The organism is Nonomuraea marmarensis (assembly GCF_043197025.1).
Lineage (GTDB): Bacteria > Actinomycetota > Actinomycetes > Streptosporangiales > Streptosporangiaceae > Nonomuraea > Nonomuraea marmarensis.
Genome location: NZ_JBICRM010000007.1, coordinates 165,752 through 375,482, shown reverse-complemented (window position 1 = coordinate 375,482; position 209,731 = coordinate 165,752). Strand labels below are relative to the sequence as shown.

Genomic DNA, 209,731 nt, shown 5'->3' with positions numbered 1-209,731 from the left:
CTCCAGATGAGGAACACCTGCCGCTGACTTCAACCGGCTGACAACCACCCGGGACTGATCCAACGGCGCCCCACCCGCGCCGCCGGATACTGCCGCCTGCCCAGCTGAGGTCCTGTTTTCGGACTAGGGAAATCAGGGATCAGCCCGTGGGGAAGACTGCCGCTGGACCGCGGCATGGCGGTCCTGGCCGAGCGCCGCCCAGGGGGCCGGGCTTGACAGGGGCGCGGGGCCGGTCTTCTCTCAACCCATCGGGGTCGGAAGGGAAGCCTGGTATGCCTGCGATTCAACGGTCCATCCTTGCCCTGATCGTCTCCGCCGCCCTGGTCGCCGTACCCATCGATCCGGTGCTGGCCGGGACCCCAGCGCCGGGCGCGCCCGGCGCGGCGTCGCACTTCGGGCTTGCGCGCAAGGACTGCGTGGGCACGGCGGCAGGGCGGGCGTCCAAGGTCTGGTACACCGTGGCGGGCGGTGTCCTGTCCGACGTGTACGAGCCCACGATCGACAACACGAACGTCGAGACGATGCAGTTCGTCGTGACCGACGGGAAGACGTTCACCGAACTGCAGGCCCGCGACACCACGTACCAGGTGAGCACCGACCGCTCCGGCCTGACCTGCACGATCACCTCTACCAGCAAGGGCGGCCGCTACCGGCTGACCACCACCTACGTCACCGACCCGGACAGGGACGCCGTGGTGGTGCGTACCCGGCTCCAGCCCGCCGGGCTGCGGCTGTACGTGCGGCTGGACGCGAGCGTGAACGGCAACGGCGGAGGCGGCCAGGCCAACGGCGGGCCCGACAGCGGCGTGGTCGACGGGTCCACCGGCGCCCCCGTGATCTCCGACGAGAACACCGAGACCTCCGCCCCCGCCCGCGACTACGCAGTGCCCACCCACCTGGCGCTGCGGGCCGAGCGGCGGCTGCCGCAGGCGAGCGTCGGGTACGCGGGCACGCCCAGTGACGGCGCCGCCCAGCTCGACGCGGACCGCGTGCTCACCCCCTACACCGAGGCCCCGGCGGGCAACGTGGTCGCCACCGCCCTGCTGCCGACCGATGGGAAGGGCGAGGTGACGTTCGCGCTCGGGTTCGGGCGGTCCCGGGCCGCCGCGCTGCGGACCGCGGGGGAGGCCGCCGGACGGTCGTTCGAGGGCACCCGCGCCAGGTACGAGTCCGGCTGGGCCGCCTACGACGCCGGACTGCGCAGGCCACCGAACGCGCTGGGCGACCTCTACCGGTTGTCCGCCAATGTGCTGAAGGCCAGCGAGGACAAGACGTTCCCCGGGGCGGTCGTGGCGTCGCTGGCCAGCCCGTGGGGGCAGGCGGTCGGCGCGGGCGACCTGGTCGGTGGCAAGGCGGTCTACTTCGGCTCCTATCGCGAGGTGTTCGCCCGCGACCTGTACGAGGCGTTCACCGGGTTCCTCACCGCTGGGGACGTGGCGACGGCCCGGGCCACGGCCCGCTTCCTGCTGGAACGCCAGCAACTGCCCGATGGGCGGCTGCCGCGCAACTCCCTGCTGAACGGCAAGCTGGCGCCCGACTCGGGCGGGGACCAGCTCGACGAGACCGCGTATCCGATCCTGATGGCGTACCAGTCGGGCCTCACCGGCGTGTGGGAGCAGGTGCGGGCGGCGGCCGACTTCCTGGTCGCGCACGGGCCCGCGTTCGGGGTGGAGCGGTGGGAGGAGCAGTCGGGCTACTCGCCGTCCACGATCGCGGCCGAGATCGCCGGGCTCGTCGCCGCCGGTGAGATCGCCTCAAAGCAGGGCGACCAGGGCCGGGACAGGCTGTATCGGGCCACGGCCGACCACTTCGCGCGTTCGATCAAGGGGTGGACGGTCACGACCACGGGACCGTACGCGTCCCGCTACTTCCTGCGCCTGTCGCGGACCGGCGACCCGGACGCGGCCGTGTCGTACAACCTGGGCAACGGCGGACCCACCGAGGACCAGCGGCGGGTGGTGGACGCGGGGTTCCTGGAGCTGACCCGGCTGGGCATCCTGCCCGCGAACGACCCTGACATCCTGGCCAGCCTGCCGGTCGTGGACCGCGTGCTCAGGCGCACGACGGCGAGCGGTCCCGGCTGGTACCGGTACGGCTCCGACATGGCGGGCACTGAGGACGGCTACGGCGACTGCTACGAGCCCGACCCCACCTCGTGCGCGCCGTCGGGCAAGCCCTGGCCGACCGGCAACGCGGGCTCAGGGCACATCTGGCCCGTCCTCGCGGGCGAGCGGGCCGAGCAGGCGTTGCAGACCCACGATCCGGCGACGGCGGCCGCGCTGCTGGCGGCCATGCGCGATATGTCGTCGGGCACCGGCCTGATCCCGGAGCAGGCGTGGGAGAACCCGGACCTGGCCGCGTCGCCGTACGGGACCGACCCCGCCACCGCCTCGATCGGCCTGCGCGACGGCGGCCCCGCGGGCTCGGCGTCCCCGCTGACCTGGGCCCAGGCCCAGGTCGTGCGGCTCGTCCTCTCGCTCGGCTCCACCCGTCCCGCCGAGCAGCCCGACATCGTACGCCAGCGCTACGCCGCCCGGGGCCTGCCCCAGGCCGCGCCGCTCACGGTCACCGCCCCGGCGGACGGCATCCAGGTCACCGGCACCTCGGTCGCCGTCGAGGGCACCACGGCGCCGGGCGCTCGCGTGGACATCTCGGCCACGCCCATCGACACCGGCGCCCCGACCCAGGTCGTCTCGGTGCGGGCCGGTTCCGGCGGCGGGTTCACGGCCCAGGCGCCGGTCGCGTTCGGGGAGGTCGTGCTCACCGTGACGGCCACCGCCCCCGACGGCCCGAGCTCCGGCACCGCGTACGCCCGGCGCACGGTCGTCGGCGACATCGTCGGGGCCACGACCGTGCTCGACGTCGCCGACCCGGAAGGCGACGACAACGGGCCGGGCAGCTACGCCTACCCGACGTCCGCCGACTTCCACGCCGGGGCGTTCGATCTGCGCAGGTTCCAGGTGATCACGGACGCGAGCACCGTCTACCTGCGGGCCGAGCTCCGCGACCTCACCCCCACGTTCGGCAACCAGATCGGCGCCCAACTGCTCGACGTCTACGTGCAGGACCCGGCCGTGGCCACGCGTTCGACGGAGGCGGCGTTCCCGCAGCGGAACTACCTGGTGGGGGACGCCTGGTCGCAGCGGGTGGAGGTGCAGGGGTTCGCGGCCCCGGTCTGGGTCACCGCCGCGGGCGCGGCGCAGGCGGGCGCCGCGGTGCGCTCGTCGGGCACCACCCGTACGATCACGATCGCCCTGCCCAAGGCCGCCTTCGGGACGCCGGGGCCGGGGTGGCGGTTCGCCGTCGTGCTCACCGGGCAGGACGGCTTCAGCTCTGACCAGGCCAGGGGCTTCACCGCCACGCCGCAGCCGTTCCAGTTCGGCGTCTGCGCCGCCGGCGGCACGGATCCGCTGTGCTCGGTGGATCCGGGCACCGTGCCCAAGGCGCTCGACGTGCTCGTCCCGGCCGGGCAGTCCCAGGCGAACGTGCTCAACCCCCTCCTGGGCCCGGTCACCGTGCCCGCGGTGCCGGTGCCTTGATCACCGGCTCCAGGAGCGTTGCAGGGCGTCGCGGACCCGGCGCCCGGTCGGGGGCGGCACGTCGCCGTTGCCCGCCGCAGGCGGGAGGGCGGGCGGTGCGGGCGGCACCAGCACGGCGATCTCCTCCTCGGTCGCCGGCCGCTCGACCTCGGTGAAGGCGCCGTCCGGGCTGCGCCGGACGACGCCGGTCTCCACCCCGTGGGCGACCGTACGCCGGTCGAGCGCCTGCAGCCCCAGGGCGATCCGCTGGGCGACCACGTAGGCCAGCACCGGCCCGGCGACGATCGCGACCCGGAAGATCCAGGTCGTCGCGTTCAGCGAGATGTGGAACGTCGAGGCGATCAGGTCGTTGCCGCCGGCCAGCCAGAGCACGCCGTAGTACACGATCCCGGCGAACCCGATCCCGACGCGCTTGGGCACGTCGCGCGGCCGGTCCAGGAGATGGTGCACGGCATGGTCGCGGGTGATCCAGCGCTCCAGGAACGGGTACAGGGCCAGCCCGGTGAACAGCAGCCTCAGCGCCCCCAGCGCGGGGATCAGCACGCTCATGCTCACCGTGAAGCCGAACACGGTGAACTCCCACGGCGGCATGATCCGCAATGCCCCTTCGAGGAAGCCCATGTACCAGTCGGGTTGCGAGCCGGCGCTGACCGTGCTGGGCAGGTACGGGCCGTACAACCAGATCGGGTTGATCTGGAACACCGTGGCCAGCAGCGTGACCACGGCGAGCACCCACAGGAAGAACACCGTCGTCTTGGCCAGGAACGAGGGGAAGAACGGCGCGCCGCGCACCACCCGGTCGTTCAGCCCCTTGGCCCTGAACTGGGTGTGGGTCTGCCGCCAGGTCAGCACCACCGCGTGCAGCGGGATGAGCACGAGCAGCAGGCCGGGGATCAGCAACACGTGCAGGCTGTACAGGCGGGAGATGATGTCCTCGCCGGGGAACTCGCCGCCGAACAGGAACGCCGCCACGTACGTGCCCACCAGCGGCACCGACACCGTGACCCCGTGCAGGATGCGCAACCCGGCGCCCGACAGCAGGTCGTCGGGGAGCGAGTAGCCGAACAACCCGTTGAGCATCACCAGCCCGAACAGGGCCACGCCGATCAGCCAGTTCAGGTCGCGCGGCTTGCGGAAGGCGCCGGTGAAGAAGTTACGCAGCAGGTGGGCGACGATGGCGGCGAGGAAGACGAGCGTCGCCCAGTGGTGCATCTGCCGCATCAGCAGGCCGCCGCGCACCTCGAAGCTGATGTCCAGCGTGGAGGCGTACGCCTGGCTCATCTCGACCCCGCGCAGCGGAACGTAGGCGCCGTCGTAGAGCACCTCCTTCATGCTCTGCTTGAAGAAGAACGTCAGGAAGACGCCCGTGAGCAGGACCACCACGAACGCGTAGAGAGCGATCTCCCCCAGCAGGAAGGTCCAGTGATCGGGGAAGACCTTCCGCATCGCCTTTTTCAGGAAACCGGCCCCGCCGATCCGATCGTCGAGCGCCTTGGCCAGTGAGCTCCCCTTCATCGTCACCCCACCTATGACTTGTCTGATTTGTCACCAAACAAGACGCGATAGGGCAGGAGAATGTGACACTTGCCAGGTAATCGGGCTGTGGGCTTCAGGCTTCAGGCGAAACGTTCGATCGTGACGGGGATCAGGCCCTGGTCGCGGATCGCCTGCCGGTGGTGGTGCAGCAGCGCACCGAGCGCGGTGGCCGGGCCCGCGCCCAGCCGTACGGTCACGTCCACGCACCACGCGATGCCCGCGCCGATCCTGCGCAACTCCCAGGTGAAGCCGTTGGCCTCGGCCGTACCGGCGACTCTCGGGTCGGCGGCCGGCTCCAGCCGCAGGGCCGTACGGGCGTTGGCCAGGCCGCGCTCGCCGAACTCCCCCGCGAACAGGATGCGGTAGCGGCGGGCCTCGGGTGAGGTGCCCAGGTCGAGCGGTGTGTCGGCAGGCAGGGGCTGGTGCTGGAAGAGGGTGCGGAGCTCGGCCTCCTCCGGCAGGTCACCGCCGCCGAGCAGCACGAGCGCCTCCGCCGCGTCGTGCCTGCTCACTGCCGTCACCCGGGCACGGAACCCCGCATCGGCCCGCAGCTCACGGCTCAGGCCCGGCGAGCCGGACCAGCCCCGTGGGGTCCACGCCGCGCTGTCGATGCCCGCGGCGGTGTAGTCGTCGTTGAGCACGAACTCCTCCACCAGGATCCCCGCCGGAGCGGAGATCAGGTAATAGTCCATCCGCCCATGATCCTCGGCGGCGGACGGGCCGTGCAAGCTCACCCACCGGCGCGGCGGCTCTCCGGCGGGCCGAGGTAGCTGGGGAGCAGGCCCCCGGTGTCCACCACGATCCGCTGGAGCACCACGGTCGGGTCGACCATCCAGAACTTCAGCGTGTGCACGCCGGGCGTCGCGATCGGGTGGGTGGTCGTGGTGACGTTGACGTTCTCGGAGGTGTTGCGCTCCCACTGGCGGTTCATCGTGGTGTCGTTCGCGCCGGTGACGGCCGTGACGTCAACCCTCTGGGGTGGCTGGTCGTCGACCGAGACGGCGTAGGTGAGGCCGTCCGCCGGCAACACGTTGTTCCTGGGGGAGAGCAGCACCGATACCTTCACCTGGCCGGTCGTGTAGAGGGTCGTGGTGTATTCGAGGCGCGGGCTGCCGCCGCCGGGCGTCTGGCGGGCGGCCGTCACCGGGAGCGGGGTCACGCCGTCCGATGTCCTGCCGAGGTCGGGGATCACCTTCCAGGAGCCGACGGCCCTGCTGTAGTGGCCGGCCTCGATGGCGACCTGCCCGCCCGCCTCGACGAACCCCTTGGGCCGCCCCGCCGGGTTGTCGACCACGGCCTTGACGGTCACCTGCCCGCCCCCGGGTCCGGTGACGGTGATGGGCACCTCGGTCCTGCCTTTGGGGGCACGCGAATAGTCCACCTTCACGGCCACGCGCACCTGGTCGGTCACCTTTCCGGACTTCGGCGTGACGGTGAGCCAGGGCTGGGCGGTCGCGATGGTGTAGTCGAACGGGGTGGCGCCGCGGTTGAACACCTCGACGTACTGCTGCGGGTATGCCTGATACGGGCTGAACACCGGCAACACGGCATCGCCCGCCGCGTTCGGCCACCACTGGGCGGACCCGTCGATCGCCACGCCCATGTCGGCCCCGGACGGGACCTCGGTGCGTACGAGATGGGGGTAGAAGGCGTCGGGCAGGGCCACGTTGTCCTTCTCCGGCTGCTGCCATGGGGCGTTGGGGCCGTAGCGTTCGACGTCGCCGTACCCGATCTTGGGTTGCAGCTGGAAGTCCCGCCACTTGCCGCCGGCCAGCTCGCCGTAGTGGGCGTTCAGCGCCTGGTCCTCCTCGAACCTGGCCTGGGCGAGGTCCGCCTGGGCGTTCGCGGCGGCCCGGCCCTGCCTGGCGTAGAGGATGTTGGTGAACTGGGCCCGGCGCAGCGCGTAGAGGTTGGCGGTGGCCTGCACCTGGTAGTCGACGAGCTGGTAGTACGCGTCGTCGTAGCGGGCATTCAGGGCATTCAGGGCTTTCCGGATTTTTCCGGCTTTGTCGGCTAGCTGTTGCCACTCCGCGACGGCCCTGTCCATCTCGCGGTAGCTGGTCAGGCTGAACGGGGTGTCCTTGTCGTCATAGGTCACGTTCTGGGGATTGGCGGGGTCGGTGGTGATGCGGCGGTTCAGCAGCTCGGGCTTGCGGCGGGCCTGGAGCCGGCCGTACTCGTGCAGGACCTCGGCGATCTCACCGGCCCGCTCGGGCCCGAAGTTCTGCGCCGCGTACGCGCGCTCCCAGTCGTCCAGCTTCTCGATCGGCAGCCGGTCGGGGTCCCAGGCGTAGTCCAGGAAGAACTGCAGCGGCAGCTCCTCGTTCTTCATGTCGCCCACGTTGACGACCCAGAGCCGGTCCACGCCGTACCGGTAGGTGAGGTTGAGCTGCTCCCACGTGCTCGCCAGGTTGATCGTGTCGGCCCACTTGTAGTTGCGGCCGCCGCCGACGTAGTCGAAGTGGTAGTACATGCCGTACCCGCCGGCCCGCTTCGGGAGCGACTGGTCGGGCAGCTTGCGCATGTTGCCCCAGTTGTCGTCGCAGAAGACCACGGTCACGTCGTCGGGCGGGCGCAGGCCCTGGTCCCAGTAGCGCTGCACCTCCTTGTAGAGAGTCTGCACCTGCGGGATGCTCTCCAGGTTCTCGCCGCTCTCGCGGGCCAGGATCTCGCGCTGGCTGGCCAGGATGGTCTGCATCAGCTCGATGCCGTCGCCGTCGGGCAGGCTCACGTCGCCGTTGCCGCGCATGCCGAGCGTGACGACGCCCTCGAAGTCCTGCTCCTTCATCCTGCGGATGCCGTCCGCCCAGTACCGCTTGATGGCCTCGCCGTTGCGGCGGAAGCTCCACTCGCCGGTCCCGCCGTAGGGATCGTGGCCGGGGGTGACGATGTTGCCCTGGGCATCGCGTACGGCGGCCACGGCGTGCCGGTTCCACTCCTCGATGCCGCGCATCATGGGGGCCTCGCGGGAGGTGCCCATGACGACGCCGTACTGGGTGGCGATCTTGTGGTTGTCCGGGTCGTCCTCGGCGAAGGCCCGGCCCCAGACCGCGGGCCACAGGTAGTTGGCCTTGAGCCGGAGCATGACCTCGAAGACCCTGGCGTACATCTTGCCGTTGAAGCCGCCCGGATACCCCTCGGCCAGTCCGGGGCCGAAGTACTTGGGCGCCCAGGTGCCGAGGTTGGGGTTCTCGTCGTTGATGAAGAAGCCCCGGTACTTCACCTTCGGCGTGCCCTGGGTGTGCCGGCCGGGGAGCACGTAGAGAGCGTCCTGGTGGCGGGACGGCACGTCGTCCCACCAGTACCAGGGGGAGACGCCGATCTCCTTGGAGACGTCGTACGCGCCGAAGATCGTGCCCCGCTGGTCGCTGCCCGCGATCACGAACGCGCGCCGCACGCCGGGCATCGGGTTCTGTACGACCTGCTCCAGCGAGGTCTCCCACTTGCCCGCGATGCCCGAGACGTCGAGCTTGCCGGCGCTGACCAGGCCGTCGATGAGCGGGCTGCGGCCGATGGTGCCGACGATCACCACGTCGTCGCGGCGCGGGACCTGGTCCTTCGCCACGGCGGGCCGTACGCCGGTGACCCGCTCGATGTCGGCCTGGAGATCGCCGGCCACGCGGACGACGCCGGCGTGGTCGCTCGCGCTGACCACGATCGGCGCCGCCCGGCCGGCGGCCACCAGGGGGAACCGCCCGGAGCCGCCGGAGCTCGAGATGTACGTGCCGGGCCCGGCCTCCTTCCCTGCTTCGGCGGGTACGGCGACGGCGGTCATGCCGGCCACCATCGCAGCGGACATCAGGAGCCTGGCGAGCGTCGACATGTCACGATCTCCGTCAAGGGTGAGGGGCGGGGTATCCCGAAACTTTCGGAGATGATGGGAAAGTTTCTAGCTCAGGTAAAGCGGATGTTAAACCGCCCTAACGGTGCGGTCAATCCATCGACGGAACAGGCGCATGCGCCCCCCCGTTCTGGGCAGAAGGGCTCGGGATCTACGGCGCGCGGTCTAGTGTGAAATTTACTGATTTGTCAGGCTTGGAGGCATCGGCGATGCGGAACGGCCAGACCATATTCGTCACCACCTTGATCGCGGCGCTCCTGCTCACCGGATGCACCTCCGGCGGCGGCACCGGCGCGCCGGCGAAGCCGCAGGAGCAGGGCCCGGTGGCCAAGCTGTCGATCACGCCTGCCAACGGCACGAAGAAGGTCGCACCCGACACCGGGATCAGCGTCAAGGTCACCGACGGCAAGGTCACCAAGCTGGCCGTCGCCGACGCCAAGGGCCGCGAGGTGGCGGGCGCCGTGGGCGCCGACGGCCTGTGGCGTCCCCGGTGGCCGTTGCGGCCCTCGACCGCGTACACCGTCAGCGCGCAGGCCACGGGCACGGACGGAAAGCCGGTCACGGGCCAGTCCGCGTTCACCACTCTCAAGCCGAAGCGCGTGCTGGAGAGTGGCATGTCGCCCCTGGACGGCGAGAAGGTGGGCGTCGGCATGCCCGTCCAGCTCCTGCTGTCCCAGTCGGTGACCGCCAAGAAGGACCGGGCCGCGATCGAGCGGTCGCTGGTGGTGCGCATGTCCAAGCCGGTCGAGGGCGCCTGGAGCTGGGTGAGCGACCGGGAGGTGCAGTTCAGGCCGCGCGAGTACTGGCCGGTCGGGGAGAAGGTCACGGTCGTCGCGCACCTGGCGGGCCTGCGGGCCGGGCAGAGCCTGTGGGGCACCAAGGACCGCAGCCTGGCCTTCACCGTCGGCCCCGAGCACATCACCAAGGTCAGCGCCCAGGACCACCGGGCGGTCGTGCGGAAGGACGGCGAGGTCGTCAGGACCATCCCGGTCAGCCTGGGCAAGCCGGGCGACGACAGCTACTCCGGCGTCATGATCGCCCAGGAGAAGTCCGCGGAGACCATCATGGACTCGGCCACGATCGGCAAGCCGGGCGAATACCGCATCCGTACCAAGTGGAACGTCCGGATGACCTACAGCGGCACGTTCTTCCACGCCGCCCCCTGGTCGACCGGCGCGCAGGGCAACTCGAACGTCAGCCACGGCTGCGTGAACGCCAGCCCGGCCAACGCCCGCTGGTTCTACGAGTTCACCCAGCGGGGCGACATCATCGAGGTCGCCGGCACGTCCAGGAAGCTGCGGTTCGGCAACGGGCCGACACCGTGGGCCAAGTCGTGGCAGTCGTGGCTGGCGGGCAGCGCCCTCGGCAAGCCCATCAACGGGTAGCCCGGGGGCCGCGCGCGGCCGGAGCCGGCGACGCAGACTGGGAGCATGACACCGCCGTCGAAGGAAGGTGTTGTGGTACCGCGTGCCTGCTGACGGATCGGGACGGGGGCTCGTCCGGCTGCCCGCCGTCCTGTTGTGGCTGCTGGTCTGGCTGCTGAACGTCTACGAGTTCATGGTGGCCTTCTGACTGGTCACCACCGTCGATCGGGACGAGCTGCCGTCGCGCAGCGTACTCGCTCGGCTACTGGATGGCATGGCTTTTCGCCCATCACCCCCGGCAAACTCCTCACCTGACCGGATAGGGGAGACTCGCACCAGACTCGTCTGATGAGAGTGAGGAGCAGGCATGCACATCGTACGGTTCGTCAGCCCCCTGACCGGTGCCGCCGCGGTCGGCGTCGACGACGGCGAGCAGGTGGTGGAGCTGTCCGGGGTCACCACCGTGGGCGAGCTGCTGCGGCTGCCGTCCGGGGAGCTCCGGGAGCGGTGCTCGGCGGCGGACGGGGCCCGGCACCCGTCCACGGCGGTGCGCAGGCTGGCGCCGGTCGACGGGCTGATGGAGGTGTGGGCGGCGGGCGTGACCTACCGCCGCTCGCGCGAGGCGCGGGTGATCGAGAGCGAACGGTCCGCCGACGTGTACGAGCTGGTCTACGACGCCGAACGGCCCGAGCTGTTCTTCAAGTCGGTGGCGTGGAAGGTCTCCGGGGACGGCGGGCGCATCGCCGTACGCGCGGACTCGGAGATCGACGTGCCGGAGCCGGAGCTCGGGCTGGTGCTGAACGCGTCCGGGGAGATCGTCGGGTACACGGTGGTCGACGACGTGAGCTCGCGCACCATCGAGGGCGTCAACCCGCTGTACCTGCCGCAGGCCAAGATCTACCTGGGCGCGTGCGCCGTCGGCCCGGCGATCAGGCCCGCGTGGGAGGTGGCCGACCCCTACGCCCTGGACATCACGCTGACCATCGGCCGGGCCGGGGAGACGGTGTGGGACGGGAAGGCGTCCACGTCGGGGCTGCACCGGCGGCTGGACGACCTGGCGGGTTACCTCTTCCGCGCCGACACCTTCCCGGAGGGCGCCGTGCTGGCCACCGGCACCAGCCTGGTCCCCGACCTGCCGTTCACGCTGGGGGACGGGGACACGGTGAGCATCGGCATCGCCGAGATCGGCACGCTGACGACCACCGTGGTCAGGGGCCTGGAGGCGATGCGCTGACCCCGGCTCAGCCGAGGAGGGGCCGGTGGGCCGCCCGGACCCTGGGGCAGCCCACCGGCACGCGGGTGTCACCAGGGGGACGGGGCCGGGGGCGCGACGACCGGCGGGCGGTCGTCGCAGGTGATGGTGTTCGGCAGCTCCCACGGCGCGAGCCACGGCCCGGTCGTGCCGCCCCCGTCGTTGCCGCCGAGGTCGGTCAGCGAGAACTCTGAGCCCGTGGCCGGGAAGCCGAACGACCCGCAGTTGTTCACGCCGACCGCGCCGACGTTACGCGCGTCCACGTTCTCGAACGTGGCCGAGCCCTTCACCCGGGCGCTGACCACCGAGGTGCCGGTGCCGTCGACCCTGACGTCCTTGAAGTGCACGTTCGTGATCGAGTACAGGTCCTTCACCGACCACTCGCTCACCAGCATGATCGCGTTGTAGGTGTTGTCGAGGAAGTGGTTGCCGACCACCTGGATGTCGGCGTCGATGCTCTTCTCCAGCGCGTAGAACCAGATGGCGCCCAGGCCGATGTTCCAGTTCAGCTCGTACGTGCCCGACCTGACCGTGGTGTTGTCCGTGATGTGCAGCCCCCCGGTGAACGGCTCGGCGCCGAAGCGGGAGCCGACCTGGATGGCGCTGCCCTCCCTGATGGGGTCGGCGACGAGGTTGTTCGAGATCGTGTTGTCCCGGCCGCCGTAGACGGCGATGCCGTTGGCCAGCACGGGCGTCTGAACGGTGTTGTGGTCGAACGTGTTGCCGGTGTTCGCCGTCTTCTCCGACCACATGGCCAGCGCGTCGTCACCCGAGTTGCGCAGGAAGTTGTTCGACACGACCGAGTCGGTGACGCCGGTGTGGAAGTTGATGGCGTCGGCGATCTGGTCGACGATGACGTTGTTCGTGATCCGCAGGTTCGTCATCGGGCCGTCGAACCACATGCCCACCTTGGTGTGCCGGAGGTGCAGGCCGTCGATGGTGGAGTCGCTCAGCGCGCCGCCGACGCCGTTCACCTGGTCGGTGTCGATGCGCTCCCGTACGTCGCCCTCGATCGCGAACCCCGACAGGTGCACGTTCCTGCTGCCCCCGGCCGCCGCGTCCTTGCCGTAGAAGCCGACGCCCGTGTGCACCGACCCGTCGGGGGCCGGGGTGCCGAGCGCGACCTCGCGGCCCTTGATGATCGTGTACCAGCTCCCCGCCCCGGCGATCGTCACGTCGTCCACGATGATGTGCCGGTTCACCTGGTACGTCCCCGGCGGCACGTACACCTTGAGCCGCTTCTTCCTGGCGAAGGCGATCGCCTTGTCGAACGCCCCGGCCGAGTCGTGCCGCCCGGACGGGTCCGCTCCGAACGCCAGCACGTTGGCGGCCACGATCTCGACCCGCGGTGGGCCGACGAGCTGGGAGTCGAGCAGGTCGATGACCGTCCAGGCGGCGTTGCTCTTCGCGGGGACCGTCAGCCGTACCCGGTCGCCGGCCCGATACTTCTTGCCGAGCAGCAGGCGTTGCTCGTCGTAGAAGTGGTTCGGGCGGAACGGCTTCGCGATCGACGGCGGCGGCGTCGTGGCGCCGGGCACGCACGAGCACTCGGTGATCCACCAGTCGGGGTGCAGCAGGCCGGCGGCCGGGTCGTTGGAGAACGGATACTGGTTGTACAACCACGCGTACTGCGACGTGAGCGTCATCGTCGTGCGGCCCTTGCCGTTGACCGTGACGTCGAGTGGCGCGGTGATGCCGCCCCCGCCCGGCGCGTCCGGGATGCTGTAGCGCACGGTGATCGCGTTGGCCGCGCTCGGCAGCGTGAACTCGACGTGCTGCCCCGGCGCCAGCCTGACCGCCTTGCGCCCCGACGCCTCCGCGGGCAGCGTGTACGCGGTGCGATCGGGGCCGATGACCGTGCCGTCCGTGACGGCGTTCTCCGCCTCCTGCTCGGCGAAGTCCACGGCGGCGCCCCGGCCCGCGACGAGCGCCGGGTCCAGCGCCGCCCGCGTCACGACGGGAGCCCTGGCGGCTGAGCTGGCGGCGAAGGCGGGGTCGATGCCGATGCTGAGGGCCAGTGCGGTGGCGGTTAACGCCGCGATCGTTCGCATCCCGGTGCTCGATTCTCTCGGGGGGTGAGGTGACAGTAGGTCCCCCGCACACCGTTCCACAAGGTCCTGTGAAGGACTTTCGGCTTCTTGCGAGCAAGCTGCGAAGTTCACTCAAATTCTTGCGCTAGCAGCGCAACCCGCTTACGGCGCTTGCGCCGCGACCAACGCCCGGCTCGGCCCCACCGGGCAGCCGATCCCCGTTGTCGAGAAGCATTTGAGATCATATGTTTTCGGTTATGCAAGACAGCAAGACGGCCGTCGGCTTACGCGGGCTGCGTAAGGAGTTCGGGCCGGTCACCGCCGTTGACGGCATCCAGCTCGACGTGCGCGACGGCGAGTTCTTCGCCATGCTGGGCCCGTCGGGCTCGGGCAAGACCACGGTGCTGCGCCTGATCGCCGGGTTCGAGACCCCCACGGCGGGGCGCGTCGAGCTGGGCGGCAGGGACGTGACCCGGCTGGCCCCCTTCGAGCGGGACGTCAACACCGTCTTCCAGGACTACGCGTTGTTCCCGCACATGAACGTGCTCGCCAACGTGGAATACGGCCTGCGGGTCAAGAGGGTCGCCAGGGCCGAGCGGCGGGAGCGGGCACTGGCCGCGCTGCGCTCGGTGCGGCTGGAGGGCTTCGAGGCGCGGCGGCCCGGCCAGCTCTCCGGCGGCCAGCGGCAGCGGGTCGCGCTCGCCAGGGCGCTGGTCAACCGGCCGCGCGTGTTGCTGCTCGACGAGCCGCTCGGCGCGCTCGACCTCAAGTTGCGCGAGGAGATGCAGGTCGAGCTGAAGGAGTTGCAGCGCGAGGTCGGCATCACGTTCCTGTTCGTCACGCACGACCAGGAGGAGGCGCTGACGATGAGCGACCGGGTGGCGGTGTTCGACCGGGGCCGGATCGAGCAGGTCGGCACGCCCGCCGAGGTCTACGAGCGGCCCGCGACCGAGTTCGTGGCCGGGTTCGTCGGCACCTCGAACCTCATCACGGGAGCCGCCGCCGAGAAGGTGGTCGGCCGGGCGGGCACGTACAGCATCCGGCCCGAGAAGCTGCGCGTCGTGCTGGACGACGCGCAGGACGCCGGGCCGGGCGAGCATTTCGCCGCCGGGACGGTCGCGGAGGTCGTGTACGCGGGCGCGGCCACCAGGTTCGTCGTCGATCTCGACGCGGGCGGCCGGTTGATCGCGCTCCAGCAGAACCTCCAGGTCTCGTCCATGGACGTGATGGGCCTGAGAGGCGCCCGGGTCCGGCTCGTGTGGCAACGGCGGCACGAGTTCGAGATCTCCTAGCAGGGATCTTTTAGGAGGACATATGCGACCCACCGGATCAGCGATTGCGGCGGCCGCCCTCGTGCTCGCCACCGCGTGTGGCGGCGGCGGTGGCACCACCACCGGAAGCGCCGCGCCCGGCCAGAGCGGCTTCGCCCCGCCCAAGATCGGCGCACTGCAGAGCGTCGGCACGGGCGAGGGCCAGGTCAACCTCGTAGCCTGGGCCGGATACGTCGAGGACGGCAGCAACGACCCCAAGGTCGACTGGGTCACCCCGTTCGAGCAGGCCACCGGCTGCCAGGTGAACACCAAGGTGGCGGGCACCTCGGACGAGATGGTCAACCTGATGAAGACCGGCGAGTACGACGCGGTCTCGGCCTCCGGCGACGCCTCCCTGCGCCTGATCGCGGGTGGCACGGTCGCGCCGGTCAACACCAGCCTGATCCCCAACTACACCGACGTGTTCGACGGCCTCAAGAGCAAGCCATGGAACTCCGTGAACGGCGTCGCGTACGGCGTCCCGCACGGCCGCGGCGCCAACCTGCTGATGTGGCGCACCGACACCGTCAAGCCCGCCCCCGACTCGTGGAGCGTGGTGTTCGACCCGGCCTCGCCGTACAAGGGCAAGGTGACGGCCTACGACTCGCCCATCTACATCGCCGACGCCGCCGTCTACCTGATGGCGACCAAGCCGGACCTCGGCATCAAGAACCCGTACGCGCTGGACGACAAGCAGTTCCAGGCCGCCGTGGACCTGCTGAAGCAGCAGCGGCAGCTCGTCGGAGAGTACTGGTCGGACTACACCAAGGAGATCCAGGCGTTCAAGAGCGGCGACTCGGTGGTCGGCACCACCTGGCAGGTGATCGTCAACGTGGCCCAGGGCGAGAAGGCGCCGGTGCAGGCCACGCTGCCGAAGGAGGGCGCGACCGGCTGGTCGGACACCTGGATGGTGGCGGCCAAGGCACCGCACCCGAACTGCGCGTACAAGTGGCTCGACCACATCATCTCGCCGAAGGCGAACGCCCAGGTCGCGGAGTATTTCGGCGAGGCCCCGTCGAACGCCAAGGCGTGCCAGGAGACCGCCGACGCCAAGCACTGCGAGACCTTCCACGCCACTGACGAGACGTACTTCTCCAAGGTCTACTACTGGACCACCCCGATCCCCCAGTGCCTCGACGGCCGTACCGACGTGAAGTGCAAGGACTACGCCGAGTGGACGCGGGCCTGGACGGAGATCAAGGGTTGACGATGCTCCGGCGCTCGGCCGCCGCCCTCCTGCACCGCAGGCCGGGGATACGGCTGTCGCTGCTGCTGTCGGCGCCGCTGGCGTGGCTCGGGCTGGCCTACCTGGGGGCGCTGGCGGCGCTGTTCGTCACCGCGTTCTACACCACCGACACCTTCACCGGGGAGCTGGTCAGGACATTCACCTGGGCCAACTTCCAGGATCTGGTCACGGCGGAGGTCTACCGGACGGTGACGCTGCGCTCGATCGGGGTGGCACTCGCGGTGACGGCGATCGACCTGGTGGTGGCGTTCCCGATGGCGTTCGCGATGGCCAAGCTGTCCTCGCCGCGGGCCCGGCCCTGGCTGATGATCGCCGTGCTGACGCCGCTGTGGGCCTCCTACCTGGTCAAGGCGTACGCGTGGCGGGTGATGTTGTCGTCGGGCGGGCTGCTGGGGTGGGGGTTCGGGGTGACGGCGACCGTGCTGACGCTGGCGTACCTGTGGTTGCCGTACATGATCCTGCCGATCTACGCCGGGCTCGAGCGGCTGCCCGACTCCCTGCTGGAGGCGGCGGGGGATCTGGGGGCGCGGGCCTGGCAGGTGTTCCGGACGGTGGTGTGGCCGCTGGCGTTCCCGGCCGTGGTCGCGGGGTCGATCTTCACGTTCTCGTTGTCGCTGGGCGACTACATCGCCGTCAAGATCGTCGGGGGGCGGAGCCAGCTCATCGGGAACGTCGTCTACGACAACATCGGGGCCGCCAACAACCTGCCGTTCGCCGCCGCCGTGGCGACCGTGCCCGTCGTGGTCATGCTGGCGTATCTGGCGGCGGTGCGCCGTACCGGGGCATTGGAGAACCTGTGAACCTGTCGCGTAACGCCCGGTTCGTGTTCCGGCTCGCGCTCGCCGCGGGGCTGGGCGTGATCTACGTGCCGCTGGTGGTCGTGCTGCTCAACTCGTTCAACGCCGACCGCACGTTCGGCTGGCCGCCGCCGGGGCTGACCACCAGGTGGTGGGGCGCGGCGTGGAGCTCGTCGGGGGTGCGGGCGGCCTTGTGGACGTCCGTGCAGGCCGGGCTGGGGGCCACGGCGATCGCGCTGGTGCTGGGGACGATGGCGGCCTTCGCCGTGCAGCGGTACCGGTTCTTCGGGCGCGACACGGTGTCGTTGCTGATCATCCTGCCGATAGCGCTGCCCGGCATCGTGACCGGGATCGCGCTGAACAACGCCTTCCGCGCCGTGCTGGAGCCGTTCGGGGTGGGGCTCGGGTTGTTCACGGTGGTGGTCGGGCATGCCACGTTCTGCGTGGTGACGGTCTACAACAACGTGCTGGCCCGGCTGCGGCGGATGGGGAGTTCGCTGGAGGAGGCGTCGGCGGATCTCGGGGCGGACCCGTTCACCACGTTCCGGCTGGTGACGTTCCCGATGATGCGCTCGGCGCTGCTGGCGGGCGGGCTGCTGGCGTTCGCGCTGTCCTTCGACGAGATCATCGTGACGACCTTCACGGCAGGGGCCGGGGTGCGGACCCTGCCGATCTGGATCTTCGAGAACCTCTTCAGGCCCAACCAGGCGCCGGTGGTGAACGTGGTCGCCGCCGCCCTGATCGTGGCCTCGGTAGTGCCGATCTACCTCGCCCAGCGCCTGTCCTCCGACGCGGGTCAGTTGCGATAAGTCAGTCGCGGTCGGGCACGGCCATCTCGCCGAGCAGGGACCAGTCGTCGTGCGGCACGGTCGTGTTCACGATGCGCGGCGTCTGCGCGAGGTAGGGCGGCAGCGTCTGCTGGGCCTGCTTGAAGTGGGCCGACTGCACGTGCGCCGCCCCGGCCGCGTCGTCGCGGAACGCCTCCACCAGGACGTATTCGGCCGGGTCCGCCAGGCTGCGCGACCAGTCGAACCACAGGCAGCCGGGCTCGGCCCGGGTGGCCTCGGTGAACTCACGGGCGATCTCCGGCCAGCGGTCGGCGTGCTCTGGCAGAATACGGAACTTGGCGGTGATGAAGATCATCGAGCTGACTCCATGGATCGGCTGCGCTACGGCACGAGACTAGCGGCCCCCAGGTCATCTTCGAGTTATCCCGAATTACCTACCAAAAGTATGGGATAATGCTGGTGTGAGTCTGGACAGGATCCGCGCGTCGAGCGCCCGGGCCGATTCTCCGCTGACCGCCGCCATCCTGGCGGGGCGCTGGATCAGATCCGCCGCGGCCGACGACGAGCATGGCAGGCGCTGGGTGGCCAACCCCGATCCACGCGGTGGTTCCGCGGTCACCTCTGAGCCCTGGTCTCTGTATTCGGGGGCGGCGGGCATCGTGCTGTTCTTCCTCGAGTTGGCCGCCGCGACCGGCCATGAGGCGTACCTGGAGGACGCGCGGGCCGGGGCTGGCAGGCTCGCCGCCACCTGGCGTGAGCAGGACGACCTCTCGCTCTACCACGGGCTGACCGGCACGATGGTGGCGCTCATGGAGGCGGGCTGGGTGCTCGGCGACGGCCGTTTCGAGACCGAGGCCGCGGCCATCGCCGACGAGATCGTCCGCAGGGGCCGGGTTCCCGGTGATCCCGCGGGGCGCGCCCAGGGCTGGCCGCGCGATCCGGCGCAGCGCGGCGAGGGCGGCATCGTCCTGGGCCTGCTGCGCGCCGCCGCGCACCTCGGCGTGCCCGCCTACGAGGAGGCGGCGGTCGAGGCGGGCCTGCGCATCGCCCGGCTGCCCGTCCCCGGGCACCGCTTCGGCGACTGCGCCGACCTTCCGGTCGACGCCGTCACGCCGGGCTTCCTCGCCGGTACGGCGGGCACGGCGTTCCTCCTGGCCCGCCTGTACGGCGTGACGGGCGACGAACGTTTCCTGTTCGCCGCTCGCAGCGGCGCCGCCTTCGTCCGCGAGGTCAGCGTCGTGAGCGAGGGCTGCGCGGTCGTCCCGCACCACGTGCCGCACGCCCGGGGGCTGCACTACCTGGGGTTCTGCTCCGGCTCCGCGGGCGTGGCCAGGATGTTCTACGAGCTCTACCGGGTCACCGGCGACCCCGGCGACCTGGACTGGGTGGAGCGGCTGGCCCGCGGCATCGTCCAGAGCGGCGTGCCGCGGCGGCGTACCGAGGGTTACTGGAACGTGGCCTGCCAGTGTTGCGGCACGGCCGGCCTGATCGAGCTCTTCGTCGGCCTGTGGGCGGCGACCGGGCAGGAGTCGCACCTGGAGTACGCCCGCAAGCTCGCCACCGACCTGATCGGCCGGGCCACCGACCACGACGGGCGGGGCTACCGCTGGTACCAGGCGTACCGGCGGTTGCGGCCCGGAGAGGTGACGGCCGACACTGGCTACATGGTGGGCACGGCCGGCATCGGCGCCGCGCTGCTCCACCTGGACGCCGCGGGGCAGGCGGACCGGGCGCGCCGGGTGATCCTGCTGCCCGACAACCCGTTCCCCGCCATCCCCGTGCCCACCTCGGCGCTGCGCCTCGATTCGGGAGAAGCCTCATGACCACCTTCGCCTCCCCGGTGGACCTCGGCACGTTCGGCCCGTACGGACCCGGGCGCCTGCACACCTCCGCCGGCTGGAACCGTCCGGTCTACCCCTTCCAGGGCCGCGTCACCGCCGACGGGTCCAGCGGGTTCCGTGCCGAGCCCGGCCGCTACCACCTCTACATCGCCTGGGTCTGCCCGTGGGCCCAGCGCACGGCGATCGTCAGGAAGCTCAAGGGGCTGGAGGAGGTGGTGTCGCTGTCGTACGTGGACGACGAGCGCGACAGCCGCGGCTGGGCCTTCCGCGAGCGCCGCGGACCCGACCCGGTCAACGGCTTCACCTTCCTGGAGCAGGCGTACGACGCCACCGAGCCCGGGTATCCCGGCCACATCTCCGTGCCCGTGTTGTGGGACCGGGAGACCGGCGGGATCGTCAGCAACAACTTCCCCGACATCACCATCGACCTGGGCACCGCGTTCGAGAAGTGGGCGGACACCTCGGTCGACCTCTACCCGGAGGACCTGCGGGGCCGGATCGACGAGCTGAACGAGGAGATCTACCACGACGTCAACAACGCCCCCTACAAGGTCGCCGGGGCCACGAACCAGGACGACTACGAGGAGCACCGCCACCGCGTCATCACCGCGCTCGAACGGCTGGAGGAGCGGCTGGGGGAGAGCAGGTACCTGTTCGGGGACCGGATCACCGAGTCGGACGTGCGGTTGTGGGTCACGCTGGTCAGGTTCGACCTGGGCTACAACCCGCTGGCGAAGATCAGCGAGCGGGCGCTGACGGACTTCCCCAACCTGTGGGCGTACGCTCGCGACCTCTACCAGCGGCCCGCCTTCCGTGACACGACGGAGTTCGCCGCGCTGCGCTTCTCCGAGGGGCCCGCGCCGTCCTTCCTCAACGGCGGCCCGAAGCGGATCACGGTCGAGCCCGCCCTGGCCGACTGGGACGCTCGTTAGACCCGGTCCACAGCGGGTGGGGGCGGTCTCGCGGAGAGATTCTATGTATATCCAGTAGGAAATGTTGACTTTACTGATCTGGGCTCGTAGGTTCGTAAGCATGAGCCAGGGCCTTTACCTGACCCGGCGCCCGCACGTGGACTTCGGCCACGTCGCCAGCGCGCAGTGTCGCTGATCACGTACCGGAAATCAGACCTCTCCCCCCTTCCAGAGGATCCCATCGTGATCAAGATCAGACATGCCCTCCTCGCTGCGCTGCTGCCGGCCCTGCTGGCCGGCTGCGGCTCCGCCGAGGGATCGGCGAGACCCGGAGAGACGGAGGTGAAGGTGCTGCGCTACCAGGGCAGCGTCGGCGCCGTCACCTTCCCCGAGCTGGCCGAGGAGCTCGGCTACCTCGGCGACATCAAGCTGAAGTGGGTGGGCAACACCACCTCGGGCCCGCAGGACATCCAGTCTGCGGCGACCGGCCAGACGGACTTCGGCGGCGCCTTCGACGGCGCGATCGTCAAGCTCAAGGCGGCCAAGGCCCCGATCAAGGCGGTGATCGGCTACTACGGCTCCGACAAGGACACCTTCAGCGGCTACTACGTGGCCGAGAACAGCCCGATCAGGACCGCCCGCGACCTCATCGGCAAGAAGATCGGCGTCAACACCCTCGGCGCCCACCACGAGGCCGTCATCAAGGAATACCTCAAGCGCGAGGGGCTGACGCCGGAGGAGATCAAGCAGGTCCAGCTCGTGGTGATCCCACCGGTCAACACCGAGCAGGCGGTACGCCAGGGGCAGCTCGACGTGGGCACCCTCGGCGGCGTGCTCAAGGACAAGGCCCTCGAACGCGGCGGGCTGCGGCCGCTGTTCACCGACGTCGGGCTGCTCGGCCCGTTCACCGCCGGAGCCGTCGTCCTGCGCGAGGACTTCATCGCCGAGAACCCCACCACCACCAAGACCTTCGTGGCCGCCTTCGCCAAGGCCATCGAGTGGGCGCAGACCCACTCGCGCGAGGAGGTCGTCGCCAAGTTCGAGCAGATCATCGCCAAGCGCGGGCGCAACGAGAGCAGTGACACCGTGCGGTTCTGGAAGAGCACCGGCATCGCAGGCAAGGGAGGCGTCATCGCCGCCCAGGAGTTCAAGACGTGGATCGACTGGCTGGAACGCGAGGGTGAGATCAAGCCCGGCCAGGTCAAGGTCGCCGACCTCTACACCAACACGTTCAACCCCTACGCCGGCGGGAGCACCTCATGACCAAGATCAGCATCCGGCACGCGACCAAGACGTTCCAGGTCAGAGACGAGCCTTTCACCGCGCTCGCGGGCATCGACCTGGACGTGCGCGAGGGCGAGTTCCTCACTCTCGTCGGCCCCAGCGGCTGCGGCAAGTCCACCCTCCTCGACCTGATCGCCGGGCTGACCGGGCTGACGGGCGGCCAGATCCTCATCGACGGCGCCCCCGTCACCGGCCCCGGGCTCGACCGCGGCATCGTCTTCCAGCAGTACGCCCTGTTCCCCTGGCGCACCGCCCAGGCCAACGTCGAGTTCGGCCTGGAGGCGAAGGCGGTGCCGAAGAAGGAGCGGGCGCGGCGGGCCCGCGAGCATCTCGCGCTGGTGGGCCTGGCCGGGTTCGAGGAACGTTACCCGCACGAGCTGTCCGGCGGCATGCGGCAGCGGGTGGCGATCGCCCGCAGCCTGGCGTTCGACCCGGACGTGCTGCTGATGGACGAGCCGTTCGCCGCCCTGGACGCGCAGACCCGCGAGTCCCTGCAGGAGGAGTTGGTGCACGTCTGGGAGCGGACCGGCAAGACCGTCATCTTCATCACGCACGGCATCGACGAGGCCGTCTACCTGGGGCAGCGGGTCGCGGTGATGACCTCCAGGCCGGGCCGGATCAAGGAGATCGTCGAGGTGCGCTTCGACTCCCGCGAGGGGGACCTGCGGGCGGACCCGGCGTTCGGCGAGTACCGGCACCACGTGTGGACGCTGCTGCGCGACGAGGTGGCGGCGGCGCAGGTGCAGGAGCGGAAGGTGGCGACCTCCCATGGCTGACCCCGTCGTGAGCGAACGGCTCCCCGGCGACGTCCACTGGTACGACCTGCCGGACGACGAGGCCGAACCCGACGAGACTCCGGAAGCCCCTCCCCGAGCGCGTCGCTGGACCATCGGCGGCAAGGTCCGGCGGGCGGTCAGGAACTCCGCGGCCATCCTGCTCCTCCTGGCCCTCTGGGAGGCGCTGCCCCGGCTGGGCGTCGTGGACCGGGTCTTCGTGCCCCCGCTCTCCGAGAACCTCGTCGCCTGGTCGGACCTGCTGGTCAGCGGCCGGCTCCCGGAGCACCTGGAGGCGTCGCTGGTCCGCTCGCTGGCCGGCTTCGGCCTGGCGATCGTGCTGGCCATCCCGCTCGGCCTGCTGATCGGCTGGTACAAACCGGTCGCCGACTTCCTCACCCCGTTGCTGGAATTGTTCCGCAACACCTCGGCGGTGGCGCTGCTGCCCGTGTTCACGCTGATCCTGGGCATCGGGGAGACCACGAAGATCACGTTCGTCCTGTACGCGTGCTCCTGGCCGATCCTGCTCAACACCATCAGCGGCGTGAAGACCGTCGAACCGCTGCTCATCAAGTCGGCCAGGTCGATGGGCCTCGGTCCGGTGCGCCTGTTCCAGAAGGTGATCCTGCCCGCCGCCGTGCCCACCATCTTCACCGGGGTACGGCTGGCGGGGGCGTACTCGATCCTGGTCCTGCTGTTCGCCGAGATGGTCGGCGCCAAGGCCGGGCTCGGCTACCTCATCCTCGAAACCCAGTCGAGCTTCCGCATCCCCGACATGTACGCCGGGATCATCACCATCTCCGTGCTCGGCCTGCTGTTCAACCTGCTCCTGGTCGGCGTCGAGCGCCGCTTCTCCACTTGGAGGACCTCGTGACGAGAAAGCTCCACCTGAACGCCTTCCTCATGGGCGTCGGCCACCACGAGGCGGCCTGGCGACACCCCCGCACCGAGCCCGCCCGCCTCACGGTCAGGCAACTCCTCGGCCGCCTCGCGGGCGGGCGCGGTCACCGCGTCGTCGCCGGCACGCCCGAGCAGATCGCCGACCAGCTCCAGGAGTGGTTCTTCGCCGGGGCGGCCGACGGGTTCAACATCATGCCGCCGATCCTGCACGCCGGCCTGGCCGACTTCGTCGACTACGTGGTGCCGGAGCTGCAGATCAGGGGTCTGTTCCGGTACGAGTACGAAGGCCGTACCCTCCGCGACAACTACGGCCTGCCCAGACCCTCGTCCCGGTACGCCGCGCGGCGCGAAGTGGCGGTGGCCCGATGAGCATCCTGACGCTGGTAGGCAACCCCAGGCCGGGCTCCCGCACGCTTGCCGTGGCGGGCGCGGCAGCCCAGGCGGTCGGGGGGCGGCTCGGGGCCGCCGAGGGCTCGTACGAGACCGTGGACCTGTCCGAGCTCGGCCCCCACCTGCTGTCGCCCGGCAAGTCGCCCGGGGTGGAGGCGGCGCTGGAGCTGGTACGGGAGGCGAGTGTGCTGGTGGTGGCGAGCCCGACGTACAAGGGCACGTACACCGGGTTGCTCAAGTCCTTCATCGACCGGTTCCCGCCCGACGCGCTGGCCGGCAAGGTGGCGCTGCCGCTGCTGGTCATGGGGGACGCGAAGCATTCGCTGGCGGTGGAGGTGCACCTGCGTCCGCTGCTGGTGGAGGTGGGCGCCACCGTGCCCACGCCCGGTCTGGTGGTGCTGGAATCCCAGCTCTCTGGGCTGGAGGAGGTGCTGGCGGCCTGGGCCGACCGGGTCGCGCCGCAGGTGGCCGCAGTGCTCAAGGAAGGGGTGCTCGGATGACCTTGCCGTTGAGACGGACGCGCCCGGTGGCGAAGAGGAGGCGAGGGCGCGCGGTGGACGAGTTCCGGCGGGCGCCTGCGGCGGATGCCGAGGGGGCCTGGCGAGCTGACGGTTTCCAGGGTGAATCCGCCGTGGATGCCGACGGGTTCCGGCAGGCGCTCGCGGTGCACGCGGCCGGCGTCGTCATCATCACCGCGCAGACGGACGGCATCCCCGTGGGCCTCACCGCCACGTCGTTCTCCTCCGTCAGCCTGGACCCGCCGCTGGTGTCCTTCTACGTCGACCGATCCTCCACCACCTGGCCGCTGCTGGGTTCGGCGGACCACTTCGCCGTCAACGTGCTGGCCAGCGACCAGGCGGAGCTCGCGGCCAGGTTCGCCCGCAAGAACGTGGACCGTTTCGCCGAGCCCACCCGCTGGCGCGCCGGTCCGCTCGGGGCGCCCCTGTTGCGGGACGTCTCGGCCCACCTGATCTGCCTCCCGCAGGAGACGGTGGACGTGGGCGACCACATCCTGGTGGTGGGCCTGGTCGCCGAGGCCATGGTGCACGGGGCCGGCCGTCCCCTCCTGTACCACCAGGGCCGCTTCGGCCGCTTCCTCGCCCATCCCTGAGCAACACCTGCGGCCGCCCGGTGCTTTGCCGGGCGGCCGCCGCATGCATTCCGGGGATCGTTCCACGATGTTCCAGCCGGGACACCTTCGGCGGCCGGGCCTCGCGCAAGCGGGCGACGCCGGCCCAGTTCCGGAGCCGGTTGGAGCTGATGCCGGGGCAACTCGGCGCGCTGGTCTTCGTGCGCGACAGGTTCGCCGGGTCCGCCGAGGCGCTGGCCACCTGTCCCGCACTTTCACCGCTTATACGCCGAAATGTCGGCCTTTACAAGATCTTGTCACGACAGTGAAGTGGTGTTACCTCTTGCGAAGATGCGCACAACCTGCGCATCACTGGCACGCAGGAGGGAATCGTGTCGACCAAGTCCTGGTTACGCATCACTCTCATCGCCGCCGCGCTCAGCGCGTCGGCTCTTCCCCTCACAGGGACCGCCCAAGGCGAACCCGGCGGGCAGGCCCAGCAGATCCACGACTTCCAAGCGGAGAACCACGGCAAACCCGATCTGGACAACCGCCAGGGCCGGGTGCCGCCGCCCGCCGGAGCCAACGCGCGCAGCGCGGCCTCCGGGGCGGAGATCCGCTGGAACGCCCTCGGCACCCCGGCCGCCGTCACCAGCGCGGAACCGCTGGCCGACGGCCTGAGCTCCGATCCGGAACAGGCCGCCCGCGCCTACCTCAAGAGCAACGAAGGCATCTTCGGCCTGCCGCCCGAGGCGGTCGACGCGCTGGAGAAGGTCGCGGTCAACCCCATCGGCGCGGGTCACGCCGTGCTGCTGCGCCAGCGCTTCGGCGACCTGCCGGCCGGCGTGGACGGCCTTGTCGCGATCGGCGTCGCGAACGGCCAGGTCAGGTACGTCACGTCCTCGTTGTCCCGTGAGACCGAGGCGCCCCCGGCCGCGGCGATCACCGCGCAGCAGGCCCTCGACATCGCCGCCAGGGACGGCGGCATCGACCTGGCCACGGCGGTCACCAAGCAGGCCACGCCGGTGGCGGTGCCCGCGCCCGACGGGGTGCACAGCGCGTACGAGGTGGTGCTGATCGGCGGTGGGCAGGGGGAGGCGGCGGCGTACACGACGAACGTGGACGCGGTCAGCGGCGCCATCCTCACGCGGGAGAACCTCGTCGACCACTTCGACCCGGACAATCCGCGCTGGGAGGCGTTCCCGTCGAACCCACGGGACGACTACTCCTCCAGGGACACCCGTCAGACGTGGTGCTTCACCAAGGCCCCCGGTTGCGACTACGTGAGCGGCGGCGACCCGGGGACGGGCAAGGCGTGGGACGTGAACCACGCCACGAACGCGCCGAGCAACTCCAGCCTCGGCAACGCGACGAGGACCGCCGAGAACCGGGCGAGCGGTGACTCGTTCACCGTCGGCACCCGCTCCAACGTGCTCACACCGAGCCGGAACTACATATACCCGTGGCGCAACACCTGGCACGAGGCCAAGTGTGACCCCGCCACGTTCGACCAGAGCGGGGAGGCGGACCTCGAGGCCGCCATCGCCAACCTGAACGCCATGCACAACCGCATCCACGACTGGTCCTACCGGCTCGGCTTCACCGAGACCGCCTGGAACATGCAGGTCGACAACGGCGAGCGCGGCGGGCTCGGCAACGACCCCGAGCAGGGCAACGCCCAGGCCGGCGCCCGCGTCCTGTCGGTGCGCGACAACGCCAACCAGATCACCGGCCCCGACGGGGTCGCGCCGATCACGAACATGTACCTGTGGCAGCCGATCGCCGGCTCGTTCTACTCGCCGTGCGTGGACGGCGACTACGACATGTCGGTCATCGGCCACGAATACACCCACGCCATCTCCGGCCGCATGATCGGCGGACCGAACGCCGGCTGGAGCGGCGCCCAGGCCGGCGCCATGAACGAGAGCACCTCCGACCTGGTGGCGATGGAGTACCTGTACGAGTACGGCTTCCGCCCCTCCGGCCTGACCCCGTACGTCACCGGCGGCTACGTGACCGGGGACAAGGAACGCGGTATCAGGAACTACGACATGTCGAAGTCCCCGCTCAACTACAGCGACATCGCCTACGACATCGTCGGCCAGCAGGTGCACGCCGACGGCGAGATCTGGTCGGCCACGCAGTTCGACGTGCGCGCGGCCTTCGTCAAGCGGTACGGCGACGGCACGGCCAACCAGCAGAAGTCCTGCGCGGACGGCCAGACCCCGGTCGAGCGTTGCCCGGGCAACCGGCGCTGGGCGCAACTCTCGTTCGACGCCCTGCTGCTGATGGCCTCGGGCGCGGTCAGCTACGTCGATCACCGCGACGCGCTGCTGGCGGCCGACGCGATCCGCTTCGGCGGCAAGAACCAGGACATCATGTGGCGCGCGTTCGCCGAGCACGGCCTGGGCGAGGGCGCGGCGAGCAACGGCCAGAACGACGCCGATCCGACGCCGAGTTTCGTCAACCCGGCGGGCAAGAACGGCTCGCTGCAGCTCAAGCCCCTGGGCGAGGCGAAGGGCGCGGCGCTGCGGCTGTACGTGGGCGACTACGAGGGACGCGTGGTCCCAGTCGCCGACACCGACCCGGCGACGCCGCTCGGCGACACCGTGGAGATGACGCCGGGCGTGTACGACTTCGTGGCGGCGGGCAACGGGTTCGGGCACGCAAGGCTGAAGTTCGTGGTGGTGCCGGGCGTGACGCTGCCGCTCCCGCTGGCGCTGACCCGCAACCTCGCCTCGGCGGCGGGCGGCGCGACGGCCACGGGCGACGGCGTCAACCAGGCCAAGCTGATCGACGAGACCGAGGCCACGAACTGGGCCTCGCTCACCGGTGCGCCGGCCGGCAAGTCCGTCGTCGTGGACCTGGCGGGCGACAGCCCGGTCAAGATCCGCAGGGTGCAGGTGAGCGCGATGCTCAGGCCCAGCGTCGGCGACCCGGCCGACCCTGGGGCGCAGAACCGCTTCTCCAGCCTGCGTGCCTTCGAGGTGCTGGCCTGCAGCAAGGACTGCGCCTCGCCGGCGAACTTCACGAAGATCTACACCAGCCCGGCGAACGCGTTCGACTCCGGGCTGCCGCGTCCCCGTGGCGCGGACCTGGTCTTCAAGTCGTTCGGCGTGCAGGCCACGAGTGCCACGCACCTGATGTTCCGGGTGCTGACCACGCAGTGCACCGGCAACCCGCGCTACGCCGGTGAGCAGGACAACGATCCGAACTCCGCGACGGACTGCGCCGCGGCCAGCCCGCAGCGGGACCAGGTCAGGGCGGCCGAGTTCCAGGCGTACTCGCACTGATCTTTTCGGTACGGCCCGCGCCCTCGTGGCGCGGGCCGCTTGGCTCCTAATAGTTAGATGCCGTACTATCTCACGAAGAATCATCCTTTCCTAGGAAGGGGTGTATTCGGCCTCGAAGTAGTTCGATGCCTAACTAGATTGGAGAGACATGCGTACCTTGATCCGCAATGTTCGCGTCTTCGACGGCGAGCGGACCGTGCCCGGCGCCGACGTACTGATCGACGGGGACCGCATCGGCGAGCCGGACGGGAGCGCGGACGCCGAGGTGGACGGCACGGGGAAGACGCTGCTGCCGGGCCTGATCGACGCGCACGCGCACGCCTTCGACGGCGACCTGGAGGAGGCGCTGAAGTTCGGCGTCACGACCGAGCTCGACATGAACAACCTGCCGCCCATCCTGGCCGCGCAGCGCCGGCAGGCCGCCGAGCGCGACGACGTGGCGGACCTCCGCAGCTCCAGCATGATCGCCACCGCACCCCACGGGCATCCGACCCAGATCATGACCGCCGACGTGCTGAGAGCCCTCGGTACGGATCGCCCGCTCGACACGGTCGCGGACACCGGCGAGGCCAAGGCGTTCGTCGAGGCGCGGCTGGCGGAGGGCGTCGACTACCTGAAGATCGCGATCGACGACGGCGGCGCGTCCGGGATGCAGCTGCCCGCGCTCAGCCCCGAGCTCGCCGCCGTCCTGGTCGAGGCCGGGCACGCCGCCGGGCTGAAGGTCATCGCGCACACGGTCACCGCCAGGGAGGCGCTCATCGCGCTCGACGCCGGGGTGGACGGGCTGGCACACCTCTATTCCGACGTGGACCAGGAGCGGGGCGGGGAGCTGGCCGCGCGGGTCGCCTCGTACGACGCGTTCGTGGTCAGCACGATCACGTACATCGAGGCCGTCACCGGGGATCTTGGCGGGGCGGAGCTGCTGCGGGACGCGCGGGTCGCGGGGCGGATGTCCGAACGGTCGAAGGCCACGTTCAGCCGGGAGTTCTCCGGCATCCCCATGCATTCCGAAGGGGTGGCCAACGCCTCGCACGCCGCCCTGGCGCTGCTGCGGGCCGGGGTGCCGGTGCTGGCGGGCACCGACTCGACGCCGTTCGGGCCCGTGCACGGGGCCGGGTTGCACCACGAGCTGCTGCTGCTGACCGAGGCGGGGCTGACGGGGGAGGAGGCGCTCGCGGCGGCCACCAGCGTGCCGGCCCGTTCGTTCGGGCTCGCCGACCGGGGCAGGATCGCGCCGGGACTCCGCGCCGACCTGCTGCTCGTGGACGGCGACCCGACCACGGACATCACCGCCACCAGGGCCATCGCCGAGGTGTGGCGGGGCGGGGTACGCCAGGGGCAGTCGTGAGCGAGTCCGTCGCGGCGGGCCGGTTCTTTCCGGTCCTGCGGGTCGCGGTCGCGGCGCAGGCGGTGGCCATCATGGCACAGGCGGTCACCGCCGGGCTGCTGCTGTCCACGTCCGGTGGCCGGAGCGCGCACGCCCTCACCGCCGTGATCGTCACCGTCACGGCGCTGGGGCAGCTCATGGCCGCGATCCTGGTGTGGCGGCCGGGCGGGGGACCGGGGCGGTTCTTTGTCGGCACCCGCCGCTCGATCATGCTCGCCTGGTGGTGAGATGGGCCCCTCGGGATCGGGCAGAGGACTATCGCGGCCCGAGCCCTGTCTTTCCATCGAGCAGCTCGCGTACCACGTCGAGGTGGCCCGCATGGCGTGCGGTCTCCTCGATCATGTGCAGGACGATCCCGCGCAGGTCGTTGATCTCGTCTCCGAGCGGACCTGGGTGACGTTCACGCGGAGGCGTCGACAGGGGCAAAGAGGCAAGGACGGCGTTGGATCGTTCGCACTGGGCGCGATAGAACGCGAACACCACAGCTGGAGGTCGCGGGGTGAGCAGCGGCGTGTGGTCGTCGGGCCAGGGCAGCGGCTCTGCGGCGCCGGTGGCGATTTCCTGGAACCAGTGCCGCTCGGCGTGGCCGAGGTGTTCCACAAGACCCAGCGGTGTCCATCCCGAGGGCAGGACCGCGGTGGTCAGCGCTTCGACGTCGAGGCCGTCAATGATCGCCAGAACGCTGGCGCGTTGCGCCTCCAGGAACGTCAGCAGTGCGTCCTTCTCATCGTCGTCCACCCGGTCCACGCCCTTCCTGATCAGATGACGCAGTGTTCGCCGGGAACCTCGCGCAGGATCGCCAACGGAGAGCCGCACATTAGCAAACGGGACCGACATCCTTCGGGCACCGGCGCGGGTGAGTCGGCAGGCCCTCAGTTCCGCACCAGCGTGCTGCTCGTCGGCCAGGTCTGGCGCCGACCGGCGTGCCGGATCGCCGGGTGCGGTGGCCATGGCGCATCAGGGCGCCGGGCCCAGTGATCATGTTCCGGTCAGCGTAGTGGGAGTCGCTTGGATTGAGTGATCCCGGACGAAGGACACGTTGCGGGCGTACCTGTGGAACCCCATTGCCTGATAGGTCGCCCGGGCGGCGGGATAGTCGTCGTCACCACGAGCGCAGACTCGCGCGGATGCGGCGCCCAGCCGCCGCGCGGCGTGCAGGGCGGCGAGCGTCGCGGCGGTGGCCAGGCCGAGACGGCGATGTCCTGGATCTGTGCCGACAGGCTCGAGAGCGGCGACCCGGTTGTGCTCGTCCAGCCAGGCCAGGCAGAACGCCACAGGTGTGCCATCCGGGGCCTCGACCAGCCAGTCCAACTCCAAGCGGTAGGGCTGGGCGCGCATGACCTGGAGGTAGCTGTCGGGGGTGACCTTGGAGGGCGGCAGGTTCGGCAACGAGAACGCGGCCCGGTGAACTCTCGCCCGGGCCGCAGCGTCGCTCTCGCCGCGCAGGTGGCGCAGGGTGTAGCCGTCCGGGACCCCCGGTTGCGGCAGATCGTCGAGACCACGCCGGAGGTGGATGAAGAACGGTCCTGAGGTCTGTTCGCGGTATCCATGGCCGCGCAGGATCTTCGCGAGATCCGCTTCGGCGTCCAGCAGGGTGATCAGGCGACGTTCGTGGGTCAGTAGATGCGGTGCTTGTGGCCGCAGTTGTCGAACTTGCCGGCCCAGCAGGTGAACGTGTACACGCGCTCGATCCCGCGCCCGCTCCAGCTGCCGACGACCCTGCCGTCCCACGACTTGTTGAACGTGTGCCGGCGGCCGTTCTGGTAGTACTCGAACCACACCCAGCCCTTCTTGCCGCCCCTGTTGTCCACGCCGTGCCACTTCGTGAAGACCTTGCCGCCGCTCTTCCACGTCTTGCCGAACGTGTACGCCTTGCGGTCGCTCGAGAAGTACTTGCCCCAGTTGCCGCCGGTGCTGGACTGGGAGGCCGTGGTCGTGTGCGTGGCCGCCTGGGCGGCCGGTGTGAGGGCGATTCCGGTGACGGCCATGGAACCGGCGAGAGTGGCGATCGCAAGAGCCTTACGCATTGGGTTTCTCCCCTGTCGGTGCGCCGGTTGGTCCGGCAGCAGGGACATTACGGAGGCCCGGCGCGATCATCTATGCAGAAATCCGCACACCAATGGTGATCAGGGACACACCCGTCAGTCAGGAGGTTGTGGCAGGCTGGCCGGCCAGCCTGTCCGCCTGGAACGGGACGAACGGCGGCTGCGACGTCGTGGCCTGGGCGGTGCCGGGGCCGTAGGGGAGGGCGCCCCCGCCCGCCAGTACCGGCACCGTCTTCTGCATCTCGGCGAGCTGCGCGTTCCCGATCAGCTGGCCGCGCAGCAGCACGGGTCGTGCCGGAGTCATGACATCGGCGCGGATCCTCACGGCCGTTGACTGCAGGGGCACCGCGAATGGGCAGTACTCTTCAAACCGGTCTGTCGCCCCGAACGAAAGGACACCGCGGATGCCCCATGCGGCGAGGCCCACGGTCACGCTGCACGACGTGGCCGCGGCGGCCGGAGTCTCGGTCTCCACCGCGTCCAGGGTCCTGGGCGGCAGCACCCGGAAGGTCGCGCCCGAATACGAGGCCCGCGTGCTGGCCGCGGCGACGGCCCTGCGGTACACGGTGGACGCCTCGGCCAGGGCGATGCGCCGGGCGAGCGACTCGGTCGCGCTCGTCGCCGACGACCTCACGACCCAGTCCATGGGCATGATGGTGGCCGCCATGGAGCGCGAAGCCCGTACGGCCGGAGCTTTCGTCACGGTCTCGTCCACCATGGGCGTGCCCGATCGGCAACTCGACACCGTCCGCCTGTTGCGCGCGTTGCGCCCGCGCGCGCTCGTGCTGACCTCGAGTCGTTTCATGGTGAACGCGCTCGAAGGGCGGTTGGGGAAAGAGCTGCTCTCGTACGAACGGGAGGGCGGGCGGGCCGTGATAGTCGGCGAGGCGGAGACGCCTTTCGATTCGATCGGCTTCGACAATTACGGCGCCGGGCGATTGGCCGGTGCCTTTGCCGCGGAAACCGGGTATCGGCGGGTGGCGATATTCGGTGGTGCCGGGGAGCTGCGCAACATGTCCGACCGCACGGCCGGTTTCGTCGACGGACTGCAGGCCGGAGGCGTTGACGGGCGGGATATCCGGACCGTTTACTGCGAGGTCAGCCGGGCGGGCGGATTCGAGGCGGCGCGGCGGCTGGCGGCTGAGGGAATGGACGGCCGGGAGGCGGTGCTCGCGGTCAATGACATCATCGCCATTGGCGCTCTGTCGGGATTTCGGGCCGCCGGCATAAGCGTTCCCGGGGATGTTTCCGTGACGGGAGTCGACGACATACCGCTGGCCGGTGATGTGACGCCGCGATTGACGACCGTGGCGCTCCCGCTGGCACACGCCGGAGCGGAGGCGATCCGCTTCGCGCTGGAGAAGGCGGGCACCGCCAGGTGGCTGTGCCTCGAAGGGCGCCTGATCGTCCGCGAAAGCACCCGCGCTCGCCGGTGACAGCGCTTGGCACTCATTCCATAGTTACGTTCCGTAATAGGCGTCCGTTGCGCTGACGTCCCGGGTGCAGGCACGGGCCCACTTCGGCCACCCCCAACGCGCGCGCGACCATGGGCCGGTCGGTTGCGGTGGCCCGCCGCACTGAGGGGCGCCGCAAGAGCTCGTTCGGGCTGGTCAACGCCGGTAACGGCGCGCGGGAAGCGGCCACCGGGCCCCCTAACTCCCCGTGACCGCCCGAGTGATCTCATCCGGTGTGGTTCTCCCGCAACACTCTTGACGCTCACGTAACAGCCGTGCAAACTGCGGAATACGTTTTCCCAAGGCGGCCAACCCCCGTCTCCCGGTGACAGGAGGTCACGATGATCGCGTCGAGGAGGCTCGCGTGAGTGCTCTCGGCGAGCTCCAGCGGCTGCGCAAGGGCAGCGGCGGAACCCTCGGCGGCAAGCGGGACAACAAGGCCGCCTTCGCGTTCCTCCTGCCCTGGTTCGCGGGACTGCTGCTCATCACGGCGGGCCCGATCGCGGCCTCCCTCGTGCTGGGCTTCACCGACTACAACCTGATCCAGCCGCCCACCTTCAACGGCCTGGACAACTTCACCCGCATGCTCGGTGACGCCCGCCTGCACAAGGCGCTCGGCGTGACGCTCGTCTACGTCGTCGTCTCGGTGCCGCTGCAGCTGGCCGCCGCCCTGGGCCTGGCGCTGCTGCTCGACCGGGGGATACGCGGCCTGGCGTTCTACCGCTCGGCGTTCTACCTGCCGTCGCTGCTCGGCTCAAGCGTCGCCATCGCGGTGTTGTGGCGGCAGATCTTCGGCGCCGGAGGCCTGTTCAACCAGCTCCTCGCCATGGTCGGCATCCAGGGGCCGAGCTGGATCTCCGATCCCGACACGGCGCTGTCGACGCTGATCGTCCTGAACGTGTGGACGTTCGGCGCCCCGATGGTGATCTTCCTGGCCGGGCTGCGGCAGATCCCCGCGATGTACTACGAGGCGGCGGCCACGGACGGAGCCGGGAAGTGGACCCAGTTCAGGAAGATCACGATCCCGATGTTGTCGCCGATCATGTTCTTCAATCTGGTTTTGCAGATCATCCACGCGTTCCAGTCGTTCACGCAGGCGTTCGTGGTATCGGGCGGCAGCGGCGGCCCGTCGGACTCCACTCTGTTCTACACGCTGTACCTGTACCAGCGCGGGTTCGGGAACTTCGACATGGGATACGCGTCCGCACTCGCCTGGCTGCTCCTAGTGATCATCGCCGGGTTCACCGCCGTCAACTTCTGGGCCGCCAAATTCTGGGTCGTCTACGATGACTAACCTTCGCAGAGCGTTCAAGCACGCCGGGCTCATCCTGCTGGCACTGGTCATGCTTTATCCGGTGTTGTGGATGGTGGTCAGCTCGCTGCGCCCCAACAACGAGATCTTCCGCCGCCCTGGCCTGATCCTCGACAGCCTGCAGACCCAGAACTACGGCGAAGGCTGGACCGCGCTGGCCTCCCCGTTCGGCCACTACCTGGCCAACTCGGCGATCCTCGTGCTGGCCTGCATCATCGGCAACCTCGTGTCGTGCTCGATGGCCGCGTACGCGTTCGCCAGGCTGGAGTTCACCGGCAAACGCCTGTGGTTCGCGATCATGCTGGGCACGATCATGTTGCCGATCCACGTGATCATCGTGCCGCAGTACATCATGTTCTCCCAGCTCGACTGGGTGAACACGTTCCTGCCCCTGGTGGTGCCGAAGTTCCTGGCCACGGACGCGTTCTTCGTCTTCCTGATGGTGCAGTTCATCCGCGGGCTGCCGCGCGAGCTGGACGAGGCGGCCAGGATCGACGGTTGCGGCCACCCGAGGATCTTCGTGCGGATCATCCTGCCCCTGATGCTCCCGGCCCTCGCCACCACGGTGATCTTCACCTTCATCTGGACCTGGAACGACTTCTTCAGCCAGCTCATCTATCTGACGGACCCGGAGATGTACACGGTGCCGGTGGCGCTGCGCTCGTTCGTCGACGCCACGGTGTCCACGTCCTGGGGATCCATGTTCGCCATGAGCGTGGTGTCCCTGGCCCCGGTCTTCCTCGCCTTCCTCGTCGGCCAGCGCTACCTCATCCGCGGTATCGCCACCACCGGCGGCAAATAACCCCCTGGGAACCATCATGATGCGAAAGATCGCCCTGGCCGCCGCGGCGGCACTCATGCTCAGCGCCTGCGGCTCCGGCGCCGGCAGCGCCAGTCAGGAGCTGTCGAAAGACCCGGTCACCCTCCGCTTCACCTGGTGGGGCGCGGACGAACGGCACCAGCGCACCCAGCAGGTCCTCGACCTCTTCCACAAGAAATATCCGAACATCACAGTCAAGGGCGAGTTCAAGGACTGGAACGGCTACTGGGAGAGCCTCGCGACCACCGTGGCCGCGAACGACGCGCCGGACATCATCCAGATGGACGAGCTCTACCTCTCCTCGTACGCCGAGCGCGGCGCCCTGCTCGACCTCGGCACCGCCACGAAGTACCTCAAGACCGCCGACTTCGACAAGTCCGCCCTGGACACGGGCGTGGTCAAGGGCAAGCAGTACGCGCTCCCCGTCGGCCTGTCCACGTACTCGATCGTCGCCAACACCGACCTCCTCGACCAGTTCAAGATCAAGCTCCCGGACGACAACACCTGGACGTGGGACGACTTCAAGAAGGTCGGCGACGAGGTGTCGAAGGCCGGCGGCGGCAAGGTCACCGGCGTGCAGTCGCTGGGCTTCGAGGCGGGCGGGCTCAACGTCTGGGCCCGGCAGGCGGGTGCGACCCTGTTCGACGAGCAGGGCAAGGTCGTCGTGCCGCCGGAGGTGCTGACCTCGTACTGGACCAATATTCGCGACCTGGCCAAGCAGGGCGTCACGCCCCCGCCGTCGGTCACCGTCGAGCGGGCGGGCGGCTCGCTGGACCAGTCGGGCACGGCCACCAACGCGTCGGTGTTCGCGACCTGGTGGAACACCCAGCTCAGCTCGCTGACCACGGCCAGCGGGGCCAAGCTGAAGCTGCTCAAGCTCCCGGGCGAGGCCCAGGCGAAGACGCCCGGCGCGTACTACAAGTCCTCGATGTACTGGTCGATCTCGTCGCGCAGCAAGCACCCGGCCGAGGCGGCGCTGTTCGTGGACTTCCTGGCCAACGACGCCGAGGCGGCGAACATCCTGCTGGCCGACCGGGGTGTCCCGGCGAACAACAAGATCCGCGCGGCCATCACCCCCAAGCTCCCCGAGACGGACAAGGCGGCGGTGGAGTACCTCGACACCGTCAAGGTCGGCACGGCCCCCAGGGTGACTCCGAACGGCGCCAGCAGCATCGAGTCGATCATCAAGCGGCACACCGAAGAGGTGCTGTTCGACCGGGAGACGCCCGAGCAGGCGGCCAAGTCGTTCATCAGCGAACTGCAGGCCGAGATCGACGGCGCCTGACCCGCCGACGACACTCAAAGACGGCGCCTGACCGGCCGACGACTCGAGACGGCGCCTGACCGGCCGTCGAGACCGCAGACGGCGGCCGACCCTCACACAGGAGAATCCAGATGTCCCAACGGAACTACCGGGCCGCGATCATCGGGACCGGTGGCATCGCCCACGCCCACGCGCAGGCCCTGCTCGGCTCCGGCCGGGCGAGCCTCGTGGCCGTGGCCGACGTGGACGCCGGCCGGGCGAGCGCGTTCGCCGCCAAGTACGGCGTGCCGCGCAGCCACGCCAGCGCGGAGGAGCTGCTGCGGGAGGAGGAGCCGGACTTCGTGCACCTGTGCACGCCACCCCAGCTGCACGCGCCGCTGGCCATCGCCTGCCTGGAGGCCGGGGTCACGGCGTTAGTGGAGAAGCCGCCCACGCTCTCGCTGGCCGAGTTCGACGCCCTGATCGAGGCCGAGCGCCGCTCGACGGCGCACGTCGCGACCGTCCTGCAGCACCGCTTCGGCGCCGGCGCCATACGCCTGCGCCGCCTGGCGGACGCCGGTGACCTGGGCCGCCCGCTGCTGGCGACCTGCGACACCCAGTGGTTCCGCGACGAGGACTACTACGCGGTGCCGTGGCGCGGCACCTGGGAGTCCGAGGGCGGCGGGCCGACGATGGGGCACGGCATTCACCAGTTCGACCTGCTGTTCTCGGTGCTCGGGCCGTGGCGCGAGGTCACCGCCGTGGCCGCCCGCCAGGCCCGCTCGGTGAACACCGAGGACGTGTCGATGGCGCTGGTCACGTTCGAGAACGGCGCGGTCGCCACGGTGGTGAACTCGGTCGTGTCCCCGAGGCAGACCTCCCAGCTCCGGTTCGACTACGAGCACGCCACGGTCGAGCTGGAGCACCTGTACGGCTACACCGACGACGACTGGACCGTGACCCCGGCGCCGGGGCACGAGGACGTGACCTCCCTGTGGGGGCAAGGCCACACCAGCGAGTCCAGCGGCCACCGCGGCTGGCTCGCCGCCGTGCTCGACGCGCTCGACCAGGGCCAGGCGCCTCCGGTGACCGTCGAGGACGCCCGGCGGACGATGGAGTTCATCGCCGCCCTGTACGCCTCCGCCTTCACCGGCGAGCGCGTACGAGCTGGACAGATCACAGCCGACAGCCCGTTCGCCCAGAGGATGGACGGCACGGGCACCCCATGGGAAAAGGTGAGGAACCCGTGACCCTGCAGGCCAACCACGCGCTCGGCCGGTCGGTCGCCGTCACGGCGGGCGACGTCGAGCTGTTCACCTACACCTACCGGCCCGACACGCCGGTGCTGGAGTCGCCGAAGCCGTACTTGCACCCGATCCGGACCCTCGGCGGCGCGCTGGTGTCGCTGTTCCGGCCGCACGACCACGTCTGGCACAAGGGCATCGCCTGGTCGCTGCCGCACGTAGGGGAGCACAACTTCTGGGGCGGGCCGACGTACGTACAGGGACAGTACGTGCAGCTCGACAACAACGGCAGCGCCACGCACCGTGAGATGACCACGCTGTCGGCGACCGCGGAGCGGGTCGAGGTCGGGCACACGCTCGACTGGACCGCGCAGTCCGGAGACCCCGTCATCGAGGAGCGGCGGTCGCTGACCGCGCAGATCGTGGACGGCGCGACCTGGGCGCTGCTGTTCGACACGGCCATGACGAACGTGTCGGGCGCCGCGCTCGCGTTCGGCTCCCCGACCACGAAGGGCCGCGAGAACGCCGGGTACGGCGGTCTCTTCTGGCGCGGTCCCAGGTCGTTCACCGGAGGGCTCATCCAATCGCCTGAAGGGGCGGGCGGCGGCGAGCTGCGCGGGCAGCGGGCGGAGTGGTTCGGCTTCCGCGGCAGGCACGACGAGACCGGCGAGCACTCGACGATCGTCATGGTGGACGACACGTCGAACCCGCAACACCCGCCGCAGTGGTTCGCGCGCACGGAGGAGTTCGCGTGCCTGTGCCCGGCGCCGTTCTTCAGCGAGGAGGTGGAGCTGCCGGACGGCGAGACGATGCGCTTCCGGTACGCGGTCGTGATCGCCGACGGCGACCGCGGCGAGGACGGCACGGCGCTGCTGGCCAAGCGGGGCCGGGACGTGCTCGCATGACGTTCCCAGGAGGAACCTCGGTCAGCCGGTTGTCGGTCTACCAGATCGGCACCTGTGCCGACGGCCTGGAGGGCGGCACGCCGCACCTGCACACGGCCTCCACCGAGGCGTACGTGGTCGTCGGCGGCCGCGGCGCACTGCAGACCCTCGACCTGAACGGCCTGCGCGAGACCGAGCTGAACGCCGGATCGACCGTGTGGTTCACGCCCGGCACCATCCACCGCGCGATCAACCGCGGCGGCCTGGAGGTGGTGGTCGTCATGTCGAACGCCGGGCTGCCCGAGGCGGGCGACGCGGTCATGACGTTCCCGCCCGAGATCGTGGGCGACGCGGCGAGTTACCGCGAGGCCGCCACGCTCCCGGTTGAGGAGGTCGAGGCGGCGGTCCGGCGGCGGCGGGAGCTGGCCGTCGAGGGCTTCCTGAGCCTCGCGAACAGCGCCGCGAAGGGCGATCTGGCCCCTCTCCAGCGCTTCTACGACAGCGCCGTCGCCCTGGTACGCCCCAAGGCGGCGGCCTGGCGCGAGATCTGGGAGGCCACGGTCGCCCGGGAGACCCGCCGTACCGCCGAGATCCTGGACGCCCTGGACCGCGGCGACGGAGCGCACCTCCGCCGATCCGCCCTGATGGAGAGCCCGCCGGAGGAGCGGTGGGGCATGTGCGGCCACCTGCGCGCGCACGACGTCGCCCACCCGATCGTGCACACCCCTGATCCGAGCTGATCACCCGCCGGGCGCGCCCGGCGCATATCAACCCCTTTGAGGAGCGCGGCGATGTCACGTGACGCTGCCCATTTCCGTCTGCTATTAGGTGCCGCCATGATCGCGGCACTAGCACTCCACGCCCAGCCCGCCGCAGCGGCGCCGCGGGGCACGACCTACTACGTCGACGCGACCCGCGGCGACGACTCGGCCTCCGGCCGCAACGATGAGCACCCCTGGAAGAGCCTGGGCAAGGTGAACGACACCACGTTCCGCCCGGGCGACCGCATCCTGCTGCGCGCGGGACAACGGTGGACCGGCCAGCTCTGGCCCAAGGGCTCGGGCAGCAGCGGCGCGCCCATCACCGTCGACACCTACGGCCGGGGCGGCAAGCCGCGCATCGACGGCGCGGGCCAGGTCGGCGACGTCGTCCGCCTGTTCAACCAGGAGTACTGGACCATCCGCAACCTGGAGGTGACGAACGAGGTCCCGGCGACCGGCACCCCCGGCGAGAACCTGCGTGACCTGCGCGGCATCCACGTCTCCGGCGACAACAGCCAGACGCTCGACGGCTTCGTCATCGACGGCGTGGCCGTGCACGACGTCACCGGCCAGGTCAACTGGATCGGCGGCGACATCTCGGGCAACGCGCCCGGCATCCGCTTCCAGACCGGCTGGGACGGCTCGAAGAAGACCGGCGGCATCGTGTTCGACACGACGGTGCCCGACATCAACGCGCCGCCCGCGAAGGCGACCGTGCTGAACGACGTGATGATCCAGAACTCCACGGTCGCCAACACGTCGTTCGCCGGCATCGTCTTCAAGCAGTACACCGGGGACGGCAAGAACGACGCCGGCGAGACGATCGCGACGGCCACAGGCTGGGGCACCCGGCAGAGCCCGACCGACCCCAAGTTCACCCCGCACACGAACATCGTCATCAGGAACAACCACGTCACCCAGGCCGGCACGGCCTACGGCTGCAACGCCATGTACCTCACCAACGTCCGCGGCGCCCTCGTCGAGCACAACGTCGTCTACCGCGCGGGCACCTCCGGCATCGAGTCGTACTTCTCGGACGACGTGACGTTCCAGTTCAACGAGGTGTACGAGACGCAGCAGAAGGCCGGAGGCGCCGACTCCAACGGGATCGACCCGGACAAGGGCACCACCCGGCACGTCGTCCAGTACAACTACATCCACGGCAACGGCGACGGTGTGCTGCTGTGCCAGTTCGCCTTCGGTGACGCCATCGTCAGGAACAACGTCATCGCGAGCAACAGCCGCTACCAGATCTACCTGCACTCCGACCGGGCAGCCACCGCGCAGATCTACAACAACACGATCTACAACGACAAATCCGCGTACCTCATCTATGGGTACGGCAGCTACCTCCAAGCACGCTACGACATCACCAACAACGTCCTGTACTCGACGCGGGCCGCGACGCTGACGACCAGCCCGACCATCGCCTACAGCCACAACCTCTACGGCGGCGCGGCGGTGCCGGCGGGCGATGAGGCCGCGGTGATCGCCGACCCGCAGTTCGCCGACGCCCCGCTCGACGGCCCCTACGGCACCCCGGAGACGGGACCCCAGCTGAAGACCGCGTACGGCCTGCGCGTCACCTCGGGCTCGCCCGCGATCGACACGGGCACGGAGATCGACGGGAACGGCGGCCGCGACTACGCGGGCAGGCCGCTCTACAACGGCGCCCCCGACCTCGGCGCCTTCGAGTACACCACCGCCAAGGGCGCGACGGCGGAGTCGATCATCGGCACCGTCCGCACCCCGTCGGGCGCCCCCCTCACGGGGGCGACCGTGACCGCGGCGGGCCAGAGCGCGACCACCGGGGCCGACGGCAGGTACACGATCAAGAACGTCCCCTTCGCCGACGACGTCAACGTGACGGCCACCAAGGACGGCTACGAAACGGCGACCCAGACCGTCGACGTCCGCTCCGGCAACGTCACCACGGTCAACCTGACCATGGCCCCGAACACCTCGGCCGGCTCGGTCACCGGCCACGTGCTCGACCAGGCGGCCCAGCCGCTGCCCGGCGCGACCGTCACCGTCGAGGACGGCGATCGGCCGCTCGGCACCGCCACCAGCGGCACTGACGGAGCCTTCACGGTGGCGAACGTGCCGATGGGGGAGGGGTACACGATCCGCGCCGAGGCCACCGGATACACGGCGGCGACCCGATCGGGGCTCACCGTGCAGCCCGCCACGGCGACCGACGCCGGGTCACTGCTCCTCGTCCGCCCGACCTCTACGCCGGTGGCCGCGCACGATTTCGATGACCTGCCGACCGGACCCCTGACCAGCGGCGACGGCCTCGTGGTGAGCGGCGCCGGCGGCGGCGTCGAGGTCGTCGAGACAACGGGCGGCAAGAGCGTCAAGCTCACGCGCACGGCGAACAGCGGCAGCACCAGCCTCTCCCAGACGTTCGCGCTGAAGGGCATCGTGACCGTCGAGGCGAACGTCATGAGCGAGCAGCCGTACACCTCGGGCAACCACTGGTGGTCCGTCCCCTACATCAGGGGCACGAACGGCCAGAACGCCGTCAGCGTCGCCTTCACCAAGAACACCATCGTCGCCTACGAGGGCACGACCACCAAGACGGTCGGCGCGTACGAGCCGGGCCGCTGGTACCGCGTCTCTACCGTGATCGACACCGTCAACCAGCGCTTCGACCTGTACATCGACGGCCACCCCGTCCTCGAAGGCGCCGCGTTCAGAACCGCTCTGGACAGCGTCGCGCAGGTCGACTACTACGCCAACAGCACCAACTACGGCAGCATCCACATCGACGACTTCCGCGTCTCCCAAGGGGTTGCGGTCGAGAAGGCCGCGAGCCGATGACCCCAGTGCCACAATGACCGGCATGGACGACGGGTCCCAGGTCCCTTCCTCCGCGCCGACCCTGCATGACGTCGCCCGGGAGGCGGGCGTCTCCATCGCCACGGCGTCGCGCGCGCTCAACGGCAGCGCGCGCAACGTCAGGTCGGAGAACGCCTCCCGGGTGCGGGCGGCGGCGGCCAAGCTCAACTACGAGCCGCACCTGTCGGCGCAGGCGATCGCGAAGGGCTCGACCAGGACCGTCGCGCTGGTGGTGCGCGACGTGGCCGACCCCTACTTCTCCTCCATCGCCGCCGGGGTCACCCAGGCGGCGCAGGCGGCCCGGCTCATCGTCACCATGGCGGTGGCCGACGCCTCGCCGGAGCGCGAGCTGGAGATCGTCAAAACCCTGCGCGGCCAGCGGCCCCGCGTCATCATCGTCGCGGGCAGCCGCGTGGACGGCACCGGCACCAGGGACGCGCTCATCGACGAACTGGAGGAATACCGTACGGCCGGCGGCCGGGTCGTCATGATCAGCCAGCGGGACCTGCCGTTCAGCACCGTCACCATCGACAACCACGGCGGCGCCGGGCGGCTGGCACGGGCGCTGCTCGACGCGGGTTACCGGCGCTTCGCGGTCTTCCACGCGCCCGAGGCGATCCGCACGTCCCGCGACCGGCACGACGGCTTCCGCGCGGGGCTGCTGGGGGTGCCCGAGCCACTCGCGATCGAGACCGGCTTCACCCGCGCGGGCGGGTACGAGGCCGCCCGGAGGCTGGTGGAGCGGGGGTTCGAGGACGTGGAGGCGGTGTTCGCGGTCAACGACGTGATGGCGATCGGCGCCATGACCGCCTTCCGCGACGCGGGGGTGATCCCGGGGGAGGACATCGGGGTGGCGGGGTTCGACGACATCGGCTCGGCGGTGGACGTCGTACCCGCACTCACCTCCGTGGCCGTCCCGCTACGGGAGGCCGGACTGAGCGCGATGCGGCTCGCGCTGTCAGACGTCGACGGACCGGCGGACGTGCGAATGCCCGCCGACGTCGTCCTACGGGAGAGCACCCCGCCACGCCCATCGGCATGACGGTAACCGCGCTGGGAAAGGAGCACGCGCCCGGCATGATCATGGCCATGGGCTACGACGAGCTGATCCGCGAGGCGCTGAGCACACCGTTCGAGGGCTGGGACTTCGCCGCATTCGGCCGCCGCATGACCACCGGCGGAGACCTGCCGTGGGACTAGGAGAAGCTGGTACGCGAGCGGCTCCCAGGCGTCGCCACCCTGCTCGACCTGGGCACGGGAGGCGGCGAGCTGCTGTCGTCCCTCGCCCCGCTGCCACCCCGCACCGCGGCCACGGAGGGCCACCCGCCGAACGTGCCGGTCGCCCGCGCCCGCCTTGAGCCGCTCGGCGTCGAGGTGGTCGAGGCCGACGGCGCGCTGCCGTTCCCCGACGGGTCGTTCGAGCTGATCGTCAACCGGCACGAGTCGTACGACCCGCACGAGATCCGCCGCGTCCTGGCCGGTGGCGGCACGTTCGTCACCCAGCAGGTCGCGGGCGACGACCTCGAAGAGATCAACGAGGCGCTGGGCAGCCCGCCCCACGAGGACCACGACTGGGACCTCACCACCGCGACCACCATGCTCACCGCCGCCGGACTCGGCGTCATCTGGAGCCAGGAGTCCGCCTTCACCACCACATTCCACGACATCGGCGCACTCGTGCTGTTCCTGCGCGTCGTCTCCTGGCAGGTGCCGGACTTCGACGTGGACAGGTACGGAGCCCGCCTGCGCGCCCTGCATGCGGGCATGGAGCGAGGCCGCCCGCTACGCGCAACCGCCCACCGCTTCGCCCTCCTGGCCCGCTGATCCCGCTCTCCGGCGTGTCTCGTCCTCGCCCGGGTGCTACGGACTTTGCTCTGCGGATCGCTCGGCCGCGTAGGCGATCAGATAATCTGATTGCATGAAGGTGATGACTGCCACTGAAGCCTCACGAAGCTTCGCAGCGGTTCTCGATGAGGCCGAGCGCGGCGAGACGATCATGGTCACTCGCGGCGGGAAGCGGATCGCGGTGATCGGCCCCGCGCCCACGGCACCCGGGCGTGTGGTCAAAGCGTTTCTCGCCAGAAGTGTGGGAGCGCTGGACGCCGATTTCGAGGCCGATATCGCGGCGGCTCGAGAGACGGTCGACGACGAGATGAGGAGCACGTGGCCCGACGCCTGATCCTGGACACCGGTGTGCTCATCGCTGCGGAGCGCGGCAAGGCGTCCGTGGACAGGGTGATTGGTGATGCTGACGATGTGGCCATCGCCGCGATCACTGTGGCGGAGCTGCTCGTCGGGGTGGAGCTGGCCGACGACGTACGCCGTCCCAACCGGCAGGCCTTCGTGGATGAGGTCCTGGCGTTGATCCCGGTTGAGGAGTACACCACGGACGTGGCCAGGGTGCATGCTCGGCTGATGGCGCATGTCCGGCGGGAGGGGAAGGCGAGGGGAGCGTATGACCTGCTGATCGCCGCCACGGCAGCGACCACGGCAAGAACCATCGTCACGATGGACTCGTCGGCCGCTTTTGATGATCTTCCCGGCGTGCGGGCTCAAGTCGTTCCCCGCTGAGTCCGCCACCGCGGTCTTACGCGAGGCATCTTGGCTGTTCAAGGCTGGTGGTCAGGGGCGGGGTCAGACAAGGTCGATGGCAGTGTCTGGTGCGCGACGCGTCTACCAGTGTTCGTCGATCATGAGCACCTCCTCTGTTGGGGAGGGTAGATCCAGCAACCGACAGAACGGGCGTACGAGCATTGACGTCAGGTGGTTCCCTCGGGCCCGCGACCCTCGGCTGTGGTCGAAGCTCGTCTGCGAGCTCGATAAGCCGCGGCCTTGACGCGGTTGCCGCACTCGTCCATCCCGCACCAGGTGCGCCGGGCGCCGCGCGAGCGGTCGAGATAGATGCGAGTGCAGCCTGTGCGACCGCACTCCTTGAGACATGCGTGGGGATCGGCGAGCACGGCGATACCGCTTCTGGCTATTTGAGAGAGCACTGCGAGGAGGTCTCCCGACATATGCAGCCCTGCGTCGCTGAGCTTGATCGTGGGCACTGGCCCGGCGGCCGTGTCGTTGACGATCTCGAGGCTGCCCGGATCGAAGGGCCGATCGAGCACGCGATCGAGAGCAAGTCGGTAGGTCGCTTCTCGCAGTGACAGCGCGGACTCGAAGGTTGCGAAGTCGGCGGTAACACGGTCGGGGAGCTCGTCACATTCGGCCACCCACCGCTCGAGGTCTGCGGGCGCGGCCAGGACGTCGATGGGCTCGTCTCGACGAGACACCACGGTGCCGGCCAGATCGAGGGCTGGGTTGCCGCTCACGAACGCAAAATCCACGTTACCATCTTGACCGGTGACGAGGCTGATGGCAAGATCATCACCTGCTGAGCTGGTGACACCAGCACGAACAGGAGAACGCATGGCCGAGATCTGCGACATCGAGGTCGTCGTCTTCGACGTCCTCGGAACACTGGTCGACGAACCCAGCGGGCTTCGAGCGGAAATTCGCGACGCGGTGCCCGCGTCCGACGATGCGTTTGTCGACGAGCTGCTCACCTCGTGGCAGCAGCATCTCGAGCTCGAGCAGCAACGCATCGGGCAAGGGCACCGCGCGTACGTCAACACCGAGATCATCGACGGAGAGGCTGCTCAACGGGTGGCCGACCATGCCGGACTCGCCGATCCGGCGACCATTGCCCGGCTGGCCACAGCGGGTCAGCGCTTGCCCCCCTGGGGCGACTCTGTCGCCGGTCTCGAGCGGCTCGCGCAGCAGTTCCCCGTGCTTGGGCTCTCCAACGCCAGCCGCACCGCTCTGCTGCGACTCAACGCACATGCCGGGCTGCGCTGGCACCAAGCCTTGTCCAGCGAAGCCGTCCTTGCCTACAAACCAGCGCCGGAGGTCTACCAGCTCGCCATCGACACCGCCGGGTGTCCACCAGAACGCGTGCTCATGGTGGCCGCCCACGCCTGGGACCTCCGCGGAGCTCAGGCGAGGGGCATGCGGACCGCCTACGTCCAGCGACCGGTCGGGGATCCGCCGACGAGCTCCGATGTCTTCGACTGGCGGTTCAACGGGCTAGACGAACTGGTCACCGCGCTGACGGAGAGGTAGCTAGGCCGATCCGCACTCCGCCGCGCCGGCCTGACGAGTCTCGGATCGAGCACGCCTCACGCCGACGGACGACAGCGGTCCCGGCGCCGCGCTGGGGTTTTCGGCACCGTCTCGTCGAACGGCGGGGTCCGACGTCACCCACTCCCGCCCCAGTGGTCCCGTCAGCCGTGGACGACACCTCCCCACCCCGTTCTCGACCAGCCGGGCTGTGATCCTTTTCACCGAGGGGAACAGATCGATGCCCGAGGGTTGGGGTTTTGTATCCGGCCTTACTCCGGAACCGGTGGCCGGTGCCCCCGTGGGATGGAAGGCTGCCCGCAACCGCCCCGGTCCTCCTGCGAACGGATGGCCGGGGCGGAACCTCCGCAGGGTGAACCGGAAGGAGTGCAGCAATGAAGCAAGACGCCAGCCGCGTCGCGGCGAAGCGGATCAACGACCACGTGGAGGTCATCCACGTGGACAACCCGGACTCGGTGCTGGAAGTACCTCGCCGCGACTGGGAAGGGTTCACCGCGGCCGTCAAGTCGGGCGCCTTCGACCTCGAGACGCTCAACCGGGAGGCCGAGGAGCACGTCGCCTGACGTCCTCCACAGCACATTCCGCAGCACCACGGCGCCCGCTCTCGCGCAGTAGAGCGGGCGCCCCGCTGTGCGGCCCGGCGACACGAATCCCGGGCGCGCCCGGCAGGACGGCGGTGAGCGGGTGCTCGGGCACGATGGGGGTCATGAACGTCGCGGAGTCCCGGCCGGAGCGCCCTGCCACCATCGCCGACGTGGCCAAGCTGGCGGGGGTCTCCACGGCCACGGTCTCGTACGTGCTCAACGGCCGCCACCTCGGCCGCATCCCCGATGAGACCAGAACGAAGGTTCGCTCGGCGGCCAGGAAACTCGGGTATGTCGCCCAGTCCAGCGCCAGGTCGTTGTCGCGCGGGCGTACCGACCTGGTTCTGGTCCATCTGGGCGACGGGGGCATGCTGCGCGACCGGCCGGTCGCGATCGAGCTGGCCAGGCTGGGCGCCGACCTGCGCCGGGCCGGTTACGGCTGCATGCTGGACGGTGACCCCTCGTTGCGGGGCGTGCCCGCGGCCAGGGCGTGGGCCGCGCTGCGGCCTGCGGCCGTCGTGGCGGACGCCGCCTGCTTCACCGGTGCGAGCGTCGAGCTACTGCACGGGTCGGGCGTCGTCGCGGTCGGCATGGGGCGTGCGGCGTCGCCGTTCGTGCCGACGGTGCTGCTGGACGACTCGTCCCTGGGCAGGGCCGCGGCCGAGCACCTCGTCGAGCGCGGCTGCGGCGATCTGGTGGCGCTGATGCCGCGGGTGCCGGGGCTGCGACCGCCGGCCGAGGCCCGCTTCCGCGGCGCTCAGGAGGTGGCGGCGGCGCGGGGGGCGCGGATCAGGCCGGTCACGATGGGCCTGTACCCGGCGGACGCGGCCGGGATCGCGCGGGCCTGGGCCGGGGGTGATGGCCGCCCTGACGGGGTGTTCGGATTCGACGACCGGCACGCGGGGATGTTGCTGGGCGCGCTGACGGACGCGGGGTTGCGGGTGCCCGGCGACCTGGCGCTGGTGGGGGCGGAGGACGAGCCTCTGTGCGAGTTGTTGCGGCCGCGCCTCACCTCGGTCGGCGTCGCCCGCCTGCCGGCCGGTATCGCCGGGCCGGTGCTCGCCGCCGTCGAACACCGCTGGGACCCGAACCACGCCACCCTGTCCTGGCCCGCCCACCTCCGCAGACGCGACACGTGACACTCGGACAGGCGGCCCGATAGTTACGAGGGCTTGCCTGAAACTTTCGGAGGCGGTGCGGTGCTGGCGCGCAGTACGAGGTCGGTGGCCAGCTCCAGGCGGTTGCGCGGCAGCGGCTCGCCCTGCGCCAGGGCGACGACCATGCCGGTCGCGGCGGCGGCCATCTCCGTGAGCGGCTGGCGGACCGTGGTGAGCGCCGGGGTGACCCACCGCGCCAGCGGGAGGTCGTCGAAGCCGATCACGCTCAGGTCGTCGGGAATGCGCCACCCCAGCTCGTTCGCCGCCTGGTACACACCCACGGCCTGCCAGTCGTTGGCGGCGAAGACCGCGGTCGGCGGGTGGGGCAGGCGGAGCAGCTCGCGGGCGTGCGCGAGCCCGGCCTCGACGTGGAAGTCGCCCTCGCGGACCAGCTCGGGGTCCACGGGCACGCCCGCCGTGTCCATGGCGGCGCGGTAGCCGTCGAGCCGCGCCCGGCCGGCCAGCGCGTGCGCGGGTCCGGTGATGACGGCGATGCGCCGGTGCCCCAGCTCGAGCAGGTGCCGGGTGGCCGACAGCCCGCCGCTCCAGTTGCCCGCCCCGACCGAGGGCACCTGGTGGCCGGGGTCGCCCGTGGGATCGACCAGCACGAGCGGGATGTCGCGGGTGTCGAGCTGGTCGCGCTGCTCGGCGGTGAGGCCGGAGAAGACCGCGATCACGCCGGCCGGGCGGCGTGCCAGCACGTCCTCGATCCAGCCCCTGCCGGGGGTGTGGCGGCCCTGCAGCTCGGACAGCACCACGGCCAGCCGGTGCTCGCGCGCCACCTGCTCGACCCCCTTGATGATCTCCATCTCGTACGCGCCCTCCAACTCGTCGAAGACCAGCTCCAGCAGGCCGGACGGGTTGGCGCGGCGCTTCTGCCGCCGGTAGCCGTGCTCCTGGATGAGGCGCTCGATGTGGGCGCGGGTCTCCGCCGCGACCTCCGAGCGGCCGTTGACCACCTTGGACACGGTCGCGACCGAGACCCCGGCCAGCTCGGCGAGCTGCGCGATGGTCGGCGGTGTGGCCCCGGACGGGGCGGGATCCCTGGTCACGGTCATGGTCGCAGTCTTGTTTCCGTCATCCATGGCTCCGAAACTTTCGGCGGTTCTTCGAAATATTCTTGACGAGGTTTGCGGCGGCACCCTAGAGTCCAAATCTAATGGTCGGGACGAACTCTCGAAAGTTTCAGCCATGACATCTGTGAACGCGCCGGGCCTCGCGCCCTGGCGGGACAACGCCCGCACGATCGACGAGCGCGTGGCGGCCCTGCTGGCCGAGCTGACCATCGAGGAGAAGGTCGCGCAGCTCGGATCCGTCTGGGTCCAGACGGACGAGCCGGGCAAGGTCGCACCGCTGCAGCACCTCTTCGTGGAGCCCGCGGGGCTGGAGGAGGGACTGGCTTACGGGCTCGGGCACCTCACCCGCGTCTTCGGCACCGCCCCGCTGAGCCCCGCCGAGGGGGCGGCCCGCCTGCGCTCCTTCCAGCAGCGGGTGATGGCCGCGAACCGCCTCGGTATCCCGGCCATCGCCCACGAGGAGTGCCTGACCGGGTTCGCGACGTACGGGGCGACCGCGTACCCGACGCCGCTGGCCTGGGCGGCGACGTTCGACCCCGGGCTGATCGAGCGCATGGCCGGGGCGATCGGCCGCGACCTGCGCTCCGTCGGCGTGCACCAGGGCCTGTCGCCGGTGCTCGACGTCGTACGCGACTACCGGTGGGGGCGGGTCGAGGAGTCGCTCGGTGAGGACCCGTACCTCGTCGGCCAGCTCGGCGCCGCCTACGTGCGCGGCCTGGAGGGCGCCGGGATCATCGCCACGCTCAAGCACTTCGCCGGGTACGCCGCCTCGCGCGCAGGGCGCAACCACGCGCCGGTCAGCATCGGGCCCAGGGAGCTGGCGGACGTGATCCTGCCGCCGTTCGAGACCGCGTTGCACGAGGGCGGCGCGCGGTCGGTGATGAACTCGTACACCGATCTCGACGGCGTGCCCGTCGGCGCCAGCGCGGACCTGCTGCGGCGGTTGTTACGCGAGGAGTGGGGGTTCGGCGGAACGGTCGTGTCCGACTACTGGGCCGTTCCGTTCCTGGCCTCCATGCACGGCGTGGCCGAGGACGACGCGGCGGCCGGGGCGGTCGCGCTGCTGGCGGGCATCGACGTGGAGCTGCCGGAGACCGTCGGTTACGGCGAGCACCTGGTCGAGCACGTCCGCGCGGGCCGGGTCGACGAGTCGGTGGTCGACGAGTCGGTACGCCGGGTGCTGCGGCAGAAGATCGAGCTCGGCCTGCTGGACGGCGGCCCGCTCGTCCCCGGCGAGGCGGACGGCGTGGACCTGGACGGCCCGCGCAACCGCGAGCTCGCCACCACGGTCGCGGAACGTTCCCTCGTGCTCCTGAGCAACCCCGCCGCCCTGCTGCCCCTCGATCCCGGCACGACCGCCCGGATCGCCGTCGTCGGGCCGTGCGCCGACGACCCCCGTACCCTGCTGGGCTGCTACGCCTTCCCCAACCACGTGCTCGACCGCTACCCGGGGCACGGCATGGGGTTGCCGATCGCGTCCATCAGAGAGCGCCTGACGGTGGAGTTCCCGCACGCCGGCATCCGCTACGCCCTCGGCGCCGACGTGTCGGGCGGCGACGCGTCGGGCATCGGCCCGGCCGCCGCGATCGCGGCCGAGGCCGACGTGGCGCTGGTGTTCGTGGGGGACCGGGCGGGGCTGTTCGGCGGGGGCACGTCGGGGGAGGGCTGCGACGCGGCCGACCTGCAGCTGCCCGGCCTCCAGCCGGACCTGGTCGAAGCGGTCCTGGCCACCGGCACGCCGACCGTGCTCGTCGTGGTGTCCGGGCGCCCGTACGCGCTGGGCGCGTACCAGGACCGGGTCGCCGCCGCGATCCAGGCGTTCTTCCCCGGCGTGGAGGGAGGGGCGGCGGTCGCCGGCGTGCTGAGCGGCCGGGTGAACCCGTCCGGACGCCTGCCGGTGCAGATCCCGGACTCGCCCTCCATCAACCCGTCCACCTACCTCCAGGCGCCCTTGGGCCGGCGGGCGGAGGGCATCACGGTGCTGGACCCGACGCCGGCGTTCGCGTTCGGGCACGGGTTGTCGTACTCGGCCGTCGAGTACGTGGCCCTCGCGACCGACCGCACCGAGGTCCCCACCGACGGCGCCGTCGAGGCCCGGGTGACGGTCCGCAACACCGGGGCCAGGACGGCCGAGGAGGTCGTGCAGCTCTACGCCTCCGACCCGGTCGCGCAGGTGGCCAGGCCCGCACTCCAGCTCGTCGGGTTCGCCAGGGTGTCGCTGGAGCCGGGGGAGACGCGGGTGGTGGCGTTCGAGGTGCCCGCGGACGCGTTCTCCTATACCGGGATCGATCTGCGGCGCATCGTCGAGCCGGGGACGATCACGCTCGCCGCCGGCCCCTCCGCGGCTGATCCGCCGCTGCGCGCCGTCATCCGGCTCGCCGGGGAGACCGTCGTGCTGGGGTCCGCGCGGCGGCTCACCACCAGGACGAGGGCGGTCTGACTAGGGGAGGCGGAGCTCGGCGAACACGCCGCGGTGGTCGGTCCTGGGCACGTCCACGATCTCGACCCGGCGCACGGCCACCCGCCGGTCGGCCAGGACGTGGTCGATGGAGATGATGGGCGGGATCGGCCGGAAGTTCGGCCAGGTCGGGATCAGGCTCTTGCCCACCTGGTCGGCCGCGTCCACGTAGCCGCGGCCCAGCAGGTCGCGCAGGGCGCGGTGGTCGAGGCTGGCGTTGAAGTCGCCGGCCAGCACCCGGACGGTCGAAGGCGAGGCCGAGGGCAGGGCGCGCAGGGCGGCGTTCCACTCGGCCTCCATCCGGCCGAGCGGCGGGTTGGGGTGCACGGCCACGAACTCGACCTTGCCGCCGCCGGGCAACGTCAGGGTGGCGGCGGGCATGTTGTGCCCGATCGGGGTGAACAGGCCGGTCAGCTCCGTCACCGGGTACTTGGCGAAGATGCCGCTGCCGGTGGCGCCGAAGTCCGCCTGCAGCACCCGGTACGGCAGGAGCTGCCTCAGCCCGGCCGCGTCCAGGCGTTCGACCTCGGCCGGAGTCAGCTCCAGGGCGCTGAACACCTCGACGTCGAGCCTGCGTACCAGATCGACCACGGTCGCGGCGTCGCCGCGGCCGAACAGGTTGATCGCCAGCACCCGCAGCGGCGCGCCGTTCGCCACCGGCTGCTCCGCGCCGAACGCCCGCGGCGCCAGGACCGAGACCATGACCGCGCAGACGAGCGCCGCGGCGAGCGCGGCCGGGCGGTTGCGCCTGAGCAGCGACAGGAGCGCGGTCAGCGCCGCCAGCCCCGCCCCGTAGGGGGTCACGGTCATCAGCTGGGTGAGGAACGAGCCCGTCTCCAGGCCGCCGATCCTGACGACGGCCCAGACGGCCAGCAGCGTGACGACCGTCCAGGACAACCACCGCCTGCGGCGTTTCCCCGGCGGCGAGGGATCCTCGGCCGCGGCCCGCCCGGTCTCGACCGTTGTGCTCACTCCGCCGTCCTGTCCCCCGAGCCGATTCATCAGCTTGAACCTTAAACCGCCTCGGAACGGGACGCGGCTCGCCCACAGCCGGCTCTCAGCGTACAGTGTGCGCAGGACCTAGGGCTTCTTGCCGACCCCGGCGTACATCCAGGTCGCGGCCTCCGTGAACAGCGGCTCATCGTGCCACTCTGAGACCGCCACGAGCCCGGGCTCGACCAGCTCGAACCCGTCGAAGTAGCGGGCGATCTGCTCCCCGGTCCTGGGTGTCCTGTGCATCGCCTGCTTGCTGGTGGCCGACAGGTAGTGGTCGGCGGTCTCCTTGTCCAGGAAGTCCAGCGTCAGGTGGCTCAGCACCAGGTGGCTGCCGCTGGGCAGGGCCTCGGCGAACTCCTTGACCAGCGCGGCCGGGTCGTCCTCGTCGGGGATGTGCATGAGGATCGCGATCATGATGAGCCCGATGGGCTGGGTGAAGTCGAGAGTGGACAGCACGTCGGGGTGGTCGAGGATGGTGCGCGGCTCGCGTACGTCGGCCTCGATGTAGGCCGTCTCCCCTTCGGGCGTGCTGGTCAGCAGGGCCCTGGCGTGCGTCATCACGATCGGGTCGTTGTCGACGTAGACCACGCGGGACTCCGGCGCCTCCGCCTGCGCGACCTCGTGCGTGTTGCCCTGGCTGGGGATGCCCGTGCCCAGGTCGAGGAACTGCCGGATGCCGAGCCGGGAGAGGCGGCGCACGGCCCGGCCGAGGAAGGCCCGGTTGTTCCTGGCGCTCTCGCGGATGCCCGGCACCGCCGCCATGGTCTGCTCGGCTACCCGGCGATCGGCTTCGAAGTTGTCCTTGCCGCCCAGCCAGTAGTCGTAGACCCGGGCGGAATGGGGGATGTTGGGGTTGATGCCGTGCGGAGCGCTCACGTGCCTGATCTTAGGCCATGGCGAATGCCGCTCCCAGGCGGCCCGTACCGGCCGCCTGGAAAGGGCGTCCCGTCAGGTTCCGGTGACGATGTCCAGCTTCCACGCGGCGAGCACCCCGGCGGTGGCGTGCGACGGGGCCAGGTCGCTGACCCGCAACGTCCATCCGCCGCCCGCGGGCTGCCCGACCAGCGGCGTTACCGCCGAGGGTGGCTCGGTCCCGTACTCCAGCAGCTTCGAGGTGTCCAGCTCCGCCCGGTGCGACAGGACGATACGGCGGCCCGTCGGCGAGTGCAGCACCAGCCGCAGGTCCTCCGGGTGGTTGTGGTCGAGGTCGATGAGGATCTTCAGTGTCCGCACGGTGCCCTCGGCCTCGATCGTGATGGTGTCGGCGACGCCGTGCGGATCGCTGTCGGGAATGCGCAGGGCCGGCCGCGACACCGAGATGAACGAGGCGCCGTTGACCCCCACGGCGCCCGCCCTGAACCGGATCGACGGACCCGGGTCGCTGATCGCCGAAAGCGTCAGGCCCGACTCCGCGCCGTTCCACAGCAGGCTGGCTGGCACCGTCGAGTGCGACAGAGCGGTGCCGTCCACCCGGCCGTACAGGTCGCGGCTGTCGCCCGCGTTGAGGTTGTTCTCCAGGTCGAGATGGCCGTCGGCCTGGAGCAGCCCCACCTGGAAGTGCCGCAGCGGCGTCCCGTCCTGCAGTTCGTTGGAGCCCCGGGTGTCGCAGTGGTAGACGGCCAGCCCGCCGGCGGGCAGGTGCAGGTCGAAGCCGAGCTTGGCGCGGTTCTCCACCAGGAAGTACTCCTCGGCCGACCCGGTCGAGTAGCGGAACACCCTGCGGTAGTCCCCGTGCCCGGCCTCGAACGTGCCGCCCGCGTTGAGGTCGACCTGGTCCGGGCACCAGCCGGCCAGGTCACGCAGGTAGGCGTGGACCGGCGCGGGAGTCTTGCCGCCGTTCAGGTGGTTGCCGGAGCTCATCAGGCAGTACAGGCCGAGGCCGGAGCTGGCGAAGTCGTCGCCGTCGCGGCGGCCGTAGTCGTACAGATCCGGGAAGCGGCAGAGCAAGTGGCCCGACTCGTGGCAGAACGTGCCGATCGAGAGCTGCTCCGGTCCCTCGCCCATGCTGGTCACCAGGTAGAAGTGGGTGCGGATGTCGCCGAACTCCAGCTCGATGACGCTGTTGTGCGGCCACAGGACGCTGTCCTGGATGTACTGGGTCTTGCCGGCGTACATGATGATCAGGGCGTCGACGACCCGCTGGCCGAGCGAGTCGTACCGGCTGAGGTCCACGCCGGAGTCGACGGCCGCCTGGAGCGCCTCGGGGACCAGCACGTCGTGGTTGTCCGGGTCGGCGTAGAAGGTGATGTCGTGGCTCATCCTGAACGGGCCCACGACGTCGTTCGTGAAGTGGAGCAGGCCGCCCGACACGATCTCGAAGTACTCGTTGACCGAGCACGCGTTGCCGTTCTCCCGGTAGCCGGGGGCGTTGAGCAGCGCGTCCACCTGGGCCTGGGTGACCGTGGTGGCCTGGTCGGGGAAGTCGACGAGGATCGTCAGCCCGCGCACCGTGCCGACGCTGAGCCTGCGGCCCTCCAGCAGCCCGCCCCGCGGCCCGAACGTCATCGCCGAGTCCGCCGCCGCCTCGGCCGAGAGCCCGTCCAGCCGGCGCCGCCGATGCGCGTCCGCCCTGAGGGAGCCGGACTCGCGCAGGTGGCGCGGCACGTCGCCGGGCGCGTCGTGGGAGTCGATCCTGACCCCCGTGGACTGGAAGCGGCCGTCCTTGAGGCCGGCGTAGCAGTAGGCGCCGGCCGAGCGGTCGTAGACGGCGGTGTAGCCGTCGAGGGTCTCGTAGCGGGCGTAGTGCTCGTCACCGAAGACGACGAGCCGCACCTCCTCGCCGTCCGCCTGGGTGAAGCTCAGGGTCTCTCCGAAGATGGCGCTCATCGAACCCTCCGGTTTCCTTGTGGGAGATTTCCCCGATCGTCGCGTCGGAGCGGGAATCCGGCCTGAGTACCCCCGTACTCATGCGGTGACGAAGTCGGCGATGATCACGGTGGCGTCGTCCTTCGGCTCCACGGCGGCCATCTCGTCGTACAGCCGGTCCAGGCAGGCGACCGGGGACACGCCGGCGGTGAGCAGCTCCTGCACGCGGGGGACGCCGAGGGCCCTGACCACGCCGTCCGAGACGATGACGATCCGGTCGCCCGGGCGCAGCGGCACGGTGCCGACCTCGGGGTTGAGCGCCGACGGCAGGCCGACCCCGCGCAGCAGCGGGCCGTCATCGAAGGAGTGCGACGTGGTCAGCGGCTGCGGTTCCTTGCCCTTCGCGCAGTGCCAGATCGCGCCGTTGCCGACGTGCGCGAAGCGCAGCCGCGGGCTCTCGCCCGCGTCCAGGACGACCAGATCCAGGGTGCTGACCAGGTCGGGCATCGCGGGGTTGCGCAGAGACGCGGTACGCACGGCGCGATGTGCGGCCTGGGCGCACTCGTCCAGGTCCGCCTCGCGGGTCCCGGTGTGCTGCGGCCTGCCGGCGACCACGGCGCCCAGGGCCAGGGCGGCGGCCGTGTGGGCCAGCTCCGTGCCGCCCGCCCCGTGGGCCGCCGCGATCAGCCGCTCCTGGATGACGTACGCGTCGGACGGCGGGCCGTACGAGCCCTCGTACGTACCGCCCACCGCCACCAGCCGCGCCCGCGTCACCGGCATGCCCGACGGCCAGTTCCCGCGCCGCCCCCGCACGGTCATCACCGACAGGCAGGAGATCAGAATCGTGATCGCCATGAATGTCATGGGGTCCCCTCTCGTCGCCTCATCGCGACCCTCGCCAAGTACACGCCTATGTGAGGAGACGCGTCTGACGGCTGATCGGCCGTCGTACGGGTGTGACGGCCGATCAGCCGTCATGCCGCCCGAGCTGCGACGGGCCAGGGTTCGATGAAGGCGGTGAATACCGCATGAGAGCCGGCACGAGGGAAAAAGCCATGCGACCCATGTCCCCACCCGCGGCCAGAAATTCCTGTTTCTTTTTACGCACCCTTCCCATCCATACCGGGTGCATTATTCTGAGACCCGTCTTGTGCTCCCATCGCGAGCGGGCGGCCCATGTCTCACGGCGGTTCAACGAGATACGACTCGGCGGCCAGGCAATTGCAGAAGACCGTCACGCGCGCCGGCGCGGGGGCCCGGGGCGTGGTGGGCCTGGTGGCGGTCGTCGCGGCGGTGCTCGCCGCCGTCCCGCCGGTCTCCGCCGTGTGGCTGGTGCCCGCGCTGGCGATCGACCTCGTGTGGACCCTGCTGTTCCTGCGCCTGGCGTGGCGCAGGCAGCCGTTGCCCGGCCGGCTGGTGGCCGGTGATGCGGCCATCACCGTCGGTTTGTGCCTGGCGCAGGGGCATCTCGTGGCGGGGGAGGCCCTCGAAGGGGGATCGAGCTGGATCGCGGGGCTGGTCACGATGACGATCGTCGTCGCCGGGATCACCTGGCGGCCCCGGGTGGCGGTGCCTGTCGGGCTGGTGGTGGCGGGGGCGTACCTGGTGGGGTTGCGGCTGGTGGCCCCGTACCAGGATGGGGCGGGGACGCTGGGGATCCACCTCGTGCAGATCCTCTCGATCGCGGTGCTGATGACGCTGCTGCGCCGCTCCGCCGCCTCGGCGGACGCGTTCCTGCGGGAGAGCGCGCGGGCCGAGATCGCGCTCATGGTCGAACGGCTGCGGCGCGAGGACGAGCTGAAGCAGGTCGGCAGCATCCACGAGACGTCATTGCACACGCTGACGATGGTCGGCCTCGGCACGTACGACCGGGCCTCGGCCACCCTGCGCGCCCAGGTGGCGACCGACCTGGCGGCGCTGGAGAAGCTGCGGGACACGCCGCCCGCCGAATCCGTGCCGATCGCCTTGGACGCCCTGCTGGACGAGGTGGCCGGGCGGGCGAAGGGGCTGGACGTGCGCAGGCGGCTGGCGCCGGAGACGGTGCCGGGAGACGTCGCGGAGCGGTTCGCCCGGGCCGTCACCGAGGCGCTGGCGAACATCGCGCTGCACGCCGGCGTACGCGCGGCCGAGCTGGTCTCCAGCAGCCGCGACGGCGAGATCCGGGTGGAGGTCGCCGACGAGGGCGGCGGGTTCGACCCGGCACGCGTGCCGTCCGACCGGTTCGGCGTGCGCGGCTCGATCCTCGACACCATGCGCTCCCTGCCGAACGCCGGCGCAGACATCTCCTCAGGAGACCGGGGCACCCGGGTCAGCCTGTGGTGGCGGCCATGACCGAGGACATCGAGCAGGTCGCGCAGCGCTACGCCCGCTACACCACGCTCGGCGCCATCGTGATCACCGTGGTCTGGCACATCGGCTACGACCTCACGGTCACGGTCACCGGCTGGAGCACCTTCCGCTGGCCGTCGCTGGCGGCGGCGTCCTGGATCGGCTACGCCGCGATCACCGCGTTCACCGCGGTGGTGCTGGTGCGCACGTTCAGCGGGCCCGCCAGAGTACGCGAGCTCGCCCTCGCCGTGCTGGCCGTGGACGTCGTGGTGATCGTGGCCTGCCGGCCGCAGGACCTGCTCGGCCCCAGCGACTGGGGGTGGGGCTCGGTCGGCTGGCTCGGCGTCATGCTGTTGTGGAACCGGCCACGCTGGCGGCGGGAGCTGACCGCGTTCCTCGCCGCGAACGCCGGCATCATGCTCGCCGCGATGGCCGTGACCGGGATGCTCGACCGCGTCTCCATCGCCAAATACCTGATGGTCATGGTCGGCAGCGTCACCCTCCAGATCGGGTACATGGCGGGCTGCCACACCCTGCGCGCCCGCGCCCACGACGCCGTGGTGCTGGCCCGCAGGCTCGCCGCCGACGACGCCTGGCGGGAGTCCGCGCGCAGCATCCACGCCGACCGCATCCGCAGGTACGCCGCCATCCGCGACGTGGCCGAGTCGCTGCTGGAACAGCTCGCCGACGGCGCCGACCCGGGCGATCCGCGCGTACGCGAGGACTGCACGGCCGGAGCCATGCGGCTGCGCCGGCTCATCACCGAACGCGAGGACGTGCCGGACGAGCTGGTGTCGGCGCTACGCGAGCGCATCGACGCGGCCGAACGGCGCCGGGTCCTCGTGACGGCGCCCCCGTTCGGCGCGAGCCTCCCCGAGCTGCCGGACGGCGTGCGGGAGGACCTGCTCAGAGCGCCGATCGAGGCGCTGGACGGGGCCAGGTCGCGGGCCCGGGTCACCGTGTCCGCGATGTCCACCATGGTGAGCGTGGCCGTCGTCGCCGACAACGACGACCTGCCCGTCATCACCACCCCGGTACACGAGCCCAGCGGGGTCGTCGTCACCTATCAACGGCAGGGAGGGGAGGTATGGGTCAACAGCATCTGGCAGGACGCGTGACGGTCGCGCTGGTGGAGGACCACCAGGTGGTGGTGGACGGCGTACGGTCGTGGTTCGGCCCGCCGGGCCCGGTGGAGCTGGTCGCCCAGGGGCCCACCATCGAGTCGGTCCGCGGCACCGCCGCCGACGTGCTGCTGCTCGACCTCAACCTCAACGGCACCATGGTCATCGACCGGGTCGCCGAGCTGTGCGGGGGCGGGCAGCGGGTGATCGTCTTCTCGGAGCACGAGGAGCCGGAGACGGTACGCGCCGCGCTCGACGCGGGCGCGTCGGCCTTCATCGGCAAGGGCCGGGCCACCCGGGAGTCCTGCCTGGAGACCATCCTGGAGGTGGCCGCCGACCGGCCCAGCGTCACGCCACCGATGGCCCAGGCCATCGCCACGGACGAGGGGCCGCACCGGCCACAGCTGTCTGACAAGGAACGGGCGGCGCTGCTGTACTGGTTCCAGTCGATGTCGAAGGCTTCGGTGGCGGCCCGGATGGGCATCAAGGAGCGGACCGTGCGCCAGTACATCGACCGGGCACGGGTGAAATACGCGGCAGCCGGCCGCCCGGCACCCACCAAGGAGAAGCTGCTCATCTGCGCCATCCAGGACGGCCTCCTCCAGCCGGACGAGGTAACGGTCTACACCTCTCGCGCCGCATCGCCCTAGCGTTCGTACGGTGGGAGGGTCGAAAGGCATGGTCCTCGGCATCAGGAGTCCGGCGTTAGTACGGTGCCCTCGCGTGGCAGGAGCGGGCCGAGGGGGCCGAGGTCCAGGTTGAGGTCGTTCGCCGTGATGCCGTAGCGGTGCTTGAGGTCGGTCATGCCCAGCGGAGGGCCTGGATGGTGAGCACTTCAATGCCGATCAGTGAAACCTGAACGAATGCGTCGATCACAAGCCCTTTGTCCAGAATGAGCTCGACGACGTCACCCAGGCCGCTGGAGCCGGAGCGCTCAACGACAGCCGGGGTTGACATGGTCTCTCCCTCCTTTTGACACCTCGATGGAAACCCCATCCTGTGTCGGTATGTCAGCGGCTTCCATGTCGTTTGACCTATTCGCCGCGACCAGCCGGATTGGATGACAAGCTCGGCGCGTGATCTGGTTTTCGGTCGCGAGGGTTGAAAGTTTCACCGGCTCGGCCCTGCTGCTAGGAAAACCCTTTCCGCTATTCAGCAGGGCCGCCAACCAGGGCAACACTGGACAATACGGTGCGTTGACAAAGGATCGTCATTTGTATGGATTTATTACGTCAGATACCGTCGCCGAGCGGAGCGCTCCCCATCAGCCGGACCCCTCGACCGGAACACGGAGACCGCTATGCCCCAAGTCGCACCAAACCGCTGGGCGCCACGTGCCCTGGCCCTGCTGCTGTCCATGGCGATGCTCTTCGCCGTCCCGCTGGCCGACACCGCCTCGGCGCACGGCTCGGTCGTCGACCCGGCCTCCCGCAACTACGGCTGCTGGCTGCGCTGGGGCAGCGACTTCCAGAACCCGGCCATGCAGCAGCAGGACCCCATGTGCTGGCAGGCCTGGCAGGACAACATCTGCAGTGACGTCAACTTCACCTGAGCTCTCGCTTCGCCTGCCGCCGGAGCCCGTCCGGCGGCAGGCGCTATGAGCCCCGAAGGGCAGGTTCGCGGGCCTGCTGCCCGGGGTAGTGCCTTCCGCATCCGACCTGATGGGCCGTTCATGACATTTCCCACTTTCATTTCCACACAGACCGAGCCGCGCGCCCGCGGCAAGGAGCTCGGCACGCACCGGCGCAAGGAGATCGCCGCCAATTTCGCCGGCTACACCGACCTGTTCGCGGTGGCCGGGGCCGCACCCGGGCAGGTCAGGGCGTGGGGTGAGCAGGCGCTCGACCGCGGCGCCGCCTGGGCACCTCACCTGGCGGACGAGATCGCGGGGATCGCGGCGGGCGCCGGGCTGGAGCCCTGGCAGGTGGCCGTGGTCAACGCCCGTACCGAGATCCTGGCGGCCATCGACGCGGTCGGCGAGGGGGAGTGCTCCACCTCCGTCGTGCTGCCCGGGGCCGGAGCGCCCCCGCGTACGGTGCAGACCTGGGACTGGCACGACCACCTGCGCGACGCGCCCATGTTGTGGGAGCTCGAACCCCGCCCGGGGCACGTGGTCCGCACGTTCACCGAGGCCGGGGCGCTGGCCAAGATCGGCATCAGCGGCGCGGGCCTCGGCGTGCACTTCAACATCCTGCGCCACGACTCCGACTCGGCCGATCCAGGGGTGCCCGTGCACCTGATCGCCCGCAGGATCCTGGACGAGGCGGCCACCGTCGAGGAGGCCGCGGACATCGCGCGCTCGGCCACGGTGTCGGCCTCCACCGTCATCACCGCCGTGACCGCCACGGAGGCGGCGTCCATCGAGATCTCCCCGGCCGGCGTCGCCGTCATACCGCCGGAGCCCGGCGGCGTCCTGCTGCACTGCAACCATTTCCTCGACCCCGCGCTGGCGGTGGGGGAGCGGCACGCCACCGAGCGGCCCGGCACATACGTCAGGTTCCAGCACCTGCGCGAGCACGTCGAGGGGCTCGCCGACGACGACCTCACCACGAGGGCGCACGCCATGCTCAGCCACGGCCCCGACCAGGCGCCCGTCTGCGCGCACCCCGATCCGCAGGAGCCGATCAACCAGCGGTGGGAGACGCTGGCCACGATCGGGCTGGACCTGCCCGCCGGGCGGCTGCGGGTGCACCAGGGCGGGCCGTGCCAGGTCACCGAGGCGACCTGGCAGACGTTCTGAGCGTCAGTGGAACGCGGCGATCCCGGTCAGGGCCTTGCCGAGCACCAGGGTGTGGATCTCCGACGTGCCCTCGTAGGTCAGCACCGACTCCAGGTTCACCGCATGCCTGATCACCGGGTATTCCAGGGTGACGCCGCTCGCGCCGAGCAGCGTGCGGCACTTCCTGGCGATCTCCAGGGCCTCGCGCACGTTGTTCAGCTTGCCCGCGCTCACCTGCTCGGGCGTGAGCGTGCCCGCCTCCTTCAACCGGCCCAGGTGCACCGCGAGCAGCAGGCCCTTGCCCAGCTCCAGCGCCATGTCGGCGAGCTTTTCCTGGGTGAGCTGGTAGGAGGCCAGCGGCCGGGCGAACACCTCGCGCTCGCCGGCGTACGCGATGGTGGTCTCCAGGCAGTCGAGCGCGGCCCCCATCGCCCCGAACACGATGCCGAACCTGGCCTCGTTCAGGCAGCTCAGCGGCCCGGACAGGCCCCTGGCGCCGGGCAACATCGCCTCCTGCGGCAGCCGCACGCCGTCGAGCACCAGCTCGCTCGTCACGCTCGCGCGCAGCGAGATCTTGTGCTTGACGTCGTTGACGGTGAACCCGGGGGTGCCCGCCGGGACCAGGAAGCCCCTGATCCCCTCGTCGGTACGCGCCCAGACCACCGCCACGTCCGCCACCGAGCCGTTGGTGATCCACATCTTGGTGCCGTCCAGCACCCAGTCGCCGCCCTCGCGCTTGGCCGTCGTACGCATGCCCGCCGGGTCGGAGCCGAAGTCCGGCTCGGTCAGGCCGAAGCAGCCGATGCGCTCGCCCTTGGCCATCGCGGGCAGCCACTCCTGCTTCTGCTCCTCGCTGCCGTACTTCCAGATCGCGTACATGGCCAGCGAACCCTGCACCGACACCAGGCTGCGCAGCCCCGAGTCGGCCGCCTCCAGCTCCAGGCACGCCAGCCCGTACGCGACCGCGCCCATGCCCGCGCAGCCGTAACCGTGCAGGTGCATGCCGAGCACGCCGACCTCGCCGAGTGTGCGGGCCAGGTCGCGCGCGGGCAGTTCCCCGGCCTCGAACCAGTCCGCGACGTGCGGTCGGATCTCGCGGTCGCACACACGCCTGACCGTGTTCCTGATCTCGCGTTCCTCCTCGGTCAGCAGCGTGTCCAGGGCGAACAGCGCGGTCGGTGCGATCATCTGGACCCCCCTCGTATGTGGATCCAATATTACCGGCGCCCCCCATCCAGCAGGCCGCGCCGGCCGAAGAGCCGCAGGTCAGCCGCCGCCCCCTGCGCGAGGGTCCACCGCATCCGCGAGCTGCTGGAGGCCCCACGCCGGGCCGTAGCCCGCCTCACCGACGCCGGCCTCGACCGGCAGATTGGCCCGGTGACTGCCGCAAACAGCCACCGATGAGGCGCTGTGGTAGCGGCTGCCGATGCGCTCTGCTCGCTCATGGCCGCGCTCTCCTCCCGCCTGGTCTCCATCTGGAACGTACTCGCGACCACCATGATCGTGAGAGCCTCGGGCAAGCGGCGGCGGTCGACTACCCACCTGGACCGGCTCCGCGCTCGCTAGCGCAGGCTGAGGGTGGAGATTCGCTCGCCCTTGTGGTCGAGCAGTTCGACGCTCGTCCCGTTGCGGTCCGGCCACCAGGCCAGCGCCTGTAGCCCGTGTTCAGGGACCCGGATCTCCGCTCCGTCCACCCGGACGGCGCCCACCTCCGCCGATAACCGCACCAGGCAGAACGCCAGCCACTTCGGCGGCCAGGGAATCCAGCGGCTGGAGCGGGTGTCGTACCGTGTGCTCTCGCCGGCTTGCGCGTGGCCGTCGAGCACGGCCGCCGCCGGGCGCGGCGCCAGCACGTCCTCGTCGCCCGGGTCGGCCGCGGTGGTGCTCCCGCTGCGGACGTGCCAGCGGCCGGCGCGCGCCTGCGAGAGCAGCCAGACGTCCAGGCGGAACGACCCCACGTCGTCGAGCCGGGCGAAGGCCGCGGCCGCGATCCGTTCGCCGACATGCAGGGAGAGTGGCGTGAACCGGTGCCGTCCACCGAGGGTTTCCGGCAGCGCTTCCGGCAGTCCGTTGGCTATCAGCCGCCTGCTCTCGGTGACGGGGGTGTACCCAAGATATTGAGTACGATCCACGCGCTCATCGTACTCGCGGACCTCACTTCGCGCAGGCGTCGCGGCAGCCGCCGAACCGGACTGCGTCAGACGGTACGAAAGCCGTCTCCGCGGTCTCCTTCAGGGCCGCCGTCATGGAGGTCTTCCAGATGGGGCCGGGGATCGACGTGCCGTGCACGTTCGCGTAGTGACGGCCTCCGATGGTGACGTCGGTCATCACGTTGCGCAGATCGGCGCCGAGGCTGACGGCGGAGGCCAGGTCTGGGGTGTAGCCGGCGTACCAGGCGGCGACGTAGTTGTCGGTCGTGCCGTCCATGCCCGCCGCGTCCCGGCCGAGGCCCTTGAGCGGGCTCCTGGCCGGCGCGCCCGACAACACGCCGGTCACCGCGTCGGCGACGTGCGGGTCGAGCACCTGCTCGCAGCGTGGCGGGAAGGCGCGTACGAGGCCCGAGCCGTCGCGGACCTCCGTGACGGCATGGGGCGCGCAGTGCTTGCCCCTGGCGGCGAACGTGGCATAGGTGCCGGCCACCGAGACCGGATCCACTTCGTTGACGCCCAGCGCGAACGTCTCGTATACGACCAGCGGCGCCCCGTCGGCCCGGCCGAGCCCGAGCCGCCTGGCCATGTTCACGGTCTCGCAGAGGCCGACCTTCTCCGTCACCTTCAGGAAGAACGTCTCCTCCCCGGCCCATACGCCCGATCGCAGGGTGGTGAACTCGCCGTGGTCCTGTTTCCGGTTCACGACGGAGTGAGCCGGGTCGCCGACCGCCTCGCCCGCGCAGTTCTTGAACGCCGAGTAGGTGGGCGCTCGGTATGCGTCGGAGTACGGGAAGCCGTCGTCGTACCGCATGCCGCTTTCGAGCGCGGCAGCCAAGGCGTAGGCCATCGCCGTGGTGCCCTGCTGGAGACCTCTCGCGTCGCCGGGCGTGCGGCTGGTGGCCATCGCCCTGATCTCGCCGGTCCCCGGGACGATCATGGCCTGGGTGGCCACCTGCGGGTCGTCGCGGCTGACGTAGTGGTCGATGGCCTGCTGGGCGGCCCCCTGCATGCGCGGGTCGATCGTGGTCTTGATGGTGAGGCCGCCGCGGGTGAGGAGATGCTCGTCGGCCGCGCGGAGCTCGTCCTGCACGCGCCCGCACAGCCACGGATGTCCGCTGCCCGCGCAATCGCCGGAGAACTCCTCGATCAGCGCGCCCTGAGCGTCCACCAGCCTGCTCTTCTGCACCACCGTGGGGGCGACCACCAGCCGCTCCCTGACCGGTTTCCCGTCCCCGACATCCCGGAGCAGCAGGAAGGCCGAGACCAGCAGCACCACCGCCACCGCGGCACCCAGGACAATGCGCGGTGGTTTCATACGGTCACCTCGGGATCAGGAAGCGGCCGTCAGGCCAGATGACGATCATACGCGTCGCTACCACGCGGGCGTGACCGCCGGCGTCAGCGAGCGCCCGCCGGACTAGTGAGATCCGCGGATCCGATCGGCCAGCTCCACCACGGCGCCGACCACCTCGGGGCCGTTCAGCATGGCCAGGTCGTTGTGGTCCGCTCCGGGCACTTCGACGGTCGTGACCTGCCCTCGCGCCGACTGGGCCACCGCCCTGCTCAGGCTCGGGGGCACGATCGTGTCGCGTGTCCCGTAAAGGACGACGACGGGGGCTCGTACGTTCGCGATGCTCTCCGCGACCGGGAAGCGGTCCCGCAGCAGTGCACTGACCGGCAGGAACGGGTAGTTGGCCCGCCCAGCCGCCGCCAGGTCGGTGAACGGCGAGCGCAGCACCAGCCCGGCGGGCGGGCGCTCCAGCGCGAGCCTGGTCACCACCCCGGCACCGAGACTCTCGCCGAAGTAGACGACCGGCCTGTCCCCGACGAACGCGCGGGCCGTCCGGACGTCGAGGTGCAGCCCCTCCTCGGTGGGGGTGCCCGGGTTGCCGCCGTAGCCGCGGTAGTCCATCAGCAGCACCGGCAGGCCGTGCGCCGCCAGCGCGCGGGCCAGCGGCGCGCGGTGCAGCCTGTTGCCCGCGTTCCCGCCGGCGACCAGCACGGTCACGGGATGCTCGCCGGGCACGAACCAGGCCGCCAGCCGGATCCCGTCGCTCGTGGTGAACGAGACGTCGCGCGCACCCGGGATGACCGCCGCGGCCGGCGGCGGCTGCGTGCGGTCGGGCAGGTAGATCAGGTGCCGCTGGAACATCCACAGCAGCCCGAGCAGCAGGACCAGCACCGCGACGATCACGAGAGCGGTGCGCGTCATCGTCGTCACCCTGCCGACGATACGCACGCCCTCACGGCGACACGAGCACGCCCGCTTGGATGACGTGGCGGATGCGGCCGGGGTCCGCCAGGACCCCGATGTCGTGCAGCGGGTCGTCGTCGAGCACGAGCAGGTCGGCGTGCGCGCCCACGGCCAGCGTGCCGAGCTCGCCCGCCAGGCCCACCAGCTCGGCCGCGCCCGTCGTCGCGGCCCGCAGCACGTCGAGCGGCCGCTGCACCTCGCACCGCAGCCGGAACTCGTGGCTCTGGTGCCGGTGCATGCCGCCCAGCAGGTCGGTGCCGTAGGCCAGCCGCACGCCGCCGCGGGCGGCGCGCTCCAGCGCGACCAGGCCCGCTTCGAGCACCTCGTCCACCTTGCGCCAGCTCCGCTCCGGCAGCCCGTACGACAGCCCCTCCTTCTTGAGCGCCCAGTACGTCACCAGCGTCGGCACCAGGTACGCGTCGTGCCGCCGGAACAACTCGACACTGCCGTCGTCGATCAGGTTGCCGTGCTCGATGGACCGCACCCCCGCCTCCAGGGCCCGGTCGACGGCTCGCGCGGTGTAGGCGTGCGCGGCCACGTAACGGTTGGCGGCCTCGGCCTCCTCGACGGCTGCCCGCAGCTCATCCATCGAGTACTGCGTCGAGTCGATGCGGTCGGTCGGGGAGGCCACGCCGCCGGAGGCCATCACCTTGATGTGGTGGGCGCCCTTGCGCAACTCGTCACGGGCGGCGGCGCGTACCGCGTCCACGCCGTCGGCGACCCGGCCGACGCCGGAGCAGCAGGGGTGGTCGTCGCGCAGGTGCTCGCCCCGGCCGCGGAAGTCGGCGTGGCCGCCGGTCTGGCTCAGTCCCTTGCCGCCGAACAGCAGCCGGGGGCCGCGAACGAGCCCCTCGGCCTGGGCGTCGGCCAGCCCGTAGTCGGCGCCGGACGCGTCGCGGACGGTGGTGAAGCCGCGGTCGAGCATGGCGCCCATGATCCGGATGCTGTGCGCGGCGACGTACGAGGGGGACATGGAGGCGAGCGAGCCCAAGTTCGCGGTGGAGGCGGTGACGTGCACGTGCGCGTCGATCAGGCCGGGCACCACGTGGGCTCCGGCGAGGTCGATCACCCTTGTGTCCGCGGGCGCGCTCAGCCCCGGACCTGTCTCGACGACGCGGCCGTCGGCGCAGCGCAGGTCGCCCTCGGCGTACTCGCCGGAGGCCACGTCGAGCAGCAGGGCATTGCGCAGCAACAGGCTCATTCGGCCATCTTCCCAGCGGGCTCCGCCAGCTCTTCGGCCTCTCTCCGAGGTCGCCGGCACCAGCGCGGCCGGCGGCCGGGTCGCGGGCTCCTCACGGGCAGCGCGGAGTCGTCACAGCCAGCTGGCCCGGACGCTGGTGGCCGATTCGGCGTCGGCCGGGGCGCCGTCGTCGGCGCGTACGCTGTCGAGCAGGCGGCCGACGGCGTCGACGATCTCCGGGGTGCGGTCGCGCAGGCCGTTCACGTCCGCAGAGGTCACCTCGTCGGGCTTGACGCCCGCCTGTTCGAGCACGCCTTCGAGGTCGGCCAGCCGTTCTCCGAGCCACTTCAGCGGTTCGGCGGAGAGCCCCCTGTCGAACACCCGCCGCCCCGGCTCCCACCCGTCGATGCCGGGGTGGTGGTGGGTACGGTCGAAGCTGCCGGGCTCGCCGGTGACCGACTCCAGCAGGTCGACCCGCCAGATGGGCCGGTCGACCGTGATGGGCCGCGCCGAGTAGATGGATCCCTTCAGCTCGCCGGGTTCGAGCCAGCGGAGCTCGAGACGCACGCCTCGCTCGGCTCCCTCCTGGCCTTTCGTCGGGTTCGGGTCAACGAAGTAGATGTCGCTCACGGCCACGCCGATCCGCTCGAAGCCGAAGAGGTAGAGCACGGGGAACCACTTCCTTCGCAGGTTGTCAGGGGCTCTTTGCCCAACGTACCCGCGCGGGACGCCAAGGTCACGACCGGAATGTGTGGTTATCTGATGACCAGTGCCCGCTCTCCGGCCGGGACGAGCTCGCCGATCACCGGAGCTCCCGGGATCTCCCCGGCCACCAGCAGCCCGCCCGAGGTCTGCGCGTCGGCCAGCAGCAGCAGGTCCTCCTCGGTGATCCCGCCGGCTTCCAGGTGCGGCGACACCCAGGCCAGGTTGCGGCGGGTGCCGCCGCTGACGTACCCGTCTCGTACCGCCCTCCTGGCCGGTGCCAGGTACGGCACCGCGGCGGCGTCGACGACGGCGGTGACGCGGCTGGCCCTGGCCAGCTTGAACAGGTGGCCCAGCAGCCCGAACCCCGTCACGTCCGTCGCGCATTGGGCGCCCGCACTGGTCGCGGCGCGGGCGGCCTGCCGGTTGAGCGCGGTCATCGACGCGATCGCCTCGGGGAAGACCTCGCCGGTGGCCTTGTGGCGGGAGTTGAGCACGCCGACGCCGAGCGGCTTGCTCAGGCTCAGCGGCAGGCCGGGGCGTCCGGCGTCGAGGCGCAGCAGCCGGGCCGGGTCGGCGAGGCCGGTGACGGCCATGCCGTACTTGGGCTCGGCGTCGTCGATGCTGTGGCCGCCGCCGACGGCGCAGCCCGCCTGCCGGGCCACGTCCAGGCCGCCGCGCAGGACCTCGTGGGCGAGTTCCATGGGGAGGAGGTCGCGGGGCCAGCCGAGCAGGTTCAGCGCGACCAGCGGCTCGCCGCCTACGGCGTAGACGTCGGAGAGGGCGTTGGCGGCGGCTATGCGGCCGAAGTCGTAGGGGTCGTCGACCACCGGGGCGAAGAAGTCGACGGTCGAGACGAGGGCGCGGTCGCCGTCGATGCGGATCACGGCCGCGTCGTCGCCGTGTTCGAGGCCGATCAGCACCGCCCCCTCGCCGTGCTCGGTTGCTTCATTCCGCGCGCCGAGGAAGTCGTTCGCCTTGCGTCCAGGAGCGGAGGGGATGTGTTCGAGGGCTGGGAAGGCGGCCAGGACCGCTTCCAGCTCACCAGGCGGGATTTTGCAGCTGCAACCGCCGCCACGGGCGTACTGCGTGAGCCTGATATCCGTCATATGGTGAAGTATCGTCCCTGGAGGCGCGTGTGTTCTGGTGGGCACCCCGGTCTTCAAAACCGGTGGGCGGCGCGCGGCGTCGCCGGCGGGTTCGATCCCCGTGCGCCTCCGCACGAGGTGCCCATGGCCGTGATCCGGAATGCCTCGAAGGTCGCCATGGCCGGTGATCCGCGTCGGCGCATCCCGCGTACCGATAGTGTGCTGGCCGATCCCCGGGTGGTGGTCGCCGCCGAGGGTGCGGATCGTGCGGTCGCCAAGGCCGCGGTCGTCGCCGCGCAGGAGCGGGCCAGGGAGGGGCGGATCGCGCCGGAGGAGGTCGTGGCGGCCGCGGTGTCCGCCCTGGCGGTGGGGCCGCGGCGGGTGATCAATGCCACGGGTGTCCTCGTGCACACCAACCTGGGTCGGGCCCCGCTCTCACCGGCGGCGGTCGAGGCGATGGAGGCCGCGGCCGGGTGTACGGATGTGGAGTTCGACCTGGTGGCGGGGGAGCGGGCCCGGCGCGGGCGTACCGTGATGGCCGCGTTGGCGGCGGCCGTTCCCGAGGCGCAGGACGTACATGTGGTCAACAACAACGCGGCGGCGCTGGTGCTGGCGGCGACCGCGCTGGCGGCCGGACGGGAGATCGTCATCAGCCGCGGCGAGATGGTGGAGATCGGCGATGGGTTCCGGCTGCCTGACCTGCTCGAATCCACGGGGGCGCGGCTGCGCGAAGTGGGCACCACCAACCGCACCAACGCCCGCGACTACGCCGACGCGGTCGGGGACGACACGGGGTTCGTGCTGAAGGTCCATCCGTCCAACTTCCGCGTCGAGGGCTTCACCGCCGCCGCCTCGGTCGCGGAGCTCCGCGCCCTTCCGGTGCCCGTGGTGGTGGACGTCGGCTCGGGCCTGCTCGGTCCCGAGCCGCTGCTGCCGGAGGAGCCGGACGTACGTACGGTGCTGCGTTCCGGCGCGGCCCTGGTGACGGCGAGCGGCGACAAGCTGCTCGGGGGACCGCAGGCGGGCCTGATCCTGGGCCGCGCCGACCTGGTGCACCGGTTGCGGCGGCACCCCCTGGCCCGGGCGTTACGGGTCGACAAGCTCACCCTGGCCGCCCTGGAGGCCACACTCCGCTCGGAACCACCGGTACGGCTCGCCCTGCACGCCGACATCGAAGACCTGGAGCACCGCGCCCGCCGCCTGGCCGACCGGCTCACCCGTGGCAGCCCGGATGGCCACGGCGATCTCCGGGGCGGCGGGGTGGAGTGCGGCGTGGTGAGCAGTGTGTCCGTGGTGGGTGGTGGGGGAGCGCCTGGCCGGGAGCTGGCCAGCGTGGCGCTCGCCCTGCCCGTACGACTCGCTCTCCCGCTTCGCCTGGGCGAGCCCGCGGTCGTCGGGCGGGTCGTGGGCGGCAGGCTCCTGCTCGACCTGCGTTCCGTGCCGCCTCACCAGGACGACGAGCTGGCGAGGGCGGCGCTGGCATGTACGTGATCGCCACCGCCGGCCACGTCGACCACGGTAAGTCCACCCTGGTACGCGCGCTCACCGGCATCGAGCCCGACCGCTGGGCCGAGGAACGCCGCCGCGGCATGACCATCGACCTCGGCTTCGCCTGGACCGTGCTGCCGTCGGGCCGCCGGTTGGCGTTCGTGGACGTGCCGGGACACGAGCGGTTCGTCACCAACATGCTGGCGGGGCTCGGGCCGGTGCCGGCGGTGATGTTCGTGCTGGCGGCCGACCAGGGCTGGCAGGCGCAGTCGCAGGAGCACTGGGAGGCGATCGAGGCGCTCGGCGTGGACCGGGGGCTGCTGGTGGTCACCCGGTGCGACCTGATGGATCCCGCGCTGGCGGTGGACGAGGCGCGGGCTCGAGTCTCCTGGCCGGTGGTCACGGTGAGTGGGCGGACGGGGGAAGGGCTCGATGACCTCCGCCAAGGGCTCGACCTGCTGGTCTCCTCGCTGCCGCCGCCCGACGTGCGAGCCCCGGTACGGCTGTGGATCGATCGGGCCTTCACGATCAAGGGAGCCGGCACCGTGGTCACCGGCACGCTCGCCGCGGGCACGCTGCGGGTCGGTGACGTGCTCGTTCTGGACGGCGCGCGGGTGCGGGTGAAGGCGTTGCAGGTCACGGGCGAGCCGGCCGGCGAAGTGGCGGCCGCCGCCCGGGTCGCGGTCAACCTGCGCGGCGTCGATCGTGAGCGGGCGGCCAGGGGGAAGACGTTGCTCACTCCGGACGCGTGGCTGGAGACGGACGTGGTGGATGTGCGGCTGGACGGCGGGGACCTGCCGCGCGAGGCCGTCCTGCACATCGGCTCGGCCTCGGTGCCCACACGGGTACGCCCGTTCGGGTCTGGTACGGGCACGGCCAGGTTGGCGTTGGCTCGGCCGATTCCCCTGCGCGTCGGGGATCGGGCCCTGCTGCGCTGCTCAGGACGGCCGATCGCGAGCGTGCTCGTGCTCGATGTGCGGCCACCGTCTCTGCGCCGCCGGGGCGCGGCCGCAAGACGCGCGGCGGAGCTGGCCCCGTTCGATGCGGGGGAGTCGGCGGGCCGGGTGCCCGATGCCGCTACCGTGCTGGGCTGGCGTGGCGTGGTGCGGCGGTCCGAGTTGGCCGCGATGGGCTGCGATCCCGGTTCGCCCGACGTGCCCGGTGCGGGTGACTGGGTGGTCGATCCCGGGAGGTGGAAGGAACTGGCGGAGCGGCTGGGGGCGATCGTGGCGGAGCAGCCGGGGATCCCGGTCGACGCGGCTCGGAGCGCTCTCGGGTTGCCATCGCGCGAGCTGGTCGAGGCGCTGGTCAGGGCCTGTTCACCGGCGCGCGTGGCCGACGGGCGGATCGATGGCGGTGGTGTCCCGGAGACCGTGGTCAACGCCGTCGAGCGGTTGCGTAACGAGCTGGCCGGGGCGCCGTACCAGGCGCCGGAGGCGGCGCGGTTGCCCGCGCTCGGGCTCACCACGCGAACGGTGGCGCTGGCCGCGCGGGCCGGGCTGGTGCTGCGGCTGACCGACGGGGTCGTGTTGCTGCCGGGGGCCGATGTCGCCGCGGCGCGGATCCTGGCCGGGCTGCCGCAGCCGTTCACGGCCGGAGACGCGCGAGTCGCGCTCGGCACAAACCGCCGGGTCGTGATTCCGCTGCTGGAGCATCTGGACCGGCTTCACCTCACCCGGCGGATCGACGATCGGCTGCGTGTCGTCACGGGAGCGCACCATGACTGAACCGACGAGTACTGCGCCGAGCGGGAGAGTCAAGGTTGGGATTGTGCTGCCGCGGCCGCACGACGATCCCGGGGAATGGCTTTCCGATGCCGTGGCGTTCGAGGCGGCCGGGGCCGACGCCCTCTGGATGGAGCACGGTGCGGCGCCGTCGCTCGACCCGGTCACACTGGCGGCCGCGCTCGCCGCGCTCACGTACCGATCGCTGCTGGTCGTGGCCGCGGTGCCCGATGCGGCCGGGGCACACGCGCTCGCGACGGTGGAGAGGTTGAGCCGTGGGCGGCTCGCCCTCGTCGCCGATGACGGCGGATCCCGCGCAGGCGGCGTGCGGACGGTGTTGCGGCTGGCGGACGGGGGCTACGAGGAGGCCGGGGCAGGGCGGTGGACGCCTGCGGCCGTGCCGGTCGGGCGGCCCGCCTGGCGGGAGGTGCTGCGGCTGGCGGGCGAGCGGGGCGATCACGGCGTGCTCGTGCCGGCCGATCCGAGGCTGCTCGACCTGTTGCGCAACCCCGATGACCCCGGCGGTCGATACGACCTGCAACTCGCGCAGGGGTAGACGGGTGCGCTGTCGGATCATACGGTGAAATAACCGGCTGCAGCTGAGGGAGTCCGGTGATGGAGGTCAGCCGACGGCAGTTTCTGAGCATCGGCCCGGTGCTCGGCGGCTCGGCTCTGGGGTTCGACCTGACCGAGGCGATCAGGGTCAAGCAGGGCCTGCGCATCGAGGGGGCCACGCTCTCCCATTCGGTGTGCCCGTACTGCGCGGTCGGATGTTCGATCGTCGCCTACACCAAGAAGGCCGCGAACGGCACCACCGAGCTGCTGCAGATCGAGGGTGATCCGGACAGCCCGGTCAACGAGGGCACGCTCTGCCCCAAGGGGGCGACCTCGTTGCAACTGGCCGTGTCGCGCAGGCGGGTGGCGCACCCGCTCTACCGCGCGCCCGGGGCGGCCGAGTGGAAGCAGGTCTCCTGGGACTTCGCGCTGGACAGGCTGGCCAGGAACATCAAGGCCTCGCGCGACGCCACGTTCGTCACCCAGGACGCCGACGGCAACGTCGTCAACCGCTGCGAGGGCGTCGCGTTCGCCGGCGGAGCGGCGTTCAGCTCGGAAGAGGGATATCTCGCTACGAAGCTGATGAGGGGGTTGGGCCTGGTTCACCTCGAACAACAGGCCCGTGTTTGACACGGTCCCACGGTGGTCAGTTTGGCTGCCACGTTCGGCCGAGGGGCCATGACCAACCATTGGCGTGACATCAGGCACGCCGACCTCATCCTGGTCAACGGCGCCAACCCGGCGGAGGCCCATCCGGTGGGCTTCAGATGGCTCATGCGGGCCAAGCTCGACAGGGGCGCGAAGATCATCCACGCGGATCCGCGGTTCACGCGGACGTCGGCGGTGGCGGACACGTACCTCAGGATCCGCACAGGTACGGATGTCGCCTACTTCGGTGGACTTATCAACTATGTCCTGGCAAATCGGCTTTATCACGATGAGTACGTGCGGTGGGCGACCAACGCCGGGTTCGTGGTGAAGGAGGGTTACACCTTCCAGGACGGTATGTTCAACGGCTTCGACCAGGGGCAGGGCGTCTACGACACCAAGCTGTGGGCGTACGAGACCGACGAGAACGGCCACGCCAAGATCGACCTCGACCACCCGCGCTCCGTCCTCAACCTGCTCCGCGCCCACTACCAGCGCTACGACCCCGACACGGTGGCGCGCATCACCGGGATCCCGCGCGACCAGTTCCTCCAGGTGGCCAGGCTGGTCGGCGAGACGGGACGGCCGGACAAGGTCATGACCATCGTGTACGCCGTCGGCCTCACCCACCACACCACCGGCGTGCAGCTCATCCGTTCCGGCGCCATCCTGCAACTGCTGCTCGGCAACATGGGCCGCCCCGGCGGAGGCATGAACGCCGAACGCGGGCACGCCAACATCCAGGGCAACACCGACCACGCCATCTCCTGGGACATCCTGCCCGGCTACCTGCGCATCCCGGCGCCCGGGCAGAAGGACATCACGGCGCACCTGGACGCGAGCGCCAGCAAGAAGGCCCACCCCAGAGCGGTGAACTTCTTCGGCGAGAACTACCGCAAATACCTGGTCAGCCTGCTCAAGTCCTGGTACGGCGACGCCGCCACGAAGGACAACGAGTTCGCCTTCGACTACCTGCCCAAACCCGCCGCCAACGCCTCGTGGATCTCGATCTTCGACCAGGCGCTGAGGGGGAAGATGCAGGGCGTCATGTTGTCCGGGATGACCGCGACCAGCATCGGTCCCGACTCCAACCAGGTGCTCCAGGCGCTGTCGAACCTCAAGTGGTTGTGCGTCATGGATCCGTTCGCCACCACCAGCTCGGAGTTCTGGCAGGCGCCCGGCATGGATCCGGCGAAGATCCGTACCGAGGTGTTCATGTTGCCGGCCACGCACTGGATCGAGAAGGACGGCTCGTTCACCAACAGCGGGCGCTGGGTGCAGTGGAAGGACCAGGTGCTGCCGCCGGAGGGCGAGTCCAGGCACGATCACTGGATCCTGGCCGAGCTGTTCCAGCGGGTCAGGGATCTCTACCAGGCCCAAGGTGGGAAATTTCCGGATCCGGTACTGAAGCTGGCGCTGCCGTACCAGGACCCGCGGAAGCCCGAGCTGGACGAGATCGCGCAGGAGATCAACGGGCGGGACCTGCGGACGGGCAAGCGGCTGGCCACGTTCGCCGATCTCAAGGACGACGGCACCACCAGCGCGGGCGACTGGATCTACACCGGGCACTACCCGGAGGCGGGCAACCTGGCCAAGCGGCGCGACGGCGTACAGGATCCGGCCAGGAACGACCCCAGCGGCATGGGCTTCTACCCCGGCTGGGCGTGGAGCTGGCCCGCCAACCGCCGCATCCTCTACAACCGCGCCTCCGCCGACCAGGACGGCCGACCCTGGGATCCGAAACGCCCGGGAATCGCCTGGGTGGACGGCAAATGGGTGGGCGACGTGCCCGACTACCCGGCCTTGATCGGGCCCGGCCCGGACGCGCCGCTGCCGTTCATCATGACCGGCGAGGGCGTGGGGCGGCTGTTCAGCAACGCCGTGGCCGACGGGCCGTTCCCCGAGCACTACGAGCCCATCGAGTCGCCCGTCGCCAACGTGCTGCATCCGCAGGTGTCCGCCACTCCGGTGGCCTTCAGGTACGACGAGCGCGCCGGGCGGCCGAACCGGTTCGGCACGGTGGCCGACTATCCGTACGTGGCGACGTCGTACCGGCTGACCGAGCACGAGCACTACGTCACCCAGAACGTCGAGCACCTGGTCCAGCTGCAACCTGAGGCGTTCGTCGAGGTGCCCGCGGGGCTCGCCGCGGAGAAGGGGATCGAGACCGGGGACCGGGTGCGGGTGTCGTCCAGGCGCGGCAAGCTCGAAGTGCGGGCGGTGGTGACCCGGCGGCTGGGGCCGCTGGAGATCGACGGCAGGAAGGTGTACCAGATCGGCATCCCGATCCATTGGGGGTTCGTCGGGATCAACACCGGTCAGCACTGGCTGGCCAACGCCCTGACCCCGTTCGTGGGGGACGCCAGCGCGCGGACGCCCGAGTACAAGGCGTTCCTGGTCAACATCGAGAAGATCTGATGTACGCGAGGGAGCGGGTGCGGGCCGGGGAGTTGCGGGAGCGGTACCCGCATGCGGCGGAGGTCCTGGCGCTGTACCTGGCGCTGGTGGAGGTGTGGGAGTCGGTCGGGGACGACGTCCCGCCGGACGGGGCGCTCGACTGGGCGCAGGCGAACGTGCTGCCGCGCGTCGTGGCGGCGACGACGTCGAACGGCCCGCCGCCCCTGGCCGAAGCACTGGGTACGGCGGGTCGTGACGGGCTGCTCGACGCCTGGCTCGCGGATGAGGAGCTCACGCCCGTCGAGCGCTACCTCGCCCGCGCCACGATGCGCGTCGTCCCGCTCCCAGCCACGCGCAACGCGGTGTCCGGGCGTTGCCCCACGTGCGGCGGGCAGCCGCAGCTCAGCTATCGGGCGGACAGCGACGACCCGCTCGTCAGCGGCCGCAGGATGCTGCGATGCGCCCGATGCGCCAACGAATGGAACTTCTCCGCCACCACCTGCCCCAACTGCGGCGAGACCGGCAAGCGCACGGTCTACGCCGAAGCCCGCGCGGGCCCGCAGGTGGGCCGGGCGCCCGCAGACGAGGACGCGCTCTTCCCGCACCTGCGCGCCGAGTCCTGCCAGTCCTGCCGCCGCTACCTGATCGACATCGACCTGGGCCGCGATCCCCGGGCGGTGCCGCAGGTCGACGAGCTGGCCGCGGTACCCATCGACCTGCACATGGCCGACGAGGGCTACACCAAGATCACGCCCAACCTGATGGGGTTCTGAAGATGCCGCACATCACACCGGGCCAGGCGTACGGGTTCTTCACCGACACCAGCGTGTGCATCGGCTGCAAGGCCTGCGAGGTGGCCTGCAAGCAGTGGAACCAGCTGGAGGGCAACGAGCCGTCGTTCCTGGACGGGTTCGACAACACCGGCAGGCTCGACGCCCAGACCTGGCGGCACGTCCAGTTCCACGACAACGTACCCGACGAGAACGTCACCACGGGCAACGGCAAGGCGTGGCTGATGATGTCGGACGTCTGCAAGCACTGCAAGCAGGCCAGCTGCATGGAGGTCTGCCCGACGAACGCGATCATCCGTACCGAGTTCGACACCGTCTTCATCCAGCCCGACGTCTGCAACGGCTGCCGCAACTGCATCGCGGCCTGCCCGTACGACGTGATCGGCGCCGACGCGATCAGCGGCGTCGCGCAGAAGTGCACGCTCTGCTACGACCGCCTGCAGAACGACATGACCCCCGCCTGCGCGAAAGCCTGCCCCACCGAGTCGATCAAGTTCGGCCCGGTCTCGGAGCTGCGCCAGACGGCGGCCAAGCGCCTGGACATCCTGCAGTCCCAGGGCGTCACCCAGGCCCAGCTCTACGGCCATGACGAGAAGGTGTACGGCGGGCTGAACGCGTTCTTCCTGCTCATGGACAAGCCGGAGAAGTACGGCCTGCCGAACGAGCGCAACGCCGTCCTGCCCAGCCGCAACAACGCGGGCGGCTACCTGACCGCCGCGGTCACGGCCGTGCTCGGCGTGCTCGGCGGCCTGATCGCGCTGCGCCGCCGCAAGGAGAAGGTGGAGCAGAGCGATGGATGAGATCCAGCACTTCGCCGGCCCTCCGGACTGGCTGTGGTACATCCTGTTCTACTTCTTCCTGGCCGGCCTGTCCGGCGGCTCCTACGTGCTGGCCACCCTGCTCAGACTGCGCGGCGGGCCGGGGGACGAGCCGATGGCCAGGATCGGCTACTACGTCGCGTTCCCGCCGATGCTCATCGCGCCGATCCTGCTCGCCCTCGACCTCGGGCAGCCGTTGCGCTTCTGGCACATGCTGCTGAACACCACCCCGGGCAACCAGGGGCTCAACTTCAAGTACTGGTCGCCGATGTCGGTCGGCTCGTGGGTGCTGGTCGTGTTCGGCGCCATCACGACGGTGTCGTTCGCCGCGTCGCTCGTACGCGACGGCAGACTCCGCCTCCCGCTTGTCCGCCGGCTGGACAACCGGGTGTTCAACGTCGTCGGGTCGTTGTTCGGGCTGTTCATCGCGGGCTACACGGGGGTGCTGCTGTCGGTGTCGAACCAGCCGGTGTGGAGCGACACGTGGGCGCTGGGCGGGCTCTTCCTCGCCTCCGGGCTGGCGGGCTCGGCCGCGCTGATGTTGCTCCTGGTCCGGTTCCGCCCCGAGGCCCGGCCGAGCGCCCCGATGTTGTCGATCTCGGAGCGGCTGTACTCGCTGCTGGAGCTGGCGCTGATCGTGGTGTTCGCGCTGACGCTGGTAGCAGCGGGAACGCAGGGCCTGGTCTTCGGCCTGCCCTGGTCGCTGCTGTGGATCGTGGCCCTGGCCGGGCTGGTGCCCGGGCTCTACGGGCTGGTCACCGAGCGCCTGTCGGCGGACGGCGCGGTGGCGGTGCGCTATTCGCTGGTGCTGCCGCTGCTGGTGCTGGCCGGGGTGCTCGCCCTGCGCGCCGCCGTGATCTTCAGCGTGCAGCTCTGACGGGCCGGCGTCCGGCAGCCCGGCCACCACGCAGAGGGGTCGGTCAACCCGGGTGGCGCCAGCCCATGTCCGCGTGCATCCAGCCCGGGTACGTCGGGGCTGGGGCGCTGACGGCGTCCAGCCGCTCCATGTCCTCGGCGGTCAGTTCGATGTCGAGCGCCGCCAGGTTGTCGGTCAGCTGCTCCGGCCGCCGGGCACCCACGATCACGCTGGTGACGGCCGGCCGCGCGAGCACCCACGCCAGTGCCGCCTGCGCGACCGTCGCGTCGTGGCGGGCGGCGACCTCGCGCAGGACGTCAATGATGTCGTAGACCCGCTCCCGGTCCACCGGCGGGACGTCGGCCTTGGCCCGCCGGGCCTGCTCGTCGGAAGCGCCGGACCGGTCGAACTTGCCCGACAGGAGGCCGCCGGCCAGCGGGCTGTAGACGAGCAGCCCGAGCTTCTCCTCGGCGAGCAGCGGCACGATCTCGGCCTCGATGTCGCGCCCGGCCAGCGAATAGTAGGACTGCGAGGAGACGAACCTGGCCAGCCCGCGGCGGTCGGAGACGCCCAGCGCCTTGGCGATCTGCCAGGCCGCGAGGTTGGACACGCCGATGTAGCGCACCTTGCCCTGACGTACCGCGTCGTCGAGCGCGAGCAGCGTCTGCTCGATCGGGGTCAGCGGGTCGATGGTGTGGATCTGGTAGAGGTCGACGTGGTCGGTCCGCAGCCGCCGCAGGCTCTGCTCCAGGGCCCGCGTCAGGTGCAGGCGCGAGAGCCCGACGTCGTTCGGTCCCGGGCCGATGCGCGCGGCGGCCTTGGTGGCCAGCACGACGTCGTCGCGCCGTCCCTTGAGGATCTTGCCCAGCATCTCCTCGCACTCGCCGCCCGCGTACATGTCCGCGGTGTCGACGAGGTTCACGCCGGCGTCGAGCGCGATGCCCACGAGCTTCTCCGCCGCCGGGAGGTCCAGGGCCCCGACGACGTTCCACGGCGGGGTGCCGGCGCCGCCGAAGGTCATGGTGCCCAGGGCGATGCGGGACACGAACACGCCGGTCGTCCCGAGCTGATCGAACTGCACGATGCTTCCTTCCAGGTGGGGTCCCGTCCACGCTAGGTCCGGGGACCGGGCACAATCCATGACGGGGAGTCCGGGAAGCTTGTTCGATCGTCCGGGGGGAAAGATGGATCCACTGTCGGAGGTGCTCGCCCTGCTCGACGTGCGCGCGGCGACGCCGTCCCGGCTGGAGGCCGGCGGCACCTGGGCGTTGCGGTTCAACGGAAACCAGCACGTCAAGCTCGGCGCCGTGCTCTCCGGCCGGTGCTGGGTGGCCGCCGAGGGCGGCGAGCCGGTGTCGCTGGAGGCCGGTGACTGCTACCTGCTCAGGAGCGGCAGCCCGTACGAGGCCGCGAGCGAGCCGGGCCTCGAGCCCGCCGACGGCGGGGACGTGTTCGCCGGTGTCTGGCCCGACACGGTGTACTACCAGGTCGGTCCCGGTGACCAGGACCGCTGCGTCCTCGTCGGCGGGGCGCTGTCGTTCGACGAGACCCTGGGCGCGCTGCTCGTCGGCGGCCTGCCGCCGTGCGTGCGGATCGCCGCGGACAGCCCGCGCGCCCGCGTGCTGCAGCCCATCCTGCAGTTGCTCAACGAGGAGACCGCCGCCGACTCTCCCGGCTCGGTGGCCATGCGGGTCCAGCTCACGCAGATCGTCTTCGTGCAGGCCATGCGCACCCTGCTCGAGGTCGGAGACGCGGGGAGCGGCTGGCTGGCGGCGCTGTCGGACGACTGCGTCGGCAAGGCGCTGGCGTTGATCCACGACGAGCCCGCCCGCCGGTGGACGGTCGCCGAGCTGGCCGCCGCGGCCGGCCTGTCACGCAGCGCCTTCGCGCAGAAGTTCCGCGCCATGGTCGGCCTGCCGCCGCTGGACTACGTCGCGCGCTGGCGGATCCGGCGTGCCGGGCACGAGCTGCGGTCCAGCGACCGCACGGTCGCGTCCGTGGCCGCCGACTTCGGCTACGGCTCCGAGAGCGCCTTCAGCCACGCGTTCAAGCGCATCACCGGCGAGCCGCCCACGGGCTACCGGCACCGCGCGCCCACGTACGAGCTGCCTTGACGATCCCTAGCAGCTGGCTCCGGGCGGTAGGTGCTCCTGGGCCCACTGGGCGATCTGGCCCAGTGCGGGTATGAGTGCGCGGCCGCTGGCGGTCAGCTCGTAGGAGACCGTGACGGGCGGCCCCTCGTCGACGGTGCGGGCGATCAGCCCTTCCTTGGTCAGCTCGGAGAGCCGGTCGGAGAGCACCGAGTCGCTGACCCCGTCGATCGCCCGCGACAACTCGCGGAACCCGGCGGGGCCTGGCCGGAGGCTGCCGACCACGACGCCGCTCCAGCGTTTCCCCAGGATGGCGAAGGCACGCATCAACGCGTCGTCGGCGCGCTCGCAGCTCTTCACATCGTGTTGCACAGGGGCCGTCGACATGCCCTCCATGCTAGCAGATTCTTTGTCGCTTTGATTTTACTAGCGAGTAGTAATAGCGTAGCGACATCTCGATTCCTAGCAAGGAGAACTTCTGATGGCCGAGAACGTTGCCGCACGTCCCAGCGTTGTGGTCCTGGGTGGTGGATACGGCGGTTACAAGGCCGCCAAGCTGCTCGACGACGTCGCCGACGTGACGCTCGTCGACCCGTCCGACGCGTTCATGCACAATGTCGCGGCACTGCGGGCGCTGGTCGAGCCGGAGTGGCTGGAGCGGATCTTCTTCCCGTACCGCCGGTTGCTGGCCAACGGGCGTTTCCTGCGGGACCGCGCCGTGGCGGTGGACGGGCGGCAGGTGACGCTCGCCTCCGGGCAGCGGTTGGAGCCCGACTACCTGATCCTGGCGACGGGGTCGTCGTATCCGTTCCCCGCCAAGATCGAGGAGCCGGACACGGAGGCGGCCGTGGCCAGGGCGCGGGACGCGCACGAGGCCCTGGCGGGCGCCGATCGGGTGCTCCTGGTGGGCGCCGGGCCGGTCGGGCTCGAGCTCGCCGGGGAGATCAAGGCGTCCTTCCCCGGCAAGCACGTGACCATCGCCGACGTCGCGCCGGACATCCTGCCCGGCCCGTACGACCAGGCGTTGCGGGACGAGCTGCGCAGGCAGCTCGGCGAGCTCGGCGTCGAGCTCAAACTGGGCAGCGCGCTGCGGGAGCTGCCGAGTGCCGCGCCGGCCACCGCCGCGCCGATCGCGATCGCCACCGAGGCGGGGGAGAAGCTCACCGCCGACATCTGGTTCCGCTGCTTCGGCGTCACGCCGCGCTCGGACTACCTGCGCGGCTCGCTCGCGGAGGCCCGGGATGCCCGGGGGTATGTCCAGGTGGACGAGCAGCTGCGGGTCAGGGGGCAGGACCGGGTGTTCGCCATCGGCGACATGGCCGACGCGGACCGCAAGATGGCGGGGTTCGCCGGTGCGCAGGGCGAGCTCGTGGCCGGGAACATCCGTACGCTGATCACCGGTGAGGGCGAGCCGACCGCGTATGAGCGGTGGCCGACCGTGATCGTCGTCCCGCTCGGCCCGGAAGGCGGCGCCGGCCAGCTGCCCGGCCAGGACGGCATCGCGGGTCCTGAGGCGGTTGCCGACATCAAGGGGCGCGCCATGCTGGTGGACCGCCAGGCGGCCGTCTTCGACGTCCCGGACTCCGCCGACGCGGCCTGACCCTCCGGGGGCCGACGCCACCGCCCCTGCCAGGACGGTGGGATGGCGGCGACGGGGAGCGGCGGTGGGCGCGACGCGGGGGCGTGCGCGCGCCGCCGCGATGGGGCGCAGCCCGGCGGTGGGGGCGGTGTTACGGTTCGACGAGGCCGGCGCGGATGGCGTAGCGGGTCAGTTCGAGGCGGTCGCGCATCCCGAGCTTCTGCAGGATGTTCGCCCGATGCCGATCGACCGTCTTCACGCTGATGACGAGCGTCTCCGCGATCTCCTTGGCCGAGTTGCCCTCGGCGATCAGCTTGACGATCTCCTCCTCGCGAGGCGTCAGGATGCTCTCGGGCACCCGCTCACCCGCGCGGTCCCGCTGCAGGTAGCCGCGGATGAGCGCGGTGACCGCGCCCGGGTAGAGGAACGGCTCCCCGCGCATCGTCGCCCGGCACGCCTCCAGCAGGTCCTGGTCGGCGACCGACTTGAGGACGTAGCCCGAGGCGCCGACCTTGAGGGACTCGAAGAAGTACTGTTCGTTGTCGTACATGGACAGGATCAGGATGCGGATCCCCGGTGCGCGCCGGGAGATCTCGCGGGCGGCCTGGAGGCCGGTCATCCGCGGCATCGCGATGTCCAGGATGGCCAGGTCCACCTCATCCTCCGAAGCGGCCGCGACGGCTTCGGCACCGTCGGCGGCCTCGGCGACGACCTCCAGGTCGGGCTCGGCGTCGAGGATCAGCCGCAACCCCCGGCGGACCAGCGCGTGGTCGTCGGCCAGCAGGATCCGGGTCTTGTTCATGTGCCCCCATCCGGGATGACCAGGCGCACGCGGGTGCCTTCGCCTGGCGGGGAGTCGACGGTCAGGTTGGCGCCGATGAGCAGGGCACGTTCGCGCATGCCCCGGATCCCGGCCCCCTCGTGGAGCGCGCCGCCCCGGCCGTTGTCGGAGACGCGCAGGGTCAGGCGGCCGTCCTCCGTGGCCAGCGACAGCTCTGCGCGGGTCGCATGGGCGTGCCTGGCGACGTTCGTGAGGCTCTCCTGGGCGATCCGGTACAGCACGAGCTCCACGTCCGCGCCCAGCTCCGGCAGGTCGTGTTGAACGGAGCGGGTCACCGGGACACCGCTCGTCTGCGAGATGTCGCTGCTCAGGGCGCTCAGCGCGCTGTGCAGCCCGAGATCCTCCAGTACGCCGGGGCGCAACCGGCGGGCGACCTGGCGCACCTCGTCGAGGCTGGCGCGTACCGTCTCCTGGACGCCGTGCAGCTCGTCCTGGAGGTCGGCGGGCGCCCGGTCGACCACCCGTTTCAGGCCCAGGAGCACAACGGTCAGGCTCTGGCCGATCTCGTCGTGCAGTTCGCGGGCGATGCGCTGCCGCTCGCCCTCCTGGGCGGCCAGCGCATGGGCGCTGCTGGCGCTGCGCTCGGCTTCGAGGCGGTCGAGCATCGCGTTGAACGTGTCGATCAGGTACGTGAGGTCGCCGTGACCGCTGTCGGACAGCCGGTCGCCGGTCCGCAACAGGTCCACCCGCTGCATCAGGGCGGTCAGCGCGTCCAGCGGGGCCAGGCTGCGGCGCAGTAGCAGCGCGTTGGCGCCGAGGATCAGCGCCAGGCCCACGAGGAGCACGGGCACCTCCGCCAGCAGGACCGGTGAGGACACCGTGGCGGGGGAGAGGGCCAGCACGAGCGTCCCCGCCGCGAACACCAGCCCGTTGATCACGAACAGCCGCCGGAACAACGTCTGCGCCGGAGCTCGCGGCGCTCGCGGCACCGTCCCACGGGACCACCTGTACGTCATCTCACCAGCCTCTTCGTCGCCGGGTGCGGTTGTCCATGCGGCCTGACTCCCATCCTGCGCGACGTTCCTGCATGGTCCGTCCCTGCCCAGATGGGTGCTGTGCCCAATGGTGGCGACCGCGCACTCGCACAAAGACTTGACCGGAGCCGGATTGGAGACAGATGAGAGCCAGCAAAATCGCCGTCAACCTGCCCACGATGACCATCGACGACCCCGTGTCGCCGCCGGGGCGTGACGGATGAGCGCCTTCGCCGCACTCGGCATCTTCCTGGTGGCCTTCTTCTTCATCGCCACCGAGAAGGCCGACAAGGTCAAGGTGGTGCTGATCGCCGCCGGGCTGATGGCCGTCCTGGGCCTGATCCCCGGGGCCGGCGTGTTCTTCTCCGAGCACGAGGGCATCGACTGGAACGTCATCTTCCTGCTGTTCGGCATGATGATCATCGTGGGGGTGATCAAGCAGACCGGGATCTTCGACTACCTGGCCATCTGGGCCGCCAAGCGGTCGAGGGGGCAGCCGTACCGGTTGATGGTCATGCTCATGGGCATCACCGCGATCGCCTCGCCCGTCCTCGACAACGTCACCACGATCATGCTCGTCGCCCCGGTCACCGTGGTGGTGTGCGAGCGGCTGCACATCCCCGCCCAGCCGTACCTCATCGCCGAGGTCCTCGCCTCCAACATCGGCGGCGCGGCCACGCTCATCGGCGACCCCCCCAACATCATCATCGGCAGCCGCGCGGGCCTGACGTTCAACGACTTCCTGGTCCACATGGCGCCCGTCGTGGTGGTCATCTTCGTGGTGTTCGTCCTGTTCACGCGGGTGTTGTTCAGCAAGTCGTTCCAGTACCACCCCGAGCACGTCGCCGAGGTGATGGCGCTGCAGGAGCGGCGGGCCATCACCGACCCGCGCCTGCTCGCGCGCTGCCTGGTGGTGCTGGGAGCCGTCGTCGCCGGGTTCGGGCTGCACGCGGTGGCGCACGTGGAGCCGTCGATCGTCGCCCTGGTCGGCGCGGGAGTGATGTTGCTGGTGTCGCGGGTGAGCGTCCAGGACGTCCTGCGCGAGGTCGAGTGGCCCACGCTGGTGTTCTTCATGGGGCTGTTCGTCATGGTGGCGGGCCTGGTCCACACCGGCGTCATCGCGGCCATCGGGACCTGGGCCGTCGGCGTGCTGGGGGACAACTTCTTCGCCGCCGCCACGGCGCTGCTGTTCGGCTCCAGCGCGCTGGGCGCCTTCTTCGACAACATCCCGTACGTCGCCACCACCGCCCCCATCGTCGAAGGCCTGGTCGCCGAGGCCCCCGACCCGGGGACCGGGCAGGCGCTGTGGTGGGCCTTCGCCCTCGGGGCGGACTTCGGCGGCAACGGCACCGCGGTGGCGGCCAGCGCCAACGTGGTGGCCATCGGCATCGCCGCGCGCACCGGCCACAAGATCAGCTTCTGGGGCTTCACCAGGTACGGCATCGTCGTGACCATCCTGAGCACCCTGCTGGCCTGGCTGTACGTCTGGCTGCGGTACTTCATCTGACCGCCGGCCCCCGGGACGGCGGTCGCCGCGAGCCAGGGGAAAATCAGGGACGATCACCGATGAGCAACCCCGTCGCGAACAGGCATCGTGGGCCCCATGAACCCCGCGAACCGCTTCGCCCTGGCCTCCTTCACAGCCGGGCCCGCCGCCCTGCTCTGCGGCTGGCTCCTCATGCGCCCGATCGACGGCGATCTCGTGCCGGGACCCTGGTGGACGGCCGCGCACGCGGTGTGGCTGGCCGGCTACCTGATGTTCGCCGTGATGACTCTGGCCCTGCGCGGCCTGGCGCGGCCCATGACGGGCGGCCGCCGGGTGGCGGTGGAGGTCTCCGTGGCGGTCGCGCTGTTCAGCGTCGCCGCCAACGTCGCCCAACTCGCCATCGACCTCTACGCCGGATTCACCGCGGCGGACGGGGAGGCGATGCGGGCGGTGTTCGCGCAGGTGAAGGCGTATCCGGGGGTCGAACCGGTCATCTACTCGGTGGGCCCGCAGCTGTTCTTCGCCGCCCTGCCGGCGCTGGCCGTCGTCCTGGCCGTGTCGCGGCGGGTCACCACCGTGAGCGCCGTCGTCACCGCCGCGGGCGTGGTGGTGCTGGCGGTGGGCATGTTCCAGGCGGGCAGGGACTCGGCCCTGGTCGCGGTGGGCATGGCACTCATGTGGCTGGGCACGCTGCTGCTGGGCCGGGGGCCGTCGCCGGCCGCGGGCGGGCAGGGCGACTCGGTGGCGGCCTTGCCCGCCGCCGGGCGGCCGGGCAATTAGCTCAGAGATCACCTCAGGGAAGGCCCAGGAACCGGCCGTCGCAGTGGACCAGCGGACCCGCTCCCGGCCCTGGTTCGATCGCCGTCTCCCGTACGTCGGCGACGATCAGCAGGTGGTCCCCGACCACCAGCCGGGTGCGGGTGCTCACCAGCATCCAGGCCAGTACGCCGTCGAGCAGCGGTTGCCCGCCGGGCCCCCACCGCCAGCCGACCGGGCCGGCGAACTTCTCGGGGCCGGTGACGGAGAACGCCGCCGCGACGTCCGCCTGGTCGGAGCCGAGCAGGTGGACGATGCCGTACGCGGCCCCGCGCCAGGCCCGGCCCGACGTGGAGCCCATGGCGACCCCGAACGACACCGTCGGCGGCTCCAGCGACACCGAGGTGAGCGAGGTCGCGCAGAACCCGACCGGCCCCTTGTCGCGGGTCGTGATGACGGCGACCCCCGCCGCGTGCCGCCGCATCGTGGCCCGCAACTCCCCGGGGAGCACGAACCCGCCGGCCGTGGCGGGCACGCCCGCCACGCCCGCCACGCTGGTCACCGCGCGTCCCCGGCGGGTACGGCGGCCGTCAGCCTGGCGATCTCGGCGGCGTATTCCGACACCTCGCCACGCTCGGCAGCCAGCCGCAGGTGAGCGTTCCAGTCGGCGACGGCCCGCCGGTGCTCGCCGAGCTCGTGAAGGCTCAGCCCGCGCCGGAACAGCACGTCGGCAACGTCCACGTCTCCCGAGGCCAGCGCGGCGTCGAAGTCGCCGACAGCGCCCTCGGCGTCGCCCAGCTCGTGCCGCCCGATCCCCCGGTTGACCCGCAACATCGCCGTGTCCGTGAGCGCGATGGCCCGGTCCAGGTCGGCCACCGCCTCGGCGGCGCGGCCGGAGGTGAAGTGCAGGACGGCGCGGTTGCCGTACACCTCCACGAGCTCCGGATCCAGCGCGAGAGCCTGCGCGTAGCACTCCAGCGCCGCGCCCTCGTCGCCCCGCTCACTCAACAGCAGGCCCTTGGCCGACCACAGATGGGCGTGGCCGGGCCGCAGCGACAGGCCGTGGTCGAGGTCGGCGGCGGCGGCGTCCAGCTCGCCGCCGCCGATGAGCAGGGCGGCGCGGTTGAGCAGCGCCTCGACGTAGTCCGGGTCGATGTCGAGCACGGTGTCCAGGTCCGCCAGCGCGGCCTCCTCCTCGCCGAGGTCCAGCCGGATGTCGGCGCGGTTGTAGTAGGCGTCGGTGAACGCCACGCTCAGCTCGATCGCGTGGTCGAGGTCGCGCAGCGCGCCGTCGATGTCGCCGCCGGCCTTCAACGCCACCGCCCGGTCGAAGTACGGCTCGTCGTACTCGGGGTCCCGGGTGAGCACCTCGTTGAACGCCGTGATGGCGCCGTCGTAGTCCTTCAGCCCCAGCAGCACGCGGGCCCGGTTGTTGATCAGCACCGTCCGGTGCAGCTGGTGCTGGTCGGGGTCCAGGTGCTCGTCGAGGATCTCGATCGCCTGGTTGACCAGGTCCAGGGAGCCGGGCAGGTTCCCCCGGTGCAGCTCCACGAGGGCGCGGGCGTTGCGCATGAACGCGCCGTAGAAGGCGAGCCGCTCGGGCGTCGGCGCGCCCTCGGCCAGCGCGAGCGCCGTGTTGATCCACGACAGCGCCTTGTCCTGGTCCAGCCGGTCCTTCTCCAGGTGCCGGGTGTAGATCATGGCCATCATGTAGGCGTCGTTCATCTGCTCGGCGACCTCGACGGTGTCGCGCCGGTGCTCGTCGATCACCTGCATGGCCTCGTCGCAGCGCGACAGGTAGGTCAGCGCGCCGATGACCCGCTTGGTGAGGTAGTTGTGCGTCTTGGGGTCCTGGTCGTAGGGCAGCAGCGCCCGCCCGCGCCGGCCCAGGTCCAGCGCCGCCTCGTAGTAGCCCTCGCGGAACGCCTGGTTCTGCCCGGCGACCAGCCATTCCACAGCCTCCGCGGGGTTCTCGCCGCGCTCCAGGTGGTAAGGGATGGCGCCCAGCTGGCTGCCGGGCTCGGCCAGCTCGATCAGCAGATGGCCGCGCTCGCTGTGCCGCCTCATGCGGTCGGCGTCGTCGAGTGACTCGTACGCCGCCAGCTCCGCCGGGTCCGAGCTGGTGCCGTCGGAGCCGACGTACCGCTGGGCCGGGTCCTGGCTCCCGAGCCCGCGCACGGGCGAGCTGTCCAGGTCGGCGTCCACCACGTCCATGACGGCCGGGTCGCGCCGGCGCCGCAGCGTCTCGAACAGCTGGACGTCGGTCGGGTCGGCCTGCGCCAGCTCCATGAAGCGCAGCGTGACACCCTCGGGGTGGCAGGTACGCGCCCAGACGTTCACCAGCTCGGAGACCATGAAGCCGAGGTCGCGGGTGCGCTGGATCGCGTAGAAGCGGGTCCGCTCGTCGCCCCTGGCCAGGTCGGTCAGCGTCTGCGGCCGGATGGGCACGTCCGCCTCGAGGTCGGGGGCGATGGCGACCACGGCCGTGGAGGCGGGTTTCACCAGGGCGGGGTCGACGCCCATCAGTTCGGGCACCACCTGGCGCAGCAGCTCACCCCCCGCCGTGTAGGGGCCGCGCAACCGGCGATGGCCGCGCAGGTCGATGATGTGGCGGCCGAGCAGCTGGCCGGCCCGAGCCGGTATCCGGACGGTCATGAGGAGTTCCCTTCGGTGCTGAGTGAGCGGCGACGGCGCAGGTCGCGGATGGTGACGTAGGCGAGCAGGCCCAGCTCGGCCAGGGCGAGCAGGACGAAGACGACGGTGTCGACGAGCCCCCAGAAGGAGGCCGTACCGTCGAAGCGATGGACGACGGTGGTCCAGAACCGCACGGCGGTGGGCACGCCGACCACCAGGAGCGTGCCCAGAGACAGCCCGTAACCGGCCACCATCAGCGGCGCGTACCAGCGCGAGACCGCGAGGTCGCGCTCGGACCACTCCCCGTCGTCGCTCTTCACGGGCAACCGCACGGCCGCCAGCCAGGACCTGACCCGCCGCCTGGCGGCCCCGTGCAGGTCGGTGCAGCCCGTGGCGGTGTTGATGACGAAGTAGAAGTCGGTCTCCAGGTAGAACAGGCACTCCCACAAGATGCGCAGTGCCCCGCTGAACGCGAGCGCCAGCGCCAGCCCCGTCACCCACGCCGGCCATCCCCACGACCGGCCGGCGAAGGCGAACACCGTGAACGCGCCGACCCCCACGGCGTCCACCAGGGCACCGGCGAGGAAAGGCAGGTACCGCTGGCCGCGCGGGACGCTGTAGAGGGCGTCCATCCGGGTCTCCGCGACGAGGTAGTAGAAGCGGCGGCCGATGCCGAGCGTGGACGGCAGCCCCAGCCGCCGCCCGGCCAGCGCGTGGAACCCCTCGTGCACCAGCAGCAGGGGGAACTGGGCGAGCGCGAGCACCACCGGGATGAAGGAGATGTTCGAGGTGAAGAAGATGTGCTCGTAGGTCGGGCGCACGCCGGGGTCGATCACCATGGCCGCCAGCCCGGCCGCCACCACGGCGGCGTACAGCAGGAACGCGGGCGGTGCGAACAACACCCGGCCGAGGCGCCGCCAGCGCACCCGGACCGGCGCGGCGCGGACCTCGTCGTCCCCGACGACGAAGCCGAGGTCTTCGAGAATGCCCAGGAAGTCCGTGACGTCGAGCGTCTCGCCCGTCTGGTCGTGCCATCTGCGGGCGCCCGATTCGAGCGTGCCGCCCGCCTCCAGGGACCGGAGCAACTCGGCGCCTTCACGCGGGAAGACACCGTACGAACCGGTGTCCGGGCGCCCCACCATGACGCCGTCGCGGTCGTCGACGTAGGTGAGCGGCTGCAGCCGTACTTGGGTGCCGGTGTCCGCGGTCATGCGATTCCCCCTTTCGCTGGTCAAGGTCGGGATCCCGGGGCGTCCCCGGCCCCGGGATCCCGCTCGTGCCGTCGGTGGCCTAGCCACAACACGGGCAGTAGTACGCGCAGCGGGCCGTCAGGCGGATAGCCCCCGGCTTGCGAACGGTCATCTTGGTCATGAAGTCACCCCCTCACCTCATGCGGAAGGAGTCGCGAGCACCGCGACGGGATTTCGGCGGCGTGGAGCACCTGCCGCTCTCCCATCAAGCCATGGCCACGCGGGGCGAACCAGGACCACTCCTCCCGGTATGCGCAGGGGGAGTGGCTCAGCAGCCCTTCGAGTACGGCCTGGGCGCGTCGAGGTCGGCGCCGAGCACCCGCGCGGTGCAGAACGAGGCCACCCGCTGGGCCGACACCGCCTCCTTGGCCAGCCGGTCCCGCGCCGCCCAGTCGGTGATCGTCTCGACAAGCTCAGCTAAGGCCGGGAGGTCTTGTCTGTTGGTGCGGGTTCGTGGCAAGCTGGCGCCCACCTTGGATGTGACACGTGTAGATTCGGCGCTTGACCTGGTCAGCGGCCAGAAGGAGCAAAAGCCATGAAGAGATGCCTGGCCCTCGCGAGTCTTCTGGCCGTGCTGGTGGCGGGCTGTGGATCCGGCGGCGGCGGAGACACGGCCTCGAACACGCTGCGGTTCGTCGGCCCCGAAGATCCCAAGACGTTCCAGCCCGTCATCGACGGCTTCCAGGCCAAGAACCCAGGCGTCAAGGTCGCGTACACGCAGATCCCGTTCGACCAGCTCAACAGCACGCTCCAGCAACGGCTGGCCGCCAAGGACGACACGATCGACGTCTACACCGTCGACCAGCCGCGCGTGGCGGCGCTGGCCGCCCGCGGCTTCCTGGTCGACCTGAGCGACTGGAAGGACCGGGTGAAGCAGGCGGCCCTGCCCGCCCAGTACGACGTCAACGAGCACAACGGCAAGCTCTGGTCCGTCCCGATCTGGACCTCCGACCAGTTCCTCTTCTACAACCGGACCCTGCTGAAGAAGGCCGGGGTGACGCCGCCGCCGGGCGACCCGGCCAAGCGCTGGACGTGGGAGCAGACGATCGAGGCGGGCAAGAAGGCTCAGGCCGCGGGCGGCGCGCAGTGGGCGTTCATCCCCGAGCAGATCGAGCAGTACTACCAGTTGCAGAGCCTGGCCGAGTCGCTGGGCGGCGGCCCGGGGATCAGCGGGCCGAACATGCTCACCCCCGCGCTGACCACCGACGGCTGGGTCAGGGCGATGACCTGGTACCACGACCTGTTCTCCGGCAAGCTGGCGCCGCGCGGGGTCGGCTCGTTCCAGACCTCGCCGCTGTTCACCGAGGGCAAGGTGGCCTTCTTCGCCGGCGGCCCGTGGGATGTGGGCACCTTCTCGGCGGCCAAGGATCTCGACTGGGGCGTGGCACCGTACCCCTACTTCGCGGGCGGCAAGCAGGTCACGCCGACCGGCTCGTGGTCTTGGGGCATCAACCCGGCCTCGGAGAACCAGCAGCTCGCCCGCAAGTTCCTCGAGTACGCGGCGCTCGACCCCGAGGGCAACCTGCTGACCACGAAGGCCACCACGATCATCCCGTCGAACCGGGCCGCCTTCGAGAAGTACGTGCCGATCCTCGACGCGCTCGGCGGCGACAAGAGCAAGGGCGTGGGAGCCATCCTGACGTACGACGCCGACCACACGGCCGTGGCGCGGCCCAGGTCGGTCGGTTACATCCAGTTCGAGGACATCATGACCAAGACGTTCGCCGACATCCGCAACGGGGCCGAGCCCAAGACCCGGCTCCAGCAGGCCACGCAGGAGGTCACGACCGCCTGGGCCCAGCTCCGATGAGCGCCCCGAAGCCGCGGCCGCAGGTGGGCAGGCCGGTGCTGGTGTCGCTGGCGTTCCTGGCTCCGGCCCTGGTCGCGCTGCTGGTGTTGCGGCTGGTCCCGGCCGTCATGGCGGTCGCCAGCAGCCTGAGCCACACCAGCCTGGTCACCGGCGAGACCTCGTTCGTCGGCCTGGGCAACTACGCCACGCTCTTCAAAGACCCCACGTTCCTGCAGAGCGTACGCGTCACGCTGGTGTTCAGCCTGATCGTCAACCCGCTGCAGATCGCCGCGGCGCTGGCCCTCGCGGTGCTGTTCACGCGCCGGTTCGCGGGCGTGCGGTTCCTGCGGGTGCTGGTGATCCTGCCGATCGCGGTGCCTCCGGCGGTGTCCGCGGCGATCTGGAGCGTCGCCTACCGCCCCGACGGCCTGCTCAACTCGCTGCTGAGCGTGCTCGGCCTCCCTCCGCAGCCCTTCCTGACCTCGCCGGGCCAGGCCCTGTGGTCGCTTATCGTGTTGCTGTCGTGGATCGGCGTCGGCTATTGGATGATGTTCCTGGTCGCCGGGCTGCAGGACATTCCCACGATGCTGTACGAGGCCGCCGCCATCGACGGGGCCTCGGCCTGGGCCCGGTTCTGGCATGTGACGTTGCCGCTGCTACGCCGCCCGCTCGCGTTCGTGCTGGTCGCCGACACGGTCTCGAACTTCCTCGTCTTCGCGCCCGTACAGATGCTGACCAACGGCGGCCCCGAGGGCTCCACCAACGTCACCATGTTCGACATCTTCACCCGCGCGTACACCGTCGGGGACCTCAGCCTGGCCCAGGCCGAGGTGATGCTGCTGGTCCTGCTCGTCCTGGCCGTGGTAATCGTCCAGTTCCGGCTGCTGCGCGGGAGGGACTGACCGTGTCCAGACGTCTGTACGCCCTGCTCGCCGCGTTGATCGGTCTGGCCTTCGCCCTGCCGCTGTTGTGGGCCCTGTCCAGCTCGCTGCGCGGCGGCTCGGAGATCTTCCAGCACATCTCGCGGTTGTCGTGGCAGACGATCGTCCCCACCGATTTCACGCTGGGCAACTACGGCCGCCTGGTCACCGGCGACTTCGGCCGCGCCATACTCAACTCCCTGCTCGTGGCGCTGGTCACGGTGGCCGCCGGGCTGCTGATCTCGGCCACGGCCGCGTTCGGGCTGTCGGCGGTGCGGTTCAGGGGCCAGGGCGCGCTGTTCGCGATCGTGGTGCTCAGCTTCCTCATCCCGTTCGACGCGATCGCGATCCCGCTGGCCACCCTGTTCCGCGACTGGGACCTGACCAACACCTACACCGGGCTGATCCTGCCGGGACTGGGCCACGGCCTGGCCATCTTCCTGCTGCGGCAGTTCTTCCTGGCCATCCCCGGCGACCTGGTGGAGGCGGCGCGCATCGACGGGCTGGGCTGGTTCGGCGTGTTCGCCAGGATCTACCTGCCGCTCTCGCGGCCCGCCCTGGTGAGCGCGGGGCTGACGCTGTTCATCTTCCAGTGGCAGTCGTACGTCTGGCCGCTGCTCATCGGCACCGACGCCGGACACCAGCTCGCCCCCATCGCCCTCGCGAACATGCGCGGCCAGTTCACCATCGACTACGGCCAGCTGTTCGCGGGCTCGATCGTGCTGACGGTCATCCCGCTGCTGATCATCCTGCGCTTCCAGCGTCACTTCACCCAGTCCATCGCCACCACAGGGCTCAAGTAACCAGAAAGGTCACCATGCCTTCTCCGACCGTGCGCGTCATCTTCGACACCGACATCGGCTCAGACGTGGACGACGCGCTGGCGCTCGCCGTCCTGCTCGGCTCGCCGGAGGTGGACCTGCTCGGCTGCACGACCGTCTACGGCGACACGCTGCTGCGGGCGCGCCTGGCCAAGCGGCTGGTACGGCTCGCGGACCGGTCCCTGACCGTCGTTCCCGGAGCGGCCAAGACGCTGACCGACCGGCCCGTGTGGTGGGCCGGCCATGAGGGCAGGCTGTTCGCCGACCTCGACACCGAGGAGGTGGACGCGGGGGACGCGGTGTCGTACCTGGTCGAAGAGGTGAGCCGGGCGCCCGGCCAGGTGAACGTGGTGGCCGTGGGGCCGCTCACCAACATCGCTCGGGCCATGACGGTCTCACCGACGTTCGCCCGCGATGTCCGGCACCTGTGGATCATGGGCGGCCGGTTCGACGATGCCAAGCCCGAACACAACCTGAAGTGCGACCCGGAGGCGGCGGCAATCGTCTTCGACTCCGGCGCGCCCATCACGGTGACCGGCCTGGAGATCACCACCACGGTGCGGCTCGACGGGGCGGACGTTTCGGCGATCGCGGGGGCGGGGGCGTTGGGGGAGGCGCTCAAGGCGGAGATCGAGCAGTGGTGGCGGTTCTGGAAGGCGGAGTGGAACAGCCCGCACGATCCGATCACGGTGCTGACCATGCTCGTACCGGAACTGTTCGAGTTCAGCCCGGAGGGGCGGGTGGCCATCGGGACGGACGGGTCCAGCACGTTCGAGCCGGGTGGCGGACGCACCCGGATCTCCACGTCCGCCGAGGCCGGCCAGGTCGCCCGCGAGATCGTCCGCCGCATCGTGGCCGCCGCTCCCCGATCGTGGTCGGCCTGATTCGCAACTGAGTGAGGTGCCGAGCGGGGAGATCGCTAGGAGTAGAGGCGGTCAGGAGAGACCAGCATGACTTCACCGTTCTCGGCCGCGAGTAGATCCGCGGTGAATCCGGCGGCGCTGTAGCAGGCCAGGCGGGTCGATCGCGTGTCATACCCGCGGGCCGCGAGAAGGTCACGGACGCGGCGCAGCCGTTCAACATGCCCCTCGCACATGACGTCTCCCCACTTCACCTCTCCCAGGGAGAGCACCTTGCGAGGCCCTCCGTCCGGCTCTGCCAGGACCACCACGTCAATCTCGTGGCTGGTCCGGCGTTCGGGATCGTTGACGACGCCGTGACCGATCTCCGCCGGCACGTCGCCGAACGCCTCGGCTCCCGCGAAGTCCGCCGCCCACGTGCGGCAGACCTCCTCGAAGTGCGGCCCCACCACCCCGCTCAGGAACCGGTCACGGCTGCGCTTCCAGACCTGGTCGGCTCGCCTGCGCTCCAGCTCCCGCCAGGCCGGGCGCATCACCGAGTGGTAGAAGGTGATCAACGGTTCCGTGATCCGGTAGAGCGGGCGGGCCACCCGCAGCATGTCAGGGGACTTGGCCAGCAGCCCCGCGTCTTCCAGTACGGCGAGCGGATGACTGATCTCCGTGGCCTTGCGGCCAATGTAGTTGGCGATGCCGCCGCGCGAGGCGTTCCCTTCCGCCACCGCCGCCAGGACGGAGTGGTACAGGGCGGGATCGCGCAGGTCCGGCTCCTCCGCAAGGAGGTAGCGCGCCTCGCGGAAGAGCGGGCGGGCGGGGTTCAGCACCGCGCGCTTGACCCAAGCGTCGAAGTCGGCGAGCGACCGCGGAACGTCATCGCGAACGTATTCGCGACGGTAGGCAGGTGTCCCGCCCACCACGGCGTGCGTGAGCAGCGCCAGCCGCGGATCGCCGATCTGCCAGAACTCCGCGGCCAGCCGATAGTCCAGCGTGGGCACGACCAGTTCCAGACCCGCCCTGCCGCGTAGCGGCGCGTTCCCGGCCAGCAACCCGCCCATGAAGGTGAGGGCGGAGCCGCACAGGATCAGGCGGATCGGCGATCCTCCCTTGCGCCGCCGCAGGTCCAGGGCCGCCTGGAGCACGGACGGCAGCTCGGGGGAGACCTTCACCAGGTAAGGGAACTCGTCGATCACCACAGGAATCGGAGACGACGTCTCCAGATCGAGGATCGCCTCGATGATCGCACGCCAGGACGTGAAGTGGAGCGGGGCGGGGCTACCGAGCCGAGCGGCCAGTAGCTCGCCGATCAGGTGGAAGTGCTCAGCGGGAACCGCCTCGGTGCCTTCGATGTAGATGCCCCCTGCCGCATCGCAGATGGAGCCGAGGAGCAGGGTCTTGCCCTGGCGCCGCCGGCCCGACACCACGCCGAGCGTTGGATACGGGGAGTCATCGCTGATGAAGTCGACCAGTTCGACCCACTCCGCCTCGCGGTCGAAGATCTCTGAAGGCTTGGCCACTCTCACCCAGAACAATATAGAAGTACGGTTAATATAAGTCTAGTTCAACATCCTTTTGGTGCGTGTACGCACCGACACCGCCATCGACCTGGTCAGCGGTGGAGGCGGGGTTCGGGGCAGCCGCAGGAGCCGCGCGTTACCAGGGCGGCGGAGAAGATCTTGGTGACCGGCTCCGCCGCGTCCGACTCGATGGCCCCTACCAGGGTTTCCGTGGCGTGCCTGGCCATCTCGGCGATTGGCTGGCTGATCGTGGTCAACCCCGGCACCGTGTACGCGGCCTCGCGGGCCCCGTCGAAGCCCGCCACCGCCACGTCCCCCGGCACCCGCAAGCCCAGGTCCGCCGCCGCCCGCATGGCGCCGATGGCCTGGTCGTCGATGGAGGCGAACACCGCCGTGGGGCGGTCGGGCGAGGACAGGAGCCGGAGGGCGGCGTCGTAGCCGCCCTCCAGGCTCAGCTCGCCCTCCGCGATCGCCCCAGGGTTCGCCCCCGCCTCCAGGAGCGCCCGGCGCCAGCCGGCGGCCCGGAGCTCGACGGGTGTTATGTCTAGGGGGCCTCCGACGAAGCCGATCCGGGTGTGGCCGTGGCCCAGGAGGTGGCGAGTGGCCTGGTAGCCGCCCTCCTCGTCGTCCACCGCGAGCCTCGAGAAGAACGGGGGCGCCTCGTGGTCGATCGTGACCACCGGGATGCGGCCGCGCATCTCCTCCGCCCATTCCGGTGAGACCGGCACCCGCATCAGGACCAGCCCGTCCACCTGCCGCCCCAGAAAACTCCTGACATAACTCTCGGCCCGCGCCGGATCCTCGGCGGAGTTGCCGAACAGCACCGAGTAGCCCCGCTGCCAGGCCACCTCCTCGCACGCCCGGGTGAACTGGCCGAAGAACGGGCTCTTCCCACCGGCGCTGTCGGAGGCGATCAGACCGATCGTCCAGGAGCGCCGCGAGCGCAGCGACCTGGCCACCGCGTTCGGGCGGTAGCCGAGCTCCTCCACCGCCGCCAGCACCCGCCGCCTGGCCGACTCGGAGACGGGCCGGGGTCCGTTGTTGATCACATAGCTGACCACGGCGGGCGAGGTGCCCGCCAGCCGCGCCACGTCGTTGCGCGTCACCACTCGCGTCTCACCCCGGCGTTCACGAACAAAGCTTACGACTCGGCCTCACCCAAGCGAGCCGCTGAACGTGACGGTTCGGGACTCGCGGCCAAGAGGGACACCCAACCCGGACGAGCATGTCATGCGCCTGTTTGGTGATGGGCACGATCACCAACCGAGAGCGGAGCCATCGCATGCGTGCCGCCGCCCGCCTGTCTTCACCGATCCCCAGGAGGCGGCCGCCCACCTGGCACTCGCGGTTATGTCCATCATGGTGCACGGCCGCAACCGCAAGGTCATCGAGGCGTTCAACGCGGCGCTGGCGGACACCCGCGATGAACACGCTACGCAGTACACTGAATACGCCTACAGCATGGCCGCGCCCGAGATCCGGCGCATCATGGAGGAGATCATGACGTCCACTGACTGGCCGGTCTACAGCCCCTTCGCCCGCCAACACTTCGGCCGCGGCCTCGAAGAGGGCAAAGCCGAGGGCAAAGCGGAAGGCGAGGCCAGAATCGTGCTGCTCGTGTTGGCCGCCCGCGGCCTCGACGTCCCGGACGATATCCGCGCCCGTATCTCTGCATGCACCGATCTCGCCCAGCTCGAGACCTGGGCCACCCACGCGGCCACCGCCCAAACCCTTCAAGACCTGTTCGACGAACCGGGCGAATAGCTCCTCACGGCCCGAGTCCACCTGCCCGCCGCGTCACGGCCCGCCCACGCGAGCCTCCCGGTACGGCACCAGCCGGACGGGCCCGACCAGGCCGTACGCCTGGCGCGCCAGCCCGCCGTAGACCGCAGGGTCCGCCACCCTGAGCCGGTTGCCCAGCGGCGTCGCCACCCGCACCTCGATGGTGTTGCTCCCGCGCCGCAGGTGAGGTCCCACGTCCACGACCGGATTGACCTGGTCGACCGGGTCCAGGCGGCGGCCGTTGACGGTCACCCGGCAGGTGTCGGTGACCTCCCCGAGTTCCAGGTACGCCCCGCCGTCCCAGTCCAGGTCGACCCGGGTTGTGTACGTCCCGACGCCCGACACATCAGCCAGCTCCGGAATGTCCGACCAGGGGGCGAGCCGGTCCAGCGCCAGCTCGTGGACCAGCCGAGAGGTCTCGGACGGTGTGCCGCCCGGCCGCCAGTCCTCCACCCGGAGCCGCCACGACGCCAGGACTGAGGGCCCGGGCACCGCGCCGATCTCCGTGGTGACCGTCCTCCCGCTCGACACGCCGTAAGGAGCGCGGATGTAGGTGTGGCCGTGCGGCTCGCGCCCGCGCCGCTGCGGCACCCCGCCGACCGTGAAGATCGACAGCTCCTGCATCTGCACGGCGATGGCCGCGTCCAGCATGTTGACGCTCACCCGCTGGCCCTCGCCGGTGCGCTCGCGGTGCAGCAGCGCGGCCAGCGCGCCCTCGAACGCGCTGTAGGCGGTGATGGCGTCGATGGCGTACGTGCCGGCGGGCGCGGGCGGGTCGCCTTCCCTCCCGGTGCTGAGCATGGCGCCGCTCATGGCCTGCAGCAGCAGGTCCTGGCCCGGTCTCGACGTGTACGGGCCCGTCTCGCCGTACCCGGACATGGAGACGTACACGATGCCGGGGTTGAGGCCGCTGATCGTGTCGTAGTCCATGCCGAGCCGCTCGGCCACGCCGGGACGGTAGTTCTGCAGGAACACGTCGGCCGTCGCGGCCAGCCGGTGCACGATCTCGCGGCCCTCGTCCGACTTGAGGTTCACGGCGAGGCTGCGCTTGTTGCGGTTGAGCGACAGGAACGAGGCGTTGACCCGGTTGCCCGTGGCGCCGCCCGCGGGGGTGTGCCGCTGCCACTCGCCGGTCACCGGCTCCACCTTGACCACGTCCGCGCCCAGGTCGCCCAGCCGCATGGCGGCCAGCGGGCCCGCCATCGCGATGGACAGGTCGACCACGCGGTAGCCGTCGAGCACGCCCATCAGCGCCCCTCGAACACGGGCTCGCGGCGTTCGGCGAACGCGGCCCTGCCCTCGGCCGCGTCGGCGGTGGCGAAGCAGACGGTCTGCAGGTCCCGCTCGTACTGGATGGCCTGGTCGAGCGGCATCGAGTACGCGGCCCTGAGGTTGGCCTTGGCCGTCTGCGCGGCGATCGGCGGCCGCTTGGCGATCTTCCCCGCGAGTTCGAGAGCGGCGGGCAGCAGTTCCTCGCGCGGGAACACCTCGGTGACGAGCCCCCACGCCAGGGCGCACTCGGCGTCGACGGGGTCGCCGGTGAGCAGCATGGTGGCCGCGTTGCTCGGCCCGGCGGCGTGCGCCAGCAGGGCCGACTGGCCGCTGCCGCCGATCCAGCCCAGCTTGATCTCCGGCGCCGCGAACGTCGCCGTGCCGGCCGCCAGCCGGATGTCGCAGGCCAGGGCCAGTTCCAGGCCGCCGCCGTAGGCGTAGCCGTTGACCGCCGCGATGATCGGCTTGCGCAGGGCGCGGACCGCGTCGCCGTAGTCGCCGCGGTTGCGGAACTCCCACGCCGTGGCGTACTCGTCCAGCTCGCGGATGTCGCTGCCGACGCAGAAGGAACGCTCGCCCGCGCCGGTGAGCATGGCCGCCCTGATGCAGGGGTCGGAGTCCACCCGGCTCAGGCAGGCACGCAGCGCGGCGGCCATGTCGGGGGTGATGGCGTTGAGCTTGGCGGGTCTGTTCAGGGTCACGACGGCCACGGGGCCGTCCACGTCGATGAGGACGTCCAAAGGTCGGCTCATTTCTAGCAGCAGAGGCGTACGTGCTGTTCTGCGTCGGCCCGGGCGACCTCGACCACCCCGCGCATGGCCTCCTCGGCCTTGCGGTGGTGGTGGCGCCTGATCGCCAGGGCCACCCGCTCGTGGCCGGGCAATGTCTCCTTGTTGTGCTCGACCGAGCGGGTGTGCACCTGGCGTACGGATCGCAGGGCGATGCTGATCATGTCGTAGATGTAGAGCAGCAGGTCGTTGTCCGCCGCGGCGAACACCGCCTTGTGAAAGGCCAGGTCGGCCTCGATGAAGGGCTCGGGGTCGTCGGCCGTGGCATACAGCGCGGCCATGGCCTCGTCGACGCGCCGCACCGCCGCCGCGTCCGCCCGCTCGGCCGCCACCCTGGCCGCACCCGGCTCCAGCGCAACCCGCAGGTCGGCCAGCACCCGGATGTCCTCGGGCCGCGGCTCGGGCTCGAACCGCCAGCCCAGCACGTCGGCGTCCAGCAGGTTCCAGGAGCCGCGCGGGCGCACCCTGGTGCCCGCGCTCCGCCTGGTCTCCAGCAGGCCCTTGCCGGCCAGCACCTTCACGCCCTCCCGTACGGCGGAGCGGCCCACGCCGAGCTCGCCGACGAGCCGCTCCTCGATGGGGATGGACGTGCCGGGGGCCAGCGCGCCGCCGACGATCTGGGCGCCGAGGGCGTGCACCACCTGGACGTGCCGGACGGAGCCCCTCTGGGGATCGGTTGCCACGATCACGCACGCTATCCGGCAAATCCGAAATTTCCTAGCTTTCATCCGATGAAAGGGAAATTTCATCGGATGAAGTGATCGGCCGTTAACATTCCGCACTCTTGGTAGCACGCGCCCGTGTGCGTGCTGGTGTCCGGCGATCCCGCGTGCGCCGCGGCAGGCATCACGCCGGATCCGCCTACGCCGTCCGGAGTAGGGCGAGGACCGCGCGGCACTCCCGCGGACGCAGTACGGAACGAGCCTCGCGCCTGATTCTTCGAGCCCCCGCGCAAGGGAATGTGGAGTGCACATCCACGAGGACGAAGACGAGGTGCGCGGTCATGATGTATCCGGATCTGCAGGGCAAGGTAGCGCTGGTCACCGGCGGCTCAGGCGGCATCGGTCGCGAGACCGCCCGGGTGCTGGCCGAGCAGGGCATGCGGGTCGTGGTCAACGGCCGCGATCCCATCGCCATCGAGAGCGCGGTGAAGTCCATCGAGGGTACGCCGGTCGGCGTGGCCATCGAGGGCGCGGCCATCGGCGTGGCCGCGGAGCGCACGGTGCTCGGCGTGGCCGCCGACACCACCGACTTCGCGGCCGTCGAGGCCATGCGGCAGGAGACGGAACGGCGGCTCGGTCCCGTGGACGTGCTGGCGATCTTCGCGGGCGGCGGCACCGGCAGGCCGCGCCCGATCGACGAGACGAGCGAGGAGGACTGGCACGCCACCGTGCACGCCAACCTCACCTCGACCTTCCTGGTCATCAAGAGCTTCCTGCCCGGTATGAGAGAGCGCGGGCGCGGCTCGATCATCACGATGTCGTCGCTGGCGGCCCGCACCCCGACTTCCGCCTCCGTCGCCTACACCGCGGCCAAGGCCGGGGTCATCGCGCTGACCAAGCAACTCGCGCACGAACTCGGCCCTGTCGGCATCCGGGTCAACAACGTCGCCCCATCGACGATCATGACGGACCGGCTGGAGGAGCGCATGCCGGCGGAGTTCAAGCAGCGCATGCTGGCCGAGCACCCGCTCGGGCGGCTCGGCACCCCGCTCGACGTGGCGAACGTGACCGCCTTCCTCGCCTCCGACGCCTCATCGTGGCTGACCGGGCTGACGATCGACGTCGCGGGCGGGAAGTGGATGCCCTGAGCATGTACAACAGCAGGCGCCGATGACGCCGTCGACGCCGTGCTCGCCGAGCTCACTTGATGATGTAGGTCATCGTGAAGTGGATCACTTTGCGTAACCGGCAATTTTTGTCCGGATTCTGTGACATTGACCCTTGTGGACGTGCCGTGAAGGACGCCTAAACGGGCGATGTTTCCGCTGGTCAGAGCCCATTTGGTAAGGGGTCGTACCAGTCTTGCCGATCTATTGTGAGTGACCTGACCGTTATGTCGAACGGTTTCTGACTGTTACATTTTTACATATATTCTGCGCCTTGATCGCCATCACGACGTCAAGTGGATATCCACGATGCGAGATGGGTTTTCGTTGCGAGGGCGCCTCTCCGACCGGAAGTTCGTGCCCTCGGTCAGCGCGAACGGAGAGTAATGGGCAAGTACCTGCTTCGCAGGTTGGCAATAAACCTGGTCTTGGTCGCGATCGCGGCAAGCCTGGCGTACATGCTCGCGGCCACCACCATGAACCCGCGAGCCGCGTACCAGGGGCGCCAGCCTCCGGTCGCCGAGGAGGTCATCGACGCCACCCTCGACGCCTACAACCTCAACGACAAGGTCCCGGTCCTCGTGAGGTACGGGACCTGGGCCAAGGGCGTCGTCACCGGGGACTTCGGTAAGACCTGGAACGGCGGCTCGGTCAACCAGGAGATGGGCCGCCGGATCATGGTCAGCCTCCGGCTGATGCTCATTGGCACGCTCTTGGGCTTCGCCCTGGGCGTCGCGCTGGGCGCGTGGTCCGCGGTGAAGCAGTACAAGTTCAGTGACCGGTTAATCGGCGTGAGCTCGTTCGTGATCTTGGCGATCCCGGTTCTCGTCCTCGCGACCCTGCTGGCGATCGCCACGTACAACCTGAACAGAGGGCTGGGGTTCACGCTGATCGAGTACACCGGCGAGTACAACCCCCAGCTGTCGGGCTGGGACCAGTTCGTCAACCGGCTGAACCACCTGATCCTGCCGACCATCTCGCTCAGCCTCGGCCTGATCGCCTTCTACAGCCGCATCCAGCGCAACATGATGCTGGACGTGCTGGGCCAGGACTTCGTCCGCACCGCGATGGCCAAGGGCCTGCGACGCAGGACCGCGCTCACCAAGCACGCGCTGCGCACCGCGCTGATCCCCGTCGCCACCTACTTCGCCTTCGCGTTCGGAACGTTGTTCACGGGAGCCACCTTCACTGAGAAGATCTTCGCCTGGCACGGCATGGGCGCCTGGCTGGTCGACTCGATCAACGCGAACGACGTCAACTCCGTCGCCGCGGTGACCTTCTTCACCGCCGTCTGTGTCCTGTTCGCCGCCTTCCTGTCCGACGTGCTGGTGGCGGCCCTCGATCCTCGGGTGCGGGTGAGCTGAGATGCGTTCCAAAGTCGTCCTCAGACGCCTGCTCCGCAACAAGCAGGCCCGCTATGGCTTCATCGCCCTGATCCTGCTGGTGGCGCTGGCCTACGCCGGTCCGTACTTCGGCGCGCACGACTGGACGGAAAAGGACTTCCTGGCCTTCCTTTCGCCTCCCGACGCCGACCACTGGTGGGGCACCACCTCGATCGGCCAGGACATGTATGCGATCACGCTCCGCGGCATGCAGAAGTCGATCATCATCGGCCTCCTGGTCGCGCTCATCTCTACCGGCCTGGCCGCGGTCGTGGGCGCGTTCGCCGGATATTTCAGCGGCTGGGCGGACAGGCTGCTCATGTCGGGCGTGGACCTGCTGCTCGTGCTGCCCAGCTTCCTCATGATCGCGATCATCTCGCCGCGGCTCCATGGCTCGTCCTGGCTCTGGTTCGTGGCGCTGCTGGCCGCGTTCTCCTGGATGATCACCTCCAGGGTGGTGCGCAGCATGACGATCTCGCTGCGCGAACGCGAGTACGTCCAGGCCGCCGTCTACATGGGCATCCCCCGCTGGAAGATCATCTTCCGGCATGTCGTGCCCAACCTGTCCTCCTTGTTGATCATCGATGCGACGATCAACGTCTCAGGCGCGATCATCGGCGAGGCCGCGCTGTCCTTCTTCGGCTTCGGCATCCAGCCGCCCGACGTCTCGCTCGGCACGCTGATCGCCGAGGGGTCGCGCAACGCCACCGGCTACCCGTGGTTGTTCGCCTTCCCGGCCGGCCTGCTGGTGGCGCTGGTGCTCAGCGTGAACCTGATCGGCGACGGCCTGCGTGACGCACTCGACCCGGGGAGCAACTCGTGAGCATCTTGGAGGTCAGGGACCTCACCGTCACCTTCCCCGGCGGCATCGAGGCCGTGCGCGGCGTCAGCTACGAGGTCGAGCGCGGCGAGGTGCTCGGCATCGTCGGCGAGTCCGGCTCGGGCAAGTCCGTGACCTCGCTGGCCGTCATGGGCCTGCTGCCGCAGAACGCCGTGGTCAGCGGCTCGGTCAAGCTGCACGGCCGCGAGCTGCTCGGCATGGACGAGGACGACCAGATCAAGGTACGCGGCAAGACGATCAGCATGATCTTCCAGGATCCGCTGTCGGCGTTCACGCCCGTCTACACCATCGGCGACCAGATCGCCGAGGCCGTCCGCGTGCACCAGAAGATGGCCAAGGACAAGGCCGCCAAGCGGGCCGTGGAGCTGCTCGACCTGGTCGGCATCCCGAACCCGAACCTGCGGGCCAAGGCGTTCCCGCACGAGTTCTCCGGCGGCATGCGGCAGCGCGCGATGATCGCCATGGCCATCGCCAACGACCCCGACCTGCTGATCTGCGACGAGCCGACCACCGCGCTCGACGTGACCATCCAGGCGCAGGTGCTGGAGGTGCTCAAGACCGCGCAGCGGGAGACGGGCGCCGGGATCGTGATGATCACCCATGACCTGGGCGTCATCGCCGGCATGGCCGACCGGGTGCTGGTCATGTACGCGGGCAAGCCGGTCGAGCAGGGCCCGGTGGACGACATCTACTACCGGCCGCGGATGCCGTACACGATGGGGTTGCTCGCCTCGATCCCCAGGGTGGACGGCGAGGAGGGGCCGCTCGTGCCCATCGAGGGCAACCCGCCCTCGCCGGTGGCGCTGCCGCCCGGATGCCCGTTCGCGCCGCGCTGCCCGATGAAGGTGGACATGTGCGACGACGAGGAGCCGCCGCTGACCCCGTTCGGCGGCGGGCGCCACGTGGCCTGCATCCGTTCGCACGAGATCGAGCACAAGGGCCTGACCGGGGCCGACGTGTTCCCCGTGCCGGTCATCCCGCCGAGCGACGTCGTACGCGTGCCGCGCGCCGAGCGCCCCACGGTGCTGGAGCTCGACGACATGATCAGGCACTACCCGCTGATGAAGGGCGCGATCTTCAAGCGCCGCGTCGGCACCGTGTACGCGGTCGACGGCATCAGCCTCGACATCGCGGAAGGCGAGACGCTGGCCCTGGTGGGCGAGTCCGGTTGCGGCAAGACCACCACGCTGCAGCAGATCATGCAGCTGGAGCCGCCGCAGGGCGGGCGCATCGTGGTGCTCGGCAAGGACAGCGCCAAGCTGGACAGGTCGGGGCGCAACGCGCTGCGTCGCGACCTGCAGATCGTCTTCCAGGACCCGATGGCCGCGCTCGACCCGCGCATGCCGGTCGGCGACATCATCGCCGAGCCGCTGCGCGCGCACGGCAAGAAGAACGTGCGCGCCAAGGTCGAGGAACTGCTCCAGCTCGTCGGGCTCGCGCCGGAGCACGCGGAGCGTTATCCGCAGCAGTTCTCCGGCGGCCAGCGCCAGCGCATCGGCATCGCCCGCGCACTCGCGCTGGAGCCGAAGGTGCTGGTGCTGGACGAGCCGGTCTCGGCGCTCGACGTCTCCATCCAGGCGGGTGTGATCAACCTCCTGGAGGAGCTGAAGAACAGGCTTGGATTGTCGTACCTGTTCGTGGCCCACGACCTGGCCGTGGTCAGGCATCTGGCCGACCGCGTGGCCGTCATGTACCTCGGCAGGATCGCCGAGGTCGGGACGGTCGAGAACGTCTACGACCATCCAGCCCACCCCTACACGCAGGCGCTGCTGTCGGCGATCCCGCTGCCAGACCCCGAGATGGAACGCACCCGCAAGCGGATCCTGCTCGAAGGCGACCTGCCCAGTCCGGCAGACCCGCCGTCGGGATGCCGGTTCCGTACCCGTTGCCCCAAGTTCGCCATGCTCAGCGAGGCGGAACGGCGGCGGTGTGTGGACGAAGAGCCCTCGGTTGCCCGGCTCGCGAACGCCGTGGACCACGGCGCAGCCTGCCATTACGCGGAGGAGATCGAGGTCATCACGGCCTCGGACGATCAGGAGGAAAAGTGAAGGTTCGTTACCGGGCGGCCGCAGGCATCGCGGTCCTGGCCCTGGCCGTAGCGGCCTGCGGCGGAGGTGGCAGCGAAGCCAAGAAGCCGAACGCACAGCAGTCGCAGCAGGCTCAGCAGCAGATGTCGGAGACCCCGGCGATCAGCATCAACGCCGTCCCTTACGAGCAGGTGAAGGACGGCGGCACGCTGACCCTCACGGTTGGGCAGTGGCCCACCCAGTGGAACGGCAACCACGTCGACGGCAACCAGGCCGACACGGCGGACATGCTCGACCCGATCATGCCGCAGTTGATGGTGGCCAATGAACAAGCCGAGTGGAGCGCGAACCCCGACTATCTGACCGACGTGAAGAACGACCTGTCGTCGGGCAAGCAGGTCATCACCTACACGCTCAACGACAAGGCCACGTGGTCGGATGGCACGCCGATGACGTGGAAGGACTTCGAGGCCGCGTGGAAGGCCAACAACGGCGAGAACAAGAAGTTCAAGCCGGCCTCCACGGACGGCTGGGACAAGATCGAGTCGGTTACCAAGGGCGACACCGACAAGGTCGCTGTCATCACCTTCTCCAAGCCGTACCCGGAGTGGCAGGGGCTGTTCTCCCGGTCCCCGAACCTCTACCCCGCCAAGCACATCGAGACGCCCGAGGCGTACGAGAAGGACTACCTGCAGAAGATCCCGGTCACCGCGGGCCCCTTCAAGGTGGAGAAGATCGACGAGGGCACCAAGACGCTCACGCTCGTGCGTGACGACAAGTGGTGGGGCAAGAAGGCCAAGCTCGACAAGATCATCTTCCGGGCCATCGAGTCGCCGGAAGCGCAGGTGAACGCCTTCGCCAACGGCGAGCTCGACGGCGTGGAGATCCCGTCGGGCGCCCCGGCCGAGCTGAAGCGGGCCAAGGAAGTCCCGAACGTGGACATCCGCAAGGCACTCAGCCCGAACTGGCGGCACATCACCGTCAACAACCAGAGCGAGTTCCTGAAGGACAAGAATGTCCGGCACGCCGTCGCGTACGCGATCAACCGTGACGTGATCACCCAGTCCGACCTGAAGGACATGGATTGGCCGCTGCAGACGCTCGGCAACCACATCTTCATGAACAACCACAAGGGCTACGTCGACAACTCCGGCGACCTCGGCAAGTACAACCTGGAGAAGGCCAAGCAGCTGCTCGACGCGGCCGGCTGGAAGCAGGAGGGCGAGTACCGCAAGAAGGACGGCAAGGAGTTCGACCTGAGCTTCGTCATCCCGACGGGCACGCCGGTGTCGCAGACGGAGGGCGAGCTCACCCAGGCCATGCTCAAGGAGGCCGGGATCAAGGTCAACATCCGCCCCGTCCCGCTTGACAAGTTCTTCAACGACTACATCATCAAGGGCGACTTCGACCTGGTGCCGTTCTCGTGGATCGGAACGCCGCTCCCCATCGGTTTCCTGAACCAGGCCTTCAAGACCGGCTCCGAGAGCAACTTCCCCAAGGGCAGCGACCCCGCCCTGGACGCCGCCATCGATGACGCGGTGAGCGAGATGGACCCGGCCAAGGCCATCGAGAAGGCCAACGCCGCGGACAAGCTCATCTGGGACCAGGTGCACACCATCCCGCTGTACCAGCGTCCTGACATCCAGGCGACCAAGAAGACGCTCGCCAACTGGGGCGCGCGTGGCTACAAGAGCCCCGACTACTCGATCGTCGGCTTCACCGGCTGATCTCCGCGTAGGACGAACCCTCGGCCGAACTCCGGCCGGGGGTTTTCCCTTATCCGGCGAACTCCCGCAGCGTCATCGGCGGGCGGCCGCCGTGGTGTTCGATGCTCTCGGTGACCCGGTAGAGGGGATGGTCGCCGGAGCCGATGAGGCGGAAGATCGCCCACAGGTGGGTCAGGTGCTCGACGGCGACCGCGTCGCCGTAGACGTCCATGGCCCGTGCCTCCCACTCCTCGGGCGGCACGTCCACGTACTCCACCCCGAACGCGTCAGCCGCCTCGCCCACCGTGGCCATCTGTCCGGTCAGCAGGCAGATCGGGTCGGCGGATGCGGGATCGAGCAGCAGCCCGGCGGCCACCCTGGCCACGTCGGTCCCGGCGACGAGTGGGATCAGCGTGTCCGGCGGCCCCAGCGGGAGCGCGAGCCGACCGCCGGCGGCGGCGATGACGACGGCCAGGTTCTCGAAGAACACCGCGGCCCGCAGGTGCACCGCCCCCACCCCGGCCCAGTCGAACACCTGCTCCGACACCCAGTGCCGGCGCATCCGCGGGGTGAGAGCGTCGGGGGATGCGTCCAGCTGCGACACCTCGACGACGCGCTCCAGCCCCTCCTCCTTGGCCGCCGCCGCGAACGCGCCCGTGGCGCCGAGCAGCCCGGCCGTCACGGGATAGGTGAAGAACGCCCTGCGCACCCCGCGCACGGCAGGCCGTACCGACGAGATCTCGCGCAGGTCGCCGACCACCACCTCCGCGCCGAGTTTGCGCAGCTCCTCGGCCCGGTGGTCGTCGGAGTGCACGAACGCCCGCACGGCCTCCCCGCGCTCAAGCAGCAGGTCCACGACGTGCCGCCCGGTCGAGCCCTGCGGCCCGCCGGCAGCGCCTGTGACGAGGATCATCGCTCTATGCCTTTCCTGGCAGGGTCAAATTGAACAGGCCGAGCCGCTCCAGGTCGCGCAGGAACGGCTCGGCGGGGAACGCCTCTGCCGGGCCGTACACGCCCGGGGTCGCGGGGCCGCGCCCATCGGCCAGGCGGACGGCGGCCTCCACGGAGGCCAGGGCGCTCATGCGCCACAGGTCGTGCCCGCTCGCCTGCCCGGCGCTGCCGCCGCCCTCGGTGATCACCTGGACGGCGACGGTGAAGTCGGAGCCCGCCCTGGTCTCGGCGTCCACGCCCTCGCTGGTGAACGCCTGCTCCTCCTCGAACGTGTGCGCCGTGAGCTGCGCCTCCACCCGCCGCGCCGGTACGTGCCTGGGCACGGTCACGACCTCGGCGAACGGGACGGGGGCGATCATCGTACGGGGGCCGAGCGGCGGCGGGAACGGGAAGACGGCGTTGCGCGGCTCCACGTAGCCGACGTGCTGGACGCCGTCCTCGTAAGTGATCCGCTGGGTGTCGGCGAACAGCAGCTCGGCCGTCTTCTTGGCCCCCTTGGTCAGCCGCCAGCCGGACACCGCGTAGGCGGCGACCACCCGGTCGATGCCGGTCACGCCCTCGGCCACGGCGCCGGCGAGCAGGTCGCCCAGCCCGCCGTAGAAGCTCATCGCCGTGACCATGACGATGCCCGCCTGCCGCGCGGGCTCTGCCATGGTGTCGAACATCCACTTCGTGTGGTGCTGCTCCAGAGCGTGGTCCACGTAGTGACAGCCGGCCTCGGCGGCGGCCCGGGCGACGGGCTTGCCGGTGTGCGTGAAGGGCCCGGCGCAGTGCAGCAGCACGGCGGCCTGCCCGGCGAGCTCCCGCAGCGCGGCGGGATCGTCCAGGGCGGCCTGGTGCACGGGTAACCCGCCGAGCTCGTCGGACAGGGCTTTGAGCGCTCCGCCGTCCCGGCCGGCCAGGATGACGTCCCGGCCGCGGGCGCGCAGCTCGGCCGCCACCAGGCGCCCGGTGTGACCGGTCGCGCCGTAGACGGCGATGTGCGGTGCGGACACGGCTCACCTCCATGATTCATACTGTGGGTACGTAACTAGCCTTGAAGTTACGTACCGCGAGTATGTAAGTCAATGGGGAGCACGATGATTCGCCGTACCCAGGCAGAGCGCTCGGACGAGACGACGGCGCGGCTGGTGGGGGCCGCGCGGGAGTTGTTCGGCGGCAACGGCTACGCGGTCACCTCGATCGACGCGATCGCCGCCGCGGCCGGGGTGACCAAGGGGGCCGCGTACCACCACTTCGGTGGCAAGGTGGCGCTGTTCCGCGCGGCGTTCGTCGGCGAGCAGGAGGAGGTCGCCGCCGACCTGGAGCGGGCCGCCGCGGCGGAGGCGGACCCGTGGGCGGCGCTGCGGCGCGGCGCCCGCACGTTCCTGGAGCACTGCCTCGACCCGGGGTTCCGGCAGATCGTGTTGCTGGACGGGCCGTCGGTGCTGGGCTGGGAGGCGGTCCGCGAGATCGAGTACGCCCACACGCTGCGCGTCCTGCTCGCCGGCATGCGCGTGGCCGCGGAAGACGAGCAGGCGGACGACGGCGACGTGCCCGCCCGCGCTCAGCTCGTCTTCGGCGCGTTGTGTGAAGGCGGCATGTTGCTGGCCCGCTCCAAGGACCCGGCGGCCGACCTGCCGCGACTCGCCGCGGAGGCCGACCGCTTTCTGGAGGCGCTCAGACGGTGATCAAAGGGTGATCAGCCGTGGGAGTTGGCCGTCGAGCTCTTGACGGTCAGGCACGACGGGCCGTTCGGGCCGCCGATGCGGACGGAATCGAAGAAGTCGCGGAACGGGGTGTAGAAATTGCCCTTGCCTCCCGGGGTGGTCATGGCCGAGCAACCGCCGTAATTGGCTTCCGAGAAGAGATGGATGTAGGAACTCGTACGGTTCCAGTCGGACTTGGCCCGGTCGGCCATGTTCAGGGCGGCGAGGTCCGGTGTGTCGCTCTGGATCTCGATGAGGTCGCCCGTGCCGTCGAGCCCGGAGAACACATACATGGCCCGATCTTTTCAGGAAACGAGTTGTTCCACGCCGTCCGGCGGTGTGGACATCGCGCGGAGGCCGCGGATGAACAGTTCCAGGTGGCGGCGGGCGAGGGCGTGTTTGGCCTCCGCCGTCAGCGGGCCCGGCAGCGGGCGGGCGATTCGTACGAGCATGGTCACGACGTCCATGAACGTGACGTCCGGAGACAGCGCGCCCGCCGCATGCGCGTCGGCGATGAGCCGGCGCACGAGGCGGGCAGTCTTGTCCCGGACGGGCGTGAGCGATGGGTCGTTGTCCAGATCCAGCACGTCGAGCAGCACCGGCAGCACAGCCGACACCCGCAGTTCGAGCGCCTCCCGGAGGTAGCGTGCCAGCGCCTCGAACCGATCGCCCTCCTGCGCGGCCGCCGCACCGGCCGCGGCCGCGGTCCTGGTCAGCGCGTCCAGGGCGACCTCGTGGAGTAGCGCGTCCCGGTCGGGGAACCGGCGGTACAGCGTGGCGCTGCCCACCCCGGCGTGCCGCGCGATGTCGTCCAGCGGCACGTCGGGCCCGCGTTCGGCGACCAGGTCCCGCGCGGCGAGCAGGATCTGCTCAAGGTTGCGCCGCGCGTCGGCCCGCATGGGCTTGACCATCGAGGTTCCCTCCCGCATCTGTGGCGACCAGCATATCCGGGGGAAATCACCCCACTTGTACCCATCCGTGTCCCGTGCCAGAGTGAACTGGGGGAATTCCCCCCACTTAGCGGAATGGATCACGCCATGAGCGAGCAGCAGGTACTCGACCTCGTCCACCGCTGGACCCAGGCGGAGTTGCACGGTGACGCCGACGCCTTCGACGGCCTCCTCAGCGAGGACTTCGCGGGCATCGGCCCCGTCGGATTCACCCTGGACAAGCAGCAGTGGGCCGGCCGCTACCGCGGCGACCTGAAGAACCACCACTTCGAGGTGCACGAGCCCCAGGTGCGCTTCCACGGTGACACCGCGATCGTGTCCGGCGTGCAGGAGCAACGCACCACGGTCATGGGGCACGACGTCAACGACTCGTTCCGGGTGATCCTGGTGGCCGTGAGACAGGACGACCGCTGGCTGATCGCCAACATCCAGCTCAGCGGCCCGCTCCAGTCCCCGGGCGGGCCGCCCCCGTTCGCCCGCGAGGGCGGCCCGAGTCGGCCATGAACGTCCGCCTGTACGCCGAGGGCATCGGCAAGACCCCGCTGTTCGGGTACGGCTTCGGCCTGATCTACGAGCAGCCGGCGCCCGACACCAGCCCGCCCACCGCGCCCGGCACGCCCGCCGCCTCGGCGATCACCTCCTCGTCCCTGAGCCTGACCTGGCCCGCGTCGAGCGACACCGTGGGTGTGACGGGCTACGACGTGGTACGCGTCCAGGGCTCGACGGAGACGACGGTCGCCACCTCCGCGACCGCCTCGGCCGCCGTCTCCGGCCTGACGGCGAGCACGGCGTACACCTTCGCCCTGTACGCCAGGGACGCGGCAGGCAACCGCTCGCCCCGCTCGGGAACGGTGAGCGTGACCACCACCAGCGGGACGGGCGGCTGCTCGGTCACCCCATCCACGCAGAGCCAGTGGAACAACGGCTACGTGATCCAGGTGGCCGTGACCAACACCGGCACGACCACCGTGAACACCTGGAACGTCACCTTCACCCTGCCGCCCGGCCACACGATCACCGGCTCATGGAACGCCACGCTGACCGTGAACGGCCGGGCCGTCACCGCCCGCAACGCCGCGAGCAACGGCACGCTGGGCCATGGCGCCAGCGCCTCGTTCGGCTTCCAGGGCAGCCGCCCCAGCGGCGACACCGGCCTGCCGTCCGGCTACACCTGCGGATGACCGCGTCTGAAACTTACATGTGCTGTCAATACGGTCCCGGTCTCGCTAGGAAACTGTCAGTGTCCGAGGGCACACTCAGAGCATGCACGATGAGCCCCTCGAACTCGGCGAGCTCTCCTTCCCTGACTGGCTCGCCCACACCGACAAGCTGGCCGACGTCGGCTTCCTGACGATCGCCAGGCAACTGCCCTCGCTCGTGGGCCAGGCAATGCGCATGGCCTGGCGGGCCAGCCCCCGCGACACCCTGGCCACGATCGTGCTCAACCTCCTGGGCGGCGTGTTCACCGCGTTCGGCCTGCTGGCGACGACCGGCGTGCTGACCGCCCTGTTCAGCGAGGGCCCGACCCCTGACCGCGTGATGGCGGCGCTGCCCAGCCTCGCCCTGGTCGGGGCGGCGGCGGCCCTCCGCGCGACGATGCAGGGGGGTGCGGGCTGGGCGCAGTCCCGCCTGGATCCCCAGATCGCACGGCTGACCGAGGAGCGCCTCTACGGCCTGACCAGCCGGGTGGAGCTGGTGGCCTACGACGACCCGGAGTTCCACGACGCCCTGGAACGTGCCAGGACCCGCGGCGTGGCCATGGCCGACTCGGTCGTGACGACGGCCGTCGACGTGGTCACGGCCGCGGTCGGCCTGGTGGCCGCGGCCGGGGTCCTCGGCGTGCTGCACCCGGTCCTGCTCCCTCTCCTCCTGCTGGCGGTCCTGCCGGACGCCTGGGCCGCGGTCCGCAGCGCCCGGATGCGCTATTCGACGATGTACAGCCTGGTCCCGGCCCGCCGCCGCAAGTGGATCATCGCCGACCTGCTGGCCGAGCGGGGGTCGGCGGCCGAGGTCCGCTCGTTCACGATGCGCGGCTTCCTGCTGCGCATGTACGACGCGGTCGCCAAGGCGGAGCAGGACGTCATGCTCCGGCTGGCCAGACGCCAGACGCTGGCCAGGCTCGTGGGCGAGGCGCTGGGCGGCCTCGGCACGGCCCTGGTCTACGTGGCCCTGGGCGTCCTGCTGGCCATAGCCGCGATCCCACTCGCCGTGGCGGGCACCGCCGTCCTGGCGATCAGATCCGGGCAGACCTCGCTGAGCAGCCTCCTGTACGCCACCAACCGCCTCTACGAGGAGGGGCTGTACTTCACGGACTTCCTGGAGTTCTGCGCCCAGGCCGAGGATCGCCTGACCGCTGCCCGCCCGGCGCGGGCCCCGGAGGGTTTCCAGCGGATAGTGGCCGAGGACGTGACGTTCACCTATCCCGGCGCCGAAGAACCGGCGTTGCGGGACGTCTCCATCGAGATCAAACACGGCGAGGTCATCGCCTTCGTCGGCGAGAACGGCTCCGGCAAGACCACCCTCGCCAAAATCCTCTCCGGCCTCTACGAACCCGACACCGGCACCGTCTTGTGGGACACCACCGACCTCCGCGACGTCAACCCCGAAGACCTCCGCCTGCGCACCGCCGTCATCGCCCAGGACCACACCCGCTGGCCCCTGACCGCCCGCTACAACATCACCATGGGCACCGACAAAGGCGCCCCCGCCCTGCACGCCGCAGCCGCCGTCGCTGGAGCCGACGAAGTCATCGCCGACCTCCCCCATGGCTACCGCACCCTCCTGGACCGCCGCTTCAAGGACGGCCACGAGCTCTCCGGCGGCCAATGGCAGCGCATCGCCGTCGCGCGCGGCTTCCACCGCGACGCCGACCTGCTCATCTGCGACGAACCCACCGCCGCCCTCGACGCTCGCGCCGAACACGCCCTCTTCGAGCAGATCCGCCACCACACCGACGGCCGCACGGTCCTGCTCATCACCCACCGCCTGGCCAGCGTCCGCTACGCCGACCGCATCTACGTCCTCGACAAAGGCAAAATCACCGAGCAAGGCGACCATCACACCCTGATGTCCCTCAACGGCCTCTACGCCGACCTCTACACCCTCCAAGCCACCGCCTACCGCTAACCGGGCCAAAGCCCGTGGGGCGCAGCAGCGGCATGAACCAGTCCAACCGCCGAAACGGCTTCCGGATTCGCTGCCATCAAGCCGCCTCGTCCGTGGGATCGGGAGTGGGAGCCAGCCGCACGCGGCCGGACTGGGCCTTCTCGTCGGGGAAGACCCACTTCCGGAGCGCCCAGAAGCGGAAGACCATGGCGATCAGCGTGCCGATGATCTGCGCGCTCACGAAGTCGGCGATCTCCTGGGTCACCAGGCTCACGTCCGGGGTCTCCAGGCGGAATGCGTACCGGGAGATCCATAGCGGTGCGGAGCTGAGCACCAGACCGACGCCACTGACCAGGAAGAACAGCGCCGCCTCGTGACGGCGCTCGCGGCCGCCCCTGGTCCGGAACGACCATTCGCGATTCAACACGTAGGACACGATCGTCGCCACGAGCACCGCGATGACCTTCGCGGTCACCGGCTTCGATTCCAAAATGGTCAGCTTCAGCCCATAGAACACCGTGTTGTCCACTAGGAACGCTGTTCCACCCACCACCGCGAACTTCAGCAGTTCACGATGCTTCAGCGCAAGTGCGTGCAGCGGTTCCGCTAATCTTGCGAGTACTGCGTTTGCTATTCGGAGCACCCCCGATCTTCTCACCAGGCGAACACCCTGGTAACAAGACTGACGGACACGGCTTGTCCGGCTGGAACCGTACTTGACGGCAAATCCGCGTGGTCATGAGCTTTGATGGCGCTCTCCGCTGGTGAGCTGTGCTTCCAGGCCGTCGAGGATGGTGTTCAGGCCGTACTCGAACGTGGCCTTGTCCGGCAGGGCCGTGACGATGTCCTCCGAGGGCAGGGTGCGGGCCCGCAGCCGGGGGAAGCGCTGGGCGATCTCGCCGATGTGCGTGATCGTGTCGCGCAGCTTCTGCTCCTCGTCGGCGCCGGCCCTGCGGAGGCGGGCCCGCCAGGCCAGCTCGGCCGCCTCGCCCTGCGCGGCACCGAGGACGAACATGAGCACCGTCGCCGCGGCCTGGTCGGCGTCCGCGGGGCTGAAGCCGGCGGACTCGTAGACGGCCAGGCACTGGTCGTCGTAGCGGGCCTTGCCCGGGCCGTAGATGAGGTGCGTGCTCATGGCGGGCGCCAGCCAGAAATGCCTGCTGACCATCGCATGGGCGCCGGTCGCCAGCGCGGCTGCGGCCGCCCGCCACCCGATCTCGGCGGGGTCGGGCAACTCGATCTCGCCCCAGACGTGGTCGGCGGCCAGCACGACGAGGTCGTCCTTGCTCTTGACGTGCCAGTACATCGCCGTGGCCGCCGAACCCAGCTGGGCGCCGAGCCGCCGCATGTTCAGGCCGTCCACGCCCTCGGCGTCCAGCACCTCCACGGCGGCCCGGACGATCTGTTCACGGGTCAGCGTGTCGCGCGGCATGGCCACAACCTATCGGCGATCGCGCAGCCGCCGCCAAGTGCGCACTCAGCGGATCAGCCGGGGTGGCCCCGCCGCGCGCTTGGTGGTGCGTCGCGTGCGGCGGGGCCGGGCAGTGGCTTCGTGGGGTCAGCAGGAGGAGAGCATGCTGTTCAGTGCCGACTTCTCCGAGCTGTCCACGCTCAGGCCCCAGTACCACTTGACCTGGATCCATGACCGCGCGTACCGGCAGCGCTCGGCCGTGCGCGGCGGTTGCCATTCGGCCGGATCCTGGTCGGACTTGGACTGGTTGACGTTGTCCGTCACGGCCCACAGTTGCGGGCCGCCCAGGTCGTTGGCGAACTGCTGGCGGTGGGAGGTGGTCCAGTTCCAGGCGCCGGAGGCCCACGCCTCGGCCAGGGGGACCATGTGGTCGATGTCGACGTCGCCGGCGGCGGTCCAGGTGGCGCCGTCGTACGGGCTGTACCAGGAGCCTGAGGTGGCGGCGCAGGAGGAGTCGGTCACCACGTTGCTGCCGTCCCGCTTGAGGACCTGTTCGCGGGTGTTGCAGCTGCCGCTGACGGTGATCCAGTGCGGGAACAGGTCGCGGTTGTACGTGCTGCCGTGGGATTCGGTGCTCACTGTGAGGGTGGCGAGGCGGGAGGAGGCGGTGGACGCGGACGGGATGTTCGGCGGGATCGCGGCGGCCGGCTGGGCGGTGACGGCGAGGGTCAGGACGGTGGCGCAGGCGATGCCGAGGGCAGCGGCTAACGCGCGGTCGCGGTGCATGAGGGGCAGGCCCTTCTGCCGCCGTCCTCGGACAGGCGCAGGTGCCGGTCAGGGGGCGAGGATGGGCGGGCACCTCGACGGTGACAAAGTCCGGTTGGTCCATATATGGCCAGGTTTGCCGAGTTGTCAGGATGGTGTTGATCGATTCCTGACATAGGTCGTCATGGCGCTTCCGCCGGGTTCTTCAACGTTGGAGCGCCGTTCATCGACATGTCGGTTTTATGAGGATGAGCGCGCGGTCGGGGTTGACGACCTGGCGGCGCGACGGCGTGACGGCCTGGTGGCACGACGGGTGGCGGTCTCGCGGCGCGACGGAGTGGCGAACTGGCGGCGCGATGGGGTGGCGGTCTGGTGGCGCGACGGGGTCGCGGTCAGGCCACGGTGACGTCGAGGAAGATCGGCTTCTTCGCGGCGAGCAGTGGTGAGCCGTCCTCGTCGGTCATCTTCCAGTAGATCTTGCAGCGGCCGGGGGAGTCGGCGGCGCGCACGCGTACCGTGATGTCGACCGTCTCGCCGGGCAGGACGGGGCCGATCCCGACCCGCTTGGGGGCCCGGCACGGCGTGTCGTTCATGCGCGTGAGATAGCGCCCCTGCCACGGGACGGTGCCCGCGTTGCGCAGGCGCCACGTCTTGTCGAAGGACGTCCCCTGCTTCACCACGGTCCCGTCCGGATAGGTCACGTCCCCCTCGAAGACGGAGTCGTCGTGCGGCGAGACGGAACGGGTCGGGGTGGGCTGCGCGACGGGTTTGTCCTCATCCGCGAACGGGAGGACCCAGGCGAGGAGTACGGCGCCCAGGCCCAGCACGCCGGTCACCGCCGCGAGCACGGTCAGCCTCCTGGCCTGCGAGGGCTTGGCGGGTGGATCGGGTGGGAACTGCTCCGGCATGCGGGCCTCATCCTTGCCGTCTCCGGCGATCCCGGCCTGCTCCCAGTACGCCCGCCACTCGCGCCTGACCTCCTCCGGATCCCGTCCCAGCCGATCGACCGCGAGGACCCGGACGAACTCCCACGTCGTCTCCCAGCTCGGTAACGCCGACCCGCGGGCCGCGGCCGCCAGCGACGACTTCGAGGCCGCGGCGCCGAGGCGGGAGGCCATGTCCGCGAAGGACGGGTCGCCCGCCTCCTCCTTGAGCTTCCAGAGACGGTGTGCGAGCAGCGCGACGGGGCCGGACTCCGGATCTGGCCGGATCGGCTTGCGCCCCCGCCGCGACCCGGTCCCTTCGTCCTGCGATGCGGACGACTCCGACATCCCACCCCTGCTCTGGTCGATCCTGCACGTCCAGACCAAATGAGATTATCAAAGTCATCTAGCGTCAATGGGATGGGTCAGGACCCCGGCCAAGCGGTTGCCCCCGCTTGTCGCGCGGCCGGGGTCCTGAGCGTTGTGGCGGCGTCTAGGAGATCAGCCGCAGTGGGACACTTCCTTGATGGACTGGACGGTCGGGTGCGGGCCCTTGAACTTCTTCTTGTCGAAGTCGCCGCCGCGCACCCAAATGCACGCGTCCGTCGCCTGCGCGACCCGGATCTTAATGCCCCGGGAATGCTTGCAGCGGTTGTGGAAGTAGACGGTGACGCTGGTCGTGCCGTCGTCGCCGTACGAGTAGCTGAAGCACCTGGTCTTTCCGCGGACGACGTCGAGTGCCTGCTGCGCCCCGGCGGAAATCGCCGTGCTCGCGACGGGAGCCGTCGCGGCGAATGACGCGGGCGCCACCGCCGAATAGGTGAACATCGAGGCCGCCGTTGCGGCGACCGCGAGCGTTGCCTTCGTACGCATTCCCATTGGATTTTCCCCCATTTCGTTCGGGCTGTGCCGGTCTTTCTGTCAACACTTTCGCCCGGCGCGGCCCGCGGTGCCAAGCGATTTCCACCCGATAATTATCCGAACATTTTCCAATGGCCATTGGACAATCGAATCCCCAGGTCGGACGGCGGAGCTCCAGCCCTGCCGGACGGCGATGAACGCTTGACGGGCGGCGCGAAGGCGGCTAAACGACAGACATGACCACCGTCAAAGAGCGGCTTCGCGGCGCGCTCTCCAACCTGGATCTCGGCATCGTGCTGCTCGTCGCCGCTGCCGTCAGCGTGCTCGATCTGCTCGAAGTGCTCCCGAACGGGCAAACCGACAAGCTGATCCTGCCGGTACTCGCCCTGCTCGCGTTCGTCTGGATCAGGGACAGGAACCGGCAGACCCGGGTGGCCGACCAGATCGCCGCCGTGTCGCGTACCACCGACGGCATGTGGCGGTTGCTGGCCAGTGGGGATTCCGTCAAGTCACTCAACGGGGCGGCCATTACGCGGCTGCTGGCCGAGGCGCGGGCGAGCACCGACATGTGGCTGTTCAAAGGGGGGACGGGCACCTATATCAGGGCGGTCACCCTGCCCGAATGCATTGAGCGGGCCAGGCGCACGCGCAGCAAGATGCGTTTCCTGCTGGAATTACTCGACCCGACGAACAAGGCGCTCTGCGCGTCCTACGCCGAGCTGCACCGGAATCTGTCCAACGACGGGGCCGAGGAGAAAGGATGGACGTCGCTGGACACCCGCAAGGACGTTTATGCCACGATTCTGGCGGCGTGCTGGTATCGGCAGTACAACAGCCAGCTGCTGGAGCTGAAGATCGGCCTGGCGGACACCATCTCATTGTTCCGCTGCGACCTCACCTCGCACAATCTGGTGATCACCCAGCGGGGTCCCGAGTTTCCCGGCCTGGCCATTCCGCGGAACAGCCCGCATTATAACCCCTGGTATGTCGAGCTGGAGAACAGCCTCAACCAGACGAAGCCGCTGGAGGTGGACAAGGCGCCGCAACTGAGCCTCCGGCCCACCGCGTCCGAGGCGCGGGAGTTGTTCGCGGGGCTGGGCATCCCGCTGACGGAGGAGTTCAAGGATTCCGACGTGGCCGACATCGCCCGGGTCGCGCTCAGCCGTACCGATCCGTACCAGGGCCGGGTGCCCGCGCCCTCCGTCAACTGACGGACGGGATCAGCGCCCCGCTGCTCTCGCGGGGCGCGAGGCGGTGGGGGATGCGGACCTCGCGCGGCTTGGCCGCGGTGCCGGCGAGGCGGGCGGCGAGCAGGTCCACCGCGGACTCGGCGATCAGCGTCTTGCTGGGCGAGACCGTCGACAGCGTGGGGGTGGTGAAGCGGCCGTCCTCGATGTCGTCGAAGCCCATCACCATGACGTCCTCCGGCACCCGGATCCCCCGTGACAGCAGGGCGCGCAGCGCGCCGAGCGCGAGCGCGTCGTTGAAGCAGAAGACCGCGTCGGGTGCGCCCGTCTCCAGCAGCGCCGCCATCGCCTCGGCGCCGCCCGTGCGGTGCCACACGGGGGCGTGGGCGATCAAGGACGGGTCCATGGCCAGGCCGCACTCGGCCAGCGCCTGCCGGTAGCCCTTCAGCCGCAGGCGGGCGGTCACCCCCGAGGGCACGCGCTGGGCGCCGATCGCGGCGATCCGGCGCCGGCCCAGCCCCGCCAGGTGCAGGGTGGCCTCGCGGGCGGCGGCCACGTTGTCGATGCCCACGTGGTCGTACTGCGCGCGTCCCGAGCCGATGCGCTCGCCGAGCAGCACCATCGGCGTACGGTCCTCGCGGTCGGTCAGGTCGCGCAGTGTGAGCGCCAGCGGGCTGAACAGCAGGCCGTCGATCAGATGGGACCGGATGCCAGAGACGACCAGCCGCTCCTTGGCCCGCTCGCCCTGGGTCTGGTCGATGAGCACGGTCCAGCCCCGCTGGTCGGCGGCGGAGATGACGTGGGTGGCCAACTCGGCGAAATAGGGATTGTCCAGATCGGGTACGGCGAGCGCGACCACGCCGGAGCGGCCCGCCCGCAGGCTCCTGGCCGACAGGTTGGGCCGGTAGGAGAGCTCGGCGATGGCCTGCTCCACCCGCGCCCGGGTGGCCGGGCTCACGTGGGGATAGCCGTTCACCACGTTGGAGACGGTCTTGATCGACACCCCAGCGTGCTCCGCGACGTCCTTGAGCCGTGACCGCACCCCCGACCCCCTTCTGCTGCGAAGACCCTACAGCTTCCGGTTTACAACGCTGTAACGAACTTCGCCAGCCATATTTACAACGTTAGAACCAACGATGTAGAACGGGGCAACATGACATGGGCAGGAGTGATTCACATGTCCCTGGACAACCTCACCCGGCGACGCGCACTCGGACTCGGCCTCGGCGCCCTGGTCCTCACCGGATGCGGCGGGGGCGGCGGCCCGAGACAGGCGGCCCAGCAGACCGGCGCACAGGCCACGGCGGCGCCCACCGAATACACGGGGCCCGCGGTCTCCCTCGCCTTCTGGAACGGCTTCACCGGCGGCGACGGCCCGTTCATGAAGAAGCTGGTCGAGCAGTTCAACGGCGCGCACCCGAACATCAAGATCACGATGAACGTCTACCAGTGGGCCGACTACTACGCGAAGGTCCCGGCGGCGGTCTCCGCAGGTAAGGGGCCCGACCTCGGCATCATGCACGTCGACAGCGTGGCCACGAACGCGGCCCGCCAGGTGGTGCTGCCGCTCGACGACGTGGCCAAGTCGCTCGGCCTGACCGAGGCCGACTTCTCCCCGCCGGTCTGGCAGGCCGGCGTCTACAAGGGCGCGCGGTACTCCATCCCGCTCGACGTGCACCCGCTCGGCATGTTCTACAACAAGACCGTCCTGACCAAGGCGGGGCTCGACCCGGACAACCCGCCCAAGACCGGCGAGGAATATCTGGCCGCGCTCGAAACCCTGAAGAAGGCCGGCGTGCAGGGTCACTGGGCGACGCCGTTCCCGTTCACCGGGAGCATGCAGTTCGGCAGCCTGCTCTACCAGCACGGCGGGCAGTTGTTCGCCGGCGACGCCAGCGTGTCCCGCTTCGCCGAGGACCCCGGCGTACAGGCGCTGTCCTGGCTGGTCGATCTGGTCAACAAGGGCTACAGCCCCAAGAACGTGGGCCAGGACGCCGACTTCATCGCCCTGCAGAACGGCAAGGCCGCCTTCAACTGGAACGGCATCTGGTCCATCAACACCCTGCGCGAGGTCAAGGACCTGGAGTGGGGCGTGGCGCCGTTGCCGCAGATCGGCTCGCAGCCGGCGGCGTGGGCGGGCTCGCACCAGTTCGTGGTGTTCAAGCAGCGCAAGCCCGACCAGAACAAGCTGACCGCGGCCAAGGTATTCATCAACTGGATCAGCGGCCACTCGATCGAATGGGCCAAGGCGGGACAGGTGCCCGCGCGCAAGAGCATCCGGGACGGCGCGGAGTTCCAGGCGCTGAAGGAGCAGGCGGCGATCGGCTCCCAGATCGACCACCTGTACTTCCTGCCGTCCGTGGCGGGGATCGGCGACGCCTCGGCCGTGGTCGACCAGGCCGTCAACGCGGCCATCCTGCTCAAGAAGAGCCCCAAGGACGCGCTCACCGAGGCGGCCGCCAAGGCGGACAAGGTCCTGGAGCAGAACCGGAAGAAGTACGGCGCCTGATGGTCACGCTCACCGCGAAGGCCGCCGCCACCACCCGGGCGACCGCGGTCCCACGGTCGGGGCGGGCCACGCCGTACCTGTTCCTGGCCCCGTACCTGGTGTTGTTCTGCGTGTTCGTGCTGGCGCCGGCGATCTTCGGGCTCTGGATGAGCCTGCACGACTGGGACTACCTGCTCGAAGGCAGGCCGTTCGTGGGGCTGGACAACTACACCGCGCTGTTCGACCGGGAGTCGGCCGTCTACGCCGACTTCTGGATGTCGATGCGGGCCACCGGGATCTTCACGCTGTTCAGCGTGCCGTTCCTGGTGGTGCTGCCGCTGGGGATGGCGCTGCTGCTCAACCGGCCCTTCCGGGGTAGGACGTTCTTCCGCGGGCTGTTCTTCGCCCCGTACGTGCTGGGCGTCGCCGTGGTCTCCCTGATGTGGCGGCTGCTGCTCGACCCGAACCTCGGCCTCATCGACTCGCTGCTCGGCACCGACATCGCCTGGACGACGGCCGTGCCCTGGGCGTGGGTGGCGCTGGTCGGCGTCACCGTCTGGTGGACCATCGGCTTCAACGGCGTGATCTACCTCGCGGGCCTGCAGGACATCCCGCGCGAGTTGTACGACGCGGCCAAGGTGGACGGCGCGGGCAAATGGGATGAGTTCCGCTACGTGACGTTGCCCGGGTTGCGGCCTGTGGCGTTGTTCGTGGTGACGACGACCATCCTGGCCTCGGCCAACATGTTCGGCCAGTCGTATCTGCTGACCCAGGGCGCGCCGGGCGACGAGACCAGGACCGCGATCTTCTACATCCTCGATCAGGGCCTGGCCCAGTACAAGATGGGCAGCGCCGCGGCGATGAGCTACGTGCTCACGCTCGTCCTGATCCTGGTCAGCGTGGTCAACTTCCGGTTGTTCAGGGGGCGCTCGTGAAGCGTTACACGCTGCTGCTCGCGCTGGCCGTGGTCTTCGTGGCGCCGTTGTTGTGGGCGCTGGGCACGTCGCTGAAGAGCAAGTCGGAGGCGACCCGGGTGCCGCCCACGTTGTTCCCGGCCGAGCCGGCGACCACCGCCTACGGCACCCTTTTCGAGGGCACGACGCAGACGCCGGTGTTGCGCTGGTTCGCCAACAGCCTGATCGCCGCCACCGGGCACATGGTGCTCGTGCTGGTGGTCTCGTCGCTGGCCGCGTACGCGCTGGCCAGGCTGGAGTTCCGGGGCAAGCGGCTGATGTTCGCCGTCATCGTGGGCACGCTGCTGGTGCCGGGATTCGTCTTCCTCATCCCGCAGTTCCTGATCATCGACCAGCTGGGCTGGCTCGACAGCCTGACCGCGCTGATCGTGCCTGGCGCGGCGGGCGCGTTCGGGGTGTTCTTCCTGCGGCAGTTCTTCCTCGGTCTGCCCCGCGAACTGGACGAGGCCGCGCTGATCGAGGGGGCCAACCACTGGCACATCTTCCTGCGGGTCACGTTGCCGCTGTCGAAGCCCGCGCTGGCCACGCTCGCGGTGCTGAGCTTCCTGTCCAACTGGAACGAGTTCATCTGGCCGATCTTCGTGATCTTCAGCCCGGAGTACTTCACGCTCCCGCCCGGGCTGTCCATCCTCCAGGGGGCCTACACGATCGACTATCCGGTGATCATGGCGGGCGCGGTGCTGGCCGGTGTTCCGGTGCTGATCCTGTTCGCGCTGACGCAGCGCTACGTCATCGAAGGCATCTCCCGCAGTGGGCTGAAAGGCTGATAAATGCGCATCGCAGTGGTCGCCTCGCTGGTCATGTCGCTGTTCACGAGTCCCTCGTACGGCAATCCGGTGTCGCAAGGGTTCGCCGACACCTTCGCCGACCCAGCCGTGATCCGGGGGCTCGACGGCTACTGGTACTCCTACGGCACCTCCGACCCGCTGCGCGAAGGCGAGGGCGAACATCACCGCCTGCCCATCGCGCGCTCCAGCGACCTGGTCACCTGGACATATGCAGGCGACGCGTTCGGCGCGGACAACCTGCCGCCGTACGCTGATCCGAGCAGCCTGCTCTGGGCGCCCGACGTCCGCTACCTCGACGGCCGCTACGTCATGTACTTCACGGTCACCAACACCACGGCGACCCCGCACCCGTGGGACTTCTCGATCGGCGCGGCCACCGCGCCCACGCCGACCGGCCCGTGGACGCATCAGTCCGCGCCGCTGGTGCCGCCGCGCCCGTCCGGGGACTCGTACTGGAACACGATCGACCCGGCGCAGTTCACCGATATCGACGGCCGGAAATATCTCTACTTCGGCGGATTTTTCGGTGGATTGTGGGTGACGGAGTTGTCGCCGGACGGGCTGGGGACCGTCGGGCAGCCGACCCAGGTGGCCATCGACAACAAGTTCGAGGGCTCGTACGTCGTACGTCACGACGGCTTCTACTACCTGCTGGCCTCCTCGGCGAATTGCTGCGCGGGCCCCACCACCGGCTACTCGGTGCTGGCCGGACGCGCCACCAGCCCGCGCGGGCCGTTCACCGACCGCGAGGGAGTGCCCCTGCTCGCGTCCCGGGCGGGCGGCACCCCGGTCCTCGACCAGAACGGCAACAAGTGGATCGGCACCGGCCACCACGCCCAGCTCACCGACCTGGCCGGGCAGGACTGGATGCTGTACCACGCGATCGACCGGGCCGACCCCTTCCTGGACGATCCGTACGGCATCAACGAACGACCCATGCTGCTCGACCGGCTCGACTGGATCGACGGGTGGCCGGTCGTGCGAGCGGGCGCCGGGCCGTCGGAGCGGTCTGACGAAAAGCCGGTCACGCGCGGGTTCGTGAACGAGCCTTTCTCCGGTGGCCTCTCGGGCTGGCGAGACACGGACGGCTGGACGGTACAGGACGGATTTGTCCGGCATGCGGGTGCCCGGGCCACGCTGGAGTCCAGGAAAGGCGTCGGGGGTGACGTTCGCGCCGAGACCGATCTGCGGTTTGCGGGGCAGGCGGCCGGGTTGCGCATCGGCGCGGCGACCGTACTGGTGTCCGGGGACGGGCTGACCGTCACGGCGGGCGGGGCGCGGCGCACGGCTGCCCTGCCGGGAGGAGCCGCCACCTGGCGGAACCTGGCCGTCACCGTCAAGGGCCGGACGATCAACGCCGAGGTGACCTCGGCCCGGCTCGGCGATCCGCAGGCGAGCATGCGGCTGGACTCGCCGGTTCCGCTGTCCGGCGCGTTCGGGCTGGTCGCCGAGGGGGCGGCCGACTTCGACAACGTCAGCGCGACCCCGTTGGCCAAGCCCGTCACCCGCCCGGCGCCGGTGCCCCGGCCGGGCGCGCTGCTCGACGCCGACGAGTTCGACCGCCCGGACGGCGCGTGGCAGTGGGTGCGCCAGGACCCGGCCGCCCGCGTGTCCGGGGGTGCGCTGCGCTGGCCGGTGCAGGGCTCCGACCTGGTCGGGGAGGCCAACACCGCGAGCGTGCTGCTGCGCACCCCGCCGCCCGGCGACTACGTCGCGGAGACCAAGGTGACGCTCGACCTGGGGGAGGACACCGTACGGAACTACCAGCAGGCGGGGCTGGTCGCCTACGTCTCCGACGACGACTTCGCCCGGCTCAGCCAGGTGGCCATCTGGAACACCCGGCAGGTCGAGTACGGCCGGGAGTTGCCGTTCGCGGCCCGCCTGTCGTATGGCGGGAACATCGTCGGCCCTCCGGCGAAGACCACCTGGCTCAGGCTCGCCCACCACGTGGATCCGGTCAGCGGGGAGCACGAGTTCCGCGCCGGGTCCAGCCGCGACGGGCGGACGTGGACGTGGGGCGGGGTGTGGACGTTCGGCAAGAACACGTCGCCGCGCATCGGCCTGGTGGCACATGGTGGGGCGCAGCCGGCGGTCGAGGCCGAGTTCGACTACGTACGCTTTTACCGGAGTAGGTGATCGCCTGTCGGGAGGTCCGCGAATGGGGACGCTATAGACATAGGTGATCACAAAAGCCCGCGAAGCCCGGTAAGTTGGCGGCTCGTGTCTTGGAGATCGCGATTATGGTGGGCCGCCGCACTGGCCCTGGCCGCCGCCGGGTCGGCTTACGCCTTCTCGCTGCGAGACGAGGCCTTCAGCTTCGGCTTCTTCGGTTACGGCTCCTGCCCCGGTAATTCGCTCTACCTCTTCGAGGGGTACCGCATCGGGATGGTGAACCAGTACCTGCCGCTGGTGTGGTTCGGGGGCGCGCCGGCCGTGGTGCTCGCCTTCGCGGCGCACTTGCTGGGCACCAGGCTGGGGCGCCCGCGGGCCGGGCGGGTGGTGGCGCGGGTGCTCGCCGTCGTCCTCCTGGCCGCTCACGCCGCGGCACCGCTGGCCTTCGGCGTGGACGTGGCTGTCGACCGCGCGTGCCTCCAGGTCTGGCGCGAGATGTGGTTCCTCCTCACCCCCGACGTCGCGCCCACGCTGGCCGCGCTGTGCGTGCTGGCGGCGGTGCGGCTGCCCAGGCACCATGCTGCACGGTGACCTGGTGGGCACCGCGCCGGGATACATGGAGATCGACTTCCACTCCGACTACGAGGTCTGCGTCACCACGGAGACCTACAAGCGCCGGCCCCCGGTCGAGGTCAAGGGCTGGGACAAGGTGATCGAGGTCGGATACCAGAGCCCCACGGGAGGCTTCGTGCTGATGGACCCGTTCTACGGCCCAGGCGAGTTGCCGAACCTCGCCTTCCGCGGCAAGGGTCACTACCGCGTGCGAGTCCACTACCGCGAGCCCGACTGGGAGGCCTTCACTCCGCAGCACCTCCTGGTCATGGTCTATCCGGGCGGCGGCGACCAGGTGATCGATCTCAAGGACTGAGCGGTCAGGGCTCGAAGAGGGTCCGGGCGAGGTCGAAGGACTGGGCGGCCACGTCCTCCTCGGCCTGCCCGAACGCCTCGACGATCGCCTCGGCCAGGTCCTGCGAGCCCAGCCGCATGGCCCGGGGATCGATGCGCAGCGCGGCCAGCGAACCGGTGGGCGTGAGCTCGACCGCGACCTGGCCACCTGCGCTCTCGCCGCGCCCCCTGATCTCCTCCAGCCCGCGGCTCACCTCCTCGAATCCCGCCGTGCGCGCCGCCAGCTCCGCCAGCGCACGGTCGATCTCCGGGTCGCCGGAACGCGGTGTCGTCATCGCGGGTCCTCACTCAACGTTTGAAGATGAACGCCCTGGGCGCGTGCGCCAGTGCCGAGCGCAGGGCGCCTTCGTCGGTCAGCGACCCGCTGGCGACGAGCGGGTAGACGGTGGCGGCCGACAGGGTGCGCCGGAAGAACTTGCCCGACGGGCCCGTGCCCAGCAGCGCCTCCGTGACCCGGGTGGCGGGAAAGAACCTGCGTACGTCGCTCAGGGCCTTGATGCCGCCGTTGTAGGCTATCTCGGCGGCGAAGTGCTTGCCCGCGTACTCCCAGAGGTTGCCCATCGGCTGGCCGGTGGCCGCGGAGCCGGCCGCGTGCACGCCGGTCTTGAGCCCGGTCCACAGGACGGAGTCCGCCAGCGCGTCGAGCCCCTCCCGTACCAGGTAGTTGCCCACCCGGAACTTGCCGATCCGCTGCCGGAGGATCAGCTGGGTGATCTTCTGGAAGATGGTGCGCTCCAGCTTGGCCCTGGCCACCAGCCACTTGAACGCCCGCTCCGCCGCGATCCTGGCCGCCGGGTACACGAAGCCGAACATCATCGTGAACGCCATGGCGGCGAGCTGGGTGCCGATGATCCGGAGTTGCTCCCTGTGCTGCTCCACCGCGTCGGCGTACTCGTCGCAGCCGGCGGCCAGCTCCCGCAACTCCTCCTGGAGCGCGGCGTAGCGGGGGGCCAGCTCGTACGGCCACACGTCCGCGAAGCGGTCCACGGCCCGGCTGTCGTTCGCCTCGCGAACACCGGCCACGCCGGTCCCGGTCCGTTGCGCCAGGGTGCCGATGGCGTCGGCGAACGCGCGCAGCTGCTCGGCCCGTGCCCGCAGGTTGGTCACGTCGGCCACGGGCACGTGTACGCCGGCGAACCAGGCGAGCGCCTGGAACGGATCGATCATCAGGCGCCTTCCCGGCGCGGCGGAGCCTGCGGGATCGGTGGCTCGGGGATGTCCGGGATCACCGGCAGCGTGTTGATGATCCGCTGCTCCAGGAAGTCCCACAACTTGTCGAAGTCGCGCAGGTTCGCCGCCCACGCGAAGTTCTTGTCGGCGATGAGGGCCATGGCCTTGGTCAGGGAGTCGTAGCCGTCCTCGTACCACTCGGCGAACGCGCGGCCGTCCTCGTCGTCGCCGACCAGGGAGGAGGTGGTCCCCATCGACGTGGACGAGCGCCGTAGCGCCTCCACGTCGTCGCCGATCTTGTCGAAGAGCGTGGCCAGCCCGCGGATCGACGTCCAGTCGATCTGGACCCGATCTCCGAGGTCCGGCATGAGCGCCCCCAAACAGGCATGATCAATGACATACGCACATTAACGGGGACAAATTTCGCCGGTGTTAATTTCGGGAATACGAAGTGTTCATCCAGGACGGGGTTTCCTGGAGCAGCTCGTACAGCTCGTCGAGGGGCTCCTGCTCGATGGCGCCCGTACGTGCCAGGTCCTCGACGCGCTGGCACAGCGCGGCCTCGCGGGCGGCGCCGACGGTCGCGCAGCCGCCCTTGAGCCGGTGCGCGAGCGCGGCCACCTCCGGCAGGTCCCCGGCCTGAGCCGCCTGCCTGAGCTCGTCGAACGTGCGCATGGCGGTCGCGACGTAGGCCGCCCCGACGTCCGCCAGCGCATCCGGCGACAGGCCCGCCAGCTCGGGCGGGAGTCCGGCGGACGCGGCCCACTCCGGGATCCTGGCGAGCACGCGCGGCCAGTCCACCGGCTTGGCCAGGTGATCGTCCATGCCCGCCGCCAGGCACCTGATCCGGTCGTCCGGCATCGCCGCCGCGGTCATCGCGATGATCGGGGTGTGCGCGTCCTCGCGCCTCCTGATCTCCGCGGTCGCGGTCAGGCCGTCCAGTACGGGCAGCTGGCAGTCCATGAACACCAGGTCGTAGCCGCCCGCCAGCACGGCCCGCATGGCCTGCTCGCCGTCGGCCACCACCTCGACCTCGTGCCCCGCCCGCCGCAGGACGAGCATCGCCACCTCCCGGCTCACCTCGTCGTCCTCGGCCACCAGGATGCGCGCTCCGCCGTCGGGCCCCGCGGCCTCCGCCCCGTTGCGCGGCTCGCCCGGGCACTCCGCGGTGCGCAGGGCGTTCTGGACGGCGGCGAGCAGGCGGCGGCGGCTGAGCGGCCGGGTGATCGACTGCACGGTGCGCTCGTCCGCCCCGCCCGGCCAGGCGAACCCGGCCCGCCCCGGCGTGACGACCACGATGACGCTGGTGGCCTGGAGCAGCGGATCGGTCAGGATCGTATGGGCCAACGACTCGGACGCCTCGGTCTCGGTGGCCGTCGTGCCGAGGTCGAGGGCGACGACGGCCAGCTCGTACGGCGTGCCGCTGGTGGCGGCGGCCCGCAGCAGCGTCAGGGCGGACTCCTCGTCCCTGGTCTGCTCCACGTCGAGACCCGCGTCCGCCAGGAACCGCCCGGCCAGCGCCCGGTCCTCGGGCCGCGGGTCGGCGACCAGCGCGCGCCGCCCCTCCAGCTCCTCGGCCCCGGGCTCCGACCAGGTCAGCACGTCCACCGGCAGCCGCACCCAGAACCGGCTGCCCACCCCCTCCACGCTGTCCAGCCCGATCTGCCCGCCCATGAGCTCGGTGAGCTGCCTGCTGATCGCCAGGCCCAGGCCGCTGCCGCGGGTCCTGCGCGTGATGGCCGAGTCGACCTGCCGGAACACGCCGAACACCCCTTCCCGATCGTCGGGGCCCACCCCGATCCCGGTGTCGGCGACCGCGAACCTGAGCACCGCCCGCGACCCGCCCGGCTCGCCCTCGTCGAGCGTGACGTGCAGGTCCACGCCGCCCTGGACGGTGAACTTCAGCGCGTTGCCCACCACGTTCGTCAGCACCTGGCGCAACCGCGCGGGATCCCCCGCCACCTGCCGCGGCACGTCCTCGTCGAGCCGCAACGTGAGCCAGAGCCCCTGCTCGTACGCCTGCGGCGCGAACGGCGCCACCACCTCGTCGCACAACCGCGGCAGGTCGAACGGCGCCGCCTCCACCTGCAGATGCCCCGCCTCGATCTTGGACAGGTCGAGGAAGTCGTCCATCAGGCGCAACACGTTCTGGGCCGACTCCTGGGCGGTGGAGGCGTAGTGGCGCTGCTCGTCGTCCAGCCGGGTGCCCATGAGCAGGGAGTTCATGCCGAGTACGCCGTTGATCGGGGTGCGGATCTCGTGGCTGATCTTGCCCAGGAACTCGGACTTCGCCCTGGACGCGCTGACCGCCTCGTCCCTGGCGGCGGCCAGCTCGGCCGCGTACCTGGCCAGGGTGGCCTGCGCGCGGCGGCGGCCGCGGGTGGTGTGGATCTGCAGCCCCAGGCCGATGAGGATGAGCAGGGCCAGCAGCGCCGCGACGGTCAGCACGTTGGAACGCAGCCGCTCGGCCGAGGCCAGCGCCACGGCGGCGGACACCTCGGCGGTGACCGTCCAGCCGATGCCCGGGATCGGCTCCGACGCGGACAGGACCGTTCCGTCGACGCCGAGGAACTCGCCGTTCCAGCTGCGCCCGGCGAGCGCCGCGTCCACCCGCGGGTCCTCGCGCAGGGAGGTGAGGGCGTACAGGGTCCGGCCGGGGTCGGCGACGAGCACGCCGGCCTGGTCGGTGATCAGCAGCCGGATGTCCTGGGCCTCGGCGGCCTGCTTGGCGAACGTCTGGATGGCGTCCAGGCTGTAGACCACGGTGAGGATGCCGATCATGCGCTCGCCGTCCTCGCTCGGGATCGGCACGGCCACCGCGACGGCCCTGGACACGCCGTCCATCGTGGGCGTGTACGCCTGCGAGACGTGCGCCCCGCGCCGGTCGCGCACGGCGCGGTACCAGTCGGTGCTGGCGATGTCCTGGGGCAGCGCGCTCGACGGCTCCGCGCCCAGCATGCGGCCCTCCGGCGAGATCAGGATCAGCCCGCTCACGCCGTCGTCGCGCATCCGCTTCAGCTCGCCGAGGTAACCGCGCAGCGTGGCGGCGGTGGTGTGCCCGATGGCCGCACGCACCCGGGGCTGCTGCGCGAACGCGCTGACGAGCTGCTTGAGCGAGCCCATCTGCTGCTCCACCACGACCCGGCTGACCGAGGCGGTGGTCTTGACCCGGTCGACGACCTCGTCGCTCACCGCCCGCTCCGACAGGGAGATGCTGGAGGAGGTCAGCAGCGCCAGGGGAAGCAGGCCGAGCAGCGTCCACAGGGCCGTCACCGCGAGCAGCCATCTCACCGGCGTCCGTCCTCCCCTTCGTCGCTCGCCGTCCAGACTAGGAGGAAACGGACGCGCGGGGGAGGATGGTGGTGAGCAGAACGCGCAAAAGGCGATCTGATTTAACAAGAGCTGCCTAAGCTGCAATGATCCATATCTGTTGGACGAGGAGCGTGGCGATGCCTGACGCCAGGGACATCACCGTTCTCATCGTGGACGACGACCCGGTCGTCACCGCGGCCCTGCACGCGCAGGTGAACCGGGTGCTCGGGTTCAGGGTGGTGGGGATCGCGCACACCGGGCAGGCGGCGCTCGCCGCCGCGGGCCGGTTCGCGCCCCGGCTGATCCTGCTGGACCTGCACCTGCCCGACCTCCCCGGGCTGGAGGTGGCGCACCGGCTGCGCCGCTCCGATCAGCCGCCCGCCGACGTGATCGTGATCTCCGGCCATCACGAGTCGGCGGCGGTACGCGCGGCCATGCAGCACGGCGCGCTCTACTACCTCGTCAAGCCGACCAGGGCCGGCACCCTGGAGCAGACGCTGCTGCGGTACGCCGCCACGGTGGAGCAGCTCGCGGCGGGCGGCCGCTTCGCCGAGCAGCAGGAGATCGACCGGGTCTTCCGCTCGCTCCACCTCGACCAGTGCGCCCGGCCGAAGAGCATCTCCCCGGCGACCGAGCAGGCGGTCCTCGACGCGCTGGCCTCCGTCGAGGAGGACGTGTCGGCGCACGAGCTGGCCGGGATGATCGGCATCAGCCGCGCCACCGCCCGCCGTTACTTAGAGCACCTCGCCGAGCGCGGCCAGGTCGAGGGGCAGCCGAGGTACGGGCCGACCGGGCGGCCCCAGCACCGGTACCGCGTGCGGTGACCACGCTCAGGGCGCTGCTCGCCGTGCTGATGTGCCTCCTGGCCGCGGGCTGCGGCGAGGGCAACCCGTTCCCCGAGGGCTCGACCATGGCGCGCATCAGGGACCGCGGCGTCCTCACCGTCGGCATCAAGTTCGACCAGCCGATGTTCGGTTACAAGGACCCGGACAGCGGGCGGATCATCGGATTCGACGCGGAGATGGCCCGGATGGTCGCCAAGGACCTGACCGGCAGCGAGCGCAACATCCGCTTCGTCGAGACCGTGTCGCGCGAGCGGGAGAACTTCCTCGCCCAGCAGGTCGTGGACCTGGTCATCGCCACCTACTCGATCACGGAGGCGCGCGGCCGGCTGGTCGCCTTCACCGACCCCTACTACGTCGCCGGCCAGGACATCCTCGTCAGGTCCGGGGACACCAGCATCGGCGAGGCGTCGGACCTCGACGGCAAGAGCGTGTGCACGGCCAAGGGCTCCACCTCCGTCGATCGGCTGCGCGACGAGGTGCCCGGCGCCCACCTGGAGATCGTCGACGCCTACAGCGTGTGCGTGCCCGCGCTCATGGCCGGACGGGTCGACGCGCTCAGCACCGACGACACCATCCTGCTCGGCCTGCTGGCCCAGCATCCTGACACGCTGCGGCTGGTGGGCAAGCCGTTCGGGCGGGAGCCGTACGGGATGGGCGTGCGCAAGCAGGACACGGCCTTCCGCGACTACCTCAACGGGCTGATCGCCCGCTCCCTGCGCGACGGGCAGTGGGACCGGGCCTTCATGGCCACCATCGGCGTCTCAGGGGCGACGCCGAACCAGTCCAAACCCACCGGTAGCTGAGCAGCGGGGGCACCAGGCCCGCCAATCGCTGAGCAGAACGATCACAAGCCCTTAGCCGGAAACATGCGGCTCCTACGGTTACGCCAACGCTGACCGAGACAAGGAGCGTGACGTATGTCCGAGGCGGACCTGATCGTCCTGGACCAGGTCAACAAGCGCTACGGCGACCTCCACGTGCTCAGGGACGTCAACCTGAACGTCCGGCAGGGCGAGGTCGTCGTGATCATCGGCCCCTCCGGCGCGGGCAAGTCGACCCTGTGCCGCGCGATCAACCGGCTGGAGAGCATCGACTCCGGCACGATCAGCGTGGACGGCACGCCGCTGCCGGCGGAGGGACGCCAGCTCGCCCGGCTGCGCGCCGAGGTGGGCATGGTCTTCCAGTCGTTCAACCTCTTCGCCCACAAGACCGTCCTGGACAACGTCGTCCTCGGGCAGGTCCACGTGCTGAAGAGGCCCAAGGACGCCGCCGTGCGCAAGGCCCGCGAGCTGCTCGACCGGGTGGGCATCGGCGGCCAGGCGGCCAAGTTCCCCGCCCAGCTGTCCGGCGGCCAGCAGCAGCGGGTGGCCATCGCCCGCGCGCTGGCCATGGAGCCGAAGGTGATCCTCTTCGACGAGCCCACCTCGGCGCTCGACCCCGAGATGGTCAACGAGGTGCTCGAGGTCATGACCTCGCTCGCCCGAGACGGCATGACCATGGTCGTCGTCACCCACGAGATGGGCTTCGCCCGGCGGGCGGCCGACCGGGTCGTGTTCATGGCCGACGGCGAGATCGTCGAGCAGAACGCCCCCGACGCCTTCTTCGGCTCCCCGAGCAGCGAGCGCGCCCAGTCCTTCCTCGCCAAGATCCTCACCCACTAAGGAGCCAGCATGTTTGGCAGATCCCTCTATGCGACGTTCGCCGTGATCGCGTTGGCCGCCACCGCCTGCGGCGGCGGCCAGGAGAGCTACGCCTCCGTCGTGGACAAGGCCAAGAACGACAAGAAGCTGGTGATCGGCGTGAAGGCCGACCAGCCGGGGCTGGGCCTGCGCACGCCCGACGGCGCCTTCGCCGGGTTCGACATCGAGGTCGCCAAGTACGTGGCCAAGGCGCTCGGGGTCGAGCCGAAGGACATCACGTTCAAGGAGACCGTGTCGGCGAACCGGGAGGCGTTCATCGAGCAGGGTCAGGTGGACATGGTGGTGGCGACGTACTCGATCACCGACGCCAGGAAGCAGAAGGTGTCCTTCGCCGGCCCGTACTTCGTGGCCGGGCAGGACCTGCTGGTCAGGGCGGACGACGCGGCGCTGACCGGGCCCGAGACGCTGAACGGCAAGAAGTTGTGCTCGGTCGCCGGCTCGACCCCGGCGCAGAAGGTCAAGACGGAGTACGCCAAGGAGGTGCAGCTGCAGGAGGAGCGGACGTACTCGGCGTGCGTGGACCGAGTGCTCGGCGGCCAGCTCGACGCCATCACCACGGACAACGTCATCCTGGCCGGCTACGCCGCGCAGCACGCGGGCAAGCTCAAGGTGGTCGGCAAGACGTTCAGCACCGAGAAGTACGGCATCGGCCTGAAAAAGGATGACACGGCGGGGCGTAACGCGGTCAACGACGCGCTGACCAAGATGTTCACGGACGGCAGCTGGAAGAAGGCGCTGGAGGGCAGCGTCGGCGCCTCCGGCTTCCCCGTCCCGGCGGCCCCGCAGCTGGAGCGGTACTGATCGCATGGACGCGTTGCTGCTCGAACGCGACACCATCCTCGCCGCGTTCTGGATGACGGTACGCCTGACGGCGGTCAGCGCGCTCGGCTCCCTGGTGCTGGGCACGCTGCTGACCGCCATGCGGGTCGCCCCGCTGACCACCCTGCGCGGCGCCGCGAGCGTCTACGTGGCCGTGGCCCGCAACACGCCGCTCACCCTGGTGCTGCTGTTCACCGGCCTGGGCATCGGGGCGAACCTGGGAGTGGAGCTCTCCGACGACATCGCGACCAACAACTTCTGGCTCGCCTCCATCGGGCTGACGGCCTACACGTCGGCGTTCGTCTGCGAGGCCCTGCGGTCCGGGCTCAACACGGTGCCGGTCGGCCAGGCGGAGGCGGCCAGGTCGCTGGGGCTCGGGTTCGTCAAGACGCTCGGGCTGATCACGCTGCCGCAGGCCTTCCGCGCCGTGGTGGCGCCGCTGGGCAGCATCCTGATCGCGCTGACCAAGAACACCACGATCGCGCTCGTGGTGGGCGTGAGCGAGGCGTCCGTGCGGATGCGCGAGATGATCGAGACGTACGGGGACCAGGTCATCGAGATCTTTCTGGGGTTCGCCGCCGGGTTCGTGCTGCTGTGCCTGCCGATGGGGCTGGTGTTCGGCTGGTTGTCACGCCGGATGGCGGTGACCAGATGAGCTACGCGATCTTCCTGGTGGTGACGAGATGAGCTTCGCGAACCTTTACGAGCGGCCGGGGCCGCGTGGGATCCGGCGCAACCGGGTGCTGGCGGTGGCCGTCGCGGCCGCGCTGCTGGCGCTGGCGTACCTGGTCTACGTGCGCTTCGACGAGAAGGACCAGTGGGCGGCGAGCAAGTGGACGCCGCTGCTGCGCGGCGACGTCTGGGCCACGTTCATCCTGCCAGGGCTGGTGGGAACCCTGTCCGCGGCGGTGGCCGGGGTGGTGCTGGCCGGGCTGTTCGGGCTCGTGTTCGCGACCGCCCGGATGTCCGACCACCGGTGGATCCGGGTGCCCGCGGCCATGGTGGTGGAGTTCTTCAGGTCCGTGCCCCTCCTTCTGCTGATCTTCTTCGCGTTCTTCGGCTCGTTCGCCCTCCTGGGGGTGAACATCTCGGCGTTTTCGGCGGTGGTCTTCGGGCTCACGCTCTACAACGGGTCGGTGATCGCGGAGATCGTCCGGGCCGGGGTGGTGAGCCTGCCGAGGGGGCAGAGCGAGGCGGCGTACGCGATGGGCATGCGCAAGGGCCAGGTGATGCGGCTCGTCCTGCTGCCGCAGGCGCTGCGGGCCATGACGCCGGTCCTGGTCAGCCAGTTCGTGGTGCTGCTGAAGGACTCGGCGCTGGGGCTCATCGTGGGCTACGACGAGCTGGTGGACCGGGGCCTGAACGGGATCGCGGCCAACTTCTCGAACGTCATCCCGGCGGCGATCCTCATCGCGGCCATCTTCATCCTGATCAACCTCTCCCTGGACCGCCTGGCCCAGCGCCTGAGCCTGCGCTGACTGGCGGCGGGCGTCAGGCGCTGCCGTCGGGAACTCGGTCGAGCCGCTGGTACAGGCCGTACACGAAGCGGGCGCGGTAGGCCGTGCCGTCGTGGGCGAAGTCGACCGCCCAATGGTGCGGGGCACCACCCTCACATTGGGCGGCCCCTGGGAAACTGGTGACGACGTCGCCGACGACGCACCCCCAAGGCGTCAGATCGGCGAAGGCCATTGCCGCATCGCCGCGGGGACGGACGAACCACTGGTTCCACACCTCGCCACCGGGTCCGGCCAGGACCTCGAACTCCAGGCCCGGCCAGGCCGGCAGGGCCCAGCGGCGCACGCCGCAGGTCAGGCTCCCGATCGGCGTCACACCCTGGTAGGACGGCGGGCCGAGCACCCTCCGCAATCCGGCCCGCCCCCTGCTGGCATGCACGATCCTCGTCCAATGGGTGTGCGCGGCGCGCAGTTCGGCCCAGGACGCGCCCATGTTCTTGAGCGCGTCTTCCACCTGTTCCGCGTTGAGGTCCCGCATCCGGTGCATCAACGACAGCTCGAACTCCCGGATCCCGAATCCCATGCCAGCCAGCTTGCCAGACCCCCGCACGTCTACCACCGGTGATGACAGCGTCTGTGCGACTACGGATGTAGTGCGGGCCGGGAATCTACGACGATTGACCGTCCCCGCAGGCGCGAACCCGCCCGTCCCCAGCCGCTGCCGGGTCCCGCACCTCGTGCTAGCCGAGCCAGCCCGGTGCCACCAGGACGGCCCAGGCCGCGAGGGGACCGGCCACGACGATCACTCCGCCGTACGCCAGCAACCTGCGGTAGAACGCGTCCCGGTCCATGCCCCGGACGTTGGCCACGAGCAGCGCCCCCGTCGTGGAGAACGGGCTGACGTCCACGATGGCCGACGACACCGACAGCGCCGCGATCATCGCGATCGGGCCCAGGGTGCCCTGGTTCAGCAGGGGCACGGCCAGCGGCACCAGGGCGCCCAGGATGCCCACGGTCGAGGCGAAGGCCGACACGACGCCGCCCACGTAGCAGATGAGCAGCGCCACCAGCAGCGGGATGCCGATCGCCGCCACCGAGGAGCCGACGTAGTCGACGGTGCCGATCTCCTGCAGCACGCCCACGTACGTGACGACACCGCAGATCAGCAGCACGGTCGGCCAGGCGACCTTCTCCACGGCGCCCTTGTTGGTCTTGGGGGAGGTGAGCGAGAGCACGACGGCGACGCTGACGGCGGTCAGGCCCACGTCGAGCTTGAACGCCAGCACGGCCACGCAGAGCGCGACGATGCCGGTCAGCGTCAGCGCCTGGTGCGCGGTGAGCCGCAGGCCGCCGCCGTCGACACCGGTCTCGGGGGCTTTGGTGTCGGGGGCGACCGCGGTGGTGACCGTGCCTCCGGACGCGGCCGAACCCGAGCCCTCTGTGGAGGTCGCCTCGGGAGCGCCTTCCTGGCTCGGGGTGATGGCGCCGCGGCTCACCAGCTGACGGCCGCCGAAGATGAAGAAGACGATCGCCGCCGCGGCCGTGTTGAACGCGAAGCTCGACAGGAACAACACCAGGTTGTCACCGGGCAGGTTCGCGTCCCGCGTCACGCCGTTCACGATCCCGCCGAGCACGCTGATCGGCGAGAACGCGCCCGCCTGCGTGCCGTGCGCCACCATGAGCCCGATCAGCATCGGGTGGATCCGGTAGTCGGCCGCGAAGCCGAACGCGATGGGCGCCAGGATCGCCGCCACCGCCGGAGCAGGCGCGCCCACGGCCGTCAGCAGGGCCGAGATGGCGAACACGACCGGCGGGATGGCGGCGATCCGCCCCCGGACCAGGTGCACGGCAGCTCGTACGAGCCAGTCGACCGTGCCGTTGTTGGTCGCGATCGCGAACAGGAGCGTCACCCCGACGAGGATCACGAACAGGCTGCCGGGGAACGCCCCCAGGATGTCGTCGGTGCTCATGCCGGCGGCCAGCGTACCGACGAGGAAGGCGCCGACGAGGGCCAGCGCTCCCAGGTTCACCGGGAAGACGGTGGCGACGAGGAACATGGCGATGAGGGCGAGAATGGACAGGAGCTCTGCGGACACTGCTAACTCCGATCTCCCCCGAGCGTTTATGGCAGGCCGGCGGCCCAATGGATGAGCTCGACCGGATGGCGGGCAACGCGTCCCGCGCCGTGGGCGATCTGCTGACGGCACGAGACCCCCGTGGCCGCCAGCAGGGTGTCGGGCGAGGATGCGGCGATCGCCGGGAAGAGCCGGAGACCGCCGATCTTCATGGACAGGTCGTAGTGCTCGGCCTCGAAGCCGAACGATCCGGCCATGCCGCAGCAGCCGGCGTCGAGCTCTTCCACCTCCGCTCCGGGGATCCTGGACAGCAGCGCCCGCGTGGCCGCGGTGCCGACGACGGCTTTCTCGTGGCAGTGGCCGTGCAGGAGGATCCTGCGCCCGCTCAACGCGTCGCCCAGCACCAGTGAGCCGTCGTCGATCGCCTCCGTGAGCAGCTCGGGCACGAGCCTGGCGCGGGCCGCCACCGCCGCCACCCGGGAGTCGCCGGGGAGCAGGGCGGCGTACTCGTCCTTGAGCGTGAGCAGGCAGGACGGCTCCAGGCCGACGATCGGGGCGTCCGAACGGCTCAGCCTGCCGACCATCGCCTCGGCCATCGTGCGCGCCTGGTCCAGGAGGCCCTTGGAGATGCTGGAGCGGCCGCAGCAGCCTTCGGACGCCAGGTTCACCCGGTAGCCCGCGCGTTCCAGCAGCTCGACGGCGGCCCGCCCGATGCCGGGCTCGCTGTAGGTGGTGAAGGAGTCGGCCAGCAGGATGACCTCCCGGCCCGCCTTTTCCGGCCTGGCTGCGTACCAGCGGATGAGGTTGTCGCGTCGGAAGCGGGGGAGGGGTCGCTTCCGGCTCAGGCCGAGCGGGCCGCGGGTGGCGCCGGCGAGCCAGTTCGACAGCGGCGCGGTGGCCGAGCCGAGCCGGTTGAGCGTCCTGATCGCGCCGAACAGGCGCGAGCGCAGCGGTACGCCGTGCATCTCCTGATACTGGTGGAGGAACTCGCTCTTCAGCGCCGCCATGTCCACCCCCAGCGGGCACTCCGACTGGCACGCCTTGCACTCCAGGCACAGGTCGAGGATCCCGTGCAGCCGCTCGTCTCCCAGCGCCTGCCGGGGATCGTCCGTAGAGAGCGCCTTGACCAGGGCGTTGGCCCGGCCGCGGGTGGAGTGCTCCTCCTCGCGGGTGGCCATGTACGAGGGGCACATGACGCCCGTGTCGTCCTTGCGGCAGACGCCGACGTTCATGCACCGGTCGGCGGCTGCGTGCATGCCTCCGGCGAATGTCAGGGTGGTGCGCAGTGGGCGCGGCTCGGGCGCCGCCGGATCGCGCAGGTGCACCGTCATCGGCGGCGCGTCGACGATCTTGCCGGGGTTCAGCAGGCCGCTCGGGTCGAAGATCCGCTTGACCTGCCGCATCGCCTCGTAGATCTCGTCACCGAACAACCGCCGGTTGAACTCGGACCTGGCCAGCCCGTCGCCGTGCTCGCTGGAGTTCACGCCGCCGTGCCGGGCGGCCAGCTCGGCGACCTCCTCGGCGACCGCGCGCATCGTGCTGATCTCGCCGGGTACACGCAGGTCCACGAACGGGCGGATGTGCAGGCAGCCGACCGAGCAGTGCCCGTAGAACCCCGCGCGCAGGCCGTGGCGGTCGAGGATCTCCGCGAACTCCTCGACGTACGGCAGCAGCCGGTCCGGCGGCACCGCCGTGTCCTCCACGAACGCCAGCGGCCTGCGACTGCCCACACTGGAGGCCATCAGCAGGCCGAGCCCGGCCTTGCGCACCTTGAGCACGGCCGCCTGCTGCTCCGCGGTGACGGCCCGGAGGGTGTGGTAGCCGTGGCCGTTCGACTTCCAGGTGGCGGCGAGCTTGTCCACGCGGTCGGCCACCTCGGCCGGGCCGTCGCCGAAGAACTCGACGAACAGCAGCGCCTCGGGATCGCCCTCCAGGATGTCGCCGAGCCCGGCGTAGTCGACGCGCTGCTTGGACAGGTCGAGGATGGCCTTGTCCAGGAGCTCGACCGAGGCGGCGCCGAAGGAGAGCGCGTCCGCGGTGGCCGCGACGGCGGCCGCGGTGGAGGTAAAGTGGCCGACGGCGATGGCCTTGGCCCGCGGCCGGTCCACCAGCGCGACCGTGGCCTCGGTGACGACGGCCAGCGTGCCTTCCGAGCCGACGATCAGCTTCGTGAGGTCGGGCAGGCCGCGGGCGGCGAGGTCGAGGCGGTAGCCGCCCGAGTGGCGCCAGAACCGCGGGAACCCCGTCAGATCGAGCCCTCCCAGGACGTCGCCCACCGCGGCGTTCAGCCGGGAATCGGTGGCCAGGTCGGGCGTGGTGGCGTCGGCGAGCACCACGCGCAGCGCCTCGACGTGGTCGACCGTCGACCCGTACAGCACCGAGTGGCTGCCCGCCGAGTTGTTGCCGATCATCCCGCCGATCGTGGCCCTGTTGCTGGTCGAGGTGTCCGGCCCGAACATCAGCCCGTGCTTGCGGGCCGCCCGGTTGAGCTGGTCCTGCACCACGCCCGGCTGCACCCTGGCGGATCTGCCGTCGATCTCCAGGATCCGGTTCATGTGCCGGGAGAAGTCGACGATCACCGCCGCCCCCACCGTCTGCCCGGCCAGGCTGGTGCCCGCGCCGCGCGGCAGCACCGGCACGCCCAGCTCGCCGCACGCCACCACCAGTGCCTGGACGTCGTCGGCATGCCGGGGGAAGGCGACGGCGAGGGGCTCGATCGCGTACATGCTGGCGTCGGAGGCGTACAGGTGCCTGGTGTACGGATCGTCCCGCACGTCCCCGCCGATCAGCGGTGACAGCGTCCGCGCCAGGCTCATCCGGCCTCCTCCAGGTACGCCAGCGCCGCACGTACCCCGCCGTCCTTGATCGGCACCCCGGCCCCGCTCAGCCCCATCTCGACCCCGCTCAGCGTGCCCGCGAGCATCAGGTCGTTGAAATGACCGAGGTGCCCGATCCGGAACACACGACCCGCGAGCCGCCCGAGCCCGGTGCCGAGGGACATGTCGTACCGCTCCAGGATGAGCCGCCTGACCTCGTCGGCGTCGTGCCCGTCGGGCATCAGCACCGCAGTGAGCGAGCTGGAGTGTTCGCGCTCGTCGGCGCAGAGCACCTCGAGCCCCCAGGCCCGTACGGCCCGCCGCGTCGCCTCGGCGTGCCGGTCGTGCCGGGCGAAGACCGCGGCCAGGCCCTCCTCGGCCAGCAGGTCGAGCGCCGCGCGCAGGCCGTACAGGAGGTTGGTCGGGGGTGTGTACGGGAAGAAGCCCTGGCGGTTGGCCGCGATGATCGGCTCCCAGTCCCAGTACGAGCGGGGCAGCCGGCCCCGGTGCGCCAGCGCCTTCGGGCTGACCGCGTTGAAGCCGATGCCGGGCGGCAGCATGAGGCCCTTCTGGGAGCAGCCGACGGTCACGTCCACGCCCCACTCGTCGTGGCGGTAGACCATCGAGCCCAGCGACGAGATCGTGTCCACCAGCAGCAGCGCCGGATGCCCGGTCCGGTCGATGGCCGCGCGGATCTCCGGGATCCGGCTGCGTACGCCGGTCGAGGTCTCGTTGTGCACCACCATGACCGCGGCGTGGCCGGCGGTGAGGAGGTCGGCGATCGCGTCCGGGTCGGCGCCGTGCCGCCAGTCGCCGGGGACCAGGTCGACGACCAGCCCGAGCCGGGTGGCCATGTCGCACCACAACGTGGAGAAGTGCCCGGTCTCGAACGCCAGCACCCTGTCGCCCGGCGACAGCGTGTTGACCAGCGCCGCCTCCCAGGCCCCCGTGCCCGACGACGGGTAGACGATCACGTGGTGGCGGGTCTGGAAGACGTCCTTCAGCCGTTCGAGCAGTTCGGTCGCCAGCCGGGCGAAGGCCGGACCGCGGTGGTCGATCGTGGGCTGGGCGATGGCGCGCAGCACCCGGTCGGGAACGTTGGTCGGACCGGGGATCTGCAGGAAGTGGCGGCCCACTGTCGTCGACTCCTCCGTGCCATCACACGGCACGGCGTGCCGTGGTGCGGTTCATTAACATTAGAATCGGTCCGCAGAGGAGTCAATGCATGCAGAACGTGATCAACGCCCTCCGAGTGCTCGAAGAGGTCGCCATCCGGCAGCCCGCCGGGGTCGGCGAGCTGGCCCGCGAGTTGCGACTGCCCAAGAGCACGGTGCAGCGCTCGCTGAAGACGCTGCACGAAGCCGGGTGGATCAGGCCCGCGGGGGGCACGGTCACGCGCTGGCAGGTCACCAGCAAGGCGCTCCAGGTCGGCCGCCGGGCCGAGCTCGGCCTGCGGGACGCGGCGATGCCGGTCATGGAGGAGCTGCGCCAGCGCACCGGCGAGACGATCCACCTGATGGTGCCGGAGGGCGACGCGGTGGTCCTGATCGAGCGGCTGGAGACCGACAAGCCGCTGCGCATCGTGTTGCCGCTCGGGATTCGGCTGCCGCTGCACGCCTCGGCCAACGGCAAGGCCGTGCTCGCTCACCTGGGGCGCCCGTTAGCCGAGCTGCCCTCGTACACGGAGACCACGATCACCGACCCGGCCAGGCTCCGGGCCGAACTGGAAGCGGTCCACCTGCGTGGCTACGCGGACAACCGGGGCGAATGGCGCTCCGACATCGCCGCCGTGGCCGCCGCCGTCCTGGGCCCCGACGGCCCGGTGGCCAGCCTCAGCATCTCCATGCCGGCCAGCCGCATGCCGGAAGAGCTCCGAGTCGAGTACGGCAAGCTGGTCACCCAGGCAGCTCGAACCTTGACCGACTCCCTCGGCTGATCGGCCACGGATTTGTCGTAGACGATCTCTAGTGTCCTTCGCATGACGACAGCCGAGCGTTCCCACGCCGCACCCCCTGCCGACAGCCGCGCTCTCCCCCCACGGCCTGGCGGAGGCGATCGTGTGAGCGGCTGGGAGAGCGTGCGGGAGGCCATCGACAGCGGCGACGCCTCGCGGGTGGCGGACGAGGTGCTGCGGCTCGACGAGACGGGGCGCCGTGAGGTGGCCCACGAGCTGCCCGGCCACATCGGCACAGCCAGAAAGACGGCCCACGAACGCTACGACCGGCAGGAGGCCGAGGCCAACGCGGCCGAGGAGCGGGCCAGGGAGGAGTTCGTCCGGGTCGAGATGGCCAGGGGCGCCTCCATCGACGACGCGCACGAGAGGTGGTGGACGGGGGGCAACCACTATCACTACGCACACCGGGCCGATTGGGGGCGGCGCGACAACTGGATCGAGCCCATGCGGGTCGCGGGCGCGGGCACGCTGGGCGGTGCGGCGGCGGTGACCACGTGGCTCTACCGGCGCGACTTCGCCCGCTGGGGGGCGGTGATCGACCCCGATCCGCTGCTGCGGGTCATCGCCGCGCGCCCGCCCGAGTGGCAGGCCGACCTCGCCGTACGCCTGGCACGGCGCCTGCGCGGCACCCGGGCGCAGGCCAGGGACGACAGCGCGGCCCTGGCGCTGGAGTTGCTGCGCCGCACCGGAGCCGTCCCGCCCGAGCATGAGCCGCTCGTGGTCGCCTGGGTGTCCACCCCGCCCGACCTGGAGCACGACCCGCTGGCCGAGCACCTGGTGCCGCGGATCTTCGAGGCGGAGGGCGTGGGCCGGGTGCTGCGCGACGACCGGCTCGACCTGCCGGAGTGCGCCGCGAACCGGCATTCCTGGCAGCGCTCCCTGCGCGACCTGGCCGACGCGGGCAAGGTCGGCCGGGAGCTGCTGGTGGACGGCTGCGTACGCCGGTTCCTGCGCGGCGGCAGCGCCACCGACCTGCGCTTCTTCGCTCGCCTGCACGACCTGCTCGATCCGGCGCCCAGTCCGGAGCGCTCCCGCGACTACCTGCGGCTGCTGTCCGCCGCACCGGGCCCGGTGGCCGAGCTGGCCCTCCGCCAACTGCGCCGCATAGGCAAGCCGGCAGGCGAAACGGCCGAGAGCGGTGGAGGCGGGCTGAGCGGTGAGGAGGTCAACGAGGCGGTGACGGCGCTGCTGTTCCGCGCCGAGGGCAAGCTGGTGCGCGCCGGCCTGAGCTGGCTCGACCAGGCCGCCCGCGACGCCGGTGACGACCTCGACCACCTGGCGCCCGCGCTCGCGTCGGCGTTCCTGTGCGAGTCGTACGAGGTCCAGGAGCGCTCGGTCCGCCTGGCCGTCAGGCACGCACGTCGCTTTTCGCCCGTCGGCGCCGAGGCCGTGCGAGAGGCGGCGAGCGTCCTGCCCGCGGACCTGGCGGCGCGGCTGTCGCAGGCGTACGGCGAGGTGGGCGTATCGCCGGTGGAGACCGAGGCGTTCGAGGCCGTCCCGCTCCCATCATTCGAGGCGCCCGCCCACGAGCCGTTCCCCCCGGCGATCGGCAACCTGGCCGGCACCTACAACCATCTCCACCACGACTTCGCCTTCGAACGCTGGCTCGACGGCTTCGTCCGCGACCCCGGGGCCAGGGAGTCCCCGCCAGGCCAGACCAAGCTCTACGAGCTGCGCGAATGGCCGCATCTCGAACAATGGACCGAGGCGCTGCTGCGGGAGGACGCCGACCCCGGCCAGGAGCCGCCCGTCCCCGAGCCAGGGCACCCCAAACGCGTTCTCGCCCGCAGCAACGAGGGTGATTTCGAGGCCGGCGTCGCCCACCTGACCCCGGGCATGCGCGACAACCTCGGCGCGAGTCTCTCCGCGCTGGGCCTTCCCTTTCGCGACAACGAGCACTCCGCGGCGGGCTCGCCGGCCGAAGGGGAGATCGTCGGCTTGGTGAAGATGTACAGCAGCCGGAGATCTCCGCGGAAGGAGCCGGAGCAGCCGCGTGACCGGCTGCCCAACCAGCGCTCCGTCTCGCCGCCGCACTGGGCCATGCTGCTGCGCTGCGCCGAGATCCATGCCGCGCTGAAGGCCGGGACGCTGCCCCCGTACCTGCTGGCCACCCCGACCCTCACCTCCGGCCACCTCGACCCGGCCGAGCTGGTCACCCGCCTGGAGGGCTACGAGCGGGCGGGCGTGGCGGCACTGCCCGCCGACCTGGGGCAGGCGCTGCTGCGCGTGCCGCGCGAGGTGGACCCTGACGTGACGGCCCGCGCCGGACGGCTGGCCTCCGAGGCGGGCGCCACGCTGGCGAGCTGGCTGAAGGAACGTCCCGAGCCCGCGATGCGCGTGGACTGGTCCCACGGCAACGGCGACTACACCCACGACCACCAGCCGGGAGAGCACAGTCCCCGGCTGCACCCGCGCATCCGGATGGAGCCGACGGGGCTGGCGCTGGTCGACGCGCTCCTGTCCGACCCGCCGTCCTCTCGTTGGGAGGAGCACGGCGGCTACATGCCGACCTGGCGGCTCCTGCTGCCCTCCGACCGGGAGGCGGTGGCCATGCACTTCCTGCCGCACCTGTTCTACGGCTGGGAACGGTCTGGCTACTTCCACCAGTACGTGACCGAGCTGTACTACCAGGACGGACCCGTGGGCGAAGGGCTGGCGCTGCTGATCGGCTGGCTGCTGGCCGAGCGCGGCTGGTTCCAGTCGGCCGAACGCGGCCACGAGCTGCTGCTGCGGGCCGCCGCCAGGGGCTGCCTGCCCGCTGTGGAGTGCGGGAGACAGCTCGGCCTGGCCCTGCGCAGGACCGAGATCAAGGTGGGCCAGGTGCGGTCGGCGCTGGAGGACTGCGCGAGGAAGGGCGCACACCGGGAGGTCTGGGAGATCATGACCGGCCTGCTGCCCGTCTTCCTGCCGGGGCCGGGCGAACGGGCGCACTCCGCCCACACCCAGGCGCTAACGTTCGCCGTCGAGGCCGCCACCTGGGCGGACGCACGCGGGACGATCCCCGTGGTCGCGGGGATCGCCGCACGCAAGGGGTCGAGCGGTTTCGTCCGCACGGCCCGCCACCTGCACGAGCAACTCGACCGGAAGTGAACACGGCAGCGCCGCCCTTCCGGCTCGACCCGGTGTGAGCAGGGCGTCAGGATCGGCGGGCGGTGGCGGCCTCGAAGAGTAGGAGCTCGCGGCCCGGGCGGCAGACGAGTTGCAGCCCGACCGGCAGGTCGTCCACTGTTCCGGCGGGCACGGTCAGCGCGGGGAGGCCGAGCACGTTCCACGGGCTGGTCAGCGCGAGCAGGGCGGCGCGCACGGCCACCGGCTCGCCGTTCAGCTCGGTCTCGCGCTGCTGGAGCAGGGGAGCGGTGAGCGGCACGGCCGGCAGCGCGATGACGTCATGGCCGTCGAACAACGTGCTGACCGCTTCGGCCAGCCGCGGCCGCTCGTCCATGGCCTGGACGTACCGCCAGCCGGGCAACTCCGCGGCGACCCGCAGGCGTTCGAGGACCTCCGGGTCGAACAACCCGTGCGCCTCCGCCAGACGGGTGGCGTGCACGGCCGCCGTCTCGCAACTCTGGATCACCGCGTACGTCTCCCGCAACGTCTCGGCGACCCCAGCAGGCAGCCGGACCTCCTCCTCAACCCCTGACACCGCGCGCACGGTGCTCGCCACCCGCGAGTCGCCCGCGAACAGTCCGGCGGGATCCAGCCAGGCCACCCGCGCCGGGGCGGTGTCCTCCCGGAGCTGGGCCGAGGTCAGGCAGCGGTAGGCGAGCAGGCAGTCGCGTTCGTCACCCGCGAGCACGCCGACGTGGTCGAGCGTGCGCGACAGGGGGAAGACGCCGTCCGCCGGGATCGCCCCGTAAGCGGGCTTGAACCCGGCGATCCCGCACAGAGCGGCCGGGATGCGGACGGAGCCGCCCGTGTCCGTGCCCAGCGCCAGCGGCACCATGCCCGCCGCCACGGCGGCCGCACTGCCGCCGCTGGAGCCGCCCGTCATGCGCGCCGGGTCCCAGGGGTTGCGCGACGGGCCGGTGGCGGAGCGGTCGCCGGTGGGACCGTACGCGAACTCGTGCGTCGTGGTCTTGCCGACGATGACGGCTCCGGCGCGGCGTAACCGCGTCACGCACTCGGCGTCGGCGTCCGGGAGATGATCGGCGAAGTGCCGTGACCCCATGGTCGCCGGGAGCCCTGCGACCTCGATGAGATCCTTCACCCCGACCGGCACGCCGTGCAGCGGGCCGCGGTCGACGCCGCCGGCCAGTTCGTCGTCCGCCCGCCGCGCCGCGGCCAGCGCCCCGTCGGCGTCCACGGTCACGAACGCGTTGAGCTGCGGATCGAGCTCGGCGATGGCGTCGAGTGCCTGCTTGACCAGCTCGGTCGAGCTGGTCCGCCCCTCGCGCAGGTCCTGGGCGAGGCCGGTAACGGTACGGCCGGTGAAAGGGCCGGGGGAGAGCGGCATGGGGTCCTTTCCGCGCATTACGACATTCGGAGCAGATCCACTGAATACCACCCCGGTGGCCGAGTGCGACGTTAGCGGATGCCATCCCCGGCTGGTACCGGCGTCTCGGCTTCACACAGCTGGTCTCAGCCTGGTGACCGTCGATGATGCATCATGTACCGTCGCGGGAAAGGCGCGACCTACCGAGGAGCGGTAGATGGTTGAGCAGCAGCGACTCGACGCGACAGGTGAGCAGAAGAGACGGCAGCTGGTCCGGGCGGTGATCGCCTCCGCCGTGGGGACCTCGATCGAATGGTACGACTTCTTCCTGTACGGCTTCGCCGCCAGCACGATCTTCGCGGGGCTGTTCTTCCCGACGAACGACCCGACGACGGGTCTCCTGCTGGCCCTCGGCACCTACTTCGGCGGATTCGCCGCCCGCCCGATCGGCGCGGCGATCTTCGGCCACTACGGCGACCGCATCGGCCGCAAGGCCACCCTGATCATCACCCTGCTGAGCATGGGCATCGCCACCGCACTCGTCGGCCTGGTGCCCACTTACGACCAGATCGGCATCTGGGGCGGCATCCTGCTGACTGTCCTGCGCCTGCTCCAGGGCATCAGCGTCGGCGGCGAATGGGGCGGGTCGGTGCTGCTCGCCACCGAGTGGGGCAAGTCGCGCGGCGGGCGGCGCGGCTTCCTCGGCAGCTGGCCGCAGTTCGGCGTCCCCGTCGGCCTCGTGCTCGGCTATCTGGCCCTGCAGGTGTTCCAGCCGCTCGACCCCTACTGGGGCTGGCGCATCCCGTTCCTGCTCAGCATCGTGATGGCGGCGATCGGCCTCTACATCAGGCTCGGCATCCTGGAGACGCCGGTCTTCACCAAGGTCCTGGCGGAGAACCGGGTCGAGCGCGTCCCCGTGCGCGAGGTCATCGTCAGGAACTGGCGGGAGATCGTGCTCAGCGCGCTGCTCCGCACCGGGCAGCAGGCGCCGTTCTACATCTTCACCGTCTTCATCCTGACCTACGCCACCAAGACCCTGGGCTTCCAGGCGAGCGACGTCTACCTGTACGTCATCGTCGCGGGCATCGTCTCGCTGTTCACCGTGCCGTTCTGGGGCTACATCTCCGACATCTGGGGCCGCAGACGCCTCTACATCGTGGGCGCCCTCGCCATGGCGGTCTGGTCGTTCGTCTACTGGCCGCTGCTGGACACCCGCGCGCCCGCGCTGGTCTTCCTGGCGATCGTGCTGGCCGCGCCCATCCACGACATCCAGTACGGCCCGCAGGCCACGTTCATCGCCGAGAGCTTCACCGGCCGGCTGCGCTACAGCGGCGCCTCGCTCGGCTACCAGCTGGCCTCGGTGACGGCGGGCGGGCCGGCGCCACTGATCGCCGTCTGGTTGCTCGCCACCTACCAGAGCTCGTTCGCCATCGCCGTCTACATGGCGATCTGCGCCCTGATCAGCGTGGTCGCCGCGGTCGCGCTGAAGGACCGCTCGCACCAGGACTACGCGGTCGAGTACGACGAGGCCCAGCCCACCTAAGGACTGTCGAGGCGCTCGATCGCGGCCATGGTCGAGTTGAGGTGCCGCAACACGATCTCCACCGCGGTCTCCGGCTGCCGCTTCCTGAAGGCGGTCACGAGGTCGCGGTGGTCGCGGTTGGCCTCCCGCATGCGCGTGCCCTCCTGCCCGCGGATGGACAGGCCGACGTAGACGGCGGCGCCGTCGCGCAGGCCTGTGAGTATCGCGCACAGGCGGGGCGAACGCGCCGCGTCGGTGAGCACGGCGTGGAACCGCCGGTTGAGCTCCACCCACTGCCCGGGGTCGCGCTCCTCCTCCATGAGCTGCTGCAACCGGGTGGCCCGCTCCACCTCCTCGTCCGTGGCACGGCCCACGGCCTTGCGGATCGACACGGGCTCCAGCATGCGGCGCAGCTCGTAGATCTCCTGGACCTCGGACATGTCGAGCTCGCGGATGATCGCGCCCTTGTGCGCGTCGATCCTGACCAGGCCCTCGCCCGCGAGGTCGCGCAGCGCCTCGCGGACGGGGGTGGTGCTGACCTTGAGCTGGGCGGCGATGTCGGCCTGCACGAGACGGCAACCGGTCGGCAGGTCGCCGCCGAGGATCGCCCGTCGCAGCGTCTCGTAGACGAAGGCGTGCGCGGTGCGCGCGGGCGGGCCGGGCTTGAGCACGACGGTCGTCACACCAGCAACTATATGGTGCACGATGCAGGACTCGATGGACGCCGCCCGATGTCACGGCGTTTCGGCCACCACCGGATTGGTGAGTTCGCCGAGCCCTTCGACGGCCACCGTGATCGTGTCGCCGGGCTTGACCGGGCGCACGCCGGGCGGTGTGCCCGTCATGATGACGTCGCCGGGCTCCAGCCGGGAGAAGGCCGAGACGTAGGCGATGAGGGTGGGGATGTCGAAGAGGAAGTCGCGCGTGCGGCCGTCCTGGCGCAGCTCGCCGCTCACCGTGCAGGTCACTCGTACGTCCGAGGGGTCGAACTCGGTGTCCACCCACGGCCCGAGCGGGCAGAAGGTGTCGAAGCCCTTGCCGCGCGTCCACTGCGGGTCGCTCTTCTGCAGGTCGCGGGCGGTGACGTCGTTACCGATGGTGTAGCCGTACACGATGGACATGGCGTCCTCGGCCGGAACGCGGCGGCCCGGGCGGCCGATCACGACGACGAGCTCGGCCTCGGGGTCGAGCCGCCCCGACAACGACGGGTAGACCACCTCGTCGCCGGGCCCGACGATCGAGGACGGCGGCTTGAGGAAGATCAGCGGCTCCTTGGGCACCGGGTTGCCGAACTCGGCCGCGTGGTCGGCGTAGTTGCGGCCCACGCAGACGATCTTGCTCGGGGTGGCGGGGGCGCGCAGCCGTACCCCGTCGAGGGTTCCCGCGGGGGCGCCGGGGCGCAGCCCGCCGGAGTAGGGGTCGCCGTCGGCCGCGCGGACCGTGCCGTCGGGGTCGAGCACCCCCCATCGGACCGTGCCTTCCGCGTCGTACCGGATGATGCGCATCGTGCTCCTTCAGCAGCCGTTGTAGTCGTTGGTCCACAGGCGGCCCTCGGCCGCGTCCGCCTTGTCCTCGAGGATCTTGAGTCTGAGCATGACGTCGAGTGTGCGCTGGACGACCGCACCGTCGAAGCAGCCCTTGTCGGACAGCGCGGAGGACATCGCCCGGACCGTGCGCAGCACCGTGGCCTTGTCGGTGCTGCCGAGGTCGTCCAGGATCTGGCCGGCCACCGCGTCCGGCTGTTCCTTGACCTTCCTGGTCGCCTGTGTGAGCACGCGGCTGAAGGCGGCCGCGGTGGCGGCGTTGTCCTGGGCCCACTGCCGCGACGTCGCCCAGGCGGTGTAGTCGAACTTGTCGAGCTCCGGCACCTCGCCCTTGGGCCCGTCGATGAGGACCACGCCGAAGCCCTTCTCCGCGGCGACGTACGGCGTCGGCGGCGATAGGTGGTAGGCGTCGATCTGGCCCTTCTCCAGCGCGGCCAGCAGCGCGGAGCCGCCGCCGAGCGGCACGATCTCGACGTCGCGCTCCGGGTCGAGGCCGACGGAGCCCAGGTAGTAGCGCATGTACGTGTCGGTGGGGGAGCCCGGCGAGGTGATGCCGATCTTGAGGCCCTTGAGCGCGCTCAGCCGATCCTTCAGGGGCGAGGCCGCGGTCACCTTCTTGCTGTCGGCCACCTCCTTGCGCATGACGAGCGTAAGGGTCACCCGGTTCAGGATGTCGTGTGCCATGACAACCGAGTCGTCGCCTGCTTTGTTCAGCTCGGCGAGGTCCTCGAACCCGATGTCGGCGTACTGGGCCTGGCCCGAGGCCAGCGCGGCCACGCTGTCGTTGCCGCTCTCCACCTCCACGATCTCGACCGTGAGCCCTTCCTTGGCGAACAGGCCGTCGTCCTTGGCGACGTACAACGCCGACAGGAACACGTTCGGCGCGGACGCGATCGTGATCTTCTTCGGCGCACCCGCGTCCCCCCCGCCCGCGCAGCCGCTCGCCGCCAGCAGAAGCGCGCCGATCGCCGCTAACCTGGCCCTCCTCATATCGACCTCCTCAGATCACAGGGTGTCGCCGCCGCGGAGCCTGACCTCCGGCCGCCAGCGCAACACGCGGGACAGGGGCCGCAGGGACATGGACAGGAGCAGGACGATCGCGGCCAGCACGATCGTCCCCGCGATGACCCCCGCCGTCTGGTAGCGCCCGGCCGCCGCCCTGGTCAGGTAGCCGATGCCGCGGTTGGACGCGATGAACTCACCGACCACCGCGCCGATCATCGCGGCGGGCAGGGTGATGCGCAGGGCCGCGAGGATGTACGGCAGCGCGCCCGGCAACAACACGGACCGCATCGTCGCCCACCGGCTGCCGCCCATGACGCGGGTGACGTCGAGCAGCCCCTGCGGCACCTGCCTGATGCCCTCGACGGTGTTGACGAAGACCACGAAGAACACGAAGTACGCGGCCAGCACGATCTTCGGCGCCAGCCCGATCCCGAACCAGAGGATGAACACCGGCCCCAGCGCCACCGCCGGAATCGAGTACGCGATGAGGAAGTACGGCTCCACCACCCGGTATGCCACCCGCCGCAACGCCAGCGGCCAGGCCAGCACGACCCCGAGCGCCGCTCCGATGAGGAACCCCAGCCCGCTCGAGGTGAGCGTGAACCGCGCGTGGAACCAGAAGTCGGCCGAGCCGAACCAGTCGAGCAACCGCTCGGCCACGGCCTGCGGGGTGCTGACGAAGAAGGGCCGCACGAGGGTGCCGGAGACGAGGTCCCAGACGACGATGGCGCCGACGGCGATGCCGACCCTGCCCACCCACACGACCGCCCGCCGTCCCTGCCTCCGCCGCGCCCCGCGCCGCCGCACCCGGTCCAGGACCTGCTCACCGATCTGCTCACTGGGATCGCTCATCCGCGCGGCCTCTCCGTGCTCCACGGCAGCGCCCGCGCCTCGACGGCCCGGATCGCGGCGTTGACCAGCATGACCAGCGCGGCCACGACGACGATCCCGGCGAAGACGGTCGCGGTCTCGAACTGGCGCGACGAGCGCACGATGAGGAAGCCGAGCCCCTGCGTCGCGGCGATGAACTCGCCCAGGATCGCGCCCACCATGGCCCGCGAGAACGTCAGCCGGACGCTCGCCACGACCGCGGGCGCGGCCCCGGGCAGCACGATGGTACGGACGAGCGTCGCCCCGCGCGCCCCGAGCACCCGCGAGACCTCCACCAGTCCCGGACTGATGCCGCGCACCCCGGCCATCGTGTTGGCCAGCACGATCAGGAACACCATCAGCGCGGCCAGCAGGACCTTCGGCAGCAACCCGAGCCCGAACCACATGATGAACATCGGCGCCAGCGCGATCTTCGGGATCGAGTAGAAAGCGGCCAGGAACGGCCCGGCGATCTCGTCCAGCACGGGCACGGCCACCAGGAGCAGCGCCGCGGCGAGCCCCACCGCGATGCCGATGAGATAACCGGCGCCCGCCTCGGCCAGGGTGACACCGATGTGGCCCCACAGCCGGCCGTCGAGTGCCAGGTCCGCCAGCCGGGCCGCGACCTCGGACGGGCTGCTGACGTACCGGCGTTCGACGATCAGGCCGAGGCCGTACTCCCAGAACAGCAGCAGCGCGGCGCCGAGCAGCACGATCCCGCCGCGCACCCGCAGCCGCTCGCGGGCCGCGGCGGCGCGGTCGCGGGCGGCGGCCTCGGCGAGAACTCCCGCCGAGCTCCAAGCTTTGGACGCTTTGGACAGGGTCATGTCGCCGCGATCTCCATGCGGATGTCGTCCCACAACGCGTCGTAGAGTTGCCTGAACTGCGGCAGGTCGTGGATGTGGAAGACGTCCCTGGGGCGCGGCAGGCCCACCTCGTACTCGCGCTTGATGCGGCCCGGCGTGCAGGTGAACGTGAGGATCCGGTCGCTGAGCGCGATGGCCTCGACGAGGTCGTGGGTGACGAACAGGACCGTGGGGCGGCGCAGCTCCCACAGCTTGAGCAGCTCGTCCTGCAGGATGACCCGCGTCTGCGCGTCGAGCGGGCCGAACGGCTCGTCCATGAGGACGACGTCGCTGTCGTAGGCGAGCGTGCGCACGATGCCGGCCCGCTTGCGCATGCCGCCGGACAACTCGTGCGGGTAGTGGTCCTCGAAGCCGCCGAGCCCGACGAGCTGGATGAACTCCCTGGCGCGCCGGCGGCGCTCGTCCTTGGGCACGCGGCGCAGCTCGAGGCCGTATTCCACGTTGCGTAACATCGAGCGCCACGGCAGCAGGTTGTCGTCCTGGGTGATGTAGCCGACGTCGGTGTTCACCCCGGAGACCGGCCTGTCCTGGTAGACGACCTGCCCGGCGGACGGCTGGATCAGCCCGGCGAGCAGGTTGAGCACGGTGGACTTGCCGCAGCCGGACGGGCCGACCAGGCTGATGAACTCGCCGGGACGCGCGCCGAAGGTCACGTCCTCCAGGGCGAGCAGCGGCTGCGCGGAGCGGCCCCGCGGCACGAACGCCTTGTAGACCGCCTCCAGGCGGATGGCCTCTTCGAGTGGTGGTTTCTGGAGATCAACCATTCGATCAGCTCCATACCGGATACTGAAGATGGTAGACCGTCTACAGAGGAGATCAAGAGCGCGGACATCTCCGACGAGGCCCTGGTCGAGCTGGTCGACCAGGTTTTCCTGCCCATGGTGCGCCTCTGACCTGCGGGCGCCGTTCGTCGACAAGATCTGACCGCTTACCGTAAAGATCGCTAGCATCCCAGATACTGCATACCGTATGTGGTACCCGTGACACGTGGCAGACAGTACGAGGTTCGTGAGTCCCGCAGGATTCCTCAGCCGCTCCCGTACCGTGGCGGCGCCCACCTGGAGCCGGTGGCTGGTGCCGCCCGCGGCTCTGTCGGTGCACCTGGCGATCGGGCAGGCCTACGCGTGGAGCGTCTTCAAACCCCCGCTCGAGTCCGCACTCGGGCTTTCCGGCACCCAGAGCGCCCTGCCGTTCCAGCTCGGCATCGTCATGCTCGGCCTGTCGGCGGCCTTCGGCGGCACGCTCGTGGAGCGCAACGGGCCGCGGTGGGCCATGTTCGTGTCGATGACCTGCTTCTCCTCCGGCTTCCTGCTGTCCGCGCTGGGGGTGGCCACGCGGCAGTACTGGCTGGTCGTGCTCGGCTACGGATTCGTCGGCGGGATCGGGCTGGGCATCGGCTACATCTCGCCGGTGTCCACGTTGATCAAGTGGTTCCCCGACCGGCCGGGCATGGCCACCGGCATCGCGATCATGGGGTTCGGCGGCGGAGCGCTCATCGCCTCGCCGTGGTCGGCGCAGATGCTGGACTCGTTCGGCACGAGTACGACCGGGATCGCCACGACCTTCCTCGTACACGGCGTGGTCTACGCGGTCTTCATGTCCATGGGAGTGCTGCTCGTACGGGTGCCGCCGGACGGCTGGACGCCGAAGGGCTGGCAGCCGCCCGCCGTCGCGGCCCGGCCGCTGATCACCACGGCCGACGTCTCCGCGAGCAACGCGATCCGCACCCCGCAGTTCTACTTCCTGTGGGTGGTGCTGTGCTGCAACGTCACCGCGGGCATCGGGATCCTGGAGAAGGCCGCGCCGATGATCAGGGACTTCTTCTCCGGTACGGCCACGCCGGTCGCGGTGGGAGCGGCGGCGGGCTTCGTCGCGCTGCTGTCACTGGCGAACATGACCGGCCGGTTCGTCTGGTCGTCCACCTCCGACCTGATCGGGCGCAAGAACATGTACCGCGTCTACCTGGGCGTCGGCGCGCTGCTCTACCTCGCGATCGCGCTGCTGGGGGACAACTCCAAGCCGCTGTTCATCGTGTGCGCGCTGGGGATCCTGTCCTTCTACGGCGGCGGGTTCGCGACGGTTCCGGCCTACCTTAAGGATCTGTTCGGCACCTACCAGGTCGGCGCGATCCACGGCCGCCTGCTCACCGCCTGGTCCACCGCGGGCGTGCTGGGTCCGCTGATCATCAACGCGATCGCCGACTCGCAGAAGGCCGCCGGGCGGTCCGGGCCCGACCTCTACACGACGTCGCTGTTCATCATGATCGGGCTGCTCGCGGTGGGCTTCCTCGCCAACGAGCTGATCCGGCCGGTGCACGACAGGTACCACGAGCGGCGCGCGGCGCCGGTGGCGGAGAAGGGACAGGTGCGATGAACCGGCATGCCGGTCTGATGGCGCTGGCGTGGGCCTGGGTCGGGCTGCCCTTCGCGTACGGCGTGTACGAGCTGTTCCTGAAGCTCGCCCAGCTGTTCTGACTCAGACCAGCCCGACCATGAAACCCTCATCACGCACCCCCAGGTACACCGCCGGCCGGAACTGCCGCATCGCGTGCTCGATGACCGGGATGTACTTGCGTTCGTCATGCGCGAGCTGGGGCTCACGCCAGTAACGGAACGATAGTCCCGTTAGTAAGCTATGCTCCTTAACGGAATGATTGACCCGTTAAGGAGCAAGTCATGGAATATCGGCAATTGGGGGCGTCCGGGCTCAAGGTTCCGGCGTTGAGTTTCGGCGCGGGGACGTTCGCGGGTAAGGGCGAGTTGTTCGGCGCTTGGGGCACCACCGACGTGGCGGAGGCCAGGCGGCTGGTGGACATCTCGCTCGACGCGGGGGTCACCATGTTCGACACCGCCGACGTCTACTCCGACGGCGCGTCCGAGCAGGTGCTGGGCGAGGCGATCAAGGGACGCCGGGACCGGGTGCTCATCTCGACCAAGGCCGGGCTGCCCATGGGCGACGGCCCGGACGGCGCGGGCACCTCGCGATCCCGGCTGATCAAGGTGGTGGACGACGCGCTGCGCCGACTGGGCACCGGCCACATCGACCTGTTCCAGCTGCACGCCTTCGACGCGGCGACCCCGGTGGAGGAGGTGTTGTCCACGCTCGACGACCTGGTCAGGGCCGGCAAGCTGCGCTACGTCGGGGTGTCGAACTTCTCCGGCTGGCAGCTCATGAAGTCGCTCGCCACCTCAGAGCGGTACGGCTACCCGCGTTACGTGGCCCACCAGGTCTACTACTCCCTGGTCGGCCGCGACTACGAGTGGGAGCTGTTGCCGCTCGGCCTCGACCAGGGCGTCGGCGCGCTGGTGTGGAGCCCGCTCGGCTGGGGCCGCCTCACCGGCCGGATCCGGCGCGGCCACCCGCTCCCCGAGGGCAGCAGGCTGCACCGGACCGCCGCCTTCGGCCCCCCGGTCGACGATGAGCACCTGTACACGGTGGTCGACGCCCTGGACGAGATCGCCAAGGAGACGGGCAGGTCCGTCCCGCAGGTCGCGCTGAACTGGCTGCTCCAGCGCCCGACCGTCTCCTCGGTCATCATCGGCGCCCGCAACGAGGAGCAACTGCGCGAGAACCTCGGCGCGATCGGCTGGCACCTCACCCGCGACCAGGTGGCCAGGCTCGACGCGGTCAGCACCACCACGGCCGCCTACCCGTACTTCCCGTACCGGCGCCAGGAGGGCTTCGCCCGCCTCAACCCGCCGATCTGAATCATTCGGAGCTTGCCCTCAGGAACCCACCGATTTCCAGCACCCGAGCCGCCGACGGTGACGGTGGACGGATGGCTCACTCCCTCCGGGCGCCCGGCTCGGAACGGTGCGGATGTGGCCGTCGTTTGCGCACTGTCGGCGACGGGGTGGGCTTGGGGCTGATGCGCGCGTGCGGCTCGTAGGCCGGTCGAGTCGGGCGGGTCGTCGTCGTGCCGAGGCTTTCCGATCTTTCGTTCGTACGGAGGCTTTCCGGCATTTCGTGGGTTTCGAGAGGTGCGTTGACCCACTGGAGGGTGCCGAGACCGGCGGCCACCGTGGCCGCCAGCGCCCCGGCGACGACCAGCTGGCGTCTGGGCAGGCGGCCCTCGCCCTCGTGGCGGGCCGCCAGGCGGAAGCCCACGATGGCGGTGCGCAACAACACCCCGGCCACGGAGCCGAGCAGGATCGGCACCGCCTGGCCCGGGATGGGGCTCACCTCGGCGATGACGACGCCGATGGCGGGACTGACGGCCGAGACCACCAACCAGGGCCACAACCGCTGCCGCGCCATGTCGAGCAGCGCGGCCAGCGCCAGACCCTCGCTCGCGGAGTGCACCATCAACGCGATGACCACGACGGCCGAGGCGGCCAGCGCCAGGGTCGCTCCCTCGACGGCACGGTGCACGGTCAGGGCCGTCGCGGCGCCCATCCCGCCGAACAGGGCGGCGCCCACCACTTCCTTGACCCGGCGGTGCAGGCCGGGAGCGTGCCTGCCGTACGTCATGGGCTTGGCATTGCCGTGCCCGTGGCCCTTGCGGGTGAAATAGGTGATGGCCAGAAAGCCGAAGGCGATGGAGGCGCCGACGATCCACAGGGGGACTCCGTATTCGGCGGCGTCCTGCCAGGCGTCGGGAAGGAGATCGGTCAGCGCGCTGACCAGCATCATCGCCGAGGCGACGGTCAGCCACACGGTCATCCGTTGCGAGGTGCGGCGGGCCAGCCACGCTCCGCCCAGCGTGGACAGTGAGACCAGACCCACGCCGAGCCACGCCTCGGCACCGGGCCTGCGGCCTTCGAGCACGGGGCCGATGGCCGATGTCCATGTCGTTGTGTGCACGGGTCAGCTCCTACTGCCGGGTTGAACGCCGTCGCCGGGCGGGTCGAAAGGCTGGGTGTCGGGGTCCGACGCGGCCGGCGGTGCGGTCCCGGCGAGAGGCTGCTGCCAGTCGGCGTCCATCTCGGTCAGGTCCGCCAGCAGCGAGCTGAGCTGCGTCATCTGGGCCTGCAACGTGTCCGCCACACGGTCGCGGTAGTCGCCGACCGATCGGTTGAGGGAGTCGAGCCGGCTCTCCAGGTCCTGCCGGCTGAGACTCAGGGCCTCACGTTCTCGCGCCACCTGGTCGAGGGCCTCGTTCATCACCGCCTCGGCCCGGTCGCGGGCCTGCTGCACGATGCGTTCGGCCTCCTTGTGGGCGGAGGCGATGGCGCGGCCGGCCGTCTCCTGCGCCAGGGCCACGATCCGGGCCGAATCGGCCCTCGACTGGGCATCCCCGGGGGACCGGCTTCGGGTGCGCAGTTCGGCGTTCTCGCGCAGGAGCACCCCGAGAGACGTCTCCACCTGGGCGAGGAAGGCGTCCACCTCGGCGAGGTCGTATCCCTCGCGCAGGCGTACCACGGTGAACACCTGGTTGCGGACGGCGGCCGCGTCCAGCACCGCCGCGGCGGTCCTGACGTACGGCGCGGCCTGGTCGTCGATCGTCTGGCCGTGTTCTTCGCCGGTGTGGTCTTGATGGGGCTGGTGTGCCAGGGACATGACAAACTCCAGTCGATTTCGGGCGGGCGGGTGTCGGCTGGGTGATGCGGGTTTTGGAGCTCTGAGAGACTTTCGTGATCTGATGCTTACGCTCAGTTGTTGTCTCGTTACTGTCCGCTTAAACGTGTGAAGCGTTCTTGAGGTGGACGGCCGCCCGGCGTGGTGCCACATAGGGGCCCGCTCCCGAAGCCCGCGGCGTCAAGTGATAGGTTACTATCGTTTAGACGGCTCGACAGGCGATCTGGTCAGGAGATGACATGACCGATTCTGTGGCATTGCCCCTCTACATGCGGCGCTCCGCGTTCGATCCGGATCCCGAGCTGGCGGCGGTGCGGGAGAAGGACGGAGTTCAGCGGCTGAGCACCATGTTCGGCATCGATGCCTGGATGGTGACCCGCTTCGCCGACGTCAGGGAGGTGCTCGGGGACTCCGGGCGGTTCAGCAACTCCGCCCACCAGGCGGGCATCCGGCCGCCGGGCGTGCCGCAGCTGAGCGACGAGCAGCTCAAGGCGATGCGGGCGGGCAACCTGCTGGCCTTCGACCCTCCAGAGCACACCCGGCTGCGCCGGATGTTGACGCCGGAGTTCACCATGCGCCGGATGCGCCGCCTGGAGCCGCGGATCAAGGACATCGTCGCCGAGCACCTCGACGCGATGGAGGCCGCGGGCCCGACGGTGGATCTGGTTCAGGCCTTCGCGCTGCCGATCCCGTCCCTGGTGATCTGCGAGCTGCTGGGCGTGCCTTACGGTGACAGGGACGACTTCCAGCGGCGTACCACCCGGATGCTCGACCTCTCGCTGCCCTTCGAGGAGCGGTCGGCGATGCAGCTGGAGTCCCGCGCCTACATGGCCGAGCTGGTCGCCCGCACCCAGGCCAAGCCGGGCGAGGACCTGCTCGGCATGCTCGTACGCGAGCACGGCGACGACCTGACGACCGACGAGCTCATCGGCATCGGCGGGCTGCTGCTGCTGGCCGGCCACGAGACCACCTCCAACATGCTCGGCATCGGCACCCTCGCCCTGCTGCGCCATCCCGACCAGCTGGAGCTGCTCAGGAAGGAGCCCGAGCGGATCAACGCCGCGGTGGAGGAGCTGCTGCGCTGGCTCAGCATCGTGCACACCGGCATGACCAGGTTCACCACCACCGAGGTTGAGTTGTCCGGCACCCGCATTCCGGCGGGCGAGCTGGTGGTGTGCGCGCTGCCCGCGGCCAACCGCGACCCGGCGCTCGTCTCCGACTCGGACCGGTTCGACATCAGCCGCGGCGACCTGGGGCATGTCGCCTTCGGCCACGGCGTGCACCACTGCCTGGGCGCGCCGCTGGCCAGGATGGAGATGCACATCGCCTTCTCCGCCCTGTTCGAGCGCTTCCCCGGCCTGCGCGAGGCCGGGCCCCAGGCCGAGTTCCGCTCCTTCCACTTCGTGTACGGGCTGAGCACCTTCCAGGTGGGCTGGTAAGCGCTCTTGTTCGGGCAAAAGTGACTGCTAGCGTTCAACCTGTGCACCAGCGGGGACAGCGAGCCGATGCGCAGCGTAACTCAGACAAGATCGTCCGGGCCGCGATCGCTCTCCTGCGCGAGAGCGGCCCCGCGTTGTCCCTCGACGAGGTCGCCCGGCTGGCCGGGATCGGGATCGCCACCGTCTACCGGCGGTTCGGCGACCGCGACGGGGTGATCAGGGCCGCCTTCCAGGCGTACTTCGCCGAGGAGATCGAGCCGCTCGTCCTCGACGCCCGCGATGCCGCCGACGCGGGGCGCGCGCTGAGCGAGGCGCTGGCCGCCACCGTGGACACCCTGGCCGCCCACCACGGGCTCCTGATGGCGGCCAAGGAGTCCGGCGCGTTCACCGTCGACATCGCCGAACGGTTCATGGGCCCGCTGCACACCGTGCTGACCAGGGCCCAGCGGCACGGCCAGGTACGCACCGACCTGACCGTCCGCGACCTGGCGGCGATCGTGGTGATGGCGCTGGCCACCGTGCATCCGGGCGACACCGCCCAGGCCGCCCCCTGCCGCTACCTGGCCCTGCTGCTGTCCAGCCTGCGCCCCTCGGCCGACGAACTGCCCGCCCCTTCGGGTCAGGGCGTGGGACGGTCACGACCTCCGAGGTAATCGACCGCATCACCCGCCTCCGGCAGCGGCAGGTTCCCGGTGCACGGTGCGCCGGTCGAGGCGCGCGAGGGCTGAATGGCTCCGGGCGGGCCGGGTAGGTGGGCAATGAGGCGGAGAGAAGGTGTGTCATGCCTGGCACAAGCAACAGAGCCGTTGTGTACGAAGGCCCAGGCAAGGTCGAGGTACACGAGATTGGTTATCCCGAATTCGAGCTCAAGGACGGCCCGGGGGTCAATCCGGCCAACGTGGGGCGCAAGCTGCCGCACGCCGCGATCCTCAAGACCGTCGCCACCAACATCTGCGGCAGCGACCAGCACATGGTCCGCGGCCGCACCACCGCTCCGCGGGGTCTGGTCCTGGGGCACGAGATCACCGGTGAGGTCGTCGAGACCGGGCCGGGGGTGGAGTTCATCAAGACCGGCGACCTCGTGTCGGTTCCGTTCAACATCGCCTGCGGCCGCTGCCGCAACTGCAAGGAGCGCAACACCGGCATCTGCGAGAACGTCAACCCCGACCGGCCGGGCTCGGCGTACGGCTATGTCGACATGGGCGGCTGGGTCGGCGGGCAGGCCGACTACGCTCTGGTGCCCTACGCGGACTGGAACCTGCTCAAGTTCCCGGACAAGGACCAGGCCATGGAGAAGATCCTCGACCTGGCCATGCTCGCGGACATCTTCCCGACCGGCTTCCACGGCTGCGTGACCGCGGGTGTGGGGCCTGGATCCACCGTCTACGTCGCCGGCGCCGGTCCCGTGGGGCTGGCCGCGGCCGCCTCCGCGTTCCTGCTCGGGGCCGCCGTGGTCATTGTCGGCGACCTGAACAAGGAGCGGCTGGACCAGGCGCACAGCTTCGGCTGCGAGACCATCAACGTGGCCCTGGGCGAGCCGAAGGACCAGATCGAGCACATCCTCGGCGTGCCGGAGGTCGACTGCGCCGTCGACGCCGTGGGCTTCGAGGCCCATGGCCACGGGCGCGAGTCGGGCGAGGAGCACCCGGCCACCGTGCTCAACTCGCTCATGGACCTCACCCGGGCGGGCGGCGCGCTGGGCATCCCGGGCCTGTACGTGACCGGGGACCCGGGGGCGCACGACGAGGCCGCCAAGCAGGGCTCGCTGTCGATCAGGATCGGCCTCGGCTGGGCCAAGTCGCACAGCTTCTTCACCGGCCAGTGCCCGGTCATGAAGTACAACCGCCAGCTCATGATGGCGATCCTGCACGACCGGGTGCGGATCGCGAAGGCGGTCAACGCCACGGCGATCTCGCTCGACCAGGCGCCGCAGGGCTATCACGAGTTCGACGAGGGAGCCGCTCGCAAGTACGTGCTCGACCCGCACGGCCTGCTCGCCAGGGCGTCCTGACCACGGGCCTGCCCACGGGCGGTGCGCCCGCCCGTGGGCGAGCGGCTCCGTTCCGGCACCATCGAGGTCGGGGCCACGGACGGGCACCTGCGCCCGGCACCGTGCACGACTGGTGACTAGGCGAGGGCGACCCTGACGGCCGTGGGATCGTCGCCGGACAGGGGGATGGCGAAGACCGCCGACCGCCGGTCGGCCCCGTAGACCACGAACCGCACGCCGTCCTCGTCCCACGTCTCACGGATGTCCGAGGTGAGCCGGGCGGACGCCGAGCAGAACGCGGGACTGCGATGGAGCAGGTGCAGGGAGATCTGCAGGGGGACGTCCCGCAGTGGCGGAACGGCGAGGGGGCGGCGCACGCGTACCAGGAGGCGTCGCAACGGGGTGAGCCAGTGGCGGTCCAGCTCCGCCGAGAGGGCCAGCAGGGCCGCGACCTCCAGCACGACGAGGGCCGGGAGGGGCGCGTGCGGCCCCGCCCCGGTCGCCACGAGGCCGGCGGCGAGCAGGAGCCCGGCGCGGGCGAACGCACGCACGTCCACGGGGCGGGAGTGCGTGCCCAGGCAGCCGCACGACGAGGTGGGCGCGGCGACGTACGCGTAGGTGAGGTAGGCGAGGAAACCGGCCGCCAGCAGGGCGGCGGCCGCGCCCTCCAGGGCGTGTGCCGGTGGCAGCAGCAGCGCGGCCGCCACCGCGAGCTCGGCCAGGCCGACGAGCCACAGCACCGGGACCGCGCGCGCCGGGCCGGTCAGCCGGGCCAGGGCGGTCTGCCCGGCCTGCGCCCGCATCCGCCGGCTGAGCAGCTTCATCAGGCCCGCCCAGAGGAGGAAGAGAGCGATCACGTACGGCTGTGACGCGGCGATCCCGTGCATCGGCTGCCTCCTAGTGCGGGGAGAAGACGGTGGCGATGTCGACCTCGTTCGTGTCCGGCCGCCAGGCGCCCAGGATCTGCACGTGCTGGCTGACCTTCAGCATCGACAGGTCCGCGGTGGGCGGCGACTCGGAGTGGATGGCGACCGACTTGCCGGCCACGACGTGGCACAGCACCTCTTGCCCGTTGTGGTCGAGGTGGATCGTCTGGCTGGTGATGTTCTTGATGTGGCCCTTGATGTTGACGATGTTGAGCCACACCGACTCGGCGGCCAGCATCCCGTCGGGCATGCGCACGCCTCTGGCGTACAGGCCGTCACCGGGCTCGGCCTGGTCGAACCCGACGGGTCCCAGCTTCCACAGGCTCGTGCCGTCCACGACCCTGATGGTGTGGAAGACCATGTTCGAGCCCAGGACGAGCAGCGTGTTGTCCTTGATCGAGCGGATCCGGCCCTCCGCGAAGTTGGGGTCGGGGGTTCCGGGCTCGATCTCGGGCGCCGCGGTGGCGAAGGCCGCCTCGGGGCCGAGCGAGCCCAGCGCGGTCGCGGCGACGACACCGGCGCCGCCGCCGAGCACGGCGGACTTGAGCACATCCCTTCTGCTGCGCATCCTTGGCCTCCTACGCCGTCGAGATCTCGCACGGCCGCAGGCCGCTGGAGAGGCTGGCGATCTGGCTGAACGCGGCCGGCGTGAGGTCGATCAGCCGGTTACTGGCGCAGGTCGCGCCGCAGCAACTGCGCTCGCCGCAGAACAGGTCGGTCTGCGGCCCGCAGTCGGCGATGGCGGTGACGACGCTGGTGCCGCTGCACAACGCCGTGGTGCGGTGGCGGAAACCGCACGTCCTGCGGGACAGGCCGACACCGCAACTGTCCGGGCGGGTGATCGCCCAGCACGCGTCGGAGGTGTTGGGCCAGGCATGTTGCAGGTTTCCTGAGTTGCAGGTGCCGCAGGCTCCCTTGCCGGTGCTGCTGCACGGTCCCCAGGCGGTGCCGCAGCAGAACCAGGAGACCTCTCCTTGGACGGGGCCGAGTAAGTCGGCGGGCGGGTCGGTGGACTTGCTACGCGCCATGCGCGTCCTCCTTGGGTGAGCTCTGGACGATCTCAGCGAGGGGTTTGAAGCTTTCCGACTCGATCTATGCGTACCATGTAAGGATTTTTCGTCAATGCCCAAAAATGACCGCCCCAAAGTGGCGCTGGTGGGCGGCCTGGTCCGCGGGGACCCTAATGTGACGCGCGGGCCTGCAGGAGGTCTGCCAGGAAGTGGAGCAGGGCCGCGGAGGTGGTCGCCGAGGTGATGGCCTGCTCGCCGATCAGTCGCTGGATGCGCAACACCGGCAGCCACTCGGCCCGCCCGCTCTCCTCGTCCCCGTCCGGCGCGGCGCCGGGGGAGGCCTGGTGGCCGACGAAGATCAGGTGGTCGCAGTCGGCGACGTCACCGGCGGGGTGGATGCGGATCAACGGCTGCAGCGGTCCAGGCCGCCAGCCGGTCTGCTCCGCCACGTGACGGGCCGCGGCCTCCTCGGGCTCCTCGCCGGGGCCGATCTCGCCGAGCGGGATCTCCCACCCCCAGGTGTCGGTGATGAGTCGGTGCCGCCACAGAAGTAGCACGCGCCCGCCATGAAAGACCACCGCTCCGGCAGCCCGCGGGGTGCGGACGAAGGGCCGCTCCACGTGCTCGCCGCCGGTCAGCTCGACGTCCACGACGCGGAGATCGACCCCGTTCGCCGCGTAGAGCAGCCTTTCCGAGCGCCGCATGGAATGCTCCTCACCGGTTCGCGGGGACGTGTTCCGCCGAAGACCGCCTGGACTGCTTACCCGAGAATACGCAAAGGGTCTCCCGAGAGTACGCACAGAGGCCCCCGGCCCCCGGGGCGGAAGAATGTCGGTGGGAATGATTAGCGTGGGCGGTGTCGTCCCGCCGCGGGCCGACGCCGGGCTTCGGCACTGGCCCGGATGTCAGGAGATGTCCCAGCGTTCGACCGGAGGGAAGCGATCGTGGGGTCTTTCGCAGGCGGAGGGCTGCCCCCGGATGACGTCGTCGTCACGGCCCTGCGCGCCGGCGACGAGGCGATGTTCGCGGCGTTGCTCGACACGTGGTCCGGCGGAATGCTCCGCGTGGCCAGGTCCTACGTGTCCACCGACCACTCCGCGGAGGAGGTCGTCCAGGACACGTGGCTGGCGGTGATCGGCGCGATCGACGGCTTCGAGGGCCGCTCCTCGGTCAAGACGTGGGTTTACCGCATCCTGGTCAACACCGCGAAGAAGCGCGGCGTGCGCGAGAGCCGCACGCTGCCGTGGAGCGCCTTCGAGCAGGACGGCGGCTCGGCCGCGGGCCTCGGCCCGCTGTTCCCGGGCGGCTGGAAGGAGCCTCCCGCGGCCTGGCCGACGCCCGAGGTCGAGGCGCTGGCCACGGAGGTGCGCGGGCTGATCGCGGAGGCCCTGGCCCGGCTGCCGCCGCGGCAGCGGATCGTGATCACCCTGCGCGACGTGGAGGGGTGCACCTCCGACGAGGTGTGCGAGATCCTGGAGATCTCCGCGGCCAACCAGCGGGTCCTGCTACACCGCGCCCGGGCGGCGGTACGCGGCTGGCTCGCCGACTACTTCGAGTCGGTGAAACAGCCAGAATAGTCGGACCTCCGGGTCCCTGGAGCAGCCAGAATCGCTCGCGGGCTCCTTCCGGTCCGTGCGGCGGCACAATAAGTGAAACGGTTCATCCTCAGACGAAAAGGGCGGTCAACGTCGTGAAGCGGTTCACCTGCGACGAACTGGTGGAACTCATCACCGCGTACCTCGAAGACGCCCTCGACCAGCCGGCGCGTGACGGCGTACAAGCGCATCTGGCCTGCTGCGAGGGGTGCGTGCGCTACTTCGAGCAGTTTCGCGCGACCATCGGCGCCCTCGGCGACCCACCCCCGGAAAAGTTGCCCGCCGACGTGCGCGACCGGCTCATGTCCGCCTTCCGCGAGCGGCGGAGGTCATGAGACAAGCCCTCCGCGCGCAGCGGCGGTGAGGGGACGAACCTTCCGCGAGCAGCGGGGTTCATGAGGCGAGAAAGCTCTCCCGCAGCGCGGTGAGTACCGGCGCGGAGATGACGCCGTCGCGCAGGCAGCCGAGCAGCGCGATCGTCGCGAGGACCTGCGCCAGCCGCCCCGAACACGCCGGGCACCCGCCCAGATGGTCCGCGACGAGCCGCCGCCGCCCGGCCGGGAGCGCCTCCTCCAGATAGTCCGTGAGCAACTCGAGCACGTCATCGCACCCGAGCGCTCCCCGTGCCCGCTCCATATGACCTAGTGCCGGTCAACGCCCCATCCGTTACACGAAAATCCGCCTGTAACGCTCGCGCGGCTCGCGGGTCTATATCCCCGTGCGCCACGCGAAGGGGAGACGATGATCGGGCTGACGGCCGAGGGCACGCCGCTGCGGGACGCCTCGGAGGTGGCGGACTTCGCGCGCCGCTGCTTCCGTCCCTCGGCCGCCGACCAGGTGGGTGTCGAGCTGGAGTTCCTGGTCTTCGACCGGAGGGCGGCGGCCAGGCACGTCCCGCTGGCCAGGGTCGAGCGGGCGATCCCGGCGCTGCCGGGCGGCAGCCGGGTGACGTTCGAGCCGGGCGGCCAGCTCGAACTGTCCGGCCCGGCCGGTCCGCTGCCGGAGGCGCTGGCCGGCCTGGCCGCCGACGTGGCCGCCGTGCGCGACGGCTTACGAGCGGCCGGGCTCGCACTGGGCGGGGTGGGCCTCGACCCGGTACGCCCGGCCCGCCGCCAGCTGCACCTGCCGCGATACGAGGCGATGGCCGAGTACCTCGGCGTGCCGTACGGAGCGCTGATGATGTGCTCGACCGCGTCGATCCAGGTCAATCTGGACCTGGGCGAGCATCCGGAGGCCCGCTGGGAGCGGGCGCACGCGCTCGGCCCCGTGCTGATGGCGGCCTTCGCCAACTCGCCGCTGAGCGGCGGCAAGCCGTGCGGCTGGATGTCCGGCCGCCAGGCCGTCTGGGATCGCCTCGACCGCACCAGGACCGCGCCCGTGCCCGCCTCGGGCGATCCCGCCGCGGACTGGGCCGAATACCTGCTGGACGCCCGGCTCATGCTGGTACGCGAGGACGAGGGGCGCTATCGCCCGGTACGCGATGGCTCGACGTTCCGCGACTGGCTGGCAGCCAGCGGCGGGCGCCGGCCGACCGCCGAGGACCTGGCCTACCACGCCACGACGATCTTCCCTCCGGTGCGGCCCCGTGGCTGGCTGGAGATCCGCTACCTCGACGCCCAGCACCCGGAGACCTGGCCGGTGTGCGCGGCGGTGACCCACGCCCTGATCACCGACGACCGGGCCGCCGACGCCGCGCTGGCCGCCGCGGAGCAGCACCTGGGGCCGTACCAGGAGTTCTGGGGGGTGGCGGCGCGGTGCGGGCTGGCAGATCCGCGCCTGGCCAGGGCCGCCGAGGCGGGCTTCCGCGCCGCGCTGGAGGCGCTGCCCCGCCTCGGCGCGGGCCCCGGCCTGGTCGGCGAGGTGGCCGCGTTCGCCGACCGGCACGTGACGACCGGCCGCTCACCGGCGGCCGACCTGATGGACCTGATGTCGGGACGGCGCGTCTCGACCTGGCTCAACGACGAAGGACGGGAATGAACGACTTCAAGGAACGGATCGCGACCGAGCTCATCGCGGTGCGCGACCGGTCGCTGGCCTACACGGAGGCGGAGGACGACCTGCTGGTACGCCAGCACTCGCCGCTGATGTCGCCGCTGGTGTGGGATCTGGCGCACGTGGGCAACTACGAGGAGCTGTGGGTGCTGCGCGAGGCCGGGGGCATCACGCCGCTGCGCCCCGAGATCGACGACATCTACGACGCGTTCAAGACCCCGCGCAAGGACCGCCCGACCCTGCCGATGCTGGGCCCGGCCGAGGCCCGCCGCTACATCGAGGGGGTGCGCGGGCGGGTGCTCGACGTCCTCGACGCGATCGATCTGGACGGTCCCACCCCGCTGCACCGCGACGGCTTCGTGTTCGGCCTGGTGATCCAGCATGAGCACCAGCACGACGAGACCATGCTCGCCACGCTGCAACTGTCCGGGCACCCCGGCCTGGTGCGCGAGGGTGACCTGCCGCCGGGCCGGGACGCGGGTCCCGAGGAGGTGTACGTGCCGGCGGGCTCCTTCCTCATGGGCACCGGCACCCTGCCCTGGGCCTACGACAACGAACGGCCCGCGCACCGGGTGGACCTGCCCGCGTACTGGATCGACCGGCTGCCCGTCGGCAACCGCGCCTACGCGGCGTTCATCGAGGACGGCGGCTACGACGACCCGCGCTGGTGGTCCGCTGAGGGCTGGCAGTGGCGGCAGAACAGCGGGGCCAACGCCCCCTTGTTCTGGGTCAAGGAGGGCGGCGCCTGGTGGCGCACCCGCTTCGGCCGCACAGAGCCCGTCCCGATGGACGAGCCGGTCCAGCACGTGTGCTGGTACGAGGCCGACGCCTACGCCCGCTGGGCCGGCAAGCGGCTGCCCACCGAGGCCGAGTGGGAGAAGGCCTGCGGCTGGGACCCCGAGGCAGGGAAGGCTCGCCGGTACCCGTGGGGCGAGGAGGACCCATCCCCCGACCGGGCGAACCTCGGCCACCGCGCCGCCCACCCCGCGCCGCTGGGCGCCTACCCGGCCGGGGCCAGCGCGTACGGGGCCGAGCAGATGGTCGGAGACGTGTGGGAGTGGACCGCCTCCTGGTTCCAGCCCTACCCCGGCTTCCGCGTCTTCCCGTACAAGGAGTACAGCGAGGTGTTCTTCGGCCACGACTACCGGGTGCTGCGCGGCGGCTCGTGGGCGGCCGACCCGGCGGCGGTGCGGACCACGTTCAGGAACTGGGACTACCCGATCCGCCGGCAGATCTTCACCGGCTTCCGCTGCGCCCGTTCCGAGCAGGTCTGAGATGTGCAGGCACGCGGCCTGGCTGGGTGCCGCCCGCCCGCTCACCTCGCTCATCCACGAGCCCGGGCACGGCCTGCTCAAGCAGTCGTACGCGCCACGCCGCCAGCGGGCGGGCCTGATCAACGCCGACGGGTACGGCATGGGCTGGTACGACCCCGCGCGCCCCGAACCCGTGCGGTACCGCCGTGCCCTGCCCATCTGGGCCGACGCGAACCTGCCCGCGCTCGCCCAGGTCGCCCGCTCGACCTGCCTGCTGGCGGCCGTGCGCTCGGCCACCGTGGGCATGCCGATCGAGGAGAGCGCCACCGCGCCGTTCACCGACGGACGGTGGTTGCTCAGCCACAACGGCCGCGTCGCGCGGGACGCGGTCAAGGACCTGGCCGACAGCGCCGAGAGCGCCTGCGACGCCGCCTGGGTCGCCGCCGCCGTGTTCCTGCGCGGGCGCGCCGGGTTCGGCCTGGGCGCGGCGCTGGCCGAGGTCGTCGTCCGCGCCGGGGAGAAGGACCCCGGCGCCCGTCTCAACCTGCTCGCCTGCGACGGTACGTCGATCGCCGCGACCGTCTGGGGCGACACCCTCTTCCACCACCGACTCCACGACGGCGTGCTCGTGGCCAGCGAGCCGCTCGACGACCTGCCCGGCTGGCAGGCCGTTCCCGAGCGCAGCCTGCTGACCGTCACCCCCGACGACGTGCATGTCCAGCCGTTGTGATCTCACCTCAGGAGGCCTTGTGCCCGTCAGCCACCCCACCGTGCATGTGATCAACCATCTTGACCGCGACTACCTGCGTCAGTCGCTCGAACGCGACGTCACCACCGGGTTGACGTCGTCGCCCAAGTGGCTGCCGCCCAAGTGGTTCTACGACGCCGCGGGCAGCGAGTTGTTCTCCCGTATCACCCGATTGCCCGAGTACTACCCGACCCGGCGCGAGCTGGCCATCCTGCGGGCGCGGGCCGCGGACCTGGCGGCGTCCTCCGGTGCGGACACGCTGGTCGAGCTGGGCTCGGGCACCAGCGAGAAGACCGTGCTGCTGCTGGACGCGCTCGCCGCGGCGGGCACGTTGCGTGCCTACACGCCGGTGGACGTGGACGCGGTCACCCTAGCGTCGGCGGCGCAGCGGCTGGCCGGGCGCTTCCCCGGGCTGGCGTTGCGGGCGGTGTGCGCCGACTTCGAACGCCATCTGGCGTTGTTGCCGCGTACCGGGCGGCGGATGGTGGCCTTCCTCGGCGGCACGATCGGGAACCTCGAACCGGCCGCGCGCGCGGTGTTCCTGAAGGAGTTGCGGGCCACGCTCCGGCCCGGGGACACGTTCCTGCTGGGGGCCGACCTGGTGAAGGACACCGGGCGGCTGGTGGCGGCTTACGACGACGCGGCCGGGGTGACGGCCGCCTTCAACCGGAACGTGCTGCGGGTGATCAACCGGGAGCTGGACGCGGACTTCGTACCGCAGGCGTTCGAGCACGTGGCGCTGTACGACGCCCGCCACGACTGGATCGAGATGCTGCTGCGGGCGAGCCGGGACATGCGGGTGCGGGTCGGCGGACTCGGGCTGGTCGTGGACTTCGCCGAGGGGGAGGAGATGCGTACCGAGATCAGCGCCAAGTTCCGGCCGGAGGGGCTGCGGGAGGAGCTCGAGGCCGCGGGCTTCAACGTGTGCCGCCGCTACACCGACCCCGCGGGGGACTTCACCCTGATCCTGGCCGAGGCGTGAGCACGAGCGCCGGGCAAGCGGGGCCGCCGGCCGCGAACGGGCAAGCCGGGCAGCATGCGGGGGTCGCTGGGCCATGGCGGGCGGCGCGGAGTGTGGCGCCGCCCGGGCATCTCGACGCGGCCGGTTGCAACGTGCCCAGCGACCGGGTGCTCGACGCGGTCGTGGCGCACCTGCGGCTGGAACGGGAGCGCGGCGGCTACCCGGCCGTCCCGGACCTCACCGTGCCGAAGTCGGCCCTGGCCGCGCTGGTCGGCGCCGGGCCGGAGGACGTGGCGTTCCTGGAGAGCGGGACGGCGGCCATGGCGGTGCTGCTGGGCGGGTGGCGGCTGCCGCCGGGCAGCCGCGTCGGCTACGCGCGCACCGAATACGGCAGCACCCTGATGCTGCTGCGCCGCCTGGCCGCCCGGCGTGACTGGAGGCTCGTCGAACTGCCGGTGGACGGCGCCGCCCGCCTCGCCCCCGAGGGCCTGCGGGCGCCGCTGGCGGCGGGGTTGGACCTGGTGATCGTCTCGCACCTCGGCTCCCATCACGGCGTCGTGCAACCGGCGGCGGAGATCGGGGCGCTGTGCCGCGCGGCCGGGGTCCCGTTCGTGCTGGACGTCTGCCAGTCGCTCGGACATGTGGAGGTACGGGGGGCGGGCGCGAGCGCGTACGTGGGGACGTCGCGCAAGTGGCTGGCCGGGCCGCGCGGCGTCGGCTTCCTGATCGTGCCCGGCCTCACGCCCGCCATGGACGCCCCGGCCCCCACCCTCGGCGGCCACCTCTGGAACGAACCGTCACAGGACGACGGGCCGGTGCCGTTGCCCGGCGCGGTGCGTTATGAGAGCTCGGAGGGCGCGATCGCGGCCCGGGTCGGGCTCGGCGTGGCCGTGCTCGAACACCACGCGCTCGGCCCGTCAGCGGTCCACGAGCACCTGGCCGACCTCGGCCGCACGGCGCGCGGCCTGCTCGACGGGGCCGGGGGCTGGCGGGTGGCCGAGCCGCTCGACGAGCCGTCAGCCCTCGTCACGCTCAGGCCCCCGCCGGGCGAGACGGCCGAGGCCGCCGCCGCCCGGGCAGCCGCGGCGTCCCTGCTGGTCAACGTCGTGCCGACCGCCCGGGCGCCGCTGGACCTGCGCGAACCCGTGCTCCGCGTCTCCCCGCCGCCCGGCACACCCCTGGAGACCCTGGAGTCCCTGGCCCGCGCCCTCGCCTCCTGACCGCCTCAACGGTGGTGAACTGCGCGTGACGGCGGTGCGGAACCCTTTCAGGTAGCGGGGGCCGAGAGCTCGCGGATGGCGGCGGCGACGCGCCGGGTCGAGGCAGAGGCGCTGCCGGGCCCGTCGAACGGTCGCGTGCCGCCGTCCGTGACGCCCTCGACGGTGGCGAGGTCGGCGCCGGGGTGGCAGACGACGTCCGGCCCCGGCAGGTTGGCGAGCAGGAACTCGCCCTCGTCGGTCCGGGCGTCCGACGGGTGCGCGCCGCGGCGGGCCCACCGCAGGCGACCGGCGTGGTCGAGCCGGTAGACGCCGGACCCCTGGCCGGTCGCGACCCGTACCGGCGCGTCGTGGCTCAGCCGGACCTTGACGGAGAAGGGGCCGCCTGGCTGGGTGGCGCGCAGCAGGCTGAGGTGGTTGAAGTCCTGCGGGTCGCCCAGCCAGCTCACCCGGCGGCCCAGCAGCACGGCCAGGTGCGCCAGCACGAACGGGGCCAGGCCGATGAGCTGCTGGTTGACCCCCGAGACGCTCTCCTGGTGGCCCCATTTGATCGCGCAGAGATAGACCCGCTCGCCCGGGGTGAGCAGGGCGTCCAGGGTGAACAGCCCGGCGACGCCGTACCTGCGCCAGGCCCAGATCGCGATGCGTTCCGCGCACTCGATGAGCAGCGCGGCGGCGGGCGCCGGCCAGGGCCGCGACCAGTCGTGGCCGGCGCTGCGCAGCGGGCCGACGCCCAGCTCGGCGACGCCGGTCGACGCGTGTGCCGGCCGGTCCACGTACACGCGCACACCCCCGGCGCCGTCCGGGACGCCGAGCACGGCGACGGTGCACGGCCAGCCCTCGACGAACGCGGCCACCCGGTACGGGCCGAGCAGCCGCACCGCGCGTCCCATGCCGTCGTCGTCGGACACGATCACGGTGCCGCGCCCGCCCGCCTGCACCACCACCCGTTGCGTGCCGACTGCGCGCCGCAGCTCCGCGAGGCCGGGCAGCCGGTCCACGTGCACGCAGCGGATCCGTGCCACAGCGGGCACGCCGGCCGCCCGCAGCAGGTCGTCGAACAGATGCTTGGCCTCGATCGTGGCCCGCACGCCCGCGTCGATCGCCGCGACGGTGCCGCCGGGGCCGGCCAGCTCGTCCAGCTGGGGGTTCGCGTACCAGGTGGAGATGACCGGCGGGCGGTCCAGCTTGACCAGGTGGCGGGCGGCGTCGTGGCGTACGCGGCGCGGCCAGCCGTGCCGCTCGGCGACCGAGCGGACGCGGGTGCGGTCCTCGGCGGCGACGACCAGGCCGGGCAGGGCGGGTTCCCATGCCGGGTAGCAGCCGATGGCCAGGGCCGGGCGCAGGCCTTCGATGGGGGCTGGGCCGGTGTAGCCGGTGCGCAGAGCGGTGCAGAACCGGTCGACGGTGACCAGCGGGCGGCCCGCCAGCGCGGCCAGCAACTCGGCGCCCGCGTGCTCTAAGCTCGCCGGGCCGCTCATGTCGCCACGCGCGGCGGCGTAGCCGTTGGGGTGCGTACCACTCCTCCTCCTTCGAGAGCTTTCAGGCCGCGTCGTCACGGTCCGCACTATTGACGGTGCTCTGCGTGGAGCGCATCGTCGAGGGCACCGCGATGTGAAGCGATGTGAAGATGCGATGTCGCCACGGCGCACCCGCCCCGTCGTGAACCGGGCCCTGGCCGCGATGATCGAGCAGGCCGGCTGGACGCACGCGGCCACCGCGCAGCACGTCAACGCGGTCGCCGCGGAGAGCGGGGAGCGGATGCACTACGACCGTTCGGCGGTCGGGCACTGGCTGACCGGGACCGTTCCGCGCCCGGACGCCGTGCACGCCGCCGTGGAGGCGTTCCGCCGCCGCCTCAACCGGCCGGACCTCGCTCCGGGGCATCTCGGGTGGCCGGGTCCCGCCTTCGCGCCGCCCGCCGACGACCCCTGGCGCGGTGACCCGGTCGCCCGGCTGGCCACGCTGGGGGAAGACGACCTGCTCAACCGCCGTACCGTGCTGACCGCGGGCACGTTCACGCTGGCCGCCCTGTCCGGCCTGGCCGCGCACGGCGGCAGGGCCCGCGCCCGCGCCGCCGCCGGCCGGGCGGGTGCCGGCGACGTGGCCCGCATCCGCGCCGCCACCGCCAGCTTCGCCGACCTGGACGACCAGTACGGCGGCGGCCACGCCCGCGCCGCGGTCGCCGCCTACCTGGCCCGCGAGGTCACGCCCCTCCTGCACCGGGCGACCGGCCGCGCCCGACCGGACCTGTTCAGCGCCGCCGCCGAGCTGGGCTACCTCGCCGCCTACATGGCCATGGACGCCGGAGCGAACGCCCTCGCGCAGCGGTACTACATCAGCACCGTACGGCTGGCCGACGAGGCGGGCGACCTGGTGGTGCGCGCGACGGCCCTACGCAGCATGGCCGTTCAGGCCGCCGAACTCGGCCACGACGGCCAGGCCCTGGCGCTGGCCGAGGCCGCTGCCTCCGCGCTCGGCGGGCACGGCCCTCAGCGCACGCGGGCGTGGATCACCGGCATGCGGGCCGAGGCGCACGCGGCGGCCGGCACCCGCTGGGACGCGCTGAACCTGCTCCGCCGCACCGAGACTCAACTGGAACGCGCCGACTCCGCTCCCGAATCGGAGTGGACCGGCAACTACCGCCGCGAATCCCTGGAACACCAGATCGGACTGACCCTCACCCAGCTCGGCGACCACGCCACCGCCGCCCGGCACTTCGCCGCCTCCATGAACGCCCGCCGGCCCATCGAGCTGCGTACCCGCGCCCTGATCGGCGTGCGCGCGGCGCACGCCTTCCTCCGGGCCGGCGACCTCGAGCGGGCCGCCGCCACGGTCCTTCAGCTCAGCGACGACGTACGGCTGATCTCCTCGGCCCGGGTACGCGACGAGCTGCGGCGGCTGCGCGCCGACTGGCAGCCCTACCGCGACAGCCCGGCCATCGCCGAAGTCGACGCCGCCATCGCTACACCTTCGGGGTGAACTGGGCCAGGTTGTAGATCCCGAGCGTCTTCTCGATCTCGGCGACCTGGTCGACGACGCCGGTGAAGCCGCGGGCGAAGCGGCGGCGCTCTTCCTCCTCGAAGGTCTCGGCCAGCTCGAGAAACTCCTTCGCCGGGACGACGTCGCGAAAGACGGGGAAGACCACGGTGTCCTCGCGGGCCTCGTGCGGCTCGTACATCCGGATGAACGAGGCCATGGAGGCGACCATGGCCTGGCGGGCCCGCTTGTCGGGCGTCGCGGTGGCGCCGGTGGCCGTCAGGAGGCGTGAGGTGAGAACGCGCCCGCGCTGATGTTGCAGCAGCAGGACCGGGACGATGTCGGTGAGCTTGCCGGCCTGCTGCAGGCGCGGGAACACGTACTTCTCTTCCAGGCGCTCGTGGTAGTCCTCGATGAAGCTGCGGATGATGCGCGCGCTCGCGTTCAGCGCCTGGGCCGGGACCTGCTGGCCGGTCCCGATCCGCCGGATCCCCTCTCGGTAGATCAGCAGGATGCGTTTGAGGACGCCGTGCTCGCGCATGAGATCCTCCGGCGGCGTGACGGGCGCCTCCTCCTGCTCGCCCGGAGTCGGCGTGGCGGGTGCCTGCGACGGCGAGGCGCCGCCCGCCCGCACCACGCCCGCCGCACCGCACGCGGTCAGGGTCACGCTGCCGGCCACGGCGACGGGCAGCCCCAGCAGGTCACGCCGGCGCACCGCCGCCCCGTTCTCATCCCCTACGCAGTCCACCCTTACCGCCCCCGGTCCTACCGTGATCAACGTGCGCGCTCGGATCCGTTCCCCGCAGGCATGCGCTGAAGCGGTCGCCGGGTAATGCTTGGGTCAGCTAGTGGGTTCGGCTGGGGGTACCCAGCCGGTAGTGGCCGTTACGCCGCCCTTGGCGGGACGGCGTAACGGCTACCGGATCAGGGGGCGCAGCTGCGCTGCCACTTGCCCGGCTGGACGCACCGGAACAGCGAGGGGTTGGTCACGGCCGGCGGGCGCCACTCATGCGAGGCCTGCTCGTAGGCGTAGGCGAAGGACAGGAGCTTGGCCTCGGTGTACGCGCTGCCGAGGAAGCTCATGCCGAACGGCCGCCCGTTGGCGGGGTCGTATCCGATCGGCACGGCGACGGACGGGTACTGTGCCCGCGCGCCGATTCCGGCCGATCCGCTGCCGGTGAACAGGATCGCGTCGAGGTTCTCGGCCTTGAGCACCGAGTCGATGCGCTCGCGGGCGCCGGCGATGCCGTTGTCGCGGTCGGCCTCGTAGGCGGCCTTGGTGGCGGGGTCGTCGATGTCGATCTGGTTGGAGGCCTCCAGTTGCGTCTGGCCGAACTTGATCGTTCCCTCGGCGATGTGGCCGAGGTTGTACTTCACGACGTCGTCGAGCGTCTTCATGGGGGCGTTGCGGGGCAGCCGGGCGAGGTAGGCGTTCAGGTCGCGCTTGAACTCGTAGTTCAGGATGCCCGGCGGCAGCCCGCCCGTGTTGACCGTGACGGTGACGACGGTGGCGCCCTGGGCGCGCAGCACGTCGAGGGCCTTGTTGAAGGCGACCGCCTGGTTACCGGTGGGCGCGCTGGCGACGCCGATGCGCACGCCCTTGAGCGCGTCCGTCTTCAGTGCCGCGGTGTAGTCGGTGCCGACGACGTCCTTGCTGGTCTGCGTCGCGGGGTCCTCGGGGTCGATGCCGGTGAGCGCGGTCAGCAGCGCGGCGGCGTCGTACACCGAGCGGGTCATCGGGCCCGCGGTGTCCTGCGAGGCCGCGATCGGCACGATTCCCGTCCTGCTGACCAGCCCGACGGTCGGCTTCACGCCGACCAGGGAGTTGGCCACGGAGGGGCTGAGGATCGAGCCGGAGGTCTCGGTGCCGATGGTCACCGCCGCGAGCCCGGTGGCCGCCGCCGCGCCCGATCCCGAGCTCGACCCGCTCGGGGTCTGGCTGACGTCGTACGGGTTCAGCACCTGCCCGCCGAGGCCGCTGTATCCGGACGGCATGCCCGAGGTGGTGAAGTTCGCGAACTCGCTCAGGTTGGTCTTGCCGAGGATGACCGCGCCGGCCGCGCGCAGCCGCTTGACGAGGAAGGAGTCGTCCGAGGGGAAGGAGTCGGCCAGTGCCAGGGCGCCCGCGGTCGTCGGCAGCCGCTGGACGTCGATGTTGTCCTTGACCAGCACGGGGATGCCGTGCAGCGGGCCGCGTACCTTGCCCTTCTTGCGGTCCTTGTCGGCCTGTCTGGCCTCGTCCAGCGCGCTGTCGTTGAGCACGCGGACGGCGTTCAGGCCGGGGCCGTCGGTGTTGAGCTGGCGGATGCGCTCGATGTAGTCGCTGGTGAGCTCCTCGGAAGTGATCTTCCTGGCGCTCATGGCCTGCTGGAGCTGCGCGACCGTGGCGGTCTCCAGGTCGACGCGGTACCCGGTCCGGCCGGCCGCGGCCTGGGTCGGGGAGACCAGCGCTACCACGCCCATGGCCGCGACCGTGCCGAACGACGCGACGTACAGGGTGGTGCGGGAGGTCAGGCGGCGCAGTACGGATAAGACACTGGAACGGTTCATGGGGTGCGTGTCCTTCCAAGGGTGTCCCACCTCGGCCACTTCGGCGCGAGTGAAACGATGATCACGCAGGAAGAGTGCAACGCATAAGTTATGCCGATATTTCGGCACGGTTACTATCGCCTTCCGGTCTCGTTCCCGTGGCCGGCCGCGGCCCGGCGGTCAGTTGCGGTTGGCGCGTGGCGCGAGGCGGTCGGGGAGTTTGGCGAGCGGGAAGACGCGCCAGAAGTAGGCATCGGCGGCGTGCTGGTCACCGGGATAGTTGATCGCCTCCACGATGCGGCCACCCCTGATCCGGAAGGCCAGTGCCCAGGTGATGTCCAGGCCCTTGGGCGTGGTGCTCCAGCCTCGGTGCAGGTCGATCACCCAGTCGCCGTCGGGCGCCAGCGCGATCGGATCGGCGCGGAATCCCGCCCGGCCCAGCTCGGCGAAGAACGCCAGCACCTCCTCCACCCCCTTCTTGGTGCCCGCGAGGGGGTGGTGGCCCGGGATGGTCCACTGGATGTCGGGGGCGAAGAAGCGCCGGCGGAGAGCCTCGAGGTCGCCCTCGCCGTAGGCGGCGTAGTAGTCGCGGATCAGCTTGACGTTGGGGTGCTCCCGGGAGGAGGCCGCGGCGGCGGTCCCCGTGGCGGCGGTGAGGGCGATCCCGGCCGCCGTGGCGCCGGCGGCTCGCAGCAGGTTGGCCCGAGACATCTCAGACAAGGGAAACTCCCGTTCTTGGCGTTTCGGCCGAGTCTGGGGTGCGATGCCGGTCGCAGTCCAAGATCTGTGGCCATAACCATCGGCTATGAACCCAAGATCCTGGGCCTTTACCGCACCCCAATATGCGGGTAAACAACTCCACCATTTGACGCCGGCGACAACATTCCTTGGCGGTGACGAAGGGCGCAGGTACATACGGTATTTATCCGGATGTGGACAGAAGGGCTGCGAAATGTGCAGGCAAACAGTGCTGGCGGCCGTGCTCGCCACGCTCACCACCGTTCCTGCCGGCGCACGCGCATTTGAGGCTGACGGCGCAGGCCAGCCGTCTCCTTGCCCGGCAGGCGGCGCCAAGCCGACGGTCGTGCTCGTGCATGGCGCCTGGGCCGACACGTCGAGCTGGAATGGCGTCATGGCGTCCCTGCGGAAATCCGGATATGCCGTCCGGGCCATCGCGAATCCCGTCCAGAACCTCACCACCGACGCGGCCTCCGTCGCCGCCTTCCTGAAAACCATTTCCGGCCCCGTCGTCCTCGCCGGGCACTCCTACGGCGGCTCGGTGATCACCAACGCCGCCGCGCACACTCCGAACGTCAAAGCCCTCGTATACGTCGACGCCGCGGCGCCCGACGTAGGCGAAACCAACGGCCAGTTGAGCGGCTCCGACTCGGTGCTGAAAAAGGAGAGCCCCGCCTCCCTCTACGACAAGATGTCGTACGCGGGAGCGACCGGCACAGTCACCGATCTCTACCTCAAGAAGGACTTCTTCCTGCGTTCGTTCGCCGCCGATCTGGATCGGGAAACGGCCACCCGGCTGTGGGCGTCCCAGCGAGCCGCGTCGACCGGCGCGTTCGAGACGCCGTCCAAGGCCGCGGCCTGGAAGACGATTCCGTCCTGGTTCTTCATCAGCACCGGAGACGTGGTCATCACCCGCTCCGCCCAGCTGTGGATGGCCCGGCGGGCGAAGTCGAAGATCTCGGAGTTCGAGGGCGGGTCCCATCTGACCTTGATCTCGCATCCCCGGAAGGTGGCGTCGATGATCGATTCAGCGATCTGCGCCACCCGGCGAACCTCCTAGCGACCGGCTCACTCCGGCCAGTCGGAGTTCTGGATGATCTCCACGAAGTCGATGTGCCTGAAGCCGGGCACGAAGTGCTCGAGCACGTCGGCCTTGACGTTGCCGAAGGTGGTCTGCGGCCGGTGCGCGATCCCCTCGGTGAAAGCCTGCAGGATGCGCCGCTTGAAGTCGGGACGCGGGTGTGCCGCCACGATCTCCTTCCGGGCCTCCGCGGGGATGTCGTCCAGCCCCATGCCGAGCACGTCGGCCTCCACACCGGCGGTGACCAGGGCGATCTCCGGCTCCATGTGGGACGGGATCTCCGGCGTGGTGTGCAGCGCGATCGCGGTCCAGGCCAGCCGGGCACTCTCCTCGTCCAGGCCGTGCGAACGCAGGAAGTCGCGCGCGTCGTCGGCCCCGTCCAGTTCGAAGCGCTGCTGGGACTGGTTGTGCCGCTCGGTCAGCCCGAGATCGTGGAACATCGCGGCCACGTACAGGATCTCGGGGTCGTAGACCAGCCCGCGGCGGCGGCCCTGCAGCGCGCCGAACAGGTAGACGCGCCGTGAGTGGTCGAACAACAGCGGGCCGGCACCCTGCCGCACCAGCTCGGTGGCCTCCTTGGCCAGCTGGCTGTCCGGGATGTCGATGTCAGCGATGCGATCGGTCATGTCTTCAGTCTTGCGAACGCTGCCTCGGCTTCTCCATGTCATTTCAGTCAGGTATCCCACAAATCTGGACATAGAGTGGAACGGTGGAACGCAAGAAGGTCGCCGTCGTCGTCTACGACGGGGTGCGACTGCTGGATGTGACGTCGCCGGTGGAGGTGTTCGACACCGCGGCGGAGCTCGGCGGCTCGTACGAGCTGGTGATCTGCTCTCCTGCGGGAGCGGACGTCACCGCGTCGGCGGGGGTGCGGCTCGCGGCGAACGCGCGGGCCGGCGAGGTCGCCGGGGTGCACACCGTAGTGGTGCCGGGCTCGCATGACCTGCCGCGCCTGCCGCCGCTTCCCGCGGTGCTCGAAGCGGTGGACGGGCTGGCCGGCGCCTCGGAGCGGGTCGCGTCGGTGTGTACGGGGGCGTTCGTCCTGGCCGAGGCGGGATTGCTGGACGGCAGAAGGGCGACCACGCACTGGCGGCACGCCGCCACGCTCGCCCACCGCTACCCCCGGGTGACGGTCGAACCCGACGCGATCTACGTACGCGACGGGCGGATGATCACCTCCGCCGGCGTCAGCTCCGGCGTCGACCTGGCGCTGGCCCTGGTGGAGCAGGACGAGGGCGCGGAGCTGGCCCGCGAGGTGGCCCGCGACCTGGTCGTCTTCATGCAGCGGCCGGGCGGCCAGTCGCAGTTCTCGGTGGCCGCGCGTACCCCGCGGCCCCGGCACGACGCGCTGCGCGGCCTGCTCGACGAGATCGCCGCGGACCCCGCCGGCGATCACGCCCTGCCGTCGATGGCCGCGCGCGCCGGGATGAGCGCTCGCCACCTCACCCGCCTCTTCCACGAACAGGTCGGCACCACCCCGGCCGGCCACGTCGAGTCGGTACGGCTGGAAGCGGCGCAGGCGCTGCTCGAAGCGGGTGAGAGCGTCACCGGCGCGGCCCATCGCTCAGGCCTGGGCAGCGACGAGTCACTGCGCCGCGCCTTCCTGCGCCACCTCGGTGTCACGCCGTCGGCCTACCGCGCCCGCTTCCGCACGGCCGTCCGCCATTGAGTCAGCCCGGATTCGCGCGATGCTCCAGCAGGAGCAGCGCGATGTCGTCGGCGCGGTGCTTGGTGTGCGGGGCGTGGTCCAGCAGCGTGCCGCTGAGCTGGTGGAGGTGCTCGTACGTGGCCTCGGTCAGGTATCCGGCGAGGTTGCCGATGGCGAGGTCCAGGTCGACGCCGGGGGCCTCGACCAGGCCGTCGGTGTAGAGGGCGACGACGGCCTCCGGCGGGAACGGCGCCTCGATGGTCGGGTAGTCGGCATCGGCGTCGACACCGAGGAGCAGCCCGTACGGGCCGTCGATGATCTCGGCGGGCATGTTCGGCGGGCGCAGCAACGCCGGAGGGTGTCCCGCGTTGGCCAGGCAGAGGGTGCGTAGTTGCAGGTCGACGTGGACGAGCAGGCAACTGGTGAACAGGTCGGTGTCCAGGTCGATGAGCAGGCGGTTGGTGTGCCTGAGCACGTCGCCGGGGCTGGCGCCGGCGACCGCGTGGGCGTGGATGGCGGTGCGCACCTGTCCCATGAGCGCGGCGGCCGTCATGTTGTGCCCCTGGACGTCTCCGATGACCGCGGCGGCGGAGGTGTCGTTCAGGCGGATCAGGTCGTAGAAGTCGCCGCCGATGCCGACACCGCGGGTGGCGGGCACGTAGCGGGCGGCCACGTCCAGGCCGGGGATCTCGGGCAGGCTGCGGGGGAGCAGCGCGGTCTGGAGGCAGTGGGCGAGCCGGTCCTTGGTGTCGTAGAGCATGGCGCGGTCGAGGGCCTGGGCCATCAACCCGGCCAGCGCGGTGAGGCTGGCGCATTCCTCGTCGGTGAACGGGTGGGGCTCGCCGAAGGCCAGCACGCAGGTGCCGACGATGTCGTCGGAGACCGCCAGCGGCAGGAACGCCCAGGCGGCCATCTGGTCGTAGTGCACGGCGTTCGGATACATCTGGCGTAGCTCGCTCCAGTTGGCGAAGAACGCGGGGTCGCCGGTGCGCAGCACGTGCTCGGCGGGGGTTGGTGAGGTCAGCGGCAGGCCGTCGAACAGATCGACGATCTCGGGCCCGTAGCCGTGCGAGCCGATAATCCGCATCTTGCCGCCCTCGGCTATCAGGATCGCCATGGCCTGCACCTTGAACACGGGCATGACGTGGTCGGCGACCAGGTTGACGACCTCCCGCACGTTGAGCGCCCGGGTCAGGGCCGCCGCGATGTGCAGGAAGTTGTAGAAGACGTCGGTCCGCGGCTGCCCGCCGGCGCCGGGCTCGTGCGGAAGCTCCTGCAACGGCTGCTCCACCACGGCAGGCGTGATCAGCAGGCTGATGCCGGACGGATCCGGATAGAGCGCGAACTCCAGTTTGCGGCCGTCAGGGCGGCGAGCCGTGCAGAACGTGGTCTGCTGGCTGACCACCGCCGCCCGGCAGCGATCTTCGAACGCCGGATCCTTCAGCCATTCCGCGACCTCCCACAGCGGCTTGCCCAGCACGTCACCCCCGTCGCCGAGCAGATCGGCCGCCGTGGCGCTGACGAAGGTGATGCGGCCCTCCAGATTCAGCGCGACACAACCCTCGCGGAAACGGTCGAGACAGCCGGACGCGGCCAGGGCATATTGCGGATCCGGCGCCTCGGGCTGCTCCGGAAGCAGGACGCGCGGCTCGCCCGTGGCCGCCGGCGGGTGCCCGCGGTCGGCTGCCTCCTTCAGCAGGGCGCCCAGCTTGTCGCAGGCGAGATTGATGACCTCCACCTCATGGGGTGAGAGCTCGTACGCGTGCGACGCCGGCCAGAACAGGATCCAGGCGCCCCACACGCGGGAGCCGGTCCGGAGGGGAGCGGCGGCCGTGGCGAACGGATACGGCAACGCGAGCGCCGTTCCGGGGAAGCGGCAGGCCAGCTCGTGATGATTGGGCACCCAGATCACATGGCGCTGGCGAACGGCGGCCGCCACCGGGGTGCTGGCGTCCATCCTGACCCTGGTCCACGGCTTGACGATCTGCGCCGGCAGCCCGACCTCCGTGTCCATCAGCAGGACCTGCCCAGCCTCCGCCAGCAGGTAGATCGCGCCGACGTGCGCCCCGGTGTCACGGACGGCCTGGGCCAGCACCTCGTCAAGCCCAGCCGCGTACCGCTGGGTATCCGAGTCCGGGTGGCCGTGCACGGGCTACCCCGCGCCACCCTGCGACGACGTCGGTGCCGCGGCCCAAGGAGCAGCCATACGTCCAACTGTAAGTGCCCTCATTCGGGGCAAGACCGTCCATTGCTAGATCCTGATCGTCAAGTTGCCCGAACATGGGTATTTCCGGTGCGCGCCGGTCAACTGCGGGATCGGCGGCCGTACGCGATCGACGGCCGCTTGACCGGCGCTTGACGCCCGCCCTCCGGCTCGATCAGCGGGCCTCGACCTCGATGATGCGGGTGTAGTCGTTCGCCCCGTTCGAGGCCAGCGCCACGATGCGGACCGCGTCCGCGGTGACGGGCGTGAAGTCCGAGCGCGCGTTGCCCGCGGTGTTGCCCCGCACCTGCGCGACCGTCTGCCACTGGCCGCTCACCTGCGCCTGGACGTCCCAGTCACGCAGCCCGAACGTCGCGGCGGGATAGCGTTCCGTGTCGAGCGTGTACAGGTCCACCCGTGACACCTGCCTGGGGCTGCCCAGCGCGATGGCCACGGTGTCCGGCCAGGCCCTGCCGGTGGCGTCGTTCCAGCCGTTGCCGCCGGCCCAGCCGTTGGAGGAGCGGTCGCCGTCGGCGATGCTGCAGGGCGGGTAGTTGGCGTTCGTGTGCTGGGAGGAGGCGGTGACCGGGCGCCGGAGCGCGAGGTTGCCGCCGTTGTCGAGCCGGTCCACGGGCACGACCTCGACGGGCACGGACAACGTCTGGGCGGAGGTGCGCAGGCGCAGGCCGTACTCGCCTTCCTTGGCGTCGGGCGGGACGGCGACCAGCAGTTTCGCGCCGAGCTCGTAGCCGGGCGGCAGGTAGCTGGACAACATCGAGCGGGAGGCGCTCAGCGGCTGGTCGATCTCCACGTTCATGGTGGCGTACGCGGCCTTCTTCGCGTCGCTGCGCATGCCGATGTCGATCTTGGCGGGGCAGGCGGGGTCCACGCCGAGCGGGGCGACGAGCCGGTCGGCGCTCGCGATCGGGGTGAGCTTGCCGGTGCCCTTGGAGGTGCCCGGCCGGACCTTCACGGACACCGACTGAGGAGGCTCGGGGGTGGGATCCCAAGCGGCGGCGGTGAGGGTGGCGGTGGCTACCAGGGCCAGTGCGGCGGTGAGGTGACGCATGATCGTTCCTTCCTAGAGCGCGTGCAGGCCGGGGGCGCCGTCGAGGGTGACCAGGCTGGCCCTGGTGGAGACCGGCGCGCCGGGGCGGTCCACGTACGGGACGACCTTGAAGTCCGCCCGCCACTGGTCCCGAGTGATCTCGCAGGAGACGTAGCCGCGCTGGTAGCTGGAGAACTTCAGGTGCGGGTTGGCCGGGTCGGTGCCGCCCGGCGGCACGCCGGTCGAGGCGTTGCCGTTGCCGCCGCTGCTGACGGACGTGCCGACGAGCTCCACGCCGACCGTGCGCGAGGCCGGGTCGTCGAAGTTCGCCTTGAGCTCGCCCGCCAGGTTGTAGTGGATGTCGCCGGTCAGCACCACGGGGTTGCTCACCTGACGCTCGATCATGCCGTTGAGCACGCGGTCCTTGGCGGCCTTGTAGCCGTCCCAGAGGTCCATGCTGAGCTTCTGCGCGGGGCCCTGGTCGTAGTCGAGCTGCATCATGGCGATCTGCTGGGCCAGCACATTCCACTTGGCGCGGGACGCGCCCAGGCCGTCGAGCAGCCACTTCTCCTGCTCGGCGCCGAGCATCTGCCTGGCGGGGTCGAGGCGGTCCGCGCAGTCCACCTGCTGCCCGTCGCCGCAGACCTGGTCGTCGCGGTACTGCCGGGTGTCGAGCACGTTGAACTCCGCGAGGTCCCCGAAGGCGAACCTGCGGTAGATCCGGGCGTCGGGGCCCTCGACGGAGGGCACCCGGACGGGCATGTTCTCCCAGTAGGCGCGGAAGGCGTTGGCGCGGATCACCAGGTAGTCCTGCTCGGTCACCTCGCCGCCGGGGCCGTTGGAGCCCGCCCAGTTGTCCAGCACCTCGTGGTCGTCCCAGGTGACGATCCACGGAGCCCGGTGGTGCGCGGCCTGCAGGTCGGGGTCGCTCTTGTAGAGGCCGTACTGGATGCGGAAGCGGTCGAGGGTGTCGCACTGCACCCGGAACTGCTCGGGCACGGGCGTGTTCCGCATGCCGCCGGTGGGCACGATGCCGTACTCGTAGATGTAGTCCCCGAGGTGGAACACCACGTCGGGCTCCTCCTCGGCGAGGTGGCGGTAGGCGCTGTAATAGCCGTCCTGCCACAGCGCGCACGAGGCGAAGGCCAGCCGCAGCGACTCGGGGCTGCTCGACGGGGCGGGCGCGGTCTTGGTCCGGCCGACGGGGCTGATCTGGCCGCCGGTGCGGAAGCGGTAGAAGTACTCGCGGCCCGGCCGCAGGCCGTTGGCGTCCACGTGGACGGAGTGGCCGTACTCGGGGGTGGCCCAGGTGGAGCCGTGCCGGGCGCGCCGGGTGAACGCCTCGTCCTCCGCGATCTCCCAGTCAACCCTGATCTTGTTGTACGGCAGCCCGCCGAGCGGCTCCAGCGGCTTGACGGCCAGCCGCGTCCAGAGGATCACCCGGTCGGGCAACGGATCGCCGGACGCGACGCCGAGCTGGAAGGGGTAGTCGCCCTTCACGCTCGCCCGCGCGGTCGACGGGTCGGCCAGGCCGGTGGTGAAGGCCAGGGCCAGCGCGGAACTGCCGAGCCCGAGGAAGGATCGGCGGGAGGGAGGGTGCATGCTGCTTCCTAAGCTGGGGGGCGAAAGCCCTCACTTTGTAGCAAGCAGGCGACTTCTTAACAAGATGCAAGTTACAAATAACGCGCTAGAGCGTTACAACTGCGCCACCTGAACGTTCGCATGGTGGTCGCGCAGCCGCTGCAGCAGATCGGCCGGGGCGTTCGCGTCGACCACGACGACGTCGAAGTCGTCCAGCGGCGCGACCCGGTGCAGCGCCACCCGGGCCAGCTTCGTGCCGTCGACGGCCAGGATGCGCCGGGCGCCCGCGCGCAACATCGCCCGCTTCACCAGCACGATCTCCTGCTCCTGGTGGAAGGCGTACTGCTCGGAGATGGCCGAGGTGGACACCACGACCACATCCGTGCTCACCGCCTCGACCGCGTCGACACAGCCGAGCCCGAGAAAGGAGTCGTGGGTGGCGTGATATTCGCCGCCCAGCGCGATGAGCCTGATGTCGCGGCTGCCGGCCAGCAGCCTGATCGCCTCCAGGAAGTTCGTCACCACGGTCAGCGGGGCCAGCTCGGTCAGGTGACGGGCCACCGCCAGCGCCGTCGTCGAGTCGTCCAGCATGACCGAGCTACCCGGCTCGATCATGCCCGCCACCAGCCGGGCGATGGCGTCCTTCTCCGCCGTGTGCGCCTTGAGCCGGTAGACGATGTTGCTCTCCCACACGTTGCTGGCCTGGGCGGTGGCGCCGCCGCGGACCTTGCGCACCATGCCCTGGCGCTCCAGCTCGTCGAGGTCGCGGTGGATGGTCATCACGCTCACCCCGAAGCTCTCGGCGAGCTCGGTCACGGAGGCGGAGCCCCGGCGCACGATGTGCTCGGCCATGCCGTGCCATCGCGCTGACCTGCTGGAGGTGTGCTGCCGCGATTTCACCCTGAACTCCACCCTGCTCGGCCGGCGCTGGATTTTACTCTTGACACCCAACTCGGGCGACTCATACTCTCCCGACATCTATCACTTTTAACAAGCTTGATTGTTAAATTCACAAGCGAGTTACGTGGAGGTGGAGGCGTTGGCTCCGTCCGGCCGTATGTGCTGCCCGTCTCCGACCCCTCCTGCCTTCGCGGAGGTCCTGTGCGCGCTCCCTGCCTCCTTCGCAGGGCCCTCATTAAAACGTTCGCATCGGTGTTCTCTCGGGGGATCACTTCTTAGGAGACCAGCATGACCGACCTGCTGCACGACGCCAGGGTGAGCCGCGGCCAGTTCCTGCGCATGATGGGCGGCCTGGCCGCGGCCGCGGTCGCGACCGCCTGCTCCACCCGGCCTGAGACCACCGCCACGACGGGCGGCGGCCAGGCCGCCGCGACCGAGCTGAAGTTCATCGGCGTGGCCGACCAGAAGGCGCCGATGGACGGGCTGGTGGCCGCCTACCAGAAGGTCAAACCCGCGGTGCGGCTCACCGCCTCCTACGCCCCCACCGACCAGGTCCAGACCTCGGTACGCACCCAGCTCGGCGCCGGCAACGCCCCCGACCTGCACGTGGTGTACCCGGGCAACGGAAGCGCGATGTCGATGACCCAGATCGCCAAGGCCGGGCTGCTGGCCGACCTGTCCGCCCAGGCGTGGACGCAGACCATCCCGGCCGGGTTCAAGCCCGCCTTCCAGCTCGACGGCAAGACCTACATCTACTCGGCCGGGTCGTCGGTCATCGGAGCGGTCTACAACAAGAAGGTCTTCGAGCAGGCGGGCATCGATGCGCCGCCGACGACCTGGACCGAGTTCCTCGCGGTCTGCGACAAGCTGAAGAAGGCCGGAGTGGTGCCGATCGCGCTGGGCGCGCAGACGCCGTGGGTCACCCAGCTCATCACGTACGCGCTGGTGCCCTCGACCGTCTACGCCAAGGACCCGACGTTCGACGACAAGCAGCTCGCCGGGCAGACCAGCTTCGCCCAGTCCGGCTGGCGGCAGGCCATGGAGATGTACCTGGAGCTGCAGAAGCGCGGCTTCTTCAACGACAAGCCCAACGGCACCACGTTCGAGCAGCAGACCTCGATGGTGGCCACCGGCAAGGCCGCCATGGCCATCCAGGTGTCGGCCGTGCTGCCGGACTTCCGCAAGGCCGCCGCCGCGCCCGACGACCTGTCGATGTTCCCCCTGCCCGGCGCCGACGACGCCGCCTCCGTGTGGATCCCCGCCGGCGTCGTCGTCGGCCTCGGGGCCAGCGCCAAGGGCAAGAATGTCGAGGAGGCCAAGGCGTTCGTGGACTTCCTCGGCAAGCAGGAGAACATCAACGCCTGGGCCAAGGCCATCGCCGCCATCCCGCTCACCCAGGACGCCTCCTCCACCATCGACCCCGCCGTGCAGTCGTTCCTGTCGTTCACCAAGGACCGGGCGGTGCCGTTCATGGACCAGCGCTGGCCCAACGCCGAGGTGCAGCCGGTCCACTTCGCGGTGGTCCAGGAGCTGCTGGCCGGAAAATCCACGATCGACGAGGCACTGAAGAAGATGGACGAGGCGTACCAGAAGTGACCTCAATGACTGCTCCGCGGGCGCGGGCCCGTGCCAGGTGGCGGCGCTTCAGCGCCGCCACCCCGCCTTGGCTGTTCGCCGCGCCCGCCCTCGTCGTGTACGCGCTGGTCGTGCTCTATCCCGCGATCAGCGGCGTGGTCTACGCGTTCACGGACTGGAGCGGGATCGGCCAGGACATGTCCTTCGTCGGCCTGGCCAACTTCCGCACGCTGCTGGGCGACGAGCAGGCCATGGGCTCGATCGGCAACACGCTGCTGCTCACGGTGGCCATCGTGGCCGTGCAGAACGGCGTCGGCCTGCTGCTGGCCCTCGGGGTGCACGCCAAGCTGAAGAGCCGGGCGCTGCTCCGCGTGATCTTCTTCGCGCCGGTGGTGGTCAGCCCGGTCATGGTGGCGTTCCTGTGGAAGTACATCTACAACCCCGACCCGGCCGCGGGGCTGAACGGCCTGCTCGGCCTGCACGTGGACTGGCTGGGCGACCCGTCGGTGGCGCTGTGGTCGATCGCCGGCATGGTCGTGTGGCAGTACGCCGGCTACTCCATGGTCATCTTCCTGGCCGGGCTGGAAGGGGTGCCCAAGGAGCTGCACGAGGCCGCCATGATCGACGGCGCCGGCACCTGGCAGCGCTTCCGCTACGTCACCTGGCCGCTGCTCGCCCCCGCCGTGACGATCAACCTGATGTTGTCCACGATCGGCGGGCTCAAGCTCTTCGACCAGGTCTTCGCCGCCACGAACGGCGGCCCCGGCTACGCCACGGAGACCTTGTCCACGGTGCTGTACAAGCAGGCGTTCGTGTTCGGCAAGTTCGGCTACAGCACCGCGATCGCCCTGGTGCTGGCCCTGTTCGTGGCGGCGGTCTCGTTCATCCAGGTCTCCTACCTGCGTAGCCGCGAGGTGACCGCGTGAGAAGGACCTTCCTGCTGGAAATCGTCATGATCGCGATGGCGGTGGCGTTCCTGTTCCCCGTCTACACCCTGATCTCGTTGTCGCTGAAGGACCCGGCGCAGATCTCGCAGGCGCCGCTGGCGCTCCCGAACCCGCCCACGTTCGGCAACTTCGCCAGCGCCTGGTCGGCGGCGGCGCTCGGCCCGTCCCTGGTCAACAGTACGGTGATCACCGTGGCCAGCCTCATCGCGCTCATCGCGCTCGGCTCGTTCGCCGCCTACTTCCTGGCCCGGGTGAAGACCCGCCTCGGCTACGGCCTGTACATCCTGTTCCTGCTGGGCATCGTGCTGCCGTTCCAGCTCGGCATGATCCCGCTCTACCAGCTGGTGACCGACCTCGGGCTGATCGGCACGCACGCCGGGATGATCCTCTTCTACACCGGCATCCAGCTCCCGTTCACCGTCTTCCTCTACACGGGGTTCATCCGGGCGCTGCCCCACGAGTACGCCAGCGCCGCCCAGATCGACGGCGCCTCGCACCTCACGGCGTTCACCCGCGTCGTCTTCCCGCTGCTGCGGCCCATCACCGGCACCGTGCTGATCCTCAACGCCGTCTTCATCTGGAACGACTTCTTCACCCCGCTGATCTACCTCGGCGGCTCCGGCTACGAGACGGTCCCGGTCAGCGTCTTCGCCTACGTCGGCCAGTACGTCTCCCAGCACGGCCTCGTCTTCGCCGGGCTGGTGCTCGGCGCGCTGCCGATCGTGGTGGTCTTCCTGGCGCTGCAGCGGTACGTCATCAAGGGCTTCTCCAGCGGGCTCAAGGGATGAACGTCTTCGACGTGCTCCGCGAGCCGCCCCGGGAGTACTCCCCGGCGGCCATCTGGTGGTGGAGCGGCGAGCCGCTGCGCAGGGACCGGTTGCGCTGGCAGCTGGAACGCCTGGTCGCCGGGGGAGTGCGCAACCTCGTCATCCTGAACCTCGCGCCCTCGGGCCCGACGTTCGGCGCCGACGCCGACGACCCGCCGTTCCTGTCCGAGGCGTGGTGGGAGCTGCTCGACGGGGTGTGCGCCGACGCCTTCGAGCTGGGCGCGTACCTGTGGTTCTACGACCAGCTCGGCTTCTCCGGCGCCGACCTCCAGGCCCGCCTCGTGGTGGAACGTCCAGAGTTCGCCGGCCAGTGGCTGGCCGCCGACGGGTCGGTCTCGCTGCGCGGCTTCGACTACCTGTCCGCCGAGGCCTGCGCGGTGCTGCTGGACCGGGTGCACGGCGAGTTCGAGCGGCGGGTCGGGCACTGGTTCGGCCGGGTGATCGCCGGGTCGTTCCAGGACGAGCTGCCCACCATGCCCACCTGGTCCGCCCGCTTCGCCGCCCAGTATCGGGCCCGCCGGGGCGCGGAGTTCTCGCTTGCCGAGCCGGACTGGCGGGCGTACCAGGAGACCCGCGCCGAGCTGGCGGAGGAGGCGTTCTTCCGCCCTCTGGCGGAGTGGCACGAGCGCCACGGGCTGCTGAGCGGCTGCGACCAGCAGGACCCGGCTCGGGCCGGGCATCCGGTGGAAGGTGTGCAACTGTACGCCGACTACGCGCGTACCCACCGCTGGTTCAGCGCGCCCGGCTCCGACCATCACGGCGACGCCCGCCTGCACGCCTCCCTCGCCCACCTGTACGGCCGGCCGCGCACCTGGATCGAGGCGTTCCACTCCAGCGGGTGGGGCGGGACCCTCGAGGAGACCTTCGACTGGCTGCTGCCGTGGCTGCGGGCCGGGGCGACGTTGTACAACCCGCACGCGGTCTACTACACGACCAAACGCGGCTGGTGGGAGTGGGCGCCGCCGTCCACCGACTGGCGCCAGCCGTACTGGCGGCACCACCGCGTCTTCGCCGACGCCGTCACCCGCCTGTGCGCCGCCCTGTCCCTGGGACGGCACGCCTGCGACCTCGCGGTCCTGCTCCCCACCACCACCGCCCAGACCGGCACCGCACTGGACGGGGCCGGGTTTGACGGGGTCGAGCAGCGGGCCGCGCGGGCGCAGGAGGTCTATCGCGAGATCGTGGGCGACATGGCCTGGTTCGCCACCGCGCCCGGCGTGCTCGACCGGCTCTGCCTCGACGCCGACGTGATCGACGAAGACTCGGTACGGCGCGCCGTCGCCGAGGACGGGCGACTGGCCGTGTCCACCGAGGCGTACCGTGCCGTGATCCTGCCCGCCGTCACGGCCCTCGACGAGGACGTCGCCGCCAGGCTCGACGAGTTCGCCGAGAACGGCGGGCTGCTGGTCGCCGTCGGCGCGCTCCCGGACTCCCCGCCCCTGCGCGCCCGCTTCGAGACGGGCCAGGCCTGTTACGTCGACTCCGCCGCCGGTCTGAGGGAGGCGCTGGCCGGGCTGCCCAGGCGGGTCGAGGCGCCGGTGCCCGCGCTGGTGCGTGAGGTCGGGGAGACCACGCTGGTGTTCCTGACCGCGGCGTCCCCGATGGCCAGCAGGATCGGCGTGGGACGGCCCGAGGAACGCGGCGTGGAGCTCGGCTGGCTGGACGCCGTCATCGACTTCGACCCCGGCCGGTACGTCCGCGACATGCGCATCATCGTCAGGGGCGTCTCGGGCACACCGCTGCTGGCCCGCCTCTTCGACGGCGGACCTCCGAGAGCGCTGCCGCACACGCGGCACGGGGACGCCGTGGAGGTGGTCGTGCCCTTCGACGACGGTCCGGCCGCCCTGCTGGTGTTCGACGGCACCTCCGCCGAGCCCGCGCTGCCGCGGCCCCCGTACCCGGTCGAGGCCGATCTCGGGGACGAGTGGGACGTCGAGCTCGCCCCCACCCTGGACGACACGTGGTCTGATTTTGGTGGGTCTGACTTCGGCGGCGGCAAGGGCGTTGAATGCTGGACGCTGCGGACGCCGGACGGGGAACCGGTGGATGTGACGTTCGGGCCGCGAGGGGAGCAGCGAGTCGGCGACGGCCCGTGGACGCCCTCGGTGTGGTCGGCCTCCAGAGGGCTGCGCAAGGACCCGGTCCATCGGGAGACGCTCGGGCCGAAGGGGCACGTGCCGATGGAGTTCCTCGCGTTCGGCCGCGTCGGGGCGGGTACGCAGGCTCGCTTCCGCACCCTTCTCACCGTGCCGCCAGGGCCCGGCGCGTGGCTGGCCGTCGGGGCCGGGGCGGCCAAGACCCTGTGGCTCGACGGTGCGGAGCAGCTGCTCGACGACAGCGGCTACGCCGCCGTCACCCGCTCGCCCGTCCCGCCCGGTGACCACCTGCTGGAGCTGCTGCTCGTGCCGGACGAGGAGCTCGACCTGCGGGCCTACGCCTGCCTGGTGGCCGATCCCGCCGACGCCGCCCGCCCCGAGTGGATCGCCGGCACGCCGCTGGAGACGACCGTACGGGAGTCGTTCGAGCTGCTGCAGGTGGCGTCCACCGCGTCCTGCCGGGTGCTCGTCAACGGTGCCGAGGTGGGCAGGCAGGGCGGCTTCGACCCATACGCCGAGGCGGACATCCCGCGGGTGCGCCGCTACGACGTGTCACACCTCCTGCACGCTGGCGACAACACGATCCGGATCGAGTCCGACGGCTGGGTCCTGGTCGACGGCCTGGCTGTCTCCGGCCCCGGCTGGTCGCCCCGCCCCCAGGTGCGGCGCCGCCAGCACGGCGACCCCGCCGCCCTGTACCTGCGCCCCCGCCCGCACCCGCTGCCCGAGGCAGGCTGGCTCGACGGCCGCCCGGCCGCCCTGCCCGCCACCTTCGCGGTGCCCGGCGCCTGCCCGCGAACCGAACGGTTCCTCCTGGACCCGCCTCCGGGTGCGACCGGCATCGAGGTGGACGCCCCGGGCCTGGTCGAAGTGCGCGGCTGGCCGGACGCTGCCGAACTCGAGGTGGCCACGGTGCCGGGCGCGCAGGCGGGGGCGGCGTTCGCCGGGCCCGTGCGATTCACCTGCGGACCCGGCCGGATGCGGCTCGGGGACTGGGAGGAGCGCGGCCTCGCCGGGTACAGCGGCGGCGTGCGGTACCGCACCACCGCCACGGCCGGGGGCGGGCCGGGCGTGCTCGATCTGGGCCGGGTCAGGGGCACGGCGGAGGTGACGGTGAACGGGCGGCCCTGCGGCATCAGGGTGTGCTCGCCGTACACGTTCGACGTCGAGCTGGACGAGGGCGACAACCCGATTGAGATCCTCGTCCTCGGGACCCTGGGCCCGTACCTCGACGAGGTCAGCCCCACACACTTCGTCTTCCCCGGCCAGCGCAGCACCGGCCTGTTCGGCCCGGTACGCCTGCGCACACCGGATCGAACCTGAGCGCCTCGCCGTCGCGCACCCTACTCGTTCCCGGGTTTGGTGGGGTCGCTCTGGTTGACTTGCGGCGTGGCCACACCACCCACCCCGACCGTGCGGCTTCGCCTGGTCGGGGTGGGTGCGATGAACTCCCCGCGCTATCGTCCCGCCGGATTGCTGGTCAGTTGGCGCGGCCACCGCGTCCTGCTGGACGCGGGCGGTGACGCCGCGGGTGATGAGCCGCTCGGCGGCTGGCTGGTCTGCGACGAACGCGCCGAGCTGATGCCCCAGATCCGCCGTACGGCGCGGGCACTCGGGCTGACGGTCGCCGCGACGGACTACCGGGCGGGCGGGGTGGAGATCGTGCCGTTGCCGGTCAGCCACACCTCCCATCCCACCTATGGCTACCTGATCCGGACAGAACAGGCTCGGGCCGTCTGGGCCCCGGAGTTCTGGACCTTTCCCGAGTGGGCCGCCGGCGCGGACCTGATGTTCGCGGACGCCGCCGGCTGGAACCGGCCGATCCGCTTCGCCGGCGGCGTGGGCGGGCACGCCGCCGTGCTCCAGGTCGCTCAGGACGCCCGGGATCGCCAGGTGGGGCGGCTGGTCTTCGCCCACATCGGCCGTCCGTCCATCCGGGCGATCGACCGTGGCGAGCAGCCGCCGTTCGGCGAGTGGGGCGTCGAAGGCCGCACCTACCGCCTGTGAACACGTGGTACCGGAAGGGGCCCCGGCTGGGGCCCCTCGCTCGTACGGTCGTCGCTCACGCCGGAGCGTAGAGGCGATGGACGAACTCGGCGAGCTTGTTGTCCGGCAGTTCCTTGGCCAGGTCGGCCTCGCTGACCATGCCCACGATCCGGTGCTTCTCGATCACGGGCAGCCGCTTGATCTGGTGCTGCTCCATCTTCTCCAGCGCCTCTTCGACGCTGCTGCCGGCCTCACACCACACCAGCCCGCGGGCCAATTCGCCCGCTATGGTGCGGTCGAGGTCCTTGCCTTCGGCGCAGCACTTGATGACGATGTCCCGGTCGGTGATGATCCCCTTGAGCCGGTCGTCGTCCCCGCAGATCGGCAGCGAGCCGACCGACAGGTCGCGCATCATCTGGGCAGCCGTGCGCAGGTTTTCATGTTCGCCTATGCACTCCGCTCCCTGGTGCATCACGTCCTGGACCCTTTTGCTGATTCCCGATGTGCCCATTGTGCCCATTGCTACCTCCCCCGAGAAAGGTCGATGGAGCCTCCAGGTGAGTCCTACCCACCGGATGGCGGGTCAGTGACGGGTCCGCCGGTAGATCCCTCGTAACCCGACGCCGTCAGCCGCCCTTGGCGACGAGATGGGGGGCCATTTACCCGTCGAGCCTGAACGGGATGGTGCGCCACGGGCTCCCGGGATGCCGGGTGAGGATGCGGTGGAGGTGACCGCCGAGCCACCGTCACGGTGTTCCCCGGCGCGCCGCGGCGGCCGCCCATACCGCGGCGGGTGTCAGCGGCATGTCGATGTGGTCGACGTCGAGGGCGTCGCACACGGCGTTGACCACGGCGGGCGGGATGCCGATGCAGCCGGCCTCGCCCGCTCCCTTGGCCCCCAGGGGCGTGTTGGGGTTGGGCGTGATGGTCTCCAGCAGGGTGACCGGCGGCATGTCGGCGGCGGTGGGCAGCAGGTAGTCCAGCAGGGTCGACGCGTACGGCAGGCCGTCGGCGCCGATGACCGCCTCCTCGTACAGGGCCTGACCGAGACCCTGGGCGATCGAGCCGTAGCCCTGGCCGCTGACGATCATGGGGTTGACGACCACCCCGTAGTCGTCCACGGCCACGAGTCGCCGCACGTGCACGGAGCCGAGGTCCGGGTCGACCTCCACGACGGCGATGTGCGTACCGTACGGGAATGCCTGCGGCGGGTGCACGATCTCGTCGGCGCGCAGCGGGCCGGTGCGGGCGACCAGTTCCCCGAGGGGCAGCCCGGGGAGCGGGCCCGCGTTCAGTCCGGCCTCGGGGACCTCCCCTGGAGAGCCCTGGAGGCCGACCACCAGCCGGCCCGAGTCGTAGGAGACCTCCTCCTCGCCCACGCCGAGGAGCCCGGCGCAGCGCCGCCGCGCGGCGGCGACCAGCGACTCGGCGGCCCGCCACAGCGCCGCCCCGCCCACCTGGAGGGAGCGGCTGCCGAAGGTGGCGTACCCGTAGGGCACCTCGCCGGTGTCGCCCTCGATGACGCGGACCCGGTCGATGTCCACGTCCAGAACCGAGGCGACCACCTGCGCGAACACGGTGAAGTGGCCCTGCCCGGTGGACGTGCAGCCGACCCGTGCGAGGAACGTGCCGTCCGCGCACGCCTCCACGCTGCCGAACTCGGCGGTGTCCGGCGGCCCTCCCGAGCGTTCGACGTACGAGGCGATGCCCACGCCGAGCGGCGGCCCGCCCTCCGCGCGGCGCCGGGCCTGCTCGGCGCGGATCTCGCGGTAGCCGACGGCGGCGAGGGCCTTCTCGAGCGCGGCGGCGTAGTCGCCCGAGTCGTAGGTGCGGCCCGTCGGCGTCAGATAGGGGTACTGGCCGGGGCGGATGAAGTTGCGGCGGCGCAGCTCGGCGGGGTCCAGGCCGAGCCGCCGGGCGAGCCGGTCCACCGTGCGTTCGAGGGCGTAGGTGGCCTCCGGGCGTCCGGCGCCACGGTAGGACGTGGTCGGGGCGGTGGTGGTGAGCACGCACCGGATCCGCGTGTGCACTCTGGGCGTGCGGTACGCGCCGGTGCTCATCGCCCCGGTCAACATGGGCACGTAGGCGCCGGTGTGCGGGTAGGCGCCGATGCCGGCGTCGATCAGCAGCTCGTACGCGAGGAAGGTGCCGTCGGTGTCGGCCGCCAGCCGTACCCGCTGGTTCTGGCCGCGGCCGCGCGGACCGGCCAGCATCGCCTCGGCGCGGTCCTCGCACCAGCGCACCGGCCGGCCGAGGTGGACGGCCAGCAGGGCGGCGACCACGTACTCGGGGTAGGTCTGGCTCTTGGCGCCGAACGCGCCGCCGGTGGCCGGGACGATCACCCGGATCCGCTCCCGGTCGAGGCCGAGCGCCTTGGCGAGCGAGTTGCGCAGCCGGTGCTGGGCCTGGTGGGAGACCCACACGGTGAGGCGGCCGGCGCGCCCGGGTTCGACCAGGATCGCCCGCGGCTCCAGGGACGTGGGGAGCAGGAGTTGCTCGCGGTAGGCGGCCTCGACGACCACCGGCGCGGTCGCGAACACGTCGTCGGCCGGCTCGCCGAAGGTGCGCTCGGCGGCCACGTTGTCGCGGTCGTCGAACAGGCGGGGCGCGTCGGCGGCCAGCGGATCATCGGTGCAGGGTCGCGGTTCGAGGTCCAGCCGGACGCTCTCGGCCCCGTCCTCGGCGCGGGCGCGCGTGCCGGCGGCGACCACGGCGAGCGCCTCGCCCGGGTAGCGGACGCGGTCGGTGGCCAGCAGCGGCCACGGCGGCGCGCCCTCCTCGCCCGGCATGGTGCGGGCGGCGAGGTAGGGCAGGTCGGCGGCGGACCACGCGCCGGCCACCCCCTCCTCCTTGCGGGCGGCGCGAACGTCGACCCCGTGGATCAGCGCGTGCGGCACCGGGCTGCGGGCGAACGCGAGCTCGAGCGTGCCGGGAATCTCCAGGTCGGCGACCCTGCGCGCCTGCCCGGTGACCAGCTCGCGATCCTCCCGCCGCGGCAGCGGCAGCCCGATGTACCGCAATGTTTGGACACCCCCGCTTTCGGTACCAATGTCGATATCGGATGCCCGGGACGGGGGACATGAAACCGGCACAATTCCACTACTTCGCGCCCACCTCCGTGCCGGAGGCGGTGGCCATGCTGGCCGAGCGCGGGCCGGACAGCCGCGTGCTGGCCGGGGGGCAGAGCCTGCTCATCGAGCTGCGCTACCGGAGCGCGCGCCCGGCCCTGGTGGTCGACATCAACCGGATCCCCGGACTGTCGGAGGTCACGGTCGAGGACGGCTCCGTGCACGTCGGCGCGCTGGTCCGGCACGCCCAGCTGGAGCACGCCGGGTTCGACGACCCGCTGGCCGAGCTGTTCCGCCAGGTGGCGCCGTACGTCGCCCACCCGCCCATCCGGGCCCGGGGCACCTTCGCCGGCAGCCTGGCCTGGGCGCATCCGGCGTCGGAATGGTGCGCGCTGGCCATGGCCCTCGGCGCCGGGATCGAGCTGGAGGGCCCGGCGGGACCGCGTACGGTGCGCGCGGACTCGTGGTTCCGCGGCCCGTTCGCCACGGCCTGCCTGCCGCAGGAGCTGGTCACCGGCGTACGGCTGCCGCGCCCGCCCGCCGGAACCGTCGCGGCGTTCGCCGAGCACCGGCGTACCCACGGCAGCTTCGCCCTCGCCGCAGCCATGGTCATGTTGCGGCTCGGCCAGGACCGCGTCCAGTGGGTGCGCATCGGGCTCGCGAACGCGGCCGGCGTTCCCCTGCGCGCCATCGGGGCCGAGTCCCTCCTGATGGGGGAGCGCCCGGAGCCGGAGCTGCTCGCGGAGGCCGCGGCGCGGGCCGCCGCGGACGCGGACCCGCCCGACGAGCCGCACGCCCCGGCCGCCTACCGCAGGCACGCGCTCGCCACCCTGGTACGGCGCTGCCTCGCCAGAGCCATCGAGAACACGGGGACCCCATGAGCGTCGAACTCACGGTCAACGGCAGCACCCACCGGCTCGACGTCGAGCCGCGCACCAGCCTCGCCGACGCGCTGCGTGACGGGCTCGGGCTCACCGGTACCACGCTGGGGTGCGAGCACGGGGTCTGCGGCTCGTGCACGGTGCTGGTCGACGGCACCGCCATCCGCGCCTGCCTCGCCCTGGCCGTACAGGCGGAGGGCGCCGACATCCGCACCGTCGAGGGGCTCGCCGACGGCGACACGCAGCATCCGCTGCAGGAGGCGTTCGCCGCCGAGCACGCGCTGCAGTGCGGCTTCTGCACCCCCGGCTTCCTCATGCTGCTGGCCGGCGCCCTGGCCCAGGAGCCGGACCTGGACCGGGACGAGCGGCGGCTCGACGAGGTCCTGGCCTCGAACCTGTGCCGCTGCACGGGCTACACGGGCATCCGCCGCGCCGCCGTGCGCGCCGCGGCCCGGCTGCGCGCGAACGGCGGCTGAAGCGATGATCGTTCAGGCAGTGGACGCCGCCGACCTGGCCGCGGCGCGGATGCAGATGGCGCTGTCGCTGGGCTGGCACATCGTCATCGCCTGCCTCGGCGTGGGCATGCCCGCCATCACGCTGCTCGCCGAGTGGCGGGGGCACCGCACCGGTGACGTCCACTACCGGCTGCTGGCCCGGCGGTGGGCCAGAGCGATGGGCGTGCTGTTCGCGGTGGGCGCGGTGTCGGGGACGATCCTTTCGTTCGAGATGGGGCTGCTGTGGCCGGGACTGATGGGCGTCTACGGTGAGGTCATCGGCCTGCCGTTCGCGCTGGAGGGCATCGCGTTCTTCATCGAGGCCATCTTCCTGGGCATCTACCTGTACGCCTGGGACCGCCTGCCACCCAGGGCACACCTGCTGGCCGGGATCCCGATCGTGCTGGCCGGCGTGTCCAGCGCGTTCTTCGTCGTCACCGCCAACGCCTGGATGCAGCAGCCCACGGGCTTCGACACCGAGGGCGGTCGCATCGTCGCGGTGGACCCGTGGGCCGCGATGTTCAATCCGGCCACGCCGCCGCAGACCGTGCACATGATCCTGGCCGCGTTCATGGTGGCCGGGTACGGCATGGCCAGCGTCTACGCCGTCTCCCTGCTGCGCGGCCGGCGCGACCGCTACCACCGGCTCGGCCTGCTGCTCCCGCTGACCGTCGCGGCGATCGTCACCCCGGTGCAGATCGGCGTGGGCGACTGGGCCGCCCACCACGTCGCCGACAACCAGCCGGTCAAGCTCGCCGCCATGGAAGGGGTGTTCGAGACCGCGCGCGGGGTCCCGCTCCACCTGGGAGGCATCGCGATCGACGGTCAGATGCGGTACGCGCTGGAGATCCCCTACGGCCTGTCACTGCTGGCCCACTGGAACCCGAACGCCGAGATCACCGGCCTGAACCACACTCCGCCCGCCGACCGGCCGCCGGTCAACGTGGTGCACTGGGCGTTCCAGATCATGGTGGGCCTCGGCTTCGCCCTCCTGGGAGTGGCACTCTGGCTGGCGCTGGCCTGGAAACGACACCGGGGCCTGCCGCGCTCGCCGTGGTTCCTGCGCGCGGCCGCGCTGTCGGGAGTGGCCGCGGTGCTGGCGCTGGAGGCGGGCTGGGTCGTCACCGAGGTCGGCCGCCAGCCGTGGATCGTGTACGGGGTGTTGCGCACCTCGCAGGCGGTCAACCCGGCGCCCGGCCTGGTATACGGGTTCGTACTGCTGGCGGCGGTCTACGTGGCGCTGACCGTGGCCACCGTCTACGTGCTGCGCCGCCTGGCCCGCGACGTGCCCGTGCCGATCGCGCCGCAGGAGCCCGACGTCACCGGCTACAAGGTCGTGTGAGCATGCCGGAGATCATGCTCGCCGTCCTGTGGGCCGGGCTGACCGCCTACGTCCTGTTCGCTGGCGCGGACTTCGGCGGCGGGGTCTGGGACCTGTTCGCCGGCGGCGCCGTGGCGGGGCAACGGCAGCGGGCGCTGGTGGAGCACTCCATCGGCCCGATCTGGGAGGCCAACCACGTCTGGCTGATCTTCGTCATCGTGCTGATGTGGACCGGCTTCCCCTCGGTGTTCGCCGCGATCGCCTCCACGCTCTACATCCCGCTCACCATCGCCGCGCTGGGCATCATCGGCCGCGGCGCCGCGTTCGCCTTCCGCAAGGTCTCCACCCAGCTGTGGCAGCAGCGGCTGTTCGGCGCCACCTTCGCCTTCTCCTCCGTCGCCACCCCGTTCTTCCTCGGCGCCGCGGCCGGCGCGATCGCGTCGGGCCGGGTGCCGCCCGGCATCGCCAGGGGAGACCTGGTCGGCAGCTGGGTCAACCCCACCTCCCTGACGGCCGGAGCCCTGGCCGTCGGCACCGCCGCCTACCTCGCGGCCGTCTACCTGGCCCGCGACGCCGAGCGCGCCGGGGACGCCGACCTGGTCGACGCCTTCCGGCGGCGCGCACTGGGCTGCGGCGGCGTCGTCGGCGTGTTGTCCGCGGCGGGGCTGCTGGTCCTGCGGGCCGACGCGCCCGGCCTGTTCGCCGCGCTGACCTCGGGCCGCGCGCTCCCGGTCCTGGTGTTGTCCGTGCTGGCGGGCCTGGTCTCGCTGGTGCTGCTGTGGCGCCGCGCCTACCTCGCCGTACGGTTGACCGCCGCGCTCGCCGTGACCGGGTTGTTGTGGGGTTGGGGAGTGGGCCAGTATCCGGCGCTGCTGCCCGGCGTCTCCCTCACCGAGGCGGCGGCCACCGACACCGTCCTGGCCGCCACCCTGGCCTCCCTGGCCGTGGGCGGGCTCTTGCTGCTGCCGTCGTTGTGGTGGCTGTACGCCACCTTCCAGCGAGATCGCTAGGGCAGCACCGAGGCGAGATCCTGCCGATCAGCGGTTGTCCTCCTGAGAGCAGCAGCCATCCGCGCACCCGCCGGCCTCAGCGGCCGGGACGGCGCAGCAGGCATCCCCGCGCCAGGCCGCGCGGCCCTCCTTGACCGCGACCCCCGCGATGACCAGGGCGGCGATCGGATCGGCCCAGGACCAGCCGAACAGGCTGTTGAGCGCCAGCCCGGCCAGCAGCACCGCCGACAGGTAGGTGCACAGCAGGGTCTGCTTGGAGTCGGCGACGGCCGAGGCGGAGCCCAGCTCACGGCCGGCCAGGCGTTGCGCACGCGACAGGAACGGCATGACGACCAGGGAGAGCGCGGCCAGGATCAGGCCGGGAGTGGAGTGTTCGGCCGCGCCTGTGCCGAGCAGGGCGCGTACGGCATCGAAGGTGACGTAGGCGGCCAGCGCGAAGAAGGAGATCGCGATCACGCGCAACGCCGTCTTCTCGCGGCGTTCGTGGTCGGCGGCGGCGAATTGCCAGGCCACCGCCGCGGCCGAGGCGACCTCGACGACGGAGTCCAGGCCGAACCCGATCAGGGCGGCCGACGAGGCGATGGTGCCGGCCGTGATGGCGACCGCGGCCTCGATCACGTTGTAGGTGATGGTGGCCGCCACCAGCAGCCGGATCCGGCGTTGCAGCAAGGCCCGCCTGGCCGGGCCCAGGGCCAGGTCCGGCGCGGTCATGACACCGTCGCCGCTCGTGTGTGGACGTGGGAGCCGATGTCGAGGGGACCGGTGACGGGGCAGAGGGTGACCGCGTGGCCGGTGGCGGCCAGTAGTTGCTCGGCGGAGGCGAGCAGGTCCATCAGCTCGGGCCTGGTCAGGGAGTAGAAGGACTGGCGGCCTTCGGCGCGGTAGCCGACCAGGTCGCAGTCGCGCAGGCAGGCCAGGTGTTTGGACACCGTGGACTGGGCCAGCCCCAGCTCGTTGGTCAGGTCCACGACCCGGGCCTCGCCGCGCGCCAGCCGTTGCACGATGCGCAGCCGGGTCTCATCGGCCAGCGAGTGGAACAGCGCCGCCGCCGGCGGGACCCCCGCGGCGATGTCGGCGCTGACGCACGGGCCACTACTATTGATCGCCATATGGCGATGATAGCCCAAATTCGTTATGGGGTAGGCGCCTTGGCGCTGCCGGGATGCGCTGGGCTCAGTGGTGCTGGTCGTGCCGGGTGGTGAGGTCCGCACCGTGCGGCGGCGAGTGCCCCTTGTCGCGCCGCAGGTCGCCGATCTGCAGGGCCCGGCTGATGTCGCTCGGCGAGACGATTCCGATCGGATGCCCGTCCGGGTCGAGGACCACGGCGCGGCCGTCGGCGCCGCCGTTCATCCGGGGCAGGAGATCGGTGAGCAGCTCGTCGGGCCGGGCGCTCGGCAGCTCGTCCGGCGGGCAGGCGATGTCCCGCAACCGGGTCGCCAGATGGTGCCCCCGCTCCACCCGGCGGATGCGGTTGAGCGTGACCAGCCCGTGGAACCGTCCCTCCTCGTCCACCAGCGGGTACGCCGAATAGCGGGAGCGCAGCACCACCCGGTCGACGAAGTCGGAGACGATCTCGTCGGGCTGGGCCGTGATGAGCTCGCGGGACATGACGTCGGCGACGCGCACGCCCTGCAGGCTCGTGGCGGCACGGGTCTGCTGCTCCTCGGCGGTGGCCGCGTTCACCAGGAAGAGGCCGATCAGCGCGAGCCAGAGCCCCTGGAAGCCGAGCCCGCTCACCACCTGGACGAACCCCAGCGCGATGAGCAGGTAGCCGAACACCCGCCCGGCCCGCGCGGCGGACACGGCCGCGAACACCCGGTCGTGCCGCCACGCCCACAGCGCCGCACGCAGGATCCGCCCGCCGTCGAGCGGCGCGGCGGGGACCAGATTGAAGATCCCCAGCAGTACGTTGACGCCGGCCAGATAGGACAACATGCCCGCCGCCAGGCCCGCGGGCGCCGCCATCGCCAGCACGGCGAACACGGCACCGAGGAAGAGGCTGGTCAACGGCCCGATGGCGGCGATCCGCAAATCGGCGCCCGGAGTACGGGGCTCGCCCTTCAACTCCGCCACGCCGCCGAGGAGCCACAGCGTGATGCCGGACACCTCGATCCCCTCGCGGCGCGCCAGAAGCGCGTGGCCGAGCTCGTGGGCCAGCAACGAGGCCAGGAAGAGCACCGCCGCCACCAGCGAGGTGAGCACGTAGGCGCCGGTCGAGTACCCGGGGAACGCCTTGGGGAACAGGCCGAACGCCAGCCCGACCACCAGGATGATGACGATGACCACCACGCTGATGTCCAGGCCGATGGCGACCCCGCCGACCCGTCCCAACCGGATGGACGAACGCATGACACCTCCCTGCGACCCGCTGTACCACCCGACTACCCGGGTTCCCGCACGGTAGACGCGATCGCTTGGCCGGGATGGTTGACATCGGTTCGCGCGTGGCGCGGCGATGATCCGGGGGACGGGAGTCGTGGCTGGTTAGAGTGGTCGGGACCACGGGGGTGTCATCCATGAACGTCGGCCTCGGCCTGCCCATCAGCGATCCACCGGCCCTGCTCGACTGGGCCAGGTGCGCGGACGCCGGCCCGTTCAGCACCGTCGCCCTGCTGGATCGCCTCGTGTACGACAACCCGGAACCGCTGGTGACGCTCGCCGCCCTGGCGGGCGCCACGGGCCGGATCCGTGTGCAGACGGAGGTGCTGCTCGCCCCGCTGCGCCAGCCCGCGCTGATGGCCAAACAGGTCGCCACCCTCGACCGCCTGTCGGAGGGCCGCCTGACGCTCGGCATCGGGCTCGGCGGCCGCCGGGACGACTACACCGCCGCGGGAGTCGGAGTGCGTGGCCGTGGCGCGCGGCTCGACGAGATCATGACGGATATGCGGCGCATCTGGTCCGGCGAGCCGTACGGGGAGGAGAGCGGGCCGATCGGTCCCGCGCCCACGCGCCAAGGCGGCCCGGAGATCCTCTTCGGCGGCTTCACCACGGCCACCGTCCAGCGCGTCGCCCGTTTCGGGGACGGCCTGCTGAGCGCGTCGCCGCTGGACGACACGGACCGCCTCTTCCGCGCCACCGAGCAGGCGTGGCGAGCGGCCGGGCGTACCGGACGGCCCAAGCTGGTCGCCCAGGTCAACGCCGCGCTCGGCCCGGACACCACCATCGAGGAGGCGCGCGGTCACCTTCGCCGCTACTACGGCGGACCGCACTACATGGACCTGCCGGCGAACTACACCGACCTGGTCGGGCAGCGGATGCTCACCACGTCGGGCGAGGTCCGCGACGCCGTCGACCGGCTGACGGAGATCGGCGCGGACGAGATCATCTTCTACTGCTGGTCCGCGGACATGGACCAGATCGACCGCTTCGCCGAGGCGCTGGCATAACCGGCGAGCCCTCCCGCGGCGGGGCTCGGCATGCGACGATCTATACGGCACAGGCATTCCAAGGGGTTGGAGGGCCGATGTCCGGTCTGTCGTTCGAGCCGTTGACCCCGACGAGCTTCCTCGAACGGTCGGCGACCGTGTTCGCCCAGCGGCTCGCGGTCGTGGACGGTGAGCTGACGCTCACCTACGCCCGCCTATGGGAACGGGTCCGGCTGCTGGCCGGCGGACTGGCCGGGGCAGGGGTGCGGACAGGCGACCGGGTGGGCCTGCTGGCCGCCAACGGCCACATGATGCTGGAGGCGACCTTCGGTGTCCCGGCGGCCGGCGCGATCATGGTGCCGCTGAACATCCGGTTGTCGCCCGGTGAGCTGGCCTACATTCTCGATCATGCCGAGGTGTCCGTCCTCCTGCACGACGGCGAGCACGCGGCACTCGCCCGCGCGGCGTCCGAGGCGAGCCTGTCGCGCCCGCGGCTGGTTGGCTCAGGTGAAGGGAGCGAGTACGAGGCGTTACTGGCCGGTGCGGAGCCGCTGCTGGTCCGGGTGGCCGACGAGCTGTCACCGCTGTCGATCAACTACACGAGCGGGACGACGGGCCGGCCGAAAGGGGTCGTGTACCACCACAGGGGCGCCTATCTCCAGGCACTGGCCATGGCACTGCACACCAGGCTCGACGCGGCCAGCAGCTACCTGTGGACCCTGCCGATGTTCCACTGCCACGGGTGGTGCTTCCCCTGGGCGGTGACCCTGGCCGGCGGGCGGCACGTCTGCCTGCGCAAAGTGGACCCGGAAGAGGCCTGGCGGCTGATCCGCGAACACCGCGTCACCCACCTGTGCGGCGCCCCGACGGTCCTCACGTCCCTGCTGACCCATCACGACGCGCCTGCCGCCGCCCTCGACCCACGGCTGCTCGCCTGCGTCGGCGGCGCACCGCCGAGCCCCGTGCTGCTCGGCCGGGCGCTGCGGGCGGGGATCGACGTGATCCATCTGTACGGGCTCACCGAAACGTACGGCCCCGCGGTGATCTGCCAGCCGCAACCCGAATGGAGCACCCTGGACGTCGGGGAACTGGCCACCCTGACCGCGCGGCAAGGCGTGGGCAACGTGATCGCCCAGCGGATCCGGGTCGTCGACGAGCACGGCGCCGACGTGCCCGCCGACGCCACCACGATCGGCGAGATCGCGGTCCGCGGCAACGACGTCATGGTGGGCTATCACCGCGACCCGGCGGCCACGGACAAGGCAGCGCCCGACGGGTGGTTCCGTACCGGCGATCTGGGGGTCCTGCATCCCGACGGCTACGTGCGGCTGGTCGACCGGGCGAAGGACGTGATCATCTCCGGCGGCGAGAACATCGCCTCGGTCGAGGTGGAGAACGCGCTGGTGAGCCATCCGGCGGTGCAGGAGGCCGCGGTGGTCGCGCGGCCCGACCCGCATTGGGGTGAGGTGCCCGTCGCCTACGTGAGCCTGGCCGCCGGGGCGAGCGTAACTGGCGGCGAGCTCATCGAGCACGTACGGAGCCGGCTGGCGCACTTCAAGGCGCCCAAGGCGGTGTTCTTCGGGGACCTGCCCAAGACCTCGACCGGGAAGATCCAGAAGACCGTGCTCAGGGAACGGGCGGCCGGCTAGGTCCGGACGAATTCGCCGAGCTGCGCGGCGCGATCACGCGCCCAGGCCGGATTCCCCCCGACGGGAGGATTTCGTATCCGCCGGAACCCAGCTCCCCGCCCGGCCGTTCAGGGGGGCGAGTGGCTCGATCCCTTTGAGGCGGGAGAACGACCGTGGTCTTCAAGCGCATGCTCAGTGCGTTCGGCGCCGGGGCGCCCTCGATCGGCACCTTCCTGGCCACGGCGCGGACGCAGCCCGGCGGCACGCTGTCCGGTGAGGTACGGCTGAAGGGCGGCGCCTTCGACGCCGAGATCGAACAGATCGGCCTCGGGCTGGTCGCGCGACTGGAACCGGCACGGGAGGGCGCCGAGCAGCGCGGGGTCGAGGAGTTCTCGCGCGCTCAGATCACCGGCCCCGCCACCCTGTGCCAGGGCGAGGAACGCACGATCGAGTTCCAGATCGCGGTGCCGTGGGAGACCCCGATCAGCGAGATCGGCGGCCGGCGCATGACCGGCCTGGCGCTGGGCGTGCGTACCGAAGTGGCCAGTGCCAGGGCGGTCGACAAGGGCGCGCTGGACATGGTCGGGGTCAGGCCCGTGCCGTCCCAGCTACGTGTGCTGCAGGCGTTTCCGGAACTCGGCTTCCACTTCAAGTCCGCCGTCCTGCAGGCGGGCCGGCTGGCCGGCGTGCGACAGGCTCTGCCGTTCTACCAGGAGATCGAGTTCTACCCGCCCAGCCGGCACGCCGGAGCCGTGCACGAGATCGAGCTGGCCTTCGTCGCGAGCTCGGCCGGATTGGAGGTGATCCTGGAGGCCGACAAGCACACGGGCCGCTATGCCTCCGGCGTCGCCACCGGGCGCTTCCAGCTGAGCCACGCGGAGGCGCTGCGTACCGACTGGCCCAGCGAGGTCGACCGCTGGCTGGCCCGCCTGGCCCATCACGCCCGCGGCGACGATCACCGTCGCTAGCGGCCCCCCGTATACGGATATATACGTTTTCTTGACGCCCTGACCAGGTCAATCACCCTTCTTGGCTGGATAAGGTGCGATGCGTCTTTACGCCGTTTTGACGAAGGGTGACCGGAATGGTGCTGGCGAAACGGCCAGTCGCTACGGAAGGGACGCTGCGTTCCTGGTTGTTGCAGGGGCTGCAGACCGACCGTAGGCAGATCGAGCACGGTCCCCATGTGAAGCACCCGTGGTGGCGGGTGATGTGCCTGACCGGCGTGGACTACTTCTCCACATTGGGCTACCAGCCTGGCATCGCGGCGCTGGCGGCCGGGTTCCTCTCGCCGCTGGCCACGTTGTTCCTGGTGGTGCTCACGCTGCTGGGCGCGCTGCCGGTCTACCGCCGGGTGGCGGCCGAAAGCCCGTACGGGCAGGGCTCGATCGCGATGCTGGAGAAGCTGGCGCCGCAGTGGTGGGGCAAGCTGTTCGTGCTGGCGCTGCTGGGCTTCGCGGCCACCGACTTCGTGATCACGATGACGTTGTCGGCGGCGGACGCCACCGCGCACATCCTGGAGAACCCGTTCGTTCCCGACTTCCTGGCCGGGCAGCGGGTGATCGTCACGCTGGTGCTCCTGGCGGCGCTGGGCGGCGTGTTCCTGATGGGCTTCGGCGAGGCGATCGGCATCGCCGTGCTGCTCGTCTTCGTCTATCTGGGCCTGAACGCGATCGTGGTCGGCACCGCCATCGTGCACGTCGTCGAGGCGCCGCAGGTGGTCGTGGACTGGCAGCGTGCGCTGAGCCTGGACTTCAGCAGCCCCTTCGCCATGATCGGTCTGTCGTTGCTGGTCATGCCGAAGCTGGCGCTGGGCATGTCGGGGTTCGAGACCGGTGTCGCGGTGATGCCGGTGGTCAAGGGAGATGTGCCGGATCGGATCAAGGGCACCAGGCGGCTGCTGACCGTCGCGGCGCTGATCATGAGCGTGTTCCTGATCTTCTCCAGTTTCGTCACCACTGTGCTCATTCCGCATGGGGAGTTCGAGGAGGGCGGGAAGGCGAGTGGACGGGCGCTGGCGTATCTGGCGCACGGTTACCTGGGCGACTGGTTCGGCACCGCTTACGACGTGAGCACCATCGCGATCTTGTGGTTCGCCGGGGCGTCGGCGATGGCGGGGCTGATCAATCTCGTGCCGCGGTACCTGCCGCGATACGGCATGGCGCCGGAGTGGACCGGGGCGGTCCGGCCGCTGGTGGTGGGGTTCTCGGCGATCGCGTTCGGCATCACGATCATCTTCGACGCCGACGTCGACGCCCAGGGCGGCGCGTACGCGACCGGCGTGCTGGTGCTGATGCTCTCGGCCGCCGTCGCCGTGACGTTGTCGGCCTGGAAGAAGGGTCAGCAGAAGGCGGCGGCGGGGTTCGCCGTGATCTCGGCGGTGCTGGCGTACACGCTGGTCGACAACGTGATCGAGCGGCCGGACGGCGTGAAGATCGCCTCCTTCTTCATCGTGGCCATCATCGTCACGTCACTGATCTCCCGCGCCACCCGCTCGACCGAGCTGCGGGTCACCGAGGTGCGCCTCGATCCGCTGGCCGAACGGTTCGTCAACGAGGCGTGCGGCGACATCCACCTGATCGCCAACGAGCCGCACGAACGGGACCAGACCGAATACAACGACAAGCTGCGCGAGCAGTGGATCAACCATCGGCTGCGCAGCTCGGAGCCGGTCCTGTTCGTGGAGGTCTCGGTGCCGGACGCCTCGGAGTTCGAGACCGAACTGCACGTCAGGGGCGAGGAGCGGTACGGCCACAAGATCCTGCGGATCGAGAGCTCGGCCGTGCCGAACTCGCTGGCGGCACTCCTGCTCTACCTGCGTGACCGCAGCGGGTCGGTGCCGCACATCTACTTCCACTGGGCCGAGGGCAACCCGGTCGTGGCGATGTTGCGGTACCTGGTCTTCGGTGGCGGCGACGTGCCGCCGCTGACCCGGGAGGTGCTCCGCAAGGCCGAACCTGACCTGGAACGCAGGCCGCACGTCCACGTCGGCTGAGCCACCCGCTGTACGTTTTGTGTAGTTTTTTGGTCTTTGGGCGTCAGGGTTCCGTATGGGCGGGCAAGCGTAGGTCCGCGCCCGGGGCAGCATGAGGGAGGAAATCCGCCCCCTTCAGGAGCATTCTTCAATGTCCATTGTGAAAACCCCCAGCGCCGTCAAGGAGCCTCCCGATACCGGCGACGAACACCGGCTGTCCGTCACCGGCGGGCTGGCCGCGTTGTCGCTGGACGCGATGGCGTCGGTGGCATATGGGCCCGAGGCGATCGTGCTGGTGCTGGCGCTGGCGGGCGGCGCGGGGCTCGGGTTCACCATCCCGGTCACGCTGACCATCGCGTTCCTGCTGGGCGTGCTGACCTTCTCCTACCGGCAGGTGATCGCGGCCTTTCCGGAGGGCGGCGGCGCGTACGGGGTGGCCAAGACCCATCTCGGCCGCCGCGCCAGCCTGGTCGCCGGCGCCTCGCTGGTCATCGACTACGTGCTCAACGTGGCGGTGTCGGTGGCCGCCGGGGTCGCGGCGCTCACTTCGGCCTTTCCTGAGTTGCTGCCGTACACGGTGGAGTTGTGCCTGGGCGTGCTGGCGTTGGTGACGGCGATCAACCTGCGCGGGATCGCGCGCAGCGCCCGCGCGTTCATTGCGCCGACCGTGATCTACGTGGGTGCGATCATGCTGGTCGTCGTGGCCGGGCTGGTCCGCGGCGAGCCCGCGGTGGACGTCTCGCACCAGGTGAGCGGCCTGCAGACGGTCGGTCTGCTGCTGTTGCTGAGGGCGTTCGCGAACGGTTGCGCCTCGCTGACGGGCGTGGAGGCGATCGCCAACGCGGTGCCGTCGTTCAAGAAGCCCCGGGTACGCCGGGCGCAGCGGGCGGAGATCGCCCTCGGCGGCCTGCTGGCGGTCATGCTGGTGGGCATCGCCGTGCTGATCGAGAAGTTCGCCATCGCGCCGGCCGACGGGGTGACCGTGCTGGCGCAGGTGACGCGGGCGTCGCTGGGGGACGGGCCGCTGTTCTACGTGGTGCAGTTCGCCACCGTGGTGCTGCTGGCCCTGGCCGCGAACACCTCTTTCGGCGGTCTGCCGGTGCTGGCCCAGCTGCTGGCCCGCGACAACAACCTGCCGCACGTGTTCGCCCTGCGCGCCGAGCGGCAGGTGCACCGCTACGGCATCGGCTTCCTCGCCGTCACCAGCGGACTGCTGCTGGTGGTGGCCCGGGGCCAGATGAACCTGCTGGTACCGCTGTTCGCGATCGGGGTGTTCGTCGGGTTCACGCTGTCGCAGGCGGGCATGGTCCGGCACTGGCTGGGCGCGCGGCCGGACGGG

The 209,731-nt window shown here is 70.6% G+C and carries 195 protein-coding genes, 1 tRNA gene and 2 pseudogenes (1 of these 198 only partly in view); 115 read left to right on the top strand and 83 right to left on the bottom strand.

Annotation, left to right across the window (positions count from 1 at the left end):
* Window positions 1-272 precede the first annotated feature (272 nt).
* A complete protein-coding gene (locus ACFLIM_RS14805) occupies window positions 273-3,539 on the top strand; it encodes a glucodextranase DOMON-like domain-containing protein (protein ID WP_393165498.1) in 3,267 nt (1,088 codons plus the stop codon).
* Here ACFLIM_RS14805 and qcrB read toward each other — a convergent pair whose 3' ends face one another.
* The 3 genes from qcrB to ACFLIM_RS14790 form a co-directional block, all read right to left on the bottom strand.
* Window positions 3,540-5,054, bottom strand: a complete 1,515-nt coding sequence (qcrB, locus tag ACFLIM_RS14800) for a cytochrome bc1 complex cytochrome b subunit (RefSeq protein ID WP_393165496.1) — start codon at window positions 5,052-5,054, stop codon at window positions 3,540-3,542.
* A gap of 101 nt (window positions 5,055-5,155) precedes the next feature.
* Window positions 5,156-5,767, bottom strand: coding sequence for a hypothetical protein (locus tag ACFLIM_RS14795; RefSeq protein ID WP_393165495.1), 612 nt, complete (start codon window positions 5,765-5,767; stop codon window positions 5,156-5,158).
* 38 nt (window positions 5,768-5,805) lie between these two features.
* Window positions 5,806-8,898: a glycosyl hydrolase 115 family protein gene (locus ACFLIM_RS14790; RefSeq protein WP_393165493.1), complete on the bottom strand. Its 3,093-nt coding sequence runs from the start codon at window positions 8,896-8,898 to the stop codon at window positions 5,806-5,808.
* A 227-nt stretch (window positions 8,899-9,125) separates the two neighbouring features.
* On the opposite strand from ACFLIM_RS14790, the gene ACFLIM_RS14785 reads away from it, so the two are divergent.
* On the top strand, window positions 9,126-10,301 hold the full coding sequence (locus tag ACFLIM_RS14785) for a L,D-transpeptidase (RefSeq protein WP_393165491.1): 1,176 nt from the start codon (window positions 9,126-9,128) through the stop codon (window positions 10,299-10,301).
* A gap of 346 nt (window positions 10,302-10,647) precedes the next feature.
* A complete protein-coding gene (locus ACFLIM_RS14780) occupies window positions 10,648-11,514 on the top strand; it encodes a fumarylacetoacetate hydrolase family protein (RefSeq protein ID WP_393165489.1) in 867 nt (288 codons plus the stop codon).
* Window positions 11,515-11,582: 68 nt separating this feature from the next.
* Here the strand turns inward: ACFLIM_RS14780 and ACFLIM_RS14775 are convergent, their stop codons facing one another.
* Entirely contained in the window at window positions 11,583-13,583 is a 2,001-nt protein-coding gene (locus ACFLIM_RS14775; RefSeq protein WP_393165487.1) for a glycosyl hydrolase family 28-related protein, read from the bottom strand.
* A gap of 236 nt (window positions 13,584-13,819) precedes the next feature.
* Between ACFLIM_RS14775 and ACFLIM_RS14770 the strand changes: the two genes are divergently transcribed.
* The 4 genes from ACFLIM_RS14770 to ACFLIM_RS14755 are packed head-to-tail and all read left to right on the top strand — an operon-like array spanning window position 13,820 to window position 17,724.
* Window positions 13,820-14,854 (top strand): ABC transporter ATP-binding protein, encoded by a 1,035-nt coding sequence (locus ACFLIM_RS14770; protein ID WP_393165485.1) that lies wholly within the window; start codon window positions 13,820-13,822, stop codon window positions 14,852-14,854.
* Between the two features lie 22 nt (window positions 14,855-14,876).
* Window positions 14,877-16,079, top strand: coding sequence for an ABC transporter substrate-binding protein (locus ACFLIM_RS14765; RefSeq protein ID WP_393165483.1), 1,203 nt, complete (start codon window positions 14,877-14,879; stop codon window positions 16,077-16,079).
* A 2-nt stretch (window positions 16,080-16,081) separates the two neighbouring features.
* Complete coding sequence (locus ACFLIM_RS14760) at window positions 16,082-16,918, top strand: ABC transporter permease (RefSeq protein ID WP_393165481.1); 837 nt, start codon at window positions 16,082-16,084, stop codon at window positions 16,916-16,918.
* Complete coding sequence (locus ACFLIM_RS14755) at window positions 16,915-17,724, top strand: ABC transporter permease (RefSeq protein WP_393165479.1); 810 nt, start codon at window positions 16,915-16,917, stop codon at window positions 17,722-17,724. The genes ACFLIM_RS14760 and ACFLIM_RS14755 overlap by 4 nt, the downstream gene beginning before the upstream one ends.
* A 1-nt stretch (window position 17,725) precedes the next feature.
* Here ACFLIM_RS14755 and ACFLIM_RS14750 read toward each other — a convergent pair whose 3' ends face one another.
* Entirely contained in the window at window positions 17,726-18,058 is a 333-nt protein-coding gene (locus ACFLIM_RS14750) for a putative quinol monooxygenase (protein ID WP_393165477.1), read from the bottom strand.
* Between the two features lie 106 nt (window positions 18,059-18,164).
* Here ACFLIM_RS14750 and ACFLIM_RS14745 point away from each other — a divergent pair, with 106 nt between their 5' ends.
* From ACFLIM_RS14745 to ACFLIM_RS14695, 11 genes and pseudogenes are all read left to right on the top strand, one after another.
* Window positions 18,165-19,526, top strand: coding sequence for a lanthionine synthetase LanC family protein (locus tag ACFLIM_RS14745; RefSeq protein WP_393165475.1), 1,362 nt, complete (start codon window positions 18,165-18,167; stop codon window positions 19,524-19,526).
* Complete coding sequence (locus ACFLIM_RS14740; RefSeq protein WP_393165473.1) at window positions 19,523-20,476, top strand: glutathione S-transferase C-terminal domain-containing protein; 954 nt, start codon at window positions 19,523-19,525, stop codon at window positions 20,474-20,476. The genes ACFLIM_RS14745 and ACFLIM_RS14740 overlap by 4 nt, the downstream gene beginning before the upstream one ends.
* Window positions 20,477-20,698: 222 nt before the next feature.
* Complete coding sequence (locus tag ACFLIM_RS14735) at window positions 20,699-21,718, top strand: ABC transporter substrate-binding protein (RefSeq protein WP_393165471.1); 1,020 nt, start codon at window positions 20,699-20,701, stop codon at window positions 21,716-21,718.
* Window positions 21,715-22,515 (top strand): ABC transporter ATP-binding protein, encoded by an 801-nt coding sequence (locus tag ACFLIM_RS14730; RefSeq protein WP_393165469.1) that lies wholly within the window; start codon window positions 21,715-21,717, stop codon window positions 22,513-22,515. The genes ACFLIM_RS14735 and ACFLIM_RS14730 overlap by 4 nt, the downstream gene beginning before the upstream one ends.
* Window positions 22,508-23,386: an ABC transporter permease gene (locus tag ACFLIM_RS14725; RefSeq protein ID WP_393165467.1), complete on the top strand. Its 879-nt coding sequence runs from the start codon at window positions 22,508-22,510 to the stop codon at window positions 23,384-23,386. The genes ACFLIM_RS14730 and ACFLIM_RS14725 overlap by 8 nt, the downstream gene beginning before the upstream one ends.
* An 83-nt stretch (window positions 23,387-23,469) precedes the next feature.
* A pseudogene (locus tag ACFLIM_RS14720) lies at window positions 23,470-23,781 on the top strand (LLM class flavin-dependent oxidoreductase); the annotation flags it as partial.
* Window positions 23,778-24,302 (top strand): NADPH-dependent FMN reductase, encoded by a 525-nt coding sequence (locus tag ACFLIM_RS14715; protein ID WP_393165465.1) that lies wholly within the window; start codon window positions 23,778-23,780, stop codon window positions 24,300-24,302. The pseudogene ACFLIM_RS14720 and the gene ACFLIM_RS14715, both read left to right, overlap by 4 nt.
* Window positions 24,303-24,433: 131 nt before the next feature.
* On the top strand, window positions 24,434-24,913 hold the full coding sequence (locus ACFLIM_RS14710; protein ID WP_393165463.1) for a flavin reductase family protein: 480 nt from the start codon (window positions 24,434-24,436) through the stop codon (window positions 24,911-24,913).
* A 350-nt stretch (window positions 24,914-25,263) separates the two neighbouring features.
* Window positions 25,264-28,164, top strand: a complete 2,901-nt coding sequence (locus ACFLIM_RS14705; RefSeq protein WP_393165461.1) for a M36 family metallopeptidase — start codon at window positions 25,264-25,266, stop codon at window positions 28,162-28,164.
* A gap of 148 nt (window positions 28,165-28,312) precedes the next feature.
* Complete coding sequence (locus ACFLIM_RS14700) at window positions 28,313-29,512, top strand: amidohydrolase family protein (protein ID WP_393165459.1); 1,200 nt, start codon at window positions 28,313-28,315, stop codon at window positions 29,510-29,512.
* Entirely contained in the window at window positions 29,509-29,778 is a 270-nt protein-coding gene (locus ACFLIM_RS14695; protein WP_393165457.1) for a hypothetical protein, read from the top strand. Before ACFLIM_RS14700 ends, ACFLIM_RS14695 begins: the two co-directional genes overlap by 4 nt.
* A 28-nt stretch (window positions 29,779-29,806) precedes the next feature.
* Here the strand turns inward: ACFLIM_RS14695 and ACFLIM_RS14690 are convergent, their stop codons facing one another.
* Together ACFLIM_RS14690 and ACFLIM_RS14685 are read right to left on the bottom strand one after the other, a co-directional pair.
* Complete coding sequence (locus ACFLIM_RS14690; protein ID WP_393165455.1) at window positions 29,807-30,298, bottom strand: DinB family protein; 492 nt, start codon at window positions 30,296-30,298, stop codon at window positions 29,807-29,809.
* A 231-nt stretch (window positions 30,299-30,529) separates the two neighbouring features.
* Complete coding sequence (locus tag ACFLIM_RS14685) at window positions 30,530-30,940, bottom strand: GNAT family N-acetyltransferase (RefSeq protein ID WP_393165453.1); 411 nt, start codon at window positions 30,938-30,940, stop codon at window positions 30,530-30,532.
* Window positions 30,941-30,955: 15 nt separating this feature from the next.
* Here ACFLIM_RS14685 and ACFLIM_RS14680 point away from each other — a divergent pair, with 15 nt between their 5' ends.
* Window positions 30,956-31,081: a hypothetical protein gene (locus ACFLIM_RS14680; RefSeq protein ID WP_393165452.1), complete on the top strand. Its 126-nt coding sequence runs from the start codon at window positions 30,956-30,958 to the stop codon at window positions 31,079-31,081.
* A gap of 86 nt (window positions 31,082-31,167) precedes the next feature.
* Here the strand turns inward: ACFLIM_RS14680 and ACFLIM_RS14675 are convergent, their stop codons facing one another.
* A complete protein-coding gene (locus tag ACFLIM_RS14675) occupies window positions 31,168-31,578 on the bottom strand; it encodes a hypothetical protein (RefSeq protein WP_393165450.1) in 411 nt (136 codons plus the stop codon).
* 118 nt (window positions 31,579-31,696) lie between these two features.
* Complete coding sequence (locus ACFLIM_RS14670) at window positions 31,697-31,900, bottom strand: hypothetical protein (protein WP_393165448.1); 204 nt, start codon at window positions 31,898-31,900, stop codon at window positions 31,697-31,699.
* Here ACFLIM_RS14670 and ACFLIM_RS14665 point away from each other — a divergent pair.
* From ACFLIM_RS14665 to ACFLIM_RS14600, 14 genes and pseudogenes are all read left to right on the top strand, one after another.
* Window positions 31,899-32,102 (top strand): annotated as a pseudogene (locus ACFLIM_RS14665) (LacI family DNA-binding transcriptional regulator); the annotation flags it as partial. The gene ACFLIM_RS14670 and the pseudogene ACFLIM_RS14665 sit on opposite strands and share 2 nt — an antisense overlap.
* A gap of 138 nt (window positions 32,103-32,240) precedes the next feature.
* On the top strand, window positions 32,241-33,032 hold the full coding sequence (locus tag ACFLIM_RS14660; protein WP_393165519.1) for a LacI family DNA-binding transcriptional regulator: 792 nt from the start codon (window positions 32,241-32,243) through the stop codon (window positions 33,030-33,032).
* Between the two features lie 409 nt (window positions 33,033-33,441).
* The gene (locus ACFLIM_RS14655; protein WP_393165517.1) at window positions 33,442-34,344 is read left to right on the top strand and encodes a carbohydrate ABC transporter permease; all 903 of its coding nucleotides are present in this window, start codon (window positions 33,442-33,444) and stop codon (window positions 34,342-34,344) included.
* Window positions 34,337-35,164 carry a carbohydrate ABC transporter permease gene (locus ACFLIM_RS14650; protein ID WP_393165446.1) on the top strand — a complete coding sequence of 276 codons (828 nt, stop codon included), beginning with the start codon at window positions 34,337-34,339 and terminating at the stop codon, window positions 35,162-35,164. The genes ACFLIM_RS14655 and ACFLIM_RS14650 overlap by 8 nt, the downstream gene beginning before the upstream one ends.
* A gap of 16 nt (window positions 35,165-35,180) precedes the next feature.
* On the top strand, window positions 35,181-36,467 hold the full coding sequence (locus ACFLIM_RS14645) for an ABC transporter substrate-binding protein (RefSeq protein WP_393165444.1): 1,287 nt from the start codon (window positions 35,181-35,183) through the stop codon (window positions 36,465-36,467).
* A 110-nt stretch (window positions 36,468-36,577) separates the two neighbouring features.
* The gene (locus ACFLIM_RS14640; RefSeq protein ID WP_393165442.1) at window positions 36,578-37,675 is read left to right on the top strand and encodes a Gfo/Idh/MocA family protein; all 1,098 of its coding nucleotides are present in this window, start codon (window positions 36,578-36,580) and stop codon (window positions 37,673-37,675) included.
* A complete protein-coding gene (locus ACFLIM_RS14635; protein WP_393165440.1) occupies window positions 37,672-38,574 on the top strand; it encodes a DUF6807 domain-containing protein in 903 nt (300 codons plus the stop codon). The genes ACFLIM_RS14640 and ACFLIM_RS14635 overlap by 4 nt, the downstream gene beginning before the upstream one ends.
* Complete coding sequence (locus ACFLIM_RS14630) at window positions 38,571-39,293, top strand: cupin domain-containing protein (RefSeq protein WP_393165438.1); 723 nt, start codon at window positions 38,571-38,573, stop codon at window positions 39,291-39,293. Before ACFLIM_RS14635 ends, ACFLIM_RS14630 begins: the two co-directional genes overlap by 4 nt.
* A 96-nt stretch (window positions 39,294-39,389) precedes the next feature.
* The gene (locus ACFLIM_RS14625) at window positions 39,390-42,137 is read left to right on the top strand and encodes a carboxypeptidase regulatory-like domain-containing protein (protein ID WP_393165436.1); all 2,748 of its coding nucleotides are present in this window, start codon (window positions 39,390-39,392) and stop codon (window positions 42,135-42,137) included.
* Window positions 42,138-42,159: 22 nt separating this feature from the next.
* Window positions 42,160-43,197: a LacI family DNA-binding transcriptional regulator gene (locus tag ACFLIM_RS14620; RefSeq protein WP_393165434.1), complete on the top strand. Its 1,038-nt coding sequence runs from the start codon at window positions 42,160-42,162 to the stop codon at window positions 43,195-43,197.
* On the top strand, window positions 43,194-43,355 hold the full coding sequence (locus tag ACFLIM_RS14615; protein WP_393165432.1) for a hypothetical protein: 162 nt from the start codon (window positions 43,194-43,196) through the stop codon (window positions 43,353-43,355). The genes ACFLIM_RS14620 and ACFLIM_RS14615 overlap by 4 nt, the downstream gene beginning before the upstream one ends.
* Window positions 43,356-43,361: 6 nt before the next feature.
* Window positions 43,362-43,979, top strand: a complete 618-nt coding sequence (locus tag ACFLIM_RS14610; RefSeq protein ID WP_393165515.1) for a class I SAM-dependent methyltransferase — start codon at window positions 43,362-43,364, stop codon at window positions 43,977-43,979.
* A 94-nt stretch (window positions 43,980-44,073) separates the two neighbouring features.
* The gene (locus ACFLIM_RS14605; protein ID WP_393165430.1) at window positions 44,074-44,334 is read left to right on the top strand and encodes a type II toxin-antitoxin system Phd/YefM family antitoxin; all 261 of its coding nucleotides are present in this window, start codon (window positions 44,074-44,076) and stop codon (window positions 44,332-44,334) included.
* Window positions 44,319-44,726 carry a PIN domain-containing protein gene (locus ACFLIM_RS14600; protein WP_393165428.1) on the top strand — a complete coding sequence of 136 codons (408 nt, stop codon included), beginning with the start codon at window positions 44,319-44,321 and terminating at the stop codon, window positions 44,724-44,726. The genes ACFLIM_RS14605 and ACFLIM_RS14600 overlap by 16 nt, the downstream gene beginning before the upstream one ends.
* A gap of 188 nt (window positions 44,727-44,914) precedes the next feature.
* On the opposite strand, the gene ACFLIM_RS14595 is transcribed toward ACFLIM_RS14600, so the two are convergent.
* Window positions 44,915-45,589 carry a CGNR zinc finger domain-containing protein gene (locus ACFLIM_RS14595; RefSeq protein ID WP_393165426.1) on the bottom strand — a complete coding sequence of 225 codons (675 nt, stop codon included), beginning with the start codon at window positions 45,587-45,589 and terminating at the stop codon, window positions 44,915-44,917.
* Between ACFLIM_RS14595 and ACFLIM_RS14590 the strand changes: the two genes are divergently transcribed.
* The 3 genes from ACFLIM_RS14590 to ACFLIM_RS14580 all read left to right on the top strand — a co-directional run bounded on the left by ACFLIM_RS14590 (window position 45,570) and on the right by ACFLIM_RS14580 (window position 48,003).
* Window positions 45,570-46,262, top strand: a complete 693-nt coding sequence (locus tag ACFLIM_RS14590; protein ID WP_393165424.1) for a haloacid dehalogenase type II — start codon at window positions 45,570-45,572, stop codon at window positions 46,260-46,262. The two genes, ACFLIM_RS14595 and ACFLIM_RS14590, sit on opposite strands and share 20 nt — an antisense overlap.
* A 392-nt stretch (window positions 46,263-46,654) precedes the next feature.
* On the top strand, window positions 46,655-46,843 hold the full coding sequence (locus ACFLIM_RS14585) for a hypothetical protein (protein WP_393165422.1): 189 nt from the start codon (window positions 46,655-46,657) through the stop codon (window positions 46,841-46,843).
* Between the two features lie 143 nt (window positions 46,844-46,986).
* A complete protein-coding gene (locus ACFLIM_RS14580) occupies window positions 46,987-48,003 on the top strand; it encodes a LacI family DNA-binding transcriptional regulator (protein ID WP_393165420.1) in 1,017 nt (338 codons plus the stop codon).
* 23 nt (window positions 48,004-48,026) lie between these two features.
* Here ACFLIM_RS14580 and ACFLIM_RS14575 read toward each other — a convergent pair whose 3' ends face one another.
* Window positions 48,027-49,079, bottom strand: a complete 1,053-nt coding sequence (locus tag ACFLIM_RS14575; protein WP_393165418.1) for a LacI family DNA-binding transcriptional regulator — start codon at window positions 49,077-49,079, stop codon at window positions 48,027-48,029.
* 133 nt (window positions 49,080-49,212) lie between these two features.
* Between ACFLIM_RS14575 and ACFLIM_RS14570 the strand changes: the two genes are divergently transcribed.
* The gene (locus ACFLIM_RS14570) at window positions 49,213-51,537 is read left to right on the top strand and encodes a beta-glucosidase family protein (RefSeq protein WP_393165416.1); all 2,325 of its coding nucleotides are present in this window, start codon (window positions 49,213-49,215) and stop codon (window positions 51,535-51,537) included.
* On the opposite strand, the gene ACFLIM_RS14565 is transcribed toward ACFLIM_RS14570, so the two are convergent.
* The 4 genes from ACFLIM_RS14565 to ACFLIM_RS14550 all read right to left on the bottom strand — a co-directional run bounded on the left by ACFLIM_RS14565 (window position 51,538) and on the right by ACFLIM_RS14550 (window position 56,211).
* Complete coding sequence (locus ACFLIM_RS14565; protein ID WP_393165414.1) at window positions 51,538-52,527, bottom strand: endonuclease/exonuclease/phosphatase family protein; 990 nt, start codon at window positions 52,525-52,527, stop codon at window positions 51,538-51,540.
* Window positions 52,528-52,635: 108 nt separating this feature from the next.
* A complete protein-coding gene (locus ACFLIM_RS14560; RefSeq protein ID WP_393165412.1) occupies window positions 52,636-53,427 on the bottom strand; it encodes an SAM-dependent methyltransferase in 792 nt (263 codons plus the stop codon).
* Window positions 53,428-53,499: 72 nt separating this feature from the next.
* Window positions 53,500-55,377, bottom strand: coding sequence for a M6 family metalloprotease domain-containing protein (locus ACFLIM_RS14555; RefSeq protein WP_393165410.1), 1,878 nt, complete (start codon window positions 55,375-55,377; stop codon window positions 53,500-53,502).
* 78 nt (window positions 55,378-55,455) lie between these two features.
* Window positions 55,456-56,211 (bottom strand): PP2C family protein-serine/threonine phosphatase, encoded by a 756-nt coding sequence (locus ACFLIM_RS14550; protein ID WP_393165409.1) that lies wholly within the window; start codon window positions 56,209-56,211, stop codon window positions 55,456-55,458.
* A 321-nt stretch (window positions 56,212-56,532) separates the two neighbouring features.
* On the opposite strand from ACFLIM_RS14550, the gene ACFLIM_RS14545 reads away from it, so the two are divergent.
* The 3 genes from ACFLIM_RS14545 to ACFLIM_RS14535 are packed head-to-tail and all read left to right on the top strand — an operon-like array spanning window position 56,533 to window position 59,455.
* The gene (locus ACFLIM_RS14545; protein ID WP_393165407.1) at window positions 56,533-57,687 is read left to right on the top strand and encodes a sensor histidine kinase; all 1,155 of its coding nucleotides are present in this window, start codon (window positions 56,533-56,535) and stop codon (window positions 57,685-57,687) included.
* Window positions 57,684-58,802 carry a hypothetical protein gene (locus ACFLIM_RS14540; RefSeq protein WP_393165405.1) on the top strand — a complete coding sequence of 373 codons (1,119 nt, stop codon included), beginning with the start codon at window positions 57,684-57,686 and terminating at the stop codon, window positions 58,800-58,802. The genes ACFLIM_RS14545 and ACFLIM_RS14540 overlap by 4 nt, the downstream gene beginning before the upstream one ends.
* Window positions 58,772-59,455, top strand: coding sequence for a response regulator (locus ACFLIM_RS14535; RefSeq protein WP_393165404.1), 684 nt, complete (start codon window positions 58,772-58,774; stop codon window positions 59,453-59,455). The genes ACFLIM_RS14540 and ACFLIM_RS14535 overlap by 31 nt, the downstream gene beginning before the upstream one ends.
* 41 nt (window positions 59,456-59,496) lie before the next feature.
* On the opposite strand, the gene gvpK is transcribed toward ACFLIM_RS14535, so the two are convergent.
* Together gvpK and gvpJ are read right to left on the bottom strand one after the other, a co-directional pair.
* The gene (gvpK, locus tag ACFLIM_RS14530; RefSeq protein ID WP_393165402.1) at window positions 59,497-59,610 is read right to left on the bottom strand and encodes a gas vesicle protein GvpK; all 114 of its coding nucleotides are present in this window, start codon (window positions 59,608-59,610) and stop codon (window positions 59,497-59,499) included.
* A complete protein-coding gene (gvpJ, locus tag ACFLIM_RS14525; protein ID WP_393165400.1) occupies window positions 59,607-59,762 on the bottom strand; it encodes a gas vesicle protein GvpJ in 156 nt (51 codons plus the stop codon). Before gvpJ ends, gvpK begins: the two co-directional genes overlap by 4 nt.
* A 343-nt stretch (window positions 59,763-60,105) precedes the next feature.
* Here gvpJ and ACFLIM_RS14520 point away from each other — a divergent pair, with 343 nt between their 5' ends.
* Window positions 60,106-60,357 (top strand): lytic polysaccharide monooxygenase, encoded by a 252-nt coding sequence (locus ACFLIM_RS14520; protein ID WP_393165398.1) that lies wholly within the window; start codon window positions 60,106-60,108, stop codon window positions 60,355-60,357.
* 120 nt (window positions 60,358-60,477) lie between these two features.
* Complete coding sequence (locus tag ACFLIM_RS14515) at window positions 60,478-61,545, top strand: C45 family autoproteolytic acyltransferase/hydolase (protein WP_393165396.1); 1,068 nt, start codon at window positions 60,478-60,480, stop codon at window positions 61,543-61,545.
* 3 nt (window positions 61,546-61,548) lie between these two features.
* Here ACFLIM_RS14515 and ACFLIM_RS14510 read toward each other — a convergent pair whose 3' ends face one another.
* The 7 genes from ACFLIM_RS14510 to selD form a co-directional block, all read right to left on the bottom strand.
* Window positions 61,549-62,712: an acyl-CoA dehydrogenase family protein gene (locus ACFLIM_RS14510; RefSeq protein ID WP_393165394.1), complete on the bottom strand. Its 1,164-nt coding sequence runs from the start codon at window positions 62,710-62,712 to the stop codon at window positions 61,549-61,551.
* A gap of 374 nt (window positions 62,713-63,086) precedes the next feature.
* Window positions 63,087-63,656, bottom strand: a complete 570-nt coding sequence (locus ACFLIM_RS14505; RefSeq protein ID WP_393165392.1) for a hypothetical protein — start codon at window positions 63,654-63,656, stop codon at window positions 63,087-63,089.
* A gap of 22 nt (window positions 63,657-63,678) precedes the next feature.
* Window positions 63,679-64,989: a hypothetical protein gene (locus tag ACFLIM_RS14500; RefSeq protein WP_393165390.1), complete on the bottom strand. Its 1,311-nt coding sequence runs from the start codon at window positions 64,987-64,989 to the stop codon at window positions 63,679-63,681.
* A 102-nt stretch (window positions 64,990-65,091) separates the two neighbouring features.
* On the bottom strand, window positions 65,092-65,886 hold the full coding sequence (locus ACFLIM_RS14495) for an alpha/beta hydrolase (RefSeq protein ID WP_393165513.1): 795 nt from the start codon (window positions 65,884-65,886) through the stop codon (window positions 65,092-65,094).
* 31 nt (window positions 65,887-65,917) lie between these two features.
* Window positions 65,918-67,129: a metal-dependent hydrolase family protein gene (locus ACFLIM_RS14490; RefSeq protein WP_393165388.1), complete on the bottom strand. Its 1,212-nt coding sequence runs from the start codon at window positions 67,127-67,129 to the stop codon at window positions 65,918-65,920.
* A gap of 111 nt (window positions 67,130-67,240) precedes the next feature.
* Entirely contained in the window at window positions 67,241-67,777 is a 537-nt protein-coding gene (locus ACFLIM_RS14485) for a hypothetical protein (RefSeq protein WP_393165386.1), read from the bottom strand.
* Between the two features lie 86 nt (window positions 67,778-67,863).
* Window positions 67,864-68,919 carry a selenide, water dikinase SelD gene (gene selD, locus ACFLIM_RS14480; protein ID WP_393165384.1) on the bottom strand — a complete coding sequence of 352 codons (1,056 nt, stop codon included), beginning with the start codon at window positions 68,917-68,919 and terminating at the stop codon, window positions 67,864-67,866.
* Between the two features lie 19 nt (window positions 68,920-68,938).
* On the opposite strand from selD, the gene ACFLIM_RS14475 reads away from it, so the two are divergent.
* The 9 genes from ACFLIM_RS14475 (at window position 68,939) to nrfD (ending at window position 78,196) form a co-directional block, all read left to right on the top strand.
* Window positions 68,939-69,032 (top strand) — tRNA-Sec (locus ACFLIM_RS14475).
* A 10-nt stretch (window positions 69,033-69,042) separates the two neighbouring features.
* Window positions 69,043-70,389, top strand: coding sequence for an L-seryl-tRNA(Sec) selenium transferase (selA, locus tag ACFLIM_RS14470; RefSeq protein WP_393165382.1), 1,347 nt, complete (start codon window positions 69,043-69,045; stop codon window positions 70,387-70,389).
* Window positions 70,380-72,113, top strand: coding sequence for a selenocysteine-specific translation elongation factor (selB, locus tag ACFLIM_RS14465; protein WP_393165380.1), 1,734 nt, complete (start codon window positions 70,380-70,382; stop codon window positions 72,111-72,113). The genes selA and selB overlap by 10 nt, the downstream gene beginning before the upstream one ends.
* 43 nt (window positions 72,114-72,156) lie before the next feature.
* Window positions 72,157-72,666, top strand: coding sequence for a hypothetical protein (locus ACFLIM_RS14460; protein ID WP_393165378.1), 510 nt, complete (start codon window positions 72,157-72,159; stop codon window positions 72,664-72,666).
* 59 nt (window positions 72,667-72,725) lie between these two features.
* Window positions 72,726-73,295, top strand: coding sequence for a hypothetical protein (locus tag ACFLIM_RS14455; RefSeq protein WP_393165376.1), 570 nt, complete (start codon window positions 72,726-72,728; stop codon window positions 73,293-73,295).
* 12 nt (window positions 73,296-73,307) lie between these two features.
* Window positions 73,308-75,731 carry a formate dehydrogenase-N subunit alpha gene (gene fdnG, locus ACFLIM_RS14450; protein WP_393165374.1) on the top strand — a complete coding sequence of 808 codons (2,424 nt, stop codon included), beginning with the start codon at window positions 73,308-73,310 and terminating at the stop codon, window positions 75,729-75,731.
* The gene (locus tag ACFLIM_RS14445) at window positions 75,731-76,483 is read left to right on the top strand and encodes a formate dehydrogenase accessory protein FdhE domain-containing protein (protein WP_393165373.1); all 753 of its coding nucleotides are present in this window, start codon (window positions 75,731-75,733) and stop codon (window positions 76,481-76,483) included. The genes fdnG and ACFLIM_RS14445 overlap by 1 nt, the downstream gene beginning before the upstream one ends.
* A 2-nt stretch (window positions 76,484-76,485) precedes the next feature.
* Entirely contained in the window at window positions 76,486-77,301 is an 816-nt protein-coding gene (locus tag ACFLIM_RS14440) for a 4Fe-4S dicluster domain-containing protein (RefSeq protein ID WP_393165371.1), read from the top strand.
* Entirely contained in the window at window positions 77,294-78,196 is a 903-nt protein-coding gene (gene nrfD / locus ACFLIM_RS14435; RefSeq protein WP_393165369.1) for an NrfD/PsrC family molybdoenzyme membrane anchor subunit, read from the top strand. Before ACFLIM_RS14440 ends, nrfD begins: the two co-directional genes overlap by 8 nt.
* Window positions 78,197-78,239: 43 nt before the next feature.
* On the opposite strand, the gene ACFLIM_RS14430 is transcribed toward nrfD, so the two are convergent.
* Window positions 78,240-79,256, bottom strand: coding sequence for an aldo/keto reductase (locus ACFLIM_RS14430; protein ID WP_393165368.1), 1,017 nt, complete (start codon window positions 79,254-79,256; stop codon window positions 78,240-78,242).
* A 103-nt stretch (window positions 79,257-79,359) separates the two neighbouring features.
* Here ACFLIM_RS14430 and ACFLIM_RS14425 point away from each other — a divergent pair, with 103 nt between their 5' ends.
* Complete coding sequence (locus tag ACFLIM_RS14425) at window positions 79,360-80,289, top strand: AraC family transcriptional regulator (protein ID WP_393165366.1); 930 nt, start codon at window positions 79,360-79,362, stop codon at window positions 80,287-80,289.
* A gap of 6 nt (window positions 80,290-80,295) precedes the next feature.
* Here the strand turns inward: ACFLIM_RS14425 and ACFLIM_RS14420 are convergent, their stop codons facing one another.
* Entirely contained in the window at window positions 80,296-80,652 is a 357-nt protein-coding gene (locus ACFLIM_RS14420; RefSeq protein ID WP_393165364.1) for a winged helix-turn-helix transcriptional regulator, read from the bottom strand.
* 94 nt (window positions 80,653-80,746) lie between these two features.
* On the opposite strand from ACFLIM_RS14420, the gene ACFLIM_RS14415 reads away from it, so the two are divergent.
* On the top strand, window positions 80,747-81,865 hold the full coding sequence (locus ACFLIM_RS14415; RefSeq protein ID WP_393165362.1) for an NAD(P)/FAD-dependent oxidoreductase: 1,119 nt from the start codon (window positions 80,747-80,749) through the stop codon (window positions 81,863-81,865).
* Between the two features lie 130 nt (window positions 81,866-81,995).
* Here the strand turns inward: ACFLIM_RS14415 and ACFLIM_RS14410 are convergent, their stop codons facing one another.
* Both ACFLIM_RS14410 and ACFLIM_RS14405 read right to left on the bottom strand, forming a co-directional pair.
* Window positions 81,996-82,646, bottom strand: coding sequence for a response regulator (locus ACFLIM_RS14410; RefSeq protein WP_393165360.1), 651 nt, complete (start codon window positions 82,644-82,646; stop codon window positions 81,996-81,998).
* A complete protein-coding gene (locus ACFLIM_RS14405) occupies window positions 82,643-83,641 on the bottom strand; it encodes a sensor histidine kinase (protein ID WP_393165358.1) in 999 nt (332 codons plus the stop codon). The genes ACFLIM_RS14410 and ACFLIM_RS14405 overlap by 4 nt, the downstream gene beginning before the upstream one ends.
* Before the next feature lie 238 nt (window positions 83,642-83,879).
* Here ACFLIM_RS14405 and ACFLIM_RS14400 point away from each other — a divergent pair, with 238 nt between their 5' ends.
* The gene (locus tag ACFLIM_RS14400) at window positions 83,880-85,166 is read left to right on the top strand and encodes an ArsB/NhaD family transporter (RefSeq protein ID WP_393165356.1); all 1,287 of its coding nucleotides are present in this window, start codon (window positions 83,880-83,882) and stop codon (window positions 85,164-85,166) included.
* A 96-nt stretch (window positions 85,167-85,262) separates the two neighbouring features.
* Complete coding sequence (locus ACFLIM_RS14395; RefSeq protein ID WP_393165355.1) at window positions 85,263-85,925, top strand: hypothetical protein; 663 nt, start codon at window positions 85,263-85,265, stop codon at window positions 85,923-85,925.
* A 13-nt stretch (window positions 85,926-85,938) separates the two neighbouring features.
* On the opposite strand, the gene ACFLIM_RS14390 is transcribed toward ACFLIM_RS14395, so the two are convergent.
* From ACFLIM_RS14390 to ACFLIM_RS14375, 4 genes are all read right to left on the bottom strand, one after another.
* Window positions 85,939-86,463 carry a flavin reductase family protein gene (locus ACFLIM_RS14390; RefSeq protein WP_393165354.1) on the bottom strand — a complete coding sequence of 175 codons (525 nt, stop codon included), beginning with the start codon at window positions 86,461-86,463 and terminating at the stop codon, window positions 85,939-85,941.
* Entirely contained in the window at window positions 86,460-88,556 is a 2,097-nt protein-coding gene (locus ACFLIM_RS14385; RefSeq protein WP_393165353.1) for a tetratricopeptide repeat protein, read from the bottom strand. The genes ACFLIM_RS14390 and ACFLIM_RS14385 overlap by 4 nt, the downstream gene beginning before the upstream one ends.
* Entirely contained in the window at window positions 88,553-89,746 is a 1,194-nt protein-coding gene (locus ACFLIM_RS14380; protein ID WP_393165352.1) for a hypothetical protein, read from the bottom strand. The genes ACFLIM_RS14385 and ACFLIM_RS14380 overlap by 4 nt, the downstream gene beginning before the upstream one ends.
* A 307-nt stretch (window positions 89,747-90,053) precedes the next feature.
* Window positions 90,054-90,245, bottom strand: coding sequence for a hypothetical protein (locus tag ACFLIM_RS14375; protein WP_393165350.1), 192 nt, complete (start codon window positions 90,243-90,245; stop codon window positions 90,054-90,056).
* 75 nt (window positions 90,246-90,320) lie between these two features.
* Between ACFLIM_RS14375 and ACFLIM_RS14370 the strand changes: the two genes are divergently transcribed.
* From ACFLIM_RS14370 to ACFLIM_RS14355, 4 genes are read left to right on the top strand one after another with little or no spacing between them, the layout of a single operon-like run.
* A complete protein-coding gene (locus ACFLIM_RS14370; protein ID WP_393165348.1) occupies window positions 90,321-91,595 on the top strand; it encodes an ABC transporter substrate-binding protein in 1,275 nt (424 codons plus the stop codon).
* Window positions 91,592-92,476: a carbohydrate ABC transporter permease gene (locus ACFLIM_RS14365; protein ID WP_393165346.1), complete on the top strand. Its 885-nt coding sequence runs from the start codon at window positions 91,592-91,594 to the stop codon at window positions 92,474-92,476. Before ACFLIM_RS14370 ends, ACFLIM_RS14365 begins: the two co-directional genes overlap by 4 nt.
* A 2-nt stretch (window positions 92,477-92,478) precedes the next feature.
* On the top strand, window positions 92,479-93,297 hold the full coding sequence (locus ACFLIM_RS14360) for a carbohydrate ABC transporter permease (RefSeq protein ID WP_393165344.1): 819 nt from the start codon (window positions 92,479-92,481) through the stop codon (window positions 93,295-93,297).
* 14 nt (window positions 93,298-93,311) lie between these two features.
* Complete coding sequence (locus ACFLIM_RS14355) at window positions 93,312-94,199, top strand: nucleoside hydrolase (RefSeq protein ID WP_393165342.1); 888 nt, start codon at window positions 93,312-93,314, stop codon at window positions 94,197-94,199.
* Window positions 94,200-94,234: 35 nt separating this feature from the next.
* Here ACFLIM_RS14355 and ACFLIM_RS14350 read toward each other — a convergent pair whose 3' ends face one another.
* Both ACFLIM_RS14350 and ACFLIM_RS14345 read right to left on the bottom strand, forming a co-directional pair.
* Window positions 94,235-95,692: an ATP-binding protein gene (locus tag ACFLIM_RS14350; RefSeq protein WP_393165340.1), complete on the bottom strand. Its 1,458-nt coding sequence runs from the start codon at window positions 95,690-95,692 to the stop codon at window positions 94,235-94,237.
* A gap of 86 nt (window positions 95,693-95,778) precedes the next feature.
* Window positions 95,779-96,792: a LacI family DNA-binding transcriptional regulator gene (locus ACFLIM_RS14345; protein ID WP_393165339.1), complete on the bottom strand. Its 1,014-nt coding sequence runs from the start codon at window positions 96,790-96,792 to the stop codon at window positions 95,779-95,781.
* A 244-nt stretch (window positions 96,793-97,036) separates the two neighbouring features.
* Here ACFLIM_RS14345 and ACFLIM_RS14340 point away from each other — a divergent pair, with 244 nt between their 5' ends.
* A complete protein-coding gene (locus ACFLIM_RS14340) occupies window positions 97,037-97,450 on the top strand; it encodes a hypothetical protein (RefSeq protein ID WP_393165337.1) in 414 nt (137 codons plus the stop codon).
* Window positions 97,451-97,483: 33 nt separating this feature from the next.
* On the opposite strand, the gene ACFLIM_RS14335 is transcribed toward ACFLIM_RS14340, so the two are convergent.
* The 3 genes from ACFLIM_RS14335 to ACFLIM_RS14325 are packed head-to-tail and all read right to left on the bottom strand — an operon-like array spanning window position 97,484 to window position 100,211.
* A complete protein-coding gene (locus ACFLIM_RS14335) occupies window positions 97,484-98,716 on the bottom strand; it encodes a CaiB/BaiF CoA transferase family protein (protein ID WP_393165335.1) in 1,233 nt (410 codons plus the stop codon).
* On the bottom strand, window positions 98,716-99,492 hold the full coding sequence (locus tag ACFLIM_RS14330) for an enoyl-CoA hydratase/isomerase family protein (RefSeq protein WP_393165333.1): 777 nt from the start codon (window positions 99,490-99,492) through the stop codon (window positions 98,716-98,718). Before ACFLIM_RS14330 ends, ACFLIM_RS14335 begins: the two co-directional genes overlap by 1 nt.
* A gap of 2 nt (window positions 99,493-99,494) precedes the next feature.
* Complete coding sequence (locus ACFLIM_RS14325; RefSeq protein WP_393165332.1) at window positions 99,495-100,211, bottom strand: FadR/GntR family transcriptional regulator; 717 nt, start codon at window positions 100,209-100,211, stop codon at window positions 99,495-99,497.
* Between the two features lie 320 nt (window positions 100,212-100,531).
* Here ACFLIM_RS14325 and ACFLIM_RS14320 point away from each other — a divergent pair, with 320 nt between their 5' ends.
* The 5 genes from ACFLIM_RS14320 (at window position 100,532) to ACFLIM_RS14300 (ending at window position 107,333) form a co-directional block, all read left to right on the top strand.
* On the top strand, window positions 100,532-101,338 hold the full coding sequence (locus tag ACFLIM_RS14320) for an SDR family NAD(P)-dependent oxidoreductase (RefSeq protein ID WP_393165330.1): 807 nt from the start codon (window positions 100,532-100,534) through the stop codon (window positions 101,336-101,338).
* Between the two features lie 404 nt (window positions 101,339-101,742).
* Window positions 101,743-102,720, top strand: coding sequence for an ABC transporter permease (locus tag ACFLIM_RS14315; protein ID WP_393165328.1), 978 nt, complete (start codon window positions 101,743-101,745; stop codon window positions 102,718-102,720).
* 1 nt (window position 102,721) lies between these two features.
* Complete coding sequence (locus ACFLIM_RS14310) at window positions 102,722-103,561, top strand: ABC transporter permease (RefSeq protein ID WP_393165326.1); 840 nt, start codon at window positions 102,722-102,724, stop codon at window positions 103,559-103,561.
* Window positions 103,558-105,627 (top strand): ABC transporter ATP-binding protein, encoded by a 2,070-nt coding sequence (locus ACFLIM_RS14305; protein WP_393165324.1) that lies wholly within the window; start codon window positions 103,558-103,560, stop codon window positions 105,625-105,627. The genes ACFLIM_RS14310 and ACFLIM_RS14305 overlap by 4 nt, the downstream gene beginning before the upstream one ends.
* Entirely contained in the window at window positions 105,624-107,333 is a 1,710-nt protein-coding gene (locus tag ACFLIM_RS14300; RefSeq protein ID WP_393165322.1) for an ABC transporter family substrate-binding protein, read from the top strand. Before ACFLIM_RS14305 ends, ACFLIM_RS14300 begins: the two co-directional genes overlap by 4 nt.
* A gap of 49 nt (window positions 107,334-107,382) precedes the next feature.
* On the opposite strand, the gene ACFLIM_RS14295 is transcribed toward ACFLIM_RS14300, so the two are convergent.
* Window positions 107,383-108,225 (bottom strand): NAD(P)H-binding protein, encoded by an 843-nt coding sequence (locus ACFLIM_RS14295; protein WP_393165320.1) that lies wholly within the window; start codon window positions 108,223-108,225, stop codon window positions 107,383-107,385.
* 4 nt (window positions 108,226-108,229) lie between these two features.
* Window positions 108,230-109,258, bottom strand: a complete 1,029-nt coding sequence (locus ACFLIM_RS14290) for a saccharopine dehydrogenase NADP-binding domain-containing protein (RefSeq protein WP_393165317.1) — start codon at window positions 109,256-109,258, stop codon at window positions 108,230-108,232.
* 84 nt (window positions 109,259-109,342) lie between these two features.
* Between ACFLIM_RS14290 and ACFLIM_RS14285 the strand changes: the two genes are divergently transcribed.
* Window positions 109,343-109,933, top strand: coding sequence for a TetR/AcrR family transcriptional regulator (locus tag ACFLIM_RS14285; protein ID WP_393165313.1), 591 nt, complete (start codon window positions 109,343-109,345; stop codon window positions 109,931-109,933).
* 11 nt (window positions 109,934-109,944) lie between these two features.
* Here the strand turns inward: ACFLIM_RS14285 and ACFLIM_RS14280 are convergent, their stop codons facing one another.
* Complete coding sequence (locus ACFLIM_RS14280) at window positions 109,945-110,244, bottom strand: peptidase inhibitor family I36 protein (RefSeq protein ID WP_393165311.1); 300 nt, start codon at window positions 110,242-110,244, stop codon at window positions 109,945-109,947.
* Window positions 110,245-110,256: 12 nt separating this feature from the next.
* Complete coding sequence (locus tag ACFLIM_RS14275; protein ID WP_393165309.1) at window positions 110,257-110,880, bottom strand: TetR/AcrR family transcriptional regulator; 624 nt, start codon at window positions 110,878-110,880, stop codon at window positions 110,257-110,259.
* A gap of 108 nt (window positions 110,881-110,988) precedes the next feature.
* On the opposite strand from ACFLIM_RS14275, the gene ACFLIM_RS14270 reads away from it, so the two are divergent.
* The 3 genes from ACFLIM_RS14270 to ACFLIM_RS14260 all read left to right on the top strand — a co-directional run bounded on the left by ACFLIM_RS14270 (window position 110,989) and on the right by ACFLIM_RS14260 (window position 114,027).
* Window positions 110,989-111,405 (top strand): nuclear transport factor 2 family protein, encoded by a 417-nt coding sequence (locus ACFLIM_RS14270; protein ID WP_393165307.1) that lies wholly within the window; start codon window positions 110,989-110,991, stop codon window positions 111,403-111,405.
* Entirely contained in the window at window positions 111,402-112,082 is a 681-nt protein-coding gene (locus tag ACFLIM_RS14265) for a cellulose binding domain-containing protein (RefSeq protein WP_393165305.1), read from the top strand. Before ACFLIM_RS14270 ends, ACFLIM_RS14265 begins: the two co-directional genes overlap by 4 nt.
* Window positions 112,083-112,164: 82 nt before the next feature.
* Entirely contained in the window at window positions 112,165-114,027 is a 1,863-nt protein-coding gene (locus ACFLIM_RS14260) for an ABC transporter ATP-binding protein (RefSeq protein WP_393165303.1), read from the top strand.
* Between the two features lie 76 nt (window positions 114,028-114,103).
* Here the strand turns inward: ACFLIM_RS14260 and ACFLIM_RS14255 are convergent, their stop codons facing one another.
* From ACFLIM_RS14255 to ACFLIM_RS14235, 5 genes are all read right to left on the bottom strand, one after another.
* Window positions 114,104-114,559: a GtrA family protein gene (locus tag ACFLIM_RS14255; RefSeq protein ID WP_393165301.1), complete on the bottom strand. Its 456-nt coding sequence runs from the start codon at window positions 114,557-114,559 to the stop codon at window positions 114,104-114,106.
* Between the two features lie 183 nt (window positions 114,560-114,742).
* The gene (locus tag ACFLIM_RS14250; protein ID WP_393165299.1) at window positions 114,743-115,438 is read right to left on the bottom strand and encodes a TetR/AcrR family transcriptional regulator; all 696 of its coding nucleotides are present in this window, start codon (window positions 115,436-115,438) and stop codon (window positions 114,743-114,745) included.
* A 126-nt stretch (window positions 115,439-115,564) separates the two neighbouring features.
* On the bottom strand, window positions 115,565-116,203 hold the full coding sequence (locus ACFLIM_RS14245) for an HNH endonuclease family protein (RefSeq protein WP_393165297.1): 639 nt from the start codon (window positions 116,201-116,203) through the stop codon (window positions 115,565-115,567).
* Between the two features lie 371 nt (window positions 116,204-116,574).
* Window positions 116,575-117,453: an NBR1-Ig-like domain-containing protein gene (locus ACFLIM_RS14240; RefSeq protein ID WP_393165295.1), complete on the bottom strand. Its 879-nt coding sequence runs from the start codon at window positions 117,451-117,453 to the stop codon at window positions 116,575-116,577.
* Between the two features lie 153 nt (window positions 117,454-117,606).
* On the bottom strand, window positions 117,607-117,978 hold the full coding sequence (locus tag ACFLIM_RS14235; protein ID WP_393165293.1) for a hypothetical protein: 372 nt from the start codon (window positions 117,976-117,978) through the stop codon (window positions 117,607-117,609).
* 224 nt (window positions 117,979-118,202) lie between these two features.
* Here ACFLIM_RS14235 and ACFLIM_RS14230 point away from each other — a divergent pair, with 224 nt between their 5' ends.
* Complete coding sequence (locus ACFLIM_RS14230; RefSeq protein WP_393165292.1) at window positions 118,203-119,177, top strand: hypothetical protein; 975 nt, start codon at window positions 118,203-118,205, stop codon at window positions 119,175-119,177.
* Here the strand turns inward: ACFLIM_RS14230 and ACFLIM_RS14225 are convergent.
* Window positions 119,170-120,195: a LacI family DNA-binding transcriptional regulator gene (locus ACFLIM_RS14225; RefSeq protein ID WP_393165290.1), complete on the bottom strand. Its 1,026-nt coding sequence runs from the start codon at window positions 120,193-120,195 to the stop codon at window positions 119,170-119,172. The genes ACFLIM_RS14230 and ACFLIM_RS14225 overlap by 8 nt on opposite strands.
* A 135-nt stretch (window positions 120,196-120,330) precedes the next feature.
* On the opposite strand from ACFLIM_RS14225, the gene ACFLIM_RS14220 reads away from it, so the two are divergent.
* The 6 genes from ACFLIM_RS14220 to ACFLIM_RS14195 all read left to right on the top strand — a co-directional run bounded on the left by ACFLIM_RS14220 (window position 120,331) and on the right by ACFLIM_RS14195 (window position 126,443).
* The gene (locus tag ACFLIM_RS14220; protein WP_393165288.1) at window positions 120,331-121,662 is read left to right on the top strand and encodes an ABC transporter substrate-binding protein; all 1,332 of its coding nucleotides are present in this window, start codon (window positions 120,331-120,333) and stop codon (window positions 121,660-121,662) included.
* Window positions 121,662-122,576 carry a carbohydrate ABC transporter permease gene (locus ACFLIM_RS14215; RefSeq protein ID WP_393165286.1) on the top strand — a complete coding sequence of 305 codons (915 nt, stop codon included), beginning with the start codon at window positions 121,662-121,664 and terminating at the stop codon, window positions 122,574-122,576. The genes ACFLIM_RS14220 and ACFLIM_RS14215 overlap by 1 nt, the downstream gene beginning before the upstream one ends.
* Complete coding sequence (locus tag ACFLIM_RS14210; RefSeq protein ID WP_393165284.1) at window positions 122,573-123,382, top strand: carbohydrate ABC transporter permease; 810 nt, start codon at window positions 122,573-122,575, stop codon at window positions 123,380-123,382. The genes ACFLIM_RS14215 and ACFLIM_RS14210 overlap by 4 nt, the downstream gene beginning before the upstream one ends.
* A 3-nt stretch (window positions 123,383-123,385) precedes the next feature.
* A complete protein-coding gene (locus tag ACFLIM_RS14205; protein WP_393165283.1) occupies window positions 123,386-125,539 on the top strand; it encodes a family 43 glycosylhydrolase in 2,154 nt (717 codons plus the stop codon).
* 84 nt (window positions 125,540-125,623) lie between these two features.
* Window positions 125,624-126,106 carry a hypothetical protein gene (locus tag ACFLIM_RS14200; RefSeq protein WP_393165281.1) on the top strand — a complete coding sequence of 161 codons (483 nt, stop codon included), beginning with the start codon at window positions 125,624-125,626 and terminating at the stop codon, window positions 126,104-126,106.
* Window positions 126,093-126,443, top strand: a complete 351-nt coding sequence (locus ACFLIM_RS14195; protein WP_393165280.1) for a hypothetical protein — start codon at window positions 126,093-126,095, stop codon at window positions 126,441-126,443. The genes ACFLIM_RS14200 and ACFLIM_RS14195 overlap by 14 nt, the downstream gene beginning before the upstream one ends.
* A gap of 4 nt (window positions 126,444-126,447) precedes the next feature.
* On the opposite strand, the gene ACFLIM_RS14190 is transcribed toward ACFLIM_RS14195, so the two are convergent.
* The 4 genes from ACFLIM_RS14190 to ACFLIM_RS14175 all read right to left on the bottom strand — a co-directional run bounded on the left by ACFLIM_RS14190 (window position 126,448) and on the right by ACFLIM_RS14175 (window position 130,942).
* Entirely contained in the window at window positions 126,448-126,756 is a 309-nt protein-coding gene (locus tag ACFLIM_RS14190; protein WP_393165278.1) for a YbaB/EbfC family nucleoid-associated protein, read from the bottom strand.
* 13 nt (window positions 126,757-126,769) lie between these two features.
* Window positions 126,770-127,648 carry a WXG100-like domain-containing protein gene (locus ACFLIM_RS14185; protein WP_393165277.1) on the bottom strand — a complete coding sequence of 293 codons (879 nt, stop codon included), beginning with the start codon at window positions 127,646-127,648 and terminating at the stop codon, window positions 126,770-126,772.
* Window positions 127,648-128,019: a hypothetical protein gene (locus ACFLIM_RS14180; RefSeq protein WP_393165275.1), complete on the bottom strand. Its 372-nt coding sequence runs from the start codon at window positions 128,017-128,019 to the stop codon at window positions 127,648-127,650. The genes ACFLIM_RS14185 and ACFLIM_RS14180 overlap by 1 nt, the downstream gene beginning before the upstream one ends.
* Before the next feature lie 64 nt (window positions 128,020-128,083).
* Window positions 128,084-130,942 carry a hybrid sensor histidine kinase/response regulator gene (locus ACFLIM_RS14175; RefSeq protein ID WP_393165274.1) on the bottom strand — a complete coding sequence of 953 codons (2,859 nt, stop codon included), beginning with the start codon at window positions 130,940-130,942 and terminating at the stop codon, window positions 128,084-128,086.
* Between the two features lie 158 nt (window positions 130,943-131,100).
* Between ACFLIM_RS14175 and ACFLIM_RS14170 the strand changes: the two genes are divergently transcribed.
* The 6 genes from ACFLIM_RS14170 to ACFLIM_RS14145 all read left to right on the top strand — a co-directional run bounded on the left by ACFLIM_RS14170 (window position 131,101) and on the right by ACFLIM_RS14145 (window position 135,805).
* The gene (locus ACFLIM_RS14170; RefSeq protein WP_393165272.1) at window positions 131,101-131,787 is read left to right on the top strand and encodes a response regulator; all 687 of its coding nucleotides are present in this window, start codon (window positions 131,101-131,103) and stop codon (window positions 131,785-131,787) included.
* Entirely contained in the window at window positions 131,784-132,611 is an 828-nt protein-coding gene (locus tag ACFLIM_RS14165; RefSeq protein ID WP_393165270.1) for a glutamate ABC transporter substrate-binding protein, read from the top strand. The genes ACFLIM_RS14170 and ACFLIM_RS14165 overlap by 4 nt, the downstream gene beginning before the upstream one ends.
* Before the next feature lie 114 nt (window positions 132,612-132,725).
* Entirely contained in the window at window positions 132,726-133,469 is a 744-nt protein-coding gene (locus ACFLIM_RS14160; protein WP_393165268.1) for an amino acid ABC transporter ATP-binding protein, read from the top strand.
* A 9-nt stretch (window positions 133,470-133,478) separates the two neighbouring features.
* Window positions 133,479-134,309: a glutamate ABC transporter substrate-binding protein gene (locus tag ACFLIM_RS14155; RefSeq protein WP_393165267.1), complete on the top strand. Its 831-nt coding sequence runs from the start codon at window positions 133,479-133,481 to the stop codon at window positions 134,307-134,309.
* Between the two features lie 4 nt (window positions 134,310-134,313).
* The gene (locus tag ACFLIM_RS14150) at window positions 134,314-134,982 is read left to right on the top strand and encodes an amino acid ABC transporter permease (RefSeq protein WP_393165265.1); all 669 of its coding nucleotides are present in this window, start codon (window positions 134,314-134,316) and stop codon (window positions 134,980-134,982) included.
* A 28-nt stretch (window positions 134,983-135,010) separates the two neighbouring features.
* Window positions 135,011-135,805, top strand: a complete 795-nt coding sequence (locus tag ACFLIM_RS14145; protein WP_393165263.1) for an amino acid ABC transporter permease — start codon at window positions 135,011-135,013, stop codon at window positions 135,803-135,805.
* 13 nt (window positions 135,806-135,818) lie between these two features.
* Here ACFLIM_RS14145 and ACFLIM_RS14140 read toward each other — a convergent pair whose 3' ends face one another.
* The 4 genes from ACFLIM_RS14140 to ACFLIM_RS14125 form a co-directional block, all read right to left on the bottom strand.
* Window positions 135,819-136,364 (bottom strand): hypothetical protein, encoded by a 546-nt coding sequence (locus ACFLIM_RS14140; RefSeq protein ID WP_393165261.1) that lies wholly within the window; start codon window positions 136,362-136,364, stop codon window positions 135,819-135,821.
* A gap of 157 nt (window positions 136,365-136,521) precedes the next feature.
* Window positions 136,522-137,877: an SLC13 family permease gene (locus ACFLIM_RS14135; RefSeq protein ID WP_393165259.1), complete on the bottom strand. Its 1,356-nt coding sequence runs from the start codon at window positions 137,875-137,877 to the stop codon at window positions 136,522-136,524.
* A gap of 26 nt (window positions 137,878-137,903) precedes the next feature.
* Window positions 137,904-140,672: an FAD-binding and (Fe-S)-binding domain-containing protein gene (locus ACFLIM_RS14130; RefSeq protein ID WP_393165257.1), complete on the bottom strand. Its 2,769-nt coding sequence runs from the start codon at window positions 140,670-140,672 to the stop codon at window positions 137,904-137,906.
* Window positions 140,669-141,808 (bottom strand): pyridoxal-phosphate-dependent aminotransferase family protein, encoded by a 1,140-nt coding sequence (locus ACFLIM_RS14125; protein WP_393165255.1) that lies wholly within the window; start codon window positions 141,806-141,808, stop codon window positions 140,669-140,671. The genes ACFLIM_RS14130 and ACFLIM_RS14125 overlap by 4 nt, the downstream gene beginning before the upstream one ends.
* 89 nt (window positions 141,809-141,897) lie before the next feature.
* Here ACFLIM_RS14125 and ACFLIM_RS14120 point away from each other — a divergent pair, with 89 nt between their 5' ends.
* Together ACFLIM_RS14120 and ACFLIM_RS14115 are read left to right on the top strand one after the other, a co-directional pair.
* The gene (locus tag ACFLIM_RS14120; RefSeq protein WP_393165253.1) at window positions 141,898-142,608 is read left to right on the top strand and encodes an IclR family transcriptional regulator; all 711 of its coding nucleotides are present in this window, start codon (window positions 141,898-141,900) and stop codon (window positions 142,606-142,608) included.
* A 123-nt stretch (window positions 142,609-142,731) separates the two neighbouring features.
* Window positions 142,732-145,716, top strand: coding sequence for a DUF7824 domain-containing protein (locus tag ACFLIM_RS14115; protein WP_393165251.1), 2,985 nt, complete (start codon window positions 142,732-142,734; stop codon window positions 145,714-145,716).
* Window positions 145,717-145,762: 46 nt separating this feature from the next.
* Here ACFLIM_RS14115 and ACFLIM_RS14110 read toward each other — a convergent pair whose 3' ends face one another.
* Entirely contained in the window at window positions 145,763-147,097 is a 1,335-nt protein-coding gene (locus ACFLIM_RS14110; protein ID WP_393165249.1) for an amidase, read from the bottom strand.
* Window positions 147,098-147,275: 178 nt separating this feature from the next.
* Between ACFLIM_RS14110 and ACFLIM_RS14105 the strand changes: the two genes are divergently transcribed.
* On the top strand, window positions 147,276-148,601 hold the full coding sequence (locus tag ACFLIM_RS14105; RefSeq protein WP_393165247.1) for an MFS transporter: 1,326 nt from the start codon (window positions 147,276-147,278) through the stop codon (window positions 148,599-148,601).
* On the opposite strand, the gene ACFLIM_RS14100 is transcribed toward ACFLIM_RS14105, so the two are convergent.
* Genes ACFLIM_RS14100 through ACFLIM_RS14075 form a run of 6 tightly spaced genes read right to left on the bottom strand, consistent with a single transcriptional unit; the run spans window position 148,598 to window position 153,629 of the window.
* On the bottom strand, window positions 148,598-149,263 hold the full coding sequence (locus ACFLIM_RS14100; RefSeq protein WP_393165246.1) for a GntR family transcriptional regulator: 666 nt from the start codon (window positions 149,261-149,263) through the stop codon (window positions 148,598-148,600). The genes ACFLIM_RS14105 and ACFLIM_RS14100 overlap by 4 nt on opposite strands.
* A 51-nt stretch (window positions 149,264-149,314) precedes the next feature.
* The gene (locus ACFLIM_RS14095; protein ID WP_393165245.1) at window positions 149,315-150,085 is read right to left on the bottom strand and encodes a fumarylacetoacetate hydrolase family protein; all 771 of its coding nucleotides are present in this window, start codon (window positions 150,083-150,085) and stop codon (window positions 149,315-149,317) included.
* Window positions 150,086-150,094: 9 nt separating this feature from the next.
* Window positions 150,095-151,114 (bottom strand): ABC transporter substrate-binding protein, encoded by a 1,020-nt coding sequence (locus tag ACFLIM_RS14090; protein ID WP_393165244.1) that lies wholly within the window; start codon window positions 151,112-151,114, stop codon window positions 150,095-150,097.
* Between the two features lie 15 nt (window positions 151,115-151,129).
* The gene (locus tag ACFLIM_RS14085; RefSeq protein ID WP_393165242.1) at window positions 151,130-151,981 is read right to left on the bottom strand and encodes an ABC transporter permease; all 852 of its coding nucleotides are present in this window, start codon (window positions 151,979-151,981) and stop codon (window positions 151,130-151,132) included.
* Window positions 151,978-152,826: an ABC transporter permease gene (locus tag ACFLIM_RS14080; protein ID WP_393165241.1), complete on the bottom strand. Its 849-nt coding sequence runs from the start codon at window positions 152,824-152,826 to the stop codon at window positions 151,978-151,980. Before ACFLIM_RS14080 ends, ACFLIM_RS14085 begins: the two co-directional genes overlap by 4 nt.
* Window positions 152,823-153,629 (bottom strand): ABC transporter ATP-binding protein, encoded by an 807-nt coding sequence (locus tag ACFLIM_RS14075; RefSeq protein WP_393165240.1) that lies wholly within the window; start codon window positions 153,627-153,629, stop codon window positions 152,823-152,825. The genes ACFLIM_RS14080 and ACFLIM_RS14075 overlap by 4 nt, the downstream gene beginning before the upstream one ends.
* A 244-nt stretch (window positions 153,630-153,873) precedes the next feature.
* On the opposite strand from ACFLIM_RS14075, the gene ACFLIM_RS14070 reads away from it, so the two are divergent.
* The 3 genes from ACFLIM_RS14070 (at window position 153,874) to ACFLIM_RS14065 (ending at window position 156,572) form a co-directional block, all read left to right on the top strand.
* A complete protein-coding gene (locus tag ACFLIM_RS14070) occupies window positions 153,874-155,238 on the top strand; it encodes an L-lactate MFS transporter (protein ID WP_393165238.1) in 1,365 nt (454 codons plus the stop codon).
* Window positions 155,235-155,339, top strand: a complete 105-nt coding sequence (locus ACFLIM_RS50360; protein WP_449291472.1) for an MFS transporter small subunit — start codon at window positions 155,235-155,237, stop codon at window positions 155,337-155,339. The genes ACFLIM_RS14070 and ACFLIM_RS50360 overlap by 4 nt, the downstream gene beginning before the upstream one ends.
* Window positions 155,340-155,540: 201 nt before the next feature.
* Entirely contained in the window at window positions 155,541-156,572 is a 1,032-nt protein-coding gene (locus ACFLIM_RS14065) for an aldo/keto reductase (protein WP_393165237.1), read from the top strand.
* A gap of 76 nt (window positions 156,573-156,648) precedes the next feature.
* On the opposite strand, the gene ACFLIM_RS14060 is transcribed toward ACFLIM_RS14065, so the two are convergent.
* Complete coding sequence (locus tag ACFLIM_RS14060; RefSeq protein WP_393165235.1) at window positions 156,649-157,668, bottom strand: hypothetical protein; 1,020 nt, start codon at window positions 157,666-157,668, stop codon at window positions 156,649-156,651.
* Window positions 157,669-157,671: 3 nt separating this feature from the next.
* Window positions 157,672-158,364 (bottom strand): DivIVA domain-containing protein, encoded by a 693-nt coding sequence (locus tag ACFLIM_RS14055; protein ID WP_393165233.1) that lies wholly within the window; start codon window positions 158,362-158,364, stop codon window positions 157,672-157,674.
* Window positions 158,365-158,621: 257 nt separating this feature from the next.
* Here ACFLIM_RS14055 and ACFLIM_RS14050 point away from each other — a divergent pair, with 257 nt between their 5' ends.
* From ACFLIM_RS14050 to fdhA, 3 genes are all read left to right on the top strand, one after another.
* Window positions 158,622-159,821, top strand: a complete 1,200-nt coding sequence (locus ACFLIM_RS14050; RefSeq protein ID WP_393165232.1) for a cytochrome P450 — start codon at window positions 158,622-158,624, stop codon at window positions 159,819-159,821.
* A 41-nt stretch (window positions 159,822-159,862) separates the two neighbouring features.
* Window positions 159,863-160,474 (top strand): TetR/AcrR family transcriptional regulator, encoded by a 612-nt coding sequence (locus ACFLIM_RS14045; RefSeq protein ID WP_393165230.1) that lies wholly within the window; start codon window positions 159,863-159,865, stop codon window positions 160,472-160,474.
* A 128-nt stretch (window positions 160,475-160,602) separates the two neighbouring features.
* Complete coding sequence (gene fdhA / locus ACFLIM_RS14040; RefSeq protein ID WP_393165228.1) at window positions 160,603-161,832, top strand: formaldehyde dehydrogenase, glutathione-independent; 1,230 nt, start codon at window positions 160,603-160,605, stop codon at window positions 161,830-161,832.
* A gap of 116 nt (window positions 161,833-161,948) precedes the next feature.
* Here the strand turns inward: fdhA and ACFLIM_RS14035 are convergent, their stop codons facing one another.
* The 4 genes from ACFLIM_RS14035 to ACFLIM_RS14020 all read right to left on the bottom strand — a co-directional run bounded on the left by ACFLIM_RS14035 (window position 161,949) and on the right by ACFLIM_RS14020 (window position 164,451).
* Window positions 161,949-162,698, bottom strand: coding sequence for a MauE/DoxX family redox-associated membrane protein (locus tag ACFLIM_RS14035; protein WP_393165226.1), 750 nt, complete (start codon window positions 162,696-162,698; stop codon window positions 161,949-161,951).
* Between the two features lie 10 nt (window positions 162,699-162,708).
* A complete protein-coding gene (locus ACFLIM_RS14030; RefSeq protein ID WP_393165225.1) occupies window positions 162,709-163,305 on the bottom strand; it encodes a cell wall protein in 597 nt (198 codons plus the stop codon).
* Between the two features lie 10 nt (window positions 163,306-163,315).
* The gene (locus ACFLIM_RS14025) at window positions 163,316-163,765 is read right to left on the bottom strand and encodes a hypothetical protein (RefSeq protein ID WP_393165224.1); all 450 of its coding nucleotides are present in this window, start codon (window positions 163,763-163,765) and stop codon (window positions 163,316-163,318) included.
* A 152-nt stretch (window positions 163,766-163,917) separates the two neighbouring features.
* Window positions 163,918-164,451, bottom strand: a complete 534-nt coding sequence (locus ACFLIM_RS14020) for an NUDIX domain-containing protein (RefSeq protein WP_393165222.1) — start codon at window positions 164,449-164,451, stop codon at window positions 163,918-163,920.
* 240 nt (window positions 164,452-164,691) lie between these two features.
* Here ACFLIM_RS14020 and ACFLIM_RS14015 point away from each other — a divergent pair, with 240 nt between their 5' ends.
* The gene (locus tag ACFLIM_RS14015; protein ID WP_393165220.1) at window positions 164,692-165,324 is read left to right on the top strand and encodes an RNA polymerase sigma factor; all 633 of its coding nucleotides are present in this window, start codon (window positions 164,692-164,694) and stop codon (window positions 165,322-165,324) included.
* A 113-nt stretch (window positions 165,325-165,437) separates the two neighbouring features.
* Complete coding sequence (locus ACFLIM_RS14010; protein WP_393165218.1) at window positions 165,438-165,677, top strand: anti-sigma factor family protein; 240 nt, start codon at window positions 165,438-165,440, stop codon at window positions 165,675-165,677.
* 58 nt (window positions 165,678-165,735) lie between these two features.
* Here ACFLIM_RS14010 and ACFLIM_RS14005 read toward each other — a convergent pair whose 3' ends face one another.
* Complete coding sequence (locus ACFLIM_RS14005; protein WP_393165216.1) at window positions 165,736-165,942, bottom strand: anti-sigma factor family protein; 207 nt, start codon at window positions 165,940-165,942, stop codon at window positions 165,736-165,738.
* Between the two features lie 141 nt (window positions 165,943-166,083).
* Between ACFLIM_RS14005 and egtA the strand changes: the two genes are divergently transcribed.
* From egtA to egtE, 5 genes are read left to right on the top strand one after another with little or no spacing between them, the layout of a single operon-like run.
* Window positions 166,084-167,319: an ergothioneine biosynthesis glutamate--cysteine ligase EgtA gene (gene egtA / locus ACFLIM_RS14000; protein ID WP_393165214.1), complete on the top strand. Its 1,236-nt coding sequence runs from the start codon at window positions 166,084-166,086 to the stop codon at window positions 167,317-167,319.
* Window positions 167,316-168,608: an ergothioneine biosynthesis protein EgtB gene (egtB, locus tag ACFLIM_RS13995; protein WP_393165212.1), complete on the top strand. Its 1,293-nt coding sequence runs from the start codon at window positions 167,316-167,318 to the stop codon at window positions 168,606-168,608. The genes egtA and egtB overlap by 4 nt, the downstream gene beginning before the upstream one ends.
* Before the next feature lies 1 nt (window position 168,609).
* Window positions 168,610-169,317 carry an ergothioneine biosynthesis protein EgtC gene (gene egtC, locus ACFLIM_RS13990; protein WP_393165210.1) on the top strand — a complete coding sequence of 236 codons (708 nt, stop codon included), beginning with the start codon at window positions 168,610-168,612 and terminating at the stop codon, window positions 169,315-169,317.
* A 19-nt stretch (window positions 169,318-169,336) separates the two neighbouring features.
* Window positions 169,337-170,317, top strand: coding sequence for an L-histidine N(alpha)-methyltransferase (egtD, locus tag ACFLIM_RS13985; protein ID WP_393165208.1), 981 nt, complete (start codon window positions 169,337-169,339; stop codon window positions 170,315-170,317).
* Complete coding sequence (egtE, locus tag ACFLIM_RS13980) at window positions 170,314-171,516, top strand: ergothioneine biosynthesis PLP-dependent enzyme EgtE (RefSeq protein WP_393165206.1); 1,203 nt, start codon at window positions 170,314-170,316, stop codon at window positions 171,514-171,516. Before egtD ends, egtE begins: the two co-directional genes overlap by 4 nt.
* A 47-nt stretch (window positions 171,517-171,563) precedes the next feature.
* Here the strand turns inward: egtE and ACFLIM_RS13975 are convergent, their stop codons facing one another.
* Window positions 171,564-173,072: a hypothetical protein gene (locus ACFLIM_RS13975; RefSeq protein WP_393165204.1), complete on the bottom strand. Its 1,509-nt coding sequence runs from the start codon at window positions 173,070-173,072 to the stop codon at window positions 171,564-171,566.
* Window positions 173,073-173,148: 76 nt separating this feature from the next.
* On the opposite strand from ACFLIM_RS13975, the gene ACFLIM_RS13970 reads away from it, so the two are divergent.
* A complete protein-coding gene (locus ACFLIM_RS13970; RefSeq protein ID WP_393165202.1) occupies window positions 173,149-174,495 on the top strand; it encodes a hypothetical protein in 1,347 nt (448 codons plus the stop codon).
* Here the strand turns inward: ACFLIM_RS13970 and ACFLIM_RS13965 are convergent.
* The 3 genes from ACFLIM_RS13965 to ACFLIM_RS13955 all read right to left on the bottom strand — a co-directional run bounded on the left by ACFLIM_RS13965 (window position 174,479) and on the right by ACFLIM_RS13955 (window position 177,732).
* On the bottom strand, window positions 174,479-175,207 hold the full coding sequence (locus tag ACFLIM_RS13965) for a hemerythrin domain-containing protein (RefSeq protein WP_393165200.1): 729 nt from the start codon (window positions 175,205-175,207) through the stop codon (window positions 174,479-174,481). The genes ACFLIM_RS13970 and ACFLIM_RS13965 overlap by 17 nt on opposite strands.
* Window positions 175,208-175,416: 209 nt before the next feature.
* On the bottom strand, window positions 175,417-177,042 hold the full coding sequence (locus ACFLIM_RS13960) for an amidase family protein (protein WP_393165198.1): 1,626 nt from the start codon (window positions 177,040-177,042) through the stop codon (window positions 175,417-175,419).
* A 159-nt stretch (window positions 177,043-177,201) separates the two neighbouring features.
* Window positions 177,202-177,732 (bottom strand): nuclear transport factor 2 family protein, encoded by a 531-nt coding sequence (locus ACFLIM_RS13955; RefSeq protein WP_393165511.1) that lies wholly within the window; start codon window positions 177,730-177,732, stop codon window positions 177,202-177,204.
* A gap of 241 nt (window positions 177,733-177,973) precedes the next feature.
* On the opposite strand from ACFLIM_RS13955, the gene ACFLIM_RS13950 reads away from it, so the two are divergent.
* Complete coding sequence (locus tag ACFLIM_RS13950) at window positions 177,974-178,819, top strand: alpha/beta fold hydrolase (protein WP_393165196.1); 846 nt, start codon at window positions 177,974-177,976, stop codon at window positions 178,817-178,819.
* An 8-nt stretch (window positions 178,820-178,827) separates the two neighbouring features.
* Here ACFLIM_RS13950 and ACFLIM_RS13945 read toward each other — a convergent pair whose 3' ends face one another.
* Window positions 178,828-179,466 carry an HD domain-containing protein gene (locus tag ACFLIM_RS13945; RefSeq protein WP_393165194.1) on the bottom strand — a complete coding sequence of 213 codons (639 nt, stop codon included), beginning with the start codon at window positions 179,464-179,466 and terminating at the stop codon, window positions 178,828-178,830.
* 83 nt (window positions 179,467-179,549) lie between these two features.
* On the opposite strand from ACFLIM_RS13945, the gene ACFLIM_RS13940 reads away from it, so the two are divergent.
* The gene (locus ACFLIM_RS13940) at window positions 179,550-180,509 is read left to right on the top strand and encodes a GlxA family transcriptional regulator (protein WP_393165192.1); all 960 of its coding nucleotides are present in this window, start codon (window positions 179,550-179,552) and stop codon (window positions 180,507-180,509) included.
* A 1-nt stretch (window position 180,510) separates the two neighbouring features.
* On the opposite strand, the gene ACFLIM_RS13935 is transcribed toward ACFLIM_RS13940, so the two are convergent.
* From ACFLIM_RS13935 to ACFLIM_RS13920, 4 genes are all read right to left on the bottom strand, one after another.
* Window positions 180,511-182,637, bottom strand: a complete 2,127-nt coding sequence (locus ACFLIM_RS13935) for a SpoIIE family protein phosphatase (RefSeq protein WP_393165190.1) — start codon at window positions 182,635-182,637, stop codon at window positions 180,511-180,513.
* Window positions 182,638-182,866: 229 nt separating this feature from the next.
* Window positions 182,867-183,760 (bottom strand): discoidin domain-containing protein, encoded by an 894-nt coding sequence (locus ACFLIM_RS13930; RefSeq protein WP_393165188.1) that lies wholly within the window; start codon window positions 183,758-183,760, stop codon window positions 182,867-182,869.
* 12 nt (window positions 183,761-183,772) lie between these two features.
* Window positions 183,773-185,341, bottom strand: a complete 1,569-nt coding sequence (locus ACFLIM_RS13925; RefSeq protein WP_393165186.1) for an alkaline phosphatase D family protein — start codon at window positions 185,339-185,341, stop codon at window positions 183,773-183,775.
* A gap of 93 nt (window positions 185,342-185,434) precedes the next feature.
* Window positions 185,435-186,220 carry a DeoR/GlpR family DNA-binding transcription regulator gene (locus tag ACFLIM_RS13920; RefSeq protein ID WP_393165184.1) on the bottom strand — a complete coding sequence of 262 codons (786 nt, stop codon included), beginning with the start codon at window positions 186,218-186,220 and terminating at the stop codon, window positions 185,435-185,437.
* Window positions 186,221-186,508: 288 nt separating this feature from the next.
* On the opposite strand from ACFLIM_RS13920, the gene ACFLIM_RS13915 reads away from it, so the two are divergent.
* From ACFLIM_RS13915 to ACFLIM_RS13895, 5 genes are all read left to right on the top strand, one after another.
* On the top strand, window positions 186,509-187,816 hold the full coding sequence (locus ACFLIM_RS13915) for an extracellular solute-binding protein (protein ID WP_393165182.1): 1,308 nt from the start codon (window positions 186,509-186,511) through the stop codon (window positions 187,814-187,816).
* 5 nt (window positions 187,817-187,821) lie between these two features.
* A complete protein-coding gene (locus ACFLIM_RS13910) occupies window positions 187,822-188,721 on the top strand; it encodes a carbohydrate ABC transporter permease (protein ID WP_393165180.1) in 900 nt (299 codons plus the stop codon).
* A complete protein-coding gene (locus tag ACFLIM_RS13905) occupies window positions 188,718-189,530 on the top strand; it encodes a carbohydrate ABC transporter permease (protein ID WP_393165178.1) in 813 nt (270 codons plus the stop codon). The genes ACFLIM_RS13910 and ACFLIM_RS13905 overlap by 4 nt, the downstream gene beginning before the upstream one ends.
* On the top strand, window positions 189,527-192,988 hold the full coding sequence (locus ACFLIM_RS13900; RefSeq protein ID WP_393165176.1) for a hypothetical protein: 3,462 nt from the start codon (window positions 189,527-189,529) through the stop codon (window positions 192,986-192,988). The genes ACFLIM_RS13905 and ACFLIM_RS13900 overlap by 4 nt, the downstream gene beginning before the upstream one ends.
* Window positions 192,989-193,054: 66 nt before the next feature.
* Window positions 193,055-193,672: an MBL fold metallo-hydrolase gene (locus tag ACFLIM_RS13895; RefSeq protein WP_393165174.1), complete on the top strand. Its 618-nt coding sequence runs from the start codon at window positions 193,055-193,057 to the stop codon at window positions 193,670-193,672.
* 55 nt (window positions 193,673-193,727) lie between these two features.
* Here the strand turns inward: ACFLIM_RS13895 and ACFLIM_RS13890 are convergent, their stop codons facing one another.
* On the bottom strand, window positions 193,728-194,123 hold the full coding sequence (locus ACFLIM_RS13890) for a CBS domain-containing protein (RefSeq protein WP_393165510.1): 396 nt from the start codon (window positions 194,121-194,123) through the stop codon (window positions 193,728-193,730).
* Between the two features lie 274 nt (window positions 194,124-194,397).
* Window positions 194,398-196,671: a xanthine dehydrogenase family protein molybdopterin-binding subunit gene (locus ACFLIM_RS13885; RefSeq protein ID WP_393165172.1), complete on the bottom strand. Its 2,274-nt coding sequence runs from the start codon at window positions 196,669-196,671 to the stop codon at window positions 194,398-194,400.
* Window positions 196,672-196,730: 59 nt separating this feature from the next.
* Between ACFLIM_RS13885 and ACFLIM_RS13880 the strand changes: the two genes are divergently transcribed.
* From ACFLIM_RS13880 to ACFLIM_RS13865, 4 genes are read left to right on the top strand one after another with little or no spacing between them, the layout of a single operon-like run.
* Window positions 196,731-197,600, top strand: a complete 870-nt coding sequence (locus ACFLIM_RS13880; RefSeq protein ID WP_393165170.1) for an FAD binding domain-containing protein — start codon at window positions 196,731-196,733, stop codon at window positions 197,598-197,600.
* Window positions 197,597-198,076: a (2Fe-2S)-binding protein gene (locus tag ACFLIM_RS13875; protein WP_393165168.1), complete on the top strand. Its 480-nt coding sequence runs from the start codon at window positions 197,597-197,599 to the stop codon at window positions 198,074-198,076. The genes ACFLIM_RS13880 and ACFLIM_RS13875 overlap by 4 nt, the downstream gene beginning before the upstream one ends.
* A 4-nt stretch (window positions 198,077-198,080) precedes the next feature.
* Window positions 198,081-199,436 carry a cytochrome ubiquinol oxidase subunit I gene (locus ACFLIM_RS13870; protein WP_393165166.1) on the top strand — a complete coding sequence of 452 codons (1,356 nt, stop codon included), beginning with the start codon at window positions 198,081-198,083 and terminating at the stop codon, window positions 199,434-199,436.
* 2 nt (window positions 199,437-199,438) lie between these two features.
* A complete protein-coding gene (locus ACFLIM_RS13865; protein WP_393165164.1) occupies window positions 199,439-200,425 on the top strand; it encodes a cytochrome d ubiquinol oxidase subunit II in 987 nt (328 codons plus the stop codon).
* 27 nt (window positions 200,426-200,452) lie between these two features.
* Here the strand turns inward: ACFLIM_RS13865 and ACFLIM_RS13860 are convergent, their stop codons facing one another.
* The 3 genes from ACFLIM_RS13860 to ACFLIM_RS13850 form a co-directional block, all read right to left on the bottom strand.
* A complete protein-coding gene (locus ACFLIM_RS13860; protein ID WP_393165162.1) occupies window positions 200,453-201,136 on the bottom strand; it encodes a cation transporter in 684 nt (227 codons plus the stop codon).
* Window positions 201,133-201,534: an ArsR/SmtB family transcription factor gene (locus ACFLIM_RS13855; protein WP_393165160.1), complete on the bottom strand. Its 402-nt coding sequence runs from the start codon at window positions 201,532-201,534 to the stop codon at window positions 201,133-201,135. The genes ACFLIM_RS13860 and ACFLIM_RS13855 overlap by 4 nt, the downstream gene beginning before the upstream one ends.
* Before the next feature lie 64 nt (window positions 201,535-201,598).
* Entirely contained in the window at window positions 201,599-202,774 is a 1,176-nt protein-coding gene (locus ACFLIM_RS13850; protein ID WP_393165158.1) for a M50 family metallopeptidase, read from the bottom strand.
* A gap of 167 nt (window positions 202,775-202,941) precedes the next feature.
* On the opposite strand from ACFLIM_RS13850, the gene ACFLIM_RS13845 reads away from it, so the two are divergent.
* The 5 genes from ACFLIM_RS13845 to ACFLIM_RS13825 all read left to right on the top strand — a co-directional run.
* Complete coding sequence (locus ACFLIM_RS13845) at window positions 202,942-203,811, top strand: LLM class flavin-dependent oxidoreductase (RefSeq protein ID WP_393165156.1); 870 nt, start codon at window positions 202,942-202,944, stop codon at window positions 203,809-203,811.
* Window positions 203,812-203,888: 77 nt separating this feature from the next.
* Window positions 203,889-205,439 (top strand): AMP-binding protein, encoded by a 1,551-nt coding sequence (locus tag ACFLIM_RS13840; RefSeq protein ID WP_393165154.1) that lies wholly within the window; start codon window positions 203,889-203,891, stop codon window positions 205,437-205,439.
* A 152-nt stretch (window positions 205,440-205,591) separates the two neighbouring features.
* Window positions 205,592-206,386 (top strand): sporulation protein, encoded by a 795-nt coding sequence (locus ACFLIM_RS13835; protein WP_393165152.1) that lies wholly within the window; start codon window positions 205,592-205,594, stop codon window positions 206,384-206,386.
* Window positions 206,387-206,502: 116 nt separating this feature from the next.
* Complete coding sequence (locus ACFLIM_RS13830; protein WP_393165150.1) at window positions 206,503-208,413, top strand: amino acid transporter; 1,911 nt, start codon at window positions 206,503-206,505, stop codon at window positions 208,411-208,413.
* Between the two features lie 130 nt (window positions 208,414-208,543).
* Window positions 208,544-209,731, top strand: the 5' portion of a protein-coding gene (locus tag ACFLIM_RS13825) for an APC family permease (RefSeq protein WP_393165148.1). The gene runs 606 nt beyond the window's last position; only the first 1,188 of its 1,794 coding nucleotides appear in the window; it begins with the start codon at window positions 208,544-208,546; its stop codon lies beyond the right edge, outside the window.

What these genes read in the sequence shown, in the direction of transcription:
- ACFLIM_RS14805 (WP_393165498.1), top strand. Translation starts at nt 273, where the DNA reads ATGCCTGCGATTCAACGGTCCATCCTTGCCCTGATCGTCTCCGCCGCC.
- qcrB (WP_393165496.1), bottom strand. Translation starts at nt 5,054, where the DNA reads ATGAAGGGGAGCTCACTGGCCAAGGCGCTCGACGATCGGATCGGCGGG.
- ACFLIM_RS14795 (WP_393165495.1), bottom strand. Translation starts at nt 5,767, where the DNA reads ATGGACTATTACCTGATCTCCGCTCCGGCGGGGATCCTGGTGGAGGAG.
- ACFLIM_RS14790 (WP_393165493.1), bottom strand. Translation starts at nt 8,898, where the DNA reads ATGTCGACGCTCGCCAGGCTCCTGATGTCCGCTGCGATGGTGGCCGGC.
- ACFLIM_RS14785 (WP_393165491.1), top strand. Translation starts at nt 9,126, where the DNA reads ATGCGGAACGGCCAGACCATATTCGTCACCACCTTGATCGCGGCGCTC.
- ACFLIM_RS14780 (WP_393165489.1), top strand. Translation starts at nt 10,648, where the DNA reads ATGCACATCGTACGGTTCGTCAGCCCCCTGACCGGTGCCGCCGCGGTC.
- ACFLIM_RS14775 (WP_393165487.1), bottom strand. Translation starts at nt 13,583, where the DNA reads ATGCGAACGATCGCGGCGTTAACCGCCACCGCACTGGCCCTCAGCATC.
- ACFLIM_RS14770 (WP_393165485.1), top strand. Translation starts at nt 13,820, where the DNA reads ATGCAAGACAGCAAGACGGCCGTCGGCTTACGCGGGCTGCGTAAGGAG.
- ACFLIM_RS14765 (WP_393165483.1), top strand. Translation starts at nt 14,877, where the DNA reads ATGCGACCCACCGGATCAGCGATTGCGGCGGCCGCCCTCGTGCTCGCC.
- ACFLIM_RS14760 (WP_393165481.1), top strand. Translation starts at nt 16,082, where the DNA reads ATGCTCCGGCGCTCGGCCGCCGCCCTCCTGCACCGCAGGCCGGGGATA.
- ACFLIM_RS14750 (WP_393165477.1), bottom strand. Translation starts at nt 18,058, where the DNA reads ATGATCTTCATCACCGCCAAGTTCCGTATTCTGCCAGAGCACGCCGAC.
- ACFLIM_RS14740 (WP_393165473.1), top strand. Translation starts at nt 19,523, where the DNA reads ATGACCACCTTCGCCTCCCCGGTGGACCTCGGCACGTTCGGCCCGTAC.
- ACFLIM_RS14730 (WP_393165469.1), top strand. Translation starts at nt 21,715, where the DNA reads ATGACCAAGATCAGCATCCGGCACGCGACCAAGACGTTCCAGGTCAGA.
- ACFLIM_RS14725 (WP_393165467.1), top strand. Translation starts at nt 22,508, where the DNA reads ATGGCTGACCCCGTCGTGAGCGAACGGCTCCCCGGCGACGTCCACTGG.
- ACFLIM_RS14715 (WP_393165465.1), top strand. Translation starts at nt 23,778, where the DNA reads ATGAGCATCCTGACGCTGGTAGGCAACCCCAGGCCGGGCTCCCGCACG.
- ACFLIM_RS14700 (WP_393165459.1), top strand. Translation starts at nt 28,313, where the DNA reads ATGCGTACCTTGATCCGCAATGTTCGCGTCTTCGACGGCGAGCGGACC.
- ACFLIM_RS14675 (WP_393165450.1), bottom strand. Translation starts at nt 31,578, where the DNA reads ATGCGTAAGGCTCTTGCGATCGCCACTCTCGCCGGTTCCATGGCCGTC.
- ACFLIM_RS14670 (WP_393165448.1), bottom strand. Translation starts at nt 31,900, where the DNA reads ATGACTCCGGCACGACCCGTGCTGCTGCGCGGCCAGCTGATCGGGAAC.
- ACFLIM_RS14660 (WP_393165519.1), top strand. Translation starts at nt 32,241, where the DNA reads ATGGGCATGATGGTGGCCGCCATGGAGCGCGAAGCCCGTACGGCCGGA.
- ACFLIM_RS14650 (WP_393165446.1), top strand. Translation starts at nt 34,337, where the DNA reads ATGACTAACCTTCGCAGAGCGTTCAAGCACGCCGGGCTCATCCTGCTG.
- ACFLIM_RS14645 (WP_393165444.1), top strand. Translation starts at nt 35,181, where the DNA reads ATGATGCGAAAGATCGCCCTGGCCGCCGCGGCGGCACTCATGCTCAGC.
- ACFLIM_RS14640 (WP_393165442.1), top strand. Translation starts at nt 36,578, where the DNA reads ATGTCCCAACGGAACTACCGGGCCGCGATCATCGGGACCGGTGGCATC.
- ACFLIM_RS14630 (WP_393165438.1), top strand. Translation starts at nt 38,571, where the DNA reads ATGACGTTCCCAGGAGGAACCTCGGTCAGCCGGTTGTCGGTCTACCAG.
- ACFLIM_RS14625 (WP_393165436.1), top strand. Translation starts at nt 39,390, where the DNA reads ATGATCGCGGCACTAGCACTCCACGCCCAGCCCGCCGCAGCGGCGCCG.
- ACFLIM_RS14620 (WP_393165434.1), top strand. Translation starts at nt 42,160, where the DNA reads ATGGACGACGGGTCCCAGGTCCCTTCCTCCGCGCCGACCCTGCATGAC.
- ACFLIM_RS14615 (WP_393165432.1), top strand. Translation starts at nt 43,194, where the DNA reads ATGACGGTAACCGCGCTGGGAAAGGAGCACGCGCCCGGCATGATCATG.
- ACFLIM_RS14605 (WP_393165430.1), top strand. Translation starts at nt 44,074, where the DNA reads ATGAAGGTGATGACTGCCACTGAAGCCTCACGAAGCTTCGCAGCGGTT.
- ACFLIM_RS14590 (WP_393165424.1), top strand. Translation starts at nt 45,570, where the DNA reads ATGGCCGAGATCTGCGACATCGAGGTCGTCGTCTTCGACGTCCTCGGA.
- ACFLIM_RS14595 (WP_393165426.1), bottom strand. Translation starts at nt 45,589, where the DNA reads ATGTCGCAGATCTCGGCCATGCGTTCTCCTGTTCGTGCTGGTGTCACC.
- ACFLIM_RS14585 (WP_393165422.1), top strand. Translation starts at nt 46,655, where the DNA reads ATGAAGCAAGACGCCAGCCGCGTCGCGGCGAAGCGGATCAACGACCAC.
- ACFLIM_RS14580 (WP_393165420.1), top strand. Translation starts at nt 46,987, where the DNA reads ATGAACGTCGCGGAGTCCCGGCCGGAGCGCCCTGCCACCATCGCCGAC.
- ACFLIM_RS14575 (WP_393165418.1), bottom strand. Translation starts at nt 49,079, where the DNA reads ATGACCGTGACCAGGGATCCCGCCCCGTCCGGGGCCACACCGCCGACC.
- ACFLIM_RS14570 (WP_393165416.1), top strand. Translation starts at nt 49,213, where the DNA reads ATGACATCTGTGAACGCGCCGGGCCTCGCGCCCTGGCGGGACAACGCC.
- ACFLIM_RS14555 (WP_393165410.1), bottom strand. Translation starts at nt 55,377, where the DNA reads ATGAGCGCCATCTTCGGAGAGACCCTGAGCTTCACCCAGGCGGACGGC.
- ACFLIM_RS14550 (WP_393165409.1), bottom strand. Translation starts at nt 56,211, where the DNA reads ATGGCGATCACGATTCTGATCTCCTGCCTGTCGGTGATGACCGTGCGG.
- ACFLIM_RS14545 (WP_393165407.1), top strand. Translation starts at nt 56,533, where the DNA reads ATGTCTCACGGCGGTTCAACGAGATACGACTCGGCGGCCAGGCAATTG.
- ACFLIM_RS14540 (WP_393165405.1), top strand. Translation starts at nt 57,684, where the DNA reads ATGACCGAGGACATCGAGCAGGTCGCGCAGCGCTACGCCCGCTACACC.
- ACFLIM_RS14535 (WP_393165404.1), top strand. Translation starts at nt 58,772, where the DNA reads ATGGGTCAACAGCATCTGGCAGGACGCGTGACGGTCGCGCTGGTGGAG.
- gvpK (WP_393165402.1), bottom strand. Translation starts at nt 59,610, where the DNA reads ATGACCGACCTCAAGCACCGCTACGGCATCACGGCGAACGACCTCAAC.
- gvpJ (WP_393165400.1), bottom strand. Translation starts at nt 59,762, where the DNA reads ATGTCAACCCCGGCTGTCGTTGAGCGCTCCGGCTCCAGCGGCCTGGGT.
- ACFLIM_RS14520 (WP_393165398.1), top strand. Translation starts at nt 60,106, where the DNA reads ATGCCCCAAGTCGCACCAAACCGCTGGGCGCCACGTGCCCTGGCCCTG.
- ACFLIM_RS14515 (WP_393165396.1), top strand. Translation starts at nt 60,478, where the DNA reads ATGACATTTCCCACTTTCATTTCCACACAGACCGAGCCGCGCGCCCGC.
- ACFLIM_RS14510 (WP_393165394.1), bottom strand. Translation starts at nt 62,712, where the DNA reads ATGATCGCACCGACCGCGCTGTTCGCCCTGGACACGCTGCTGACCGAG.
- ACFLIM_RS14500 (WP_393165390.1), bottom strand. Translation starts at nt 64,989, where the DNA reads ATGAAACCACCGCGCATTGTCCTGGGTGCCGCGGTGGCGGTGGTGCTG.
- ACFLIM_RS14495 (WP_393165513.1), bottom strand. Translation starts at nt 65,886, where the DNA reads ATGACGCGCACCGCTCTCGTGATCGTCGCGGTGCTGGTCCTGCTGCTC.
- ACFLIM_RS14490 (WP_393165388.1), bottom strand. Translation starts at nt 67,129, where the DNA reads ATGAGCCTGTTGCTGCGCAATGCCCTGCTGCTCGACGTGGCCTCCGGC.
- selD (WP_393165384.1), bottom strand. Translation starts at nt 68,919, where the DNA reads ATGACGGATATCAGGCTCACGCAGTACGCCCGTGGCGGCGGTTGCAGC.
- selA (WP_393165382.1), top strand. Translation starts at nt 69,043, where the DNA reads ATGGCCGTGATCCGGAATGCCTCGAAGGTCGCCATGGCCGGTGATCCG.
- selB (WP_393165380.1), top strand. Translation starts at nt 70,380, where the DNA reads ATGTACGTGATCGCCACCGCCGGCCACGTCGACCACGGTAAGTCCACC.
- ACFLIM_RS14455 (WP_393165376.1), top strand. Translation starts at nt 72,726, where the DNA reads ATGGAGGTCAGCCGACGGCAGTTTCTGAGCATCGGCCCGGTGCTCGGC.
- ACFLIM_RS14445 (WP_393165373.1), top strand. Translation starts at nt 75,731, where the DNA reads ATGTACGCGAGGGAGCGGGTGCGGGCCGGGGAGTTGCGGGAGCGGTAC.
- ACFLIM_RS14440 (WP_393165371.1), top strand. Translation starts at nt 76,486, where the DNA reads ATGCCGCACATCACACCGGGCCAGGCGTACGGGTTCTTCACCGACACC.
- nrfD (WP_393165369.1), top strand. Translation starts at nt 77,294, where the DNA reads ATGGATGAGATCCAGCACTTCGCCGGCCCTCCGGACTGGCTGTGGTAC.
- ACFLIM_RS14425 (WP_393165366.1), top strand. Translation starts at nt 79,360, where the DNA reads ATGGATCCACTGTCGGAGGTGCTCGCCCTGCTCGACGTGCGCGCGGCG.
- ACFLIM_RS14420 (WP_393165364.1), bottom strand. Translation starts at nt 80,652, where the DNA reads ATGTCGACGGCCCCTGTGCAACACGATGTGAAGAGCTGCGAGCGCGCC.
- ACFLIM_RS14415 (WP_393165362.1), top strand. Translation starts at nt 80,747, where the DNA reads ATGGCCGAGAACGTTGCCGCACGTCCCAGCGTTGTGGTCCTGGGTGGT.
- ACFLIM_RS14410 (WP_393165360.1), bottom strand. Translation starts at nt 82,646, where the DNA reads ATGAACAAGACCCGGATCCTGCTGGCCGACGACCACGCGCTGGTCCGC.
- ACFLIM_RS14405 (WP_393165358.1), bottom strand. Translation starts at nt 83,641, where the DNA reads ATGACGTACAGGTGGTCCCGTGGGACGGTGCCGCGAGCGCCGCGAGCT.
- ACFLIM_RS14400 (WP_393165356.1), top strand. Translation starts at nt 83,880, where the DNA reads ATGAGCGCCTTCGCCGCACTCGGCATCTTCCTGGTGGCCTTCTTCTTC.
- ACFLIM_RS14395 (WP_393165355.1), top strand. Translation starts at nt 85,263, where the DNA reads ATGAACCCCGCGAACCGCTTCGCCCTGGCCTCCTTCACAGCCGGGCCC.
- ACFLIM_RS14385 (WP_393165353.1), bottom strand. Translation starts at nt 88,556, where the DNA reads ATGACCGTCCGGATACCGGCTCGGGCCGGCCAGCTGCTCGGCCGCCAC.
- ACFLIM_RS14380 (WP_393165352.1), bottom strand. Translation starts at nt 89,746, where the DNA reads ATGACCGCGGACACCGGCACCCAAGTACGGCTGCAGCCGCTCACCTAC.
- ACFLIM_RS14370 (WP_393165348.1), top strand. Translation starts at nt 90,321, where the DNA reads ATGAAGAGATGCCTGGCCCTCGCGAGTCTTCTGGCCGTGCTGGTGGCG.
- ACFLIM_RS14365 (WP_393165346.1), top strand. Translation starts at nt 91,592, where the DNA reads ATGAGCGCCCCGAAGCCGCGGCCGCAGGTGGGCAGGCCGGTGCTGGTG.
- ACFLIM_RS14355 (WP_393165342.1), top strand. Translation starts at nt 93,312, where the DNA reads ATGCCTTCTCCGACCGTGCGCGTCATCTTCGACACCGACATCGGCTCA.
- ACFLIM_RS14340 (WP_393165337.1), top strand. Translation starts at nt 97,037, where the DNA reads ATGTCCATCATGGTGCACGGCCGCAACCGCAAGGTCATCGAGGCGTTC.
- ACFLIM_RS14335 (WP_393165335.1), bottom strand. Translation starts at nt 98,716, where the DNA reads ATGGGCGTGCTCGACGGCTACCGCGTGGTCGACCTGTCCATCGCGATG.
- ACFLIM_RS14330 (WP_393165333.1), bottom strand. Translation starts at nt 99,492, where the DNA reads ATGAGCCGACCTTTGGACGTCCTCATCGACGTGGACGGCCCCGTGGCC.
- ACFLIM_RS14320 (WP_393165330.1), top strand. Translation starts at nt 100,532, where the DNA reads ATGATGTATCCGGATCTGCAGGGCAAGGTAGCGCTGGTCACCGGCGGC.
- ACFLIM_RS14315 (WP_393165328.1), top strand. Translation starts at nt 101,743, where the DNA reads ATGGGCAAGTACCTGCTTCGCAGGTTGGCAATAAACCTGGTCTTGGTC.
- ACFLIM_RS14310 (WP_393165326.1), top strand. Translation starts at nt 102,722, where the DNA reads ATGCGTTCCAAAGTCGTCCTCAGACGCCTGCTCCGCAACAAGCAGGCC.
- ACFLIM_RS14295 (WP_393165320.1), bottom strand. Translation starts at nt 108,225, where the DNA reads ATGATCCTCGTCACAGGCGCTGCCGGCGGGCCGCAGGGCTCGACCGGG.
- ACFLIM_RS14285 (WP_393165313.1), top strand. Translation starts at nt 109,343, where the DNA reads ATGATTCGCCGTACCCAGGCAGAGCGCTCGGACGAGACGACGGCGCGG.
- ACFLIM_RS14280 (WP_393165311.1), bottom strand. Translation starts at nt 110,244, where the DNA reads ATGTATGTGTTCTCCGGGCTCGACGGCACGGGCGACCTCATCGAGATC.
- ACFLIM_RS14275 (WP_393165309.1), bottom strand. Translation starts at nt 110,880, where the DNA reads ATGCGGGAGGGAACCTCGATGGTCAAGCCCATGCGGGCCGACGCGCGG.
- ACFLIM_RS14270 (WP_393165307.1), top strand. Translation starts at nt 110,989, where the DNA reads ATGAGCGAGCAGCAGGTACTCGACCTCGTCCACCGCTGGACCCAGGCG.
- ACFLIM_RS14265 (WP_393165305.1), top strand. Translation starts at nt 111,402, where the DNA reads ATGAACGTCCGCCTGTACGCCGAGGGCATCGGCAAGACCCCGCTGTTC.
- ACFLIM_RS14260 (WP_393165303.1), top strand. Translation starts at nt 112,165, where the DNA reads ATGCACGATGAGCCCCTCGAACTCGGCGAGCTCTCCTTCCCTGACTGG.
- ACFLIM_RS14250 (WP_393165299.1), bottom strand. Translation starts at nt 115,438, where the DNA reads ATGCCGCGCGACACGCTGACCCGTGAACAGATCGTCCGGGCCGCCGTG.
- ACFLIM_RS14245 (WP_393165297.1), bottom strand. Translation starts at nt 116,203, where the DNA reads ATGCACCGCGACCGCGCGTTAGCCGCTGCCCTCGGCATCGCCTGCGCC.
- ACFLIM_RS14240 (WP_393165295.1), bottom strand. Translation starts at nt 117,453, where the DNA reads ATGTCGGAGTCGTCCGCATCGCAGGACGAAGGGACCGGGTCGCGGCGG.
- ACFLIM_RS14235 (WP_393165293.1), bottom strand. Translation starts at nt 117,978, where the DNA reads ATGCGTACGAAGGCAACGCTCGCGGTCGCCGCAACGGCGGCCTCGATG.
- ACFLIM_RS14230 (WP_393165292.1), top strand. Translation starts at nt 118,203, where the DNA reads ATGACCACCGTCAAAGAGCGGCTTCGCGGCGCGCTCTCCAACCTGGAT.
- ACFLIM_RS14220 (WP_393165288.1), top strand. Translation starts at nt 120,331, where the DNA reads ATGTCCCTGGACAACCTCACCCGGCGACGCGCACTCGGACTCGGCCTC.
- ACFLIM_RS14215 (WP_393165286.1), top strand. Translation starts at nt 121,662, where the DNA reads ATGGTCACGCTCACCGCGAAGGCCGCCGCCACCACCCGGGCGACCGCG.
- ACFLIM_RS14205 (WP_393165283.1), top strand. Translation starts at nt 123,386, where the DNA reads ATGCGCATCGCAGTGGTCGCCTCGCTGGTCATGTCGCTGTTCACGAGT.
- ACFLIM_RS14195 (WP_393165280.1), top strand. Translation starts at nt 126,093, where the DNA reads ATGCTGCACGGTGACCTGGTGGGCACCGCGCCGGGATACATGGAGATC.
- ACFLIM_RS14190 (WP_393165278.1), bottom strand. Translation starts at nt 126,756, where the DNA reads ATGACGACACCGCGTTCCGGCGACCCGGAGATCGACCGTGCGCTGGCG.
- ACFLIM_RS14185 (WP_393165277.1), bottom strand. Translation starts at nt 127,648, where the DNA reads ATGATCGATCCGTTCCAGGCGCTCGCCTGGTTCGCCGGCGTACACGTG.
- ACFLIM_RS14180 (WP_393165275.1), bottom strand. Translation starts at nt 128,019, where the DNA reads ATGCCGGACCTCGGAGATCGGGTCCAGATCGACTGGACGTCGATCCGC.
- ACFLIM_RS14170 (WP_393165272.1), top strand. Translation starts at nt 131,101, where the DNA reads ATGCCTGACGCCAGGGACATCACCGTTCTCATCGTGGACGACGACCCG.
- ACFLIM_RS14160 (WP_393165268.1), top strand. Translation starts at nt 132,726, where the DNA reads ATGTCCGAGGCGGACCTGATCGTCCTGGACCAGGTCAACAAGCGCTAC.
- ACFLIM_RS14155 (WP_393165267.1), top strand. Translation starts at nt 133,479, where the DNA reads ATGTTTGGCAGATCCCTCTATGCGACGTTCGCCGTGATCGCGTTGGCC.
- ACFLIM_RS14150 (WP_393165265.1), top strand. Translation starts at nt 134,314, where the DNA reads ATGGACGCGTTGCTGCTCGAACGCGACACCATCCTCGCCGCGTTCTGG.
- ACFLIM_RS14145 (WP_393165263.1), top strand. Translation starts at nt 135,011, where the DNA reads ATGAGCTTCGCGAACCTTTACGAGCGGCCGGGGCCGCGTGGGATCCGG.
- ACFLIM_RS14140 (WP_393165261.1), bottom strand. Translation starts at nt 136,364, where the DNA reads ATGGGATTCGGGATCCGGGAGTTCGAGCTGTCGTTGATGCACCGGATG.
- ACFLIM_RS14130 (WP_393165257.1), bottom strand. Translation starts at nt 140,672, where the DNA reads ATGAGCCTGGCGCGGACGCTGTCACCGCTGATCGGCGGGGACGTGCGG.
- ACFLIM_RS14120 (WP_393165253.1), top strand. Translation starts at nt 141,898, where the DNA reads ATGCAGAACGTGATCAACGCCCTCCGAGTGCTCGAAGAGGTCGCCATC.
- ACFLIM_RS14110 (WP_393165249.1), bottom strand. Translation starts at nt 147,097, where the DNA reads ATGCGCGGAAAGGACCCCATGCCGCTCTCCCCCGGCCCTTTCACCGGC.
- ACFLIM_RS14105 (WP_393165247.1), top strand. Translation starts at nt 147,276, where the DNA reads ATGGTTGAGCAGCAGCGACTCGACGCGACAGGTGAGCAGAAGAGACGG.
- ACFLIM_RS14095 (WP_393165245.1), bottom strand. Translation starts at nt 150,085, where the DNA reads ATGCGCATCATCCGGTACGACGCGGAAGGCACGGTCCGATGGGGGGTG.
- ACFLIM_RS14090 (WP_393165244.1), bottom strand. Translation starts at nt 151,114, where the DNA reads ATGAGGAGGGCCAGGTTAGCGGCGATCGGCGCGCTTCTGCTGGCGGCG.
- ACFLIM_RS14085 (WP_393165242.1), bottom strand. Translation starts at nt 151,981, where the DNA reads ATGAGCGATCCCAGTGAGCAGATCGGTGAGCAGGTCCTGGACCGGGTG.
- ACFLIM_RS14080 (WP_393165241.1), bottom strand. Translation starts at nt 152,826, where the DNA reads ATGACCCTGTCCAAAGCGTCCAAAGCTTGGAGCTCGGCGGGAGTTCTC.
- ACFLIM_RS14075 (WP_393165240.1), bottom strand. Translation starts at nt 153,629, where the DNA reads ATGGTTGATCTCCAGAAACCACCACTCGAAGAGGCCATCCGCCTGGAG.
- ACFLIM_RS50360 (WP_449291472.1), top strand. Translation starts at nt 155,235, where the DNA reads ATGAACCGGCATGCCGGTCTGATGGCGCTGGCGTGGGCCTGGGTCGGG.
- ACFLIM_RS14065 (WP_393165237.1), top strand. Translation starts at nt 155,541, where the DNA reads ATGGAATATCGGCAATTGGGGGCGTCCGGGCTCAAGGTTCCGGCGTTG.
- ACFLIM_RS14055 (WP_393165233.1), bottom strand. Translation starts at nt 158,364, where the DNA reads ATGTCCCTGGCACACCAGCCCCATCAAGACCACACCGGCGAAGAACAC.
- ACFLIM_RS14050 (WP_393165232.1), top strand. Translation starts at nt 158,622, where the DNA reads ATGACCGATTCTGTGGCATTGCCCCTCTACATGCGGCGCTCCGCGTTC.
- fdhA (WP_393165228.1), top strand. Translation starts at nt 160,603, where the DNA reads ATGCCTGGCACAAGCAACAGAGCCGTTGTGTACGAAGGCCCAGGCAAG.
- ACFLIM_RS14035 (WP_393165226.1), bottom strand. Translation starts at nt 162,698, where the DNA reads ATGCACGGGATCGCCGCGTCACAGCCGTACGTGATCGCTCTCTTCCTC.
- ACFLIM_RS14030 (WP_393165225.1), bottom strand. Translation starts at nt 163,305, where the DNA reads ATGCGCAGCAGAAGGGATGTGCTCAAGTCCGCCGTGCTCGGCGGCGGC.
- ACFLIM_RS14025 (WP_393165224.1), bottom strand. Translation starts at nt 163,765, where the DNA reads ATGGCGCGTAGCAAGTCCACCGACCCGCCCGCCGACTTACTCGGCCCC.
- ACFLIM_RS14020 (WP_393165222.1), bottom strand. Translation starts at nt 164,451, where the DNA reads ATGCGGCGCTCGGAAAGGCTGCTCTACGCGGCGAACGGGGTCGATCTC.
- egtA (WP_393165214.1), top strand. Translation starts at nt 166,084, where the DNA reads ATGATCGGGCTGACGGCCGAGGGCACGCCGCTGCGGGACGCCTCGGAG.
- egtB (WP_393165212.1), top strand. Translation starts at nt 167,316, where the DNA reads ATGAACGACTTCAAGGAACGGATCGCGACCGAGCTCATCGCGGTGCGC.
- egtC (WP_393165210.1), top strand. Translation starts at nt 168,610, where the DNA reads ATGTGCAGGCACGCGGCCTGGCTGGGTGCCGCCCGCCCGCTCACCTCG.
- ACFLIM_RS13970 (WP_393165202.1), top strand. Translation starts at nt 173,149, where the DNA reads ATGTCGCCACGGCGCACCCGCCCCGTCGTGAACCGGGCCCTGGCCGCG.
- ACFLIM_RS13960 (WP_393165198.1), bottom strand. Translation starts at nt 177,042, where the DNA reads ATGAACCGTTCCAGTGTCTTATCCGTACTGCGCCGCCTGACCTCCCGC.
- ACFLIM_RS13955 (WP_393165511.1), bottom strand. Translation starts at nt 177,732, where the DNA reads ATGTCTCGGGCCAACCTGCTGCGAGCCGCCGGCGCCACGGCGGCCGGG.
- ACFLIM_RS13950 (WP_393165196.1), top strand. Translation starts at nt 177,974, where the DNA reads ATGTGCAGGCAAACAGTGCTGGCGGCCGTGCTCGCCACGCTCACCACC.
- ACFLIM_RS13945 (WP_393165194.1), bottom strand. Translation starts at nt 179,466, where the DNA reads ATGACCGATCGCATCGCTGACATCGACATCCCGGACAGCCAGCTGGCC.
- ACFLIM_RS13930 (WP_393165188.1), bottom strand. Translation starts at nt 183,760, where the DNA reads ATGCGTCACCTCACCGCCGCACTGGCCCTGGTAGCCACCGCCACCCTC.
- ACFLIM_RS13925 (WP_393165186.1), bottom strand. Translation starts at nt 185,341, where the DNA reads ATGCACCCTCCCTCCCGCCGATCCTTCCTCGGGCTCGGCAGTTCCGCG.
- ACFLIM_RS13915 (WP_393165182.1), top strand. Translation starts at nt 186,509, where the DNA reads ATGACCGACCTGCTGCACGACGCCAGGGTGAGCCGCGGCCAGTTCCTG.
- ACFLIM_RS13910 (WP_393165180.1), top strand. Translation starts at nt 187,822, where the DNA reads ATGACTGCTCCGCGGGCGCGGGCCCGTGCCAGGTGGCGGCGCTTCAGC.
- ACFLIM_RS13900 (WP_393165176.1), top strand. Translation starts at nt 189,527, where the DNA reads ATGAACGTCTTCGACGTGCTCCGCGAGCCGCCCCGGGAGTACTCCCCG.
- ACFLIM_RS13890 (WP_393165510.1), bottom strand. Translation starts at nt 194,123, where the DNA reads ATGCACCAGGGAGCGGAGTGCATAGGCGAACATGAAAACCTGCGCACG.
- ACFLIM_RS13880 (WP_393165170.1), top strand. Translation starts at nt 196,731, where the DNA reads ATGAAACCGGCACAATTCCACTACTTCGCGCCCACCTCCGTGCCGGAG.
- ACFLIM_RS13875 (WP_393165168.1), top strand. Translation starts at nt 197,597, where the DNA reads ATGAGCGTCGAACTCACGGTCAACGGCAGCACCCACCGGCTCGACGTC.
- ACFLIM_RS13870 (WP_393165166.1), top strand. Translation starts at nt 198,081, where the DNA reads ATGATCGTTCAGGCAGTGGACGCCGCCGACCTGGCCGCGGCGCGGATG.
- ACFLIM_RS13865 (WP_393165164.1), top strand. Translation starts at nt 199,439, where the DNA reads ATGCCGGAGATCATGCTCGCCGTCCTGTGGGCCGGGCTGACCGCCTAC.
- ACFLIM_RS13860 (WP_393165162.1), bottom strand. Translation starts at nt 201,136, where the DNA reads ATGACCGCGCCGGACCTGGCCCTGGGCCCGGCCAGGCGGGCCTTGCTG.
- ACFLIM_RS13855 (WP_393165160.1), bottom strand. Translation starts at nt 201,534, where the DNA reads ATGGCGATCAATAGTAGTGGCCCGTGCGTCAGCGCCGACATCGCCGCG.
- ACFLIM_RS13850 (WP_393165158.1), bottom strand. Translation starts at nt 202,774, where the DNA reads ATGCGTTCGTCCATCCGGTTGGGACGGGTCGGCGGGGTCGCCATCGGC.
- ACFLIM_RS13845 (WP_393165156.1), top strand. Translation starts at nt 202,942, where the DNA reads ATGAACGTCGGCCTCGGCCTGCCCATCAGCGATCCACCGGCCCTGCTC.
- ACFLIM_RS13840 (WP_393165154.1), top strand. Translation starts at nt 203,889, where the DNA reads ATGTCCGGTCTGTCGTTCGAGCCGTTGACCCCGACGAGCTTCCTCGAA.
- ACFLIM_RS13830 (WP_393165150.1), top strand. Translation starts at nt 206,503, where the DNA reads ATGGTGCTGGCGAAACGGCCAGTCGCTACGGAAGGGACGCTGCGTTCC.